The organism is Arthrobacter sp. CAU 1506 (genome assembly GCF_005047635.1).
Lineage (GTDB): Bacteria > Actinomycetota > Actinomycetes > Actinomycetales > Micrococcaceae > Crystallibacter.
Map to the genome: position 1 here is coordinate 1 of NZ_SUKC01000003.1, position 230,686 is coordinate 230,686.

Genomic DNA, 230,686 nt, shown 5'->3' on the forward strand with positions numbered 1-230,686 from the left:
GGAAGCTAAGGCCCACAGCGCCGATGGTACTGCACTCGGGAGGGTGTGGGAGAGTAGGTCACCGCCGGACATTCTTTACACAGGGAAGGCCCCGCCAACGACGGCGGGGCCTTCCCCCGTTAACACCCAGGATTCGTTAGTGGAGTCACAGGGCGCCTTCTGCTTACAGCAAGAAGGTGATCCGTTGACTGCACTAGAATGGATCGATGGCACGGGCGCGCCACAATGATCTGCGCCCGAAACAAGACAACGTATATAGAGATTTTTGATGGCTGCGGTTGGTTCGATGACCCGGCCCGCACTGAGAGGAGTTCCGGCATGGCTGATTTCCGGGGTCGTGAAGGACGAGACGACAGGGGTGCAGGCCGAGGCAACTACGACCGTTCAGGCGCTGACCGCTCCAACGAAAGAGGAGAGCGGAAGCGCCCCGACAACGAGCACCGTAGTAAAAACCGCTCGGGTACTGACGGTGGCTACCGTCAGCAGGGTGATCGTCCGCGCCAGGATCGTGGTGAGCGGCGTGATTTTGGGGATCGTCGTTCACAGGGTGATCGTCCCCGTCAGGATCGTGGTGAGCGGCGCGACTTCAGTGATCGTCCTCGTCAGGATCGTGGTGAGCGCCGTGATTTTGGCGATCGTCCTCGTCAGGATCGTGGTGAGCGCCGGGACTTTGGCGATCGTCCTCGTCAGGATCGTGGTGAGCGCCGGGACTATAGTGACCGTCCTCGTCAGGATCGTGGTGAGCGCCGGGACTATAGTGACCGTCCTCGTCAGGACCGTGGTGAGCGCCGGGACTATAGTGACCGTCCTCGTCAGGACCGTGGTGAGCGCCGGGACTATAGTGACCGTCCTCGTCAGGACCGTGGTGAGCGCCGCGACTTCAGCGATCGCCCGCGGCAGGACCGTGGTGATCGCCGTGATTTTGGCGATCGTCGTCCGCAGGGTGATCGTCCCCGTCAGGATCGTGGTGAGCGCCGTGATTTTGGCGATCGTCCTCGTCAGGATCGTGGTGAGCGCCGTGATTTTGGCGATCGTCCTCGTCAGGATCGTGGTGAGCGCCGTGATTTTGGCGATCGTCCTCGTCAGGATCGTGGTGAGCGCCGGGACTTTGGCGACCGTCCTCGTCAGGATCGTGGCGAGCGGCCCGCCGCCCGTTCGGCTGGCCCACGCGAGCACAATGCCCGGGACCTCCGCAGCGCCAACCGTGTGGACCGCCCGCGTTCGCCCGAGATTGACGAGGACGTTTCAGGGTCAGAGCTGGACCGGGTTACCCGCGCACAGCTGAGGACCTTGGAGTCGAAGAACGCAGAGTGGGTGGCCAAGCATTTGGTGATGGCGGGCCGGCTTCTTGACGAGGATCCGGAACTGGCCTTCCAGCACGCCTTGGCTGCGAGCCGCCGGGGCGGACGAATGGCGCCGGTGCGCGAAGCCGTGGGTCTGACTGCATACGCGGCCGGCCACTATGGCGAGGCACTGAGGGAATTTCGCACGTTCCGAAGGATCAGCGGTTCCAACGAGCATCTGCCTATCATGGCCGACTGCGAACGTGGACTGGGGCGCCCGGACAGAGCGCTGGAACTGACCCGTTCAGAAGACGCTGAATCACTTGATACGGCCGGCAAGGTGGAACTGGCTATTGTGGCCTCCGGCGCACGATCCGATCTGCAGCAGTATGACGCGGCCGTCGCAGCTCTGGAGATTCCGCAGCTGGACCGCAATCGGGCTTTCTCCTACAGCCCTCGGCTCTTCCGCGCCTACGCAGACGCTTTGGACGCAGCCAGCCGCGGTGATGAAGCGCAGCAGTGGCGGCGGCAGGCAGTCGTGGCAGAGAATGCCCTCGGCGTTGGTGATTTTGCCGAGCCCGAGATCGTCGACCTGGTCGGTGAGGAAGTGGAGCCGGTAGGCAGGCCGCTACAGCGCACCGCAGAGGAACGCGTTGGTGCCAGCGAGGTTCAGCTTGCGGACGAGAGCGAGCTTGCGGACGAGAGCGAGCTTGCGGACGAGAGCGAGCTTGCGGACGCCAGCGAGGCTCTCGATGCCAGCGAGGGCTCGGCCCCTGACGCCGAGCCAGCTGATGCCGGCGTAACCGGATCCTCCCAGGACGCGGAGACTGCGCCGACGGACGTGTCCCCGGCAGCTGAACCACACGAGGTGGCCGACTCCACGGCTAAAACCGAGGCTGACGACGCGGACACTCCGGCAACCCCGCACACGCCGGACAGCAGGGACGATGTCCAGTAGTCCGCTGATCTCCGGCTACGACGCCGTGCTGTCCGACCTGGACGGAGTCGTCTACGCCGGGCAGCAGGCCATCCCCGGAGCTGCAGAGGCGTTGGAGCGTCTTGCGGACACCGGAACGGCACTGGGCTACATCACGAACAACGCATCCCGCTCGTCCGAGCAGGTAGCCGCGCATTTGCGCGAGCTCGGCGCGCCGGCCACGGCCGATCAGGTTTTCGGATCGGCACGTGCCGGCGCGTTGCTGCTGGCCCGGCACGTGCCTGCGGGCTCCAAAGTGCTGATCACAGGCAGCCAGACGTTGGCCGACGAAACAGCGGCGCAGGGATTCATCCCGGTTCGCTCTGCCCTCGAAGCGCCAGCGGCCGTGATCCAAGGGTTCGACCCGGCGCTGGGATGGAACGAACTGGCCGAGGCCTCCTTCGCGATCGCCGCGGGCGCCTTCTGGATCGCCACCAATACGGATATGACCATTCCCCGGGAGCGCGGCATCGCGCCCGGAAACGGCGCATTGGTTGCCGCCGTGCAGGCAGCCACCGGTGCGGAGCCGCTGGTCGCGGGGAAGCCGGAAGCCGGCATCTTTACGACGGCGGCGGCAGCGCTGGGCGCCAACCGTCCACTGGTGGTGGGGGACCGGCTGGATACGGACATCCTGGGCGGAAACAACGCCGGCATGGACACGGCTGCTGTACTCACGGGCGTGGATGGGCCGGAGGCGGCCCTCGGCGCCCGCACAGCAGAACGGCCACGCTACCTGCTCGGCAGCCTGGCTGAACTGTATCTGCCATACCCCGCGGTTGTCCGCGACGGCGCCGGGTTCCGTTGCGGCGACGCGACGGCCGCCGTCGAGAATGGTGGACTCCGCGTCTCCGGCAGCCGGGACGATGTGGACACGTGGCGGGCCGCCTGCGCGGCATGGTGGGACGCCCATCCGGACCAAGCCGCGGCGACCGCGCCTGAGCTGGTCGGCTGAACGCCGCCACTACACTGATCATGGCGGTTGGGTACACCGGCCGATGCAAGGGAGGAAAGCTTGGACCTGCCAGAACCTCGGGACAGCGGCGACCAAACGCCGCCGCAATGGCCCGCCACAGCTGAGCCGACCGCCGACGAGTCCGTGAACGACATTGTCGCCGAACTGACCCAGATTCCGGAACTCCCTGTCAGCGGGCACGAACAGCTGTACCAGCGGATCCACGACGGTTTGTTGGCCGATTTGGAGACCGAGGCTGACTGACCAGATGCCACGACTCGACCAGGAGCTAGTATCGCGGGGGCTGGCACGCTCCCGCACACATGCAGCCAAACTCATCGCGTCAGGCCGGGTCAGCCGCGCCGGAACTGTCATCACCAAGGCATCGGCTGCGGTCGGCCCGGAGGAGCCCCTGGACGTAGCTCCCGACGCGGGCCCCGAGTACGTCAGCAGGGCCGGACACAAGCTGGCCGGCGCGCTGGCAGCTTTCCCCGCCGTGGACCCGGCAGGTTTGCGCTGCCTCGACGCCGGCGCCTCCACCGGCGGGTTCACCGACGTGCTGCTGCGCAACGGGGCACAGGAGGTTGTGGCCGTTGACGTGGGACACGGCCAACTCGTTGAGCAGATCCGTGCGGACAGCAGGGTCAGGGTGTTCGAAGGCATGAACGTCCGATATCTCGACGTCGGCGAGATCGGCGGGCCGGTGGATCTGACCGTCGCGGACTTGTCGTTTATCTCGCTGACCCTGGTTGTCGAAGCCTTGGCCAACGCCACGCGACCCAACGGAAACCTCCTGCTGATGGTCAAGCCGCAGTTTGAGGTGGGCAGGGAAAACCTGGCGCGCACCGGCGTCGTCGGTTCAGAAGCCGAACGATTCCGAGCGGTGAAGAACGTGGTTTCCTCGGCCCTCGAGACGGGTCTGCAGGTGCGCGGGTTGGCGGTCAGTCCACTTCCCGGGCAGGACGGAAACGTCGAATATTTCCTGTGGATAAGCGTTCCGCCGGGCAAACGGGAGCGCAGAACAGGTAGTGTGCTGGAGGGGGAAGTGAACGCAGCGATGGCCAATTTCCCGCAGGGGTCCAGCCCATCGCCGGACCAGATGGACGAACCGAGAGGGCAGGAACCGGGAGTGGAGCGATGAGCCGGCGGATTCTGGTGCTCGCGCACACCGGACGGGTAGACGCCATGGCGGCTGCCCAGGAGACATGTGCCCAACTCCATGCCTCCGGGCTGGTTCCGGTCATGCGCCGGGAAGACATCGCGCCCATCCGGGAAACCTATGGGGACCTGGCCGTGCCCTGCGAGACGCTGGACGAAGACGTCAGCCTCGACGCGGTGGACCTCGGCATGGTGCTGGGCGGCGACGGAACCATCCTCCGCTCGGCCGAGCTGGTCCGGGACTCGGACGTTCCGCTACTCGGGGTCAACCTGGGACACGTCGGCTTCCTGGCCGAGAGTGAACGGGCGGACCTGGCGCAGACCGTCCACTGGGTGGTCAACCGCCAATACACGGTGGAAGAGCGCATGACCATCGACGTGCAGGTGTGGCTGGGCAAGCGCAAGATCGGGCACACCTGGGCGCTGAACGAAGCCGCGGTGGAAAAGGGCGATCGGCAGCGGATGCTGGAAGTCGTCGTCGAAGTCGATGCCCTGCCGATCAGCTCGTTCGGCTGCGACGGCGTGGTGATGGCGACGCCTACCGGTTCGACGGCCTATGCCTTTTCGGCGGGCGGGCCGGTGGTCTGGCCGGAAGTGGAAGCCCTGTTGATGACACCGATCAGTGCGCACGCCCTGTTCGCCAAGCCGCTGGTGGTAGCGCCGACTTCCATCATGGCGGTGGAAGTCCTGAGCCGCAGCGACGCCAACGGAGTGCTCTGGTGCGACGGGCGCCGCAGCCTGGAGCTGCCGCCGGGGTCCCGGATCGAGGTGACCCGTTCGGACAAACCGGTGCGGCTGGCCCGCACCCACCTGACCCCGTTCTCAGAACGGCTGGTCCGCAAGTTCGAGCTTCCCACGTCGGGATGGCGCGGACCCGTCAGCCCCTCGGAGGAACAGCCGCCGACGTCGTCCCTGCCGACGGTCCGCACGGTGGAGCCGCATTACACCCAGCCGGGCGGGAGGAGCTGACATGATCGAAGAAATCAGGATCCGCAACCTCGGCGTCATCACCGAGGCCACGCTGCCGCTGGGACCCGGCCTGTCCGTGGTGACGGGCGAAACCGGCGCCGGTAAAACCATGGTGGTCACCGCGCTTGGCCTGCTGCTGGGCGCCCGCGCCGACGCCGGAGCGGTACGCAGCGGGGCCGCGAACGCCGTGACCGAGGCAGTGGTCCGGCTGGCCGCGGTCAGCCCCGCGCTCGCCCGGGCCGGTGAAGCCGGGGCTGACATGGACGAGTTCGACGGCGGAGCCGAACTGATGCTCGCCCGCACGGTCAACGCCGACGGCCGCAGCCGCGCGCACGTGGGCGGACGCGGAGCCCCGGTGGGAACGCTGGCCGAGATCGGCGGCCACCTGGTGGCGGTCCACGGACAAACCGACCAGTTGCGGCTGAAGAGCCAGCAGGCACAACGTGAGGCACTGGACAAGTTTGCCGGGCCTGCCTTGTCGGAGGCCTTGACCGGGTACGCCGGGTCATTCGTCCGGTGGAAGGAAGCCAAGGCCGAGCTGGAGACCCTGCGGACTGAAGCGCGCGAACGGTTGCGGGAGGCCGAAGCCCTGCAGTTGGCCCTCGAGGAAATCGACGGCCTGGACCCGCAGCCCGGCGAAGACGACGCGCTGAAGGCCGTGGCCGTGAAGCTGGCTAACGTCGAGGAACTGCGGGCGGCTGCCACGCTGGCACACCAGGCCCTGGTGGCCGAAGAATTTACCGACTCGCCGGACGCAACGGCGCTGGTCGACGCCGCGAAGCGGTCGCTGGAGCAGGTCCAGGACGAAGATGCCGAGCTGGGACGGGCGGCCGCCCGATTGGCCGAAGTGGGGATCATCCTCGCCGATGTGGCCGCGGAACTCGCCAGCTATGGAGCCTCGCTGGACAGTGAAGGACCGGGCCGGCTGGAGGAGGTCGAAGCGCGTCGCGCCGATTTGGCGCGGCTCGTCCGCAAGTATGCGCCCAGCATCGACGAGGTCCTTGAGTGGGCAGTCCAGGCCCGCAGCCGGCTGGACGAGCTGACCGACGATTCCAGCCGGATCGAGCGGCTGGAAGCGGAAGTGGCCGGACTCGACGCGGCGTTGGCCACCCAGTCCGCCGAGGTCACGGCGCTGCGCCGGAAAGCTGCCGCCGAACTGGGCCACCGGGTGGGCACCGAGCTGTCGGCGCTGGCCATGGCCGAGGCCGAACTGGTGATCGAGATCGAGCCTGCGCCGGCTTTGGCGGTGCACGGCGCCGACGTCATCACCTTCCTCTTGAAACCGCACCGGGGCGCTCCGCCGCGGCCGCTGGGCAAGGGCGCGTCCGGCGGCGAGCTCTCCCGCGTGATGCTGGCCATTGAAGTAGTGCTCGCCGAGGTGGACCCGGTGCCGACCTTCGTCTTCGACGAAGTGGACGCCGGCGTGGGCGGAAAAGCTGCCGTTGAAATCGGCCGCCGGCTGGCCATGTTGGGGCGCTTCGTGCAGGTGATTGTGGTGACCCACTTGCCCCAGGTGGCAGCCTTCGCCGACCAGCACATCCGGGTGATCAAAACGGCCGGCAGCGGCGAGGGCGGAATGACCGCCAGCGACGTACGCCTGCTCGACGACGAGGAGCGGGTGACCGAATTGGCCCGCATGCTCGCCGGCCAGGAAGAATCCGAATCCGCCCGTGCTCATGCCCAGGAACTGATAGACGGGGCCAGGGCGCTGTAGCATCCGCTGCAGGCAGAACCAGCCCCGCCGCCGGTGGGGGGAGAAGTTGGCCGCTTGGCGTGTGTTCGCACACTCGAGGGCGGTCGGAGCGGCCTTGAGATCCGAGGGCGTCCAGAAAGGTGATAGGCTCGAATTCCGTGGTGCAGCGAACAAATTCCCGGTTTTCCAAGTCGTCCAAGACGACCAAACACATCTTCGTCACCGGCGGCGTGGCGTCCTCGCTCGGGAAGGGACTGACGGCTTCCAGCCTCGGCCACCTGCTCCGTGCACGCGGCCTCTCCGTGACCATGCAGAAGCTCGATCCCTATCTGAACGTGGATCCGGGCACAATGAATCCCTTCCAGCACGGTGAAGTTTTCGTCACGGATGACGGCGCCGAAACCGATCTGGACATCGGACACTACGAGCGGTTCCTAGACGAGAACCTGGACGGGTCGGCCAACGTCACTACGGGCCAGGTGTACTCCACGGTGATCGCCAAGGAACGCCGAGGCGAATACCTCGGTGACACCGTCCAGGTGATTCCTCACATCACGGATGAGATCAAGCGCCGGATGCGCCTGCCTTCCGAGCCGGCCGCGGGCAAAAAGTCCCCGGACGTGATCATCACCGAGATCGGCGGCACGGTGGGCGACATCGAGTCGCAGCCGTTCCTGGAAGCGGCACGCCAGGTCCGCCAGGACGTCGGGCGCACCAACGTCTTCTTCCTGCACGTGTCGCTGGTGCCCTACATCGGTCCGTCGCAGGAACTGAAGACCAAGCCCACCCAGCACTCGGTGGCCGCCCTGCGTTCGATCGGTATCCAGCCCGACGCCATCGTGATCCGCTCCGACCGTGAGGTCCCCGCCGCGATGCGGGAAAAGATCGGCCGGATGTGCGACGTGGACAGCGATGCCGTGATCGGCTGCCCGGATGCGCCGAGCATCTACGACATCCCCAAGACGCTGCACTCGCAGAATCTGGACGCGTACATCGTTCAGCACCTTGACCTGAAGTTCAAGGACGTCAACTGGTCGAAGTGGGACCAGCTGCTGGCGGCGGTCCACAACCCGCAGCACACCGTCGAGGTGGCACTGGTGGGCAAGTACATCGACCTACCCGATGCCTACCTTTCGGTGACCGAAGCACTGCGCGCGGGCGGATTCGCCAACCAGACCCGGGTCAAGATCCGCTGGGTCCCCTCCGACGACTGCGCCACCGACGAAGGCGCTGCCGCCGCACTCGATGGCGTGCACGCCATCTGCGTGCCCGGTGGCTTCGGCATCCGCGGCCTGGAAGGCAAACTCGGCGCGCTCAAGTTTGCCCGCGAGCACAAGCTCCCCACCCTGGGCCTGTGCCTGGGCCTGCAGTCGATGGTGATGGAGTACGCCCGCAACATCGTGGGACTCGAAGGTGCCTCGTCTACCGAGTTTGATCCGGACACCAAGCACCCGGTGATCGCCACGATGGCCGAGCAGCTGGACATTGTCGAAGGCAAGGGAGACCTGGGCGGCACCATGCGCTTGGGGCTGTACGAGGCCGCCCTGCAGTCGGGCTCCGTGGTGGCAGAGACCTACGGGAGCACCAAGGTCAGCGAACGCCACCGCCACCGCTACGAAGTCAACAACGAATACCGCGACCAGCTCGCTGCTGCCGGCCTGGTGTTCTCCGGTACCTCCCCGGACGGCAAGCTGGTGGAGTTCGTTGAGCTGCCCCGCGATGTGCATCCGTACTACGTGTCCACCCAGGCACACCCGGAACTGAGTTCGCGCCCCACGCGGCCGCATCCGCTGTTCGCCGGCCTGATCGCCGCCGCCTTGAACCATGGCAACGCCAAGGCACCGGCAAAGTCCGGAGTCTGACGTGCCGGTGCAGCCGGATGCCTTCGCCGATGTCCCGGATCCGCGCCGGCTGGTGGACCGCCGGACGGTGTACCGCGGCAGGATCTGGGACGTGGTCAGCGATACCTTCACGCTGGGCCAGGACGACGGCGCCACGCTGGTGCGCGACTACATTGCACATCCCGGTGCGGTGGCCATCCTCGCGATGGACCCGGAAGGGCGCGTACTGCTGCTGAAGCAGTACCGCCAGCCCGCCGAGATGTCGCTGTGGGAGATCCCCGCGGGCCTGCTGGACCTGGACGGAGAGGACTTCGTGGACGCCGCGGCGCGGGAGTTGGCCGAGGAAGCGGACCTGGTGGCCGGCCGCTGGAACGTGCTGGTGGATTTCTTCAATTCGCCCGGTTCCTCCAGCGAGGCGATCCGCATTTATCTGGCGAGGGACCTCTCCGAGGTTCCCGAAGACCAGCGGCATGAGCGCACCGAAGAGGAAGCCGAGATCGAGCACCTCTGGGTGTCACTGGACGATGCAGTGGACGCCGTCATGGCCGGCCGGCTGCATAATCCCTCGGCGGTGGCCGGGCTGCTCGCGGCAGCCCGGGCCGCCGGCACCGGCTTCGACAACCTGCGACCGGCGGATGCGCCCTGGCCTGAGCATCCCAGCCAGCGTCCCGGCGCCGCCGGCTCCGGCCGGGATTGAGCACCCATGGTGCCGGTGCAGGCCCCGCCAGCCAAGGGCGACGAATTCACTGCGACAGCGCTGGGCCCCGCCGCGGGAGACTACCTGCAGCACATGGCGGTGGAACGCGGACTGGCCGCCAACACCGTGGCGGCCTACCGCAGGGACCTGGGCCGCTACCTGAGGTTCCTGCAGGGACGGTCGATCAGTGAGCCGGCCGCGGTGAGCCGCCACGATGTCACGGCGTTCGCCCAGGCCCTGTCCGACGGGTCCGACGGCGCTGCCGCGCTGAGCGTCAGGTCGGCGGCCCGGACCATTGTGGCCGTGCGCGGCCTGCACAAGTTCTGGACCCTGGAAGGCATCACGGAGACCGATCCGGCCACCGACGTCCATCCGCCGATGCCCGGCAAACGCCTGCCCAAGGCCATCTCCGTGGCCGACGTGACCCGGATCCTCGAGTCCGCCGGCTCGGACAGTGCCACCGGCCTGCGTGACCGGGCGCTGCTGGAGTTTTTGTACGCGACCGGCGCCCGGATCAGCGAAGCGGTGGGCCTGGACGTTGATGATGTCAGCGTCGAACCGCAAGGCGACGGCCCCGCCGTCGTCCGCCTTTTTGGCAAGGGATCGAAGGAGCGGCTGGTGCCGCTGGGCTCCTATGCTGCGCAGGCCGCCGACGCCTACCTGGTCCGTGGACGGCCGGCCCTGGCCGCCAAGGGTCTCGGCACTCCGGCCCTGTTTCTGAACGCCCGCGGTGGCCGGCTGAGCCGCCAAAGCGCTTGGACCATCCTGAAGGCGGCGGCGGAGAAAGCCGGCATCACACAGCCCGTTTCCCCGCACACCCTGCGCCACTCTTTCGCTACCCACCTGCTGGAGGGCGGCGCGGATGTCCGCGTGGTGCAGGAGATGCTGGGCCACGCATCCGTCACCACCACGCAGATCTACACGCTGGTCACCGCCGATACGCTGCGCGAAGTCTACGCCGCCGCGCACCCGCGCGCCCTGGGCTAAGCCGGCGTCGTTGAGCGGCCGGACACCTGGACCGGACTAGACTCGCTCCCATGACCGTTGCCGTTGCCCTGTGCTTCCTGCTGAGGGAAGAATCCGGGCAGAGCTCCGTGCTGCTCGGCCGGAAAAAGACCGGCTTCGGCCTCGGGAAGGTCGTGGGCGTCGGCGGAAAACTGGAAGCGGGGGAGTCCGAGCGCAATGCTGCCTGCCGGGAGATGCAGGAGGAGACCGGTGTGCACGTCAGCGTCGAGGACCTGGAACCGGCCGGACGGATCTTCTTCGACTTTCCGGCCCGGCCGGCGTGGAGCATGGACACCGCGCTCTTCATCGCTCGGAGCTGGACCGGCGTGCCGGTGGAGTCGGTGGAAATTGCCCCGGCCTGGCACCGCGTGGACCAACTGCCGCTGGGGCTGATGTGGCAGGACGCCGGGCATTGGCTACCGCTGGCCCTGTCGGGGGAGCAGCCGCGGCTACGGGTGGTGATGCGGCCCGATAACGAGACGGTGGCCGACGTCGAGGATCTCGACACCGGCCACCGCGTGGGCTGGCAGTTTTAGCGGCCCAGTTCCCGCTGGCCGGGCCCGTTGTATTCGCTGAGCGGGCGGATCAGCGAGTTGGCTTCCAACTGCTCCATGATGTGCGCGGTCCAGCCGGTGATCCGGCTGGCCACGAACAGCGGGGTGAACATTTCCGTGTCGAAGCCCATCAGGTGGTAAGTGGGTCCGGCGGGGTAGTCCAGGTTCGGCTTGATGTTCTTCGCCTCGCCCATCGCAACCTCCAGCCCGTCGTAGAGTCCAAGGATCTCGGGGCGGCCGTAGTGGTCGATCATCTTGTCCAGGGCGGCTTTCATGGTCGGCACCCGGGAATCGCCGTGCTTATAGACCCGGTGGCCGAAGCCCATCACCTTCTTCTTTTCCGCCAGGGCCTGCTCCATCCAGGTCCGGGCACGCGCGGCTGCCTCCTCGCGGGACTCGTCGGTGCGGATGCCGATCTGCTCGAACGTGTGCATCACCGCTTCATTGGCGCCGCCGTGCAGTGGTCCTTTCAGCGCCCCGATGGCCCCGGTCACGGCCGAATGCAGGTCGGACAAGGTGGAGGTGATGACCCGGGCGGTGAAGGTGGAGGCGTTGAACGAGTGCTCGGCGTACAGGATCATCGAGACGTTGAACGCGTCCACCACCTCCGGGGCAGCTTCCTCGCCGAAGGTCATCCAGAGGAAGTTCGCGGCGTAGCCCAGGTCTTCGCGCGGTTCCACCAGGTCCTGGCCGCGGCGCCGGCGCTGGTCATAGGCCACCACCGCCGGGAACGCGGCAAAGAGCTCCAGCGCCTTGGCCATGTTCGCCTCCGGCGAGGAGTCCTCGGCCAGCCGGTGGCGGGCTCCGATCACGCTGGCTGCCGTGCGGCAGACGTCCATGGGGTGGGCTTGGACCGGCAGCGCATCGATGACCGACTTCACCACCGGGTCCAGGGCGCGGCCGCCGCGTTCGGCCGCGGTGAAGTCCCGCAACTGGTTTGCGTCGGGAAGCTCAGAATTCCACAGCAGATACGCCACTTCTTCGAAGCTGCAGTGCGCGGCCAGATCCTGGACCGGGTAGCCGCGGTACAGCAGCGAGTTGGTTTCCGCGTTGACCTTGGAGATCTTCGTCGTGTCGACGACGACGCCGGCCAGCCCTTTGTGGATCTGCGGTGCTTCAATGGTTGCATCCGTGCTCATGGCGACTCCTATGTCTTGTGGTCAGTGCTGACCGGGCACTTGGAAATTGAATACAGAGGTGTCGAATTGGTTATACGCCTCATAATCCACCAATTCGTACAAACGCGCACGGGTCAACATCTGCCCGACCTGTGATTGCTGGGTTCCGTCGGCCTTGATTGCGTCCAGGGTCCGCCCGGCAGCGCCCATCGCGCTGCGCAGCAGGGTCACCGGGTAGATCACCATGTTCACGCCCACCGAGGACAGTGCCTCGGCGGTGAACAGATCGCTCTTGCCGAATTCGGTCATGTTGGCCAGCACCGGGACGTCGACGGCTTCGCGGATGGCCGCGAATTCCTCCAACGTCCGCATGGCCTCCGGGAAGATGGCGTCAGCGCCGGCGTCGACCAGCGCGCGGGCGCGGTCTTGGGCTGCGGCCAGGCCGTCCACGGCCCGGATGTCGGTCCGTGCCATGATCAGGAAGTTCGGGTCGCGGCGGGCATCGGCGGCGGCCCGGATCCGTTTGCTGGCGGTCTGAAGGTCCACCACGTTCTTGCCGTCCAGATGGCCGCAGCGTTTGGGGTTGAACTGGTCTTCGATGTGGCAGCCTGCCAGGCCGGCATTTTCCAGTTCCTGCACCGTGCGGGCCACGTTCATCGGCTCGCCGAAGCCGGTGTCGGCGTCCACCAGGGCGGGCAGGTCGGTCATCCGCGCGATCTGTCCGGCGCGGGTGGCGACTTCGGTCAGCGTGGTCAGTCCGATATCCGGCAGGCCCAGGTCGTTGGCCAGCACCGCGCCGGAGATGTAGACGCCGTCGAACCCCTTCTCCTGGATCAGCCGTGCCGAGAGCGGGTTGAACGCGCCCGGGAACTGCTGCAGTTTGCCGGAGGCCAGGGACTCTCGCAGCGTCCGGCGCTTCTGCTCGGGTGTGGTGGCGGAGTAGAGCATTTAGAACAGCCCCTTCGGACCGGCGGAGAGGTCGATGACCCCGTCGGCGGCCTGGATGTTCAGTTGGTCCAACTCGCCGGCGGCCAGTTCCGGCAACCGCTCGACGGCGGCCAGGAACCGGTCGATTTCTGCCTCGTCGACGATCCCGGCGGCCAGCGTGCGCAGCTTGTTCACATAGTGTTCCCGGGTGAACGGTCGGGCGCCCAGCGGGTGGGCATCGGCTACGGCGATTTCGTCGGTGATGACGGTGCCGTCGGTGAGCGTGATCTCCACCGAGCCGCCGAACGCCTTTTCGGCGATGTCCAGCGAGTGGTAGCGGCGGGTCCACTCCGGGTCTTCCTCGGTGCTGACCTTGTGCCACAGCGCTACGGTGTCCGGCCGGGCGGCCCGTTCCGGGGCGTAGGAATCGACGTGGTGCCAGGCACCGTCCTGCAGTGCCACGGTAAAGATGTACGGGATCGAGTGGTCCAGCGTTTCGCGCGAAGCCGTCGGGCTGTACTTCTGCGGATCGTTGGCACCGGAGCCGATCACGAAGTGCGTGTGGTGGCTGGTCTTGATCAGCACGGACTTCACGTTGTCCGCGTCGGTGGCTTCCGGATGCTCGCGGTGCAGCTTGCGGGCCAGATCGATCCAGGCCTGGGCCTGGTATTCGGCCGAGTGTTCCTTGGTGTACGTGTCCAGGATGGCGCGCTTGGGCTCGCCCGGTGCCGGCAACGGGACGTCGTAGGAGGCGTCCGGCCCGTCCAGCAACCAGGCAATGACGCCGTCCTCGCCTTCGTAGATCGGCACCGGTGAGGTCTGGCCGCGCATCGCCCGGTCCACAGCCTCCACCGCCATCTTGCCCGCGAAGGCCGGCGCGTGCGCCTTCCAGGTGGAGATTTCGCCCTTGCGCGACTGGCGGGTCGCCGTCGTCGTGTGCAGCGCCTGGCCCACGGCCTGGAAGATGGTTTCCACGTCCAGGCCCAGCAGCGTTCCGATGCCCGCGGCGGCCGACGGCCCCAGATGCGCCACGTGGTCGATCTTGTGCTTGTGCAGGCAGATGGCCTTGACCAGGTCCACCTGGATTTCGTAACCGGTGGCGATGCCGCGGAGCAGGTCGCGGCCGTTCGACCCGACATGCTGGGCCACCGCCAGGATCGGCGGGATGTTGTCGCCCGGGTGCGAGTAGTCAGCGGCCAGGAACGTGTCGTGGTAGTCCAGTTCCCGCACGGCTACGCCGTTGGCCCAGGCCGCCCACTCCGGCGAGGTCTTCTGCGCGATGCCGAAGATGCCGGAGCCGTTTCCGCCGCCGGAGACCGGATGGCTCAGCGCCTGCGCACGCGCGGCGACGATCGGGCCCCGGTTCAGCGACGCGATCGCCACCGAAGCGTTGTCGATGATCCGGTTAATCACCATCTCGGCCACCTCGGCCGAAACCTCCACCGGATCGGTGGCCACCTGGGCGATCTTGTAGGCGAGCTGGTCCTCGCGCGGCAGGTTCTCTTCACTGCGGTAGACGCGTACGCGGTTCTCGACGGTCATTAAACTGTCCTTTCGGCTGGCAGATCGGGTCGATGGTGTGGATCGGTGGACTTGAAATGTTCCAGGCTCTGGTGCAGGTGGATCCGGGTGGCCGCCGCAGCCACCTGGCCGTCGCCGTCGGCAATGGCGCCGGCGATGTTGGCGTGCTCGGCGGCCGAGGCCAGCAACCTGGCCGGATTGTCCCGGGCGAGCCGCCGGACCCTCACCAGGTGGACGCGGAGGTTGGCCATCGCCTGGCGCAGATAGGTGTTTCCTGCCGCGTCGTCCACGGCGGCATCCAGCCGGCCGACCAGTTCGTAGTAAGCCCGCGCATCAGGCGCAGAACCGCGCAGCGCGTCCGCGGCGGCAAGGAACTCGTGCTGCAGCTGTCGGAAGACGGCCGGCTCGCCGCGTACGGCGGCCAAGGCCGCCGACTGGCATTCCAACGCTGTGCGCAGTTCGAACAGCTCGGTGACGTTTGCCAGCGAGATGGCGGCGACGACGACCCCGCGCCCCGCATGAGGGGCGGTCAGTCCTTCTGCGTTCAGCCGGCCCAGTGCCTCGCGCAGGGGAGTGCGGGAGATGCCCAGCCGTGCCGCCTGCTCAACCTCGCCCAGCACGGTGCCGGGAGGCAGCCGCCATTCGACAATGTCCTCCCGCAGCGCCCAGTAAGCCCGCTCGCTGGCCCGGAGGGGCTGCCCGCTGTGCGCCGACGGCGCGTGCTGTTCAACGATTCCCACCACCCCACTGTATACATGGGAGTGCCAATCGCGCTAGAGACGGCATCGAAATCCGCAATTTGGGCCAGTTTTGTATACACAGAGTCGGCACAGGGTTGGGTGCTGGTGGTCCAGTGTGCGCCGCCCCTAGACTGGGTCGATGTGGTGTGGATCACCATGCCATCCCTTCACGCAGAATGCAGGTGAGAGCAATGGCCGGACGAGTCGTGCACTTCGAAATTCCAGCGGAGGACCAGGACCGCGCGAAAGAGTTCTACACCTCCGCGTTCGGCTGGGACATCACCACGATGCCGGAGATCGACTACACCTCGCTGGGAACCGCCCCCACCGACGGCCAGGGCATGCCCACCGAACCCGGGGCCATCAACGGCGGCATGTTCCGCCGCGAAGGCGAGCTGACCGGCCCGATTATTACCATCGACGTGGACGATATCGACGCCGCACTGGAAAAAATCGGCAGTCTCGGTGGATCGACGGTCACGGCCAAGGGAGCGGTTCCGCAGATGGGGTACTTCGCCCACTTCCGGGACACTGAAGGGAACGTGATGGGCCTGTGGCACACCGATTCCTCTGCCGGGTAGCGGCCTGAAGCTTCGCGCAACTCTCAGGGATTGTGATCCCCGGCCGCCAGCGCTGCGTGCTGTGCTGCGCAGGTCCGGCCGGCCTGCCGCGACGCCTCAAACCTTCGACCTCTACTAGAAGCTAAAGGCTCGCCGGTCGTCAGCGTCCTGTCGATTGATCGCAGGAACGTCGCTGTAACCTTGTCTGGAAGAAGTACAGCAGCGAAACGATGGAAGCTGGGTTTGATACGTGAGCAGCGAACAAGGTTCGACAACCACTCTGCGGCAAGCGGACGAGGATGTCCTGGGCCCCACCGGCCGGCCGCTGACCGAGTTCCCCGAACCGCCCGCCCTGGCCTCGCACGGTCCAGCGCGGATCGTGGCCATGGTCAACCAGAAAGGCGGCGTGGGTAAAACCACGTCCACCATCAACCTTGGCGCTGCCCTGGCCGAGGTCGGCCGCAAGGTGCTGCTGGTAGATTTCGATCCGCAGGGTGCGCTGTCCGCCGGGCTCGGCACGAATCCGCATGAGCTGGACCTGACCGTCTACAACGTGCTGATGGACCGCAAGACCGACATCCGCGAGGCGATCCAGCCCACCGAGGTGGAGAACATCGACCTGCTGCCGGCGAACATCGACCTCTCCGCCGCGGAAGTGCAGTTGGTCAATGAAGTCGCCCGCGAGCAGGTCCTCGCGCACGCGCTGCGCAAAGTCGAAGACGACTACGACATCATCCTGATCGACTGCCAGCCCTCTTTGGGTTTGCTGACCGTCAACGCGCTGACCGCGGCCCACGGCGTGATCATTCCGCTGATCTGCGAGTTCTTTGCCCTGCGGGCGGTGGCGCTGCTGGTGGAAACCATCGAGAAGGTCCAGGACCGGTTGAATCCGCGGCTTCAGATCGACGGCGTGCTGGCCACCATGTACGACCCCCGCACGCTGCACAGCCGCGAAGTGATCGGCCGCCTGCTGGAGGCGTTCGGCGACAAGGTCTTCGAAACTGTCATCAAGCGGACGATCAAGTTCGCAGACGCCACCGTCGCCGCCGAGCCGATCACCAGCTATGCCGGCAACCATGCCGGTGCAACCGCATACCGCCAGCTGGCCAAGGAGCTCATTTCGCGCGGCGGCGCCCCCTGATGACGCTGACGCCGGCAGGCGAGATGCCTGCTGGCCGCCCTCCGGCAGGTCAGGAAACGGCGCCGGCAGGTCAGGAAACGGCGCCGGCAGGTCAGGAAACGGCGCCGGCCGGCCCGGACGGCGGCCCGAAGGCGGCCGGATTCGCTGTGACCTTGGACAACTTCAGCGGTCCTTTCGATCTGCTGCTGGGACTGATTTCCAAGCACGAAATGGACATCACCGAAGTGGCGCTCTCCCGCGTCACCGACGAATTCATCTCCTACATTCGCGGCCTGCAGGCCGACGGCAACGATAAAGCTCTGGATGAAGCCAGCGAGTTCCTGGTCATCGCGGCGACCCTGCTGGACCTCAAGGCCGCCCGGCTGCTGCCGACCGGCGAGGTCGAGGACGATGAAGACATCGCCCTGCTCGAGGCCCGCGATCTGCTCTTTGCCCGGCTGCTGCAGTACAAGGCCTTCAAGGAAGTCGCGGCGCTCTTGGGACAGCGGTTGGCCCGCGAGGCCGACCGCTTTCCGCGCCAGGTGTCGCTGGAACCTCACTTTGCTGCTCTGCTGCCGGAGCTGGTCTGGCGCACGCCGCCGGCGGAGTTCGCCGCGTTGGCGGCCAAGGCGCTGGAGCCCAAGGAACCCGCGCCCACCCAGGTGGGGCTCTCCCACCTGCATGCGCCGCCGGTCAGTGTGAAGGAGCAAGCTGCCCTGCTGGGCGCCCGGCTGCAGGCCGGGGCGCCGCTGTCCTTCCGCTCGCTCACCGCAGATGCGGACAGCACGCTGGTGGTGGTCGCGCGCTTCCTGGCGCTGCTGGAGATGTTCCGCGACGCAGTCATCGCCTTCGATCAGGCTGCGCCGCTGGGTGAGCTGACGGTGCGTTGGACCGGTCCGGATTCCGAATGGACCGGCGAGAATCTCAGCGAAGAGTATGAAGACATCCCGGTGGCGGAGACCGCGACCGACGGAACGGAGGAGACCCATGACTGACCCGGTGGTGGACACAGCGGCAGGGCCGGAGATCGACGTGGACCAGTTGCCTGGCGGCGCTCGTGCTGCCTTGGAAGCGGTGCTGATGGTCATCGATGAACCCGCCTCGGAGATCGAATTGGCCACCGCCGTGTCCCTGCCGGTGGACACGGTTCACGCCCTGCTGCTGGAGCTGCAACAGGATTACGACGGCGGCGCCTCCTCGGCCGGACTGCCCGCCAGAGCGCCGCGCGGCTTCGAGCTCCGCAACATCGCCGGAGGCTGGCGCATCTTCTCGCGCAGCGATTTCGCCCCGCTGGTGTCCGGTTTCGTGCTGGAAGGCCAGACTGCCCGGCTAACCCAGGCAGCCTTGGAGACGCTGGCGGTCATCGCCTACCGCCAGCCGGTCTCCCGTGCCCGGGTTTCCGCCATCCGCGGAGTGAACGTTGACTCGGTGGTTCGGACGCTGACTCAACGCGGGCTGATCGAGGATTCCGGCACCGATCCGGAGACCGGAGCCATCCTGTACCGGACCACCTCCTATTTTCTGGAAAGATTGGGGATAGGAAGCATCGGCGAACTGCCGGAGATCGCTCCGCATCTGCCGGGGCTGGAAAACCTGTCCGAGTACGACGACGCTTCGCTCTAGACTGCCGGCAGCCGGCAGCGCCAGATCAATGACGCAGTTCCCACGGGTAAGGATCCACCATGACACAACCGCCTCGTTCCGGTTCCGGACGGAATAATCCCCGCGGCGGAAAGCGTCCCGGCGACGCCCGCCGTCCGGACGACTCCTCGCGCCGGTCGGAAGGCGGCTCGGCCCAGGGACGCGGCCGGCCGGGCCAGGGGAGCGGTGCCGGCGGCGCAGGCCGGACCGATGCCGGCAAGCCGGGCGGCGGCCGCTCCGGTGCGGGGCGGGACCAGAGCCGCACCGAATTCGGCAAGAGCGCCGGTCAGTCTGGCGCCCGCAGGGGAGCGGCCGAAGCAGGAGCAGGCAAGCCGGGAAGCCGCAAGCCGTCGACGGCAGGTGCTGGCGCAGGCAAGCCGGGCGCAGGCAAGCCCGGCACCGGCAAACCGTACGGCAGCAAGGCCGCCGGCAAGGCCGGTGCGGGCAAGGCCCGCGGTGCGAAGCCGCAGCGCCCCGCCGGGCCCAAGGCCTTCGGCCGTGAGCGCTTCGGCCAGAATCTTGGTCCCGTGAGCCGGGCCGACCGCCCGGCGCGCACCGGCACCGGCGCCGTCTCCGACCTGCACGATCCCGAGGGAGTGCGCCTGCAGAAGGTCCTCGCCGGGGCCGGCGTCGCCTCGCGCCGTGTGTGCGAAGAACTGATCCAGGCCGGCCGGGTTGAAGTGGACGGCGTCGTCGTTCGCGAGCTCGGCGTGCGGGTGGACCCCGCCCGCGCCATCATCCACGTGGACGGTATCCGCGTGCAGATGGACGAGACCCTGACGTACCTGGTCTTCAACAAGCCCAAGGGGGTTGTCTCCACGATGGAGGATCCCGAGGGGCGCCCGTGCATCAGCGACTACCTCAAGCCGCAGCAGGGACAGCGGCTGTTCCACGTGGGCCGGCTGGACCAGGCCACGGAAGGCCTGCTGCTGCTGACCAACGACGGCGAACTCGCCAACCGCCTCACGCATCCGTCCTACGAGGTCCCCAAGACCTATTTGGTGCAGGTCCGCGGACCGATGGCCCACGGTGTCGGTGCACAGATGAAAGCCGGCATCGAGCTGGAAGACGGCGTTTCCTCGGTTGATTCGTTCAAACTGGTGGACTCCACGCCGGGCCATGTCCTGGTGGAAGTTGTGCTGCACTCAGGCAAGAACCGCGTGGTGCGGCGCCTGTTCGACGCCGTCGGCCACCCGGTGGAACGGCTGGTCCGGATCCAGGTCGGACCGATCCGGCTGGGCGATCAGCGCCAAGGCAGTATCCGCGCCTTGGGCCGCCAGGAGGCCGGGCATCTGCTGGCCTTGGTGGGGATGTAGCCGGTGAATCCAGCACACGTCCAGGCCACCCATCTGTCCGGACCGGTCCTGGTGATCGGTACCGGGCTGCTGGGAGCCAGCATCGGCCTCGGCCTGCGTGCCCGCGGCATTGACGTCCTGCTGTCGGATCCCTCGCCATCGGCCCAGGCCGTGGCCCAGGACATCGGCGCTGGACGCGTCCTGCCGGCGGGCGAACACGTGGAGCCACAGCTGGTGGTCGTTGCGGCACCGCCGGACGTTACCGCCGCTGTGGTGTCCCGTGCCCTGCGCGGTTACCCGGACGCCGTCGTCGTGGACATTGCCAGCGTCAAGACGGCCGTCTTCGAGGCCCTGGCTAAAGATCCGGACCTGACCGAGGCCCACCTTGGCCGCTACGTCGGCACCCACCCGATGGCCGGCCGCGAGAAATCGGGTCCGGTCGCCGCCCGCGGCGAGATCTTCACCTCGATGCCATGGGTTTTGTGCCCGTCGGAACTGTCCTTGCCGGGCGCCGTGAAGACGGCCCAGGCGCTCGCCATCGATCTGGGTGCGGTGGTTTCGCGGATGTCCGCGGACGAACATGACACGTCCGTGGCGCTGATCTCGCACCTGCCGCAGGTGATGTCCTCGCTGCTGGCCAGCCGGCTGCAGGACACGCCGGCCCATGCCTTGTCCCTCTCCGGCCAGGGCTTGCGCGACGTCACCCGGATCGCCGCCAGCGACCCGGCCTTGTGGGTTCAGATCCTTGGCGCCAACGCGGCCCGGCTGGTGGACATCCTGTACGGCGTCCGCGAAGACCTGGAACGGCTGATCAAAACTCTGGAACAGCCGGAGGCCGACGGTGCCCGGCTGGACATGGCGCAGTTGATCAGCGAAGGGAACGCCGGCCAGGCACGGATCCCCGGCAAGCATGGTGCTCCGCCGCAGGCGTTCGCGTGGATGACCGTGCTGGTGGACGACACCCCCGGCCAAATCGCCCGCTTGCTGACTGAAATCGGCGAGGTGGGCATCAACCTGGAAGACCTCCGACTGGAGCACTCGGCCGGCCAGCCGGTGGGGCTCGCGGAAATCGCGGTGCTGCCCAGCAAGCGCCACGAACTGATCGATTACTTAACCTCACATGGATGGAAGGTTGTGCAATGAGCGCGGCGGAAGTGGACATGGCCCGTTACCGGCAGGGTAAGGCCCTGGTGGTCGCCATCGACGGGCCTTCGGGCTCCGGCAAGTCGTCCGTCAGCAAGGAAACCGCTCGGCGGCTGCACGCGTCCTATCTGGACACCGGAGCGATGTACCGCGCCGTGACCTGGTACTGCGTCAACACCGGCGTGGACTTGGCCGATGCTGCCGCGGTCGAGCGGGCATGCAAGGAAGTGGACCTGCAGATCAGCACCAACCCCGACGACGAATTCGTGCGCATCGGCTCGACCGACATCACCGACGAGATCCGCGAGCCGTCCATCTCCGCATCGGTCAGCGCTGTGGCCACCACGCTGGGCGCGCGCGCCGAACTGGTCCGCCGCCAGCAGCAGATCATTGCCGATTCAGGCCGCAGGATCGTTGCCGAGGGCCGCGACATCACCACGGTAGTCGCGCCCGACGCCGAGGTGCGGCTGCTGCTGACCGCCAGCGAGGAGGCACGGCTGCGCCGACGCGGCCTCCAGCTGGGCGGAACACAGAGCGAGGCCGACCTGCACGAGCAGGTGCTGGCCCGCGACGCCAAAGACTCGACGGTGGTGAATTTTTCCGAGGCCGCCGACGGTGTTTTCACCGTCGATTCGTCCGATCTGGACTTCGAACAGACCGTGGAAGCGGTGCTCGCCGTCGTGCGGCATGCCGCGCACTGAGCCCGCCCGCGCCGGAGGATTCACCGGCCCCGTCCGCTGGGGTCCGCGGTGGGGCCGGCCGGTCGGCAAGGTGCTGGACCATCTGGTCTACCGGACCCGGATCCATGGCCGCGAGCATGTTCCGGCCGCCGGTCCGGTCATCTTCGCTGCCAACCATCTGAGTTACCTGGACGGACCGGTGATGGTGGGGGCGGCGCCGCGCCGCATGCATGTGCTGGTCAAGCAGGAGATGTTCACCGGCTTCCTCGGCAAGGTCCTGCAGTACTCGGGCCAGATTCCGGTGGACCGCAGCGGTGACCGGGCAGCACTGACCGACGCCAAGGCCCTGCTGGAGGAGGGACGCTGCATCGGCATTCTGCCCGAAGGAACCCGGGGCGCCGGGGACGCCGCCGGGGTCAGCTCCGGGGTGGCCTGGCTGGCGTTGAACAGCGGTGCTCCGGTAGTGCCGGTGGCGGTGCTCGGCACCCGGATCAGCGGTGAGCACCGCGACGCCATCCCACGGCCCGGCCGCGTCTTCCACGTGGCGTTCGGTGCGCCGCAGGTCTACCGGCGGCTGCCCGCAGCGTCCGGCCGTGTTTCAATGGACACTGCAGCCGAAGCGATCCGCCGGCAGTTGTCCGGCCATGTCCGGCGCAGCGAGGCGTTCACCGGGCAGCGGCTTCCGGCCACACCCACCCGCGACAACACTTTGAGCAAACGGCTTGCAGCCTACCCAGAAGGAACAGACGATGAGTGAGACCCAGCCCGGACCCTCCCCGGCGGAACGGCCGGCCGACGAGGAATACCGTCCGGCGGGCGAAGACCAGATCGCCGAGCACATGCTTGCGCTCGACGACGACGACGCGGAACTGCGGGCGGCATCGCTGCGCGCCGGTCTGGCGGAGTACGAACTTGATGACGAAGACGCCGCGCTGCTGGCCGCCGGCGACGAGCCCATCTCCGAGGAAGAACCGCTGCATGTGGCACCGGTGCTGGCCATCGTGGGCCGGCCCAACGTGGGCAAATCTACCTTGGTGAACAGAATCTTGGGCCGGCGCGAGGCCGTCGTCGAAGACACTCCGGGGGTCACCCGCGACCGCGTCTCCTACTCAGCGCACTGGAACGGACGCCCCTTCACGCTGGTGGACACCGGCGGCTGGGAGCACGATGCCCGCGGCATCCATGCCCGTGTAGCCGACCAGGCCGAGATCGCAGTGGACATGGCCGACGCCGTTCTGCTGGTCGTCGACGCGAATGTGGGCGCCACGGCCACCGACGAGGCAGTGGTGAAGATGCTGCGCCGGAAGAAGAAGCCGGTCATCCTGGTCGCCAACAAGGTGGACGACATCGCCCAGGAAGCGGAGGCGGCAACACTCTGGGGCCTGGGGTTCGGCGAGCCCTACCCCGTGTCGGCGCTGCACGGGCGGGGCGCGGCGGACATGCTCGACGCCGTCATGGACGTGCTGCCCGAATTCTCCGCCTACGGGGGACTGGAGCGTACCGGCGGTCCCCGCAGGATCGCGCTGATCGGCCGCCCGAACGTGGGCAAGTCGTCGCTGCTCAACAAACTGGCGGGCAGCGAGCGGGTGGTGGTCGATTCATTGGCCGGAACCACCCGCGATCCAGTCGACGAGATGATCGAACTCGGCGGCCGCACCTGGCGGTTCGTTGACACAGCCGGCATCCGCCGCCGCGTGCACATGCAGCAGGGCGCCGATTTCTACGCCTCGCTGCGGACGCAGGCCGCGCTCGAAAAGGCGGAGGTCGCCGTCGTACTGCTGGCCGTGGATGAGGTGCTCAGCGAGCAGGACGTCCGCATCCTGCAGTTGGCCATCGACTCGGGCCGCGCGCTGGTGCTGGCCTTCAACAAGTGGGACCTGCTGGACGACGACCGCCGTCGCTACCTCGAACGCGAGATCGAGCAGGACCTGGCCCATGTGGACTGGGCCCCTCGGGTCAATATTTCGGCGAAGACCGGCTGGCACAAGGACCGGCTGGTGCCCGCGCTGGACCGCGCGCTGGAGTCCTGGGACAAGCGCATCCCCACCGGGCGCCTCAACGCATTCCTGGGCGAACTGGTGGCCGCCCATCCGCATCCGGTGCGTGGCGGCAAGCAGCCTCGGATCCTGTTCGGCACGCAGGCGTCCTCCCGGCCACCCAAGTTCGTCCTGTTCACCACCGGCTTCCTGGATCCGGGCTACCGCCGGTTCATCACCCGCCGGCTGCGTGAAACCTTCGGTTTCGAAGGCACCCCGATCGAAGTCAGCATGCGGGTCCGCGAGAAGCGGGCACGCAAGCGCTGACAGGGCTGTGGCCGCCGTCCCACGCGTCGGCGGCCACGGGTCCGGGCCATTCCCTGTGGTCATCGGACGCGCAAAAATGCTGTACAGTATTTGAGGTGGTTCCGCCGGATGCACGTAGGCGGAACTTCGGGTTGTGGCGCAGCTTGGTAGCGCACTTGACTGGGGGTCAAGGGGTCGCAGGTTCAAATCCTGTCAACCCGACAAACGAAAGCCCTGATGGACGATGTTCCATCAGGGCTTTGTCGTGTCCGGGGAAGGGTTGTCCAGGCCCTTGCCCGCCCGGAGCGTGGCAGGTCGGCACACCGGGTGCAGGCCACCCATCCTCTGATCCGGACAGCCGAGGTTATGCGGTGAGGATAGCGTGTGGCCGCCGGTTCTTGGGCCCAGATGTCGCCGGTATCTTTCTCATTAGCTTGTGCGGGGCCTTGTGTGCCTATACTTTCAGCGATGGTGGGGAATTCGCTTCCTTGCCTGCAGCAACTGGACGTCCTTGGTGCGAGAAAGGCAACCGATGAGCAACATTCCCGCCGACCTGAAGTACACCGCTGAGCATGAGTGGGTGGCTGCCGCCGATGCCGAGGGCACTGTGCGCCTGGGCATCACCGACTTTGCCCAAGACGCCCTCGGCGACGTGGTCTATGTGCAGATGCCGGAAGCCGGCTCCTCCATCACCGCCAACGACGTCGTTGGCGAAGTGGAATCGACCAAGAGCGTGAGCGACATTTACGCTCCGGTCAGCGGCGAAGTCGTGGCCGTCAACGACGCGCTGGAGTCCGATCCGGCACTGATCAACTCCGACCCGTACGGGGAGGGCTGGCTGCTGGAGGTCAAGCTTTCGGATCCGGGAGCACTCGAGACCCTGCTCAGTGCCCCGGAGTATGAACAGCAGGTAGGCTAGAGCTACCGGTACCAATCCACGGCCAGCCGGTCTTTGACCGGTTGGCCGCTACATTTTTACGGAGGATCTATTGATGGTGGGCGACGCTCGCAACGCCACGAACAGCGGGAACGGCGACGGCCGGCACCCGGAGGCGAATGCGGAAACCACATCCATCTTTTTGCCGCCGCAGACCCTGGTCCACGCAGCCAAACCGATGCTCAGCCCCGAGGAGGAAGCATCGGTGGCAGCGTTGCCGGCAGGGTCGGCGCTGCTGATTGCCCACGGTGGCCCTAATGCCGGAGCGCGGTTCCTGCTGGACCAGGACGTCACCACGGCTGGCCGGCACCCGGATGCGGACATCTTCCTGGACGATGTGACGGTCTCCCGCAAGCACGTTGAATTCCGCCGGTCGGGCGACGGCTTCATGGTCGTGGACTCGGGCAGCCTCAACGGCACCTACGTGAATAACGACCGGGTGGATAGCTTGCAGTTGCGGACCGGCAATGAAGTCCAGATCGGCAAGTTCCGCCTGACCTTCTATGCAGGCACGGCGGCAAAGGGGCAGGGCTAACCGGTGCCCGCGTCCCAGCCAGCGCGGCGCACGCTCGGGTCGTCCCGGGAGGGCTACCGCAGCAGCGTCCTCAATATCGGTGAGGTGCTGCAGCAGCTGACGGACGACTTCCCGCAGATCAGCGCCTCCAAGATCCGGTTCCTGGAGGAAAAGGGCCTGATCAGCCCGCAGCGCACGCCGGCCGGCTACCGGAAATACACCGGCCAAGACGTGGAGCGGCTCCGTTTTGTGCTGGCATTGCAGCGTGACCAGTATCTGCCGCTGAAGGTGATCAAGGACTACCTGGATGCGATCGACCGCGGCGAGCGGCCGGATGCGCTGCCGGGCGGAATGACGCTCTCGCCCCGGATGGTGTCCGACCCGCTGGCCGCTGAATTGAATGGCCGCGGCCGGGCGCTGACCAGGGGGGAACTGCTGCAGGTCAGCGGAGCCTCGACGGAGTTGATGGACGATCTGCTCGCCTACGGCCTGATCCACGAGCAGGAAGAGCGGTTCGATGAACACGCGCTCAAGGTGGTTCGCGCGTGCATGCAGTTGGGCAGCCACGGAATCGAACCGCGGCACCTCCGATCGTTCCGGGCCGCGGCGGACCGCGAAGTGGGGCTGGTGGAGCGTGCCGTGGCGCCGTTGGCGTCCCGCCGCGATGTCGCCTCCCGTGCGCGTGCCGCGGAAACCGCCAAGGAAATCAGCGATCTGTGCCTGAATCTGCACACTGCCCTGGTCCACGGGCATTTGGCGCAGATGGAGCGCTGAAACGGAGGAGCCATGCTCGAACTAGAAGTAGTCGGAGTCCGCATCGAGCTTCCCTCGAACCAGCCGCTGGTGCTGCTGAAGGAAACCGACGGGGAACGTCATATTCCCATCTGGATCGGCGCGCCGGAAGCCAGCGCCATCGCGTTCGCCCAGCAAGGCATCAAACCGCCGCGCCCCATGACGCACGACCTGCTGAACGATGTGGTGGAGGCTTTGGGCCGACGCATCACCGAAGTCCGCCTGGTCACCGTCCAGGACACGGTCTTCTTCGCCGAGTTGGTTTTCGACGGCGGCGCTACAGTCAGCTCCCGTGCCTCGGACGCCATCGCTGTGGCCTTGCGCGTACCGTGCCCCATTTACTGTGCGGACGAGGTGATGGAGGAGGCAGGGGTCAAGATCGCCGAGGCCTCCGACGACGAGGAATCCGGCGGCGAGGCACAGGACAACGCGGAAAGCCAACTGCGCCAGTTCCGCGAATTCCTGGCCGACGTGGAGCCCGAAGACTTCGAAAAATAGGCTGAGAATCAGCCTTGCCGGGGCCCGGTTCCCCGGTTCAAACCGGGCGGTCCACGGGAACCGGATCCGACACGCCGCAGCAAAAGTGCCAGCATCTTTGACCGGCGGCCCCGGCCGTTCTAACGTCGAAGCATACAGTTCCCATTGCACCGCAGGCCAACTCAAGGCAGACTTAGACCAGACCTCTGGGCTGACGGCGATGCTCACTTCCCCGCAGGGAACTTCGACAAGGAGGGTTCACGTGAGTCCTAAAGGTGATGCAGGCGAGATGCCGCACGCTCGAACGACCGGTGCTGCCATACCCGCTAGCGCCCAGGGCCTGCTGTTCACCGAAGACTTGCCCGTGCTGGATGAGGACGCCGGTTACCGCGGACCCACAGCGTGCAAGGCTGCCGGCATCACTTACCGGCAGTTGGACTACTGGGCCCGTACCGGCCTGGTGGAACCCGCCGTCCGTGGCGCCTCCGGCTCCGGCTCCCAGCGCCTCTACAGCTTCCGCGACATCCTGGTCCTGAAGGTGGTTAAGCGCCTGCTCGACACCGGGGTTTCGCTGCAGCAGATCCGGACTGCTGTTGAGCACCTGCGGGAACGCGGGGTAGAAGACCTGGCGCAGATCACCCTGATGAGCGACGGGGCCAGCGTGTACGAGTGCACCTCCGCCGACGAAGTCATCGACCTCGTGCAGGGCGGACAGGGCGTCTTCGGCATTGCAGTGGGCCGGGTATGGCGGGAAGTCGAGGGCAGCCTCGCAGAACTCCCCAGCGAACACGCTGCCGAACAGCCTGAGTTCCATGACGACGAACTGAGCCGTAGGCGCGCAGCGCGCAAAATTAGCTGACCTACTAAGGCGTAACTACAGCGGGAGGGGCTCCGGGTTCGGAGCCCCTCCCGCTGTTTTGGTCGGTTTTCGGCGGTTCCCTGCGCGGGCCGCCTAGTGTCGTTTCAGCTGGGTCGTTTCAGCCGGGTGGTTTCAGCTGGGCTGGCGGCGCAAGGCACGGCTGCGCATCCGGCCCGAATCAGTAATGTTCTTGAGCAGGTCGTCGAAGAGCGAGGCGGCGTGCCTGGCTGATTCACCGGGCCACTGGTGGACCGAATGCGCGGCACCTTGGATCTGCTGCCAGTTAGCCTGTTCCACGATGGTGGGGGAGAGCAGCAGGTCGCCGAACATGGTCTTCATTTCCGCCAACCGGTAGCTGTGCTCGTTGGAGCTGGGCCGCACGCGGTTGGCGACCACGCCAGCGGTTTTGAGGTCCGGCGCGAATTCCTCTCGGAACAGGTCGATCGCCCGCATGGTGCGTTCGGTACCGGCCACCGAGAAGAGGCTGGGCTCGGCCACCAAGAGCACCCGGTTGCTGGCGGTCCACGCCATCCGCGTCAGGCCGTTGAGGGACGGCGGGCAGTCAATCAGCACCAGTGAGTAGCCATTCACGCGCGAGAGCACGGTGGACAGCCGACGCAGATCGCGGCGGCTCAAATCCGGGCGGTCATAGATGCCGGAGTAGGCCGAGCCGACCGCGACGTCGAGGACCGTCCGGCCCGAGGATGAGGCCGGGCTGGATTCTGCAGCCGCCACCCATCCGCTCGGCGCTGCGTTCGCGGAAAGATCGGCTTTGCGCGCATTCTTGAGCAGCCGGCCGATGTCGGTTTGGTTGGACGGCTTGACGCCAAGCCCCGTAGTGGCATCAGCGTGCGGATCCAAGTCGATGACCAGGGTGGGAATTCCCGCTGCCAGCGCCGCAGAGGCCAGGCCCAGCGTGACTGAGGTCTTGCCGACCCCGCCCTTGAGGCTGCTGATGCTCACTACTTGCACGTAAAAACCAAAACCTAACGTATCGAGTCGTGGGGCTTCCGCGCCGGATAAGTATTCACGGCACCCTATCCATCATAGGTGGAGCGCCACAGCAGACTGTGCCATCGGCGCGGCCCGGCGGTGTTTCTCTTCGGCTGCCGCCGCGGTGCCGTAACATGCGGGCCTCGAACGACGGCCCGGGGGTGATCTGTGCAACACTGGCTTGCCAGTTCTACGGGCCGTCCGTGAGACTTGGCTCACTGCGTCCGCCGGCTCCGGCGCCGGACGGTCGTGCCTCAATCCCCAGTCCGGACCCGGCAATGATGCAGGAGTGAAATGTTCTCTAAGATCCTGGTAGCCAACCGTGGCGAAATCGCCATCAGGGCTTTCCGCGCGGCCTATGAACTGGGTGCGAAGACAGTGGCGGTGTTCCCGCATGAGGACCGCAATTCGATCCACCGGCAGAAAGCCGACGAAGCGTATCTGATCGGCGAGCCCGGGCACCCCGTGCGGGCGTACCTCGACATCAACGAGATCATCCGGGTAGCCAAGGAATCCGGGGCGGACGCCATTTACCCCGGCTACGGGTTCTTGTCCGAGAATCCCGAACTGGCCCGTGCAGCTGCCGGATCGGGAATAACCTTCGTCGGGCCCAAGGCCGACGTGCTCGAGCTCGCCGGACACAAGGTCCACGCCCTGCAGGCAGCGCGCAAGGCCGGGATCCCGGTGCTGAAGTCCACCGACCCCAGCTCAGATACGGAGAAATTGCTGGCCGAGGCCGAGGAGATTGGCTTCCCGATCTTCGTCAAGGCCGTGGCCGGTGGCGGCGGGCGCGGCATGCGCCGGGTCGATGACCGGAAGGACCTACCGGAAGCACTCGCGGCCGCCATGCGCGAAGCCGACACCGCCTTCGGCGACCCCACCGTTTTCCTGGAGCAGGCTGTGCTGCGGCCGCGCCACATCGAAGTGCAGATCCTCGCCGACGGGCAGGGCAACGTCATGCACCTCTTCGAACGCGATTGTTCGCTGCAGCGCCGGCACCAGAAGGTCATCGAGATCGCGCCCGCACCCAACCTGGACGAGAACATCCGACAGGCGTTGTACCGGGATGCAGTGAAATTCGCCGAGGCACTCGGTTACACCAACGCCGGCACGGTCGAGTTCCTCGTGGACACCGTGGGCGAACGGGCCGGACAACACGTCTTCATTGAGATGAACCCCCGGATCCAGGTGGAGCATACGGTCACCGAGGAGATCACCGACGTCGACTTGGTGCAGTCCCAGCTGCGCATTGCCGCCGGTGAAAGCTTGGCGGATCTGGGATTGTCCCAGGAGACCGTGTCCATCAACGGCGCCGCCATGCAGTCCCGGATCACCACTGAGGATCCGGCCAACGGCTTCCGGCCCGACGTCGGCAAGATCACTGCCTACCGCTCCGCGGGTGGGGCAGGCGTCCGGTTGGACGGCGGAACCATCTACACCGGCGCCGAGATCAGCCCGCACTTCGACTCGATGTTGGTCAAGCTCACCTGCCGCGGCCGGGATTTTGCGACGGCGGCGGCACGCGCCAAGCGTGCGTTGGCCGAGTTCCGGATCCGCGGCGTCTCCACGAACATCCCGTTCCTGCAGGCTGTGCTGGAAGACCAGGATTTCCTGGCCGGGAACGTGGCCACATCCTTCATTGACGAACGGCCGGAGTTGCTCAAGGCCCGGGTCTCCGCTGACCGCGGCACCAAGCTGTTGACCTGGCTGGCGGATGTCACCGTCAACAAGCCGAACGGTGAGCTTCCGGTGGCCACCGCGCCGGTGGAGAAGCTGCCCGAACCGGCGCGGCAGGCGCTCGAGGCAACCGGCTCGCTGACCGCGGTCCCGGCGGCGGGGTCGCGGCAGCGGCTGCAACGGCTGGGCCCGGAGAAGTTTGCTGCCGAACTGCGGGCCCAAACAGCAGTGGCGGTCACGGATACGACCTTCCGCGATGCGCACCAGTCTCTGCTGGCCACCCGCGTGCGTACCAAAGACCTGCTCAACGCCGCACCAGCCGTGTCGGCCCTGACCCCCCAGCTGCTGTCGGTGGAGGCCTGGGGCGGGGCGACCTACGACGTGGCGCTGCGGTTCCTGGGTGAGGACCCGTGGGAACGGCTGGCGGCGCTGCGCCAGGCGATGCCAAACATCTGCCTGCAGATGTTGCTCCGCGGCCGGAACACGGTGGGCTACACGCCGTACCCGGAGGAGGTCACCACGGCGTTCGTCCGGGAAGCGGCCTCCACCGGAATCGACATTTTCCGGATTTTCGATGCGCTCAACGATGTCTCGCAGATGGAACCGGCCATCCGGGCCGTGCGGGAGACCGGAACGGCCGTGGCTGAAGTTGCGCTTTGCTACACCGGCGACCTGCTGGACCCCGCTGAGGACCTCTACACCCTGGATTACTACCTGGACCTGGCCGACCGGATTGTGGCGGCCGGGGCCCACATCCTGGCGATCAAGGACATGGCCGGCCTCCTGCGGCCGGCGGCTGCCGCCAAGCTGGTCTCGGCGCTGCGCGAACGGTTCGATCTCCCGGTGCACCTGCACACCCACGACACTGCCGGCGGACAGCTGGCCACGCTGTTGGCTGCCGTCGAGGCCGGAGTGGACGCGGTCGACGCAGCCAGCGCGTCGATGGCCGGCACCACCAGCCAGCCCTCGATGTCGGCGTTGGTCGCAGCCTTGGCGCACACCGAACGCGACACCGGCCTGGACTTGGCTGCGGTGGGATCGCTGGAACCGTACTGGGAAGCGGTACGCCGCGTCTATGCTCCGTTTGAGTCAGGGCTGCCGGGGCCGACCGGCCGGGTGTATGCCCACGAGATTCCGGGCGGCCAGCTATCCAACCTGCGGCAGCAAGCCATTGCGCTGGGGCTCGGGGAACGGTTCGAGGCGATCGAGGACATGTACTCGGCTGCCGACAAGATCCTGGGCCGCCTGGTGAAGGTCACTCCGTCGTCCAAGGTGGTGGGGGACCTGGCCCTGCAGCTGGTGGGCTCCAACGTTGACCCGGAGGACTTTGCGGCCGACCCGCGGAAGTATGACATCCCGGACTCGGTGATCGGCTTCCTCTCCGGCGAACTGGGTGACCCGCCCGGCGGCTGGCCCGAGCCATTCCGTACGAAAGCCTTGGAAGGCCGCAACCCCAAGCCCCGCAACGAGGAGCTGTCCGCGGAGGATTCGGCAGCATTGGCCGCGGATCCGGCCACCCGGCGGGCCACCCTCAACCGGCTGCTCTTTGCCGGCCCGGCCAAGGAATTCGAGAAGACCCGGGAGACGTACGGGGACGTTTCCGTGCTGGACACCCTGGACTACCTCTACGGATTGCAGCCAGGGTCCGAGCATGTGATCGCGCTCGAAAAGGGCGTCCGGTTGATTGCCATGCTCGGCGCCATCTCCGAGCCGGATGAGAAGGGCATGCGCACCGTGCATTGCACGCTCAACGGCCAGCAGCGCAACGTCATGGTGCGCGACCGCAGTGTCGAATCAGAGGTCAAGGTTGCGGAGAAGGCCGATCCCGGACAGCCCGGGCATGTAGCGGCACCGTTTGCCGGCGCGGTCACGGTCGTCGTCAAGCCCGGGGACGTGATCAAGACCGGCGACACCGTGGCCACCATCGAGGCGATGAAGATGGAAGCCGGCATCACGGCGCCGGCCGCGGGCACGGTAGCGCGGCTGGCGGTCTCCGCCGTCGAGCAGGTCCAGGGCGGCGATCTGCTGCTGGTCATCGACCCGGCGTAGCCGGACAGCCGCTCCGCCGAACGGCCAGACAGAAGACGGAAGGGCTGCCGCTGTACAGCGGCAGCCCTTCCGTCATTCCAGCGTGGTTATTGCCGGACGCTGGTGTAGATCTGCTCCACATACTCGTCGAAATCGGCCAGGACCTGTGCCCGTTTGATCTTCAGCGACGGCGTCAGGTGACCGGACGCCTCGGTGAAGTCGGACGGAATGACGCGGAAGGCCTTGATTCCCTCCGCCTGGGAGACCGACTGATTGGCCTGATCGATCAGCGACTGGATGGTGGCCTTCACCGCTTCGTGGTTGGCCGCCTGTTCCATGGTGGTGGTGGCCGGCAGCCCGTGGCGTTCCAGCCAGCCGGGAAGGGCTTCCTCGTCCAGCGTGACGAGGGCGGAAATGAACGGGCGGTTGTCGCCGATCACCACACATTGGGACACCAGGGCATCGGCGCGGATCTGGTCTTCAAGCAATGCCGGGACAACGTTCTTGCCGCTGGCCGTGACGATGATTTCCTTCTTCCGGCCGGTGATGCTCAGGAAACCGTCCGCGTCCAGTTCGCCGATGTCGCCGGTGCGGAACCAGCCGTCGTTGAAGGCCTCGGCAGTGAGGTCCGGGCGGTTGTAGTAGCCGCGGAGCACGCAGACGCCCTTGGCGAGGATCTCGCCGTCGTCGGCAATCTTGACAGCATTGCCGGGCAGCGGGGCCCCGACGGTGCCGATCTTGACCAGCTGGGGTGTGTTGACGGAGACCGGCGCCGTGGTTTCGGTGAGCCCGTAACCTTCCAGCACCAGCAGGCCAATGCCATGGAAGAAATGCCCCAGCCGTTCGCCCAGCGGGCCGCCGCCGGAGACTGCGTGCTCGACCCGGCCGCCCATGGCTTCGCGGATCTTGTGGTACACCAGCTTGTCGAAGAGCTTGTGCTTGAGCTTGAGCGTCAGCGGTACCTTGCCGGCGGCGTCGGCCCGTGACCAGGCGACCGCAGCGTCCGCGGCGGCGTGGAAGATTTTGCCCTTGCCGCCATCCTCTGCCTTCAGCATGGAGCTGTTGTAGACCTTCTCGAAGACACGCGGCACGGCCAGGATGAAGGTGGGCCGGTAACTCTGCAGGTCGGGCAGCAGGTTCTTGATGTCCGGGGTGTGCGCCACTGTGGCGCCGGCGGCAACGCAGAGCACGGAGATAAACCGCGCGAAGACGTGGGCCAGCGGCAGGAACATGATGGTCTGGGCGCCTTCGTGGGCAACATCGGGCAGGGCCGCGGCGGCGTTCTTGGACAGCTCCACGAAGTTCCCGTGGGTCAGTTCGCAGCCCTTGGGCCGGCCGGTGGTGCCGGAAGTGTAGATAATCGTGGCCAGATCGTCGAGGCCGGCTGCGCTGCGGCGTTCCTCCACGTCGGCATCCGGTACATCGTTGCCTGCGGTGCGGAGCCCGTCCAGGGATTCTTCGTCCAGCTGCCACACATGCTTCAGGTTTTCCAGCCCCTCGTCGAGGGCGGCCCGGCGCACCTTGGCCTCATGGGCGGCGCTTTCGGCGAACACTGCCACCGCGCCGGAGTCGCCCAGGATCCACGCGATCTGGCTGGGGGAGGAGGTCTCATAGATCGGCACCGACACGGCGCCCGCGAACCAAATGGCGAAGTCCACCAGCGACCATTCATAGCGAGTGCGGGCCATGATGCCCACGCGCTGGCCCGGCTGGACGCCGCTGGAGATGAGCCCCTTGGCCAGCTGAGTCACGTCCGCGAGGAAGTCGGTGGCACGGATGTCCTGCCATGTCCCGGACGCGTCCTTGCGGGAAAACAAGGCCGGGTTTGATGCCTTCTGCGCTTGCTCAACCACCAGATCGGCGATGTTGGCATCCCGCGGAACGTCAACCAGGACGGGCACGCTGTATTCGCGCACGTTAGCTCCTCACTACTTCAGCTGTGGCCAGCTCTGCTCATCCTCCCTGCCGGAGGTTGTCTTTAGCCTATAACCTAAATCACAGTGCTTACCGGCAGGTAACCTACGAAACGGTAACGGTCCTTCCTCTTCCCGCTGCCCGGTCCACGGGCTCGGCTTGCCTACGATGGTGCTGTGGAGAGCAACGGACTGGCGGTGGGGATCGATATCGGCGGCACCAAGGTGGCGGCCGGCGTCGTCGATGGTTCCGGAAACGTGATCGCGGAGCTGGTCCGGCCAACCCCGGGCCACGATCCGCGGGACGTGGAAAGACTTATCGCGGCGCTGGTGCAAGACGTGGCGGCGGAGCACCAGGTAGTGGCCGTAGGCGTTGGAGCGGCGGGCTGGATGGACCTCTCCGGCGGCACCGTGTTGTTCAGCCCGCACCTGGCCTGGCGGAACGAACCGCTGCGGAACAACCTGGAAACCCTGCTGCGCCGGCCCGTCACGGTCGTCAACGACGCCGACGCCGCCGCCTGGGGCGAGTTCCGGTTTGGCGCGGGCCGGTCCGAGCCGCGACTGGTGTGCATCACCTTGGGCACCGGCATCGGCGGAGCCATGGTGATGGACGGCCGGCTGGAGCGGGGGCGTTGGGGTGTAGCGGGCGAGTTCGGGCATCAGGTCATCATGCCCGGGGGACACCGCTGCGCGTGCGGGAACCGCGGCTGCTGGGAGCAATATGCTTCCGGTAACGCCTTGGGCCGCGAGGCGAGGGAACTGGCGGCAGCAAATTCACCCGTGGCCCAGCGGTGGCTGCAGGCGGCGGGCGGCGTGGTGGACGATATCACCGGTGCCGTGGTGACGGAGCAGGCCAAGCGGGCCGATCCTGCCAGTGTGCGGTTGCTGGAAGAGACCGGCGAATGGCTGGGGCTGGGGTTGGCCAATCTGGCCGCAGCGCTGGATCCAGGCGTGTTTGTGATCGGCGGGGGACTGTGCGAAGCCGGCGAGTTGCTGCTGCAGCCGGCCCGCCATGCGCTGCAACGGAACCTGACCGGGCGGGGCTTCCGCCCGCTGGCGGACGTCCGGCTGGCTGCGCTGGGGCCGAAGGCCGGAATGATCGGTGCCGCCGACCTCGCCCGGGCTGCTGCCGGCTGATTCCGGCGTCGGCAGGTTCAGACGCGGGCCCCGTCGTCGTACCCGTCGCGTTCCTGCGGCAGCCGGAAGAGCAGGTAGACCGCGGATGCCACGAAGAGGACCACCATTCCCAACACCGCTGCGAAGGGCGCGTCGCGCCACAGCATGGCGGTCAGCAGCAGGCCCAGCGGCGATCCCACGGCGCCGATCCACGCCAGCACCAGCAGCGGCTCACCGGCCCCCAGTGGTTCCGGCTCCGGCGGTACGTAGCCCTCGTCGTCGTCCGGTTCCTCAACAAAGTAGTCCCGTGGGCCGGAGGGAGTGCCCGGCGAGGGGACCTCCGGCAGGCGGTTCTCGAAGATAGCCCGGAGGCGTTGGGCATCCGTACCGCTGTCCGCTGCCGGCTGGTCCGGAAGGGGGCGGTCTGCGGTTCCGGAGTCGGTCTCTTCCAGCCTGGCTACCAGATCCTTCCAGACGGCGTCGTCCCGGTCCTGATCACGCTCCGGCACGGGTGGCTCCTGTGGGGGTTGGTGACGTGGCCGCGATGGCCTGGATGAACTCCGCCGATCGGCGGTAGATCAGCTGGGCATCATGGTCCATGGTGGCCACGTGGTAGCTGTCCGCGAGCGGCACCACCTCCAGCCGGGCAGTGCCGATGCGGCGGCGCAGCACGCGCATGGACGACTCGGGCACAATATGGTCCACCGCGGAGCGGAACACCAGCGTCGGAGCGGTGACACGCGGCAGGTCTGCCACCACTGCCTTGAAGAGTTGTCCGAGCTGGTGGGCGGCCGCCACCGGGGTGCGGTCGTACGCGCCCTCATCAATGCCCGGCAGGTTGATGTCATTGCCGATGGCCGGCACCGACTTCAGGACGTACTTCATCAGCCCGGTGAACGGCGCCCGCGGATCCGCGATGGTCAGTCCCGGGTTCACCAGCACCACGCCGGTGACCGGACGGTGCGCAGCCAGCCGCAGCGCGAGGGCGCCGCCCATGGACAAACCGGCAACGAAGACCTGGCTGCGCTCGCGGGCGAGTTCGGCGAAAGCCTGCTCGGCCGCCCCGTACCAGCTTTGCCAGCGCGACGCACCCAGATCCTGCCACGTGGTGCCGTGGCCGGGCAGCAAGGGCAGCCGCACCGCGAAGCCGGCATCGGCCAAGCTCTCCGCCCAGCCCCGCATGCTGCGGGGGGAACCGGTGAAGCCATGCAGCAGCACCACGCCCACCCGGGAATTGGGGCCGTGCCCGGAGCTGGAGAACGCCCCGTCGAGAGCAGAAGTCATGGCACTATCGTGTCATTATGGGAGCCGTTCGGCCATTGATTGCCGTGCTCTTCCTTTCCGGCGTTGCACGCGGCGCAGCCACACAGACGCCAAGCTGGAGTAGAGTCTCAAACGGAATTGATATGCGGCCTGCGGCGGCGGAATGGAAAGGCACACGTGTTCTACTGGTTTATGAAGACCATTGTCGTGGGGCCGGTGGTTCGCCTGCTCTTCCGGCCGTGGGTCAAGGGCCTGGACAACATTCCGGATACCGGGCCCGCCGTGTTGGCCAGTAACCATCTTTCCTTTTCCGATTCGATTTTCCTGCCACTGGCGGTATCCCGGCCGGTGGTGTTCCTGGCGAAGAGCGAATACTTCACTGGTAAGGGCCTCAAGGGCAAGCTCACCGCGGCGTTCTTCAAGATGACCAACCAGCTGCCGATGGACCGCTCCGGCGGGGCAGCCTCGGCTACGTCCCTGCTGGCCGGACGGGACGCGCTGCAGGAGGGCGGACTGCTGGGCATCTACCCGGAAGGCACCCGGTCGCCGGACGGCAAGCTGTACCGTGGCAAGACCGGCGTGGCCAAGCTGGTGCTGAGCACCGGAGTGCCGGTGATTCCGGTAGCCATGATCGGCACGGACAAGGTCCAGCCGATCGGCCGCCGAATCCCCAACATCCGCCGGGTGGGCATCATCATGGGCAAGCCGCTGGATTTCTCTCGCTATCAAGGTCTGGAAGACGACCGGTTCATCCAGCGCTCGGTTACCGACGAGATCATGTACGAGATCATGCGGCTCTCCGGACAGGAATACGTCGACTCGTACGCCAGCACGGTCAAAGCGCGGCAATCGGCACGCAAACCCGCACGGGGGGAGAGCCAGCGGCAGACCGCCGTCGGACTGCCCAAGGAGCAGCCTGAACCGCCGCAGACCAAGGCTCCCGGTGCGATCACGGTGATCGGTGCAGCGGCTCCTGCCGAGGTACCCACTCCTCCCGCGCCCGATCAGGGGAAGCCCGGAGCAGCCGGGCCAACTTCCGGCGACACTGCAGCGGCACCTTCCGCCGCCGCGTCAGACGCCCCCGCCTCCGCCGCTTCCGGCACCGCGCCCTCAGATGCGGCACCCGGGAACGCAGCAGGGGGTGTGGCCGGGGGTGTAGCCGGGCGGAAGGATGCAGCCGGTGGGGCCGCCGACCCTCGACCCGATGCAGCCGGGCTTGGCGAGAGCGGCGGCACAGCCTTGGAGTCCGGGCAGGACAGCCCGCGCTAACTCCGGCCGCAATGTGACGGCAGCCCGGCGGCGCATGACTTCTCCACATGAATCCGGGCAGAGCCGCGGTCTACGATTGAGTCGTGACCGATACAACCTTCACTGCTTCCGTTCCCGACCAGCTGCCCACGGCAGCGAACTACCCCGGTCTGGATGACTGGCGCGAGCTGCCGGTGGTGCAGCAGCCCAGCTGGCACGACGACACGGTCCATGCCTCCGCCGTCGCCGAGCTGAACACCCTTCCGCCGCTGGTCTTCGCCGGCGAGGTCGACGTCCTGCGCGAGCGTCTGGCCCAAGCCGCCGACGGCAAGGCGTTCCTGCTCCAGGGCGGGGACTGCGCCGAGACCTTCGGCGGAGCCACGGCTGACAAGATCAGTGCGCGGGTCAAAACCATTCTGCAGATGGCGGTGGTGCTCACCTACGGCGCCTCGTTGCCCGTGATCAAAATGGGCAGGATGGCAGGCCAGTTCGCCAAGCCGCGTTCGTCCAACGACGAGACCCGCGAGGGCGTGACGCTGCCGGCCTACCGCGGCGACATGGTCAACGGGTTCGACTTCACGCCCGAGTCCCGCGCGCACGACGCCAGCCGGATGGTGCAGGCGTATCACACGTCCGCCTCCACGCTGAACCTGATCCGCGCTTTCACCCAGGGCGGGTTCGCCGACCTGCGGCTGGTGCACCACTGGAACAAGGGCTTCACGGCCAACCCGGCACATTCCCGGTACGAATCGCTCGCCCGCGAAATTGACCGCGCGGTGAAATTCATGGATGCCTGCGGAGCCGATTTCGATGCGCTCAAGCGGGTGGAATTCTTCGCCAGCCATGAAGCGCTGGTGCTGGACTATGAGCGGGCGCTGACGCGCATCGACTCGCGCACCGGCCTGCCCTACAACACCTCCGGGCACTTCCTCTGGATCGGCGAACGCACCCGGCAGCTGGATGGCGCCCACGTGGAATTCCTGTCCAAGGTCCGCAACCCGATCGGGGTCAAGCTGGGACCGAACAGCTCGGCGGACGACGCCCTGCGGCTGATCGACAAGTTGGATCCGGAACGCGAGCCCGGACGGCTGACCTTCATCACCCGGATGGGCGCCGGCAACATCCGCCAGAAGCTGCCGGAACTGGTCAAGCGGGTCACGGACAGCGGCGCCAAGGTGCTGTGGGTGACCGATCCGATGCACGGCAACACCGTCACCTCGCCGAACGGCTACAAGACCCGGAACTTCGACGACGTGATCGACGAAGTGCGCGGCTTCTTCGATGTTCACCACGAACTCGGAACATTCCCCGGCGGCCTGCACGTGGAAATGACCGGCGACGACGTGGCCGAGTGCCTCGGCGGTGCAGACCCGATCGACCAGAACGCCTTCCTGGACCGCTACGAGTCCGTGTGCGATCCGCGGCTGAACCACATGCAGTCGCTGGAGATGGCGTTCCTGGTGGCCGGAGCGCTGGCCCGCCAGCAGTAGCCGGCACAGCTTTGGCTCACACAGCATAGAAGAAGGCCCGGAACCCCCGAAAAGGGTTTCGGGCCTTTTTGCCGCTCACGGAGTGCCTGACCCGTCCGGCTGGCCGCCCGGACGGACCGGGAGCAGGCGGGCAGTTGGCCGCCAGCTCCCGGCTGGCCGCCCGGACGGACCGGCCGCGGGAATCACACCACGGTCAGCGTGATCACGGAGCCTTCGGGGACGGACTCGTTGACCGGGTCCTGTGCCCGCACGGTGCCGAAGAAGCCGCCGAGGATTTCGTTGACCTCAACCTTGAAGCCCAGTTCCTTCAGTTGGCGTTCGGCGTCGTCTACCTGTCGGCCCACCATGTCCGGCACTTCGATCATCCGAGGTCCCTTGGAGAGGGTCAGGGTGACCGTGTCACCGCGGATCACCTGGCCTGCGGCAGGAGCCTGCGAGGCGACCGATCCCTCCGGGACGTCGCGGTCAAAGACCGCCTCCGGTGCGATCTCCACCTTCAGGCCGGCGCCTTCCAGCGCTGCGGCGGCATCGCCCTGGGGCTGGCCTACCACCTGGGGCACGTCAAACGGCTTCGGCCCCTTCGAAACCGTCAGGTCGACGGCGGTGCCCCGCCTGAGCTGTTTGCCTTCGGCAGGTTTGTGGCTGAGCACCGTGCCGGCGGCCGCGTCCTCGTCGAAGGCCTTCTTGACCTTGCCCGCGGACAGGTTGGCTTCTTCCAGTGCGTTGGTGGCCTTCTCCAAGCTCATACCGGCCAGTGGCGGGACCGCGAACAGTTCCGGTCCCTTGGATACCACCAGGTCCAGATGCTCGAAGCGGCGGACCTCGATGGGCGCATCCGGCTCCGTGCCCACGGCGATGCCCTTGGCCACCTTTTCGTCGAAGACTTCCTGGAGCCGGTACTCCAGCCCCTGCTCCTGGAGCATGCTCTGGGCTTCCGCCACCGGTTTTCCGGCGACATCGGGTACTGAAACGAGCGCGCCGGGGCCCATCCCGAAGAACCAGCCCGCGGCGGCAACAAGCGCGGCCACGATCGCCAGCACAAGAATCCAGATGGCGCCGCGGCGACGCGGATTGCCGCGGCGCAGGTTCTGTTCGGGACGGCGGGCATTGCGGGCGAGTTCCCGCTGGCGCTTCTTGGCCTCGCGGGTGGACAGCGGCCGTTGCTCGTCCACAGGTGCTGCAGCGGCCTCTCCGGCGCTGAAAATCCGGGTGTGTTGGGCAGGCCGGGAGATCACCGTGGTGCGGTGCAGATCGGAGGCAATGACCTCGGTGGCCGAGGACCTCGCCGGTGCGGCAGGTGCGGCCTGGAAGTCCAACTGGGCATCGGTGAGCGACTTGTGCACGTGCCGCAGTTCGCCCAGCAGGGCCGCGGCGTCCACCGGCCGCTGTTCCGGGTCCGACCCCGTGCACCAGAGCACCAGCTCGTCCAGATCCGCGGCGAGCCCGGGAACCAGCGTCGACGGTGCAGGAACGGTGGAATTGACGTGCTGGAAAGCCACCTGGATGGGCACGTCCCCCGTGAAGGGCTGGCGTCCGGTCAGCATCTCGAACAGCATGATCCCCACCGAGTAGACATCGCTGCGTTCGTCGGCAGCGGTGCCGGTGACCAACTCGGGCGGCAGGTACGCCACCGTTCCGATCAGCGTGCCGGTGCTGGTGCTGGTGGTGACCGCGCGGGCCAAGCCGAAATCGCCCAGCTTGATCCGTCCGTCGTCGGACATCAGGACGTTCTCCGGCTTGATGTCACGGTGGACCAGGCCGGCCGCGTGCGCCGCGGAGAGTCCCTCGATCACCGGATCCAGCACGGCCAGCGCGTGCCGGGGGGTCAGCGGTGCCGATTCGTTCAGCAGATCGCGCAGCGTGTGCCCGCGGACGTACTCCATCGCCAGGTAGGCGACGTTGCCGTCGAGGCCCTGGTCGTAAACCCCCACCACGTGCGGGTGCGAGAGCCGGGCCGCGGATTTTGCCTCGCGCTCGAACCGCTCAAGGAAGTTGTGGTCCTCTGCGAGGTATGGATAGAGCACCTTAAGCGCTACATTGCGGTCGAGCCGGGTGTCGGACGCCAGATAGACGGTGGACATCCCGCCGCGCGCCAGGCGCGAGGCAACCCGGTAGCGCCCGTCGATCAGGGCGCCGACCAGTGAATCAGTTGCCGGTTGCTGCACTCTACGATCCTAGTCCGATCAGCGAAAGGACCCGAATCAACTCATGGGTTCGGGTCCTTTCGCGGCGGGGCCGGTGTCCGGCTAGAACTTCTTCATGTGTGATTTCACCGCAGCCACATAGGCCTTGGTGTCCTTGTACATGCCGTAAGTCATCACGCCGTACTGGCCCTGGTAGTAGGACGCGATGGCGATGTCCAGGGACGGGCTGGTGCTGACCAGGGAGCGGATGATCGCCACACCGGCGGTGGCATTGTCATAGGGATCCAGCAGGTTGAGCTTGCGGCCCACCAGATCCGAGGCCCATTCGCCCGAGGACGGGATGACCTGCATGGCGCCGATGGCGTTCGCCGGCGACACAGCGGTCTGCTGGAAACCCGATTCCTGGTAGGCATGGGCCAGCGCGAGCTTGGGATCGACGCCCATCTTGCGGGCGGTTTCAGCGATGATGTCCTTCATCTGCGCCTGGCTGGGCTGCGGCGTGGAGAGCAACAACCGCTTGTTCTCGTTCGCCTTGGACACCACGGCCTCGGGGTAGGTGTAGTGCAGGAAGGTGCTCGGCACCAGCGGTGCGGTGGACGCCGTGCCGACATTCGACGTCGTGGTTTGCGACGCCGCCGAATTGCCCGGGACGCTGATCTTCTGGCCCGGGTAGATGATCGACGTGGACTTCAGACCGCTGGCTTGCAGCAGGCTGGAGAGCGTCACGTTGAGCTTGCCGGCGATGCCGGAAAGCGTATCCCCGGACTTGACGGTGTAGCTGCCGGAACCCGTGGCGGCGTTGCTCTTGGCCGGCGTCTTGTTCGACGTCGATGCGCTGGACACGGACGCGCCGGTCACCTTGATCTTCTGGCCGGGATGGATCACTGACGTGACCTTGAGGTTGTTCGCGGAGAGGACCGCGGACAGGCTCATGCCGTGGCGGGCGGCGATGCCGGAGAGAGTATCGCCCGGCTTGACCGTGTAGGTACCGCTGGCGGAGCTGGCGCCGGTCTTGGTGGAAGCTTTCGCCGTGCTCTTGGCCGGGCTGCTGACAGCGGACGACGCTCCGCCCTTGACCTTGATCTTCTGGCCCGGGTAAATGACCGAACTGCTCTTGAGGCTGTTGGCCGAGAGGATGGCGCTCAGGCTCATGCCGTGCTTGGCGGCGATGCCGGAGAGCGTGTCGCCGGACTTGACCGTGTAGCTGCCGGAGCTGGAGGCCTTGCCGACTCTGGTGGAAGCTTTAGCCGAGGTCTTGACCGAGGCGCTGGCAACGGAGGGGGACCCGCCGTTGACCTTGATCTTCTGTCCGGGGTAGATGACCGAGCTGATCTTGAGGCTGTTGGCCGAGAGGACGGCGCTCAGGCTCATGCCGTGTTTGGCGGCGATGCCGGAGAGCGTATCGCCGGACTTGACCGTGTAGTTGCCGGCGCCGGATGAGGCCTTTGCCGTGGTGCTGCCGGAGGACTTGGCCGCGGCCGAACCTCCGAGCTTGATCTTCTGGCCGGGGTGGATGATGGTGCTGGCGCTCAGGCCGTTGAGCGAGAGCACCTTCTTGGTGGACAGGCCGTAGCGGGCGGCGATGCCGCTGATCGTCTCTCCGGTGCGCACCTTATGGGTGGACGGGGTGGTCTGGGTCCGCAGCGCCGCCGGCAACTGGGCAGCGACCTGGGAAGCGGGAATGAACGCGGCGGCCGGGACCGTGACGCCCGGAATCGCTGCCTTAGGCTGCAGTGCGGCGCGGGGCGGGAGTTCTGCCGCCTGCGCGGGCATCGCCAGGGCGGCGGAGGACAGCACGACGGCGGGAATCGCCGCGGTGGCTGCCGCGGACAGTAGCACCCGGCGGGGCTGGCTGCGGTCGTTGCGCGTGATCGGGCGCTGATCGGTCATTGATGTCCCTCATCCTTGTTTTGCGGCCTGGCGAGCGTCCCCCAACGGGCCGCACTGTGGTACTGGTGTGTCGTTTGTTATCAATGTTAAAACTGTGACTCAAGTGAATCTACACTATTGACGCATAACACAACAGCCGCGGCTGGTGAATGAATATTGACGGCGGCGTGTCGGACTTTTGAAATGGCTCCGCGTAGGCCGCCGTGGCACGCTTATACGGTGAGTGAACTTGAAGAACTGATTGCCGATTGGCTGCCGCTGCCCGACGTCGCAGAGCGACTGGATGTCTCTGTGAAGGACGTGCGCAGCCTGCTGGAGGAACGGGCCCTGCTGGCAGCGAAGGTGGGGGAGCGGCAGATCCGCTCGGTACCGGCCGAGTTCCTGGTCGAGTCGGGCGTGCTCGACAGCCTCAAGGGCACGCTGGCGGTCCTGTCCGATGCAGGATTCAGTGATGAGGAAGCCCTGCGCTGGCTTTTTACCGCTGACGATTCATTGCCCGGCCGGCCCATCGATGCCCTCCGTGAAGGGCGAAAGACCGAGATCCGCCGCCGAGCCCAGGCGCTGGGCTGGTAGCGAGCCCCAGGATGCAGCATTCGGCTGGTAGCCAGCCCCAGGCCGCAGCGTCTCGGCCTGAACTGGTCCTGGGGCCGGGCCCCGCTCGGCGGGGTGGCCCGACGGACCCTAGGCGCTGCGGCGGACCGCTGAGTCGGCCAGCCGGCCCAACGCGTGGCGGACATCGTCGGCCACGGGAAGGGCCGACAGTGCTTGATCGACCGCGGCCGTTCGTTCGGAAATCATCTGCTCTGCTGCCGCCAGGGCGCCGCTGCTGGTGATCAGCCCGCGGAGCTCTTCCACCATCTGGGCGGACAGGTCCGGCGACCCCAGGTTGGCTTCGAGCAGGTCGCGTTCGGCCGGGGTGCAATGGTTCAGGGTGTGTGCGATCAGGACCGTGCGCTTTCCTTCCCGCAGGTCGTCGCCGGCGGGCTTGCCGGTGGTGGCGGGGTCGCCGAAGACACCCAGGACATCGTCCCGGATCTGGAAGGCTTCTCCCAGCGGCAGCGAAAAGTCTTCATACGCCTTGATCAGTTCCGCTGGTGCGCCGGCCAAGGCGCCGCCCACGCTGAGCGGGTGGACGGTGGAGTACTTGGCCGACTTGTAGCGCAGGATCTGCAGGGCGCGGTCCACGGCGGCCTCAACCGGACGGCCCGGGCCGGCTGCTTCTTCCAGCAGGTCCAAGTACTGCCCGGCCATGACCTCGGCACGCATCCGGTTGAAGATGGCACGGGCGGGTGTCCCGGCTGCCGACTCTGCCCCGATGCCGGAAAAGACCTCCTCACTGAGGGACAGGCAGAGGTCGCCGGCCAGCAGGGCGGAGGATTGTCCGTAGCGTTCGGCGTCGAGCGACCAGCCGTTGCGGCGATGCTGCTGCTCAAAGCGGCGATGCACGCTGGGGTTTCCGCGCCGTGTGTCCGAGCGGTCAATGATGTCATCGTGGATCAGGGCCGCTGCCTGGAAGAGCTCCAGTGCCACGCCGGCCTGCACCGCCGGTCCCGCCAGCACCTGCCCGCCGGCACCGCGCCACCCCCAGTACGCCAGCAGCGCCCGCAGGCGCTTGCCGCCCGCGGTCAGGTCGGCGATGGCTTCCACCAGCGGCGCCGCGTCCGGCGCGGCCTCGAGCAGCAGTTCCTTCTGTTCGCCCAAGAACTGCTGCAGCATGGTTGCCACGGCCAGCCGGAAGTCCTCCTGCTCGGCACGGGTCGAAGTGATCAGTGACGGCTCCATGCTGCTACCTCCGGTCGGCCCGTGATGGGCAGGATTCCTCTTCGGCCGTACAGCATAGGGAGGGACTCCTCGAGATGGTTCTGATGTCTGCAGACCAGTCTAGACAATTGCGTGCGGCGCTGGGCGGGAGTCGCCGCACGGGACCACGGCCGCGAGCCTACGATAGTCCTGTGACTTCCCCGGACCAGCAGAACTGCACCATCCTTCACGTGGATATGGATGCCTTTTTCGTAGGCGTGGAACTGCTGGAGCGTCCCGAGCTTGCCGGGCAGCCGGTGATCGTGGGATCCGCTTCTGGCCGGGCAGTGGTGCTGTCGGCTTCCTACGAGGCCCGCAAATACGGCGTCCGCTCGGCGATGCCGATGGCCCGGGCTCGCATGCTGTGTCCGCAGGCGCACATCATCGAGCCCAGCCAGACGAAGTACCAGCAGGCCTCCGCGCGGATCATGGCGATTTTCCGGGAGATCACCCCGCTGGTAGAGCCGCTCAGCGTCGATGAGGCCTTCCTCGATGTGGCCGGTGCGCGGCGCCGGCTGGGCGAGCCGTTGCAGATCGGGGCGTTGATCCGTCGCAGGATCTCCGCCGAGTTGGGGCTGACCGCGACGGTAGGCATCGCAGCCTCCAAGTTTGTGGCGAAGATCGCTTCCACCCACGCCAAGCCGGACGGGCTGCTGCTGGTTCCCGAGGCCGACACGCTGGCCTTTCTGCATCCGCTGCCGGTGGGCGCCTTGTGGGGGGTCGGCGCCAAGACCGGCGAGGTCCTCGCCCGGCTCGGCATCCGCACGGTGGCCGATGTGGCACACACTCCGCAGGCGGCGCTGCACCGCGTGCTGGGTGCTACCGGCGACCACGTCCATCGTCTGGCCTGGGGCATCGACGACCGCGCGGTGACGCCCGAACGCGTGGAGAAGAGCATCGGCGCGGAGGAGACCTTCGAGAAAGACGTCGACGACGACCAGGTGCTGCACCGCGAACTCTTGCGGCTGGCCTACCGCACGGCGGCCCGGCTGCGGGCCGGTGGGCTCCGCGCCGGCACCATTGCGCTGAAGCTGCGCTATTCCGATTTCACCACGTTGAGCCGGTCGCGGAAGCTGCCGGCGCCGTCCAACAGTGCGAAGCAGCTCCAGGCGGCAGCCGCAGCACTCTTGGCGGACCTTGGCGAGCGTCCGCAACCGGTCCGGCTGATCGGGCTCCGGGCGGAGCAGCTGGAAGACGCCGGCCTCGGCGGCCAACAGCTCAGTTTTGACGGCCATGAGGACACCTGGCACAACGCTGAACAGGCCTTGGACGAAGTCAACCGAAAGTTTGGGGCGGCCGGAATCCTGCCCGCTTCGCTGCTTCGGCCCGGGGCCCGCCGACCGATGCAACCGGGCGCCGGCACGGCCCGGCAGGGCCCGGCAGAGCCCGACAAGTGAAATCCGCGCGGACGGGGTCACAGTTGCGTCACCCTAGCTTTCGATTGGCGGGTTTGCGCTCTATTCTTAGTACAAGGGGTCAATACGGTTCCGGTAGGTGTCAGGAACTCTTGTCCCGCGGGGATCGTTGAACGACTGAGTCAGCCCTCGGGGGACTGGAATAAAGGAGGCTCAGATGCCACTCTCAGAGCATGAGCAGCGGCTGCTGGAACAACTCGAGCAGCAGCTGCATGCTGAAGACCCGAAGTTTGCCAGCCACATGGAATCGGCCAGCGGCCGATCACTGTCGACGCGCCACATCGTTGTGGGTTCCCTCGTCGCGATTGCCGGAATTCTGGTCTTGCTTACGGGTATCCTCAGCCAGATCATTGCCGTCGGTGTTCTGGGATTCGTCATTATGGGCGCCGGTGTTTACTGGGCGACGACGCGGCGGACCGGGGCGGCGTCGCCGCGGTCGAGCGGAAACAAGCAGCAGTCATCGTCGAAGGGCGGCTTCATGGCCAACCTGGAAGAGCGGTGGGACGAACGCCATCACGGCGAAGACCGATAACCGACAGACCCCGAGAAGAGCGGCCGCGGAGTCGCTCCACTTTGCTCCACTCGGTTGTCTGAGCCGCCGTGCACGAAGGCAAGACCCGTTGAATAACGGGTCTTTTCGTGTTTAAGCGGCCTAATGCGTCGTCAGAGCACCCCCTTTTTACTCCACTGCGCCCCAGCGGGCCCGCCTTCGCGTGCTGAGCGAAGAACTTGCACTGCCCGGGGCGGTCCGTCCTCCACCACCCCTCCACTTCCCTCCACCCGCGAACTTCCTCGCCGTTCCGCGGAGCGCGCCGGACATTTCCAGCTACAAAACCGGGTTGGAACAGTTGACTGTGGCGTGATGTGGAGTAAAGTGGAGGACATAAGAGGGTAGTGGTGACGCAGGGGGTCGACGGTCTCCTCCAATCGGCAAGGTGGTGGCGATGTTCCTCGGGACACATTCGCCGCGGCTGGACGAGAAGGGGCGCCTGATACTCCCGGCAAAGTTCCGCGACGAACTTGCCGACGGTCTCGTCCTGACGAGGGGCCAGGAGCGTTGCATCTACGTCTTCAGCCAGAAGGAATTCGAACGGGTCCACGAGGAGATGCGGAAAGCTCCGATATCTTCCCGCCAGGCCCGGGACTACATTCGCGTCTTTCTGTCCGGAGCCTCTGACGAAGTACCTGACAAGCAGGGCCGAGTCACCATCCCGGCGGCACTGCGAAGCTACGCAGGACTGGGCAGGGAACTGGCAGTGATCGGTGCGGGTACCCGCGCGGAGATCTGGGACGCCCAGGCTTGGGAGAACTACCTCTTGGAGCAGGAAACCGCCTTCTCCGAAACAGACGAAGAAGTTTTGCCGGGAGTCTTCTGATCCGGTACCACAACACAACACGCGGCACGGATGTTCTTGGATGAGATCTCCAGCCGCCCGGCAGGTTCATCCTGGCTCACTTCCCCGGAGCCAGGCGGGGCAGGCCAGGCGCGGATGGGGATCTGGTCCAAGGACCTTCGGCCTTAAAGACTCCAGGGTCAACCGGCCCATTGGACGAGGCAGACACCAGCAGGAAAGAGAGCACTGAGGATGAACAGCGAGCGGCCGGCAGGGGAGCGCCATATCCCGGTGCTCCGCGACCGCTGCATCAACCTCCTCGCCCCTGCCATCGAACGCGCCATCGAGGAACGCGGCCGGGCAGTGGTGGTCGACGCCACGCTGGGCATGGGCGGGCATTCGGAGGCCATGCTGCAGCGCTTTCCGCAACTGCACGTGGTCGGCATCGACCGGGACGAACAAGCATTGGCACTGGCCGGAGAGCGGCTTCGGCCCTTCGCTGAGCGCACCGATCTGGTCCACGCCGTGTACGACGAGATCGCCGACGCGGTTGAGGACCTCGGCATCGGAGAGATCGACGGCGCCCTGTTTGACCTGGGTGTCTCCTCGCTGCAGCTGGATGAGCGGGACCGCGGCTTTGCCTACTCTTACGATGCACCCCTGGACATGCGGATGGACACCAGCAGGGGCATGACTGCCGCGGACGTCGTCAATACCTACAGCGAGGCCGACCTGGTGCGCATCATCCGGCGCTGGGGCGAGGAAAAGTTCGCCGGCCGCATCGCGTCCAGCATTGTGGCCGCCCGGGACGCCGCGCCGCTGACCACCACGGGTGAACTCGTGGAAGCCATCCGCAAGGTAGTGCCGGCCGCTGCCGCCAAGACCGGCGGGCACCCGGCCAAACGCACTTTCCAGGCGCTGCGCATCGAAGTCAATGAAGAGCTGGACGTGCTTGAGCGGGCGCTGCCTGCCGCCATCGATGTGCTGGCGCTGGGCGGGCGGATTGTCGTGATGTCCTACCACTCGCTGGAGGACAAGATCACCAAATCGGTGTTTGGCCAGCTGGCGAAGTCGTCCGCGCCGCGTGGCTTCCCCGTCGAGCTGGAAGAGCACAAACCGCAGCTGAAGACCTTGACCAAGGGCACGGAAGTACCCACGGCGGCAGAAATCGAAGAAAACCCGCGTGCGGCCTCCGCCAAACTGCGGGCGGTAGAACGGATCCGGAACAGGAGCGCAAAATGAGTGCCCACGCAGCCCGTCCCGACCAGCAGCAGTACATGCACGGCAGCGCGGCTCCGGCCGGCCGTCCCAACGCCTCGCCCCGACAGGCGCCCCGCCGTACCCCCCTGTCCGTCGTTCCCAACAGTCCCGCCCGCAAGCGCGTGCCGTTCGCCCTGTTCTGCTTCACCGTCCTGGTGCTGGCCCTGGGCAGCGTGCTGGTGCTGAACATTTCGGTGTCCAGCGGGCAGTACAAACTGGTGGAACTGCGCAACGAGCAGGTGTCCCTGGCCCAAGCGAACGAAAAACTGACACAGCAACTGGAAAACAACCAGGCTCCGCAGAATTTGGCCGCGAAGGCGGCAGACTTGGGAATGGTGACGTCGCCGTCGGTCGGCTCCATCGATCTGGGAAGCCAGAAAGTTGCCGGAAAACCGAAAGCGGCGGAACAGGGTGCAGCACCGGAGCTTCTGGTGGCGCAGCCGGAAAACCCCGGCCACCAGCCCGCAGCGCAGCCTGGGGCTGGGAAAAAGAGCAGCGACGCCGTTGCGGCCAAGCCTGCTGCCCAGTCCGCGGCCGCGGCCGAAGCAGCAGCCGCAGAGAAAGCAGCCCAGAAGGAAAAGGCACAGCAGGATAAACCGCAGAAGGCAGACGGGAAGCAGCTCAACGGCGGCAGCATCCCGGCGCCGAAGCAACAGACAGGGCAGTAACTGTCCGGCAACGCAAACGAGGTACCTGTGGCAGCACCAACGGCCAACCGCCAGCTCCCTGACCGTACGGCGCGGGCCACCCGGCGGCTCCGGGCCGGACTCGCCATCGTATTGGTCCTGCTGGTGATCCTTGGGGCGCGCTTGTTCCAACTGCAGGGACTGGACACCGCTGGCATGGCCCAGGCCGCCGTGGACAAGCGTCTACGTACCGTCGACCTGCCGGCACTGCGCGGCGAAATCGTGGACACCAACAACAAGGTGCTGGCCCGCAGCGTTCAACGGTTCGACATCGTGGTGGACCAGCGCCTGGTGGAGGACTACACCCGGTTTGATCCGATCAGCCAGGAATCCGAAGACATCAAAATCGCCGACGCCATCGCGGAACTGGCCGGGATCCTGGGCCAGGACGCGAAGACCGTCACCAAAGCAGTCACCGGCGAGAAGCCCTTTAACTACGTGGCCAAATCGGTCACCCCGGAAGTCCAGCAGAAGATCGAGGGCCTGGCTTTTCCCGGGCTGTCCGCCCGTGAGACCACCATCCGCAACTACCCGGCCGGCGCCGTGGCGGGTTCCGTGGTCGGGTTCATGCGCTCGGACGGCGTGCCGCTCGAAGGCATCGAGGCGTCCCAAAACGACGTTCTCTCCGGGACGCCTGGCTCCAAGACCTACGAGATCGGGGCCGACGGTATCCGCATTCCGGTGGGAACCAATGAAGAGGTCCCGGCCGTCGATGGCCAAAGTGTCCGTCTGACCATCAACACCGACATCCAGTGGTACGCGCAGGAAGTCATCGCCGAGACCGTCAAGGACTACGGCGCCGAATACGGCACCGTCGTCGTCCTCAATGCCAAGACCGGCGACCTGATCGCGCTGGCCGATTCCACCACGGTGGACCCCAACGACCCCGGTGCCACGCCCGACGGCGACCGGCAATCGATGGCGGTGACCCGCGCCTTCGAGCCAGGCTCAACCACCAAGATGATCACCATGGCAGCGGCGATCGAAGAAGGGATCACCACGCCGGCGTCGCGCTACACGATTCCGCCCAAGTACACCGTCAACGGCCAGACCTTCCAGGACGCCACACCGCACGGAACACTGACGCGCACCACGGCCGGAATTTTTGCCCAGTCGCTGAATACCGGGACCACCATGATCAGCGAGCAGCTAACCCGGCAGCAGCGCTATGACTACCTGCGGAAGTTCGGGATCGGCCAAAGCTTCGACATCGGCATCAACGGCGCCACCGGTGGCCTGCTGGCGCCTCCCGACACGTGGGACGGCCGGCAGGAATTCACCGTGATGTTCGGTCAGGGCCTCGCGCAGACCGCGCTGCACACGGCTGTTGCGTTCGGCACCATCGCCAACAACGGCGTGCTGATGCAGCCGCGGCTCATCGACGCCTACATCGACCCGGACGGCACCGAGCACGAGGTGCCGGCCAAGAAGGGCAGCCGGGCCGTCTCCAAGAAGACCGCCAACCAAGTGCAGGACATGTTGGAGACCAACCCGAAGTACCACAGCGGCAAGGCCGGTAACATTGAGGACTATCGGATCGGGGTCAAGACCGGAACGGCGGAGGCACCGTCCGCCAGCGGGGGGTTCAGCGGCTACACCATCTCGATGGCCGGCATCGCCCCGATGGAGGATCCGGAGTTCGTCGTCGTTGCGACCATCCAGCGGCCGCAGGGCGGCGTGCTGACGCTGACCGCCGGACCAACGTTCAAGAAGGTCATGACGCAGGTCCTCAACGCCTACAACGTGCCGCCGTCCACCAGCAAACGGGTAGACCTGCCGCTGGATTGAGCCAACCTGGAGAATATGTGAGTTCCACCGCCGACCAGCCCCACCGGTCCGCCTCGCCCCTGCGGCCCCAAACGGTCAGGCCGGTCCGCCTGGCGGAGCTGCGCAGCACGCTGCAGCACCGCGGCCTTCCGGTACCGGAAGGAGACCCGGCGACGGAGGATCTGGCCTTCACCGGCATCACCATCGATTCGCGTTCCGTGGAGCCGGGCGACCTGTACATCGGCCTGCCCGGCGCCCGCCGGCACGGCGCCGGCTTCGCGGCCCAGGCTGCCGCTGCCGGTGCAGCGGCCATTTTGACGGACGACGACGGCGCCCGGCTGGCCGTCGGCGAAGCGCCGGGACTGCCCGTGCTGCGGTCCGCGGAGTTGCGTGCCCTCGTGGCCCCCCTGGCCGCGGCCATTTACCGCAGCCAGCCCGATGGCGGCACAGCACCCACGCTCTTCGGCGTGACCGGGACGAACGGAAAGACCACCACCACCTACTTCATCAATTCGCTGCTGGCGGCGCTCGGACAGGTCAGCGGACTGATCGGCACGATCGAGATCAAGGCAGGCTCCGAGGCGATTCCCAGCGCCTTGACCACGCCGGAGTCGCCGGAGGTCCACGGGCTGTTGGCCCTGATGCGCGAACGGGCGCTGGATGCTGCCGCGATGGAGGTCTCCTCGCACGCCATTTCCTACCGGCGGGTGGACGCTGTCCGGTTCGACGTGGCCGGCTTCACCAACCTCACGCAGGACCATCTGGACCTGCACGGCAGCATGGAGGAGTACTTCGATACCAAGGCCCGCCTGTTCGAGCCGGAACGTACCCGCAGGGCGGTGGTCTGCGTTGACGACGGCTGGGGCCGCCGGCTCGCAGAACGGGCGCAGTCCGGGGGAGTGGCGACGACAACGCTGGCCACCGCCGGCGGCAGCGCCGACTGGACCGTCGAGGGCGTGGTCCGCAAAGGCCTGGGGCACCGGTTCGAGCTGCACGGCCCCGCCGGCGAAGTGCTGCGCCTGCACACCGGGCTGCCCGGCACCTTCAACGTCTCCAACGCCGCGCTGGCCGCGGTGATGGTGCTGGCTTCCGGGACCGACCCGGCACGGCTGCAGGAGGCGCTGGACAGCGCGGACCCGCTCACCGTTGAGGTCCCCGGACGAATGCAGCTGATCAGTGAGAATCCGGCTGCCATTGTCGATTTCGCCCACAATCCGGACGCACTGGAGCGGACCCTGGCCTCGGTCCGGCGCCCCGAACCAGGGGCCCGGGTGATCGTGGTGTTCGGCGCCACCGGAGAGCGCGACCAGACCAAGCGCCCGCTGATGGGGGCCATCGCGGCCCGGCTGGCCGACGTCGTCGTGATCAGCGACGACGACCCTCATGGCGAGGACGCGGCCCAGATCCGCGCCGACGTGCTGGCCGGTGCCCGGGCGGCGGTGGAGAAGGAACACCTGACCGCCGAAATCGTCGAGGTGTTCCCCCGCGCGGAGGCCATCGAGCGAGCCGTCGCGATGGCTGCGGCGTCGGACACGGTGCTGGTTGCCGGCCGCGGACATGAGGTCTGGCAGGAGGTCAACGGGGAGAACCTGGCCCTTGACGACCGGGTGGAACTGCGCGAGGCGCTGCACCGGCATGGATTCGGACTGCTCTCCCAGAAGGCGGTAGAGTCCTAGATCGTCATGATTGAACTAACTGCAGCCGACATTGCGGCGATTACCGGCGGACGGGTCATTGGGGAGCCGGTCGACGGCATAGGGGAGACCGCCGACATCACCGTGAGTTCCGCCACCACAGACTCCCGCGAGATCGAGCCCGGCGGACTGTTCGTGGCCAAGCCGGGCGAGACCGCGGACGGCCACTTCTACGTCGGCGCCGCGTTCGACGCCGGCGCCGTGCTCGCTCTCACCGAACGCGAAGTAACCCATGCCTCGGGCCGGGTCCTGCCGCAAATCATCGTGCCCGATGCCGTTCTGGCCATGGGCGCCATCGCTTCAGCCATCGTGGCCCGGCTGCGTGCCGCCTCGGGGCTCGAGGTCGTGGGCATCACCGGCAGCGCCGGCAAAACCACCACCAAGGACCTGCTGGCCGGCATCCTGGGTCTGGTGGCGCCGACCGTGGCGCCGATCGGCTCCTACAACGGAGAGGTTGGCGTACCGCTGACGGTCTTCGCCGCGGATTTCGAAACCCGCTACCTGGTGGTCGAAATGGGGGCCACAGGCATTGGCCACATCGAGTACCTGGCCGACATGGTGAAGCCAAGCGTCGGCGTCGTGCTGGGCGTCGGCAGCGCCCACGCCGGGGAATTCGGCGGCGTGGAAAACATCGCCATCGCCAAAGGCGAACTGGCCGAGGCGCTGCCCGTCAGCGGAACCGCCGTACTCAACGCCGACGATCACCGGGTCAAGGCGATGGCCACCCGCACCGGCGCCCACGTGCTCTACTTCAGCTCCGACGACGGTTTCAGCCTGCCCGCCGGTAGCACCGACCAGCTGCTGCGTGCCCGCGGAGCCCGTACCAACGAGGCCGGCCACCCCGAATTCACGCTGTGCTTCCCGGACGGCACCGAGCACCCGGTTGCGTCCGGTCTGATTGGGATCCACCATGTGGCCAACCTGCTGGCTGCCGCCGGCGCAGCCTGGGCACTGGGCGTCCCCGCGGAAACCATCGCCGCCGGCCTGAGCGGGCGCGGCCCGGCCAGCCGCTGGCGGATGGAGCGGACCGAGCGGCCGGACGGCGTGACGGTGATCAACGATGCCTACAACGCCAACCCGGAATCCATGCGGGCCGCGCTGCGCACGCTGGCCGAACTGGGCCGCGGCCGCCGCACCTGGGCCGTGCTCGGCGAGATGCTGGAACTGGGCGATGACACCGTTCACGAGCACGACGCGATCGGCCGGATCGTGGTCCGGCTGAACATCTCGCGCCTGATTGTGGTCGGCGCTGGCGCCCGGGCCATGCACACCGGAGCAGTCATGGAAGGCTCGTGGGGCGACGAATCGATGTGGGTCGCCACCCCCGACGAGGCGCACCGGGTGCTCGAAGAGCAGCTGGCGCCGGGCGACCTGGTGCTGTTCAAGTCCTCCAACGGAGCCGGACTGCGGCATCTGGGCGACCGGGTAGCATTAGGAACCCCGTCGCCGGACGATCCCGCGGCGGCTGCAGTGCGCAGTTCCGTCACCCAAGAGGAAGGCCAGGCGCAGTGATAGCCCTGCTGATCGGTTCTGCCCTGGCACTGGTCCTGTCACTGCTCGGGACCCCCCTGTTCATCAAGTTGCTGGTGAAGCGCGGCTACGGCCAGTTCATCCGCGACGACGGTCCGACGGCGCACCACACCAAGCGCGGCACGCCCACCATGGGCGGCGTGGTCATTGTGGCGACCGTGGTGCTGTCCTATTTCGCCACCCACCTGGGCATGTGGCTGATCAACGGGGGAGCGCACGCCGGTCCCACCGCGTCCGGCGGCGTGCTGCTGTTGCTGATGGCCGGCATGGGCCTGGTCGGTTTCCTGGACGACTTCATCAAGATCTCCAAGCAACGCAGCCTCGGGCTCCGGGCCTGGGCGAAGATCGTGCTGCAGGGTATTGTCGGCATCCTTTTTGCGGTGCTGGCGCTGAGCTTTCCGGACAGCCTGGGCCGGACCCCTGCGTCGCTGAACATCTCCTTCACCCGGGACATCCCCTGGCTGGACCTGGCCTTCGGCGGCACGGTGCTGGGCACCATCCTGTTCATCATCTGGTCCAACATCATCGTCACCGCGGCCACCAACGGGGTAAACCTGACCGATGGGCTGGACGGCCTGGCTGCGGGAGCATCGGTGATGGTCTGCGGAGCCTACATGCTGATGGGCATCTGGCAGTTCAACCAGAGCTGCGGTTCCGTCAAGGTGCCGGGCGAGGCCTGTTACGAAGTCCGAGACCCGCTGGACCTGGCCCTGCTGGCCGGTGCGCTGGTCGGCGCACTGATCGGCTTCCTGTGGTGGAACACCTCGCCCGCCAAGATCTTCATGGGCGACACCGGTTCGCTGGCGATCGGCGGCGCGATTGCCGGGTTCGCCATCCTGTCCCGCAGCGAGCTGCTGCTGGTGGTCATGGCCGGACTGTTCGTCATCATCTCGCTGTCGGTGATCATCCAGGTGGTCTTCTTCAAGCTCAGCGGCGGAAAACGCGTATTCAAGATGGCCCCGCTGCAGCACCACTTCGAGCTCAAGGGCTGGGCCGAAGTCACCGTCGTGGTGCGCTTCTGGATCATTGCCGGGCTCTGCGTGGCGGCCGCCCTGGGCATCTTCTACGCAGAATGGGTCCTGGGCTCGTGAACCGACTTGATGGGTTGACCTCCTGGGACGCGGACTGGGCCGGACTGCGCGTCGTGGTCGCCGGCATCGGACTGTCGGGCTTTTCCGCCGCTGACACCCTGATCGAACTGGGTGCGTCAGTGGTCGTCGTCGATGGCCGCGATACGGAGGAAAACCGCGCCAAGGCCGACACGCTGAAGATTGTCGGCGCCCGCGAAGTCCTGCTCGGTGGCGAGCACGGCAGCACCCTGCCCGACGTCGGCGGGGAACCTGCCGAATTGCTGGTCACGTCGCCGGGCTGGAGCCCCCAGACACCGCTGCTGGCCGCGGCTGCGGCCGCGGGAATCCCGATTTGGGGCGACGTTGAACTCGCCTGGCGGGTGCGCGAACGCGCCGGGCGGCGTACTGCCGAGTGGCTGGCCATCACCGGCACCAATGGCAAGACCACCACGGTGGGTATGGCCGAATCCATGCTGCAGGCGGCCGGGCTGCGTGCCATCGCGGCCGGCAACGTGGGCACGCCGATCCTGGACGCCGTGCGCGATCCGATCGGGTACGACGTGATCGCGGTCGAACTCTCCAGCTTCCAGCTGCACTGGACCCACACCATGTCCCCGCTGGCCTCAGTGGTGCTCAACGTGGCCGAAGACCACGTGGACTGGCACGGCTCCTATGCGGCGTACCTGGCCGACAAGGCCAAAATCTACGAGCAAACCAGGATCGCGTGCGTCTACAACGCCGAGCAGCGCGAGACCGAGGAGATGGTCGAAGCCGCCGACGTCGTCGAAGGCTGCCGGGCGATCGGTTTCACCACCGGCATGCCCGCCGTGAGCATGGTCGGTGTGGTGGAGAACCTGCTGGTGGACCGGGCCTACATCCAAGAGCGCCGCGACTCGGCGGCCGAGCTGGCCAGCCTGGCCGATCTGGGTGAACTGGCGCCGCGGCACCAGGTGGCGAATGCGCTGGCCGCCGCCGCCCTCGTCCGGGCCTACGGCGTGGAGCCGGCCGCGGTCCGCGAAGGCCTGCGGCGGTTCGATCCCGGGTCCCACCGGATCCAGAAGGTCCTGGAGCAGGCCGGGGTGCTGTGGGTCAACGACTCCAAGGCCACCAACCCGCACGCCGCCTCGGCCTCGCTGGCGTCCTTTTCCTCGGTGGTGTGGATCGCCGGCGGATTGTCCAAGGGCGTCAACTACGACGAGTTGATCGCTGACCACGCACGCAGGCTGAAAGCGGTGGTGCTGATCGGCACGGACAACTCGTCCCTGCTGGCGGCGTTGCAGCGACACGCCCCGGATGTCCCGGTCATCGGGGTCCCGCCGGAGGAAACTGAAGACAGGATCCCGACGCCGGGCATCTCCGTCGGCGAGATCGTGATGGCGGCAGCCGTGGAAGCTGCCGCCGGCATAGCCGCCGACGGGGACACCGTCCTGATGGCCCCGGCTGCCGCCTCCATGGACCAGTTCACGTCCTACGCGCACCGCGGCAATGCGTTCATCGAAGCCGTCCGCCGGTTCGGGGAAGGGCGCGCACCGTCGACCAAGGAGCAGTAATGGCCAGCAGCGGCACCCGCAGCGGACGTCGGACGTCCGCCCCCGCCGTCGCCGGCGCTTCGGGCACCGCAAGGACACCTGACGCCCCTGCCGCCAAGCTCCGACGGCTCCGCGAACGCGGCACCGACGTGTTGGACCGGATCCAGGGCACGGGAACGCAATCCAGCGGTGCCAGCTATTACTTGATCCTTGGCTCCGCCCTGGCGCTGACCGCCATCGGCCTGCTGATGGTGCTCTCCTCGTCGGCGGTGGAATCCATCGCCGACGACAATTCGCCGTTCAGCCTGTTCATGCGGCAGGCGCTCTTCGCCGGCCTCGGCGTCACGGCGATGCTGGTCCTCTCCCGCTGGAAGCCCGCCACGTACCGGAAACTGGCGTGGCCGGCCCTTGCGCTGTCGGTGGTCCTGCTGCTCTTGGTCTTCACGCCGCTGGGTGAGTCGGTCGGCGGCAACCGCAACTGGCTCACCTTGCCCGGCGGAATGTCCTTGCAGCCGTCGGAAGTCGCCAAGCTGGGGATGTCGCTGTGGATGGCAACGGTGTTGGCGGCCAAGGAGCGGCTGCTCGGCAACTGGAAGCACCTGGTGGTCCCGGTGGTGGTTCCCGGCGCGGTCCTGGTGGTCGGCCCGGTGCTGGCCGGCAACGACTTGGGCACGGCAATGATCCTGATGCTGATCATTGCCGGCGGACTGTTCTTTGCCGGCGCTCCGTTGAAGCTGTTTGGCATCGCCGGCCTGGGCGCTGCCGCGCTGGTGCTGCTGCTGGTGGTGGTCAGCCCCAACCGGATGGGCCGCATCCTGATGTGGACCGACCAGGGCTGCGAAACCACCACCGGGCTGAACATGCAGTCCTGCAACGGGCTCTTCGCGCTGGCATCCGGAGGCTGGTGGGGCGTGGGCCTGGGCCAGAGCCGGCAGAAGTACAACTGGATACCGGAAGCCCACAACGACTACATCTTCGCCATCATCGGCGAAGAACTGGGGCTGCTCGGCACCATGGTCATCCTGGCCCTGTTCGGGGTGCTGGCCATCGCGCTGGTGCGCACGGTGATGCGGCAAGAGTCGCTTTTCGTCCGGATCTTCGCCGGGTCCATCATGGTCTGGATCATCGGCCAGGCCTTCGTGAACATCGCCGTCGTCACCGGACTGCTGCCGGTAATCGGCGTGCCGCTGCCGTTCATCTCCTACGGCGGGTCGGCCCTGACCGTGACCCTGGCCGCCGTCGGTGTACTCTTGTCCTTTGCCCGGACCGGTGCAGCCGGCCGGAAGAAGCCGGGAGGACTGGTCGCCCGGCTGCGGCAGACATCGTCCGCCGGCCCCCGCTGAATCCATCCACCAGACGCCGAGCAGAAGGTATTCCGCCACACCATGAACATTTCCAAGCCCTCTGTGGTCCTGGCCGGAGGCGGCACGGCGGGGCACGTCAGCCCGCTGCTGGCCATCGCCGGGGCCGTGGTCGAGGCCGCCCCCGCTGCCCGCATCCTCGCCGTCGGCACCGCGGCCGGCATGGAGACCCGCCTGGTGCCCGCGGCCGGCTACGAACTGGCCACCATCGGACGGGTGCCGCTGCCGCGCCGGCCCTCGCTGGACCTGGTGAAGCTGCCATTCAAATTCGCCGCGGCAGTCCGCCAGGCCGCCCGTATCATCAACGGAGCGCAGGCCGACGTGGTGGTGGGCGTGGGCGGCTATGTCAGCACACCGATGTACATCGCGGCCAGGATGGGCCGGGTGCCGATCGTTATCCATGAAGCCAACGCCCGGCCCGGCCTGGCCAACCGCGTGGGGGCCCGGCTGGCCGAGCGGGTGGCGGTAGCGTTCAAGGACACCAAGCTGCCCGGAGCCCGCTGGGTCGGCATGCCGATGCGGCGGGAAATCGCCAGCCTGGACCGGCAGTCGTCGCGCAGCGCCGCCCGCCGGAGGCTGGGACTGGCCCCTGAGAAGCCGGCGCTGATCGTCACCGGAGGCTCGTCCGGCGCGCTCAGCATCAACCGGACCATCGCCGCCGTGCTGCCGGAGCTCTCCGCGGCCGGCATCCAGGTGCTGCACATCACCGGCCGGAACAAGGCGCTGCTGGATGCCCAGGGTCAGTTGCTCGCCTCGCCCGGCTACCACCAGGTGGAGTATGTGGACGGCATGCAGGATGTCTACGCGGCGGCCGACCTGCTGCTGGCCCGCGCCGGCGCGGCCACGGTCTGCGAAGTCGCCGCCGTCGGCCTGCCGTCGGTGCTGGTGCCGCTGCCGCATGGGAACGGCGAACAGGCGCTGAACGCAGCCTCTCTGGTGGAGGCCGGCGGCGCCGTGCTGGTCCGGGACGCAGACTTCACCGCGCGCTGGGTCACCGACCACCTGCTGCCGCTGCTGCAGGATCCGGCGCGGCTTGAGCAGATGTCGGAGGCAGCGCACGCCCTCGGGATCAGGGATGCGGACGCACGAATGGCACAATTGGTGCTCGAGGCAATGGGGGAGGAGCACCGATGAAGGCCACTGATTTCCACACCACCACGCGGCTGCCGTTCGGCGAGCTCGGCGCCGTGCACTTTGTTGGACTCGGCGGCGCCGGCATGTCGGCCATCGCCCGGATCCTGCTGGCCCGCGGGGTGCCCGTGTCCGGCTCGGATGCGCGCGACTCCGCCGTCCTGCGGCAGCTGGAGGCGCTCGGCGCCACGGTCTTCGTGGGCCATGAAGCGGGCCATGTCGGCGGTGCGGACACGGTCGTGGTCTCCACCGCCATTCGGCCGGAGAACCCCGAACTGCAGGCTGCCGTTGCCGCCGGCCTGAACATTGTGCACCGTTCGGTGGCGCTCTCCGCCGCCATGGAGGGCAAGCGGCTGATCGCGGTCGGCGGCACACACGGCAAGACCACCACCACGGCCATGGCCACGGTGATGCTGCAGGCTGCCGGGCGCGAGCCGTCGTTCGCGATCGGCGGCGATGTCGCCGCGCTCGGCGTCAACGCCGCGCACGGGGAAGGCGACCTGTTTGTCGCCGAAGCGGACGAATCCGACGCCTCGTTCCTCAACTACCGGCCGCAGGTCATCGTCGTCACCAATGTGGAGGCGGACCACTTGGACCACTACGGGTCCGCCGAAGCCGTCTACGCCTCCTTCGATCAGTTCGCGGCGCTGCTTCCCAGCGACGGCACGCTGGTGGTCTGCCTCGACGACGACGGCGCACGCGCCTTGGCGGAGCGGGTGGCAGCGTCCGGCGCGGCCTGCCGGGTGCTCGGCTACGGCTATGCGGCGGACGCCGAGCTGCGGATCATCGACAGCGAGTTCGCCGGCTCCGGCAGCGCCAGCCGGCTCGAATACCCGGGCGGCACCTGCACCCTGCGGCTCCAGGTACCTGGTGAGCACAACATCCGGAACGCGGCGGCCGCCGTCGCCGTCGCCATCACGCAGCGCATCGATCCCGCCACCGCAGCCGAGGGGCTGGCCGGTTTCACCGGGGCAGCCAGGCGCTTCGAAGCCAAGGGAGCGGCGGCCGGGGTCCGCGTGTTCGACGACTACGCCCACCATCCCACCGAGGTCCACGCAGCCCTGACCGCCGCGCGCAAGGTTGCGGCCGGACATGCCGTGCATGTGATCTTCCAGCCGCACCTGTTCTCGCGCACTCGGGAGTTCGCCGCGGAGTTTGCCCAGGCGCTGCAGCTGGCCGATTCGGCCGCGGTGCTGGATATTTATCCGGCCCGTGAAGATCCGATCCCTGGTGTCACCAGCGAACTGATCACCAAGCGGTTGCCTTCCGGCAGTTACGCGCCGGACCCGGCCCGCGCCGTGGCGGAGATCGTCGCACGCTCACAGCCCGGCGACATCGTGCTGACCGTCGGGGCCGGTGACGTGACCCAGTACGGCCCCGTCCTGGTCGAGGCCTTGGAGCAAGCTTCCCCGGCCGTGCAATGAGTCCGCGCAAGCCACGTACTCCCGCGCGCCCCGCCGCCCCGGCCGGGCGGCCGGAGGACACGCTGCCGGCGGCGGACGCCACGCGGCAGTCCGGACCCGAGCGCACGACGCCGGACGGCCCGGGGGCGGGGGTCCGGATCACCTCCGGAAGGGTGACGGCCTTGCCGCCGGCATCCGGTCGCGAGGCGACATCCGGGACCGGGGGAGCCACCGGAAACGGGGCAGCAACCGGGACCGGGGGAGCCACCGGAACCGGGGGAGCAACCGGAACCGGGGCGGCAAACGCGCCGGGCCGGCCGGCCAAGCGCGCCGCAGGCACCCGTTCCCCGGGGCGCGGCACCGGTGCGGCAGCGTCTGGGTCTGGGACTGGGACTGGGACTGGGTCTGGGTCTGGGGCAGCCCGGAGTAAATCAGCACCTGCGTCGTCACAGCAGCGCATGGCGGGCGCGTTGGAGCGGTGGCGCGGCCACAAGGCGGGCTCGTCCCAGCTCCCAGGCCCCGGCGGATCCGACAGCACGGTGGTCAGCTTCCCCGAACCTGCCCGGCGGAAGACCCGGCGCCGGCTGCTGATCGCGGCAGGCACCGTCGTCGTGCTCCTTGCCGTCATGATGTCGGTCATTTTTCTATCGCCGGCGCTGGCGGTGAAGACCATCACCGTCGAGGGGACCAAACTGACCGACTCTGCCGCGCTGAGCGAGGCACTGGAGCCGTTGAAGGGGATCCCCCTGGCGCGCGTCGGTGAACGGGAAGTGGCCGGCCACGTGGACCACCTTCCGGCGGTCGAGTCCGTGGAGGTCGTCGCCAAACCGCCCTCCGAACTGCATGTCCGGATTATCGAGCACACCCCGGTTGCCGTTCTCAAGGACGGCAAGAAATTCGTGCTGATCGACGAATCGGGCAAGGCGCTGGCCTCGGTCCGCAAACGCAGCGAGGCGAAACTTCCCTTGATCGACGGGGACAAGGCGGCCGAGGATCCCGACGTCTTCGCGTCCATCACCGGCGTGCTCGGCGCGCTGTCGCCGGAGGTGCTGAAGCAGCTCGACCATGCCTCGGCCCGGTCAGTGGACTCGGTGGAACTCCAATTGAGCAACGGCCAAAAGGTGCTGTGGGGCAACGCCGGGCAGCAGGAACTCAAAGCCACCGTGCTGCAGGCGCTGTTGCAGGCGAAGGGCGTCAAGGGCAAAGCCAGCGTCATCGATGTGAGCACCCCCACGCGGCCGGTGACCCGCTGAGACCCGTGAAGGACGGCCGGAAATATGCAGCAGCCGCCGATCGCGCGACACGCGGAGTCCGGTCATTGTGCCAGCCCAACCTTCCGTCTAGCGTCTCGGATAGGAACTACTTGACATAACTCTAACCTTCAAGTTGAAGGTTAAGGTTCAGGTGAAACTACCGGACCGGGTACCCGCCCGCTTCGGCAGAACTGATCAGTGCACAGACTCGAGCAAGGGACACAGGACGTGGCAGCACCGCAGAATTACTTGGCCGTCATCAAAGTCGTCGGCATCGGCGGCGGTGGCGTGAATGCCGTCAACCGGATGATCGAGGTGGGGCTCCGCGGCGTGGAGTTCATCGCCATCAATACGGATGCCCAGGCACTGTTGATGAGCGACGCCGACGTCAAGCTCGACGTCGGACGGGAACTCACCCGCGGGCTGGGTGCCGGAGCGGACCCGGAGGTGGGCCGCAAGGCCGCCGAAGACCACGCCGAAGAGATCGAGGAAGTCCTGCGCGGGGCGGACATGGTCTTCGTGACGGCAGGCGAAGGCGGCGGCACCGGTACCGGCGGCGCACCCGTGGTGGCCCGGATCGCCCGTTCGCTCGGCGCGCTGACCATCGGTGTCGTCACCCGGCCATTCACGTTCGAGGGCCGCCGCCGGTCGAACCAGGCCGAAACCGGCATCGAGACGCTGCGCGACGAAGTCGACACCCTGATCGTGATCCCGAACGACCGACTGCTCTCCATCAGCGACCGCAACGTCTCCATGCTGGATGCCTTCCGGTCCGCCGACCAGGTCCTGCTGTCCGGCGTCCAGGGCATTACCGACCTGATTACCACGCCCGGCCTGATCAACCTTGACTTCGCCGACGTCAAGTCCGTGATGCAGGGTGCCGGCTCGGCGCTGATGGGTATTGGCTCCGCCCGCGGAGAGGACCGCGCAGTCAAGGCCGCCGAACTGGCCATTGCGTCTCCGCTGCTGGAAGCATCCATCGACGGTGCACACGGTGTGCTGCTCTCCATCCAGGGCGGATCGGATCTTGGCCTGTTCGAAATCAACGAGGCCGCGCGACTGGTGCAGGAGGTCGCCCACCCGGAGGCGAACATCATCTTCGGCGCCGTCATCGACGATGCGCTCGGCGACGAAGCGCGGGTGACCGTCATCGCCGCCGGCTTCGACCAGGTGGACGTCACCTCCGCTGCCCCGACCCAGAAGCCGGCCGTGGCGCCGGCCGGTGCTCCCGCGGTCCCTGCGGCACAGCCCTCCGTGCCGGTTTCCGAACCGACCGAGCATAGCTTCGGCGGCATGGTGGCGCAGCCCGCACACATTCCCGCCGATGCAGGCTTCGACATGGACCTTCCGGCCATCGTTGAGCCGGACCTCAGCTCGGGCCGTGTCGACGACCTGGATGTTCCGGATTTCTTGAAGTAACCAGCCCAAGAAGGATTCGGCAGTGTTCTGGTGGAAGCAGCAGGTCCACACCGGTGTGTGGGCCGCTTTTACCGACAGCTCGGCCGGCAATTTGGGCCTCCATGTGGGGGATGACGCCGCCGCCGTGCGCCGTCGGCGCGGATTGCTGGAGGATGCCCTGCAGGTTCCGGCCGGCTCGCTGCGCTTCATGAACCAAGTGCACTCCGCCGATGCCGCGGTCGTCGCAGCCGACGGTCCCGCTTCGTCGCAGCCGGCCGTGACGGCCGATGCGCTGGTAAGTCCCGACGGCGGGGCGCCGCTGGCCGTGATGGTGGCGGACTGCCTGCCGGTGGTGCTGGTGGGGACGCTGCCCGGCGGAGGCGCGGCCACTGCGGTGGCCCATGCCGGCCGCCGCGGCCTGCTGGATGGCGTGCTGGCCAACGCCGTGACGGGGCTTCGTGATGCGGGCGCCGCCGAACTGCAGGCATGGATCGGCCCGTCCATCTGCGGGGCCTGCTATGAGGTTCCCGAAGACATGCAGGCCGATGCCACCGCCCGGATTCCCGAGCTGGCGTCGCGGACCGCCTGGGGCACGCCGGCACTGGACCTCGCCGCCGGCGCCACGGCAGAACTGGCCGGACTCGGTGTGGAGGCGCACCGGGTGCCTGGCTGCACCAGGGAAGAAAGCCGGTTGTACTCCTACCGGCGGGATCACAGCACCGGCCGGTTCGCCGGTCTGGTCTGGAAGGACGCATGAACAGCAACACCCGGAAGGCCGAACTCGCGGCGAACCTGGAACGAGTCCGGGCCCGGATCGCCCGGGCCGCCGCGGGCCGCCCGGCGGAACCGGACCTGATTGTGGTGACGAAGTTCTTCCCGGCCTCCGACGTCGCGCTGCTGCATGACCTGGGTGTGCGCGACGTCGGGGAGAATCGGGACCAGGAAGCTGCCGCGAAGGCGGCGGAGCTGGCCGGCCGCGGGCTGCGCTGGCATTTCATCGGACAACTGCAAACCAACAAGGCGAAGTCGGTGGTCCGCTACGCCGATCTGATCCATTCGGTGGACCGGCCGCAGCTGGTCCGCGCATTGGGCAAGGCCATGGCCACCGAGCAGGAACGGCGGCAGGCTGCCGGGCTGGAGCGGCGTGCGGCCCTCGGCTGCCTGATCCAAGTGGACCTTGACGAAACAGACCTGCCGCAGGCCGCCGGAACGGCGGCGCGCGGCGGTGCCCGGCCCGAAGAAATCCGCGCGCTGGCCACTGCCCTTCAGGAGACCGAGGGGCTGACTCCGGCGGGGCTGATGGCGGTTGCGCCGTTGGGGGCAGACCCGGCCCGCGCCTTCGACCGGCTGGCGGAGTTCTCGCAACTGCTCCGGCAAGAGCATCCCGGGGCCGACATGATCTCGGCGGGGATGAGCCAGGACCTGGAAGCAGCGGTGGCCGCGGGCGCGACACACCTCCGTGTCGGATCAGATGTCCTCGGACCACGACCGGCGGTGCGGTAGCGTTTTGGCTAGGCAGGCTCTGTGCCGGACCCCATTTTCATGACCGGGGACCGCGCAAGGCAGACAGCAGCGCTGAAGACAGGATGGGAGCTACCATGGCAGGCACACTGCGCAAGACAATGATTTATCTTGGGCTCGCCGATGGTGACGAGCACTACGAACCCGAGCAGCCGGACACGGCCGCTCGAGACGAGGAGCAGCCCGTGGACCAGCCCCGACAGGAGCGCCGTGCCGAGCCTGCAGCGGCACCGGTCAAGCCGGCTGCCGAGGAATACCGGGCACCGGTGACCCCGATCAAGCGCGCTCCGTCCGCCCGCGAGGATGCCACCGTGCTGCACCAGATCACCACCGTGCACCCCCGCTCCTACAACGATGCCAAAGTGATCGGCGAGAGTTTCCGGGACGGCATCCCGGTGATCATGAATGTCACCGATATGGGCGAAGCGGAAGCCAAGCGCCTGGTCGATTTCTCTGCCGGCCTGGTCTTCGGCCTGCACGGTAGCATTGAGCGGGTAACCAACAAGGTTTTCCTCCTCTCGCCGTCAAGCGTGGAAGTGCTGGGTGAGGACCGCAAGTCCAGCGACCAGCAGGCCAGCTTCTTCAACCAGAGCTAGCCTGCCGCACTTTCCGGGAGGCGTGCCGCCCGTCAAAATCCTTCTAGCGCTAGGAATCGTGGAACAGGCGTGTCCATCATTTTCGTCCTGCTGTACCTGATCTTGATGTTGTTCCAACTGGCCTTGATCGTGCGCATCGTTTTCGAAGTCGTGCAGGCCTTCGCCCGGCGCTGGCGGCCTCGCGGCATCGCGCTGGTCGCGGCTTCCGTGATCTACACAGTGACCGACCCGCCGCTGAAGGGCCTTCGGCGGATCATTCCGCCGCTGCGGATCGGCGGATTCGCGCTCGATCTCGCCTTCCTGGTGCTGTTCCTTGCCGTGACCATCGCGATGGCGGTTGTGGCGGGGCTGGCCTGACCGAAGGTGCGTTAGTGTTCGTCTCCGAAACGATATATTCTGATTCAGATATAGCTGGCGGATGTCCGTTGCACGGGGACTATTCGCTACCGTTGTTATGAATCCAGCACGTTGCATTCATGACCCACACGAACCAGTATGAGGTGACCAGATGGCTTTGACGCCAGAAGACGTTGTCAACAAGCGGTTCCAGCCGACTAAGTTCCGCGAAGGCTATGACCAGGATGAGGTTGACGACTTTCTCGATGAGATCGTCGTTGAACTCCGCCGGCTGAACCAGGAGAACGACGAACTTCGCAAGAAGCTGGCTGAAGCCACGTCGGGCCAGGCTCCGGAGGCCTCCGTGCCGGCCCCGGTCTCCGCCGCACCGAAGACCGAACAGGTCCGGGAACAGGTCAAGGAAGAGCCCAAGGTCGAGGTCAAGCCGAAGGAAGAGCCGAAGCCGGCTCCGGCCGCCGCCGCAGCTCCCGAAACCGACCGCTCCGCTACCGCCGAGTCGGCTGCAGGCGTGTTGGCCATGGCCCAGAAGCTCCACGACGAGTACGTCACCGCCGGCGTGGAGCAGCGGGACAAGATCATTGCCGAGGCGCAGCTCGAAGCCAGCAGCCTGGTCAATGACGCCGAAGAAAAGAGCCGCAAGACCCTGGGCAACCTCGAGCAGCAGAAGGCTGTGCTGGAGCGCAAGCTCGAGCAGCTGCGCGGCTTCGAGCGCGACTACCGCGCCCGTCTGAAGGCCTACATCGAAGGCCAGCTGCGCGATCTGGAAGCCCGCGGCTCCTTCGCTGCCCCCGAGGTCAAGGACAGCGCCGACGCGTAAGCGCGGAAGGTAACTGACGGCCCTGTTCGACAGGGCTCCCCATGGCCGGCGCCGGGATCATCCTGCCGCCGGCCATTGCCTTTGGACACCGCAGCGGTGCCCCGGACGGCACTGAAGACGAGAGAGACATGTCAGAAACTCCACCGGCAGCTGATCCATCCAACGAAGGGGCGGCGGCCGACGCCGGACAACGCAAGGGCAGCGGCCGGTTCATCCTGCTGCTGGCCGGGTGCGCGGCCTTCGCCTATGCCTTTGACCAACTGACCAAGTGGTGGGTCGTGTCCACCATGACCGAGGGGCAGATCACTCCGGTGCTGCCGCCGCTGTTGCACTGGCACTTCATCCGCAACTCGGGTGCGGCGTTCTCCATCGGCCAGGACCACACCTGGGTGTTTACCCTGGTGATGTCGGCGGTAGCCATCGCGATCCTGGTTTACGCCCGCAAGGTCCGCTCCCTGTGGTGGTCGGTGGCGCTCGGCTTCCTGCTCGGCGGCGCGCTGGGCAACCTGACCGACCGGCTGTTCCGAGAACCGGCTTTCGGCGTCGGGCACGTGGTGGATTTCATCGCCTTCCCGAACTTTGCCATCTTCAACATCGCGGACTCCGCCGTCGTCGGCGCGGTCATCCTGTGGTGCGTGCTGACCTTCATGGGCATCGGCATGGACGGCACCCGGCAGACCGCCAAGACCGCGGACCGCACATCGGGCGGGGACGGGAAGCCGCTCGATGGGGGCAAGCCGGCAGGGGAGAGCGGTGACTGACGACGTCAGGGTCGTCGAGCTGGACGCCGGGACGGCCGGCGAACGGGCGGACACGGTGGTGGCCGCGCAGCTGGGCATCTCGCGCACGGCCGCAGCGGCACTTTTCGGCGACAAACACGTGCAACTGGATGGCCGTGCCATAGCCAAATCGGCGAAGTTGCCGGGACAGGGAAGCCTGCGCATCACCGTCCCGGAGCAGCGGGATCCGCTCGCCGTCGTGGTGGAAGAGGTTGAGGATTTGAAGATTCTCGGAGACGAGGACGATTTCGTCGTCATCGACAAACCGGTGGGCGTGGCAGCGCATCCGTCGCCGGGCTGGGTGGGCCCCACCGTGGTCGGCGCCCTGGCTGCGCGCGGCTACCGGATTTCGACGTCGGGTGCGGCCGAACGGGCTGGGATTGTCCACCGGCTGGACGTGGGAACGTCCGGCGTGATGGTGGTGGCCAAGACAGAACACGGCTACACGCTGCTGAAGCGAGCCTTCAAGGACCGCACGGTGGACAAGGTCTATCACGCCCTCGTGCAGGGACTGCCCGATCCGCTGGAAGGCACGATCGACGCGCCGATCGGCCGGCACCCCGGCTACGACTGGCGCTTCGCCGTCGTCGAGGACGGACGCCATTCGCTGACCCATTATGAGGTCATCGAGGCTTTCGGCAAGGCCTCGTTGGTCGAAGTCCATTTGGAAACCGGCCGGACGCACCAGATCCGCGTCCACTTTTCGGCGCTCCGGCATCCCTGTGCGGGCGACCTGACCTACGGCGCCGATCCGAAACTTGCCGCAGCGCTGGGCCTGACCCGGCAATGGCTGCACGCCAAAAAGCTTGGCTTCCATCACCCCGGCACCGGGGAATGGGTCGAATACGAAAGCGAGTACCCGCAGGACCTGGCTTACGCGCTGCAGGCACTGGCCGAACACCGCGTGTAGCCCGGACTGGCTGGCTCCGACACCTAGAATGAAACGGTGGCAGCAGTGACTTCTTCCAAGACCGGCAACGATTCCTTCGTTCATCTTCACAACCACACCGAGTACTCGATGCTCGACGGGGCCGCGCGGCTGACGGACTTGTTCAGCCACACCGAGGAACTGGGCATGAACGCGGTGGCGACGACGGACCACGGGTTCGTCTTCGGTGCCTTCGATTTCTGGAGCAAGGCCCGCAACGCCGGGGTCAAGCCGATTGTCGGCGTCGAAGCCTACCTGACCCCGGGCACCGCCCGGGCGGACAAGACGCGCGTGCGCTGGGGCGACGGCGGACGCAACGACGTCTCCGGCGCCGGCGCCTACACCCACATGACCATGTGGGCCGAGACCACCGAGGGCATGCACAACCTCTTCCGCGCCTCGTCGCTGGCGTCGCTGGAAGGCTATCTGTACAAGCCCCGAATGGACCGGGACCTGCTGCAGACCTACGGCAAGGGCCTGATCGCCACCACCGGCTGCCCATCCGGCGAAGTCCAGACGAAGCTGCGGCTGGGCCTCTACAACGAAGCCAAGCAGGCGGCCTCCGACTTCCGGGACATCTTCGGCAAGGAAAACTTTTTCTGCGAGCTGATGGACCACGGCCTGGACATCGAACGCAACGTGCAGACCGACCTGCGGAAACTGGCACGCGAACTTGGGCTGCCGTTCGTGGCCACCAACGACCTTCACTACACCCACGCCGAGGATGCGAAATCGCACGCGGCACTGCTGTGTGTGCAATCGGGCTCGTCGCTGGCCGACCCCAAGCGCTTCAAGTTCGACGCCGACGAGTTCTACCTGAAGTCCCCGGCGGAGATGCGGGCCATTTTCCGCGACGTGCCGGAAGCGTGCGACAACACCCTGCTGATCGCCGAGCGCTGCAACGTGGAGTTCAACACCAAGGCCTCCTACATGCCGGTGTTCCCGGTGCCGGAGGGCGAGAACGAGGAATCCTGGTTCGTCAAGGAGGTCGAGAAGGGACTGCACTACCGGTTCCCGACCGGCATCCCCGACGACGTGCGTAAGCAGGCCGAATATGAGATTGGCATCATCCTGCAGATGGGCTTTCCCGGCTACTTCCTGGTGGTGGCCGACTTCATCAATTGGTCTAAGGACAACGGCATCCGGGTTGGCCCGGGCCGCGGTTCCGGCGCCGGCTCGATGGTGGCCTACGCGATGCGCATCACCGACCTGAACCCGCTCAAGCACGGACTGATTTTCGAACGCTTCCTCAACCCCGACCGCGTCTCGATGCCTGACTTCGACGTTGACTTCGATGACCGGCGCCGCCCCGAGGTGATCAAGTACGTCACCGAGAAGTACGGTGACGACCGGGTGGCCATGATCGTCACGTACGGCACCATCAAGGCCAAGCAGGCGTTGAAGGACTCCTCCCGCGTGATGGGCTACCCGTTCTCCACCGGCGAGCGGCTGACCAAGGCCATGCCGCCGGATGTCATGGGCAAGGGCCTGACGCTGAAGGAAGTGCACGATCCCAGCGCCAAGCGCTACGGCGAGGCCGAGGAGATGCGCGAACTGCTCAAGTCGGACGCAGATTCCGCCAAGGTCTTCGAAACCGCCCTGGGCTTGGAAGGGCTGAAGCGCCAGTGGGGTGTGCACGCAGCCGGCGTGATCATGTCCTCGGATCCGCTGATCGACATCATTCCGATCATGCGCCGGGAACAGGACGGCCAGGTCATTACGCAGTTCGACTATCCCACCTGTGAAGGCCTCGGCCTGATCAAGATGGACTTCCTCGGCCTGCGCAACCTGACGATCATCACCGACGCCATCGAGAACATCAAGATGAACCAGGACGTGGACCTGGATCTTGAAACGCTGGACCTCGACGACCGCGGGTCCTACGAACTGCTCGCCCGCGGCGACACCCTGGGCGTCTTCCAGCTCGACGGCGGCCCGATGCGGTCGCTGCTGAAGATGATGCGGCCGGACAACTTCGAAGACATCTCCGCCGTGATCGCCCTGTACCGGCCGGGTCCGATGGGCGCCAACTCGCACACCAACTACGCCCTGCGCAAGACCGGCCTCCAGGAGATCACCCCGATCCACCCGGAGCTGGAAGAACCGCTGCGGGAAATCCTGGACACCACCTACGGCCTGATCGTGTATCAGGAGCAGGTGATGGCGATCGCCCAGAAGGTGGCCGGCTTCTCGCTGGGCCAAGCGGACATTCTGCGGCGTGCGATGGGCAAGAAGAAGAAGTCCGAGCTGGACAAGCAGTATGAGGGCTTCCACCAGGGCATGGTGGACCGCGGCTACTCCGAGGCGGCCATCAAGGCGCTGTGGGACATCCTGCTGCCGTTCTCCGACTATGCCTTCAACAAGGCACACTCGGCCGCCTACGGCCTGGTCTCCTACTGGACGGCCTACCTGAAGGCGCACTACCCGGCCGAATACATGGCCGCGCTGCTCACCTCGGTGGGCGACGACAAGGACAAACTGGCGCTGTACCTGAACGAATGCCGCCACATGGGCATCACCGTGCTGCCGCCGGATGTCAACGAATCCGCGCTGAACTTCACCCCTGTGGGCAAGGACATCCGCTTCGGCATGGGCGCCATCCGCAACGTCGGCGCCAACGTGGTGCACGCCATGGTGGCCGCCCGCGACGAGAAGGGCAACTTCGCCAGCTTCAGCGATTTCCTGCAGAAGGTTCCGGCCGTCGTCTGCAACAAGCGCACCATCGAGTCGCTGGTCAAGGCCGGCGCGTTTGACTCGCTGGGCCATCCGCGCCGCGCGCTGGCAATGATCCACGAAGAGGCGGTGGATTCGGTCATCGTGCTCAAGCGCAACGAGGCCGCCAACCAGTTCGACCTTTTCAGCGCGTTCGACGACGGCGGCGAAACCGCCGGCGGCCTCGCGGTGGATGTGCCGGACCTGCCCGAGTGGGACAAGAAGGACAAGCTAGCGTTCGAGCGCGACATGCTGGGCCTCTATGTGTCCGACCACCCGTTGCAGGGCCTGGACGGGATCCTGAGCCAGCACGCCGACATGTCGATCACTTCGCTGATCGGCGAAGACGGGCCGCCGGACGGACAGATCATCACCATTGCCGGCATGATCACCTCGCTGCAGCGCAGGATCGCCAAGAACAGCGGCAACGCCTACGCGCGGGCCGAAGTCGAGGACCTCGGCGGCTCGATGGAGGTCATGTTTTTCGGCCAGGCCTATGCGCCGATCGCCACCGTGCTGGCCGAGGACCTGATTGTGGTGGTCCGCGGGCGGCTGCAGCGCCGCGACGACGGGGCAGTCACGCTGAATGCGCAAGAACTGACCGTGCCAGACCTGAGCGACGGGCATTCCGGGCCGGTGGTGATTTCGATGGCGAGCTTCAAGGCGACCGAGTCGGTGGTGACCGCGCTGGGGGACGTGCTGCGCACCCATCCCGGCACCACCGAAGTGCAGGTGCGGCTGAACAGCTCCCGCAAGGTCGAGGTGATGAGGCTGGGTGTGGACCTGCGGGTCAATCCGAACCCCTCGCTGTTCGGCGACCTCAAGGTGCTGCTGGGGCCTGCCTGCCTCGACGCCTGACCCAGCAGGCGGCGGGCGGTCAGTAGAATGGGTGGGTGACTTCTGCAGCCAAAGCCTTTGACGATTTCCCCACGCTGGACCTGCGCGGCCGCAGCCTCGGCACCGCCGAGCTGAAAGCCGCCATGCCCCGGGCGGAGACCACGTTCGACGCCGCCACCGGCGCCGTCGAGGAGATCATCGGCAAGGTGCGCGCGGACGGTTATGCCGCCTTGGCCGATCTCGCGCGCCGGTTCGACGGTGTGGAGCAGCTTCATCCCCGGGTGCCGGCGGCGGCCATGGACGAGGCACTGGAGCAGCTGGACCCGCAGGTGCGTGCCGCGCTGGAGGAGTCCATCGTGCGTGCCCGCCGGTTCGCCGCGGCACAAGTGCCGGGGGACACCGACGTCGAGATCAGTGACGGGGCAGTGGTCACGCACAAGTGGATCCCGGTGAACCGCGTGGGGCTCTACGTCCCCGGCGGACTGGCCGTGTACCCATCCTCCGTGGTCATGAACGTCGTGCCGGCACAGGCCGCAGGCGTGGCGTCCATCGCGCTGGCGTCGCCGCCGCAGAAGGACTTCGGGTCGCTGCCGCACCCCACCATCCTGGCCGCCGCCAAGCTGCTGGGCATTGACGAGGTCTATGCCATCGGCGGCGCGCAGGCGGTTGCCGCGTTCGCCTACGGCGTGCCGGCCAACGAGCACGGCCCGGCACTGGAACCCGTGGACGTCGTCACCGGACCCGGCAACGTTTTCGTGGCCACGGCCAAACGGCTGGTCAAGAGCGTGGTGGGCATTGACGCCGAAGCCGGCACCACCGAAATAGCCATCCTGGCCGACGACACCGCCAATCCGTCCTTCGTGGCCGCCGACCTGATCAGCCAGGCCGAGCACGACCCGCATGCCGCCTCCGTCCTGATCACCGCGTCGGAGGAACTGGCGCAGGCCGTCCGCGGGGAACTCGGCGTCCAGATCGCCAGGACCAAGCACTCCGAGCGCGTTCGCCAGGCGCTGGCCGGACCGCAGTCGGGCACCATCCTGGTGGATGGGCTGGACCAGGGCATCGCGGTGTGCGACGCCTACGCCGCCGAACACCTGGAAATCCACACCACCGACGCCGCGGCGGTGGCCGCCCGGATCCGCAATGCGGGCGCGATCTTCGTGGGCGATTACAGCCCGGTGAGCCTGGGCGACTACTGCGCCGGCTCCAACCATGTGCTGCCCACCAGCGGCACCGCCACCTTCGCCAGCGGGCTCAACGTGACCACTTTCCTGCGCGCGGTCCAGGTGATCAACTATGGCAGCGCAGCGTTGCGGGAGGTCAGCGGACACATCGGCGCATTGTCCCGGGCGGAGGACCTCCCCGCACATGGCGATGCAGTAGCGATCCGGTTCGCCTGAGCGGGCCGAACCCCAACATGTAGTAATCACAGTCTTGTAATTCACCTAGATCTAGTTCTAGGATGAATTTGTTGGTGTCCCCCCCACGGAAGGAGTGTTGCGTGTATTGTCCGTTTTGCCGCAACTCCGATTCCCGGGTGGTGGACAGCCGGCTGACCGACGACGGTTCGGCGATCCGCCGGCGCCGGCAGTGCCCGGCCTGCGGGCGCCGCTTCACCACGGTGGAGACCACCAGCCTCAGCGTGATCAAGCGCTCGGGCGTCAGTGAGCCATTCAGCCGCACCAAAGTGGTCAACGGCGTGCGCAAGGCGTGCCAGGGGCGGCCGGTCACGGAAGACGACCTGGCCATGCTGGCACAGGAAGTCGAAGAATCGGTCCGTGCCAGCGGGGCCGCGGAAATCGACGCTCATGAGGTGGGCCTGGCGATCCTCGGACCGCTGAAGAAGCTGGACCTGATCGCCTTCCTGCGGTTCGCCAGCGTTTACCAGGGCTATGAGTCGCTGGAGGATTTCGAATCCGCCATCGACCAGTTGCGCCGCGATGCGCGGAAAAACGGCCAGCAGGGGCCGGAAGGCCGGCAACGGCCGTTGACAGCGCAATAGCGCACTCAGACTCCGGTGGCGGCTGCGGAGGGGAAGCCGAGGCCGCCACCGGCACCAACTTTTCTACTTGGCGAATCCAAAGTGTATGGCCGACTGCAGCGCCGCCCCGACGATGCCCGCATTGTTCCGCAGCTGCGCGGGGATGATCGGTGTGGCCAGCTGAAGCAGGGGCAGGAAGTCCTCGCTGCGTTTGGAAATGCCGCCGCCAACAATGAACAGTTCCGGCGAGAACAAAAACTCCACGTGGGAAAAGTAACGCTGCAGGCGTTTCGCGTACTCCTCCCAGTCCAGGTCTTCGCGTTCACGGGCAGCGGCAGAGGCCTTCGTCTCGGCGTCGTGCCCGTCCAGCTCCAGATGCCCCAGTTCGGCGTTGGGAACCAGCTTGCCGTTGAAGATGAACGCCGAGCCGATGCCGGTGCCCAGGGTGATCACCAGCAGGGTGCCCTTCACCCCGGCCCCGGCACCATAGCGCGCCTCGGCCAGCCCGGCCGCGTCGGCGTCGTTCATGACCTGGACCGGACGGGACATCTTGTCGGTCAGCAGCGAATCGACGTCGGTGCCGATCCAGCTGGGATCGACATTGGCTGCCGACCGGGCGACCCCATGGCGGATGATGGCCGGGAACGTGACGCCCACCGGGCGCTCCGGTCCCGGGCCGTCCGGGCGCGCGCAGAGTTCGGTGACGATGCGCGCAACGACCTCGGCGACTGCTTCCGGAGTGGACGGACGGGGAGTGTCGTAACGGATGCGTTCGCCGACCAAGTCTCCCTTTTTGAGGTCGACGATGCCGCCCTTGATGCCGGTTCCGCCGATATCGATCCCGATCGCCGAGCGTGCTGCCCGTTTGGCTGCCTTGCTGTTTTTGGCGTCCTGGGTCGCCATGCCACCTCCGTGTGCGCTTGTAGCCGGCGTGCGGAGCCGGACAATCGGTAGCCTACCCGGTGCGGAGGCGGTGCCGGTCTAGGGCAGGGTCAGGATTTCCGCGCCGGAGTCGGTGACCACCAGGGTGTGCTCGAACTGCGCGGTCCGTTTGCGGTCCTTGGTCACCACGGTCCAGTTGTCGTCCCACATCTCCCAGTCGACGGTGCCCAGGGTCAGCATCGGTTCGATGGTGAAGACCATGCCCGGCTCGATCAGCCGGCTGTAGGCGGGCGCGGCGTCGTAATGCGGGATGATCAGCCCGGTGTGGAACGCTTCGCCGACCCCATGGCCGGTGAAATCGCGGACCACTCCATAGCCGAAACGCTTCGCGAAGGACTCGATGGTCCGGCCAATGACGTTGATTTCGCGGCCAGGCGCCACCGCCTTAATACCGCGGCGCAGTGACTCCTGTGTGCGCTCCACCAGCAGGCGCGATTCCTCATCGACGTCGCCCACCAGGAAGGTGTGGTTGGTGTCCCCGTGGACGCCGTCCAGGTACGCGGTGATGTCGATGTTGATGATGTCGCCGTCCTGCACCACGGTGGTGTCCGGGATGCCATGGCAGATCACTTCATTGATCGACGAACAGATCGACTTCGGGAAACCGCGGTAGCCCAGGCAGGAGGGGTACGCGTGGTGGTCCAGCAGGAACTCGTGGCCAATCCGGTCCAGTTGATCGGTAGTGACCCCCGGTTCGATGTGCTTGCCGACCTCCACAATGGCCTGTGCAGCGATCCGTCCGGCGGTGCGGATTTTATCGATGGTCTCCGGTGTCTTTACCTCGGAACCGGTGAATTTGGCAGGCGCCGGTTTCCACGCGTACTCGGGGCGCTCGATGGAAGCGGGGACCGGCAAGGTGGGGCTGACGGTGCCTTGAACGAGGGTTCCGACGGGTGCTGTTGCTGCGTTGTGGGGCATAGTATCGATCATATAGGTGCTGCAGCGGTGCCCGAGCGAGACGTCGGCGCTCCATGGCCCGGCGGCGGCGCCATGGACTTTAAGGAGGCTGGCATGGCGGAATTCTGGTACAACGTCGTCACCCACGAAGTGGAAGTGGGCGCGCAGTCCGACTGGACGCAACTGATCGGCCCCTACGAGACGCGCGCCGAGGCCGAACAGGCGCTGCAAAAGGTGCAGCAGCGCAACGAGGCGTGGGACGCCCAGGACGACGACGACTGACCGCGTCCGCCCTCTCGCGGCAGCAAGATATATGCGGCTGGGCGGCTTTCCGCCGTCCTGGAGTGTTGCTCAGGCCTGGACAGATGCTTTGGCCTAGAAGGAATGCTCCGGGCCGGGGAACGCGCCGTCCTGGACGTCCGAGCGGAAGGCGGCAGCGGCGTCGGAAATGATGCTCCGCACGTCCGCGTACTGCTTGACGAACCGGGCCATCTTGCCGCCGCGCAGGCCCACCATGTCCTGCCAGACGAGAACCTGGCCGGTGGTGGACGGGCCAGCACCGATCCCGACCGTGGGAATATGCAGGGCGTGGTCCACCTTGGCTGCAGCCTCGGCCGGGACCATTTCCATCAGCACCGCAAAAGCACCGGCCGCTTCCAGCGCCAGCGCATCGTCAATCAGCCGCCCGGCGTCGTCGCCGCGGCCCTGCACCCGGTAGCCGCCCAGCGCATGCTCGCTCTGCGGAGTGAAGCCAATATGGGCCATCACCGGGACGCCCGCCTGGACCAGGGCCCGGACGGTGTCCGCATAGTAGGCGCCGCCCTCCATCTTCACCGCGTGCACTCCGGTTTCCTTCAGGAAGCGCACACCGGTTTCCACTGCCTGCGCCGGCGAGACCTCGTAGCTGCCGAAGGGCAGGTCGGCGACAACGAAGGCGCTGCGGGCCGAACGGGCGACTGCCCGGCAGAGCGGCAGCATCTCGTCCACCGTGATCGGCAGCGAGGTCTCGTTGCCCAGCACGTTGTTGGACGCCGAGTCGCCAATCAACAGCACCTCGATCCCGGCCGCGTCGAAAATCTCCGCGGTGTACTGGTCATAGGCCGTCAGCATCGCGAAGCGGCGGCCCTCGTCCTTGGCCTGTTGCAGGTGGTGGATGCGGGTGCGTCGAGCCGGGCGCGAGGCCGCAGCCGCCGCGGACGTGCCGTAAGGAGCCGGCTGCTCAGCGCCGGAAGGCTGTGAAGTGGGCATGTGATAGAGCCTAATCCTCAGACGTCTGCTTGCTCCACTTGGGCGCGGAAGCGTTACCGGGGCGGAAACTTCGGGGTTGCTGCCAGTAGGCTAAGGAGAAGTACACGGCAGGCTCTGGCAAGCGGCTTGAGATGCCACTTCAGAACCGCGTGCGGACACAGTGAAAGGCAGCCCATGGACCGTCAGCAGGAATTTGTCCTCCGTACCATCGAAGAGCGCGACGTGCGGTTTGTTCGGCTCTGGTTCACGGACATCGTCGGGTCGCTGAAATCCGTGGCGCTGGCTCCTGCTGAGGTGGAAGGTGCGTTCGAAGAGGGGCTCGGCTTCGACGGTTCCTCGATCGAGGGCCTGGCCCGTGTCTTCGAGTCGGACATGCTGGTCCAGCCGGATCCCACCACGTTCCAGATCCTGCCCTGGCGGGGCGAGGCGGAGCAGACCTCGCGGATGTTCTGCGACGTACTCACGCCCGACGGCGAGCCCTCCAGCGCCGATCCGCGCAACGTGCTGAAGCGGACGCTGAGCAAGGCGGCGGAGATGGGCTTCACCTGCTATACCCACCCGGAGATCGAGTTCTACCTGCTCAAGTCCGACGAACTGGGTCCGGACGGGATTCCGGTGCCCGTGGACCAAGCCGGCTATTTCGACCACGTGCCCGGCGGGGTGGCACAGGACTTCCGCCGCACCGCCGTGACCATGCTGGAAAACGTGGGCATCTCGGTGGAGTTCAGCCACCACGAGGCCGGCCCCGGGCAGAACGAAATCGACCTCCGCTACGCCGATGCCCTGCAGACCGCGGACAACATCATGACCTTCCGCACAGTGGTCAAGGAAGTGGCGTTGATGGAGGGCATCTATGCCACCTTCATGCCCAAGCCGTTCTCCGACCACCCGGGCTCCGGCATGCACACCCACTTTTCCCTGTTTGAGGGCGACTCGAACGCGTTCTTCGAAGCCGGCGCCGAATACCAGCTGTCCAAAACGGCCCGCCAATTCATGGCCGGGATCCTGCACCACGCGCCGGAGTTCACCGCCGTCACCAACCAGTTCGTCAATTCGTACAAGCGGCTGTGGGGCGGGGGAGAGGCCCCCAGCTACATCTCCTGGGGCCACAACAACCGTTCCGCCCTGCTGCGGGTTCCGCTCTACAAGCCGAACAAGGGCCAGTCCGCCCGCGTCGAATACCGCGGCATCGACTCGGCGGCCAACCCGTACTTGTCCTACGCGGTGCTGCTTGGCGCCGGCCTGAAGGGCATCGAGGAAGGCTACGAACTGCCGCCGGCAGCCGAGGACGATGTCTGGAGCCTGAGCACCGCGGAGCGGCGCGCCATGGGACTGGACCCGCTGCCGTCCAGCCTGCACGACGCCATCCGGGCGATGGAGGAGTCGGAGCTGGTCGCCGGCATCCTGGGCGAGCAGGTCTACGAAATCTTCCTGCGCAACAAGCGGGCCGAATGGCACGACTACCGGCTGCAGGTCACCCCGCACGAGCTGAAGCGCAACATCGGAATCCTCTAGGTCGACGAAAGTGCTCACCAACCGGCGCCTGATCGCCCGAGGCTTCCACGACCTGGAGCGCAGCACCCGCTTCCTGCAGGCCAAGGAACTGTCCGAGGTCACCCCGGAGCGGCTGGACGCAGGCTTCGCCGTCAGCGCCGACCCCGATCAGGCACTGGTCTCGCTGGTCCGGCTGCTGGAGAAGAACCCCGCCCTGGCCGAGATCATCAATACCGGTGGCGACAGCAGCGAAGCCCTGTTCCGGCTGCTCGGGGCCTCGGAAGCACTGGGCGACTTCCTGCTGCGCCGGCCCGAGCACTTGGACGTGCTGGAAACGGACATCGGGCCGGAGCCCGGCAGCGTCCCGGCCTCCCGGCTGCGCAGTTCGATGCTGTACGCCGTCGGGGCGGATCCGCTCGCCGAACAACCGGTCGCCTCCCTGTCCGGCAAGGATGCCTACACCGAGCTGCGGAGCACCTACCGCCGGCACCTGGCAGAACTCGCCATCCGCGACCTCTGCGCCGCCTCGCCGGTCGACTTTATGCCGGCGGTCGGCCGGGAGCTTGCTGACCTTGCCGCCGCGGCGCTGGAAGCCGGCCTGGCGGTGGCGCGCGCCGAGACGGCGGAACGCTTCAGCCCAGACGATGTTGCGGCCGTGAAGTTGGCCATCATCGGGATGGGCAAGTGCGGCGCCGGCGAGCTGAACTATATTTCCGACGTCGATGTGGTGTACGTCGTCGAGGCCGAGGGGCTGGACGACGGCGATGCGGCCGCCATCGGCGCGGCCCTGGCCACCGGCACGGCGCGGGCGATCTCATCCCCGGGGCCGGAGCCCGGGCTCTGGGAAGTGGACGCCAATCTGCGGCCGGAGGGCAAAGACGGGCCGCTGGTGCGGACGCTGGATTCCCATCTGACGTACTACCGGCGCTGGGCCCAGAGTTGGGAGTTCCAAGCGCTGCTGAAGGCCCGGGCGGTGGCCGGCGACGCCGATCTGGGCCGACGGTACGAGGATGCGGTCGCCCCACTGGTGTGGTCCTCGTCCGAGCGCGAAGGTTTTGTCGAATCGGTGCAATCCATGCGCCGCCGGGTCACCGAAAACATCCCGGCCCATGAGCGCGGCCGGCAGATCAAGCTGGGGCGCGGCGGCCTCCGCGACGTCGAGTTCACGGTCCAATTGCTCCAGCTGGTCCATGCGCGCGTTGACGAGTCGATCCGCCAGCGCGACACCACCTCGGCCATCGGAGCCCTGAGCGTGGCCGGCTACATCTCCCGTGGGGACGCCCGTGAATTCGACGAGGCGTATCGGTTCCTGCGTGTCCTGGAGCACCGGATCCAGCTGGTGCAGTTGCGCCGGACGCATCTGATGCCCGACGGCGAGCAGGCCCAGCGGGTGCTGGCCAAGGCCGCACAGGGTGCGCTGCTGGAGCGGCGCCCGGCACCGGCAGAGCTGCTGGAGAAATGGCAGCAGACCAAGCGCCGGGTGCGGGCGCTGCATGAGCAAATCTTCTACCGGCCGCTGCTGGCCGCCGCGTCCAACCTGAGCCTGGACGAAGTGCGGCTCAGTCCGGAAGCAGCCCAGGGCCGGCTGGCCGCCCTGGGCTATCTGGATCCGCGCGGCGCCATGCGCCACATCGAGGCGCTCACCGGAGGGGTCAGCAGGAAGGCTTCGCTGCAGCGCCAACTGCTGCCGGTGCTGCTGGAATGGATCGCTTCCGGGGTGGATCCCGACGCCGGGCTGCTGGGCTTCCGGCGCTTGAGCGAACGGCTGGGGGACTCGCACTGGTACCTGGGCATGTTGCGCGACTCAAGCTCCGCGGCCGAACGGCTGTGCCACGTCCTCTCCAGCAGCAGATTCATCACCGACCTGCTGGAGGTTTCACCGGAGTCAACGGCGTGGCTGGGCACGGACAAGGACCTGGTGCCGCTGAGCTTCGACGCCCAGTGGCAGGAGATCCAGTCCAAGATGTCCCGCCATCCGGTGCCGGAAGAGGCGATCCGGCTGATCCGGCTGATCCGCCGCCGGGAAACGCTGCGCATCGCGCTGGCCGACTCCTCCGGGCTGCTGGAGCAGCACCAGGTGGGCGCGGCCCTGGCCGACGCCGACCGTGCGGCGGTGCTCGGCGGACTGCATGTGGCGGAGACCTCGGTGCTGGAGTCGGAGGAACGGTTGACCGCGCTGCTGGTGGTGGCCATGGGCCGCCAGGGCGGGCGGGAAATCAGCTACGGGTCGGATGCCGATGTGATGTACGTGCACCGGCCCCTGCCCGGCGCGGATCCTGACCAGGCCCAGCAGCAGGCTGAGCGCATTGTGGCCCGGATTTCCGCCCTGCTGAAGCAGCCGTGCACCCCGCCGGTGCTGGCCGAACGGGTGCTGGAGGTGGATGCGGCGCTGCGTCCGGAAGGAAAGAACGGTCCGCTGGTACGGTCGCTGGAGTCGTACCGCGAGTACTACCAGCGCTGGTCGCTGGTCTGGGAGGCGCAGGCCTTGCTGCGCGCCCGCCCAATGGCCGGAGACGACGCCCTCGCCGAGGACTTCATCGCCCTGGTGGACCCGATCCGTTACCCGACGGACCTCAGCAGCGAGCAGGTCCGCGAAATCCGCCGGATCAAGGCGCGGGTGGAATCCGAGCGGCTGCCGCGCGGCGCCGATCCGGCCCGCCACCTGAAGCTGGGCCGCGGCGGACTCAGCGACGTGGAATGGCTGGTCCAACTGCTGCAACTGCAGCACGCCCACGAGCGTCCGGAGCTTCGCACCAGCAACACCTTGGAGGCGCTTTCCGCCATCGCCGCCGCCGGGCTGCTTCCGGAAGACGACGCCGCCGCCCTGGGCCGCAGCTGGAGCCTGGCCACCCGGATCCGTTCAGCCAATGTTGTTTGGGCCGGGAAGAATTCCGACCTCCTTCCCGCGTCGCGGCGGGACCTGGAAGCGGTGGCCCGCTGGTGCGGGTACGAGCCGGGGAATGCGGCGGCGATCGAAGAAGACTATCTGCGCCTGACCCGCCGCGCCCGGGCCATCTTCGAGCGCTACTTCTACGGGTACGGCACCTGATCTGCCGACCCGTGCCGGGAGGCACCGCCGTCGGCCCCTCCCATGTTTGATGGCTGCCGACAGGGGACCGGGGCTAGGCTGAGGCCGGAAGCCAAGCGTAAGGAGACGCCCGATGACCGACATCGATGTGGTTGGACGTGAACATCTGACCGTGGCGGTTGGGTCGCCACACGGACGCAGCGCCGTTCTGGTGGCGCAGGACGGCCCGCTGCGCCAAACCGTGATCGCCCTGAAGGCCGGAGCCGAGCTGGGGGAGCACAACGCCCCGCTCGCCGGTACGCTGCTGGTCCTTGAAGGGTCGGTGACCGTGGTTTCGGCATCCGGCCGGATGGCGGTCAACCAGGACCAGTTGGCGGTGATTCCGCAGGAACGGCATTCCGTCGAAGCATCGGAGGACTCGGTGTTCCTGCTCACCGCCGTCACCGAAACGCGTCTTTAGCCTTTTCAGGCGCGCAACCCGGCCCGCGCCATCCCAGCCTGGACCGTCCGCACGATGGCGCCGGTCCTAGCTGGCTCCTTCCTTGAGCTCGCCGCGCGCTGGCGCCGGCTGCGCGCTAGTTCCGTCCCGCGCTGGCCACACCGTCCCGCGCTGGCCACACCGTTCCAGTGGCCGCCGGAGGCACACGGAAGACCTGGCCAGGGGCAGGACGTGGTGGCGCGGGAGTGGCAAAATGTGGCTTATGGGTGGAAACGGAGGATCCACGCTCAGCGGCCGTACCCCGCGGCCGGTGAAGAGCGCGCTGATCGTAGCCCTCGTGCTGTTCCTGGTGCTGCTGGTGATACTGCGCATCGGTGTCGCGTATTCGTTCGTGCTCACGGTCACCGCGCTGGTGTTCGTCGGTGTGGTGGCCATATTCCGCAAGGCCTTGGGCCGCTAGCGGCGCGGCCTAAACGCACGAAAGCGGCCCACTGAATGCCGGAGGTCAATAGTGGGCCGCCTCGAGGAGTTCGCGATCCCGCGGCCGCCGGAACGGCCGCGTTCACCGCAAGGGTGTCCTAGCAGCCGTAGTAGAGCTCGAACTCGTAGGGGTTCGGGCGGGCTGCCAGCGGTGCGATTTCCATTTCGCGCTTGTAGGCGATCCAGGTGTCGATCAGGTCCTGGGTGAAGACCCCGCCGGCCTGCAGGAACTCGTTGTCCGCTTCCAGCGCCTCAAGTGCTTCTTCCAGCGAACCCGGAGCCTTCTGGATGTCCTTGGCCTCTTCGGCCGGCAGTTCGTACAGGTCCTTGTCGATCGGGTCGGCCGGCTCGATGCGGTTCTTGATCCCGTCAAGGCCCGCCATCAGCTGGGCGGCGAAGGCCAGGTACGGGTTCGAGCTGGGGTCGGGGGCGCGGAACTCGATGCGCTTGGCCTTGGGGTTGGAACCGGTGATCGGGATGCGGATGCCCGCCGAGCGGTTGCCCTGCGAGTAGACCATGTTCACCGGCGCCTCGAATCCCTTGACCAGCCGGCGGTAGGAGTTCACCGTGGGGTTGGTGAAGGCGAGCACGGCGGAAGCATGCTTGAGCAGGCCACCGATGTACCAGCGGGCCGTGTCGGACAGGCCGGCGTAGCCCTTCTCGTCGTAGAACAGCGGCTGGCCGCCGGTCCACAGCGACTGGTGGCAGTGCATGCCGGAGCCATTGTCGCCGAAGACGGGCTTGGGCATGAAGGTGGCGGACTTGCCCCAGGCATCGGCCACGTTCTTGACGATGTACTTGAATTTCAGCAGATCGTCGGCGGCGTGCGTCATGGTGCTGAACTTGTAGTTGATCTCAGCCTGGCCGGCGGAACCCACTTCGTGGTGAGACCGTTCGACCTCGAGGCCGACGGCGTCCAGTTCCACGCAGATCGCGTCGCGCAGGTCGGCCTGCTTGTCGGTGGGGGAAACCGGGAAGTAGCCGCCCTTGACCGGAGTCTTGTAGCCCTGGTTGCCGCCTTCTTCCCTCTTGCCGGAGTTCCAGTGCGCCTCGACCGAGTCCACCTTGTAGAAGGAGTGCTCCGGGCTGGACTGGTAACGGACGTCGTCGAAAATGAAGAATTCGGCTTCCGGCGCGAAGAACGCGGTGTCGGCGATGCCGGTGGAAGCAAGGTAGGCCTCTGCACGCTCGGACACACCGCGCGGGTCGCGGTGGTACGGGTCGCCGGTGCGCGGGTTCACGATGGAGAAGTTCAGGGCCAGCGTCTTCTCCACGCGGAACGGATCGATGAATGCGGTAGTGACATCCGGGATCAGCTGCATGTCGGATTCGGCGATGCCCTGGAAACCGCGGATCGAGGAGCCGTCGAAGAGCTGCCCGTTCACGAAGAAGTCGGCGTCAACGGTTTTCGCCGGCACATTGAAGTGCTGCTGGACGCCGGGCAGGTCGGTGAAACGGATATCGACGAACTTAACGTCTTCGTCGGCGATGTACTTGAGGACCTCGTCCGCATTCTTGAACATCGGGTCATGCTCCTTACGCATTCTGGGGGAACCTGCCTCCGCTCTACGGGGCCGGCAACAGTTACAACAGTAGGAGCAGGGAATTTCCCGTCAGTGTCGCAATTGTTTCAGGCAGGTTACTTAAATCGATGTGCACTGCAAGCTTACCGTCCGCGGTCTTGGCACTTGGCCAGCGGGAGCGGTTAAGGGGCGGGCGGGCCCATGCCCGGCGGGGTGCACGCGGGCCCCATGTCCGGCGGCACCGCGCGGCGGCCCGATGCCCGGCGCCAGCCCGCCGGCCCGGGAAACCTGCGTCATCGCCCGACCGGTAAACTTGAGGGGTGGTAAGTAGACGCGATCTTGGTTCCTGGCTTGAAGGCCCTCCGCAGTCCAACATGCAGCAATGGCCCGGCCAGCGGCTCGGGCTACCCCAAACCGGCAGCGGCTCAATAGCCCGGCCGGGTCGGCGGATAGCGGCGCTGCTGATTGACTGGCTGCTCTGTTACGCGATCGCCAACGCGTTCCTGGGCGGTGGCCAGCTGGCCATCCTGGGCGTCTTCGCCGTCGAGCAGTTGCTGCTCGTCGGAACCCTGGGCTACAGCATCGGGCACCGTCTGCTCGGCATCCAGGTGCGCAAACTCGACGGGTCCGCTCCCGGATTGCTGCCGGCTGTGGTCCGCACCGTGCTGCTGTGCCTGGTGATTCCGGCGGTCATTTTCGACGCCGACCAGCGCGGCCTTCATGACCGGGCCATGGGGACCATCCTGATCCGCCGCTGAGCCGGCAGGGTACGCGCACAACTGAAAACTCCTGAAATGCGTGAGGGGCTGCCGGTTAGTTACCGGCAGCCCCTCACGTGCGTTTTGAGGAAAGGATCAGCGTCCGCGCATGGCCTTGCGGTCCGGGCGGGCCTTGAACGGGTCCACGCCCTTCGGGATGGGAAGCTTGCTGCTGCCCAGCGCCTGCAGCCGCTTGTCCACGGCGCTGACTTCTTGCTTGGTCAGTTCCTTCTTGAGCTTTTGCACGGTCTTGGCCACCTTGCTCAGCTCGACCTGGCCCTCGCCGTGGCCGGTCTCGATCACGTGGATCTTGACGTTCGGCAGGATGCGGCGCATCCGGCGCCGCTCCGACTCAACCAACTGGCGCACGCGGTGCGAGGGACCTTCGGTGACCAGCACAATGCCGGGGCGGCCCACGGCGCGGAACACGGCGTCCTGGGTCCGCGGGTTCACGGCCACCGGCTGGTCCTGCAGGATCCAGCCGCGGCGCAGCACGCTCAGCGCTGCTCCGGATGCACCCGGCTGGCCCTCGATCTGCGAGAACGCCGCACGTTCAGCCCGGCGCGACAGGATGAAGGTGGCAGCCAGCAGGCCCAGCGGGATCGAGATGATCAGCAGCGTGATCCAGTTGTTGATCAGCAGGCCGACGGCCAGGCCCACGGCGACGATGCCGAGGAAGGCCAGCAGCATGAACCAGACAACGTTCGGGTCATTGCGCCGGGTCATTTGGAAGACCTGGCCGATCTGCTTCAGCCGGCCGGGCTGCTTGTTGGCTTTGGACGGCTTCTCAGCCTTGGGCTTGCGTGAGAAGAGACCCCGCTTCGGGGCGTCGGAATCGGTGCGATTGGCCATAATGTTCAATTCTATCGTGACGGACGGGTCGCTCGCGCCCGGCCTCCGGACACGGCGACGGTCCGGCAGCCTGGCGGCCCCGGACCGTCGTTCCGGCCGTTCAGTTAACGGGAAGCAATCAGCGTGGCAGCTTCCTGGCGGGTACTGCCGGATTCGCCAATATGGGCCAGCTCGGGCGGAAGCTCCAAGCCCTTCTTGCGCATGGCGGTGGCCCAGAGGCGGCCCGCCCGGTAGGAGGAGCGCACCAGGGGTCCGCTCATCACGCCCAGGAAGCCGATCTCCTCGGCCTCCTGGCTCAACTCAACAAATTCCTCGGGCTTGACCCAGCGCTCCACCGGGTGGTGCCGTTCGGTCGGGCGGAGGTACTGCGTGATGGTGATCAGGTCGCAGCCGGCGGCATGCAGGTCGCGCAGCGCCTCGGAGATCTCTTCGCGGGTTTCCCCCATGCCCAGGATCAGGTTGGACTTGGTCACCATGCCCTGATCGCGGCCCTGGGTGATGACGTCCAACGAACGCTCGTAGCGGAAGGCCGGCCGGATGCGCTTGAAAATCCGCGGCACGGTTTCCACGTTGTGCGCGAACACCTCCGGCTTGGCGTCGCAGATCGCTGCGATGTGCTCGGGCTTGCCGGAGAAGTCCGGAATCAGGAGTTCGACGCCGGTGCCCGGGTTGAGCTCGTGGATCTTCCGGACGGTCTCGGCATAGAGCCACACGCCCTCGTCGGCCAGATCGTCGCGGGCCACGCCGGTGACGGTGGCGTAGCGCAGGTTCATCTGCTGGACCGACTGGGCCACCTTGGTGGGCTCCAGGATGTCGATCGGCGACGGCTTTCCGGTGTCGATCTGGCAGAAGTCGCAGCGCCGCGTGCACTCCGAACCGCCGATCAGGAAGGTTGCTTCGCGGTCTTCCCAGCACTCGAAGATATTGGGGCAGCCTGCCTCCTCGCAGACGGTGTGCAGCCCTTCCTTTTTGACCAGGTTCTTCATGGCCACGTACTCGGGACCCATGTTGACCTTGGCCTTGATCCAGTCCGGCTTCCGCTCCACGGGCGTGGCAGCATTGCGGGCCTCGACGCGCAGCAGGCGGCGTCCTTCGGGGGCGAGCGTCACAGCAGGGCTCCTTCGGTCTGGCGGTGGCCAGGGTCGGTGTCGGTGGCCGCAGCTCCGGGGGTGCCGGCTTTGACCAAGGAAGATTCGTATGAGCGGAGTTCGGCTTCCACCCGGTCGGCAATGTCGGCAGGCGCAACGTCCAGTCCGGTTTCAGCCTGGATGGTGGTGGTGCCGGCATCGGTGATACCGCAGGCGATGATCTGGCTGTAAGGGGCCAGATCGTTCCGGCAATTGAGGGCGAAGCCGTGCATGGTCACCCGGTGGTTGACCCGGATGCCGATGGCGGCGATCTTGCGGGCAGGGCCGCGTTCGTCGGCGTCGATCCATACGCCGGACCGGCCTTCGATGCGGGTGCCGGCCACGCCATAGTCGGCGAGCACGTTGATCAGGACCTGCTCCAGGATGTTGACGTAGTCGGCCACTTTCGTGGGATCGGGCAGGGCCACGATCGGATAGCCCACCAGCTGGCCGGGGCCGTGCCACGTCAACTTGCCGCCGCGGTCCACGCTGACCACCGGGGTGCCGTCCAGCGGGCGTTCGTGTTCTTCGGTCCGCTTTCCCGCCGTGTACACCGGGCTGTGTTCCAGCAGCAGCACCGTGCTGGGGGCGGTGCCCGCCACCACTTCGCTGTGCAGCCGGCGTTGCAGCGCCCAGCCTTCTTCATAGTCGACGTAGTCAGGGGCAAATCCCACCCGCGAAAACTCTAAAGCCATTCCGCAAGCCTACGCTTCGGCGTCCGGCACTGCTATTTGTGTAGCGGACCGAACTGTGGATAACTCCAGCGCACCGACGGCGAACCGAGTAGAAGTAGTCCATGGACGACGACGAGCGGGCAGGTGGAACGGTCTCCTCCGGACAGGAACCGCCGCGTCCGGCGGCACCGGGCTTCGCCGTGCAGCGCTGGCTCGGCAGTGGCGCATCGGCGTCGGTGTGGCTGGTCAGGGAGCTGGCCACGGGCACCGAGTATGCCCTGAAAGTGTTGTCCGCCCCGCCCGCTCCTGCCAACCACAACGACGACGCCGGTGCGCCGCCTCCCACCCGACGGGCGGCACGGCAGGGCGCGGCGGCGGAGGCGGGCAGGCCGGCCCCGTGGCCGGTTGCCGGAAGGCAGCAGGGGAAGGAGGGAGCGGCTGCCGCGGCGGACCGTGAATCCGTCCTGCTGGCGGGCGGCAGCCATGAGCATCTGCTGCAGGCGCACGGCCAGGTGGCAACGGACCGGGGGCCGGGGCTGCTCTTGGAGTATGCCGCCGGCGGCTCGCTGGCGGCACTTGTCGCCGCGCGGGGACCTGTGGCGGTCGGCGAAGCGGTGACGCTGCTGTCTCCGATTGCCCAGGCGCTGGACTACCTGCACGGGCTCGGCGTGGTCCACGGCGACGTGTCGCCCGGCAACGTGCTGTTCACGGCTGTTGGCAAGCCGCTGCTGGCCGATCTGGGGGTGGCGCGGGCACTCGGCAGCGTCCGGGCGCCGGCGGCGGGGACGCCCGGTTTCAAGGCCCCGTCCAGGAGTGTGGCCGAGGGCGGGCTGGACCCGGAAGAGGACGTTTATGCCCTGGCAGCCATCGGTTGGTTCGCCCTCACCGGGCGGGTGCCCGGCGCCACGGCGCACCGCCCGCCGTTGGGTGCTTTGGTCCCCGACGTGCCGGACGAGCTGGTGGCGCTGTTGGAGGAAGGGCTGGCGGAGCACGTGGACCAGCGCCCGTCCGCGGCGGAGTTCGCCCGGCGGGTGATCCGGACCGCTCGCCCCGAGGCGCTGGACCTGACCGCGTCGGCACATCCTTCGGTGGCGAGCCAGCTGTTGACCCGGCCCGGGACGCCGGAAAGACCCGCGGGGCTCCTGGAGGGATTGCGGGAGGGGTTGCGGCCGCCGCTGCCCGGCAGGTCCCGGGCCCGGAGCCGCAGCCGGCTGCCCAGTCGGCCCCGGGTGAGGCGGAGCGGCGCAGCCGGCCGTGGCCAGGGCCGGCCCGCGGGCGTCGCTGCCCCGCCCGCCACGGGTCGGTGGGGCAGGGCAGCATTCGCGCTGACCGCCGTGGCCGCCGCAGCGGGAGTGGCCCTCGCGGCCGGGAGCATCGTTGCTGCGCCGGAGGCCCGTCAGTCCGTGCAGGTGACCGGCCACGGGAAGTCCGTGGCGCAGTCGGTTGCCGCGGCGCCGCGTGAAGGACGGCCTCCGGCACCGCCGGAGACACGCTCCATGCCGGAGCAGCTCGAGCAGGCGCTGCACGGCGACGATGCGGCCGCGGCCGTGCCCGCTCTGGTCTGGTTGCGCAGCGAAGCCTTGCGAACCCGGGACGCGACGCTGCTCCAACGGGTCAATGTTCCCGGAACCGCCGTGATGGACACCGATCAGGACATTGTCTCGGCGCTGACCGAGGCCGGCTGTTGGCTGGCGGACTTCGAGACCACGGTGGAAGACCTCGCGGGGGAGGACGCTGCGGCCGGAACCTCGGGGCCACCGGCCCGCGTGGCTGCGACGGTCATCACGTCGCCGTTCCGCCAGCTAGCGGCCGATGGCAGCGTGGTGAAGGACCATTTCGAACCCAGCGTGCAGCGGATCCAACTGGAACTCGTGCGGCAGGAGGCTGGTTGGCTCATCCAGGCGGTCTATGAAACGCCGCCGCCCGGATGACCCGAGGGCTGCTGCCGGCCGTGACTAAGATCGAGGCATGACTTTATCCAGCTACTTCCGCTACCCGCACGTGCACGCCGATCTCGTCACGTTCGTCGCCGAGGACGATGTGTGGGTGGGCCCCATTGCCGGGGGCAGGGCGTGGCGGGTTTCGTCGCTGCAACTGCCGGCCAGGAACCCCAGATTCTCGCCCGACGGACAGAACCTGGTGTGGGGCGTGGTGCAGGCCAGCGCTCCCGAAGTGGTCACGTCCTCGGTCGACGGCGGAGGCTTCCGCCAGCTGACCTTCTGGGGACATGCGTCGACGAAGGTCAAAGGTTTCACACCACGGGGCGAAGCCTTGGTGACCAGTTCGTTCCAGCGCGAAGAATCCCGCCACACGTGGGCCTACGCCGTACCGCTGGACGGCTCCGGCGCCCGCGTGCTGCCCTATGGGCCGGTTGATTCCGTCGCGTTCGGGCCGGAGCTCGGCGACGAGCGCCCGGTGGTGCTCGGTAGCGTGCTCTCGCGTGAACCGGCCTGGTGGAAGCGGTACCGCGGCGGCACGGCCGGCAAACTCTGGATTGACCGGGATGGCGGCGGCGAATTCGGGCGCCTCGCCGCTGAGCTGGATGGGAACCTCGCGGATCCGATGTGGATCGGCGACCGGATAGCGTTCCTCAGCGACCACGAAGGCCACGGCAACCTGTACTCGGTCCGGCCGGACGGAGGGGACCTGCGCCGGCATACCGATCATGACGGCTTCTACGTCCGGCACGCGTCCACGGACGGCACCCGCGTGGTCTTCGAGTCCGCCGGCGAGCTGTGGCTGCTCGATTCCCTGGCCGCGGAACCGCGGCGGCTTCAGCTCACGTTGGGCTCGGCCTCGACCGGACGCCGCAGCCGCCCTCTCAACGTGGCGCAGCACCTGGCATCGGCCGTGCCGAATCCGAAGGGAACCGCGTCCGTCATCGAGGCACACGGAACAGTGCATTGGCTGACCCACCGGGACGGTCCTTCGCGCGTCGTGGAGTCGACAGCCGGCGTCCGGGCCCGGCTGGCGCGGCCGCTCGGGGACTCGCGGGTGGTCTACGTCGCCGACCACGGGGGCGAAGAGGCCCTCTACATCCGCCAGGTTTTCGAACAGCTTCCCCAACCCGACGCGCCCGCACCCGCCGAAGCCAGTGCGGCACCTGCCGAACCGGAACCGGCCGGCTTGCCGCGCCCGGTGTCGGCCTCCGCCGTCGTTACCCCGACCCAATCCCAGCCGATTGTCGAAGTGCGTTCCGGCGGACGGCAGGGCGGCAGCGGAGCCGACAGCCAGGAGGCGGAGGCCCGTTCGGCCGCAGCGCTGGCGCCGCAGCAGCTGCGCCGGGTGGAATTGCCTGGACCGGACCGGGTGAGCGCGCTGGCTGCCAGCCCGGACGGCACACTGGCGGCGGTCGCCACCGAATACGGCCAGCTGCTGGTCCTGGACGTCGACAGCGGGGACCTGCGCCGGCTCGCTGGCACTGACCACGGGGCGGTCAACGAACTGACCTTCTCACCCGATTCGCGCTGGATCCTGTGGGCCGAACCGGTGACGGCGGAGGGCACCCGGACCCGTCTCCGGCTGGTTCGCGCTGACGGCAACGGCAGCATCATTGACGTGACCGACGGACGCTTCCGCGACCACGGGCCGGCCTTCACCCCCGATGGCAAGTTCGCGGCCTTCCTCTCCGAACGGAGCTTCGACCCGGTCTATTCGACCCACAGCTTCGATTTGGGTTTCCCCGAATCAACCAAGCCGTTCCTGGTGGCTCTGGCCGCCGCCACTCCCTCGCCGTTCGGACCCTCGGTGCACGGCACGTTGCCGGATGCGCCGCCGGCAGCGGAGAAGGATCAGGACGGCCAGTCGGACGCCGGCGAGACCAAGCCTGCCGCCGCGGAGATCGCCGTGGACGCGGAACGGCTGGGTGAGCGGATCATTCCGGTCCCGGTCCAGCAGGGCCGCTACACCCGCCTTACCGCCGTGGACGGAGCCTTGCTGTGGCTGGCCACTGATCCTGCCGGGGTCACCGGAGAAGGACGTGCTTCAGCCGAGGACGCGGAGCAGTCCCAGCGGCTCGAGCGGTTCGACCTGTCGCGCCGTGAGGTTTCCGTGTTGGTGCCTGCCCTGGATGCCTACGAAATGTCGCAGGACCGCAAGCGGCTGGTGTACGTGCACAAGTCCAAGGTCAGGGCCGTCCCCGTCAGCGGGAAGGTCGACGACGACTCGCCGGAGAGCGTGCAGGTGGACCTGAGCCGGATCCGGCTCACGCTGGAACCGCTGAAGGTCTGGGGCCAGGCATTCGAGGAGGCCTGGCGGCTGCAGCGCGACTTCTACTGGGCCGAGGACATGGCGGGCATGGACTGGCAGGGCGTCTACGACCGCTACCGGCCGCTGGTGGAACGGTTGGGCTCCCACGACGACTTGATCGACCTGCTCTGGGAACTGCATGGGGAACTGGGCACCTCGCACGCCTACGTCATGCCCGCACCGGTCACGGAGCCCGGCGCCGGCAAGCAGGGTCTGCTGGGCGCCGACTTGGTGCGGACCGAGGCCGGCTGGACGGTGCACAAGATCCTGGCCGGGGAATCTTCGGATCCGCTGGCACAGTCTCCGCTGACCGCTCCCGGCGCCGCCGTCCAACCGGGCGACGTCATTGCTGCCGTGGACGGCATCCCGGTGGATCCGCTCGGCGGCCCGGCGCCGTTGCTGGTGGGCGCCGCCGGCAAGACCGTTGAACTGACCATCGTCAACGGATCGGGCAGCCCGGAAGCCGGCCTGCAGCGGCGGATTGCGGTGATCCCGATCCGTGACGAGGAACGGCTCCGGTACCAGAACTGGGTCGCCGGCAACCGCCGCAACGTCCGCGACGCCTCGAACGGGCGCTTCGGGTACCTCCACATCCCCGACATGGTGGCCCGCGGTTGGGCTCAACTGCACCGTGACCTGGACGTGGAGACCGCCAAGGACGCGCTGATCATCGATGTCCGGCGCAACCGGGGCGGTCATACTTCGCAGCTGGTCGCCGAACTGATCGGCCGCAAGGTCAACGCTTGGAGCCTGGCCCGCGGCGAGCAGCCGGGCACCTATCCGGCACATGCACCGCGCGGCCCCGTCGTGGTCCTCACGGATGAGTATGCCGGTTCCGACGGCGACATCATCACGCAGGTGAGCAAGCTGCGCGGCATTGGCCCCGTTGTCGGGACGCGGACGTGGGGCGGCGTGGTCGGCATCGACGCGAAGTTTGCGCTGGCCGACGGCACCGGGGTCACGCAGCCCCGGTATGCGTTCTGGTTCACCCAGGGCGTGGGCTGGGGCGTGGAAAACTTTGGCGTTGAACCGGACATCGAGGTGCCGTTCCCGCCGCACGCCTACGGCGCAGGGGAAGACCCGCAGCTGGAGCACGGCGTGGGGATCCTGAAGGAGATGCTCAGCGAACTGCCGACCGACCAGCCGCCGGCCCGCGGCGGCTATCCGGTGCTGCGTCCCGGGGCGCTGCCGCCGCGGCCGCAGGATCTGCGCTGACCTTCGCCAGCGCGGCCGTCCGCGAACCTGAAGAACCCCGGCACATCCAGGATGCGCCGGGGTTCTTCTGTCTTTTCGAAACTAGCTGGCCAGCGTGGCGTCAAGCGTGATGCTCGGCACCGAGGCCAGGGCACCGGATACCGGACAGTTCTCCTTGGCGCCGGTGGCCAGGCGCTGGAAATCTTCCTCGCTGATCCCGGGCACGGTGGCGTTGACGGTCAGCCGGATCTCGGTGATGCCGGTCCCCGGCACGAAGTCCACCGCCGCAGAGGTCTTGATGCTTTCCGCCGTGGTGCCGTGTTCCTTGAGCATGTTGCTGAACTGCATCGAGTAGCAGGTGGCATGGGCTGCAGCCAGCAGCTCTTCGGGGCTGGTCTTTCCTTCGGCCTGCTCCGCCCGGGCCTTCCAGGTGACATCGTAGGTGCCGATTCCAGACGTTTCGAATGTGGTCTGGCCGCTGCCGCCGAACAGGTCGCCTTTCCATTCGGTGCTGGCAGTACGGGTTGTAGCCATGTGTCCTCCTTGGTCGATCTGGGATACGTTCCATGCCGGTCCGGCCGCGTAGGGCCGGTGCCGTCCATTTCATACTAGGGGAGTTGCCGCGGCCTGTCCGGTGGGCGGGTTAAACCGCGGCGGCCGGCCCCGAATCCGGGACCGGCCGCAGTGTCAGTGGCTTCGCAGGGTCAGTTCCACAAAGTCGCGATGGCAACGTTTAGCAGCGCCAGACCGCCGACTGAATGGGCCAGGCCAGCGGAAATCGGTTCGCCGGCCTTGTACTTGCGGCGACCAATGAAAGCGAGGACGCCGACGACGAGCGCGATGACCAGCTTGATGGACAGCTTCACATAGTTCGCGTCCATGTCCAGGGCCGGAATCAGGCCCATCATGATCACACCGGTGATGATCTGCAGGGCGGCGCCGTCGAACTGCCGCGGGTGGACGGTGGGCTTCTTCATGTTGCCGATCCAAATGCCGACGATCATGGCCGCACCGACGATGTGCAGGAAGACGAGAAGGTTGTAAAGGATGTCCATGGGCCCAGCCTATCGGGCCACAGTGGGGCTGCAGGCCGCGGCATGCCGGGCCGGAATGAATTTTTCTACCTGCTGTAGTAGCCGCGGCAGACGAAACAGCGGCGGGCCGCGTCCAGAACTGAACGCGGCCCGCCGCTGATTGGTGCGCGGTGCGGAACCGCCGGGCTACAGGCCCAGATCCGCCTCGAACTGGCCGGCTTCCAGACGTGCCCGCAGCGTCTGCAGGAAACGGCCGGCATCCGCGCCGTCGACCAAACGGTGGTCGTAGGTCAGCGAGAGGTACATCATCGAGCGGATCGCGATCGAATCGTCGCCGTTCTCATCCTGGACCACCATCGCCCGCTTGACGATGCTGCCGGTCCCGAGGATGCCGACCTGCGGCTGGTTGATGATCGGGGTGTCGAACAGGGCCCCGACGCTGCCGATGTTGGTAATGGAGAACGTGCCGCCGGAGAGCTCATCCGGGCCGATCTTGTTGCTCCGGGTGCGGTCCGCGACGTCGGCAATCTTGCCCGCCAGGCCGGCAAGGTTGAGGTTGCCTGCGTCGTTGATGACCGGTACCAGCAGGCCCTTGTCGGTGTCCACCGCAATCGCCAGGTGCTCGGCGTTGTGGTAGGTGATCTCCTGCTTTTCCTCGTCGTACTCGGCGTTCAGCTTCGGGTGCTGCTTGAGCGCCTCCGCAACGGCCTTGGCGATGAAGGGCAGGTAGGTCAGCTTGACGCCGTTCTGGTCCTGGAAGGACTTCTTGGCGCGTTCACGGAGCTTGACCACCTTGGTCATGTCGATCTCATGGACCTGGGTGAGCTGCGTGGAGGCGTCCAGCGATTCGCGCATCCGGCGGGCGATGACCTGGCGGATCCGCGGAGCCTTCTCCACGGTGCCGCGCTTGGCCGAGGCCGCTGCCTGCGCCGGAGCCGCCGCGGGCGCTGCTGCGGGAGCGGCGGCCGGCTTGGCGGATTCGGCTGCTTCCAGCACGTCCTGCTTGCGGATGCGGCCGCCCACTCCGGTGCCCTTGACGGTGGAGAGATCCACCTTGTGCTGATTGGCCAGCTTGCGGACCAGCGGAGTGACGTAGCCGGCGTCGGAGACTGCGGCAGCCTCGGCGGGCGCAGGCGCTGCCTTCGGGGCTTCTGCAGCAGGCGCCTCAGCCTTGGGGGCTTCGGCCTTCGGAGCTTCGGCGGCGGGCTGCGCGGCCTTTGCGGGCTCCTTCACCGGGGCCTCGCGGTCCTGGGCCGGGGCGGCGGCCACCGGCTCGGCTTCCTTCGGCTCCGCCTTGGCGGGACCGGCACCGGTGCCGATGATGGCCAGCACCGAACCGACCTCGGCGGTCTCGTCCTCGGCGACCTTGATCTCCTGGACCGTGCCGGCCACGGGGGACGGGATTTCGGTGTCGACCTTGTCGGTGGAGACCTCGAGCAGCGGCTCATCAACCTCGACCGTGTCGCCGACCTGCTTCAGCCAGCGGGTGACGGTTCCTTCGGTGACGCTCTCGCCCAGGGCCGGGAGCGTGACTTCGGTGCCTTCGCCGGAGCCGGCGGCCGGAGCTTCCTCGGCAGGGGCTTCCTGCTGGGGCTCTTCCTGCTGCGGGGCTTCCGGCGCGGCCTCCTGCTGCGGCTCTTCGGCCGGGGCTTCCTCGGCCGGAGCCTCTTCGGCCGCCTGGCCGGAACCGGAACCGTCGCCGATGCGCACCAGCGGGGCCCCGACGTCGGCGGTCTCGTCCTCAGCCACCAGGATCTCTTCAATCACACCGGCTACGGGAGAGGGGATTTCGGTGTCAACCTTGTCGGTGGAAACCTCGAGCAGCGGTTCGTCGACTTCGACCCGGTCGCCGACTTGCTTCAGCCAGCGGGTCACAGTGCCTTCGGTGACGCTTTCACCGAGGGCGGGCAAGTTCACGGTTTCAGACATGTCGTCCCCGTTCTCCTTTGAGTCTATTTTCCGGCCTGGCCGGTACATCGAGTCTTACTCTTGAGCCTAGTGCACCCGTCCGGCGAGGACGGGTGCACTAGGTGAAGCTTGTTATCCGTGCAGCGGACGGCCGGCCAGGGCCATGGCGGCTTCGCCGAGCGCCTCGTTCTGGGTCGGGTGCGCGTGGATGAGGGCTGCGACGTCCTCCGGGTACGCTTCCCAGCTGACGATCAGCTGCGCTTCGCCGATCTGCTCGCCGATGCGGCCGCCGATCATGTGCATGCCCACGATCGGGCCGTCCTTCTCGCGGACCATCTTGATGATGCCGCTGGTGCCCAGGATGGAGCTCTTGCCGTTGCCGGCCAGGTTGTACTCAACCGTCTCCACGTTGTCCTTGCCGTACTTCTCTTCGGCCTGCGGCTGGTTCAGGCCGACCGAAGCGATCTCCGGTTCGCAGTAGGTGACCTTCGGGACGTTGATGTCCTCGATCACGGCTGGCTTGTTGCCGGCGATTTCCTCGGCCACGAAGATGCCCTGCTGGAAGCCGCGGTGCGCCAGCTGGACGCCCGGAACGATGTCGCCGACGGCGTAGATGTTGCCGACGCCGGTGTGCAGACGCTCATCGGTAATCACGAAGCCGCGGTCCACCGTGACGCCGGCCTCCTCGAAGCCCAGCCCGGCAGTGCTCGGACCGCGGCCGACGGCAACGAGCAGCAGGTCGGCCTCGAAGGTCTTGCCGTCAGCCAGCGTGACCACGACGCCGTCGTCGTTCTGCTCCACCTTGTCGAAGAACACGCCGGTGTTGAACTTGATGCCGCGCTTCTTGAACGCGCGCTCCAGCTGCTTGATGATGGCCGGGTCCTCGTTGGGGACCAGCGAGGGCAGGCCCTCGACAATGGTGACGTCCACGCCGAAGGACTTCCATACCGAGGCGAACTCGACGCCGATCACGCCGCCGCCCAGGATCACCGCGCTCTTGGGCAGCGTGTCCATCTGCAGGGCGTGGTCCGAGGTGATGACCTTGCCGCCGATTTCAAGGCCGGGAAGCGTCTTCGAGTAGGAGCCGGTGGCCAGGACGATGTTCTTGCCCTTGTACGCGGTGCCGCCGACCTCGACCGTGTCGGTTCCGACGAGCTTGCCTTCACCTTCGATGACGGTGATGCCCTTGGACTTGATCAGGCCGGTGAGGCCCTTGAACTTGCCCGCGATGATGCCGTCCTTGTAAGCGTTCACGGCAGCCATGTCGATCGAATCCAGGCTCAGGTTCACGCCGTACTTCGAAGCGTCCCGGGCGTGGTCGGCCAGCTCGGCCGAATGCAGCAGAGCCTTGGTGGGGATGCAGCCGTTATGCAGGCAGGTGCCGCCGAGCTTGGCCTTCTCGACCAGGCCGACGGTGAAGCCCAGCTGCACGGCGCGCAGGGCCGCGGCATAACCGCCGCTGCCGGCGCCGAGGACCAGGATGTCGAATTCTTGCGCTGTTGCCGAATCGGCCACGTGAACGCTCCCTCGCGTGTTCGTAACGTGTGGTGACACGTCGATGAGTTGATTGGGGTTAAAGATCGGAGTTGGTTTGGGTTTCACCTTAGCGGTCCCGCATACCATCATCTACTTGGTGACAGCACCAAGAGTGCGGATTGTGGGCGGATTCACGCCGGTGGGTGGGCCGGGATACGGTCCTCAGGCGCTGCGGGCAACCACATCCTCCGCGTAGGCCACCAGCGTGCGGACTGCGACGCCGGTGCCTTCCTTCGGGGTGTAGCCGTGCGGCGAACCCTCGTTGAAGGCCGGGCCGGCAATATCCAGGTGCGCCCACGGAATCCGCACGCCGTCCGACTCGCCCACGAATTCGCGCAGGAAGATCGCGGCGGTCAGCATGCCGCCGTACTTGTCGCCCATGTTGGACAGGTCGGCCACCTGGGAATCCAGGCCGGAGCGCAGTTCGTCCGGCAGCGGCATCGGCCAGAACAGTTCGCCCGCCCGGTCAGCGGCAGCCTTAACCGCATCGCGCACGGGTTCTTCGCCCATGACTGCGCCCACCCGGCTTCCCAGCGCAACCATCTGCGCGCCGGTCAAGGTGGCGACGTCGAGCAACACATCGGGGTGTTCCTCGCTGGCGGCCGCCAGGCCGTCGGCCATCACCAGCCGGCCCTCGGCGTCGGTATTGAGTACTTCCACTGTCTTGCCGCCGTACATGGTCAGTACGTCGGAGGGGCGCGAGGCGGTGCCCGAGGGCATGTTCTCGGCCAGGCAAAGCCACGCGGTGGCCTTTACCGGCAAGCCGAGCTCGGCGATGGCCAAAACTGCGTTGAGCACGACGGCGGCACCCGCCATGTCGCACTTCATGGTCATCATTCCGGCGGCCGGCTTGAGCGACAGGCCGCCGGAGTCGAAGGTGATGCCCTTGCCGACGAAGGCGAGTTTCGCCTTGGCCCGGACCGGGGCATATTCAACCTTGACCAACCGCGGCGGCCGCGTGGATCCCTTGCCGACGCCGGTCAAGCCGCCGTAGCCGTCCTTCTCCAGCTTGTCCTCGTCCAGCACGGTGACCTTGACCGGCAGGCCCTTGGCCATCTGTGCCGCGGTGTCGGCGAACGAGGCAGGGTAGAGGTGGCTCGGCGGCTGATTGACCAGGGAGCGCGTCGCATTCACGGCGCGGCCCAGCACGGCGGCCCGTTTGAGCGCCTTGGCCAGCTGCTTGTCGCCGGCAACCGGTGTGAGCACGGTGGCTTCGGCGACCGGACCGCGGCCATCGTTTCCGCGGCTGCGGTGTTCGTTGAAGGCATACGCGCCGAGCGCTGCGCCTTCGGCCACCGCTGCGGCCTCGGCCACCGTGGCCGCTGGCAGGCCCAGGGCCACCGACTGCACCCCGGCCAATTGCCGCACTGCCGAACCGGCAGCGCGGCGCAGGGTCTCGACGGTTACGGCACGGTCCGGCCCCAGCTTCCCGACGCCGGCCAGCACCAGCACATCCGTACCGGACTCCGGCAGCCCCGGCAGCCGGTGAATCTCGTCGGCGGCGCCGGTGACGCCGAGCAGCGGAAGGGTGTCCGCCAGGGCCTTGGCGGACTTGGCGGATAACGGATTCTCCAGCAGAACCGGGCCGTTGCCGCCCTGCCCGACCGCGATGACGAGGGCATCGGACTTGGCTTTTCTGACATCCTTGGCAATGGCGCTGAGCTTAAGCTCGGTCGTGGGGATCACGCAGATCTGTCCTAACTTCTCCTTCAGCCGGCCAGCGCGGATCGGGTGTGGCCGCCGCTCACCGGTTGCATACCGTTGTGTTTACAGTAGTTCCAGCAGGAAAAACCCGTTTCAGGCGTTCGCCGGAACAGGGCCTGCACCTGTCGATCGTAGTCTCTCCCACACGGATGCGCTGTTTCTTCACGCCCTACCGGGGTCCGCAGCCGCGGAATTTTTCCGCCCGCGTCTGCGCTGTCATGACAGAGGGCCATATACGGCAGGGAAGAAGATGCCCGGACGGAGGGAACATTGTTGGATCCACGGTCGCTGATGTCGACGAACGCAGAGCTGTTCGATTCACCGGCGCTGCGCGGGCTTGACCTGATCATGGGGTTCACCGGAGCAGCCGAAGCAGGTCACGTGATGGAGCAGATCGGCGATGAACTGCTCGATGAGCTGGACGCCGAGCTGGTTGCTGCCTTCGACGCCGACCAGTTGGTGGACTACCGCAGCCGGCGGCCCAAAATCACGTTTGCGGGGGATCACTTCACCGACTACGAAGCACCCGCCATCGAGCTCTACCGAGTGGTCGATGGGCTGGGCACGCCGTTCCTGCTGCTGACCGGCCCCGAACCCGACTACCAGTGGGAGCGTTTCTCGGCTGCGGTCGTCTGGCTGGCGAACCGGCTCGAGACGCGCCTGGTGGCATGGGTGCAGTCGCTGCCGATGCCGGTGCCGCACACCCGGCCCATCGGCGTCACTGTCCACGGGTCCCGGCCGGATCTGATCAACGGCATCACCACGTGGAAGCCTCAGGCAGAATTGCAAGCGGGCATCGGGCCGCTGCTGGAAGTGCGGCTGGCCGAGGCCGGCCGGGACGTCGTCGGCTATTCCATCCATGTGCCGCACTACCTGGCCGACGCGCAGTACCCTCCTGCCGCCGTCGCCGCCTTGGAGTACCTTGGCGCCGCTACCTCGCTGGTGCTTCCGACCGACCGGCTGCGCGAGAACGGGCGCGACGTCGAAGGGCAGATTGACCGGCAGGTACAGGACTCCGCCGAGGTGCAGCGCGTCGTCGTCCGTCTCGAAGAGCGCTACGACGAATATGCCGGGCACGAAGAGCGCCGTTCGCTGCTGGTCAAAGACAACGAAGAACTGCCCGACGCCGACGAGCTCGGTGCCGCGGTAGAAGCGTTCCTCGCCACGCAACCCGCCGGCGACAGCGACGGAGGCAAGGGGCCCTCGGCCGAGCCCGGAACCTCCGATTAGCTTTGCACCGCGGGAAGCGGGCAATATTGGAGCAATGGATTCGCGGCGTGCATGGTGGGTATGGGGAAGCGGAATCTTCGCCTATCTGGTCGCGATCACCCAGCGCACCTCGTTCGGCGTAGCCGGCCTGCAGGCCACCGAGCGCTTCGATGCCACCGCCGCTGCCCTGTCGACCTTCACCGTGGTCCAACTGGTGGTGTACGCAGGGTTGCAGATTCCCGTCGGGCTGATGGTGGACAAGTACGGTCCCCGGGTCATGGTTGCCGGCGGAGCCCTGCTGATGCTGGCCGGGCAAACCGCCTTGGCCTTTGCGTCGTCCGTTCCGGAAGGACTGGTCGGCCGCGTCCTGGTAGGTGCCGGCGACGCCATGACGTTCGTGTCCGTGCTGAGGTTGTTGCCCAGTTGGTTCAGTGCGAAGCGCATCCCGCTGCTGACCCAGCTGACCGGACAACTGGGCCAAATCGGCCAATTGATCAGCGTCATCCCCTTCGTGGCGATCCTGAACCTTGCGGGCTGGACACCCGCGTTCCTCTCGGTCGCCGCGCTCTCCGCGATCGCCTTTGTGCTGGCGCTCGCGGTGGTCCGCAACGAGCCGGCCCAACACCAGAAGCCGTTGCCGCCGACGCTGCGCCAGACCGGCTCCTCGCTGGCCGAGGCCTGGCGGGAACCGGGCACCAGGCTGGGGCTGTGGACCCATTTCACGGTCCAGTTCCCGGCCAACGTGTTCATGCTGATGTGGGGCTACCCGTTCCTCGTCTCCGCCCAAGGGCTGGCGCCGGCCGTGGCCTCGGTGCTGATGACCGTAGCGGTACTGACCTCTTTCGTTGCGGGTCCGTTGCTGGGCGGCTGGGTGGGCCGGCATCCTTTACGGCGCTCCACGATGGTCCTGCTGATCATTGGCGTCATGTCGACCGCCTGGCTGGCTGTCTTGCTCTATCCCGGCCCTGCGCCGTTCTGGCTGCTTCTGCTGCTGGTGATGGCGGTTTCCATTGGCGGCCCGGGATCGATGATCGGCTTCGATTTCGCGCGGACGTTCAACCCGCTGAGCCGCGCCGGCACAGCAACCGGCATCGTGAACGTCGGCGGTTTCATCTCTGCGCTGCTGGTGATGTTCGGCATGGGCGTTGTCCTGGACGCCCTGCTGGCCAGCGGTTTCTCGCAGGGTGAACTGTATGCGCTGGACTCGTTCAAGCTGGCCTTCAGCCTCCAGTTCGTCTTCCTGATCGGCGGCACGCTGGCCATTTTGGCTGTACGCAAGCGCGTGCGCACGAGGATGTCCCACGGAGGAGTCATTGTCCCCCCGTTGCGGGATGCGCTGGCACGGGACCGGCGCCGGCGGCGCGAGCGCATCAGGGAACGCCGGGAGAACGGCGGAAGCCGGCGAGGCTGACTTGTTGCCCTCCACAGGGCCCGTCACGGGCGATCCTGTCCACAGGATCGCCCGGCCGGATGGCCGCCGCGGCCACTGCAGCAGCAAGCTCCTGCCATGGAGAAGAAGCGATTCACGGCCCGCCAGTCCGCCGACGTCCTGGGCTTCGTGCCGCACACGCTGGGATTCCTGCCCGCCGAGAGCGTGGTCCTGTTGTCCCTTTCCGGCGGCCGTCTCGGGGCCACGTTGCGCTTGGACCTTCCCAGAACCGGCAACAACCGCCAGTTGGAGCTGTTTGCCGACACCGCGGCTGACTACCTGCGCTCTGACGAGGAGGCCGACTCATCGCTGCTGATCCTCTACACGCAGCACGCGTGGCGCGCAGCAGACCGGCCGCCACACCCTGAACTCGTGGCAGCCCTTGGCCGGTCCCTGGCGGCCGCGGGACTGCCGGTCCGCGGCGGCTGGGCGGTTGGCACCGAGCATTGGCGGGAGCTCTACTGCGCCGATGCCAGTTGCTGCCCTTTGCCTGGACGGCCGGTATCGCAGATCCGGGACAGCGCGTTGAACGCCGAACTTGTCTACAACGGCAGTACCTATGCTGCGTCGGCGGCGGAGGCCGCAGTCGATCCATTCCCTGCCGCTCCCCGTGGAGAACACCCTGCTGCCGGGTCCGCACTTGAGGCCCGGGGGTCAGAAGCGCCGCCCGGTGTGGCAGCGCCGCCGGCATCCGCGACGTCGAGCGCCATCCAACGGGAAGCCGACCAACTGGCCGACGGACTTGCCGGGAGCTGGACACATCCGGTTTTTTACTACGCTACGCTGCGCCGGTGGGAGCATGCCCTGACAGCGAACCAGTCCGGCACCATCACGGCCCAAGCGCAGGCCTTCCTGCTCGCGAGCTTGACCGACAACGCGGTTCGGGACGCCATTGCAATCTTCGCCTGCAACGGACTTGAGGCCGCTTTCCTGTGGGCCGGCGCGGCTGGACTCCTCGAGGGACCCGATCCTGGAGCGGATGTGGATCCGGACGTCGCGTCGTTGCCGGAGGCCGATGATCCTGCGGCAGCCCGGAACTTGTCCAGGATCCTGGTCGGTGACTCGCCCGGGGCCCCGGACTGGGAGCGTGTGGATGCCACGGCGCAGTTGCTCGGGCAGCTTCACTCCGTGGGCACCGGACGCTCCCGGGCCGCTGCCGGTGCTCTGCATGCATGGATCGAATGGGCACGGGGCCGCGGCTCGCATGCGCACCAGCGCGCCGAAGGCTGCCTGCGCGAGCACCCCGGGTACCGGCTCGCCGAGCTCGTCCGGGAACTGGCAGACAGCGGGATGTTGCCGCTTTGGGCACGCCGGCGCGAGACCGCGTGGCCCGGTCCGAGGCATTTGGCTGCTTAGCCGGGCAGAGGGGGAGTCAAATCCGGTTCTTCCGGTTGGCTGAATCGTGAGACAATGGGAACCGAGACCCGGTTGGGTTCGTGTTTCAAACAGCGGTACTTCCCTCGGGAATACCGCAGCCGCGGATCAGGTTATGCGATGCAGACCCTGCGTCCGTGACTTGGTTTGAAATCAAACACGGACTTGACAGGGTCATAGTGGTGTTGCCCGCAGGTAGCGTCACAGACCGCCGTACGAAAGGTTCTCTGTGTCACCGGACAAGAAGACTGTTGCAGCTCCCGATGAGGAGACTGCTGCCTCCGCTCCGAAGAAGTCCGCGACTGCCAAGCGCACCGGCGCCCAGTCAGCGGCAACGGCTGATGCCGCACCCAAGCGGCGCGGCCGGAAGCCGGGTGCTGCCGCCAAGAAGGACGCGGACACTGCCGATCCGGCCACAGAAGAAGTCGACGAGGATGCAGACGTTGAGCCCGAACCCGCGGACGAAGACGTTGAAGCCGTCGAGGAAGCCAGCGGCAAGAAGGGTAAGGACGGCGAAACCGGTTCCGGCTTCGTCTACTCCGATGCTGACGACGATGACGCACCGGCCCAGCAAGTAGTCTCCGCGGGTGCTACCGCGGACCCCGTCAAGGATTACCTGAAGCAGATCGGCAAGGTCGCCCTGCTGAACGCTGAGCAGGAAGTCGACCTTGCCCTCCGGATCGAGGCCGGGCTTTTCGCCGAAGAGAAGCTGGCCAAGGATGACGGCACCATGGAAACGCGGCTGCGCCGTGACCTGGAGCAGATTGTCCACGACGGCAAGCGGGCCAAGAACCACCTGCTCGAAGCCAACCTCCGCCTGGTGGTCTCGCTGGCCAAGCGCTACACCGGCCGCGGCATGCTGTTCCTGGACCTGATCCAGGAAGGCAACTTGGGCCTGATCCGCGCGGTCGAGAAATTCGACTACACCAAGGGCTTCAAGTTCTCCACCTATGCAACCTGGTGGATCCGGCAGGCCATCACCCGCGCCATGGCGGACCAGGCCCGCACCATCCGCATCCCGGTGCACATGGTGGAAGTCATCAACAAGCTGGCCCGCGTGCAGCGCCAGATGCTCCAGGACCTGGGCCGAGAGCCTACGCCCGAAGAGCTGGCCAAGGAACTGGACATGACGCCCGAAAAGGTCGTCGAAGTCCAGAAGTACGGCCGCGAGCCGATCTCGCTGCACACGCCGCTGGGCGAGGACGGCGACTCGGAGTTCGGCGACTTGATCGAAGACTCCGAAGCTGTGGTTCCCGCCGACGCGGTCAGCTTCACCCTGCTGCAGGAGCAGCTCCACTCCGTGCTGGACACGCTGTCGGAGCGCGAAGCCGGCGTGGTGGCGATGCGCTTCGGCCTCACCGACGGCCAGCCGAAGACTTTAGACGAAATCGGCAAGGTCTACGGCGTCACCCGTGAGCGCATCCGCCAGATCGAATCGAAGACCATGTCCAAGCTGCGGCACCCGTCGCGGTCGCAGGTACTGCGGGACTACCTGGACTGATCCCACAACGCAGCAGCAGGGCCGGCACCCCGGAGAGGGGACCGGCCCTGCTGCCGTTAAGCCTGGTTTTATGACCGCGGCGGTGCCGCAGCAGCTCTGGACGGAGCGGGGTGCGGCCAGAGTCCGTCGGTTGCCTGGCGCTGGACACGGACAGCCGACGTCCGCCGGATAAAGCGAAGGGCGCCGTTCCCTTTGCGGGGAACGGCGCCCTTCAACGTGGGGGCCTGCCGGGCCATGCCACAGGGAGCTGCGCGGGCAGCTCTCCGGCATGGGTCTATTCGGCGCTGGCGCCGGCCTTTTCGGTCAGGCGGCCGGTTTCGTCCTGCCACTCCGAGGCTTTCGAGCGAAGCTGCGGCTCGTGCTGCCGGGCATGGTGCCCGCAGAAGAGGAGCTCGCCGCCGGAGGAGGCCAGGACCACCCGTACATAGGCCTGGGCGCCACAACGGTCGCAACGGTCCATTGCGGTCAGTTCACGGGGGGCTACTGCTGTTGTCATGATGACCTCCTTACGAGTGCGTCTACCCATACAACCATCCGGACCTCGCAAAACTTCGCATCTTAAGGTCACTTTCGCTCACCGCGTATCACAGCTGCATTACAGCGGGAGCTGCGTCACATGCGGTTGATCGGTGCGGCGCGGTGCACAAGCGCGCGGGTAAAGGGGACTAGCCTAGTAACGGTCCGTTATTCGCGGCGGGCCGCGGCCAGGAACCGCCGTTCTGTCTTGCCAAGGAGCACCTGTACACGTGGCGCCAACGAAGTCTGAGTACACAGCACGCCATCTTTCCGTTCTGGAAGGACTGGAAGCCGTCCGCAAACGGCCGGGCATGTACATCGGTTCAACCGATTCCCGCGGGCTAATGCATTGCCTGTGGGAAATCATCGACAACTCGGTGGACGAGGCCCTGGCGGGCTACGGGCAGAGCATCAAGATCACCCTGCACCCGGATGGCGCGGTGGAGATCCACGACGACGGCCGGGGCATCCCGGTGGACATCGAGCCCAAGACCGGCTTGAGCGGTGTTGAAGTGGTGTTCACCAAACTGCATGCCGGCGGCAAATTCGGCGGCGGCTCCTATACTGCCTCCGGCGGCCTGCACGGCGTGGGCGCCAGCGTGGTCAACGCGCTGTCTTCCCGGCTGGATGTCCAGGTGGACCGCGGCGGCAAGACCTACCAGATGTCCTTCCGCCGCGGCGAACCGGGCAAATTCATCGACCCGGCCAAGGGCCCGGGCCCGGAGTCCCCGTTCGAGCCGTTCGTCACGGGGTCCAAGCTGGAAGTGGTTGGCACCGCCAAGCGCGGCGTGACCGGCACACGCATCCGCTACTGGGGAGACCGGCAGATCTTCACCCCGGACGCCAGGTTCTCCTATGAAGAATTGCAGAACAGGGCCCGGCAGACCTCCTTCTTGGTTCCCGGGCTGAAGATCACACTGAGCGACGAGCGCCGGCTGCCCGGAACCCCCGGCGAAGAGGGTCCGTTCGAGGAAGTGTTCCACCACGACGGCGGCATCGGCGAGTTCGTCGACTACCTGGCCAACGACAGTGCCGTCACAGATGTCTGGCGCTTCCACGGCTCGGGCAAGTTCAAAGAAACCGTTCCGGTGCTCGACGAGAACGGGCACAGCAAGATCGCCGAGGTCGACCGCGACTGCGAGGTGGACGTGGCGCTGCGCTGGGGCATCGGCTATGACACCACGGTGCGTTCGTTCGTGAACATCATCGCCACGCCGAAGGGCGGAACGCACCAGAGCGGCTTCGAACAGGCGCTGCTGAAGACCTTCCGCAAGGTGATCGAAGCCAACGCACGCAAGCTCAAGGCGGGCAACGACAAGATCGAGAAGGACGACGTCTTCGCCGGCCTGACCGCAGTGCTCACCGTCCGCCTGGCCGAGCCGCAGTTCGAAGGCCAGACCAAGGAAATCCTCGGCACCTCGGCCGTCCGTGCCATCGTCTCGCGCGTGGTGGAGAAGGAGCTGGCAGCGAAGCTGGGTTCTTCGAATAGAGGAGACAAGGCGCAGTCCGCGCTGCTGCTGGAGAAGGTCGTCAGCGAGATGAAATCCCGCATCTCGGCCCGCGTCCACAAGGAGACGCAGCGGCGGAAGAATGCGCTGGAGACCTCCACCATGCCGGCCAAACTGATCGACTGCCGCACCAACGAAGTGGAACGGTCCGAACTGTTCATCGTCGAGGGCGACAGCGCCCTGGGTACCGCACGGCTGGCCCGCTCGTCCGACCATCAGGCGCTGCTGCCGATCCGCGGCAAGATCCTCAATGTGCAGAAGGCCTCGGTGGGCGACATGCTGTCCAACGCCGAATGCGCCGCCATCATCCAGGTGGTGGGGGCCGGGTCGGGCCGCAGTTTCCAGCTGGACGCCGCCCGCTACGGCAAGGTGGTCCTGATGACCGACGCCGACGTCGACGGCGCACACATCCGCACACTGCTGTTGACGCTGTTCTTCCGCTACATGCGCCCGCTGGTGGATGCCGGCCGGGTGTATGCCGCGGTGCCGCCGCTGCACCGGGTGGAGATCATCAACGCCGGCTCGAAGGCCAACGAAGTGGTGTACACCTATTCGGAGAACGAGCTGCACAAGCTGCTCGCCACCTTGGAGCAGGACGGCAGGAAGTACAAGGAACCGATCCAGCGCTACAAGGGGCTGGGCGAGATGGACGCCGACCAGTTGGCGGAAACCACGATGGAACCCAGGCACCGGACGTTGCGCAGGGTGCGGATCGAGGACGCCGAAGCGGCCGAGCGCGCCTTCGACCTCTTGATGGGCTCGGACGTGGCGCCGCGCAAGGAGTTCATCGTTGCCGGAGCCTCGATGCTGGACCGCGAACGGATCGACGCCTAGGACGCCAGGCCGGGCGCCACCAGCAGCACGGTCGGCACGGCCAGCAACAGTGCCGACCCCAGCAGCACCGCCGATTGCGCCGCCCGGCCGAGGGCCGGAACGGGGGAGAGCAGCCGCCGCAGGCGGTGCGCGGTGACGAAGGTTTCGGTCTCGGCCGCGCCGAGCAAGGCCTTCGCCGGATCACCGACGCCGGCGGTCACCGCGGCCCCCGCCTCGGGCCGTTCGCCCGCCGCGACCACGGCGATCGCCCGCACGAGGGTCTCGCGGTCCGAGGTCTTCAGCGCGTGGTCGTCGGCGAGCATTTCGGTCAGCTCGTTGACCGCAGTCCGGGCCAGCTTCGACGTGGGGAGCCACGGCAGGGCCGACCGCCAGGCGGCGAAGGCCCACAAAAGCAGATCGTGGCGCTGGTCCAGATGCGCCTTTTCGTGCGTCATCACGGCCTGCAGCTCATCGGGGGAGAGCAGTTCCAGCAACCCGTTGGAAAGCACCGTCACTGAACCGCCGCCGCCCGGCAGGCAATAGGCGACCGGTGCCGGATGGTTGATCACCAGGGTCCGCGGCGAGTCGGCGGACGGGGAACTGAGCAAGTTCAGCAGATCGCGGTGCCGGCTGCGCTGTTTGCGGATCTTGTAGTAGGTCAGCAGCAAGGTGAAGACCAAATGGACGGTCAGCAGCAGAGCCGCACTCAGGGCGAACACATGGATGAGGTCGAGTCCGGCGTCTGGGCTGCCGTCCAGCAGCAGCGAGGTCAGGCCCCGGAGGCCCTGCAGCAGGTTGTCCCCCAGTGGTTCCAGCCCCCAGGTCAGCATGGCCCCGATCATGGACAACCCGCCGGCCAAGGCAATGGCCTGCCACAGCACCAGCGCGCTCTCCGGGCTCCGCGCCGTCCAGCGTGCCCGTGAGAGCAGGATGGGTGCCGGCCATGCCAAAATAACCGCCAAGGCGGCCAGCAGGTAGGAGGCCAGGAACATTCGGCTTTAGCTGGAGAGGATCTTGCGCAGCGCCTCGGCCTCTTGCTCCGTGACCGTACCGATGAAGCGGGCCAGGACGGCCTCGCGGTCCGGCGCCGAGCCCAGGACTTCGTGCATCAGTTCCACGGTGTGCTCTTCGCGGCTGGTCACCGCCCGGTAGCGGTGCGGACGGATGTCCCGGCCGCGCTGGACCAGCCCCTTCTTTTCCAACCGGGACAGGACTGTCAGAACCGTCGTGACGGCCAGTTCCTTGCCGTCCGCTCCGTCGGCGGTGGCCTGGGCCAGCAGGTCGCGCAGTTCGTTGGCCGTGAGCCCGCTTTCGTCGGGATCGGCGGCGTTCTGGGACCACAGCACGTCCATGACTGCCCGTTCCAGATCTCCGAGAGTAGCCATTTGGTTCCTTTTCGTCTCTTAACGTCGAAGCAACGGCCCGCGGTATCTTCCCGCGACCGTGCTCTTGGTCTCTAATTTACCGTCTTTCGCGCAAATGTTCTACAGTACGTAGAAGATTAAGTTCTACGGCTTGTAGAAAAGGTTTTCCCGGGGTCATCCGGGAGCCACGTCAGTCCGGGAGGCAGCGGGTTGGAAGCACTGGAAATCGCACGGTGGCAGTTCGGCATCACCACCGTCTACCACTTCCTGATGGTGCCCTTGACCATTGGCCTGGGGCTGCTGGTCGCGATCATGCACACGGCTTGGTACCGCACCGGCAAGGACCAGTACCTGCGGATGACCAAGTTCTGGGGCAAGCTGTTCCTGATCAACTTCATCATGGGCGTGGCCACCGGCCTGGTCCAGGAGTTCCAATTTGGCATGGCATGGAGCGAATACAGCCGCTTCGTCGGCGACGTCTTCGGCGCGCCGCTGGCAATGGAAGCACTGCTGGCGTTTTTCGTGGAGTCCATCTTCCTGGGCCTGTGGATTTTCGGCTGGGGCCGGCTGCCCAAGGCCGTCCACCTGCTGAGCATTTGGTGTGCCTCGCTGGCCACCATCTGTTCGGCCTACTTCATTCTGGCCGCAAACTCCTGGATGCAGCACCCGGTCGGCGTCGAAATGATCGACGGACGGCCCGTCATGGTCGACGTCTGGGCCGTGCTGACGAACAACACCCTGCTGGTGGCCTTCCCGCACACCATCTTCGGCGCGATCTCGGTGGCCGGCGGGTTCCTGCTGGGCATCAGCTGGTACCACCTGTGGAAGCGGCGCCGCGACGGCATCGATACCGTCGGTGCGGACGGCAAAGTGATCGTCGGTTCGGAGCCTTCCCGCGGCCGGGACGCGGCGGACCATAAGGTCTGGCTCCGCTCGCTGCGGATCGGCGCCGTCGTCGCGGTGGTCTCCTTTGCCGGCGTGTCCCTCACCGGTGACCTGCAGGCCAAGCTCATGTTTGACCAGCAGCCCATGAAGATGGCGGCTGCCGAGGCTGCCTGCCACGACGGCACCGGCTTCTCCATTCTCTCGGTCGGCGACCTCGGCTCGAACGACTGCGCCGACATGGTGGCCGTGGTGGAGCTGCCCGGGATGCTCTCTTTCCTGGCCAACGGAGACTTCGACACCGACATCCGGGGCATCAACACCCTGCTGCCGGAGTACCAGGAACGCTTTGGCACGCACCTGCCGGACGACCCGATCTACGGCGAGCGTGCCGGCACCGAGATCGACTACGTGCCGGTCATGGAGGTCACCTACTGGGGCTTCCGCATCATGATCACCTTCGGCATGCTGGCCGCTGCGGCCGCCGCCGTCGCCCTGTGGGTGGTGCGCAAGGGCACCGTGCCGGAATCAAAATGGCTGATGCGGCTGGCCGTGTTCGGCATCCTGGCACCGTTCGGCGCGAACTCGGCCGGCTGGATCTTCACCGAAATGGGCCGCCAACCGTTCGTCGTCGCGCCCAACCCGGATCCCGACGGCATCGACAACGTGTTCATGTTCACCGCCGCCGCGGTCTCGCCGGGTGTCTCGCTGGGAGAACTGATCTTCTCGCTGAGCGCCTTCACCCTGGTCTACGGCACGTTGCTGGTGGTGGAAGTGAAGCTGCTGGCCGCCTACTGCCGCGGCGGTGTGCCCGCGGCCATGCCTGAACTGCTGCACGAACCGTCCACGGAAAGTGCAAAGAAGGACGACGACGGCGGCCCGGACGGCGGCGACGGCACCGGCGGCCGCGGCAAGGACAGCGGTGCTGACGACGTGCTCTCCTTCGCCTACTGACGGCTCCCACGGAACGATAAGAGGACTACATGGAAACCCTGCCCACTGTCTGGTTCGTCGTCATCGCCTTCTTCTGGACCGGCTACCTGTTCCTGGAGGGATTCGATCTCGGCGTCGGGATGATGATGCGTGGCTTCGCCCGGAACAACACCGAGCGCCGCGTGCTGCTCAACACCATCGGGCCGGTCTGGGACGGCAACGAAGTCTGGCTCATCACCGCGGGGGCCGCCACCTTTGCGGCCTTCCCGCAGTGGTATGCCGCGCTGTTCTCCGGCCTCTACCTGCCGCTGGTGCTGGTGCTGCTGGCCCTGATTTTCCGCGCCGTCGGCATCGAATACCGCGGCAAGGTGGACTCCGACCGCTGGCGGGCCGGCTGGGACTGGGCGATCGCGTTGGGCTCCCTGGTCGCGGCCTTCGGGGTCGGCGCAATGCTGGGCCTGACCACCACCGGCCTGCCGCTTAACGCCAACGGCGACCGGGTGGGCGGCGCGTTCGCCTGGTTCAACGGCTACGCCGTACTGGGCGGGCTGGCCGTCGTGTGCTTCTGCCTGGTGCATGCAGCAGCGTTCCTGATGCTGAAGTCCGACGGCGAGATCAGGTTGCGTGCCAAGGCCGTGGTGCTGCGCTGGCTGCCGGTGGCGCTGCTGCCGATGGCTGCCTGGGCCGCGGTGCTGGTGCTGCGCAACGGCAAGGCGGTCACGGTGGTGACACTGCTGATCGCCGCTATTGGCGCGGTGGCCGCCTGGCTGCTGGCCAAGGCAGGCAGGGACGGGCTCTCTTTCACCGGGCTTGGCATTTTCCTGGTTGCCGGGACGGTAACGATCTTCACCGCGGTATTCCCCACGGTGCTGCCCTCCACGATCAACGAGGCCTTCAACCTGACGGTGGATTCCGCTTCCTCGTCCGATTACACGTTGGGCGTCATGAGCGTGGTGGCCCTGTTCGGCATCCCGGCCGTCCTGGTCTACCAGGGCTACACCTACTGGGTGTTCCGCAAACGGGTGAGTTCGTCCGCGATCCCCGCTGCGCACGCCGTCGTCGTGCAGTGAAGGCAAACAAGCCAAGCCTGAACCGGGCCGTGAAGACAACGCCGTTATGACCAAGCGGCGAAGACCAAGTAGTGAAGACAGTGCAGTGAAGGAAGTCCCCGTGAAGGAAGCGCAGTGAAGCCCATGCCGCCGGTGGGCGCCGCCGGCAAACGCGCGCTGTACTTGCTGGGGCTCGCCGCTGCCGTCAAGGCCGCCGGATTGGTGCTGCTCGCCTCGGCGGTGGCTGCCGGAGTGGCCGGCCTGGCGGCCGGGACCTTTAGCTGGGACGGGGTGCTGCTGCCCGGGGTCATCGGTGCCCTGCTTCGGGCGGCGGCGGCCTGGGGCCAGGACGTCGCGGCTCAGCGGGCGGCTGCGGGAGTCAAGCAGGACCTGCGTGCCCGTCTGGCCGAGCGGATCCTGGAAGACGGAGGTGCTCCGGCCGGCGGCGCCGGATCCACTGGCGACGGCGCCCTGAGCGTGCTGGCCACCCGGGGCCTGGACAATCTGGACGACTACTACACCAAGTACCTGCCGGCGCTGGTGACCTGTGCCGTGGTGCCTCTGCTGGTGGGGCTGCGGATCTTGGCCGCGGACTGGGTGAGCGCGCTGATTGTGGTGCTCACGCTGCCGCTGGTGCCGGTGTTTATGATCCTGATCGGCAAGCACACGGAAGACCGGACGGAACAAGCCGCCGCGGCCTTGGACCGGCTCTCGGACCATCTGCTGGAACTGGCCCGCGGTCTTCCGGTCCTGGTTGGTCTGGGCCGGGCTGCGGCCCAGACTAAGGCGCTGCGCGACGTTGCCCGTGCCTACCGCGAACGGACTATGGCCACGTTGCGGGTCGCCTTCCTCTCCTCGTTGGCGCTGGAACTGATCGCCACCATTTCGGTGGCCGTGGTGGCTGTGTTCGTCGGCATCCGGCTGGTGTACGGCGGAATGGAACTGGAAGCCGGCTTGCTCGCGCTGATCCTGGCGCCGGACTGTTTCCAGCCGCTGCGCGACCTCGGCTCGGCGCACCATGCCAGCGAAGACGGAATGGAATCGCTCAAGCGCAGCAAGGCCGTGCTGGATGCACCGGCCGGACGGGCGCTGGTGCCCGACGCTCCGGTGTCTGCCGACCCGGTGCCGGCAAGCGGGGGAGCACCGGAAGTGCGGGTGTCCGGACTGTCCGCAACGTACCCCGGACGGGGGCAAGTGCTGGCCGGGCTGGATTTCACCGCCCCGGCGGGCCGCATCACTGCCCTGTCCGGACCGAGCGGCGGCGGCAAGAGCACAGTGCTGGAAGTATTGGCGGGCCTGCGCCGCGACGGTGCGGGCATCCGGCTGACCGGAGAGGTAGCCGGCATCCACCGCGGCCGGATCGCCTGGATCCCGCAACATCCGGTCCCCTCGGAAGCGACGGTGGCCGACGAGGTGGCACTGTATGCGGGCCTGGCCGGAGCGGCCGGGCAGGCAGCAGCGCGGGTAGCACTGTCCACAGTGAACGCTGCCGGACTGGCGGACGCCGACACTGGCGACCTCAGCCCCGGCGAACTGCGGCGAGTGGCCGTGGCCCGGGCATTGGCCCGGATCGAGCACGTCCCGGGGGTGGACGTACTGCTCGCCGATGAACCCACGGCCCATGTGGACGATCAGAGTGCGCGCGCCATTGAGGCAGCGCTCGCCGGGCTTCGCGGCCGCGTGACCACCGTGCTGGTGGCCCACGACCCGGACACCGCGGCGCTCGCCGACCATGTGGTGCCGGTAGCCCCGTCCGGCGGGGGAGCCGCCCCCGCGCTCTCATCCGGCCGCGTCGCATCGACAGCGGGACCGGACCCGGAGCACACCGAGGCTACGGCCGAGCGCCAACACACCAACACGCCCGATGCCGGACTCGCCAGTGCCGGAATCCCCACTGCCGGACCTGGCCTCTGGCGGCAAGCTGCCCTGCTGCGGCCGTGGAGCCCGAGCTTCCTGGCAGCGCTGTGCTTCGGCCTGGGCGCGGCGCTCTTCGCAGTCTCGCTGGCCGGATTGTCCGGCTGGCTGATTGTCTACGCCAGCGAGCAACCGCCGATCCTGCACCTGATGACGTCCATCGTCGGTGTCCGGTTCTTCGGCATCGGTCGTTCGGTGCTGCGGTACCAGGAGCGGCTGAAGCTGCACGACGCGGTCTTCGACAGCACCGACCGGCTGCGGCTCCGGTTGTGGAACGGGCTGCTGCAGCGGCCGGCAGCGTGGCGGCGGCTGGCGCGCGGCGGCGGCGCGCTGGAACGGCTGGTCGGAGATGTGGACGAACTGCGCGATATCGCTCCGCGGGCCGCCTTTGCCCCGCTGGTCGGGCTGCTGGTGGCCGTCGCCTCCTGCGTGGCCACGGCGCTGTTGATGCCGGCCGCCCTCGGCTGGCAGCTGCTGCTTTCGGCGGTCTGTGTGCTGTTGGCGCCGGCCGTGACCCGCTGGGCCGATCGCCACGCGCAGGCTACCAACGTGCAGCTCAAGGGTACGTCGCTGAACGCCGTGACGCGGCTGCTGGCTGCAGCCTCCGATCTGGCCGCCAACACGGCTGCCCGTCCGCTGCTGCAGCGGGCCCGGCGGTTGGACCGGCAGTCCACAGCGGCAGTGCAGCGCAGCGCGTGGGCCCAGGGATTGGGCCACGGACTGACCGCGCTGGCGTGCTCGCTGGCAGCGGTGGTGATGATTGGAGCAGCTGACGGCACCGCACCTGGGGTGGCCGCCGTCGTCGTCCTCATGCAGTTGGCGCTGGTGGAGCCGTTCATGGCAGTCAACACCGCGGTGCAGCAGTGGGGTGCGTGGCGTGCTGCCGGGGCGCGGGTGGCGCCGGATCTGGGCAGCACGGCGCTTCCGGCCGACGAAGCGGTGGCCGCTCGGGCCGCCGTCGACGAGCTGGAGCTGCGGGACGCGTCCTACCGGTATCCCGGCGCGGCCCAGGACGCCTTCGCCGGAGTGGATCTGCGGGTGCAGCGCGGGCAATGGCTCGCCGTGACCGGGCCTTCGGGCAGCGGAAAGTCCACGCTGCTGGGCGTGCTGCTGGGATTCCTGCCGCTGGCCAGCGGACAGTATTTGGTCAACGGTGCGGCCAGCGTGGCACCGCGCTCCGCTATTGCTTGGATGCCGCAGGAAGCGCACCTGTTCAACTCCACGGTCCGGGCCAACCTGCTGCTGGCCCGACCGCCGGAAGAGGCGCCCACCGAGGAGCAGCTGCGCTCGGCGCTGGCCGCCGTGGGGCTTGGCGACTTCCTGGCCGGACTCCCGGATGGCCTGCAGACCCGGATCGGTCCGGGCGGGCACTTCCTGTCCGGTGGCCAGCGGCAGCGGTTGGCCGTGGCGCGGGCGCTGCTGGCCGACGCGGACGTGGTGCTGCTGGACGAACCCACCGCGCATTTGGACCGCGAGGCGGCGGACGCCCTGCTGCTGGATCTGCGGCGGGCGCTCGCGGGTAAGGCAGTGGTCATGGTGACCCATGACGAGCGCCAGGCGGCGTGGTGTGAGCACCGCTTGCAGATGTCTACCGGCAGGTACGCTGCTGCCTTAGGCTGAGGCAATGACGATTCCCGATCTCCCGGTCGATCCCAGCGGCAGCCTGCAGTGGCGGGCCATGACGGGGGCAGACATCGATGGCTGGCACCGGTTGATTCAACGGATGGCCGCGGTGGACAAACCGGTCTGGACCGAGACGACGGCGGACTTGGCCGAGGCTTTCGACGACCCCGCCAACGACCCGGCGGAGTCCACCGCAGTCGGGCTGGATGCCGACGGGACCGTGCGTGCCGTGGGTCGGGTCTACGCCAACGCCGGCTCACCGGTGGCCCACACCTGGGGCGGGGTGGATCCGGACTGGCGCCGCCGCGGTATCGGGAGGGCACTTTATGGATGGCAGGCCGACTGCCAGCGCCGCCGGTTCAAGGCTGCCGGCATGGACGGCGGCGTCCTGCGGACCAGCACGGAGGAACAAGATCCGGCGCACAACGCTTTGATGGCGGCGGTGGGCGCCACGGTGGTGCGTTACTTCACCGAAATGACCCGGCCGCTGGAAGAGATCCCGGACGCACCGCTGCCGCGGGGCTTCGCCTTTGTGGACCTGGACCCGGGGGACAGCGACGCCGTGCGGCTGGCCCACAACGAGGCGTTCGCGGACCACTGGGGCAGCGAGCCGAGGGACGAGCGACGGTGGAAGACCCTGGTGCAGCACCCGGAGACCAAGCCGGAATGGAGTATGTCGGTAGTGGAGGCCGCGTCCGGCGAGACGGTGGCGTACCAGGTGGCCAGCTTTGACCCCGCTTTCGTGCTGCAGTCGGGCTACGACGAAGGGTTCACCAATCTGCTGGGCGTCCGCCGGCCCTGGCGCGGCCGCGGGCTCGCCCAGTCGCTGCTGGCCGAAGCGATGCGCCGGTTCAAGACCGGCGGGATGGCCCATGCCGGGCTGGGCGTGGACACCGAGAATCCCAGCGGCGCGCTGGCGTTGTACACGCGGATGGGCTACCTGCCGACCAAACGCTACCTGGACTACGAACTGCCCTTGACGTGACTTGGCCTGGCCTGGCTTGGCCTGGCTCGGGCGCCACCGTCGTTGGTGGCGGGCAGTCCGTGGGGTAGCTGAGCGCCGCTGTCGTTAGTAGCGGGCGGATCCGCAAGGTAATTTGGCACCGCCGTCGCTACTGGGGGATCCGCAACGTAGCTAGGCGCCGACGTCGTGCAGGTGGTGCGTGACATCGTGCAGGAAATAGCTGCCCAGCGTGGTGACCGTGAAGGCCGAGCCGTTGCTGCGCAGGCCGGTTCGGTCCCACTCGGCCGGAGTCACCGCATTGAAACCGGCGGCCACATCGGCTGCGGCCGCGGCCAGCTCTTCGGCCACGGCGCGCGGATCCAAACTGGCGTACTGTCCCTCGACCGCTGCGGCGTCTTGGTCCCAGTTTGGGAAGCCCGGATTGTCGTGGTCGAGCATCAGCTGCAATCGGGTTTCGAAGACACGGCAGACGTCGCGCACGTGGGCGGCATACTCCAGGACTGACCAGGTGCTGCTGTCCGGACGGATGCTGACGCCGGGTTCCGCGAGGGCGGCCTGCCAGCGCGGCACGGTCGCCAGCACCGCAGGGCCGATCCGGTCCGGCGTGATGCCGGCCGGATCGAAGCCGCATTCAGGGCAGGGCCGTTCGGTGACCCAGGTCCAGTCTTTGGTATCGGGAGTGATCGGCATGCTGCCAGCCTACGAGTCTGCTGCCGCCTGTTGCGAGGGCTGCGACTGCTGCGACAAGGACGGACCGACGGCATCCACCGATTGGGACAGCGGGATGCCCGAACCATCGCGGCGGCCGTGCTCGGTGGGCAACGCCCGCGAAGCACCATTGGCAGAACTCGCCTTCGCCGGACCGTGGCCGGCCCACGCCAGCGAGAGCACGTCTTCGCCCTTCAGGAAGCGGTGCGCGCGGACGCCGCCGGTGGCCCGGCCCTTCGCCGGGTACTCGGCAAACGGGGTGACCTTGACGGATCCGGGGGAGGTGCCCGGCAGGGCTTCCTGAGTCGATGCCACGGTGACGACGACGGCGTCCGCATCGCCGGCAGCGACCGGGCCGAAGAACGTTACCAAGTCGTCGGCGGCCAGCTTGATTCCGGCCACACCGCCGGCGGTGCGCCCCTGGGCCCGCACCGTGGAGGCCGGGAAGTGCAGCAGTTGGGCCTGGCGCGTAATGAAGACCAGTTCGTCCTCGTCGGCCGGTACACCCAGGCCCACAATGTAGTCCTTGGGCTTGAGCGCGATGATCTCCCAGTCCTCCCGGTTCAGCGGGTAGTCCGGGGTGACGCGCTTGACCACGCCCTGCGCGGTGCCGATGGCCAGGACCTTGTCCAGCGGCGCCAACGCCACCAGGGATTCGCCCTTCGCCAGCGTGATGAACTCCTTGACCGGAACACCGCCGGCCAGGTTCGGCGAGCCGGCCGACCCGGCCAGGACCGGCATGTCCATTACCGGAAGCCGCAGCATCCGGCCCAGCGAGGTGACGGCTCCGATCTCGGCCCGTGCCGTGGTCTGCACCACGGACAGCAGGGCATCGTGCCGGATCCGCTGGCCGTCCGCCAACGGCTCCTGGTCCACCGTGCGGGCCAGCTGGCCGGAAGCGGAGAGCAATACCCAGCACGGGTCGTCGGCAATCTGCAGCGGCAGCGCCGCCTTGGCGTTCTTGCCTGTAGCGGCGGGTGCCGGCAGCGCGGTGCCGCGCAGCGGGGCAGCAGCTTCCGATTCGAGCAGTACGGTCCGGCGCGGCGTGGCGTAGAGCGCGGAGACTTCGCCCAGCTCGGTGGAGACCAGCTGGCGCAGCGTGGACTCGTTGGCCAGGATTTCCTCCAGCTCCGCGATCTCGCGGCGCAGTTCGTCCTGCTCCTTCTCCAGCTCGATCCGCGAGTACTTGGTCAGCTGGCGGAGCCGCAGTTCCAGGATGTAGTTGGCCTGGATTTCGGACAGGTCGTAGATGGCCATCAGCCGTTCGCGGGCGGCAGCTGCCTCGTCCGAGGAACGGATGATCTGGATGACCTCGTCGATGTCCACGATGGCAATCAACAGGCCTTCGACTAGGTGCAGCCGGTCCTTCTTCTTGCCCAGCCGGAAGGCCGTGCGCCGGCGGACCACGCCGATCCGGTGGTCCACATAGACCTGCAGCAGCTCCAGCAGGCCCAGGGTGCGCGGCTGCCCGTCCACCAGCGTGACGTTGTTGATGCCGAAGGAATCCTCCATCGGCGAATAGCGGTACAGCTGGGCGAGCACGGCGTTCGGATTGAAGCCGTTCTTCAGCTCAATGACCAGGCGCAGCCCGTGTTGCCGGTCGGTCAGGTCCACAATGTCGCTGATGCCCTGCAGCTTTTTGGACGTGACCGCGTCCTTGATCTTTTCGATCACCTTTTCCGGGCCGACGCCGTAGGGCAGTTCCGTGACCACCAGGCCGGTGCGGCGGGCGGTGAGCTTCTCCACCTCCACCTTGGCGCGGGTCTTGAACGAGCCGCGTCCGGTGGCGTAGGCGTCCCGGATGCCGTCCAGTCCGACGATCTTGCCGCCCGACGGCAGGTCCGGGCCCGGGACAAACCGCATGATGTCCTCAAGCGTCGCCTCCGGATGGGCGATCAGGTGCTGGGCCGCAGCAATTACTTCGCCCATGTTGTGCGGAGCCATGTTGGTGGCCATGCCCACGGCGATGCCGGAAGAACCGTTGACCAGCAGGTTCGGGAAGGCGGCCGGGAGGACTTCCGGCTGCATCAGCTGGTTGTCGTAGTTCGGGACGAAGTCCACCACGTCTTCGTCCAGATGGTCCGTCAGCGCCAGCGCCGGGGCAGCCAGCCGCGCTTCGGTGTACCGCGGGGCCGCCGGGCCGTCGTCGAGCGAGCCGAAGTTGCCGTGCCCGTCGATCAGCGGCATCCGCAGCGAGAACGACTGCGCCATGCGCACCATGGCGTCGTAAATGGCGGCATCGCCGTGCGGGTGAAGCTTGCCCATCACTTCGCCGACCACGCGGGCGGACTTCACATGCCCCCGGTCCGGCCGCAGCCCCATCTGGGTCATCATGTACAGAATCCGGCGCTGTACCGGCTTCAACCCGTCGCGGGCATCGGGCAGAGCGCGCGAGTAGATGACCGAGTAGGCGTATTCGAGGAAGGATTCTTCCATCTCGGAAGTCACGTCAATATCGACGATGTTCTCTGTGAAGTCCTCTTCGGGGGCGGGAGTCTGGCGACGGGGCATGGGTAGTGCTTCGGTCCTTAGTTAAAAGATGCGGATACAGTGAGTTTATGGCGCAAGAGGCGGATTCCCCGGATTATCCGGATTATTGGGAAGCTGATGTCGTGCTGCGCGACGGCGGGACGGCGCACCTGCGCCCGATAGTCCCTGCCGACGCCGAGGCGCTTCAAGCCTTCCATGTGGGCCAGTCGGAAAGCTCCATCTACCTGCGCTTTTTCACCTTCAAGGCCAAGCTCAGTGCACGCGAACTGGCCCGTTTCACCAACGTTGACTATGTAAACCGCGTGGCCTTCGTGATCACCATCGGCGACGAGATCATCGGCATCGGCCGCTACGACCGGCTGGACAATCCCGCCGAGGCCGAAGTGGCCTTCAACATTTCGGACGTCCACCAGGGCCGCGGACTGGGCTCCATCCTGCTGGAGCATCTGGCGGCGGCTGCCCGGGAAAACAGCATCAGCAAATTTTCCGCCGAGGTGCTGCCGGAGAACCGCAAGATGATCACGGTGTTCAACGACGCCGGCTATGAGGTGCGGCGCCATTTCGACGACGGTGTGGTCGCCTTGGAGTTCGATCTCGATCCCACCGAACGGTCCCGTGCGGTCATGGCCTCCCGCGAACACCGTGCCGAGGCCAAGAGCGTTGCCGCCTTGCTGGCGCCGCGTTCCGTGGCGGTGATCGGCGCCAGCCGGGACTGGGGCAGCGTCGGCTACTCGCTGCTGGAAAACATCATCGAGGGCGGATTCACCGGCCCCGTCTATGCCATCAACCCGCAGGCTTTTGAACTCAATGGCATGATCTCCTACGGTGCCATCGCCGAGGTCCCGGAGCCGGTGGAACTGGCTGTGGTAGCCGTGCCGTATGACGAGGTATCCAAGGTGGCGCGCGAATGTGCCGCTGCCGGGGTCAAGGGAATCCTGGTGGCCAGCGACGGCTTCTCGCAGGCCGGTGCCGAAGGGCTGCAGCGGCAGCGCGAGCTGGTCCGCAAAGCCCGAGCCCACGGGATGCGCGTGATCGGCCCGGGTTCGCTGGGACTGCTGAACACCAATCCGGCGGTGTCGCTGAATGCGTCCATGGCCCCTGCCATGCCGCCGCGCGGACCGCTGGGGCTGTTCAGCCAGTCGGCAGCGATCGGCGTGCTGCTCTACACCGCGGCCAGCCGGCGCGGGCTCGGCCTGTCCTCCATGGTGTCCGGCGGCAACCGGGCCGACGTCTCCGGCAATGACGTGATGCAGTACTGGGAAGATGACGCGGCCACCAATGCGGTGGGGCTGTACCTGGAGTCCATCGGCAACCCGCGTAAGTTCTCCCGGATCGCCCGCCGGCTCTCGCTCAGCAAACCCGTGATCGTGGCCAAGTCCGACGTGATGGGACTGCAGCTGCCGCCGGGCCACGCGGTGCGGACCACCCAGGCGCCGATGGGCGCGCTGGACGCGATGTTCCGCCAATCCGGCGTGATCCGCGTGGAGACCAACGAAGAGCTGATGGACGTGGCGCAGATCCTGGTCAGCCAGCCGCTCCCGGCCGGAGCGAATCTGGCCGTTTTCAGCAACTCCTTGGCCCTGGGCAACGTGGTGGCCGATGCAGCCAAGGCCCACCAGCTGGACGTGGTCCGGTTGGAAACCGGGATGGACTTGAACACCGGCCAGTCCAAGGCGCTGCCGGTGCTTCGCCAGCGCGTGCGGCAGGCGCTGTCGGCACCTGAGGTGCACGCCGCCGTCGTCACCCTTCTGCCGGCGACGGGAATCCCGACCTCAGTGCTGGCCGAAGTGCTCCGCGAGTGCGCCGAAGAGGCGGGCAAACCACTGGTGGCCTCCTTTACCGGTGTGCTCGATCTGGCCGAACGGACCGACGGTTTGCTGGCTGCCGGCGATCAACCCGTGGCCGATTCAACACCCGCAGCCGATCCGGAATCCGCGGCGGGCGGACTGCAGCGGGCGCTGCCGTGTTTCGCCAGCCCGGGAAGCGCTGTGAACGCGCTGGCAGCCGTGGTCCGCTATGCCGAATGGAAGGCCCGCGACAAAGGCGAATACACCGAACCGACCGGCTGCGACCCTGCCGCGTCCCAACAGCAGATCGACGCCCTGCTGGCCGGGGTGACCGGTACCGACCTGCTCTCACCCACCCGCGCGCAGGCCGCCGGGCTGCTGGGCTGCTACGGCATCACCGTGCATGAGTCCGCCGCATTCACCAGCGATGACGAGGCGGTGGCGGCGGCCGAGCGGCTTGGCTGGCCCGTGGCCCTGAAGACCACCGATGCCCGGCTGCGGCAGCGGCTTGACCTGGGCGGCGTCCGCTTGAACATCACCGACGCCGCCACGCTCCGGGCCAACATTGCGCACATGCGGGCCAGCCTGGCCCAGTTCGGCGACATCCCGCTGGAGGTCCAGTCCATGGTGCCGGCGGGGCAGGCCTGCACCATCCGGGCCATCGAAGATCCGCTGCTCGGCCCAGTGGTGTCCTTCGGACTGGCTGGCGACGCCGTGAACCTGTTGGGAGACTGGTCGCACCGGATCCCGCCCTTGACCACCGTGGACGTGGCGGATTTGGTCCGCGGGCCGCGCGCCGCCAGCAAGCTCTTCGGGTATCAGGGCCTGCCTGCCGTGGACGTTCCGGCGCTGGAGGACCTGATTGCCCGGGTCGCGCAACTGAAGGATGAGCACCCCGAGGTGGCGCTGCTGGAGCTCAATCCGGTCCAGCTCTCCGACCACGGCCTCGCCGTGCTGAACGCCGAAATCAGGCTCGGCAACCACGCGCACCGCACGGACAGCGCGCGGCGCGCCATGCGTGACTGAGCCCGCGTTGGCCATCTGGCCGCAGGGTAGGGGATTATGGACTATATGAGCCACCTTTCGACGGCCGAACGCCGCAGTCTCGACGACGCCCTCAACCGGGCAGGCTTCTACCCGCTGCTGGTTTCCGATGTGGTCCACGACGCCCTGGACCAGCGCGAGCCGCTGTCCCATTTGGTCCACCTGGAGACACACTTCGACCGCAACGAGGTGCACCGCCACATCACCGTGCTGGTGCTCACCGAGGACATGCTGGTGATCACCCACGTGGACGACCAGCAGCTGGACGACGAGGGCGAGCAGATGGTGGCGCAGATCTCCACCGAATCCGTGCCGGTCAGCCAGATTCGTTCGGTAGTGCTCAGCTACGTCTACGCCCAGCCGCAGAACTACACCTCCGCCGACCAGGCCCGCGAGTTGACCCTGGCCATCGCATGGTCCGGTGGCCAGCGCCTGGACATGGGCCCGGCCGGCTGCGGCGACCCGCAGTGCGATGCCGACCACGGCTATACCGGCAACATTGTCCAGGAGGACATCGTGCTGCGAGTCAGTGCGGAGGCCGACGGACTGCAAGCGGTGCAGAACGCCAAGGATTTCGCCCGGGCGCTGCGCAAGGTCAGCACCAGCCACCCCGAACCCGCCGCGCCGGGCCCGGTGCAGCCGCGGCCGCGGATCGGCAACCGTCTGGTTCGCGGACACCACGGCCGCTGATCCGCGGGACTGACTGAGTGACGCTGACACACGAACCGCTTCCGGCCGCCCCGGGCTACGGCCGCAACTCCCTGGCCGAGGTCATGACCAGTGCCGCCGCAGCCCTGGGCGCCGATGGCTTCAACAATGTCCTGCAACTGCCGCAGGCCAGGCGTGTCTGCGTAGTCATGGTGGACGGGCTGGGCAAGGCGCTGCTGAAGCAGCGCGGCGGACACGCACCGTTCCTGCGCCAGGCCATGGAGAACTCGCGCACCCTGGGCAGCGCTTTTCCCTCCACGACGGCGGCGTCCCTCGCCAGCTTGGGGACCGGACTGGCGCCGGGCCTGCACGGCATGGTCGGCTACGACGTCCTGGACCCGGCCCAGGACAAGGTGGTCAACCAGCTTGGCGGCTGGGACGCCAAGGTTGATCCGCAGGTTTGGCAGCCGCATCCAACCGTGTTCGAACAAGTGGCGGAACACCTGCCGGTCACCACTGTCAGTCTGCCCCGCTTCGCCGACTCCGGGATGACTCGGGCGGCGCTGCGCGGGAGCTCCTTCCGGCCGGGGGCAAGCAGTCATGCCCGCACCCTTGCGGCGGCCGAAGCCCTGGCGGCCAGCGACCGCGCCCTGGTCTACCTGTACTTCAACGAACTGGACAAAGCCGGCCACCGGTTTGGCGCCGCCTCGGCCCAGTGGGGCAGCGAACTGGAAGAACTCGATGCGGACATGCGCCGCCTTACCCGTCAGCTGCCGGCAGATACGCTGCTGCTGCTGACCGCCGACCACGGCATGTTGGATGTGGCCGAAGAATTCCGTTTCGATTACTCGGCCGATCCGGCGCTGGTGGCCGGCGTCCGGCACACCGCGGGCGAGCCCCGGTTGGTCCACCTCTACTTTGAGCCGGATGCCACTGCCGCGCACCGCGAACAGACGGCTGCAGCCTGGCGCGCCGCCTACGGAAACCAGGCCTGGATCTTCACCCGCGAGGACGCCATCAGCCACGGTTTCTTCGGCCACGTGGATCCCAGGGTGCTGCCGCGCATCGGCGACTTGATGGTGGCCGCGCGCGAACCTGTGGCTTTCTATGACATGCGCCGGGTCCCGGAAACCGCGATGTCGGTGGTCGGCCAGCACGGCTCGCTCACCAAGGCCGAGCGGGAAGTTCCCCTGCTGACGCTGGCCGCCCCGGGCAAACGCCGCTAGAAATCCGCTGTTTGGGACGCGCTTTCCCGGAAGCACGGTCCCGGAGATGTGCGCCCACTGCTGCGGCCGATCGCGGCCGGCAGCCGTCAGTCGTGTTTGGTGCCGAAAACGATTTCGTCCCAGCTGGGGACGCTGGACCGCTTGGGCTTGATGGTCCGCTTGGGCGGTTCCGGCGTCGAGTCCACTACATCCGAGCCGTCGGCTTCGGTCGCTGGTGCGGCTTCTGTCGCCTGGGACCCGGTCTGTTCGGCCCGGTTGCTGGCCCAGAGGGTGCTGTCCTGGGCGACGGTCTTGACCGGCGCGGTGGAAGGCCGGGCCTCCTCGGCCGGCTCGGCGGCAGGGGAGGGGGAAGCCTGCGCGTCATCGGTCGTTTCGACGTCGTCCTCGTCGGTATCGTCGCCAAACGGGTCCGGATCATCGCCGGCAGCGTCCTCGCCGGGCGAGTCCCTGAGGAATTCGGGTGCTCCGGAGAGCGTGATTTCGTGCGTAATGGTGCTGATGCCGTGCTCCAACTCCAAGGAGGAGAAGGCCCCGTCGTCATAGGCCGGAGCCAGCGTCAGCGGGAACCCGGCCCGCGGACGAAGAACCGGGGCATCGTCGTCGTGATCTTCGTCTGCTTCGTCAAACGGCTCCCGGGGATGGGCGGCGGGCACCGGACCCTGGGTGAGCATCAGGGCCAGCGCGTCATCGGCGTCCTCATCGACGCCCAGCCGCTGCCCGCGGCGCGCGCGCAGCACTTCCAGCAGCTCTTCCGACTCGGCGGACTGCTCCTCGTCCTGCTCGTCGTTGGGGCCGAGGTCTGTCTCTGTGTCGGCCTCGAAGTCGAAGACGTGGTCGGTCACTGCCTTCAACCGGCGTCCGGGCACAGGGCCCTCCACCGTCTCGAGCTCGCTCAATTGCTGCGCCCAACGGTTGGCATTCTGGATGGTGCGGCGGGAAGCGTGGAAGATCCACCTGGCCGGTGGCTCTTCTCCGATCGAATCGGTGGCCGGTGCGGCCGGGACGGTGAACGAGGCCACGATCTCCCAAGTGCCGTCGCTGCGCCGCCAGGAATCCCACTTCATCGATTCCGGTTCGATGCCGAAGGCATGGATCCGGTGGTCCACCATTCCACCCAGGGTGGCCGGCTCATCGCCGAAGGCCGAACGGTAGCCGTCGTGGCCCGGCAACGGACCGGCTACCTCTACCTTGCGGGCCTGCTCAACGATGTAGTGGCGCTCGGCCAGCACCGGGCTTTCGTAGCGTCGGATGCGGTCGAGGCCGAGGCCGGATTCGGCCGCAACCTCCTCGGCGGTGGCGCCTGCACGGATGCGCGCCTGGATCTCGCGCGGGGACAGGCCAGCTTCCGTTGGCTCGCCGGCGCCGGGAGCCCGGGTGGTTGTAGGTCGGAATACCGCTGTCCGCAGGGCCTCGTCTATTGCCAGACGGTAGTCGTCTCCACCTGCGCTCAACAGCAGATGTTCGCCATCCTCATGGACACCCACCAGCCGTAGATCCTGCATGAAAACCCTCCACCAGACGACACTTTCTGCCTGAAACTCTGCCACCGATACGGTGCTTTTCCTATTGTTTTTGCAGGTGTGGCGTGGAGTTTGTGGCCAAGGTCGCCGTCGTTTGCGGCTGGGCTTGAGCCAGGAACGAGCGCCCGGTGGCGGGGAAGTTTGTCACGCGTACGCTACATAGGCAAGAATCTTCGCGTCACGGGCACAAATCCGGTGGCGAATACGTTGACGTGTGAGCGGCTCGTCAGGCGCGGGACACCAGTCCCGGGGCGGGGGATCCTGCCTTGATGAACCTGGAAACGGAAGGGAGTGAACGAACAGCAATGGCCACTGACTACGATGCCCCTCGGAAGCCGGACGAAGAGACCAGCGAGGAGTCCATTGAGGAGCTGAAGTCGCATCGGCGGACGGACAAGCAGTCTTCCGTCGTCGACGAGGACGAGGCCGAGGCAGCGGAAGGATTTGAACTGCCCGGCGCCGACCTGTCCGGCGAGGAGTTGCTGGTGCGTGTGCTGCCGGCGCAGCAGGATGAATTCACCTGCGCTTCCTGTTTCCTGGTGCGCCACCGGTCGCAGGTGGCCAAGGAAAAGGACGGACTGCTCTATTGCACGGACTGTGAGGGCTAGCTGCGTGCTGTGCAGGCCAGCTGCACAGCGCCAGCCCTTGTAGCGTCTGCCCTCGGCACCGTCCTCGTGGCAGCGGTCCTGATGGCAGGCGCAGCCGGGCTAGTCCTCGCGCTGGGCCGGACGGTCCAAGGCCGCGAGGAGTTGCTGCGGGCGGCGCGTCGAGGCGATCCAGTACGGTGTCAGGTCGGTTTCGTCGGTGATCTCGATGGTGACCACCGGATCAATCCAGCCGCGCATGCACATGTAGGCGGTCCCGTTCAGCTTGGGACCGCGCTGCTCGGTGGCAGCCTCCCCGGTGAATGCCTCCACGCGGCCCACGTAGCGCCGCTCGATTTGGGCGCGGCCCACGTGAAGCATGGTGTCGGTAACCAGGATCCGCGGGGTGGACACGATCAGCAGGACGGCCAGCAGGATGGCGGCAACGATGGCGCCGATGATGCCGGCGGCCATGCTGATCGGGGCCAGCATCACGACGACGGCGGCGGCGGTGCCGGCGGCAATCAGCCAGACCCAGAAGTTGGGCCAGAGCCGCTCATCGTAGTGGGGCACGGAGGAAGGACCGCCGGCGGGACCGGAGCTGCCTGCAGGGGTCGCGGGTTGTGTCATGGACTCAGCTTTTCACCTTTTGGCAGCCATTTCACCTTGCCGCCGCCGCCGTGGCGGAACCAGCCCCGTCGGCGGGCGGGAGGGCTGAAAACGCGCTAGAGTGTTGTGCGGAATATCTCAGCGGGCGTGCCTTTGGAACGCTGGAAAACAGCCCGCACCTTCGCCCCTCTCAAGGACAGACGATCACGAGTGCAGCAGACAATTGAAACACTGACCGTTCAGCTGAAAATGCTCGACGACGGCCTTGAAGCGCCCTCCTACGCCCACCCGGGAGACGCCGGCGCAGACCTGCGGACCCGGATTGATTTCCGGATCGGTCCAGGGGAGCGCATTTTGGTCCCGACGGGCGTGGCGCTGGCGCTGCCGCACGGCTATGTTGCGCTGGTGCATCCGCGGTCCGGCCTGGCCACCAAGCACGGACTGACCATCGTGAATGCCCCCGGCACCGTGGATGCCGGATACCGGGGCGAAATCTCGGTCACCCTGCTCAATACCGATGCCAGCGAGACGCTGTCGTTCAAGCGGGGCGACAGGATCGCGCAACTGGTCATCCAGAAGGTGGAGACAGCCGCATTCGAGCTCGTCACAGAGCTTCCGGACTCCGTCCGGGGCGCCGGGGGATTCGGGTCCACCGGAGGGTTCGGCGCGCAGTAGACGCGGGGCCAGGTGGCGGGAAAGCCCGCCAGCAGGGCGGCGGTTACCTGCAGCAGGCGGCGGCAACGCCGCGCAGATAGAGAGCAACCCGGTGCAGCACCGGAGGAAGAGGAAACTCAGGTTATGGCATTTGGGCGTTCCAAAAAGAAGAACCAGAACGACGGCGGAGAGCCGGCTACCGAGGCGTCCGTCCTGAGTGAGGAAACCACGCAGCAGGCGCCGGAGAGCGGTCCCCGCCGCAACGGACCCTTCGACGACTCCGAACAGGACGCCGGAACCGATTACCTGGATCTGGGCGCCCTGAAAATCCGCCCCCGTGAAGGCCTGCAGCTGCGGCTCGAGATCGAGGAAAAGTCTCAGCGGGTTGTCGCCGTGACGCTGGACTTTGGCGGATCCAACCTGCAGCTCCAGGCATTTGCCGCGCCGAAATCCGAGGGCCTGTGGGACGAAATCCGCACCCAGATCGCCAGCTCCGTGGGATCCCAGGGCGGCACCGTCCAGGAGTTTGAGGGCCCGATGGGTACCGAAGTCGTGGCCAAGCTGCCGGCGCAGAGTTCCGATGGCCAGAAGGGCTACCGGGTAGCCCGGTTCCTCGGCATTGACGGGCCCCGCTGGTTCTTGCGCGGCGTCATCGGTGGTCCCGCCGCGCTCGACCGCGCCAAGGCCGCCGACCTCGAGGAATTGTTCCGCTCCACCATTGTGGTTCGCGGCACACAACCGCTACCGCCCAAGGACCTGCTCCAGCTGAAGATGCCCAAGGGCGCCGCCGAGCAACAGGCCGCCGCGCCGCAGCCCGGACTATCCGTCCCGGAACGTGGCCCGGAAATTACCGAGATTCGCTGATTTGCCCGAGCGTCCGCCCGTCTCCGGGGCCAGTCCGATGGCCCAACTGCCGGCGCGCGGCCATGTTGCCGGCACCGGCCTGGTGGAGGCCATCACCATCGAGCCGCCAGGCCGGCCGCCGCGTTTTGCCGCCGTCGTTACCGATGCAGGCCAGCAGCTACCCGGAAAGTCCCGCGACGGCGGACACCCACGAGTCAGGCTGGTCTGGTTGGGACAGCACCGTGTCCCGGGGATCGTGGCTGGCATCCGGCTGTCGTTCGAGGGCATGCTGTTCCACGTGGACGGGCTGGCCACTATCTACAACCCCCGCTACGAGATCCTCAGTCCGTTGGAGAATTGACTTATGACAGATCAGCAGCCGGACTCCGGTCCGCAGCACAGCGGTCATCCGGATGACGCAGGGCAGAAGGCCGAGCCCAACCCCGCCCCCGCCGAAGAACCAGCCAAGGGGAGGCCGGACGCTGCCGAAGCATTCGCCAGCAACTATGCCGCACGGGCCGGGGTCCAGCGCAGCGCCGATGGGCAGATTGACGTTTTGAAGACCGTGGGCGGTGTCCGCGGGCTGGCCGAGAGCATCCTGCCCGGCGTGATCTTCCTGGTGGTCTTCACCATCGGCCAGGAGCTCGGCCCTGCGCTGATCGGCGCACTGGCGGCCGCGGCCATCTTCACCGTGCTGCGATTGGTGCAGCGGGGCACCGTAACCCAGGCCTTCTCCGGCTTGGTGGGGGTTGCCATCTGCGCGTTTGTCGCCAACAGCACGGGGCGCGCCGAGGATTTTTACGTTTGGGGTTTCTTCACCAATGCGGCCTACATTGTGGCCATGCTGGTGACCATTGCCGTCAAATGGCCGGCGTTGGGACTCATTTTCGGGTTGATTCGCAACGAGGGGACCGCCTGGCGGAAGCAACCGCAGCGGCTCAAGGCCTACACCCTCGCCACCTGGATCCTCACCGCGGTGTTGTTCCTGCGGCTGGCGGTGCAGGTTCCGCTGTACCTCATGGGTGATGAGGGGCTGGTGGCACTGGGCACGACCCGCCTGATCATGGGCGTTCCGCTCTACGCACTGGGCCTGTGGTTGGCCTGGCTGGTCTCCCGCCCGGCAGCCGTCGAGGCCACGCGGGCCGACTGAATCAATCTCCGGCGGCCGGCCGCCCCGTCAGGACCGCCCGCAGGTCGTCCTCCGCGGCGATGGTGGTGATGAAGAACAGCTCGTCGCTGGCTTCCACCACGTCATCCGGGCTGGGTGTGATCGGAGCGTCGTCGCGCAAGATGGCCACCACCGTGACGTCCTGGGGCCAGTCGATGGAACCGATCCTGCGGCCGATCAACGCCGAATCGGTGGGAACAGTAAACTCCACCATCGAGGAAATACCGGTGTGGAGCGTCAGCAGGCGGACCAGATCGCCGATTTCCACGGCTTCTTCCACCAACGCCGTCATCAGGCGCGGCGTGTTTACCGCCACGTCTACGCCCCACGAGTCGTCGAACATCCAGTCGTTTTTTGGGTTGTTCACCCGTCCTACGGTGCGGCCCACGCCGAATTCGCTCTTGGCCAGCAGCGAGACCACCAGGTTCACCTTGTCGTCGCCGGTGGCCGAGACCACTACGTCGGCATCCTCAAGCCGGGCTTCGCGCAGGGTGGTGATCTCGCAGGCGTCACCGATGAGCCAGCGTGCACCCTTGAGCCCGCTGCGGCCGATCACCTCCGGTTTCGGGTCGATCAGCAAGATGTCGTGGTTGTTCGAGAGCAGCTCGCGCGCAATCGACGACCCGACGCTGCCGGCACCTGCAATGACGACTCTCATTCGGACTCCTCCACCGGCGGCTTGGACAGAATCCGGTCGATCTCGAAGGTTGAATCTACGCTCATCATGGCGTGCACGATGTCGCCCTTCTGATAGCGGGTGCCCGGGCCGGGCAGGATTCCTTCACCAAAGCGCGTCAGATAGGCCACCCGGGCGCCGGAGGCGGCTTCGATCTCGGTCAGTTGCCGGCCTACCCAGCCGTCGTCCAGCTGCACTTCGCCCAGGATCAGCCGTCCGGAGGCTTCGCGGAAGTCGCCCTTGATACTCTGCTCCGGCAGGATCCGCCGCAGCACCTGGTCAGCGCTCCAGCGCACGGCGGCCACCGTGGGGATGCCCAGCCGCTGGTAGATTTCCGCGCGGCCGGGATCGTAGATTCTCGCCACCACGTGCGGTACGTGGAAGGTTTCACGCGCCACACGGGTGGCCAGGATATTGGAGTTGTCGCCGCTGGAGACTGCGGCGAAAGCGTAGGCGTTCTCGATATCGGCCTGCCGCAGCGTGTCCCGGTCAAATCCAACCCCGGTAACCTTGCGCCCGGTGAAGCCGGAACGCAGCCGGCGGAAGGCGCGGTCGTCCTGGTCGATGATGGCCACGCTGTGCCCCGAATCAACCAGGGTATGGGCCAGCGTGACGCCCACGCGTCCGCAACCCATGATCACAAAATGCGCCATCAACGTCCTTCCGGCACCGGCCTGAAACAGCGGATACAAATCTACTGCAACCATAACGCCGAACGGACCGCATCCCCGCCACGACAAGCGAAGGGGCACTGAGGCCAGCACCCGCGGTGCGGGGCTTCCCAAAGTTGACGCGGACGGCAAAGCTGCCCCAGGGCCAAGCAGGAAGGCGGCCGGTCGGGGTAGGAGCTAGGACTTGGGCTCGGAGTCGCCACCGGGCGGCTGATGGCCGGCGACGGCGGCGCGGGCGTCGCCCTCTTCGTGTTCGCCCTTCTTCTTGCCGAATGGCAGCACCTTCAGCAGCGGATGCAGGACGGCCATGACCACAAGCCCCCAGACCAGTCCGAGGACGGCGGAGCAGAGAGTGTTCACGAGCCAAGCCAGAAAGCCGCCGACCACTGCGATCCCGCTGAACGGGGACTCGAGAAGGTGGACCACGTCATAGGGGGCGTGCCAGCCGAGGTCGTGTGCCCCCTGGAGCATGATGTGGCCACCGACCCAGAGCATGGCGATCGTCCCGACGAACGTGATCGCGGCCAGCACGGCGGGCATCCCCTTAACCAGCAGTTCGCCAAAACGCTTCGAGCCTGCGGAGTCCTTCGTGGTCAGATGCAGGCCGATGTCGTCCATCTTGACGATGAGAGCGACGGCGCCGTACACGAGCACCGTGATCGCGATCGCCACCACCACCAGGATGAGCGCCCGCACCCACAGCGACTGGTCCGCTACCTCGTTCATCGCGATGACCATGATCTCGCAGGACAGGATGAAGTCGGTGGTGATAGCGCCCTTGGTGACCTTGGCCTCCGCCGCCGGGCCGCGTTCGACGGCGGGGGCCTTTTCGGCGTCGTGGTGGCCCCGGACCTTGTGCCACACCTTCTCGGCGCCCTCGTAGCAGAGGTAGGTGCCGCCCAGCATGAGGATGAACGGGATGACCGCAGGGATGAAGGCGCTGATGAGCAGCAGGGCGGGCAGGATGATCAACAGCTTGTTCCGGAGCGAACCCCAGAAGATCCGCTTGATCATCGGCAGTTCGCGGGACGGGTCTGCCCCGGACACATATTGCGGGGTGACGGCGGCGTCGTCGATCACCACGCCGGCCGCCTTGGTGCCCGCTGTGGCGGCCCCGGCTGCGACATCATCCAGCGACGCGGCCGCTATCCGGGCCAGGGCTGCGACGTCGTCCAGCAGCGCGACGAGACCGCCGCTCACCATTCGCCCCGGCGCTGCTCGACGGCGGACTGCTGGGCATTGAGGCCCCGGTTGAAGCAGGTCATCAGCATGCTTTTGAGTATACGGGGATGACCGCTCAGTGGCGGTGCCGGGGGAGGCCCCGCGGGAAAGAGATCATGCCACTGTTCTGGGTCAGGAGCCAGTGTGCCCCAAGGGGTTTCCTGAGTATGCATGAACTGCAGCTGTTACTGATTTGATCACTTCCACTGCCTGCCCCTGCTCATAGCCTTGCGTGCAGACGGCTAGAAGGTAGGAGCCCGGAGCGTCAGGCCTGCCAACGAACGCGACATCATGATGGATCCCGTCAACCCACCCGGACTTGCTGCCCCAGTCTGTTGCCGACGGCAGTTCCGCCCCGATCACGGGATGCTCCTGTCGACGAAGCTGCGTCAGCATGAACTCGGTGCTCTGTGGCTTAGCCACTGATCCGGTAGTGATCGCCTGCATGATCCGCACCAGATCCCCGGCGGTCGTCTGGTGGGTAAAACCTGCATCCCGGGCAGCATGGTCACTAATGAGCCGCTCCAGCTTCGACGACTTCGCTCCGCAGAGGTCCAGTGCGTCGGCTACGGCATCCATGCCGGTCAGTTCCAGCACCATATTCGTTCCGGAGTTGGACGAGGCATAGACCATCCGCCCCAACGCCTCGTCCAACGTGACGGTGCTGCCCGATGGCGGCATCCCTCGGTCTACCTCGTCCGCCTCGAAGCTGAAGGCGCCGGCGTCGGCGACCCGGCTTCGGAATTGCTCCTTGACGGTCACCGACTGGTCAAGGCTGAGGAGGCCGGCGTCGACCTGCCGCATGGCGGCGATGAGAACGGCGAGTTTGATCGTGCTGGCAGAGTAGACGATGGCGTCCGGCTGGCGTGATGCCAGAACGCGGCCGACGTAATCCACAGCCAGGTGAGAAACAGTTGGAACACCGTCGGTGTAGGGGGAAGACACGGGCATGTTCGAAATGCTCTCATGGGCGGGGCTGGTAGCGGAATAATGGCTCACATGCTCTCCTCCGGCCGCCTGCGTGCCCTCCTCGAAGTGTCCAGGACGGGCAGCATTTCGGCTGCGGCCAAAAAGCTTCAGCTGACCCCCTCCGCCGTCTCGCACCAGATTTCGACATTGGAGCGGGAACTGGAGACCAAGCTGATCGAGCGGGGCACACGAGGCGTCTGGCTCACCGCTGCAGGCGGGCGCCTTGCCGAATACAGTGAGTCCATCGCCGACCTGATGGAACGGGCGGAGCAGGAAACCCGGGAACTGGGTGGCGGGGAGCGTGGCACCCTGAGTTTGGGCTTCTTTGCCTCGGCCGGTCTTCACTTGGTGCCCACCGCCCTGTCCACGTTCATGGCAGAGCGTCCCCGTGTGGACCTGAATCTCATTCCCGGCCAGCCTCATGAACTGCTGCCCCGATTGCTGAGCACCGAACTCGACGTCGCCGTGGTCTTCGACTATTCGGCTGCAGCGCCTTCCGCCGTTACCCACGGCAGGACTTCGAGCGTCGCCTACCATCCGCTGCTCGTCGATCCCCACTTCCTTGCCGTGCCGCCCGGGTACCGGCAGCGGGCCAGTGGACCGGTACGGATCGCGGATCTGGCCAGCGAGCAGTGGATTGCCACAGAGGGTATGGACAACGAGGTAGCGCTAGTCGACAGAGTCTGTGCCGCGGAGGGTTATGCGCCGAACGTTCGTTGCCGGACGGACTACTACGACATCACCCTCGGTATGGTGTCCGCTGGACTCGGCTTTGCGTTGATACCTGCTCTCAGCCTTGGCCCTGTAGCTGAACGACGGCGCGTCCCCCTCCGCCGGCTGTCCACGCCCCACCCGTCTGCCAGGCACATCCGGGCCGCGACTCGTGGGGACAACCCCAATCCGCTCGTTCCGGCGTTCTTGACGCATCTTCACAACACTGCCAGTCGTATCCGTGAAGAAGTCGAACGCCTGATCGCCGCCGTCGATTCAGCGTCCGCCGGCTAGCACCCGGCGTGCTTCAGCGCTGTTCAGCCCGTGAATCCCGCCGCACCGCCATGCCCGGCCGCGCCTTCAACAGACGGCCACCGCGCAGGACCTGCCTGCCAGAGACGAACACATGCTCAATGCCCGTCGGCGGCAGCAACGGGTCCGTAAAGGTCGCGTTATCAGTTACCGCGGTTGGGTCAAACACGGCCACGTCAGCGACTGACCCCGGGGCCAGCAGGCCCCTCCCTGCCAGGCCAAACCTCCGCGCCGGAAGCGCCGTCATTCTGTGGATGGCATCTTCCAGCGACAGCAGACCAAGGTCGCGGACATAACGGCCGAGGATTCGAGCGAAGGTACCAGCCCAGCGGGGATGGGGTTTGCCTTCCTTGGGCACGCCGTCCGATCCGATCATGGTGCCCGGATGCGCCAGCACCCGCTGCATGTCCGCCTCATCCATGGAATGGGAAATGATGGTGACGGCACCGGATTCAGCCAGCAGCAGGTCCGCCACGTAGTCCAGCGGGTCTTGACTCGCTTGTGCGGCCAGTCGGGCGATGTTGTGTCCTTCGCTGTGAGGATGGCGCGGTGCACTCGCGATATCTATGCGGTCCCATCCGCCATTCCCCACGGTGTTTTCCCAGTCCGGTTCACCATGGGAGATCGAGGCACGCATCCGGTCCCGTTGGCCTGGTTCCCTGAGCCGGGCCAACAAGGCTCCGAAGCCGCCGTCTGCAGCCCATGGCGGGAGCATGGCATGAAGTGAGGTGCTTGCAGCCACATAGGGATAAACATCGCAGCTGACGTCAAGGCCGTGGGAGCGCGCCTCATCCATCATGGCCAGTGTGGCAGTGGACCTGCCGATGGCGTACCTACCCGCCGTCTTATGGTGCGATACGTGCAGGGCAGTGCCGGACCGCCGTGCAATCTCCAGCGCCTCCTCCAAGGCCTGCTCCACTTTGCTCATCTCATCACGCAGGTGGGTGACATACGGTGCGCCGTGCCTTTTCGAGACCTTCCCCAAAGCGACTAGCTCGGCCGTGTCTGCATAGGTTCCGGGCGGGTAAATCAATCCGGAGGACCACCCCGCTGCCCCTGCGGCCAAGGCCTCGTCCAGAAGCGAGCACAGCTGCGCCGTTTCCGATTCCGATGCCCGACGCTGGGCGAAACCCATGACGGCTGCTCGCAAGCTGGAATGGCCCAACAGCGAGGCGATGTTGTTGATCCGTCCGACCGCGCCGTGGCGTGCCGCGAAGGCCTCCATCGATGGCAGCGGATCGGCAGCGGGGCCGAGCAATGCAACGCAGAATTCGCGCAGACCGGCGGTGTGGGCAGGCTCCGTCGCGGCAGGGAACAGCGAGTACCCACAGTTCCCGGCTATCTCCGTCGTTACCCCCTGCCGCGCGGCTGCGGCCGCTAAATCCGGGGACGGATCTGCGGCGCTCGCATCCAGCGCCGTGGCGTCAGAGTGCGTGTGCACGTCGATGAATCCGGGGCTGACGACCATCCCGGTGACATCAAGAACGGTTGCTTGCTGCACGTCGACATCCCCGGGATGAACGATCCGGCCATTCGCCATGGCGAGGTCTGCCCGCACGGGAACCGACCCGCTGCCGTCAACCACGTGGCCGCCGCGCAGCAGGTAATCGCCGGACACGCTACCCGACCCTGGCGAGGAAATCGGCGGTGCGTCGGTGCTGGGGGTTGCCGAGTACTTGTTCAGGGCTTCCTGCTTCCACGATCGCGCCGTCGGCCATAAAGATCACGTGGTCGGCCACCTCTCGGGCGAAAGACATTTCGTGGGTCACCACCACCATGGTCATCCCTGTGCTGGCCAGGTCCTTCATGACGGCGAGCACCTCGCCCACGAGTTCCGGGTCAAGGGCGGAGGTGGGCTCGTCGAAAAGCATGAGTTTCGGCTCCATGGCCAGGGCCCGCGCAATCGCCACCCTCTGCTGCTGGCCGCCTGAAAGCTGTGCCGGGTAGAAGTTCATTCGATCGCCAAGGCCGACACTGGAGAGGAGATCCTCAGCGCTTGCTACCGCAGAGGCCCTCGACTGGCCCTTGATCTTCCAGGGCCCTTCGGCGACATTCTCCAGGGCGGTCAGGTGCGGGAACAGGTTGAATCTCTGGAAAACCATGCCAATGTTTTGGCGCTGGCGCCGCAGGTCCTCGTACCGGCGTTCCAGCAAACGTCCGTCGGCCTGCTCCACATATCCGAGCAACTCTCCGTCAATCCATATTCGGCCCGAATCAATGGCTTCCAGCCGGTTGAGGCAGCGCAGCAGCGTCGTTTTCCCAGATCCAGACGGCCCGATGACGCACACAACGTCGCCGGTGGAAATGTCCAGATTTATCCCCTTGAGGATTTCATTGTCCCCGAAACTTTTCCGGATGGACCGGGCACGGACAACGGCGTCAGTCATCGAATCCTGGCTTTCGTCGTGAGATAGGAGCGAGGTTGGACAGCACCTTGCTGCGGACGGAGGTCCTGCCGTCGAAGCCCTTCGAGTACTTCTTCTCGAGGAAGTGCTGCCCAACGGTGGCCACGCTCGTCAGGATCAAATACCAGATCGAAGCGACGATCAGCATTGAGATGACCTCGAAGTTGCCGAGGTAAATCCGCTGCACCACAGTCATGAGATCCGACCCGGCGATGATGGATACCAGCGACGACGTCTTGAGCATGGAAATGAACTGGTTGCCGGTTGGCGGGAGGATGAAACGCATCGCTTGGGGCAGGATGATGCGTCCCATGATGCCGGCGCGTGACATGCCCATCGCCTCGGCCGCTTCCCGCTGGCCGTTGTCTACCGAGAGGATGCCTGCACGGATGATTTGCGACATGTAGGCGCCCTCGTTGATCGCCAGTCCCAAGAGCCCGGCAATGAACGGGGTGATGATGGAGGCCTCGACGCCAAACAATTTGGGTCCGCCGAAGGGGATGCCGAATTCCAGGCGGGGAAAGATGACGCCCAGATTGAACCAGAACAGCAGCTGAACCAGCAGGGGAGTGCCGCGGAAGAACCAGGAAAACCCCCCGGCAACAATGCGCAGTACCGGATTTTGGGACAACTGCATGATGGCAACTACCAAGCCGATGACGGTTCCGGCTGCCATCGAGATGACGCTGAGGGCGATCGTGATCCAGAGACCCTCGAGGATGGGCCCGGAAGCGATGTACGCGGCCACCACATCCCAGTGGATGTTTGGCGTCACCACCAGTATGTAGAGGACCCATACCCCGAAGATTCCAGCCGCTGTACCGCCGATCCAGCGACCCCACGCCGGCGGTCGTCTCGCGTTGAGCGGAAGCTCCGGCGCCTGCTTGTCGCCGACTTGGGAGGTGCCGGCGCTACTGGCCGGCATTGATTTCCGCGCTCTCGACGGCTGCGTCGGTTACTCCATACTTCTCGAGCACGGCCTGGTAGTCCCCGGTGTCGATCAGTTCTTGGAGGGCGACCTGCACTGCGGTCGTCAACTCTTGGTTCGTCTTGTCCACGGCCATGCCCCAGGGCCCGGCCTCGTACTGGTCCTCGAGGACCTCGTACTTGCCGGATTTAGTCGCCAGTTCTATCGCCACGGGGTAGTCGACCATGGTGGCGATGGCCCGGCCGGTGTCCAGTTGGAGCAGCCCGGTTGGTGCGTCTTCGGATTCGGAGATCTTCATGGGGGTGCTGCATTCCTGCTCGGAGTAGTCCTGCAGGATGGCCAGATTAGACGAGCCCTTGGCTCCGACGACGTTCTTGCCGCACAGGTCGGCAATTCCGGAGATTCCTTCGGGATTGCCCTTGTTCACCATGACGGCTCCGCCGGCAACGAAGTAGTCGATGAAGTTGACCGCCTGCCGGCGCTCTTCGGTGTCGCTCATCGAGGAGATGGCAAGGTCCCACTGCTTGGACTGAAGCCCCGGAATCAGGCCGGGGAAGGACGCGTTGGAGATCTGGAACTCAAGGCCCAGTTGGCCGGCGATGAGCTCAGCGAGTTCCGGGTCCACACCGATCAGCTCAGTAGTCCCTTCCTTATACATCTCCATGGGAGGGTATCCCTCGGCTGTGGCGACCTTGAGGACCCCTTTTTCCTTCAGGTCAGCGGGTACCAGGCTCTCGGCACTGGAGCCCTCGGCGGCGGTCGTTGCGGCACCAGTCTCGCCGCTGGCAGCCGGGGCTGTGGAGCGTCCGCACCCTGCGGTGGTCGTCAACAATGCAATCATGGCGATGCTGGCCGCAGCCCGGCCCCACCCGTTCAGGTGCTGGATCATGGTCCCCCTGCTTTCTTCTTAGGTCAGCCGGCACAGCTGGGTATGTGCCGCTCAGGATGTTGGAAAGATGCTGCCATCCGGGCTGCGCGGCCACAATATTTTTCAATAATTAGATGCCGGGCATCGATTTATTTCATATCGCGTGAGGGCTCTTCATCGTGCCGCACACGGGCCAAGCAGAAGCCTAACCCGGAGCCGGTCGGAAGTTTGTCCAGGGGAACATCGGAGCTGACCGGGTGCTGCGGTGAGGGCAACGATGGAATGCCGTGCCGGTCAGTGCAGCCACGCGGACCACCGCGCTTGCGGCCGGTGCGTTCTTCCGAAGTCTGGTCACCATCTGGCCCGGCGGCTGAAGCCCCTCAGAGAGTCACTCCGGTTTCTTCGGCGAGCGCGTGGAGCAGTCGGTCTTGAAAGCCCCGGTCGTTGACTGCTCGGTGGGGTTGCTGCCGCTGCCGGTGGTACCAGTACCCGCCGCTGGTGAGCGCCTGGGCTTGGTTGCTGGTTGCGAGCCATTCCTGGGTTTGGTGCCCGAGGTCGAGGTCGTCGGGAGCACCGGGTCCGCCCATCTTGGTCGGGACCCAGCCGGGATCCACGGCGTTGCTGAGCAGTTCCGGGTGCCGGCGGGCGAGCGCGGCGGACAGCGTGGTGACGAACAGCTTGCTGTCCGCGTACGTTCCGGGCGTTCGGCCCTGCCAGTCGACCCCGGCAAGCGTTGGTCGCCCTGCGTAGTGCGAACCGCTGCTCACGTACACGTGCCGCTGTGGTCCTTCGAGGAGCGCGGTGAGCAGGTAGGGGGCGATGATGTTGACCGGCATCACGGCTCGGCCGCTCCAGACACCCGCGTTGTGAATCACCGCATCGAGCGGGTCCCGGTCGTTGAGTTCCGCGGCAACCTGGCGCACCGCGTCTCGGTTGCTGAAATCGCCCAGCACAAGGTCCGCGCCGCGCTCGACGAGTGGGGCGACGGCGGCGGCGCGGTCCTGATGGCGGGCATGCACGACGACGACGTGGCCTGCGGACAGCAGGGCATCTGCTGCTGCCCGCCCGAGGCCGTCCGTGGAACCGGTGACCAGGATTCTCATGCGCTTGCCCGGGCCTCTTAGTCGTCCGCCGGCTCCTGCAGGGCGGCGAGCACATGCATGTGTTCCCGGTTCGACGGGTAGAGCAGCCCGTAGGTGCTGTAGAGCTTTTCGTAGAGCGGGGCGGTGGCCGGATCAGGCTTCACCGTGGCCGCTGTACGGGCCCAGTTGGTGCCGGCAGGCACCGCGCCGGTTCCGATGGCGGCAAGCAGCGCATCCCCGTAGCTGGCCCCGATGGTCTGTTCCGGAACCAGTTGGTCGCGCCCGGTGATGTTGCTGACGATCTCCGTCCAGAGCCTGGCCTTGGTGCCTCCGCCGACGGCGGCAACGCGCCGGATCGGTTCGCCGGAGTTTTCGAGGTACTCCAGGATTTGCCGGATGCCGAAGCCAATGCCTTCGTACGCCGCACGGAACAGGTGGCCGCGGCCATGGCGCAGCGACAAACCGGTGATCAGGCCGCGGGCGTCGGGGTCGAAGACGGGTGTGCGCTCGCCGGCAAAGTAGGGCAGCAGCAGCAGCCCGTCGGCCCCCGGGGGAGCCGCGGCGGCTTCGGTGACGAGCTGCTCGAAGGGGACGTCGCCAAACAGCCGCTGCAGCCAGGTGGTCAGGCTTCCGGAGGTGGACATCCCGGCGGCCAGCGTCAGGGATCCCGGGTCCACCCCGGCCGTGGTCCAGAGCTTGGGCTCGGCGCGGAACTCCCCGAGGACCTGGACGAAGAACATGGTGGAGCCGTACATCAGCATCAGGTCGCCCGGCTGCCGGACGCCGGCGCTGAATGCCTCGGCCCAGGCATCCACGGTGCCCGCGCAGACCGGCACGCCTTCCGGCAGCCCCGTCGCCTCGGCCGCCTGGCGATGAACGTGGCCGCTGACATCGGCCGGCCACGCCAGCCGGGGCTGCGGCAGGTGGGCGGCGACGGCGTTGTACCGTTCCAGGTGCCACCGGTTGGCGTGCAGGTCGTAGAGCGGGTCGCATTGGCTGGCGGTGTGGTGGTCCACCACCAGTTCGCCGGTCAGCTTGGCCAGGATGAAGGAGTTCAGGCTGTGCCAGTTCCGGGCGCGGGCGAAGACCTCCGGTTCCCGGTTGCGCAGCCAGCGGAGCTTCGGCCCGACGGCCTGGGATGAGAGGACCTTCCCCGCATCGCGAAAGATCGCCTCGGCGCCGAATTCCTCGGTCAGTTCGCGGATTTCGACGACGGCGCGCGCGTCGATCCCGTACAGGATCGCCGGACGCAGCGGGGTCAGGTCTTCGTCCGTCACGACCAGGCAGGGCCCCATCGCGCTGACGCACACGCCGGCGAGCGCACCGGCGTCGTTCCTGGAGAAAAGCTCCTGGCAGAGCCGGACCACCTCTGCCCACGCCCCGCCCTCGGCGTCGAACTCCGCCCAGCCCGGCCGCGGGTAGGAGACGTCGTGCATCACCGTGGCGCTGTCCAGGACCTCGCCGTCGGCGTTGGTCAGCACGGCCTTGCTGCTGCCCGTGCCGATATCGATGCCCAGGAACATATCGCCCCACCGGCCGGCCACTAGGCGCGGCCGTGGGAGGTACGGGACTTGCGCGATACGGCGTCGAGGATCACGGCCAGCAACAGCACCAGGCCGGTGATCATGTAGCGGAACGAGGACTCAAGGTTGAGCAGGGTCAGGCCGCTGGAGATGGACTGGATGACCAGGATGCCCAGCAGGGCGGAGAACGCCGAGCCGCGGCCGCCGAACAGGCTGGTCCCGCCGATCACCGCGGCGGCAATGGCGTTCAGGTTCACGTCGCCGGTGCCGCTGCTCTGTGCCGAGGCGGCCAGTCGGCCGGCGGCCAGCATGCCGCCGATGGCCGCGAAGGTCGAGCACAGGACGAAGATGGACACATAGATGCGGTTGACGCTGATGCCGGCCCGGCGTGCCGCTTCCCGGTTGCCGCCGACGGCGTAGACGGAGCGGCCCCACTGGGTCCGGGTGAAGGCGTAGTGCATCACCAGTACCAGTGCGGCGAAGAAGACGAACATCCAGCCGACGCCGCGGGTTTGGTTCAGGTACCACACCGCGAAGAACAGGATCACCGCCAGCACCACTGTCTGGATCACCACCAGCCGCATCGGCCGGCCGGACAGACCGTTCTTGACCCGCTGGCGGGAGAGCGTGAGTTGGCTGAGGAAGAAGCCGGCCACACCGAGCGCCGCCAGCACATAGGACAGCCAGGCCGGCACGAAGGCCTGCTGGCCGAACCAGACCAGGAAAGAGTCGAACGGCAGGTTGATGGTGCCCTCGACGCCGAGTACGAACAGCTGCACGCCGAGGAAGCCGAGCAGGCCGGCCAGCGTGATCACGAAGGACGGCACCCCGAACTTGGTGTACACCAGCGAATAGACCAGGCCGATGAGAGCGCCGGCGGCCAGAGCGGTCAGGACCGCCAGCCCGATCGGCCAGCCCAGCTTGATAAAGCTCACGCCGACGATCGCTGCCGACAGGCCGCTGACGGAGCCGACGGACAGATCGATCTCGCCAACCAGCAGGACGCAGACGATGCCGAGCGCAATAACGCCGACGGCGGCGCTTTCCAGCAGCAGGTTGACCAGGTTGGCGCTGGAGAGGAAGAACGGGTTGAGGGCCTGGAATATGGTCCAGATCACCAGCAGCCCGACAATGATCGGCAGCACGCCAAGGTCGCCACCGCGGACCCGGTTGACGCCGACCTTGATGGCTCCCTTGAAGCCCTCGGTCCGGATCAGCCGTTCATCCTGCAGGTCGGTGGCCAGCGGGACGACTGGGGTGGTGGGGTTCGTTGTCATGGTACGTTCCCTTCTTCCGGCACTGCCCCGGATCCCGGTTGGTCAGCGTTTCCGTCGGGCTGGCCGGGCGGCATTGATCCGCCGCCCGGACCGCCCATCCCCGCCGGCCCGGCCGGCCCGTCGGCAGCACCCGGTTCGGCCGCTCCCTCGGAGGCACGTGTCGTCCCGTCCGGACCTGCCGTTCCGTCTGGACCTGCCGTACCGGCCGTGCTTGCCGCGGCCGCGGCACCGGACTGGGCAGCGCGCTGGGTCACCACGTTGTCGGTGGCGCCGGTGATGGCGGCGATCAGGTCATCGGTGGAAACGTCCTTCATCCGGAACGTGCCGTTGTTCTTCCCCAGTCGCAGCACCGCAACCCGGTCCGCGACGGCCTGCACGTCCTGCATGTTGTGGCTGATCATGATCACGGCGAGTCCGTTTTCACGCAGCCGCTCCACCAGATTCAGCACTTCGGCGGTCTGCGCCACGCCGAGGGCGGCCGTCGGCTCGTCGAGGATGATGAGCTTCGGGCTGCCCAGCAGCGACCGTGCAATCGCGACGGTCTGCCGCTGCCCACCGGAGAGGGAAGCGACGGCGATGCGGACCGAGGGGATCTTCGCCGAGAGCTGCCGCAAGAGCTTCCACGACTGGACTTCCATCTCGACTTCGTTCAGCCGCCACGGCCCCAACTCCCGGCCGAGGAAGAGGTTGTCCACCACGGTGAGGTTGTCGCAGAGGGCGAGGTCCTGGAACACCGTGGCGATGCCCAGCTGAATGGAATCCACCGGCGTGTGGATGGTCACGTCCTTGCCGTCGAAGTTCACGGTTCCGGCGTCCTGCGGGTGCACGCCCGCGAGGATCTTGACCAAGGTGGACTTTCCGGCGCCGTTGTCGCCGACCAAGGCAACAACCTCTCCGGCATGGACGTCCAAGGCGATGTCCGTTAGGGCGGCGACCGCACCGAAGTGCTTGCTCACGCCCCGCATGGACAGCACTGGTGCGGCTGTCTCCGTCCGCTCCGCTGACACAGTGGACACTGCCTTCCCCTTCCATTACGACGGCGGCACCGCTGGGCCGCGGCACCGCCGGCCGCCGCTGGGCTACTTGATGCCGAGTTCGTCACAGCCTGACTTGTACTCGCCGGTGCAGACTTCCTCAGGCTTGTAGATGCCGCCGTCGAAAATCACTTCCTTGACGTTTTCCTTGGTGACCACCGTCGGCACGAACAGGGCCGATGGAGTGTCGAAGAGCGTCGCATCGGGTTTCGGGGTTTCGCCGTTGAGCAGCTGGACTGAGACCTCGGCCGCCTTCTCCGCCACGATCTTGATGGGCTTGGAGATGGTGTTGTATTGGTCGCCGCTGATGATCCGCTGGATCGCGGCTATTTCGGCGTCGTTGCCGGTGACCGGCGGGATGGGCGACACCCCGGCAGCCTTCAGGGCCGCGATCGAGCCGCCTGCCGTGCCGTCGTTGGCGGCGACGATGCCGGTGATCTTGTCACCGAACTGGGTGATCTGGCCGGCGACCCAGTCCTGGGCCTTCGACGGTTGCCATTCCGGCGTGTCGTAGGAGGCCAGCACCTTGTGGTCGCTGGCATCGACGGCTTCCTGCGCGCCTTCCTTGATCAGCTGCGCCGCCCTGTCGGTGGGGGAGCCGTTGACCATCAGCACGCCGCCGGTCTTGTCGCCCCCGGAGTCGAGTTTCTCAACCAAGTCGGTGGCGATCAGGTTGCCGATCTTCTTGTTGTCGAAGGAAACGTAGAAGTCTGCCGGCGTGTCCGGGACCGGCCGGTCGTAGGTGACGACCTTAATCCCCTGGCTCTTCGCGGTGCTGACCAGCGAGGCGGCCGCGGTGCTGTCCACCGCGTCCAACACCAGCACCTTGACGCCCTGCGTGATCATGGCATTGGCCTGTTGCTGCTGCTTGTCAGCGTTGCCGTCCGCGTTCTGGTACAGCACCTCACAGCCGCTGCACAACTCCATGACCTTGGCCTTGAACAGCGGGCTGTCCTGCTGCTCGTACCGGGTGGAGGCGCGGTCCGGCATCAGGAAGGCGATCTTTCCTTCGGTCTGGCCGCCCCCGCCCGTTTCGCCGCCGCCCCCACCGCCTCCGCCGCCGCCGCAAGCGGTCATGCCGGCTGCCAGAAACAGGGCGGTGGTAAAGCCTAGGATTCCCCGCGTGTACTTCTTCATCGGAACTCCTTGTACTGATGGTGTGCCGCGTTGCGTTCGTTCTGTTTCCGGCAGCCGCGGTCAGAGCCGCTGGGGGTAGATCATCGCCTTGAGCGATTCAGGCTCGGTGGACGTGTTTTCCAGCGCGGCCGCGGTTTGCGGCAGTGAAAAGCTGTGCGTCACCAGTCCTTCCAGGTTGATCCGGCCAGAGGAAACCAGGGCGATGCCCAGTGGCCAGGTGTCTTTGTACCGGTTCACCATCGAGATGGTGATCTCTTTCCAATTGAGCGTGGACAGCGGCAGCGGGACTTCTTCGGTTTTGGCCAAGCCGATGACGGCGGCCCGCCCTGCCTCGTGCAACCGGCCCAGCCCGGCGGCGAGAACGCCGTTGGCGCCGGAACATTCCAGCAGCACGTCAAAGGTCCGTGAGGTCGGTGCGTCGCTTTTCTCCACCGCGAATCCGTGGTCGCGGGCCACGCCAAGCCGGAAGTCGGAGATGTCCGTGAGCGTGACGCTTCCCGCGCCGAGCGCCCGTGCCGCTTCCGCTGCCAGCAGGCCAACCGGCCCGGCGCCCGTGATCAGCACGTCGTCGCCGGCCTGCAGGTTCGCCCGTTGGCAACCCCAGAGCCCCACCGACAGGGGCTCAAGCAGCGCGCCGTCCTCGTAGCTCATCGAATCCGGTATCGGAAAGTAGCAGCGGGCGTCCATCGCAAGATACTGGAGCAGCGCGCCGTCGTAGGGCGGGGTGGCCAGGAACTCCAGGTTGGGGCAGAGGTGATAGCGTCCCGCCCGGCATTCTTCGCAGCTGCGGTCCGGCGTGCCGGGCTCGACGGCCACCCGGTCGCCGACTTGGACGTTGTCCACCCCGTCGCCGACAGCGACCACTTCGCCGGAGACCTCGTGGCCCAGGATGAACGGACCGTCAACCACGAACGGGCCGATCTTCCCGTAGCGGTAATAGGCAACGTCAGAGCCGCAGACTCCCACTGCTTCCACCCGGATCACGGCCTGGCCCGGCAGCGGCTCGGGCATCGGGCGCTCCTGAATCTCGATGCTGTTCAGGCCGGTCATCACGGCGGCTGCGTTGCCCATCAAGACTCCTTTGCAAGCAGTCCGGGCTGCAACGGCCCCGGACGCTGGTGTGAGCCAGTGCACATTGTCACGCACATGCTAACCCCAGCGGAGGTTCCGTGGCTATGAAATCGGAGGGCGGAGTTTCCACAGCCCCGCCGGAGTCCGCCCCGGCAGGATGCCTCCGCTGGCATAGACTCGGAGCCGTGAAGAATTGGCTCATGTTGTTGCCTGTCGCATCGAGCGAAGCGTGTTGACATTTTTCGATGCCCTCAAGCGGGTCTTGGTGGGCAAGCCATTCCGCACCGATCGGTTGAAGCAGGAGGCGCTGCCGCGCCGGTACGCGGTGCCGGTGTTCTCCGCGAACGCGCTCTCCTCGGTGGCCTATGCGCCCGACGAAATCCTGCTCACGCTGGCCTTGGCCGGTGTGGCAGCCATCGCTCTTGCGCCCTGGGTGGGGCTGGCGGTGATGGTGGTGCTGCTGGTGCTGGTGGCCTCCTACCGCCAAAGCATCCACGCCTATCCGGTCGGCGGCGACTACGAGATCGCCACCAAGAACCTGGGCAAGTCCGCGGGCATCACGGTGGGCTCCGCCCTGATGCTGGACTATGTGCTGACCGTGGCCGTGTCCATGTCCTCCGCGGCGCAGTATCTGGTGTCCGCCCTCCCCGCTCTGAACGGCTGGCAGCCGGGGATAGCCGTGGCCGGTATTGCGGTGCTGGCCCTGCTGCATCTGCGCGGGTTGGCCCGCGGGCGGCGTACCGTGGCGATTGCCACCTACGTCTTTGTGGGCACCGTGCTGCTGATGTGCCTGATGGGGTTTGTCCTGGACCTCGCCGGAAATCTGGGCGAGGCACCCAGCGCCGCCTTCGAAGTCGTCCCGGAACCCGGCATGGAGGCCGGCCTGATGGGCGTGGCCGGCGCGCTGCTGGTGCTGCGGGCCTTTTCCACCGGTGCCGCGGCACTAACGGGGGTGGAGACCCCGGCCAGCAACGTGCCCGCCTTCGAGAAGCCGCGGGCCAAGAACGCCGGATTCGCGCTGCTGATGCTGGGCCTGTCCGCGACGGTGATCACCATGGCCGTGATGTACCTGGCCCGGGCAACGCAGGTACAGGTGGTACAGGTTCCGGCCGAGCAACTGCGGCTGAACGGCGAGGCACTGCCGGCCGGCTATTTCCAGTCCCCGGTACTGAGCCAATTGGCGGAGACGGTTTTCGGCGGCGGCGCCCTGCTCTTCTACCTGACGGTAGCGGCCACCGCCGCCATCCTGGTGCTGGCCAGCCATTCGGCGTTCAACGCCTTCCCGCAGCTGGCGTCCATCCTCGCCACCGACGGGTTCCTGCCGCGCCAGTTGCGCACCCGCGGCGACCGGCTCAGCTATAGCAACGGCGTGCTGGCGCTGGCGGCCGCGGCCGTGGTGCTGGTGCTGATCTTCAATGCGGACGTCACCCGGCTGATCCCGCTTTACGTGATCGGCGTCATCGTCTCGTTCACCTGCAGCCAACTGGGCATGATCCGGCACTGGTCGCGAGAAATCCGGGCCACGCCGCACCGGCCGGTGCGCCGCCGGATGGTGCGTTCGCGGCTGATCAACCTGGTGGGCTTTCTCCTGACCGTCACCGTGCTGGTGGTGGTGCTGGTCAGCAAGTTCATCTTCGGGGCCTGGCTGGCCGTGCTGGGCATCGTGGTGCTCTGGCTGATCATGCACAGCATTAACCGCCACTACGTCCAGGTGGCGCAGGAACTCGCGCTCGATCCGGACGAGCCGACCACTGCGCTGCCCTCACGCGTGCACGCCGTGATCCTGGTCTCGCATGTGCGCAAGCCGACGGTCCGGGCGCTCGCCTTCGCCCGGGCATCGCGGCCATCGCGGCTCGACGCAGTGGTGGTGGATTTGGACCCCGAACAGACCGAGCGGACCCTGAGCGACTGGGAGAAACTCAACGTTCCGGTCCCGATCACCGTGCTCGCCTCCCCGTACCGGGAAACCACCACGCCGATCATCGACTACATCAAGAGCATCCGACGGGATTCCCCGCGCGAACTGGTGGTGGTCTACATCCCGGAGTACGTCGTGGGACGCTGGTGGGAACAGCTTGTCCATAACCAGACCGCGCTGAGGATCAAGGCCCGCCTGCACTTTGAGCCGGGGGTCATGGTGGCCAGCGTGCCGTGGCAGCTGGCCTCCTCCGATTCCGCCCGCCGTTACCAGGAGCTTCCATGAGCGAACCCGTGCCGCACGCTGCGACCCAACCCGCGCCGCAGTTGATCGAACTCACCGTGGGTGCCCCCGCGCACGGAGGCCACTTCGTCGCCCGGCACGAGGGCCGGGTGGTCTTCGTCCGCCATGCACTTCCGGGTGAACGCGTGCTGGCCCGGGTGACCGACGGCGGAGCTGACGCAGGGTTCTGGAGGGCGGACACCGTGGAGGTCTCGGAGGCGTCCGCCGACCGGGTGGCGCATCCCTGGGCGCCAGCCGATGCGCTGGCCGCCGCGAAAGCCGGACGGCCCGCGGTGGGCGGAGCCGAATTCGGCCACATCGCGCTCACCGCACAGCGCCGGCTGAAAGGCCAGATCTTCGCGGAGCAGCTGCAGCGGCTGGCCAAGCTGGAACGCGAGGTGATCGTGGAAGCTCCGGAGGGGGAGTACGACGACGGACTCGGCTGGCGCACGCGTGCCGCCTTTGGTGTGGGGCCGGATGGGCGCCTGGCCATGCATGCACACCGCTCTGAGGAGCTGATTCCGGTTCAGGACATGCCGCTGGCGGTGGACGCCGTCAACGACCTGCGGCTCTGGGATCTGGACCTGACCGGACTGGAGCGGGTAGAAGTGGCCGCACCGCAGGACGGCAGCACCCCGCTGGTGCTGTTGGTGCCAGCCGCAGGGACCACGCCCAGGCGGCTGGCGAAGCTGGCGGAACGGATCGAGCCCGGCGTATCGGTGGCGGCCTGGGAACCCGAACCTGGAAGGCTCACCCGGCTGCGCGGACGGACCTGGGTGGCCGAGACCAACGGCCCGCACCAGTACCGGGTGACCGGCGACGGCTTCTGGCAGATCCACCGGCTGGCACCTGCCACCCTGACGTCTGCCGTGATGGACGGCGTCGCGCCGCGCGCGGGGGAGCGGGTGGCCGACCTGTACGCTGGGGCCGGACTGTTTACGGCGCCGTTGGCCGACGCGGTCGGCGTCACCGGCAACGTGCTCTCGGTGGAGGGATCGCCGGCCGCCAGCAAGGACGCGCGGAAAAACCTGCACGGCTTCGGCCAGATCGAGATCGTCCAGGGCAAGGTGGAGCGCGTGCTGCGCTCGCAGGCCAGGGTGCTGGACGCCGTCGTGCTTGATCCGCCGCGTGCCGGCGCCGGCAAGGCGGTGGTCCAGGCGGTGGCTTCCCGCAAACCCCGCGTGGTCGGGTACGTTGCGTGCGATCCGGCGTCCTTCGCCCGCGACCTTGGCTACTTCCGGCAGCTGGGCTGGAATCTGGATTCGCTGCGGGTCTTCGACCTGTACCCGCACACCCACCACATGGAGTCGTTCGCGGTGCTCACGCCCGGCGACTGACCGCAGCCCAAGCGCCGACCGGACGCAGCCCAAGACACATCCCAAGGCGCAGCCCAAGACGCAGCCGAAGGCGCAGCGACGGCGGTGCGGCCGCTGGTCGGTGCGGCGGGCATGTGGATCCTGACTGTGACGCAGGCCTCGAACGGCGCTCCGGTTCCGGTAAACCTGCTACCGGCTAGGATGGGAACAGCGGTTCCGGACGGTGCCTAGTGTCCCTGCCCTGCAGATTTTGCGGGCTTCGGCGTGCAAGCGGACCAGAGGCCGAACCCCGCAGCGGCCCCTTCACACTTAGGGACGCCTAACTAGCGGGTGGTTGCCGCCCGGACAAAGATAAAGTGTGGCGAGAGGAGTCCTGTTATGAGTAATGTGGACAGCTTCGGTTCCAAAGGCGTCTTGAATGTCGCCGGTTCCGAATACGAAATTTTCCGGCTGAGTTCAGTAGAAGGTGCCGAGAGCCTTCCGTTCAGCCTCAAGGTCCTGCTGGAGAACCTGCTCCGCACCGAAGATGGTGCGAACATCACCGCGGACCACGTCCGCGCCCTGGCCGGTTGGAACCCCGACGCGCAGCCGGACACCGAAATCCAGTTCACCCCCGCCCGCGTGATCATGCAGGACTTCACCGGTGTTCCCTGTGTTGTGGACCTGGCCACCATGCGCGAGGCCGTCAAGGACCTTGGCGGCGATCCGAAGCGAGTGAACCCGCTGGCTCCGGCCGAGCTGGTCATCGACCACTCTGTGCAGATCGATGTGTTCGGCAACGCCAGCGCGCTGGAACGCAACATGGAGATCGAGTACCAGCGCAATGGTGAGCGCTACCAGTTCCTGCGCTGGGGCCAGACCGCGTTCGAAGACTTCAAGGTCGTCCCGCCGGGAACCGGCATCGTGCACCAGGTCAACATCGAGTACCTGGCCCGCACCGTGATGACCCGCGAGGTCGACGGCAAACTGCGCGCCTACCCGGACACCCTGGTTGGCACCGACTCGCACACCACCATGGTCAACGGCTTGGGCGTGCTCGGCTGGGGCGTGGGCGGCATCGAGGCCGAGGCCGCCATGCTGGGCCAGCCGGTCTCCATGCTGATTCCGCGCGTTGTCGGCTTCAAGCTCACCGGCTCCATCCCGGCGGGCGCTACCGCCACCGACGTGGTGCTGACCATCACCGAAATGCTGCGCAAGCACGGCGTGGTCGGCAAGTTCGTCGAGTTCTACGGTGAAGGCGTGGCCGCTGTGCCGCTGGCCAACCGTGCCACCATCGGCAACATGAGCCCGGAATTCGGCTCCACCGCCGCGATGTTCCCGATCGACGACGTGACCCTCGAGTACCTGCGCCTGACCGGCCGCTCCGAGGAGAACGTCGCCCTGGTCGAGGCCTACACCAAGGAACAGGGCCTCTGGCACGACCCGTCCCGCGAGCTGAAGTTCTCCGAGTACCTCGAGCTGGACCTGTCCACCGTGGTTCCCTCCATCGCCGGACCGAAGCGCCCGCAGGACCGGATCGAGCTGACCACGGCCAAGAACCAGTTCCGCAAGGATCTGCAGAACTACGTCGGCTCGGGCGACGAGGACGCGCTGGACGAGGCCCTCGAGGAGTCCTTCCCGGCATCGGACGTACCGGCTATGACGTCCACCGTCCGCCACGCTGCTGCCGCTCAAGCCGCCGCGCAGGCCGGCGACCGCCCCACCGGCGGTTCGGCCGCCCAGGGACGCCACGTTGCACTGCCCAGCGACGGCCGCCCCACCAAGCGCGTTCACGTCAGCATGGAAGACGGACGTGAGTTCGAGCTGGACCACGGTGCGGTCTCGATCGCATCGATCACCTCCTGCACGAACACCTCCAACCCCTCGGTGATGCTGGCTGCGGCCGTGCTGGCCCGCAACGCGGTGGAGAAGGGCCTGGCCTCCAAGCCCTGGGTCAAGACCTCCATCGCCCCGGGTTCCAAGGTCGTCACCGACTACTACGAACAGTCCGGCCTGATCCCGTACCTGGAGAAGCTCGGCTTCTTCGTGGTCGGCTACGGCTGCGCCACCTGCATCGGCAACTCCGGCCCGCTGGAGCCGGAGATCTCGCAGGCTATCCAGGACAACGACCTCTCCATCACCTCGGTCCTGTCCGGCAACCGCAACTTCGAAGGCCGGATCAACCCGGACGTCAAGATGAACTACCTGGCGTCGCCGCCGCTGGTGGTCGCTTACGCTCTGGCCGGCACCATGGACTTCGACTTCGAGAAGCAGCCGCTGGGTCAGGACCCGGAGGGCAACGATGTGTTCCTGAAGGACATCTGGCCGAACCCGGTCGAAGTCCAGGAAGTCATCGACTCCTCGATCAACAAGGAGATGTTCGCCAAGGGCTACGAAGGTGTCTTCGAGGGCGACGAGCGCTGGAAGGCACTGGAGACCCCCGAGGGTGACACCTTCGCTTGGGATCCGAAATCCACCTACGTGCGGAAGCCACCGTACTTCGAGGGCATGAGCGCGCAGCCGGAGCCGGTTACGGACATCAGCGGCGCCCGCGTGCTGGCGAAGCTGGGCGACTCGGTCACCACCGACCACATCTCCCCGGCCGGTTCCTTCAAGTCGGACAGCCCGGCAGGTCGCTACCTGTTGGAGAACGGCGTGCAGCGCAAGGACTTCAACTCCTACGGTTCCCGCCGTGGCAACCACGAGGTGATGATCCGCGGAACCTTCGCGAACATCCGACTGCGCAACCAGCTGCTGGACAACGTGGAGGGCGGCTTTACCCGCGACTTCACCCAGACCGGTGGCCCGCAGGCCTACATCTACGATGCGGCGATGAACTACCAGGCAGCCGGCACTCCGCTGGTGGTTCTGGCAGGCAAGGAGTACGGCTCCGGCTCGTCCCGCGACTGGGCGGCCAAGGGCACCGCGCTGCTGGGCGTCAAGGCCGTCATCGCCGAAAGCTTCGAGCGCATCCACCGCTCGAACCTGATTGGCATGGGCGTGCTCCCGCTGCAGTTCCCTGCCGGCGAATCCGCCACGTCGCTGGGCCTCACCGGCACGGAGACCTTCTCCATCGAGGGTGTGACCGCCCTGAACGACGGCACCACGCCGAAGACGCTGAAGGTCACCGCCACCGACGAGAGCGGCGCCGCCAAGAGCTTCGACGCCGTCGTGCGCATCGACACTCCAGGCGAAGCCGACTACTACCGCAACGGTGGCATTCTGCAGTACGTGCTGCGCCAGATTTCGGCCAGCTAAGCACCGCTGAGTGCGTGAGCACAAGGGCGGGCGTTCGGGAATCCGGACGCCCGCCCTTGGCGCATCCCGGCCCGTCTCCTGGGATCTCGTGCGACCCAAGCCCGGCCTGCACGGACAGCCGGGGACGGGTCGGCGGTTGTGTGTGCACCCTCGCATCGGCTGAACGGGAGGTGCAGGATGGATGGCGGTAGGATTAACCGACGCTTTGTGAAGGAAAGGACCTGCTCTGTGGGATTGCTTGAGACCATCCGCGAGCCGCGCGACCTCCGCCGGATCGACATGGTCCAGATGCAGGGCCTGGCCCAGGAGATCCGCCAGTTCCTGATCACCAACGTCGCACAGACCGGCGGCCATCTGGGCCCCAACCTGGGCGTTGTCGAACTGACTCTGGGCATCCACCGGGTGTTTGACTCCCCACACGACAGCATCGTTTTTGACACCGGCCACCAGTCCTACGTGCATAAATTGGTCACCGGACGGCAGGACTTCGCAACGCTCCGGCAGCAGGACGGCCTGGCGGGCTACCCGGACCGCGCCGAATCGGTGCACGACATCGTGGAAAGTTCGCACGCGTCGTCGTCGTTGTCCTGGGCCGACGGAATTTCCCGTGCCCGCCAGCTGACCGGCGAAGGCGACCGCTACGTCGTCGCCGTGGTGGGCGACGGCGCCCTGACCGGCGGCATGGCCTGGGAAGCCGTCAACAACATCGCCGCGGACCGGGATCGGCGCGTGGTGATCGTGGTCAACGACAACGGGCGCTCGTATGCGCCGACCATCGGCGGACTGGCCGACCAACTGGCTGCGCTGCGCCGGACCACCATCGACCGGGTCCGCACCCACCGTGCCTACGAAGGCACCCTCGACTGGTGGAAACGAAAGCTGCAGTCGGGCGGGCCGCTGGGCCAATTCGCCTACAAGAGCCTGCACGCCACCAAGAAGGGCATCAAGGACTGGTGGGCGCCGCAGGGCCTGTTCGAAGACCTCGGCATGAAGTACATCGGCCCGATCGACGGGCACGACCTGGAAGCGGTCGAAGCGGCGCTGTCCCAGGCCAAGAACTACAGCGGGCCGGTGATTGTCCACGCGATGACCGAGAAGGGCCGAGGCTACGCGCCCGCCCGTGCCCATGAAGCGGACCAGTTCCACGCCGTGGGCGTGATCGATCCGGAGACCGGCGAGCCGGTGGAGTCCGGTGGCCGGAAGTCCTGGACCTCCGTCTTCGCGGACGAGATTGCCGATATTGCCGACGAACGCCGGGACATTGTCGGTATCACCGGTGCCATGCTGATTCCGGTGGGTCTGCAGAAGTTCGCGTCCAAGCATCCGGAGCGGGTCTTCGACGTCGGGATCGCGGAGCAGCATGCCCTGACCAGCGCCGCCGGAATGGCCTACGGTGGGCTGCACCCGGTGGTGGCCCTCTATGCCACCTTCCTGAACCGTGCCTTCGACCAGCTGCTGATGGACGTCGCCCTGCACAAGGCCGGCGTCACTGTGGTGCTGGACCGTGCCGGGGTGACCGGGCCGGACGGCCCCAGCCACCATGGCATGTGGGACATGGCGCTGCTCCAGGTTGTGCCGGGCCTGCACCTGGCTGCACCGCGGGATGCCGCCCGGCTGAAGGAAGAGCTGCGCGAGGCGGTAGCCGTCAGCGACGCGCCCACTGTGGTCCGCTTCTCCAAGGGATCCGTGGGGCCGGACGTCGAGGCCATCGAGCGGCTCAAGGACGGGGTGGACGTTCTCGCCCGCCGGCCATCGGGCGGAACCATGCCGATGGAAAACGACGTGCTGATCGTCAGCGTAGGTGCGATGAGCGAGTTGGCGCTGGACGTTTCCGACCGCCTGGGCGCCCAGGGCATCAGCTCCACCGTGGTGGACCCGCGCTGGGTGCTGCCGGTGGCGCCGTCGCTGGTAGGGCTCGCGGCGCGGCACCGGATCGTCGTCGTGATTGAGGACGGCGTCAAGGCTGGCGGCGTGGGATCACGGATCCGCCAGGAGATGCGCGCCGCCGGAGTGGACACCGCGCTGAACGAGGTGGGGCTCCCTGTCGAGTTCCTGGCCCACGGAACGCGGGCCGAAGTGCTGGAACGAGTTGGCCTGACCGCACAGCAGGTGGCCCAAGACACGGTCGCGCAGGTGCTGGGCACCAAGGTGCCGTTCGCCCGCCCGCTGCCGGGCCAGGAATTGCCGACCGGCCAGATACCCAAGATCCAGTGAGCAGGCGCATCCCGGCCCAGGCTCAGCCGGGCGACATGGTGGTGTTCCGCAACTGGAAATACAACCGCAGTGCGCACTGGCTGGTGCCCGGGACTTACCTGGGATCGGACTCGTACGGCGACTGGATTTTCCAGCCAGCCGGCTCCTTGGTGGCCCGGCCAGGCGTCGCTTTCTTCGCCGAATCCGATGCCGTGCAGTTGCTGCCCCGCGAGGGCGACTTTGTGGCGACGTTCTACGACGATACCTATCCCGGGGACTTTCGCATCTACATTGACCTGGCTACCGGCATCCGGGTGGACCCGCTGCTGCCGGCCGGATGGGAAGTCCAGGTCACGGACATGGACCTGGACGTGATCCGCTCGGTCACGGGCCGCGTATACGTTGACGACGAGGACGAGTTCGCCGAGCATCGCGTGTCGATGGACTATCCGGAAGCGCTGGCCGAACAGATACAGGCCAGCTGCCGCGCGCTTTACGAGCAGGTTTTGGCAGAGGCCGCGCCGTTCGATGGAACGGCGCTGACGTGGTTGAACAAAGGACGGACATGAGTTTTCTTCGGGTCTACAAGAAGAACGACGACGGCGCGCTGGTCTTTCGCGAGGCGTGGTTCGACGAAGACTACGGACAGTTCGTGGTCAACCACGGAACGGTCGGCCACCAGAGCACCGCACAGGACAGCAAGAATGTCACGACGGAGGGCGCCGAGTCGCTGATGGACGCCTTTGCTGCCCAATGCACCCAGGACGGTTATGCGGAGCTGACGCCGGGGGAGCAGTCCTGGGTGGTGGCCCAGTACGCGTTGAAGACGGCCGCCGGCAGCGAACGCGACCGCTACCTGGAAGACAAGGCCAAACGCACCATTACCGAGTACTTCGCCTGGCGCGGGCTCGGCACCGTGGAGAAGACCGAGTTTGTCCCGCACAAGCTCAACATCTACGTGATGGCTCCGGACGCGGCCAAAGCCGTGGCGGGCCTGAAGGTCTGCCTCCGCGAAGCCAAACTGGACTACACCAAGCTCAGCATCGGGGTTGCCCCGCACGACAATCTCGCCGCCGTGAAGCAAAAGCATCCTCTGCCGGCCAAGGCAGCCTTCAGCCTAGGCTGGCCCAGATACCCGGCACTGTGATTGACACTGCCGCGCTGACATCGGCACGCGTCACTGGTGCCGGCAGCTCGCAGCGGGGCGCTACGCCGGCGTTGCCGGAACAATGCCGGCGGCGAGGGCAGCTTCGCGGTACACCGCGGCCAGCGTCGCCACGTTGTGGTGGGCGTTGAGGCCGCTCGGATTCGGCACCGCCCAGAGCTCGGCCCCGGTGATCCGCTCCGGCTGGCGGCCCAGCTGCGCCTTCGGTTGCCCAAAGCCCACCCGGTAGGCCGTCACTCCTGCCACCGCCACTACCCGCGGACCCAGCTCTTCGATCATCCCCTCGAGCCGCCGGGCTCCGGTCCGCAGCTCGTCGGCTTCCAATTCGTCCGCCCTGGCCGTGGCCCGCGGGACGATATTGGTGATGCCGACGCCGCGCGCGATCAGGTGGTTCCGGTCCTCCTCCGCCATCCCGTCGCCGGCGCGGATCGGGTATTCGGTGATGCCGGCGGCTGCCAGGGCGGGATAGAACCGGTTGCCGGGCCGGGCGAAATGCGAACCGGTGGCAGCCGACCACAGGCCGGGATTGATGCCGACGAACAGCAGGCGCAGGCCCGGGCCCAGCAGGTCGGGCACAAGTGCGTTCTGGAAGCTGAGCAGTTCGGTCCGGGAGAAAGCCACCCCACCACTGTGCCACGCGGTCGTGGCACAGGGCCGTACAGCGCTGCCGGCCCCTTAACGTGCGGCCGGTCCGTTGCCGCTTGCGCTGCCGGCACCTGGCCGAGCAACCGGCCGGTACCTCCGCGTCAGGTGTAGAGGAGCATGGCGTCGGCGGATGCTCCGAGGTCGGTGAAACCCCGTGATTCGTAGAGCCTGCGGCCGGGTGGGTCTGCCGTGAGGCTGACGTAAGCTCCGCGCGGCGCGCGGGTGCGGATATCGTCCAACAAGCTGTCGAGCACAGCACCGCCAATACCGCAGCGTTGGTGTTCCGGCAGGGTGGTCATATCGGCGATCAGGAAGTACCAGCCGCCATCTCCGATGATGCGGCCCATCCCGACAGCCTGGCCGTCCGGACCCAGCACCTGCCGGAATGACCATGAACCCGCGATCGCCGCTGCCGCCTGCTCCGGAGTCCTGTGCGAAAGTCCGCTGCCTGTCCTGACTCTGATGTAGTCATCGACGGTGGGAGGAGTAGCAACGAGCTGATAGGGAGAGCGAAGTGGCACCCGACCAGTTTAGGCGGTCGGTGCCCGGCTCTTGACAGCCGGCCGCTGGAGGACCGGCTGCCCACCCGGCGAATCGGCGGCATGCACGCGAAAGGCCCGGCACCCTGGGGGCGCCGGGCCTTAGCTGTGGTCCTCGCGACGTTCTCGCGTCGGACCGGACGGATCAGTCGGTTCCGGCGTCGAACGCGGCGCGGTCCAGCGCCTCGTCGGCTGCACGGTCTGCCGGGTCCAGCGCCGCGGTATCTGCAATCTCGGTGGCCCCGCCGGCTTCCAGTGCGCCGACCAGTTCGGCAGTCGGGCCGCCCACCAGTCCCAGCGTGGCGTACTGCTCCAGCCGCGAGCGGGAGTCGGCGATGTCCAGGTTGCGCATGGTCAGCTGGCCAATGCGGTCCAGCGGACCGAAGGCGGCGTCGCCCACGCGCTCCATGGAGAGCTTGTCCGGGTGGTAGCTGAGCGCCGGTCCGGTGGTGTCCAGGATGGTGTAATCCTCGCCGCGGCGCAGACGCAGCGTGACCTCACCGGTGACAGCGGAACCGACCCACTTCTGCAGCGATTCGCGCAGCATCAGCGACTGCGGGTCCAGCCAGCGGCCTTCGTACATCAGGCGGCCCAGGCGGCGGCCCTCGGCATGGTAGTTCGCCACGGTGTCTTCGTTGTGGATGGCGTTGAGCAGTCGCTCGTAGGCGATGTGCAGCAGCGCCATGCCCGGAGCTTCATAGATGCCGCGAGACTTGGCCTCGATGATCCGGTTCTCGATCTGGTCGGACATACCCAGGCCGTGCCGGCCGCCGATGGCGTTGGCCTCGTTGACCAGGGCGACGGCGTCGGCGAACTCGGTGCCGTTGATGGCCACCGGGCGGCCGGCCTCGAAGCGGATGGAAACGTCTTCGGTGGCGATCTCGACGTCCTCGCGCCAGAAGGCCACACCCATGATCGGCTCAACCGCTTCCAGGCTGGTGCCCAGATGCTCCAGGGTCTTGGCCTCGTGGGTGGCGCCCCAGATGTTCGCGTCGGTGCTGTACGCCTTTTCAGCGGAGTCGCGGTACGGGAAGTTGTGCGCGGTCAGCCACTCGGACATTTCCTGGCGGCCGCCCAGTTCGGAGACGAAGCGCGGGTCCAGCCACGGCTTGTAGATGCGCAGCCGCGGATGGGCCAGCAGGCCATAGCGGTAGAAGCGCTCGATGTCGTTGCCCTTGTAGGTGGAGCCGTCGCCCCAGATGTCCACGCCGTCTTCGCGCATGGCACGTACCAGCAGGGTGCCGGTCACGGCACGGCCCAGCGGGGTGGTGTTGAAGTAGGAACGTCCGCCGCTGCGGATGTGGAAGGCGCCGCAGGCCAGCGCGGCCAAGCCTTCCTCCACCAGGGCCGGCTTGCAGTCCACAAGGCGGGAGATCTCGGCGCCGTATTCGGCGGCACGGCCGGGCACCGCGTCAATGTCAGGCTCGTCGTACTGGCCGAGGTCGGCCGTGTAGGTGCAGGGCACGGCTCCGCCGTCGCGCATCCACGCAACCGCAACGGACGTGTCGAGTCCTCCAGAGAAGGCGATGCCGACGCGTTCGCCGACGGGAAGGGAAGTCAGAACTTTGGCCATGGGTTCGATCATATGTGCAGCGGTGCCTAAAGGCAGAAGCGGCAACGCCGACGGCCCCTGCGTGACGTGCCGAAAATCACCGGCGGGACCGCCCCGGTAGGATTTGAGGCGGGCCACAAACCTCAAGCGAGAAGGATGTATCGATGGAATACCGCCGCCTTGGCAAGTCCGGACTGACAGTCTCCGCCGTAGGGCTTGGCTGCAACAACTTGGGCCGCTCGAACACTCCCACGGAGAGCCAGGAGGGCACGGATGCCGTGGTCAGGGCTGCGCTCGACGCCGGCGTGACCCTCTTCGATGTCGCCGACACCTATGGGAAGACCCCGGGGCTGAGCGAGGAGTTCTTGGGCAAGGCGCTTGGCAGCCGCCGCGACGACGTGGTGGTCGCCACGAAGTTCGGCATGGACATGCAGGGTGCCAACGGCGAGGACTTCGGTGCACGCGGCTCGCGGCGCTACATCGTCAAGGCCGCCGAAGCGTCGCTGCGCCGGCTCGGCACCGACTGGATCGACCTGTACCAGTTCCACACGCCTGACCCGCTGACGCCGATCGAGGAGACCCTGTCCGCCTTGGACGATCTGGTCCGGGCCGGCAAGGTGCGTTATATCGGCCATTCCAATCGGGCCGGCTGGCAGATCGCCGAGGCCGAATTCACCGCGCGCATGGGCGGTTACACGCCGTTCATTTCCAGCCAGAACCACTACAACCTGCTGGACCGGCGGGCGGAACTCGAAGTCACGCCCGCCGCCGAAGCCTACGGGCTGGGCGTGTTGCCGTACTTCCCGTTGGCCAACGGGCTGCTGACGGGTAAGTACAGGGACGGGAAGGCGCCGGAGGGCAGCCGGTTGACGCACTCGCGGTCCAACCTGCTGAAGGACGCGGATTGGGAACAGTTGGGCGCGTTTTCCCGCTTCGCCGCCGACCGTGGCCTGCAGGAGATTGAGGTGGCGTTCTCTTGGCTGGCATCCCGGCCCTCCGTGGCATCGGTGATCGCCGGCGCCACCAAGCCTGAGCAGATCCGGCAGAACGCCGAATCGGCAGGCTGGCGGCCGACGGACGATGACCTGGCCGAGCTGGACGGGATCTTCCCTGCTGTGCCCAAGACGGCCCTGTTCTAATATCCAGGCCAGCGGGAGCAGCCGGAGCGCGGGCCTGGATCCAGGCCTTTGATGTCTCCTGGTGTTACGCCCGCCGCGGGATGACGGGCGTAACACAAGCACCGACGCCCCGGGAGGGGCAAGATATAGCCATGGGCGGCCGCAAAGTCGCGGGCGCCGACCTACCGCCGCTTGACCTTCCGTTCCTCGCACCCAGCAGCCATTGTGCGTTGGAGGTGGTCTGCCGTGACGAAAGTGACGTCCATGAGCCAACTGACTGACCTGCTCTCCTCGCTGTCCACCGGGCGGATCGAGCTGATCGACCTGACCAACAAGCTGTCCGCCCAGACGCCCACGCTGCGGCTGCCGGACCCGTTCGCCAACCTGATCGACTTCAGCCTCGAAGAGATCGCGGCCTATGACGATCGCGGCCCGATGTGGAAGCACCAGAACATCCACACCGGCGAGCACATCGGCACGCACATTGATGCGCCCATCCACTGGGCCACCGGCCGTGACGGCGACGACGTCGCCGAGTTGCCGTTGCCGCGGTTGGTGGGCCCCGCCGTCGTGCTGGATTTCTCCGCCGAAGCGGCCGCGGACCCGGATTTCCTGCTGGACGTCCACCATGTCCGGGCCTGGGAAGAGCATCACGGCCCCATCCCGGAGAACGCGTGGGTGCTCTTCCGCACCGGCTGGGATGCGTACGCCCAGGACCAAGAGAAGTTCCTTAACGCGGACGACGCCGGTTCCCACACGCCGGGCTTCACCGTTGAGTGCGCGCGGTGGCTGGCCGAGGAGACGAAAATTTCCGGAGTCGGCGTGGAGACGGTCGGCATCGACGCCGGCAACGCCGGTGCGCTGGACCCGATCTTCCCGATGCACCACTACCTGATGGGCAACAACAAGTACGGCATCACCTCGCTGCAGAATCTGGCGCAGCTGCCCACCACGGGCGCGGTCATCGTGGTGGCGCCGCTGCCGATTGTCGGCGGCACGGGCAGCCCGGCCCGGATCTTCGCCATGGTGGAGCGCTAAAGCCGGCGCTGCCGCACGTCGGCCAGCCCACCTTCCGCCTTCAGCTTCACACACCGTGAAGCTTCATCGTGAAAGAGAGTGCCGCATGCACGCGCCCCGCACCATCGCCGAACTAGTCGGCCAGACTTTGGCCGGGCTCGGCGCCGGACGCGCCTTCGGTGTGGTGGGCAGCGGAAATTTCGCGGTCACGAATGCGCTGAAGGCCGCCGGCGTGCCCTTCACTGCCAGCCGGCATGAAGGCGGAGCGGCCACCATGGCGGATGCGTACGCCAGGATGTCCGGCCGGCTCGGCGTCGTTTCCGTGCATCAGGGCTGCGGGCTGACCAACGCCGCTACCGGGATCGGCGAGGCGGCCAAGTCCCGGACGCCCATGCTGGTGTTGGCCGCCGAGACCGCGGGCTCAGCGGTCCGGTCCAATTTCGCGATGGACCAGCCGGGCTTCGCCCGCAGCGTGGGCGCAGTATCCGAGCGGGTGCATTCCGCGGCCAGTGCAGTTGCTGACACGGTCCGGGCCTACCGCACGGCGATGAATGAACGCCGCACCGTGGTGCTCAACCTGCCGCTGGACGTGCAGGCCCAGCCGGCCCCCGAAGGGACGGAGAACGGCCCCGCCGCCACGGTCTCCGCACCGTTGCCGGTCAGGCCGGCGGACTCCGCCGCTGAAGCGCTCGCTGACCTGATCGCCGCCGCGGATCGTCCGGTCTTCGTGGCCGGCCGCGGGGCGCGCGATGCCGGCGACCAGCTGCGCGCCTTGGCCGCCCAGGCCGGCGCGCTCTTGGCCACGTCGGCGGTGGCCAAGGGCCTGTTCAACGGCGAGCCGTTCTCGTTGGGCATTTCCGGCGGCTTCTCTTCGCCGGTGGCCGCGGAGCTGATCTCGGATGCGGACCTGATTGTCGGATTCGGCTGCACGCTGAACATGTGGACCATGCGCCAGGGCGCCTTGATCGGTCCCGGGGCCAAGGTGGCGCAGGTGGACGTGGAGGACTCCGCACTCGGCGCCAACCGGCCGGTGGATCTCGGCGTGCTGGGCGACAGCGGACAGACGGCCGGGGCGGTGCTGGACATCCTGCGCGGACGGGGCCCCGCCGCCACCAAGTACCGGACCGGACCGGTCCGGGACCGCATCAGCACCGGCGTCCGGTGGCAGGATGTCCCGGTCGAGGACCTGTCGACCGGGGACCGGATCGATCCGCGGCTGTTGACCGGTCGGCTGGACCAACTGCTGCCGGCCGACCGGATAGTGTCCATCGACTCCGGCAACTTCATGGGCTACCCCAGCCAGTACCTGGACGTACCCGACGAGTTCGGATTCTGTTTCACCCAGGCTTTCCAGTCCATCGGCCTGGGCCTGGCCACCTCGATCGGCGCCGCGCTGGCCCGTCCGGACCGGCTGCCCGTCCTCGGCACCGGCGACGGCGGGTTCCTGATGTCGATTGCGGAGCTGGAGACCGCCGTCCGGCTCGGCCTTCCGCTGGTGGTCATCGTCTATAACGACGCCGCCTACAGTGCCGAGGTGCACCACTTCGGCAACAACGACGGCGGTGCTCCCGTCGACCTGTCAACGGTCACCTTCCCCGACACCGACATCGCCGCGATGGCCCGCGGCTTCGGCGCCGACGGCATCACCGTGCGGACCCTCGACGACCTCGCCGGTGTTTCCGGCTGGCTGGCGTCATCGCCCACCCGCCCCTTGGTCATTGACGCCAAGATCGCCTCCGACGGCGGCTCCTGGTGGCTGGCCGAAGCGTTCAAGGGGCACTGAGGGGAGCCGGTGGGTCTGGAGCGTCTGCTCCGGCGGCGTTCCAGCCGCTAGAGCAGACGCTCCAGCTATCCATTGCGCCGGCCGCAACCAGTGGGCCAGACTGGCCGGATAATGCCTTCCGCTTCAGGAGAGATCATGCAGGCGTTAACTCTCACCCTCGGAGAAGAGGGGTCCTTGCGGCCGCGAGATTTCCGAGCCGACCCCGGACCAGGGTCCGGTGCTGGTCGAATGCACCGGCCTGGCGGCTGCAGTGCTGGCGGCCCTCAACTGCACCGCGCTGGCCAGCAGCACCAGGGATAAGACTCAACACGGCCGGGCGGCGGGCTCGTAGAACTTGCAGATAGGGCACCGCCAGACCTCGCACGAAAGGGGCGGTGCGGGCCATCTTAGACCGCCGGTTGGACGCCAAAAAAGGACTGAAACCACGGCTGAGGAACAGGACGGGAGGCGGATGAGTCTGGCACGGTCTCGCGGCAGCCGTACTCAGCGGACAGGCCGGCGCCGCCCGGATCCTGCACTCGCCAGCCCGGCCCAGGAGCACTGGGCTCGCATGCTGACCTGGCTGTACGCCTCCGCCACCGCCGTCGCGGCGGTGCTGTGGTTGGCCCGGCTGGCTGGCCGGGGCACCCAGGTGCCGGTGGTGGTATTCGGTGCCCTGAACGTTCCGCTGACCCCGTCGCTGGTCTCTGTAGTGGTGCTGGCCCTGGTCACCGGCGCGCTGCTGCGCCGGCTGCGAGTGGCCATCTGGCTACTGGCCGTCTTCGCCGTCCTCGGCCTGCTCGCCTCGGTGGCGGTTCTCGCGGAATGGTGGGAGCCATTTCCCATTAGGGGGCCGGAGGCCGAACAGGGCTGGGGCACTGTGCTGGAAGTCACCGGGATCCTCGTCTCGTTGGCCACCTTGTGGCTGGTCTGGTGGGTGCGCCCTGCCTTCCCGGCCCGCACCCGTGCCGGCGCCGTGCGGGCCGCAATCCTGACCCTGGCCGCGGGGATAGTGCTCTCCGCTGGCCTGACGCATTTGCTGCTGCTGGCCAGCACGAAGACCGCCGTCGATGACTGGCCCGTGCTCGGTTCGGCATTGCTGCGCGCCGTCGGGCTCCGCGGCGAGTCGCTATACTACCACCGGCACGTTCCGCCGGGCATCCCTTTGATAGCTTCCTTCCTGCTCGCGGCGACCATCATCCTCACCGTCTTTGTGTTCCTCCGATCCGGCCGGCGCCCGGGGGCGTGGTCGGGGGAGCAGGAGCTGGCTCTGCGCGGCCTGCTGGCCGACCACGGCGGACACGACTCGCTGGGATACTTCGCCACCCGACGCGACAAGGAGGCCCTGTTCGCCCCAGACCGGCGTGCTGCCGTCACCTATCGGGTGATCGGTTCGGTGTGCCTGGCGGCGGATGACCCTGTCGGCGACCCAGTAGCGTGGAATGCAGCCGCGCGCGCGTGGACGCAGCACGCCCGCCGCTATGGCTGGACGCCAGGGGTGGTCGGGGCCTCTGAAGCGGGCGCCCGCGCCTACGCCGCGGCCGGACTCGGCGTCCTGGTTCTGGGTGACGAGGCGGTACTTTACCCGGACCGGTTCTCGCTCTCAAGTCGGTCTATGGCTGCCGTCAACCGGGAAGTGCGGCGTGCTCGCAGGGCAGGGCTAACGGTGCGGGTACGGCGGCACGCTGAGTTGCCGCCCGCCGAATTGGCAGCCCTGGGCGAACTGGCCGACAAATGGCGCGGAGGCGAACCGGACCGCGGCTTTTCGATGGCCCTGAGCCGGTGGGGGGACCCTGCCGACGCCCAATGCGTGGTGGTCACCGCCCACTCAGAGGAGGATGCCGTCGTCGGCCTGCTCTCGTTCGTCCCTTGGGGCCGTCGCGGGGTGTCTTTGGATGTCATGCGCCGGGCCCCGTCATCGCCCAGCGGCACCACCGAATTGATGGTCGCTTCCCTCATGGACCAGGCCCAACGGCTGGGCATACACGAGGTGTCCCTGAACTTCGCCATGTTTCGTCGACTTTTCGCCGATGTTGAGCGGCTTGGCGCCGGTGCAGTAACCCGCCTGAACACATCGGTTCTCGGTTTCTTCGAGCGTTTCTTTCAGTTGGAGCGCCTCTACCGCTCCAACGCCAAGTACCAGCCCGAGTGGGTGCCACGCTACTTCTGCTTCGACGGTCTACTGACCCTGCCGCGGGTGGCTGTAGCCGCCGGGCAGGCTGAAGGTTTCCTGCCATTCCTGCTGCGCCGACACGGCCCGGAGCGCCGCTTGGACGAGGCACAAGTGGAGCGGATCCGGCAATTGGCGGTCGCCCCACCGCAGCCGACGGCGCCACCTCGGCCGTCGTCCGTTCAGGCCCGGCACCGGCTCCGGCACAGAAGCGTGCTACTTGAGGCGGGGCTGGACCCGTCCCCGGTCGGAATGCCGGTGCCGGCCTCGGTGGCAGAATTTGAGTTCGCTGTGACGGGTCCAGGTTCCGATTCCGGGCCGGTGCGGCTTGCCGGCCGGATCCGCGCCCTGCGCCATCACGGGGGAGTGCTCTTCGCCGACCTGGTCGACGGCGGACACACGGTGCAGGCCATCCTGGAGCGCCACGCGCTCGGCACGGACCTCTTTCGCCTGCTTGACCAGACACTGGACACCGGTGACCTGGTGGTCGTCACGGCACTGCCCGGCCATTCGCGGACCGGCACCCCCTCCCTGCTGGTCCAAGACCTCGTGCTGGCCGCGAAGGCCCTGCATCCTGTGCCCTACCCTCGCTTCGGCGATCCTGTCCGCCGAGTGCCGCAGCGCTCGTCAGACCTCCTTGCCCGACCTGCGGCGATGTCGCTGCTCCGTGAGCGCTCGCAGATCGTGTCGGCCCTGCGTGGGGTGCTCGAGCAGGAAGGCTACCGCGAGGTGGAGACACCCATCCTCAACACCATGCACGGCGGAGCCAACGCCCGGCCCTTCCGCACCCACAGCAAGGCCTATGGGCTGGAAATGACCCTGAGGGTTGCCCCCGAGCTGCAACTGAAGCGCCTACTGGTGGCTGGGGCCGGACCCATCTTCGAAATCGGACGCAACTTCCGAAACGAGGGGGCCGACTCGACTCACAACCCGGAGTTCACCTCCCTGGAGGCCTACCGGCCGTTCGCGGACTACAAGGAGATGAAGGAACTGGCCGAACGGCTGATCAAAGCGGCCGCTGTCCGGGTCCATGGGGTGCCGCACGTGGTGCTGCGCGACAGATCCGCGCCGGTCGATGTCTCTGCCCGGTGGCCGATGGTTCCCGTCACGGACGCGGTCTCGGCCGCCGTCGGGCAGCGGGTCTCCGTGCAGACCGACATCGCCGAACTGCTCCGACTGGCGCAGGTCCACGGCGTAGCGGCCGGTCCGGACAGGCGGCCCGGTGCCGTGCTGGAAGCTCTCTACGGCAAGCTGGTAGAACCTGCCACCGTCCTGCCCAGCTTCTATTGCGACTTCCCGGTGGAAACCTCGCCGCTGGCAGCCCCGCATCGCAGCAGCCCAGGGCTGACGGAACGCTGGGACTTGGTCATCAACGGGATGGAACTCGGCACCGGCTACTCCGAATTGACGGATCCGTTGGAGCAGCGGCGCCGTCTGGCGGAACAATCGCTGAAGGCAGCGGCCGGAGACATGGAGGCCATGGACGTCGACGAAGATTTCCTCTACGCCCTCGAAACCGGTATGCCCCCGGCCGGCGGGATGGGTTTGGGCGTAGACCGGTTGGCCATGCTGCTGACCGGGACGGACATCCGCGACGTGCTGAGCTTTCCTTTCGTCCGACCCTCCGCGACCACCTGAGGCAACTAGCGACGCAGGAATTTCTCTTTGAACGCGAGCCTCGTCGGAGCCCTTATCCTTGCCGTTTATCGGGCGTATCGTCTGTAAGACCATGACTGAACGCCAGCCCTACGAGCTTGTCAGGCGGTACGCAGACTTCGAGTTGCGGCGATACCCGGCACATACAGTGGCAGAAATGGAAGTTGCTGCGTCCTTTGATCGCGCGGGGAATGCCGCCTTCCGCCACCTTTTCAACTACATCAGCGGCAAAAACACGGCCCGGGAGTCCCTGGCGATGACCGCTCCTGTTATCCAGAGCGGTGAGGAGCCCCGGAAGCTTCCATCCCAAAAAGTGCAGATGACAGCGCCCGTACTGCAGAGCGGCCCGTTAGGCGGCGACTCCATCGGCAGCGGCGAAACAGGGGTGTCGCAGTACACGGTGGCCTTCGTGCTCCCAGCCGGAATGACTGCAGACACGGCCCCCGTTCCGGTTGACCCGAGGATCAGGATCCGGACCGTGGCTGGCTCCACCGCAGCCGTACTTGGCTTTTCCGGCGGCGGGTCCAGGGCTGCCTTCGCCAAGCGCAACCGTGAACTTCAGGAAGCCATCGCCGGGGCAGGTATGAAGGCCTCGGGTCCGCCTCGGTTTGCCCGGTTCGATCCGCCGTTTAAGCCCTGGTTTCTTCGCCATAATGAGGTGGTCCAGGACGTGAGCCAGAGCCCGAATCCGGGACCCGAAGCGAACGTCAGGCCGTGACGGTGATCCAGTCGCCGTCGATGGCAGCCGCGTAACGGGGGAGCGGCGCCGGTGCCGGACCACCCGTCACCGTGCCGTCCTCGAGCGCGAAGGTGGAGTTGTGGCACGGACAGGCGAACTCGCTGTCCGTGGCGGTCACGGCGCAGCCTTGGTGGGTGCACACCGCGCTGTAGGCAAGCACCGTAGTCTCATCAGGGCGGTAGACGAGGATCTTCTGCCCATTCGCTTCACCGCTGGCGCTGCCGCCGACCGGCACGTCGCTGAGCTTGCCGACGCGTACCGGCGTCCCATCGGTGGCGACGGGCGATGGGGCAGCGCCCTGCGCGCCGGTGAAGTCCTGGAACGGCGAGCACGCGGTGAGCGCGCCCACCGAACCGGCGGCAGTGGTGACAGTCAGGACGGCTCTGCGGGATGGCTGCGGGGAAGTCATGTCGATTATTGTTCCGGATCTTCCTTGCATCTTTCTAACCGAACCGCGGGAGCCGGTGGAACAGGTGGCGGATTCACAGCGTGACGGTGATCCAGTCGCCGTCGATGGCGGCGGTATAGCGCGGCAGCGGTTTCGGTGCCGGTCCGTCCAGCACCGTGCCGTCCTGGGCACTGTAGACAGAGCCGTGACAGGGGCAATGGAACTCGGCACCCGCCGGCGCCACCGTGCAGCCCTGGTGCGTGCAGATGGCGCTGAAGGCTTCCACCGTCTCCTGATCCGGTCGGTAGACCAGCAGTTTCTGCCCGTTGGCCTCACCGCTCGAGCTGTCCCCGACTGCAACGTCCGCAAGCTTCAGGACCTGCACCGGTGTGCCGCTGGCGGCACTGGGCGCCGTGGACCCTTGGCCGCCGCCGCCCGTCGCGGATTCGCCGCTGCCGCTTCCCGAGGGGGCACAGGCTGCCAGGACGCAGGCGGAACAGGCCGCCGCGGAAACCCCTAGGAGCGTGCGTCTGCTTGGACCGGCATCGAGACTCATGGGCTGACCTTCCCCAACGGAGCTGGCGGAAACCTGATGACGGCGGGTGTTCCGGGAGATCAGGCTGTGCTGCTGAACAGGACAGTGTGTGAAGGTGCCTCGGCCCCCGGTGTACCCGCCGTCATTCATAGAGACGCCTGCATCGACCGGAAGGTTCACGTCAGGTACCTTCTGCCGGAAGGTACCGTTCGATCAAGCTCCGGGCGTGTAATTCTCCTGCAGTAGAAATCAAACGTCATGCTCTGAGAGTCAAGCCGAATGGCTCCGGTCACACATACTCTGATGCTCGACCGACCGAAACGATTCAACAACGAGGAGCAAGGCGTGGCCCAAGAGTTTGCGGATGTGGTGCTGGTCAACGGCACGATTGAGACCCTCGATGCGGACGTGCCCCGCACCACGGCGATGGCGGTCTGCGGTGGCCTGATTCAAGCGATCGGGCAACGGGCCGAGGAACTGCGCGGGCCGGAGACCCTCACCGTGGACCTGGCGGGCGCCTTCGTCATGCCGGGCCTGATGGATGTCCACAACCACCACATGATCGCCGGTCAGATGGATCTGTTTGAACTGGACGCGCCGCCTACGCTTGACCTGGACGGCTTTCTGGCAGCAATTGCCTCCTATGCGGAGGGACTTGGACCGGACGAGTGGGTTGTCGGTGGTAGCTGGGGGTCCGGCTTGATGACCGAGATGAACTCGCCGGACGCGCTGGCACGGCTGGATGCGGCAACAAGTGGCCGTCCTGCCTTGCTCAAGGACGATTCAAAGCACAACCGGTGGGCCAATTCCCGGGCCATGGAGCTGGCCGGGATTGGGGCCGCTACACCCGATCCCGATGGCGGGCAGATCCTGCGGGATGGGTCCGGAGCCGCCACCGGAGTACTGATCGAGGCCGGCGGTGTGCTAGTGGAGCAGACACTGGCCACATTGCAGCCGGTAAGCACCGGGCAGTTGGCCCAGGCTGCTGCGCGCGGCATCGAAATCCTGCATTCCTACGGTGTCACCGGGTTCCAAGACGCAGCGGCGTCGCTCCCGCTCATGCGTGCGCTCAAGCAACTGGATGACGACGGCGAACTGCACGCCTGGGTCGTCACCTCCATGCAGGCGAATGATTTCATTTTCGGCACCCAGCCCTTGGGCGAAGGCATTATTGCCCACCGTGAAGAGACGCGGTCGCGCCACCACCGGCCGGACTTCATCAAGATCTTCCTCGACGGCGTTCCGCCGGCCGGCACGGCAGCTTTCATCGAGCCGTATCTGCCGGTGGCCGGCTTCCCGGAATGCCACTGCGGCGGCACCACCATGGATCCGGCGGAGTTGGAGGAATGGCTGATGAGTACAGCCTCGCGCGGAATTTCCGCCAAGATCCACTGCACCGGCGACGCCTCAGTCCGCCTGGTCCTGGACACCGTCGAGAAGGTGCGGGCTGCGGGTTACACCGAGCCGAAGTACCACATTGCGCATGGTCAGTTCGTGCATCCGGACGATATCGGACGCTTTGCCCGGCTGGACGTGACGGCCGATATTTCGCCATCGCTCTGGTTCCCCGGCGTGATCTCCGAGGCCATCGCTGCCGTGCTGCCCCCGGACCGCGCGTCGAAGATGCAGCCGAACAGAAGCCTGCTCGACGCAGGTGCCCGGATCGCCGGCGGTTCGGACTGGCCGGTCAGCGTCTCGCCGAACGCGTGGGAAGGCATTTACGGTCTGGTGACCCGGCAGGACCCCACCGGCCAATTCCCGGGAACGCTGTGGCCAGAGCAAGCCATCACTTTGTATGAGGCCGTCCGGACCTACACCACGGCCGGGGCCGACGCGATGGGCCTTGATGACGTCACCGGCTCGCTCGTCCCCGGGAAGTCCGCTGATTTCATCGTGCTCAGCAACAATCCCTACGACGTCCCCATCGAAGAAGTGCGCAACATCAGCGCCCGGCAGACCTGGTTTGCCGGACGCAAGGTCTACGACGCCGCAGCAGCCGAAAGCGCTGCGACGGAGGTGGAAAAGGCCAACGCCTGACCACTGCGTTTCGCCAAACCTCCGAATCACCCTGGTGGCTTCGGCTGGGCCTGCCGGCCGGAGCCACCGGACCTTTCCTCCAATCCGAAAGGACACTGATGTCCGTTACGCTGACTTCCGCGCGGCCTGCCACCGGCACCGACCGCGGAATCTACACCTACATCGCCGTCTATAGTGCGGTCCTCTACATGGTGCTGCTGATCGCCCCGGTGATCGCCGGCAAGCTGATCGCACAGTACAGCCTGACGCCCACTGAGCTGGGCATGCTGTTCTCGCTCGAATTGGGCGCGTTCAGCCTGGCCACGGTTCCGGCCTACCTCTGGCTGAATCGACTGAACCTCAGGACGGTCACCTACGTGTGCACCGCTGTCGCGATTGCCGGAAACCTGGTTTCCGGCTTCCTGGACAGTTTCGCGCTTCTGGTACTGGTACGCGTGGTGACGTCCCTGGCGGCCGGATCCATTACGGTGATCATCCTGACGCTGAGTGGGAAAACGGCCAACCCCAGCCGCGGTTTCGGCGTCTTCGTGGTGTTCCAACTGCTGATGGGCGCAGTCATCCTGTTCGCGTTCCCGGCGCTGTACGCCGATGCCGACGTTTCCGCCATCTACTGGACCATGGCCGCGCTCACGGCCTGCTGCCTGCCGGTGGTGCGGATGATCGACGGCGACCTGCTGCGCCGTCCCAGAGAGGCATCAAATGTCCTGGCCACAGCGGATGTCCCTGCAGCAGAGCAGAGCCCCGCGCCGGCGGCTTCCAGGGTTAAGTTCGTGATCGGCCTGGCCGCCGTGCTGCTGTTCTACATCGGCCTCAGCGGGGTGTGGTCCTTCATGGCACAGATTTCCGGCGGCGCCGGCATCGACCTGGCAACGTCCAGCCTGGTGCTGGCCATTGCCACCATTCCGGGCATCGCGGCACCGCTGGTGGCAACCTTCCTGGGCGACAGCCCGAAGCGCAAATGGTTCCTGCTGATCGGCTACCTGGCGCTGGGCGGCAGCGTGGCGCTGCTGTTCGGTGCACCCGGGCTCATTCGTTTCGCGCTCGCCGCCCTGGTCTTCAAGTTCGCCTGGACCTTCATCCTTCCGTACCTGCTCGCATCCCTGTCCGACATCGGCGGCAGCCACGTGATGAACTCCACCAACCTGATGATCGGTACCGGCTTCGCCATCGGGCCGGTGGTCAGCGGCATGCTGATCGAGTCCGCCGGCGGCGGGTTCGGCGGGATGCTGCTGCTGGCAGTCGTCGCGGTGCTGGTCTCGATGGGATGCGCCATGGCCATCCAGCGCCCGGCCCGCGCCTGACCCAACACGCCGCGACAACTCGCTGCCGGCAGCGTGCCGGCGGCGAGTTGTGGCGTCTCCCGGCTGCCCGCCGTCGTCGTCCTCTGCGAAAGGACGACGACGGCGGCGCAGCGGCAGACAGTCCCGCCAGTTGCCCTACTGACGTCTCCTACCGGTCAGCGTGGAACTTGCGGCCGTTGACCCGTTCGGAGGCTCCGACGCGGTCCAGATAGGGGGTGATGCCGCCCAGATGCAGCGGCCAGCCGGCGCCCATGATCATGCACAGGTCAATGTCCTCGGGTGCGGTGACCACGCCTTCGTCGAGCATGAGGCCGATTTCCTCGGCGAGGGCGTCCTGGGTGCGGCGGAGCAGTTGCTCGGCGGTGCTGGGGGAGTCGCCGAATTCCAGCAGCGCCAGCGTGGCTTCGGGGATGGCCTGCCGGCCGTCCTCGTCAGTGGTCCACAGGGACTTGATGCCGTGGTCGATGAGCCGCTGCTGGTTGGCGGAGACGCGGAAGCGTTCGCCGAACGCGGCGTGCAGGGACTCGGTGACGTGCTGGGCCACCGGGATGCCGACCATGGCCAGCAGGGTGAACGGCGTCATCGGCAGGCCCATCGGCTTGAGGGCGGTGTCGGCCACTTGGGCGGGGGTGCCTTCGTCGAAGGCGTTCGCCACTTCGCCCATCAGCCTCAGCAGGACGCGGTTGACCACGAAGGCTGCGGCATCCTGGACCAGCACGGTGGTCTTCTTCAGCGCCTTGCCGAGCACGAAGGCGGTGGAGAGGACCGCGTCGCTGGTCTTCGGTGCCCGCACGATTTCCAGCAGCGGCATGACGGCCACCGGGTTGAAGAAGTGGAAGCCGACCACGCGTTCGGGGTGCAGCAGGTCCGCTGCCATCTCGGTGACGGAGAGCGAGGAGGTGTTGGTGGCCAGGATGCAGTCCTCGGAGACCACGGCCTCCACTTCGGCGAAGACCTGCTTCTTCACTGACAGTTCCTCGAACACGGCCTCGATCACGAAGTCGGCGTCCGCGAAGGCTTCCTTGGAGGCCGAACCGGTGACCAGGGCCTTGGTGCGGTTGGCGGCATCGGCCGAGATGCGGTGTTTGGCCAGCAGCTTGTCCACTTCGGCGTGGACGTAGCCCACGCCTTTGTCCACCCGGGCCTGGTCGATGTCCGTCATGACCACCGGCACCTTCAGCTGGCGGGCGAACAGCAGGGCCAGCTGGCTGGCCATCAGGCCGGCGCCGACCACGCCCACCTTGGTGACCGGCCGGGCCAGCTGCGGGTCCGGCGCGCCGGCCGGACGCTTGGAGCGCTTCTGCACCAGCTCCAGGAACGCGTACACGGTGTCCCGGAACTGCGGGGTCTGCATCAGTTCGGCGAGCGCCTCCACTTCCAGGTCGGCGGACTGCTGCTGGCTTTTGCCGCGGCCGGCTTCCATCACGTCCAGCACTTTGGCCGGTGCGGGCGCGGCGTTGGCGGTCTTGGCGTCGATGAAGGCGCGGCCGGCGGCGATGGCCTGGTCCCAGTCGGCTTCGGTTGCGGTGGAGTGCTCCGCGCGGCGAACGGCCAGCTGACGGCGGGCGTCGTCGTCGGCCAGGATTTGTGCGGCCCAGGCCAGCGACTGTTCGAGGAAGTCCGCCGGTTCGAACAGCGCGTCGGCGATGCCCAGCTGGTGGGCGGCCCGGCCGTTGAGCATCTTGTTGTTGCTCAGCGGGTTCTCGATCATTACCTTGACCGCGTTGGCCGGGCCGATCAGCCGCGGCAGCCGGTACACGCCGCCCCAGCCGGGGATCAGGCCCAGGAAGGCTTCCGGCAGCGAGATGCCGTTGGCGCCGGCGGAGACCGTGCGGTAATCGGCGGCCAGCGCGATCTCCAGCCCGCCGCCCATCGCCGCGCCGTTAATGAACGCGAACGTCGGCACGCCCATGGCCGCGAGCGTGGCATAGGCGTCATGGCCCAGCCGCGCCATGGCCCGTCCGTCTTCCGGATCGGTCAGCTTTCCTACCGAGCTCAAATCCGCGCCGGCCACCAAGTAGTAGGGCTTGCCGGTGACGGCGACCGCGGAAATCTCGCCCGCCGCCGCCCGGGCCTTGAGCCGTTCGAGTGCCGTGCCCAGTTCCACCAAGGTGTTAGGTCCGAGCGTGGTGGGCTTGCGGTGGTCCAGGTCGTTGTCCAAGGTCAGCAGGGCCACGGTCCCGGCCCCCGGCAGCTCCACATCCCGGACGTAGGAGTGGGTAACGGTCTCGTCCGGGAACTTGGCGGCCAAGGCGGTGAAGTCTGCGGCGGTCATGCGTGGTCGTCCTCTCCTGCGGATACGGCAGCGCTTGCGGCAGCAGTGTGCTGGCTGCGGCCCGAATAGTCCTGATGGTGCGGGTTTTCCCAGATCACAGTCCCGCCCATGCCCAGCCCGATGCACATGGTGGTCAGCCCGTAGCGGACCGACGGATCGTCTTCGAACTGGCGGGCCAGTTGGGTCATCAGCCGCACCCCGGAGGCGGCCAATGGATGCCCGACGGGGATGGCCCCACCATAGCGGTTAACCCGCGGATCGTCGTCGGCAATGTTGTAGTGGTCCAAGAAGGAGAGGACCTGGACCGCGAAGGCCTCGTTGATCTCGAACAAACCGATGTCCGCGATGTCCAGGCCGGCCATTTTCAGCGCCTTCTCCGTGGCAGGGACCGGCCCAATGCCCATCACTTCGGGCTCCACCCCAGCGAAGGCGTAGGAGACCAGGCGCATCTTCACGGGCAGGCCCAGCTCTGCAGCGGCGTCGGCGGAGGCGAGCAGCGAAGCAGTGGCTCCGTCGTTCAGTCCCGCGGCATTGCCGGCGGTGACGCGGCCGTGCGGACGGAAGGGAGTGCGGAGACCAGCCAGGTCCTCACGCGTGGTGCCCGGACGCGGCGGTTCGTCGGCGCTGTGCAGCGACCACCCCTCGCCTGGCTTGCGGCCGGCGACCGGCACCAGATCCGGCTGGATCTTGCCGTCCTGGTAGGCAGCTGCGAGCTTCGCCTGGCTGGCGGCGGCGTAGGCGTCCGCGCGTTCCTTGGTGATGTCGGGAAAACGGTCGTGCAGGTTCTCCGCGGTGTTGCCCATATTCAGCGCGGCGGGGTCCACCAACCGCTCGCTGGCAAACCGCGGATTCGGGTCCACGCCCTGGCCCATCGGATGGTTGCCCATGTGTTCGACGCCGCCGGCCACCACCACGTCGTACGCGCCGAACGCGATGCCGCCTGCCGTCGTCGTCACCGCAGTCATGGCACCGGCGCACATCCTGTCGATCGCGAAGCCGGGCACCGAGCGGGGCAGCCCGGCCAGCAACGCCGCGGTGCGCCCAAGGGTCAGGCCTTGGTCGCCGGTCTGGGTGGTGGCGGCGATGGCCACGTCGTCGATGCGTTCGGGCGGCAGCGACGGGTTGCGGCGCAGCAGTTCGCGGACGCATTTGACCACCAGGTCGTCCGCCCGGGTGCCGGCATGAATGCCCTTCTCACCCGCTTTGCCGAACGGGGTGCGCACGCCGTCGACGAAGACGACATCACGCAGGGCACGGGGCGCGGATGCTGGGCTCACCTGGAACCTCCATGAGATGCGGGACACAGTACCAGCCACATGTTACCCGTGGGTAACATGCCCAGCAAGCGGCACCTGGCCGCAGCGCTGTGAGGTGCCGCGTATAGGCTGGCCCTAGTGGCAACCCGGCGAGGAGCAATGGACCTACAGCAGCCGCACCGGCAGGTACGGGCGCATCCCGGCGCGGTCTCCGGTGCGCTCCTGGTGCTGGCGGCCTCCGTGCTCTGGGGAACCACCGGTACGGCCGCCACCTTTGCGCCCGACGCCGGGCCGCTGGCCATCGGCGCCGTGGCGATGGGCGTGGGCGGGCTGCTCCAAGCGCTGACTGCGCTGCGCCCCATGGGCCGCGCCCGTCTGCAGCTCCAAGGGAAATGGAAACTGGTGCTGCTGGGGGCGATGGCTGTGGCGGTGTACCCGCTGGCCTTCTACAGTTCGATGCATCTGGCCGGCGTGGCCGTGGGCACGGTGGTGAGCATCGGCTCGGCACCGCTGGCTTCTGCCCTGATTGAGCGTGCCTTCGACCGGCATCGGTTGAGTATGCGTTGGGGCGGTGCCGCGCTGCTGGGACTTTCCGGCACCGCGCTGCTCTGCTTCGCCGCTGCGCGAAGCGGCGGCCATTCCGCCGCCGGTGCCGGAGACCCGGGAGGGGGCGGCACGCTGGCCGGGATCGGCCTGGGCCTGGTGGCCGGACTGACGTATGCCCTCTATTCCTGGGCTGCCCACCGCATCATCGGCGGCGGCGTGCCGGCCCGTGCCGCCATGGGGGCGATGTTCGGGGTCGGCGGGCTGCTGCTGATGCCGGTGCTGCTGGCCACCGGGGCTCCGCTGCTGGCGTCCTGGAGCAACGCCGCCGTGGGGGGCTACATGGCCTTGGTGCCGATGTTCGCAGGCTACGTGCTGTTCGGCCTTGGCCTCGCACGGGTGCGCGCAAGCACCGCCACCACGCTGTCCCTCGCCGAGCCGGTGGTGGCCGCCGTGCTGGCGGTGCTGGTGGTGGGCGAACGCCTGCCCCTGCAGGGCTGGAGCGGTATCCTTCTGGTCATCGCCAGCTTGGCAGTCCTGACCATGCCCGGACGCCGACGGCGGGTGACAGCGGGTGGTCGAGTGCCGGTGGCTGCGCCGGGCGGCGGCGAGCCTGGGGGGTGCAGCTAAGCGGTCGCGTAGAGCCGGGTGACGGCATCCACCAGGTCCTCCAGCCCGTTGGGCCGGTCATCCCGCCGCCAGGCGAGCCTGACGGCGATGCGGGGACCGTCTTTGATGGGCCGGTAGGACACGCCGGGGCGGACATGGTGGTGGGCGGTGGCCTCGGCGGTAGTGCCCACGCCGCGCCCGGCGGCAATCGCGTCGAGCCAGTTGTCGACGTCGGTGGATTCCAGAAACCGGGGCGGATGGTCGGCGCCGGTCCAGAGCTCGCCGCTGGTCGTCCCGACCCGCGGATCGATGATCACGGTGCGGTCGGCTATCTCGGCCATGCTCAGCTGGCGTCGTCGCGACCAGTGCGGGTCGTCGGAAGCAAAGGCAACCAGCCGGCGTTCCAGTCCCACCACGAGGGAGTCGAAGCGCTTCTCATCGGCCGGCCGCCGGACGATCGCCACATCGCACAGTCCTTCGGCCAGGCCTGCGGTCGGTGAGTTGTGCCGGACCAGGTCCAAGTCGATGGAATCGTGCTGCTTGGCCCAATCCCGTTGCAGGCGCGTGGTGTGCCGCCCGAGGGCCGCCCAGGCATATCCCAGCCGGAGGATTCTGTGGCGGGAGGTGAGGAACTCGCTGAACCGGTCGGCCTCGGACAGTACCCGGCGTGCCTGCGGCAGGAGTTGTTGTCCGGTGCTTGTCAGCTCGCAACCGCGTGGCACGCGCCGCAGCAGCCTGTCCCCGGCGGTCTTCTCCAGGGCCGCGATGGTGCGCGAGACAGCCGCCTGCGAGACATGCAACTGCGCCGCTGCCTCGGTAAACGATCCCGCTTCGGCGGCGGTCAGGAAAAATCGCAGTTCCCGCAGGCTCCATTCCATAACCCAAGCGTATGGCTGCGACAAAACATGCACTAGGTTGATGCATTGGCGGGAGCTTACCGTGGCCGCATGGAGACACCCGGTAGCACCGCCCGCGGCATCATGGTTGCCGACGGCGGTCAGCAGCTCTCTGCCGCGACTGCGACCGCGCGCCAGCGCCACGCCGGCATCGGGATGATGCTGGCCAGTTCGGCGTCGAACCAGACCGGGGCAGCCCTGGGCGCCTTGGCATTCCCGGTGATCGGCCCGGTCGGCGTGGTGGCGGTCCGCCAGATCGTGACCGCTTTGGTCCTGGCACCGATCGTGCGCCCAAAGTTCCGGAGTCTGGGCAAGGGGGAGTGGTGGCCGCTGCTCGGACTGGTGCTCGTCTTCAGCGTGATGAACCTCTGCCTGTATGCAGCCGTCGAGCGCATCGGGATCGGTCTGGCGGTTACCTTGGAATTCCTCGGCCCGCTCGCCGTGGCGATCGCCAGCTCGCGGCGCGTGCTCGACATCGCCTGTGCCGTCGTGGCCGGCGCCGGAGTGGTGGTGCTGACCGATCCCGGTTCCGGCACCAGCGACATCATCGGCATCGGGCTGGCCCTGCTCGCCGCGGCGGCGTGGGGCTGCTATATCCTGCTCAACCGCACTCTCGGCCAACGCCTGCCCGGCCTCCAGGGAACCGCTGCGGCCAGTGTCCTGACCGCTGCTGCCTGGACACCGATCACGGCGGCTTGGTTCGCTGTGCACCCGCCCACCGCCGCAGCCCTGGCGCTTGCTGCTGTCTGCGGGTTGATGGCCTCGATCGTGCCGTACGCGACGGACATGCTGGCGCTGCGTCGGGTACCGGCCCAGCTGTTCGGCACCTTCACCAGCATCAACCCGGTCTGGGCGGCACTTGCCGGCTGGATAGTGCTCCACCAGGCCCTTCAGCCCAACGAATGGATCGGCATGGGGCTGATTGTCCTCAGCAACGCTGCGGCTTCCGCCCGGGGATTCGCCGTGTCGAGGGACCGGGAGAGGCCGGGCGGGACGGGACCCGCGGGGCCGGGCCGAGCCTGACCCGGAACGTGCTGCCGGCCGTCCAGGTCAGGCGGGGGAGCGCCGTTCACGTCGGCGTCGTCGGATGGACCCGACAGCGGCAGCGGCGGACGTTGCGGCCGCCGCGGTACTGGCGGCGGCACCGGCGGACGCTGCAGCACCGGCGGACGCTGCAGCGCCGGCGACGCCGGCACCGGCCCGCCTGCGCACGGAGGCCCGGGCGCCGTCGTCGTTGCCGGATCCGTCCGGCTTGTCCTGGCTCTCCTTGGCGACCAGGGGCTCCGGATGGGCGTAGGCATCGGCCAGCAGGCCGGCGGTGAGCTGACGCTGCCAGCGCCGTGCGCCGAGCTCTTCCAACGCGGCGTCCACGGTCTGTTCCGTGATCGGCTCGGGCGGGCGCCACGCGGTGCGGCGCAGGTAATCCGGGGTGAGCAGGTTCTCCACCGGCATGTCCAGCTGCTCGGCCAGGCTGGCAAGGCGGGGCCGGACGGTTTGCAGCCGGGCCGCGGCGGCCGGGTCCTTGTCCGCCCACGAGCGCGGCGGCGGGGGAGCATTGGTGGGCAGGTGCAGCGGAGGCAGATCCGTCTCGCTCCGGGCCGCGGCAATGCACCGCAGCCAGCGCGGAGCTTCGCGCTGGGCGGCCCGGCCATGGAAACCATGGGTCTCCAACAGCTGCGGGACGGTAGCGGGCATGGCCTTGGCGGCGGCGACAACAGCGGAGTCCGGAATCAGTCTGCCGGGCGCGACGTCGCGCTTGGCAGCCAGGGCTTCGCGTTCGTTCCAGAGCTCGCGCACGGCGGCCAGCTGCCGGCGGTCGCGGATCTGGTGCAAGCCGGAAGTCCGGCGCCACGGGTCGACGCGCGGCGCCGACGGCGGTGCGGTGCGGACGGCCTCGAACTCTTCCAGCGCGTACTCGAGCTTTCCGGCCTCCGTCAGCTTGGCGATCAGCGCCTCGCGGAGTTCGATCAGGACCTCAACGTCGAGGGCTGCATAGCGCAGCCATGGCTCCGGCAGGGGCCGCGTGGACCAGTCGGCGGCGGAATGCTCCTTGGCCAGCGTGAAGCCGAGCAACGATTCGATGACCGCTGCCAGACCCACCCGGGGCATCCCGGCGAGCCGGGCGGCAAGTTCGGTGTCGAAGAGTTTGTCCGGCCACATGCCGAGTTCGGACAGGCAGGGCAGGTCCTGGGTAGCGGCGTGCAGGATCCACTCGGCGCCGCGCAGCGAGTCATTGAGCAGTTTCAGGTCGCCGAACGGCTCGGGGTCGATCAACCAGGTGCCGGCGCCTTCGCGCCGCAGCTGGACCAAGAAAGCGCGCTGGCCATAGCGGAAGCCGGAGGCCCGCTCGGCGTCGATGGCCACCGGCCCGGTCCCCGCTGCCAGGGCGTCGGCAGCACGTTGCAGCCCTGATTCAGTGGCGATGACCAAGGGGACGCCTTCGCGCGGCGCGTCGAGGTGGATCAGCTCGGGAGCCTGCTCCTGGGGTTCTGCGGCGTCGTTGGAAGTGCTCTGGTCAGGGCCGGTGTGCCCGGACGCGTCCGAAGTCAAGGAGCTCATGATCCGTTCAGTTTAGGCCAGCAGTATGCGCAGGGCCGAATATATGATGCCGAAAGCACTCGTGTTGCCGGCCGGACGCTGGTTTCGCCGGTCCGCCGGTGGTTGGTACGGGCCGCTAGTTGCGGCGGCGGTTCGGCAGGGCTGCCACCCCGTCCGGGAGCGGCGGCAGGCCGGCGTAGGTGCAGACCATGTCGCTCCAGGCCTCCAAATGGGAGCGGATGTCGGCGGAGGCTGGCGTCCAGGAAGCCCGCAGCTCGATGTCGATGGAGTCCTGCCGGCCGCTGAGCGTGCCGTAGCTCTCGGACAGGATGCGAGTGGCCGTCCCACCGGCGTTGCGATACGGCGCGTTGTGGTTCTCCAAGGCTTCCACCAGCCAGTCCCAGGCGACCGAGCCGAGCATGGTGTCGTTGCCCATGTCCGCATCCAGTTCGGCGCGGATGTAGGTGACAATCCGGAAGGTACCGTCCCAAACCGGGGAGCCTTCCGGGTCGTACAGCAGGATGAAGCGCCCGGTCGCCAGTTCCTGGGCTTCGGTGCCCTGCAGCGGAGTGACCGCGGGGCCGTGCAGCGGCCGGGGGCCGGGCAGGGCAGTCACCTCGGCGCCGAGGGCGACAGCGAACGGGGCCAGCCGCGAGGGAGCCGGGATTTCCTCCAGTTTCAGTTCGTTCCGGCATTGCGCTTGGCGCAAAGCCGACAGCGCCCGCATGAACTCAGGCGGCACTGCTGAGAGATCAATCGCACTCACAGTGCCAGATTAGGCCTGTCGCCGCCGGACGTCAGGCAGGCGCGCCGGAAAAGCCGGGGGAACCGGGCACTGCCGGAAAGTTGGCTAGGAAAGCTCGCTCCGAATGGCCGCGGCGAAGGCGTCGATGTCCTCTTCGGTGGTGTCGAAAGAGCACATCCAGCGGACCTCGCCGCGGGATTCGTCCCAGTCGTAGAAGCGGAACTTCTGCCGCAACCGGTCGGCCACGCCCGGCGGCAGCGCGGCAAACACCGCGTTGGACTGGGTGGGCTGGGTCAAGGACAGGCCGGTAGTGCCCTCGACCGCGGCGCGCAGCCGGGCGGCCATGGCATTGGCATGGGACGCCGACCGCAGCCACAGGTCGCCGTCGAACAGCGCGATGAACTGGGCCGAGATGAACCGCATCTTCGAGGCCAGCTGCATATTCATCTTGCGCAGGTAGGGCAGGCCGTGGGCCGCGTCAGGATTCAGGACCACCACGCATTCGCCGTAGAGCATGCCGTTCTTGGTGCCGCCGAGCGAGAGGATGTCCACACCGGCGTCGGTGGTGAAGCTGCGCAGGTCGGTGCCCAGTGCGGCGGCGGCGTTGGAGAGCCGTGCCCCGTCCATGTGCAGTTTCATGCCGCGCTCGTGCACGTGGTCGGCAATCGCGCGGATTTCCTCGATGCTGTAGAGCGTGCCGAGTTCGGTGCTCTGCGTGATGGACACGGCCAGCGGCTGTGCACGGTGTTCGTCGCCCCAGCCCCAGGCCTCCCGGTCGATCAGCTCCGTGGTGAGCTTGCCGTCGTCGGTCGGCACGGACAGCAGCTTGATTCCGCCGACGCGTTCGGGTGCGCCGTTTTCGTCCACGTTGATGTGGGCGGTAGCAGCGCAAATGACGGCGCCCCACCGCGGCAGCAGCGACTGCAGCGACAACACGTTGGCGCCGGTGCCGTTGAAGACCGGGAACGCCTGGGCGGCTTCGCCGAAATGCCCGGCGATCACCTGCTGCAGCCGTGCGGTGTACGCGTCCTCGCCGTAGGCGACTTGGTGCCCGGTGTTTGCGTGGGCCAGCGCCGTCAGGATCTCCGGGTGGACGCCGGAGTAATTGTCGGAGGCAAAGCCGCGCAGGTCGGTGTCGTGCAGGGAGCCGGAAAGCAGGGGGGAATCAGTCACGTGTTTCAGTATTCCTTAATTGGTGGTTGCGGTCACAGCGGGCGCAGATCAGGCCAGCCGGATGTGCGCACCGTTGAGCAGGGCCGCGTCCAGGGCGAACAGTGCGGCCGCCGCACGGCCCAGGTCCGCCACATAGGTAAAGCCGGGGAACTCCTTGGCCGGATCGGCCCGGCGCATCGCATCATCCACCAGCGCCTTGACCGCCAGAACGACGGCGGCGGAGCGCTGGGGGACGGGATCCTCCTTGCGTCCGGATTGGCTCCGGCGGAAGCCATCGGCCACCGAGAGCATCCAGCTCTCCGCGGCCGCCTTGGCAGCTGCGTAGTTGGCGCCGGACGCGGTAGGGGACTCCGTCGCGGTGGCCGAGACAATGGCGGCCCGGCCCGATCCGGACGCCTCGAGCTGCGGGTAGAAGGCGCGGGTGGTGTTCCGCAACGTGGTGATCAGCTGTGCGTGCAGGAAGTCCCAGTCTTCGTCCGACTGCCCGGTCAGGCCCTTGCCGCCACGCCAGCCGCCGACCAAGTGGACCAGGCCGTCGGCGCCGCCGTGCTGGGCGGCGATCGAACCGGCCAGCTCCTCAACCGCCGCGCGGTCGGCGAGGTCGCACTCGAAGGAGGCAACGGCGTCGTTCTCTCCGTAGGCGGCGGTCAGCCGGTCCCGGTTGCTGCCCACCGCCAACACGGTGGCACCCGCTCCGGTCAGGGCAGCGGTGACGGCCTGGCCGGAAGCGCCGGACGCTCCGGCCACCACCACTTTCAGGCCCGTCAGCCCGCCGGGACCGGGTGCGGCGCCCAGCAGTTGGTCGGAGCTGACCGGCGACGCGCCGGTGCCGGCCTGCGGGCCGCCGGCCAAGTCAGGCCGCCTCTCCGGTAATTCCGGACGTGGACTCGATCACCGGCTTCATCTTCCGCGACAGGGCCTCGTAGAACATGGACAGCGGGAACTCGTCGTCCATCACCTGGTCGGTCACCTCGCGCGGGAGGCCGGTCAGCGGGAGGGCGTCGGGGCCCTTGGCCCACACCGAGGCCGGATGCGGGGTCAGCGTCTTGGTCAGCATCTCGTAGGCGGCCAGCCAGTGCGCCACCTTGGGCCGATCGATGGAACGCCAGTAGAGTTCCTCGATTTCGTGGCCCAGGGCCACCACGGCGTCCGCCACGTTCTCCCAGTCAATGGAGAGCTTGCCGTCCGTCCAGTGCAGCACCCGGTGTTGGTGAAGCCAGGCGAACAGCAACTGGCCGCCCAGGCCGTCGTAGTTACGCACCCGGTTGCCGGTGATGGCGAAGCGGAAGATCCGGTCGAAGATCACCGCGTACTGCACCAGCTGGGCGTGCTTCCGGACCTCGTCGGAGGCTGTGGCGTCCTGGGACAGGCGCACGGACTCGCGGAAGGCGGTCAGGTCGCAGCGCAGCTCCTCCAGCGAGTAGAGGAAGTACGGCATCCGCTGCTTGATCATGAACGGGTCGAACGGCAGATCGCCGCGCATGTGCGTCCGGTCGTGGATCAGATCCCACATCACGAAAGTTTCCTGCGTCAGCCGCTGGTCGTCCAGCAAGGCGGCCGCGTCCTCCGGCAGGTGGAGCGAGGTGATTTCGGCGGCGGCGCGGACCACGGTGCGGAAACGCGCTGCCTCGCGGTCGGCGAAGATGGCGCCCCAGGTGAAGGCCGGGGTTTCGCGCACGGCCACGGTCTCCGGGAAGAGCACCGCGGAGTTGGTGTCGTAGCCGGCCGTAAAGTCCAGGAACCGAATGGGCACGAACAGCTTGTTGGAGTACGCGCCGGCCTCCAGCTCGCCGATGAAATCCGGCCAGATGACTTCGATCAGCACGGCCTCGACCAGTCGGTCGCTGCTGCCGTTTTGCGTGTACATCGGGAAGACCACCAGATGCTGCAGCCCGTTGATCCGGTGCTGCTGCGGCTGGAAGGCCAGCAGCGAGTCGAGGAAGTCCGGGACCCCGAAACCGCCGTCGCGCCAGCGGCGGAAGTCCGTGGCCAGCTTGTCCAGGTACTCGGCGTCGTGTTCGAACAGCGGCGCCAGTTGCTCGACGGCTTCGATGATGGCGTCCGTGTGCCGGGCCGCCGCCGCCTTGTTGCCGTCGTCCGGAACGGAGCCGTCGCGGACTTGGAGCCCGCGCAGTTCGGTGGCGGCCTGCTTGAGCCGCAGCCAGGCGGGGTGCTGTGCCGGGTTGCCCTGCAGTGCGTTGCGGGAGGTGGCGCGAGTGGGGGTGATGGTCATCGTTGCCTCGCCTTTCCGTCGGCCGGGCACGTCCCGGCGAGCTGTTGAAGTATGTAGTGAGCGTAGCAACGCAACAGCCATACTTATTTCAAAACAGGCGACAGGTAAGCAACTGTAATGCTCGGCTCCGGAAGCGGGCCACATGAAGAAGCCCGGCTCGCGCTGGCCGGGCTTGATCACGGCCGGGAAACGAACTAGCGTGTCCCGGCCTCATTGGCTCAGGGGTCAGTCTGTGCTCTTCAGCTTCAGCGATACCGAGTTGATGCAGTAGCGCTGGTCGGTAGGCGTCGCGTAGCCTTCGCCCTCGAACACATGGCCCAGATGTGAATTGCAGTTGGCGCAGCGGACCTCAATCCGCTCCATGCCAAGCGTGCCGTCCCGCAGGTAGCGGACGGTCCCCTCCGCCAGCGGCGCCCAGAAGGACGGCCAGCCGCAGTGGGAATCAAATTTTTCCTTGCTGGTGAACAGCTCCGCTCCGCAGGCGCGGCAACTGTAGGTGCCTTCGGTGTGGCTGTCCCAGTACTCTCCGGTGTACGGACGTTCGGTTCCGGCCTCGCGGAGAACGTGGTATTCCTCCGGGCTTAGCTCGCGACGCCACTCGTCGTCGCTCTTGGTCACCGGGAACTGTCCGGTTTCAGTGTTGCTCATATTCTCTCCAACGCTCACGAGTCGCCAATGTATCCCGAGCCCGAGTACAGGTGCAGCACGGGAATGCCCAGCTTCTCCTGCGCCCGGTTGGCCCAGTCGGTGTGGAAGGTATCGGATATGGCGTGCGGACGTGTGATGACCACCGCGCGGTCCGCCGCATGGGTGTCAACGTACGCCACCAGGGCGGACACGCCGTCGTCCTCCACAATGTCCACCGTGGCCTTGAAGCCGCCTTCTTCCAGCAGCTTCACCGAGAGCCGCTTGGCCTCGGCTGCCTCGTGCCGGGCCTCGTCCGGATCCGGCTGGCCTTGGGCCAGTTCGCGGAACGCGGTGCCGACCTCCAGCATGCTGAGCCGTTCCAGGAAATCCAGCAGCAGGTTCCGCTTGGTGTCCTCCGGAATCAGCACCCGGAAGGTGGTCTGCTCGGCGACGGTCTGCTCACCCGCCAGCCAGCCCAGGTTCTGCAGGTCGGACTCGTTCAGCGGTTCCTCGGTCAGCACCACGATGGTTTCCGTCATGGGCCCAGCCTAATCAGCAGCCCAACCGCCCACAACAAAACCGGCACGCCGACGGCCGCGCCGGTTAGCGGTCCACGGCGGCACCGGCAAGAATGGACCCATGGCTCTGTTCGAACGTTCTTCCCGGTCCGGGACCGTTACCGCCGGCAATGGCAATGGTGCCGGCACCCTGCCCAGGGCGCGCTGGCTGTTGCTCGGGGCAGTGGCCGGAGCCACCGCGGGATCCGTCCTGGCCGGCGCGACGTCCGGACTGGCCTCCTACTTTGCCCGCCAGGTGCTGACTCCGGTGCGCGAGCATGTCCAGGACCTGGAGATCCTGGCCGTCGTCGGAACCTGGCCGGAGCAGGAAATCATCCTGCCGGCCACCGTGGACACGACTGCGCCGGGCGTCTACAGCGTCTATTTCGACGGCGGCCGCGGCGTGGCGCGGGTGGGCGAGGTGACGTCGTACTCGCCGCGGGAAGGCACCGTCCAGCGCACGGTCGAGCAGGTGTACACCGGCGACCTCGCCGCAGCCAGGCGCGGCTGGTGGGGCGGTGCCGCCTACCCGGATCCGGCCGCCGTCGGGCTGGCCAATGAAGAGGTGCAGATCGAGGTGGAGGGCGGCATTGCGCCCGCCTGGCTGGTCCGCGCCGAATCGGAGGCCACCACCTGGGCGATTATGGTGCACGGCCGTGGCGCGTCCCGGGCGGAAGGCGTGCGCGCGGTGCGGGCGGTCCGTGAACTGGGACTGACGTCGCTGCTGATTTCCTACCGGAACGACGGCGAAGCACCCTCCGCACCGGACCGCCGCTATGGGCTGGGCATGACCGAATGGCGCGACGTCGAGGCGGCGATCCGGTATGCGCTGGCGAACGGCGCGCAGGATGTTGTTTTGGTCGGCTGGTCGATGGGCGGGGCGATCAGCCTGCAGGCCGCAGACCAGTCGCTCTACCGGAGCCGGATCCGGGCGCTGGTCCTGGACGCCCCGGTGATTGACTGGACCGATGTGCTGGCGCACCAGGCAAAACTGAATCGGATTCCGGATGCCGTCGGGCAGTTCTCGCAGTGGTTGATTTCGAACAAGGCGGGTCGGCTGCTGACCGGACTGGCCGCCCCGCTGGACCTGAAGATGATGAACTGGGTGGCCCGGGCCGACGAACTGCAGGTGCCGACACTGATCGTGCACAGCGAGAACGACGACTTCGTGCCCTACGGGCCGTCCGCGGCGCTGGCCGAGAAGAACCCGCTGGTCACCTTCGAGCGATTCAGCGGAGCCGGGCATACCCGGGAATGGAACGTGGACCCCGAACGCTGGGAGCGCGTGGTCACGTCCTTCCTGGGCCGCGTGTTGAACCCGGCGGGTCAGCGCTAGCCCGACTTGATCGGGGCAAGCGCAGCCTGCGTCAGGGCGACCAGATCGTCCGGCGCAATTTCAATGTCCAGGCCGCGGCGCCCGCCGGAGACCAGGATGGTGTCGAAGCCCGGGGCGGTGGAATCCAACACCGTGGGGCTGGCCTGCTTTTGTCCGAGCGGCGAGATGCCGCCCAACACATAGCCTGTGCGCCGCTGGGCCACCTGAGGGTCGGCCATGGCAGCTTTCTTACCGCCCAGGGCTGCGGCGAACTTCTTCAGGTCCAGGCTGGAACTGACCGGCACGATGGCGACCGCCAGCGTTCCGTCCAGCGTGGCCATCAGGGTTTTGAACACACGGTCCGGATCCATGCCCAGCGCCTCGGCGGCCTCCAAGCCGAAACTGGGCGCCGAGGGATCGTGAGAATAACTATGCAGCAGATGCGGAACCCCCGCCCGCTGCAGCAGCGTGGTGGCGGGGGTTCCGGCGGAAGGTTTGTGCTTGGCCATGCTCAGGCCGAGGCTGCGCGGAGCTGCCGGGCCTCGGAGATCAGGCGCTTGATCCGGAACAGCATGGCGGACATGCCGCGGATTCGCAGCGGCGTGATCGCACGTGTCAGGCCCAGATGCTCGGCGATGTCGTCCGGAACAGCCAGGATCTGCTGTGCCGGAAGCCCGTTCAGCCCCTCATGCAGCACGGAGGCGAAGCCCCGGGTGGTCGGAGCTTCCGGCGGTGCAGAGAAATAGATCTGCACGTCCTGGTCCGGGTCATCGCCCAGCTCAAGGGTCAGGAAGAGCGGCGACTGGCACTCCACCACTTGCTCCAGCAGTTCCGGATGCCCGGCGAAGCGTTCCGGCAGCTCCGGCAGTTCGCGGGAGAATTCCAGCAGTAGCTGCAGCCTCTCGGCCTCGGTGACCGCCTGGAAATCATCAATAATCTCGGCCAGCGGGGCGGGAATGGTCTGGGGCGACGCGCTCATCTTCAGTCTTCTTGGGCTCTCTCTAGGGCGGGTTTTCGGTTCGCTGGGTTAACGTCCTGCGCCGAAGGGCTATTCCTCAGCGGGCTGAGGCCGGCAGCTGGCCGGGTTGGTCGCCCTTGACGATCGGCACGCGTACCGCGTTGCCCCACTCGGTCCACGAGCCGTCATAGTTCCGCACCGTGTCGAAGCCCAGCAGGTGCTTGAGCACGAACCAGGTGTGGCTGGAGCGTTCGCCAATCCGGCAGTAGGCCACCACGTCGTCGCCCGGCTGCAGGCCGGCTTCGCCCAGGTAGATGGCTTCGAGCTCATCGCGCGTGCGGAAAGTGCCGTCCTCGGCCGCGGCCCGCGCCCACGGGACGGACGCCGCCGTCGGGATGTGGCCGCCGCGCAGCGCACCTTCCTCCGGGTAGGCCGGCATGGTGGTGCGCTGGCCGGAGTATTCCTCGGGGGAGCGCACGTCCACCAGCGGCTTGCCGAAGTGGTCCAGCACATCGCTGAGGAACGCGCGGATCGGCGCGTCATGGCGTTCGATGACGGGGTAGTCCACCGGGGCCGGCTGCGGCACCTCGGTGGTCAGCTCGCGGCCTTCCGCGATCCACTTGTCCCGGCCGCCGTCCAGCAAGCGCACGTCCTCGTGGCCGAACAAGGTGAACACCCACAGGGCATAGGCTGCCCACCAGTTGCTCTTGTCTCCGTAGAGCACCACCGTGGTGTCGCGGCTGATGCCCTTGGAACCGAGCAGCGCCGCGAAGCCTTCCCCGTCCACGTAGTCGCGGGTATCCGGATCATTCAGGTCGGTGTGCCAGTCGATTTTCACCGCTGACGGGATGTGCCCGGTTTCATACAGCAGAATGTCTTCGTCGGACTCCACGACCACCAGGCCGTCTGTGCCCAGGTTGTCGGCCAACCACTGCGTGGAGACCAAGCGGTCGGGGTTGGCATAGGCGGCGAACTTTTCGTTCTGCTCAGCGGCAATGGGCATGGCAGGACCTTTCTGTAGCGTGCAGGGGCCGTCGATCACGGCGCGGGACTCCTGTTTAGCCTAACCACCGCAGCCGGCAAATGCTTCCGGGTGTTCACGCCGAGCCATATTCGTCACCAGCGCCACACGGAATCCGTTCCCGATGTGGTCGGGCCGGGTTGCCGTGGCCGGGCCGGGTTCTCTATGAGGCCGGGTCGAATTGCCGATGCCGGGCCGGGTCCTCTGTGTGGCGTGGCCGGGTTCTCGAGGTGGCCGGACCGACACCAACTGCCGCTGATTGGCGCGGGTAGCGTATCGTTTTGCTGGCGGCATTCCGTCCGCTATGTCTTTGAACCCCATGTCAGGAAAGCAGCGGTAAGCTTCACGTGCCCAAGATTGAACAGCTTTCACGCCGGACCCCCAGAGTGTCCGTGGACGAACTGCTGGCGGGCCTGCACCCGTCGCCGCGCTTCGGTGAGGTGTCCTTTGCCAGTTACCGGCCGGACCCGGCCCAGCCGTCCCAGGCCGCCGCGGTCAAGGCACTGCAGCACTTTGCCGCTGCCGTGGACCGGCCCAAGCCGAAGGGCCTGAAGAAGCTGTTTGGCGGCGGCAAGCCGGAAAGCCGGGCCGGCATCTACCTGGACGGCGGGTTCGGCGTCGGCAAGACGCACCTGCTCGCCTCGCTCTGGCACGCAGTGGACGGGCCGAAGGCCTTCGGTACCTTCGTCGAGTACACCAACCTGGTGGGTGCACTGTCCTTCCGCAAGACGGTGGAAGCCCTGAGCAGCTACCGCCTGGTTTGCATCGACGAGTTCGAACTGGATGATCCAGGCGACACGGTGCTGATGTCGCGGCTGATGCGCGAGCTGGCCGACGCCGGGGTCAAGCTTGCCGCCACGTCCAATACCCTGCCCGGTTCGCTGGGGGAGGGCCGCTTTGCCGCCGTCGACTTCCAGCGCGAGATCCAGGTGCTGTCCGACCAGTTCGACGTCATCCGGGTGGACGGCGAAGACTACCGGCACCGCGGGCTACCCGCCGCTCCGGAACCGCTCAGCAACCATGACCTCAAGCGCCGCTTGCACGACTTCGACGGCAAGGTGGTGGCCGCCGACGAATTCTCCGACCTGGTCAATCATCTGGAAGGCGTGCATCCCAGCCGCTACCGGCAGTTCCTCGACGGCGTGGATGCGGTGGCCTGGCACAACGTCCACACCATTTCCGAACAGGCCCTGGCTTTGCGGTTCGTGGTGCTGGCCGACCGCCTGTACGACAAGGATGTGCCGATCATCGCCAGCGGTGTGCCGTTCGACCAACTGTTCACACCGGAAATGATGTCCGGCGGCTACATGAAGAAGTACTTCCGGGCCGTCTCCCGTTTGACCGCGCTGGCCCGAGAAGGCCAGACCGGCGAAGCGGCGGTGTAGGTCCCGGCCGTTCCCAGGCAAGCACCGCACCTGAACGAAACAGCGCCGCTCTTCAACGAAGAGCGGCGCTTCCTTAATGAAGGAAGAGCGGCGCTGGCTTAATGAAGAAGGGCGCCGGCGCCGCCTCCCGGCGGTCCGGCACCCTCCTTGGCGTGCTAAGGACTAGTTGGACGAGGGCTTCCCGTCGGACGGCGCCTGGCCACCCGTGCCGCCGAACGAATCGACGAAGCCGGATGCCTTGGCCTGCAGGCCGTCTACCTGCTCGGAATACTTACCGCCGGTCTTGGTGTCGATGTATCCACCGACGTTGCCGACGGCACCCTTGATCGTGTCAGAGTTTTCTCCCACGAGACCGGCTGCCTTGTCCTTGAGTGCTCCTGCCCTGCCCTTGAGCTCGTCAAATAACGACACTGGCACCTCCTTTCCGACGGGGGGCCTTTCGCCCCTGCCATTCCATCGTAGGCACTTCGCAGCGGGTGCTCAATAGTTTAAACAACAAAGGCTCCCGCGAAGGGGAGCCATCCGATGGTGGGCGATACTGGGATCGAACCAGTGACCTCTTCCGTGTCAGGGAAGCGCGCTACCGCTGCGCCAATCGCCCCGGTCTGCCCGAGGCGGGCGATGGAGGAACTGAAGAAAAAACTGGAGCGGACGACGGGATTCGAACCCGCGACATCCACCTTGGCAAGGTGGTGCTCTAGCCAGCTGAGCTACGTCCGCGCGAAACGTCCCGGATTACTCCGGTCTGTTTCAGTGGGCGATACTGGGATCGAACCAGTGACCTCTTCCGTGTCAGGGAAGCGCGCTACCGCTGCGCCAATCGCCCGTGATCTCTCACGAGATGTGTGCCTGCTTGCCGTGCCACCGCACGAGGTGGGGACGGGATTCGAACCCGCGTATACGGCTTTGCAGGCCGCTGCCTCGCCTCTCGGCCACCCCACCGCGCCTATGGGCTAATGCCCTAGGACCGGCCAGCGACGCTGGCACTAAACAGTGACTTGCGAGCGGACGACGGGATTCGAACCCGCGACATCCACCTTGGCAAGGTGGTGCTCTAGCCAGCTGAGCTACGTCCGCAGAAGTTATCCATCACTGTAACCGCGAACCGTTAGTGGAACCGCTCGCGGCGTCGTTGTGATTTCCAACGAGTAAAAACTCTATAGGACGTTTCGCGCTTCGTCCAATCGGGATCTCCAGCGACTGAAACGCCGGTGAAACCGGCGTGTCCAAGGGCCCGACGTCGGTACTCCCCAGGGCGGCCGTCGTGCCTCTGCTGCGACCTCCAGTACGACCGCATCAGCCGACATGCAGGCAGCACGTCCCGCCGATTTTTGATTCTCCGGACCTGTGGGCTAGCATTTCTACACGTTGCAGAAAGCGTTCGGCGCATCGGCAACATGTTGGGGCGATTGGCGCAGTGGTAGCGCGCTTCGTTCACACCGAAGAGGTCACTGGTTCGAACCCAGTATCGCCCACCACTTCACAACATCCCCGCCAGGCAGCAGCCCGGCCGGGATTTTTGTTGTGGGATGCCAAGGACACCAAAGGGTGCCGGTGGCAGCAGGTGGCCGGCAACGGTGGACTGCGGACCGGAACCGTCAGTGGAACCTGAGAAGATCTCTATATGACTGCACCACTCCTTGCGCATGCCACCGCCAACGGCCGGATGTACGCGCGCTCCACCTCGGAGCCGCCGTCGGTCCCTTCCATCACCACCGTGATCGCGCAGGAGCCGACCACGCTGGACGGCTGGTTCGCGCACATGGCCGCCACCTCGTTGGCCTCGGATGCCCGGTTGGCCGAAGCCGCCGGAAATCCGGGGCGGCTGCGGACGCTGGCCAAAGAAGCCACGCTGGCGGCCGACCGCTACCGGGACGCGGCGGCGCTGCGCGGCGACCGGGTCCACGGATATTGCGAACAGGTGGCGCTGCGGGCGCTGGGTAAGGACCATGATGTCGCCGGTGCACGGGAGGCCCTCAAGGCAAACGGGGAAGAAGCTTTCGCCGACAGGTTCGATGAATGGTGGCAGCTCTACTCTGTCGAGCCGATTGCACCGGAGATCACGGTCTGGAACCAGGAAGTAGGCTACGCCGGCACCCTGGACCTGGTGGCCCGGATCGGCGGTCGTACCTGCCTGATCGACTTCAAGACCAAGGGGACGGACCGCAACGGCCAGGTCAAGGCGCTCAATGACAAAGTGGTCATGCAGTTGGTTGCGGGCATGAAGGCCCAGGAATCGCTGGTGGACGGCGCCGCGGGAAGCTGGGAGCCGTGGGCGCACGGCGACGACCCGCTGCTGCTGGGCGTGGCGATCGGAGAGACGGAAGTCCGCCCCATGCGGGCCAACCCGGAGGTGCTCCGCTGGCACTGGTACCGGTTCTGCTCGTTGCGGCGTGCCTGGGAGACGCATCTTCAGGTGTCGGAAGCCGGCCGCGCTCTGCTGCCGATCGCACCGCCGTCGCCGGCACTGCAGGCAGCCCAACAGGCCCACTAAACTGGACCGGAACCCAACCACTTTCAGCGCCGTCAACGCGGCAGCAGTGAGGACAAGAACTACATGGCGATCCTGAGCATCCGGATTATCGGCGACCCCGTCCTGCGGACCAAGGCGGAACCGGTGACCGAGTTCGGGCCGGAACTGGCCAAGCTGGTAGCGGACATGGACGAAACCATGGAGGACGTCGACGGCGCCGGGCTGGCCGCCCCGCAAATCGGCGTCAGCCTGCGGGTTTTTACGTTCCGGGTAGGCGGACAAAGGGGCCACGTGGTCAATCCCGTGCTTGGGCTCAGCGAAGACTTCCAAGAAGACGTGGCCGAAGGCTGCCTGTCTATCCCCGGGCTGGGCTATCCGGTCCGCCGGCGCCGCTGGACCCGGGTCACGGGCCAGGATGTGCACGGCAACCCGGTGGAGTACGAAGGCGAAGGCATGCTGGCTCGCTGCTTCCAGCATGAGACCGACCACCTGGACGGCATCCTCTACATCGACCACCTGACCGGCGAGGACCGCAAAAACGCGCTGCGGTCCATCCGCAACGCCGGTTATAACGAAGTAGCCGGCGAAACCCAGGCCAAGCGTGCAGCCCACGTCGGTTCAGGCTTCAGCCGCGCAGCGGCACCGGCACAGACCGGTTCCTTCGGGCAGCCGCTGGCATGACGGACGGCGGCAGCGGCTTGCGAGTTCTATTCGCCGGCACGCCTGCGGTGGCGGTACCGTCCCTCGACCGGCTGGTTCAGGACGGTTTCGAGATCGTGGCAGTGCTCACCCGGGAGGATGCGCCGGTCGGCAGGAAACGGATCCTGACTCCCTCTCCGGTGGCTGCCCGTGCCGGTGAACTGGGCGTCCCGGTGATCCGGGCCAACCGGATCGACCAGAACGCGATGGAGGCCATCCGGGCGGCCGCTCCGGACGTGGCCGCCATTGTGGCCTACGGCGGTTTGGTCCCGGAAACAGCCTTGGGGATCCCGCAACACGGCTGGATCAACCTGCACTTTTCGCTGTTGCCCGCGTGGCGCGGTGCCGCGCCGGTGCAGCATGCCGTCATCAACGGCGACGATGTCACCGGTGCTTCCACCTTCCTGCTGGAAAAGGGCCTGGACACCGGCCCGGTCTACGGCACCCTGACCGAGGCGCTGCGCCCGGAGGACACCAGCGGCGACGTGCTGGAACGGCTGTCCCGCAGCGGCGCCGTGCTGCTGTCCCAAACCCTGGCGGCCGTCGGCGCAGGCAAAGCCGCTGCGGTGGCACAAACCGGCGATGTCAGCCTGGCGCCGAAGCTGTCCTTGGAGGACGGGCATATCGACTGGCAGCAGCCGGCACTCGCCATCCGCCGCCGCATCAACGGTGTGACGCCCGAGCCGGGTGCTTGGACCATGCTGGCGGGGCAGCGATTCAAGCTGGGACCGGTACGGCCGCGGCCGGAGACCCGGGACTTGCCGCCGGGCGCCGTCAGGCTGCCCGGCGGATCGTCCGCGTCCGCACTGGTGGGTACCGGCTCGCATGCAGTCGAGCTGGACAAGGTCCAGCCGGCAGGTAAAAAGATGATGGATGCTGCAGACTGGGCCCGCGGGCTTGGGCAGCGTGAGGATGTGCACTTCGAATGAGCGGCCGGAACGAAGGCGGCCGGAACAGCGGCCGCGGCAACAATGAAGGGCGCGGACGCCAGGGCGGCAGGGGCCAGGGAAGCGGTCGACGCGATGCTGCCGGTCGTGAGCGCAACCGCGGCGGCACCCGGCACTACTCGCAATCGGCACCGTCGCAGCGGTCCAGGACGGCAGATCCTGCCCGGCTGGCGGCCTTCGAGGTGCTGCGCGCGGTGGAACGGGACGACGCGTACGCGAACCTGGTGCTGCCGGCGAGCATTCGCAAACACCGTCTGGACAAGCGGGACGCCGGTTTCGCCACGGAGCTGACCTACGGCGCGTTGCGCGGCCTGGGCACCTACGATGCCATCCTCGCCCGCTGTGTCGACCGGCCCCTGGATCAGTTGGACCCGGCGATCCTTGACGCCTTGCGCCTCGGCGCCCACCAGTTGCTGGCCATGCGGGTGCCGGCCCACGCCGCCTTGGACCAGACGGTCAGCCTGGCCCGCGCGGTGATCGGTGCCGGGCCGGGTTCGCTGATCAATGCCGTGCTGCGCAAGGTGACGGCGCATGACCTCAACGGCTGGACCGCCGAGCTGACCGCGGGGGAGACCGACCCGATCAAGGCAGCAGCCCTGGAACACAGCCACCCGGAGTGGATCGTGCGGGCCCTGCGGCAGTCGTTGGCCGGACATGGCCGTAGCGTGGACGAAGTGGAAGAGCTATTGGCTGCCGACAACGCCGCGCCGGTGGTGAACCTGGTGGCATTGCCCGGGCTGGGTTCGTTGGACGAGGCGGTCGAAGCAGGCGCCGAGCCCGGCGAACTGGTGGAGGGTTCGGCCCTGTATGCCGGCGGCGACGTCGGCCGGCTGGCCAGCGTCCGGGCCGGAACCACCCGCGTGCAGGACGCCGGCTCGCAACTGGTGGCCCGTGCCCTGGCCGCCGCCGCACCGTCCTCTCCCGGAGAGCGGTGGCTTGATCTGTGCGCCGGCCCCGGCGGCAAGGCGGCGCTGCTGGCCGCGCTGGCCGCCGAACAGGGCGCCACGCTGCTGGCCAATGAGGTAGCCGAACACCGGGCAGAGTTGGTCCGCAAGGCGCTGGCGCCGGTCCCGGCGGACGTCTGGGAGGTCCGTACCGGAGACGGCCGCGAGGTCGGCGACCAGTACGCCGGCCAGTTCGACCGCATCATGGTGGACGCGCCCTGCACGGGATTGGGAGCGCTCCGGCGCCGACCGGAATCCCGTTGGCGCCGGAAGCCCTCCGACGTTGCGCAACTGGGTCCGCTGCAGCGCGACCTGCTCGAAGCCGCCCTCGCGGCCGCGAAGCCGGGCGGCCTGATCGCCTACGTGACGTGCTCGCCGCACCCGGCAGAGACGACCGCAGTGGTCGCCGACCTGCTCCGCCGGCACCCCGGCCTGGACCTGCTGGACACGTCCGCGGTCCTCGACGGCGTCAGCCTGCCGGGCCATCTGGACGCAGGACAACCGGGCGGGGACACGCTTGGCCGGGCCGGCGGGACAACCACGCAACTCTGGCCGCACCGCCACGGCACCGATGCCATGTTCATGGCCCTGCTGCGACGGAGCAGCTGACCCGCACCGGGGCAACCGGCCCAAGTTCGCCCACTCCTACAACACCTAGACAGGCAGGCAAGCACCCGATGGCACACTGCTGCATCAACCCCAGCATCCTCTCGGCTGATTTCGTCAACCTCGAAGCCGAACTGCAGCGCATCAGCACCGCGGACGCGGTGCATGTGGACGTGATGGACAACCACTTCGTGCCGAACCTGACGATCGGGCTGCCGGTGGTGCAGCGGATCCAGGAAGTCAGCAGCCTGCCGCTGGACGCGCACCTGATGATTGCCGACCCCGACCGTTGGGCGCCGGCCTATGCCGAGGCCGGCATCGAGTCGGTGACCTTCCATGTGGAAGCGGCGAAGGCCCCGGTGCGGCTGGCCAGGGAACTGAGGTCCGTTGGAGCCAAGGCGGGAATGGCGCTCAAGCCGGCCACCGCCGTCGAACCGTATCTCGATCTGCTCCCCGAGATGGACCTGCTGCTGATCATGACCGTTGAACCCGGGTTCGGCGGCCAGTCGTTCCTGGACGTGACGCTGCCCAAGATCCGCAAGGCGGCGAACGCGGTGGCGGGTTCCGGACTGCCAGTGGCCATCCAAGTGGACGGTGGCGTCACCGAAGAGACGATAGTGCGGGCCGCCGAGGCCGGCGCCACGGTTTTCGTCGCCGGCTCGGCCGTCTACGGCCAGGCGGACCCGGAGCAAGCCATCGCCTCGCTGCGGGCCGCTGCCAAGGTCCTGTGACTGCTGTTACACGATGTGACGGGAATGCGGGACCCCCTGCAGCAGTTGTGAGAGCATAGTTACGCAAACACAACGTGCTCCGGGGTCGGTGTAAGTCCGAACCGGCGGTTATAGTCCGCGACCCGTTGCCGAGAGTTCCACCCGGAACCCGAGGCCACGGTTGAACCGGTGGAATTCCGGTACCGACAGTTAAAGTCTGGATGGGAGAAGCACGTACAGGTGGCAGCAATGGGCCACCGGGTACGGCCACTGGCCAGTTAACCCGGGTGCCCGGACCTACCGCACTGTCGTTCCCCCGGAGCCGCCGCGGCTCGAAAGGAACGGCATGGATTTTCTGCGGTGGCTCTTTGAAGCTCAGATTCCCGTTGCCGGCAGCTCACTGCTGCTGCGCGAAGTTCTGGGAAACGTTTTTGGACTCCTCAGCGCCCTCGGCGGCATGCGCCGGAAAGTGTGGGCCTGGCCGGTAGGCATTATCGGCAACCTCCTCCTGCTGACGGTCTTCCTTGGCTCGTTGTTCGGCTCCGCCAGCACGGCCAACCTGCTGGGACAGGCAGGCCGCCAGATCATGTTCATCGCGGTGGCCGTTTACGGCTGGAACCGCTGGCGCTCCGCCCGCAACGGCAGCGGCCGCGCCATCACCCCGCAGTGGGCCGGCGGCAAGGCGCGGGTTGGCCTGGTGGCTGCCTTGCTCCTGGGCACTGTAGCCCTGACCCCGGTCTTCGCTGCGCTGGGTTCTTATGAGCCGGTATGGGCCGACGCCTGGACCTTCGTCGGGTCGCTGTTAGCCACCTATGGCATGGCCCGCGGCTGGGTTGAATTCTGGCTGATCTGGGTTGCCGTGGACATTGTGGGCGTGCCGCTGCTGTTCAGCGCCGGCTACTACGCCAGCGCCTTTATGTACCTCTTCTACGGAGGCTTCACACTGGTCGGGTTCTTCGTCTGGTGGCGGGCCAACGCACAGGCCAAGCCCGAGGTCGAGACGCTGCACCCCGATCCGCGGATCGGGCAGCCGGCCCGGGCTGACAGCGGCGACGAGACGGTGCCGGCGCGATGAGCCAGCCAGCCCCCGGCTCCGGCCAGGGATTTTCGACGGCGGAGCAGCACGGCATGGAGTTGGCGCTGGCAGCGGCGGGACAGGGTGTGCGCGGCGCGAACCCCATGGTGGGAGCGGTCATCATCGATCCGCGCGGCGACGTGGTCAGCACCGGATACCACCGGGGCGCCGGCACGCCGCACGCCGAAGTGGATGCGCTGGCCAACGTTCCGTCGGGACGTGCGGCGGAGCTTGCGGACTGCACCATGCTGGTGACGCTGGAGCCGTGCAATCACTCTGGCCGGACAGGCCCCTGCTCGGGAGCCATCCTGGCAGCGGGCATCGGTTCGCTCATCTACGCTACGGCCGACCCCACCGACCAGGCGGCCGGCGGAGCGCAGCGGCTGGCGGAGGCCGGAGTAGCTGTGCGCACCGGACTGATGTCGCTGCAGGCCCAGGAACTGAACCACCGCTGGTTCCAGGCCCGGCGGGAACACCGGCCGTTCACCACGCTGCACATCGCCCAGACAATGGACGGGCTGATCGCTGCGGCAGACGGCACCAGCCAATGGATCACCGGGGAGGAAGCCCGGGCGGACAGCCACGGCATCCGCTCCCGCGCGGACGCGATCATCGCCGGCACCGGAACCATCGCCACCGACAACCCCCGGCTGACCGCCCGCGACCGGACCGGAACCGAAACGCCGGACCAGCCGCTGCGCGTTGTGATGGGGCGCCGGAAGGTGCCCGCAGACGCGGCAGTCCGCGGCACCGATGGTCGCTTCCTGCAACTGGCTACCCATGATCCCGCTGAAGTACTGGCCGAACTGGCCGGCCGCGGCGTAAGCCACGCCATGATCGAAGGCGGAGCCACCATCGCCTCGGCCTTCTTGCGCGCCGACCTGGTCGATGAACTGATCCTCTACCTGGCGCCGCTGATGCTCGGTGCCGGCACCCGCGCGGTGGCCGACCTTGGCATCGGGACACTGGCGGAGGCAGGCCGGTGGCGCTGGGACAGCACCGGCGGCCATGCCCGCACCCTGGGCGCGGACCTGCGCCTGCACCTTGAACCCCTGCCGTTCCACGGCACCCAGAAAGGCAAGTGAATGTTTACCGGAATCATCGCCGAACAAGGGCGGGTTGAATCCCTGGACCTGAATCCAGCCACCGACAGCGCCGTGCTGACCTTCACCGCGCCGCAAACCGCATCCGGCCTTGGACTTGGTGGCTCGATCGCGGTCAACGGGGTGTGCCTCACCGCCGTGGCGCTGGATGGCAGCCGGGTCAGTGTTGACGTGATGGGGGAGACGCTCACCCGCACCACCACCGGGTCGCTCCAACCGGGGCAGACCGTCAACCTGGAACGCTGCGTGCCGGCCGGCGGCCGGCTGGACGGGCACGTGGTCCAAGGGCATGTGGACGGCGTGGGCACGCTGACTGAGCGCGAGGATTTGGGCGACTGGGAACGCCTGCGTTTCACCGTTCCCCAGGAGCTGGCCCGCTACGTCGCGGAGAAAGGGTCCATTGCCGTGGACGGTGTCTCCTTGACAGTCACCTCCGTCAGCGATGCAGCAGCAGCAACGCAGTTTTTCGAAGTCGGCCTGATACCCACCACGCTGGCCGACACCGGCCTGGGTGCAAAACAGCCAGGAGACACGGTGAACCTGGAAGTGGACGTGCTGGCCAAATATGCCGAGCGGCTGCTCGCCTTCACCCCCGGGGCGCGGTCATGAGCGCCGCGGTGGAGCACCGGATCGCGCTGGACACCATCGAAGCCGCGGTGGCCGCGATCGCCGCGGGCCGCGCCGTCGTCGTTGTTGATGACGAGGACCGGGAGAACGAAGGCGACATCATCTTCGCAGCGGACGCCGCGACCCCCGAGCTGATGGGCTGGACCATCCGCCATACCTCGGGTGTCATTTGCGTGCCGCTCCCGGCGTCCCGCGCGGACGAACTGGGACTGCCGCCGATGGTTGTAGTCAACCAGGATGCCAAGGGCACGGCCTACACGGTGTCCTGCGACGCCGCCGTCGGCGTGAGCACGGGGATTAGTTCCGCGGACCGGGCGCGCACCGCAGCGGTGCTCGCCGCGGCGGACAGCACCGCCGCGGACTTGACCCGGCCCGGCCACATCTTCCCGTTGCGTGCGGTCGACGGCGGGGTGCTGGCACGGCGCGGGCACACCGAGGCGGCCGTGGACCTGTGCCGGCTGGGCGGGCGTGCGCCGGTCGGTGTCATCGCTGAGTTGGTGCATGACGAGGGGGACATGATGCGGTTGCCGGCGCTGCGCGCGTTCGCGGACGAGCACAACTGCCCGCTGGTCTCCATCGAGGACCTCGCGAACCATCTGGCCGGGGGAGAACCGGCCTCCCTCCCGGAGGTGGCGGACCGTGGCCACTGACGACATCCGCGACGGCATCCGCGAAAAGGCGCCGGCCGCCACGGTCGAGGGCGGGCCGTCGGTGCAGCTGCCCACTGCCTTCGGCAACTTCATGGCCCAAGCCTGGACCGACGCCGCCACCGGCGTGGAGCACTTGAGCATCACCTCACCGGTCCAGCCGGCGGCCGAGCCACTGGTCCGGCTGCATTCCGAATGCCTGACCGGGGATGTGTTCGCCTCCTACCGCTGCGACTGCGGCGAACAACTGGAACAGGCACTGGCACTGATCGGTGAGCAAGGCGGCACCGTCCTCTACCTGCGCGGTCAGGAGGGGCGCGGCATTGGGCTGGCCAACAAGATGCGGGCTTATGCGCTGCAGGAAGCCGGCGCAGACACGGTGGAAGCCAATGAGCAGCTGGGGCTGCCGGTGGACGCGCGCGACTATTCGGCTGCCGCGGCTATCCTGCGCGCCATGGGTTTCGGCGCCATCCGGCTGCTGAGCAACAATCCGGCGAAGAGCGGGATGCTGGCGGCACTGGGCATCGAGGTGGTCGACATGGTGACCGCCGAAGTCCCCTACCGCGAGCAGAACCGCCGCTATCTGGAGACCAAGCGGGACCGCATGGACCACCGGCTGGCCGTCCTCCAGACCACCCCGGTGCAGCAGAGCTGACGCCTGCGCCCCGGCCACACCATCCATAACTGACAAAGACATTCACGAAGGAAGAACATGAGCGGACACGGAGCCCCGGTTATTGACATCAGCGGCCTGCAGGAGGCGACCGGCGGGCTAAAGCTGGCCATCGTCGCCGCCAGCTGGCACACCCAGATCATGGATGGGCTGGTGGACGGCGCGCTGCGGGCGGCCGCCGAGGCAGGGATCGACGACGCTGCCTTGGTCCGCGTGCCCGGTGCCTTCGAGCTGCCGGTGGCAGCCGCCCGCCTGGCCCCGCACTACGACGCAGTGGTGGCGCTCGGCGTGGTGATCCGCGGGGGCACGCCGCACTTTGAGTACGTGTGCCAGGCCGCCACCGACGGACTGACCAATGTCAGTGTGCAGACCGGCAAGCCGGTGGGCTTCGGTGTGCTGACCTGCGATACGGAGCAGCAAGGCCTGGACCGCGCCGGCTTGGCGGACTCTACGGAGGACAAGGGGCACGAAGCGGTGACCGCGGCCCTGGCCACCGCGGCCACGCTCAGGGGCCTCGGCGTTTGAGCCGGGTAGCTGGCAGCGCGGAGGGGTTCGTCACAATGGGGACGGCGGTTTGCCGCCGTCCCGCGCTCCTGACGTAGGCTAAAGGGCGTGAAATCCTTCGAATCCCTGTTTGCGGAACTGAGCGATAAGGCGCAGCAGCGTCCGGAGGGCTCCCGTACGGTAGCCGAGCTGGATTCCGGCATCCACGGGATCGGCAAGAAGGTCGTCGAAGAGGCCGCTGAAGTCTGGATGGCAGCCGAATACGAATCTGACGAAGCCGCCGCTGAGGAGATCTCCCAGCTGCTGTACCACCTGCAGGTCCTGATGATTGCCAAGGGGCTGCAGCTGGAGGACGTCTACAAGCATCTGTAGCGGGACGCCGCCCTCGTCGGCGCCCCGCCCGGACCCAGGCCGAATCCATCCTTGAAGGCCGCGCTGCGGCCGAGCCGATTCCAGAAAGTCTTTCACATGCTCCGTGTAGCTGTTCCCAACAAGGGATCCCTGTCCGAGGCCGCCTCCGCCATGCTGGGGGAAGCCGGTTACCGCCAGCGCCGCGACAGCCGCGAACTGGTCATGACCGACCCGGACAACGATATTGAGTTCTTCTTCCTCCGCCCGCGCGACATAGCCGTCTATGTGGGGTCAGGCACCCTGGACGTCGGCATCACCGGCCGCGACCTGTTCCTGGATGCGCAGGTGGAGGCCGTGGAGCTGATGAACCTCGGCTTCGGGTCATCCACCTTCCGCTTCGCCGGCCCGGTGGGGGAGTTCTCCCGCGCCGAGCAACTGAACGGCAAGCGGCTGGCCACCAGCTATGACGGGCTGCTGCGCAGCTACCTGTCCGAGCGCGGCATCGAAGCCTCCGTCGTCCGGCTGGACGGCGCGGTTGAATCCTCCGTGCGGCTGGGTGTCGCCGATGCCATCGCCGATGTTGTGGAGACCGGCAACACGCTGCGCGCCGCAGGCATGGAGATTTTCGGCGAACCCATCCTGAAGTCCGAGGCCGTGCTGATTGGCCGCTCGGGGGAGAACCCTCCGCCTGGACTGGACGTGCTGATGCGCCGGCTGCGCGGCGTCATCGTGGCCCGCGAATACGTGATGATGGACTACGACATCCGCAAGGATTTGGTCGACGCCGCCGCGACGCTGACGCCCGGCCTGGAATCGCCGACGGTCTCGCCGCTGCGCGACAGCGGCTGGGTAGCCGTGCGCTCGATGGTCCGCCGGACCCAGACCAACCGGATCATGGACGAGCTCTACGATCTCGGTGCCCGGGCCATCCTGGTCAGCACCATCCACGCCTGCCGCATCTGAGCTCCGGAGTAAGCCATGACTGTTGCCATCCGTGTTATCCCCTGCCTCGACGTCGACGCCGGACGTGTGGTCAAGGGAGTAAATTTCGAAGGCCTGCGCGACGCCGGTGACCCGGTGGAACTGGCCCACCGGTACGATCGTGCCGGCGCCGACGAGCTGACCTTCCTGGATGTCACCGCTTCGTCCGGCAACCGCGAAACGACGTTCGACGTCGTGGCCCGCACCGCCGAGGAAGTCTTCATCCCGCTGACCGTGGGCGGCGGCGTGCGGGAAGTAGCCGACGTCGACAAGCTGCTGCGGTTCGGGGCGGACAAGGCCGCGATCAATACCGCCGCGGTTGCCCGGCCCGACGTGATCGACGAAATCACCCGGCATTTTGGCTCCCAGGTGCTGGTGCTTTCGCTCGACGCCCGCCGCACTGCCGACCCCTCGGTGGCCTCCGGCTTCGAAGTCACCACGCACGGCGGCCGCAAAGGCACCGGGATCGACGCGGTGCAGTGGGCGAAGGAAGCTGCGGACCGCGGCGTGGGGGAGTTGCTGCTCAACTCGATCGACGCCGACGGTACGAAGGACGGCTTCGACCTGGAAATGATCCGCGCCGTCCGGGCCGCCGTGAAAGTTCCGCTGATCGCGTCGGGCGGTGCCGGCAAGCCGGAACATTTCCCGCCGGCCGTCGCCGCCGGCGCCGACGCCGTGCTGGCCGCTTCGGTGTTCCACTTTGGTCCCGACGACGCCATCGCCCAGGTTAAGCAGGCCATCCGCGAAGCGGGCTACCCGGTCCGCTGATCCGCTGCCCGGCCGGTCCAGGACACAGCGGGGACCGGCCGGCACGAGCGTCTGGAGCCCAGTTTCATCAGCGGTGCGTCAGAGACCGGGTCTCACAAGCGGTGCCTCAGGGGCCGGGTCTCAGAGGAGGTGCCTCAGAGGCCGATGTCGGCGCTTTCCAGCAGGGCCAGGGCATCGGGTTGGCCCTCAAAGGTGACGAGGGCATGCTTAGTGCGGCCGAAGGCATGCATCAGCAGTTCGCCGGGTTCTCCGACGATCGCTACCGAAACCGGGGCGCGCTTGGCCACGTGCCGCGGCCCATCCGGACGTACCAGCACAATGCCCAGGTCCACGCCGCGGTACAACAGCGCGGCGCGCTTGACCAGATCGTCCCACAGTGCGGTCGAGTAGTCCTCGTCGAGGGCGCGCGGAGCCCAGCGGTCGGTCGCTCGGCGCACATCCTCGGTGTGGACAAAGAACTCCACCAGATTGGCCACGTTGTCCACGGCCGGAACCTTGAACGGCGAGATGGCCGGTGGACCGGCGCGGAAGGCCTCCACCAGTTTGGCGTAGCCGGCCGTGGCACGGGCCTTGTCCGCCGTCTTCCGGGTGGCGTCGTCGGAAACTTTGGCGAGCGGCTTGAACGCCAGCCCCAACGCGGCCCCCACCCGGTGTTCCCGGATGTACAGGTGAGCGGCGAGCTCCGCCGTCTTCCATCCCTCGCACAGGGTAGGCGAATCCGGCCCGGCAGCCAGCAAGGTCTCGGCCAGGACTTCACGGGACGGATTAACGTAATGCATCACTCCTGAACCTAGCACGAAGCCGCCAGTTTCGGGCCGTAGATCACGCCCGTGCGGGGTGGGCCGGCGCGGGCAGGGGCGATGGGGACTTGGCACTAGACTTGTAGGGATGTCGTCCCAGCCTGATTCCCCGAACACTCCGCCGCTTGCCGCCGGTCACGCCGCCCTTGATCCGGCGATCGCCGAGCGGCTCAAACGCGACTCCGCCGGCCTGGTGGCCGCTGTGGTCCAACAGTTCGATTCCGGCGAGGTGCTGATGCTCGGCTGGATGGACGACGAGGCGCTGCACCGCACGCTAACCAGTGGCCGCGTGACCTTCTATTCACGCTCCCGGCAGGAATATTGGCGCAAGGGCGATACTTCGGGGCACGTGCAGTTCGTCAAGTCGGTTTCACTGGATTGCGACGGCGATGCCCTCTTGGTCCAGGTGGACCAAGTGGGCGCAGCCTGCCACACCGGCACCCGCACCTGCTTTGACGGCCGCGACCTTGGCGCTGTCGCCGGCCGGCGGCCGACCCCGGACAACGGACAAGCGCTGGACAGCTGAAACAGCTGCCGGCCCCCCTCCCCAACTTGATCAGCGACTGAAGTGAAAGACGGATAACGCATGCAGGACCTCGGAGTCATCAGCCCCAGCTTGGAAGAATTCCGCACCTTGGCGCGGGACCGACGGGTGATCCCGGTGTCCATCAAGGTTCTGGCCGATGACCAGACCCCGATTTCGATCTACCGCAAACTCGCAGACGCGCGGCCGGGCACCTTCCTGCTGGAATCCGCTGCGGTGGGAGGCGTCTGGTCGCGCTACTCCTTTATCGGCGCCCATTCCCGCGCAACGCTGACCACCAAGGACGGACAGGCCCACTGGCTGGGCGAACCGCCGGTGGGCGTGCCGCGCGACGGCAACCCGGTGGAGGCACTGCGCGCCACCGTTGAGGCGTTGCGCACCGAGCGCTTTGAATCGCTGCCGCCGCTGACGTCCGGGCTGGTCGGCTTCGTCGGCTGGGAGGCCGTGCGGCACTGGGAAAAGCTGACCTCCCCGCCCCAGGACGATCTGAACCTGCCCGAACTCGCCATGAACCTGGTCACCGATCTGGCGGTGCACGACAACGCCGAGGGCACGGTCACGCTGATCGCCAACGCCATCAACTTCGACAACCGGGATGAGCGCGTCGACGAGGCCTGGCTCGACGCTGTGAAGCGGGCCAAGCACATGCTGGCCCAACTGGCCGAACCACTGGCGCAGCAGGTTTCCGTGCTGGAAGATGCCTCGCTGGCCACCGATGACCTGATGAACAGCGTGACCCACCGCTGGGCCCGGGAGAAGTATCTGGCAGCTGTGGACCGCGGCAAGGAAGCAATTGTCGACGGCGAGGTGTTCCAGGTGGTGATCTCGCGCCGGTTCGAGGCAGAGTGTGCGGCCCCGGCGCTCGACGTCTACCGGGTGCTGCGGAACCTTAACCCCAGCCCCTACATGTACCTGTTCAGCCTGGAAGACGCCGACGGCGTGGGCTACTCGATCGTGGGATCTTCGCCGGAAGCGCTCGTCACCGTGACCGGCGATGAAGTCATCACCCATCCGATCGCGGGATCCCGGCCGCGCGGGCACAGCGTGGAACACGACAAGGAGCTGGCCGAGGAACTGCTAGCGGACAAGAAGGAGAGGGCCGAGCACCTGATGCTGGTGGACCTGGCCCGCAACGATATCTCCAAGGTCTGCGAACCCGGCAGTGTTGATGTCACGCAGTTCATGGAAGTGGAAAAGTTCAGCCACATCATGCACCTGGTCTCCACCGTGGTGGGCCGGCTGTCCCCGGACAAGACCGCCTACGACGTGCTGGCCGCGACCTTCCCGGCCGGGACGCTCTCCGGCGCCCCCAAACCGCGCGCGCTGCGCCTGCTGGACGAACTGGAACCACACCGGCGGGGCATCTACGGCGGCGTGGTGGGCTATCTGGACTTTGCCGGGGACATGGACATGGCCATCGCCATCCGGTCCGCGCTGTTGCGCGGCGGGACCGCCTACGTCCAGTCCGGGGGCGGGATCGTGGCCGACTCCCAGCCGGAGGCCGAGGCGCTCGAGACCGTGAATAAGGCGGCAGCTCCGCTGCGGGCGGTGACGTTGGCGGCCCGGCTGCACCAAGCCAACCCGGCGCACGTGCCGGTCAAGGGACAATCATGAGCGAGGATAAGGCAACGCCGGCCAAGGGCGAGCAGGCACCGCGCAAGACCGGCGCGGCGCGGTGGCAGCGCAAAGGCATAGTGGTCCTCGCCGCGGTGGCGGTCGCCCTGGCCGCCTTTGGCACGACGACGCAGACGTGGCTCACCGCGCACCTCCCGGGAACCAGGGTCCAGACCCCGGACGTCAGCGTGGCCGGCAGCGACGCCGCCACCGCCGTGACTGCCCTCGCCCTGGTGGCGCTGGCTGCAGCCCTGGCCGCTTCCATTGCCGGCCGGATTGCGCGCATCGTCATCGCCGTGCTGCTGGCAGCCGCCGGGATCGGCATCACCGCCGCCAGCGTTGCCGTGATCGCCAACCCCGTGGCCGCCGCCTCCGCCGCCATCGGCGAGGCAACCGGACAGATCGGGGGAGAGGCCGCCGTCGTCGTCACTGCCTTTCCATACCTCGCGGCCGCGGCCGGGATCCTGCTGTCGGCGACGGCCATCTGGCTGGTACTGGCCGGCCGGTCGTGGGCCGCGTCGAAGAAGTACGTACCGGCCGCCGAGCGGCAGGCCGACGGCATGCCCTCCGACCGGGCCGGCAACGTCGACGAAATCGACAGCTGGGACCAGCTCAGCCGCGGCGAGGATCCGACCGACTGAACCGCCTGTACCGGCTCAGGACGCGAGGCCGGGCCGCCGGCCAGCGTGTCACACTGGCCTGCCGTAGAGCCAAACAATGGCAGAATGAATAGCAGAACCGTTGAGAGGGAGAAACATCATGGCCAACCACGCCACCGCCACCGAAACCGCAATGAAGACGGATCCGGCAGGCAGCATCCACGACGAAGTCATCGGCCACGGCAACAGCCCCGCCGCCTGGACCTGCGTGTTCATCATGATCGCGGGCTCCATCGTGTCCGGCATCGGTTTCGTGATGGCCTCTAACGTGGTGTTCTGGGCCGGCGTGGTGGTCATCCTTATCGGCCTGATCGTTGGCTGGATCATGAAGAAGGCCGGCTACGGCGTGGACGGCAGCAAGATCCAAGGGAGCGGACACTAAGCGTGACCGTTCTCGACGACATCATCGCTGGGGTCCGGGAAGACCTCGAATCCCGGCGCGCCCAGGTACCGCTTGAGGAGATCAAGCGACTGGCCGCTGATGCACCCGCGGCCCGTGATGCCTACGCTGCCCTGGGCGGCAACGATTCCCCCCGCGCCGCGCTGAAGGTGATCGCCGAGGTCAAGCGCAAGAGCCCCTCCAAGGGAGAGCTCGCCGCCATCGCCGATCCGGCCGAACTCGGTGCTGCCTACGAACGCGGCGGCGCAGCCGTCATCAGCGTGCTGACGGAGCAGCGCAGGTTCAACGGCTCGCTGGCCGATTTCGACGCCGTGCGCGCCGCGGTGGACCTGCCGCTGCTGCGCAAGGACTTCACCGTTGAGGAATACCAGATCTTCGAGGCCCGCGCCCACGGCGCGGACTTGGTCCTGTTGATCGTGGCTGCATTGGACGATAGCGAGCTGAAGGCCCTGTTGGCCCTCACGCACGACCTGGGCATGAACGCCCTGGTCGAAACGCACACCGCCGAGGAAATCGACCGGGCCGTGGCCATCGGCGCGCGCATCATCGGGGTGAATGTCCGCAACCTCAAGACCCTTGACGTGGACCGTTCGTTGTTCGCGGAGCTCGCGGGCAGGATCCCGGCCGGCGCCGTAGTGGTGGCCGAATCCGGTGTTCGCACGGTAGCCGATGTCCGCGACTACGCCAGCCAGGGCGCCAACGCCGTCCTGGTCGGCGAAGCGCTGGTCACGATGGGTGATCCGGAGGCGACCGTTGCCGAATTCGGCGCGGCCGGCTCCGAAGCCGTTGCCTCCCGCCGCTGAGGCAACGGCCCGTACCAGGTAAGAATCTTCCAGGGGCAGGCAGCGGACCTCCTTGGCTCCGCCGCCTGCCCCCAGCACTAGACAGGACCGCCATGACGCAGAGCCCCGACACCCCGGCAGAGTCCGGAAAACCGCAGGAAGCAGCCGACGCTTTCCTGGCCGGAAGCAGCCTTCGCCATGCCCCCGGTCCGTACTTCGGCGCCTTCGGCGGGCGCTGGATGCCTGAATCGCTGATTGCGGCCTTGGACGAACTGGAAGACACCTTCGAAAAGGCCAAAGCCGACCCCGAGTTCATTGCCCAGGTCGCCGAACTGAACAAGAACTACTCCGGCCGGCCCTCGCTGCTGACCGAAGCCAAGCGCTTCTCCCAGCATGCCGGCGGCGCCCGGATCTTCCTCAAGCGCGAGGACCTGAACCACACCGGCTCCCACAAGATCAACAACGTGCTGGGCCAGGCCCTGCTGGCCCAGCGGATGGGCAAGACCCGGATCATCGCGGAGACCGGAGCCGGCCAGCACGGCGTAGCCAGCGCCACCGCTGCCGCCCTGCTCGGCATGGAATGCGTGGTCTACATGGGGGCCGAAGACACCCGCCGGCAGGCCCTGAACGTGGCCCGGATGGAACTGCTCGGAGCCACCGTGGTGCCGGTCACCGCCGGATCGCAGACACTCAAGGACGCGATCAACGAAGCCCTCCGCGACTGGGTGGCGAACGTTCACAACACGCACTACCTGCTGGGCACTGCAGCCGGGGCCCACCCCTTCCCTGCGCTCGTCCGCTACTTCCATGAGGTCATTGGCGAAGAAGCCCGCGCGCAGATCCTGGACCAGACCGGCCGCCTGCCGGATGCCGTCTGTGCCTGCATCGGCGGCGGCTCGAACGCTATCGGCATCTTCCACGGCTTCCTGGATGACCGCAACGTGGCGCTGTACGGCTTCGAAGCCGGCGGCGACGGCGTGGACACCGGCCGGCATGCCGCAACCATCACGCTGGGTCGGCCCGGTGTGCTGCACGGTGCACGCTCCTACCTGATGCAGGACGAGGACGGCCAGACCATCGAGTCGCATTCGATCTCGGCGGGACTGGACTACCCCGGCGTGGGACCCGAGCACTCCTACCTGGCGGACATCGGTCGGGCCACGTACGAACCGGTCACCGACACCGAAGCCATGGACGCCTTCCGGCTACTCTGCCGCACCGAGGGGATCATCCCCGCGATCGAATCGTCCCACGCACTGGCCGGTGCCTTGCGGGTGGGGAAGCGCCTGACCGAGGGCAAAGACAATCCGCAGGACGTCATCATTGTGGTGAACCTCTCCGGCCGGGGCGACAAGGACGTCGCCACCGCCGCCGAGTGGTTCGGCCTGCTCCCGCAGGAATCACCCGAGGCTGGAATCGGCTCCGAAGGAGAGCAGCTGTGAACAATACCGCTACCGCCAGCAAGTCGGCGGCCGCCATCGACCGCGCCCTGGCCGAGGGCCGCACCGCGCTGGTCGGCTACCTGCCCGCGGGCTACCCGGACGTCCAGACCACCATTGATGCCGCCGTCGCGCTGGCGGAGAACGGCACCGACGTCATTGAGATCGGCATTCCCTACTCCGACCCCGTGATGGACGGTTCGGTCATCCAGGCCGCCACGGTGCAGGCGTTGAAGGACGGTTTCCGGGTCAGCCAGGTGTTCGACATCGTCGCCGGGATCACCGCCCGTTGCGATGCGGCCGTGCTGGTGATGACGTACTGGAATCCGGTGATGCGGATGGGAGTGGACGAATTCTCCCGCCGGCTGGCAGAAGCCGGCGGCGCCGGACTCATCACACCGGACCTGATTCCGGACGAGGCCGCCGAATGGTTCGAGGCATCGGACAAATACGGATTGGACCGGGTATTCCTGGTCGCTCCCTCGTCCTCGCCGGCACGGATGGCCATGACGGTCAAGGCCAGCCGAGGGTTTGTCTACGCGGTCTCGATCATGGGCGTCACCGGCGCGCGCGAGAATGTTTCCAGTGCCGCCGAGCGAGTGGTCCAGGCCGCCCACGAGGCCGGCGCTGAACGGGTATGCGTCGGCCTGGGCGTCTCCAACGCGGAGCACGTTCGGGAGATCGGCGCCTATGCCGAAGGCGCCATCGTGGGCACGGCACTGGTTGCCGAACTCGGCCACTCCGGTGTGGAAGCACTGGGCAAACTGGCGGCGCGGCTGAGCGAAGGCACAGCCCGGGCCTGACAGAATGACCGGTGGGTCAGCGGTTCGCCCGCGGCCGCGCCTTAACCTGCAAACTTCGGCCTAGAGGACGAATCTGGTGTACAGCACGACTATGGCAATGGCCGTCCCGGCTTCCATCCCCAGCCCCGGCTGGTCCGGGTTCAGCATCGGCCCGCTCACGATCCACGCCTACGCGCTGTGCATCCTGCTGGGCATCGTGGCGGCGCTCTGGCTCACCAGCCGGCGCTGGAAGGCCCGCGGCGGACCCGACGAGTTCATTTGGGATGCGGCCATCTGGGCCATCCCGTTCGGCATCATCGGCGGACGCCTGTACCACGTCTTCTCCTCGCCCGATGCCTACTTCGGGCCGAACGGCGACCTGGCCCTTATCCCGCAGATCTGGCGTGGCGGGCTGGGCATTTGGGGTGCGGTGGCCTTCGGCCTGCTCGGCGCCTGGATCGCGTGCCGCCGGGCCGGCATCAAACTGCCAGCCTTCATGGACGCGGCCGCCCCCGGTTTGTTGCTGGCCCAAGCCATCGGACGGTGGGGCAACTGGTTCAACCAGGAGCTGTTCGGCGCGCCCACCACGCTGCCCTGGGGCCTGCAGATTGACGCGGACAGCCCCAACTTCCCGGCCGACGCTGCCCCGGGAACGTTGTTCCACCCCACCTTCCTCTACGAGTCGCTGTGGAACCTGGCCGGCGTGGCCCTGTTGCTGCTGCTGGACAAGCGTTTCAAGTTCCGCCGCGGCATGCTGTTCTGGCTGTACGTCGCGTTCTACACGCTCGGCCGGGTCTGGATCGAGATGCTGCGCATCGACGATGCCGAGATGATCACCATCCTCGGCATCACCCAGCGCCTGAACGTGTGGACATCAGTGCTGCTGCTGGTTGTTGCGGTGGCGATCTTCATCGTGCTCGCCCGGCAACCGCGCACCGCGGAGACCGACTCGGTGTACCTGCCGGGCCGGGCGCCCGTGCAGGAGCCGGCGGAGGAAGCCAAGGGAGCGGAGGACGCGGAACCGGCAGCCGAAACGGCCGAGCCGGGCCAAGAGGGTCCCGCTGCCGACGACGGCGCCGCCTCCCGAGGCGAGGCAGGGTCGTCTCCGGCCGCGGCATCCCCGCGCGACGCGGGATCTTCCCCGGCAGCGGGGGAGAAGGGCAGTGAAGCGTCCACGGCAGGGCCCGGCTTGGACACCGAGGAGCCCTCCGCCAGCGAGGCCCCCGGCGACCCGTTGAGGGCCGAAGGGGCAGAAAAGAACCGCACCCAGGACTAGCAGCCTTGTAAAGCCGCCGGAACGAACGTACCCACGTTTGTTCCGGCGGCTTTGTTGTGACCACTCGCTGCTCAAAATCCGGTGTTAACAATCTGGAAAACGCGCGTTAAAAATCCTGAAAATTCTGGGTTACACGGCGCCCGCCGTGCTATCGTCTCTCTACCGTAGAACGGACAAGTTCTGCGCATCGGTCGGCCCTCATCGGCAGACCGGAACGAACCGGTACGCACCATCCCGGACTACCGACTGGGGGCAGAATATGCAGCGTGCCGACCACACTGACGTGGATAATCCGCCGGCCAGGCGCACCACTAGTGCGGTTCCGGCGGTCGTGGCTGATCGACCGCAACTCTAATCCCTGCGGCACCATCCGAACCCTGTGCATCGAATGCGCTGCCCCGGGGGAGCATGCCACGGTATTCCCAGTGCATCACGGGCCGGCTTGTCCGCAAGCTGAACCGGACGGGGCCAGTGCCGTCCCCTTCTCACGTACATCTAGGAGAAGGAAGTTCAGATGACTCCTCCATTCAAGGGGTCGAGTACCCCGCGCAGCATCGGCGGCGGACACGGGCACCCGCACACTACAGTGCAGTCGCCGTTCAGTCGTTTCGCCGCCTACCCGGAACAGACCGGGCTGTACGATCCTGCCAACGAAAAGGATGCCTGCGGCCTCGCCGTGATCGCCACCCTCAGGGGCGAACCTGGGCACGACATCGTTGATGCAGCGCTGACGGCGCTGCGCAATCTGGAACACCGCGGCGCGGTCGGCGCCGATGAAGGAACCGGTGACGGCGCCGGGCTGCTCACCCAAATCCCCGATGAATTCTTCCGGGCAGTGGTGGACTTCGAACTGCCCGCGCCCGGCCACTACGCGGCCGGAACCGCCTTCCTGCCCAGCGACGGAGCCGAAGCCACGGTCGCACGGGACGGCGTGGAATCCCTGGCTGCCTCCGAAGGCCTCACCGTACTCGGCTGGCGCGAAGTACCGGTGGCCGCCGAATTGGTCGGCGCCATGGCCCGGTCCTGCATGCCCCACTTTGTCCAGGTGTTCCTTGCCCTCGACGCCGGCCACTCCGGCGGAAACGATTTGGACGCCCGCGTTTTCCGCGTCCGCAAGCGGGCACAAAACAAATACGGCGTGTACTTCCCGTCGCTGTCCTCGCAGACCATCGTCTACAAGGGGATGCTGACCACCGCGCAGCTGGAACCTTTCTACCCGGACCTCTCCGACCCCCGGTTCAAGACCAAGCTCGGCATTGTCCACTCCCGCTTCTCCACCAACACTTTCCCCTCCTGGCCGCTGGCACAGCCGTTCCGGACCATCGCGCACAACGGCGAGATCAACACGGTCAAAGGCAACCGCAACTGGATGCGGGCCCGGCAGTCGCAGCTGAAGAGCCCGCTGCTGGGCGAGACACCGGAAGAGCTTTTCCCGATCTGCACCCCCGGTGCCTCCGACTCCGCGTCTTTCGATGAAGTCGCGGAACTGCTGATGCTCTCCGGCCGGCCGATCACGCACGCCATCATGATGATGATCCCCGAGGCATGGGAAAACCACGCCTCGATGGATCCCGAGCGGCGCGCGTTCTACCAGTACCACTCCATGCTGATGGAGCCATGGGACGGCCCCGCTGCCGTGTCCTTCACTGACGGCAAGCTCGTCGGAGCGGTGCTGGACCGCAACGGCCTCCGCCCGGCCCGCTACTGGGTCACCGAGGACGGGCTGGTTGTCCTGGCCTCCGAGGTTGGCGTGGTCAACATCGAGCCCGCCAAGGTGGTCAAGAAGGGCCGGGTCTCGCCGGGCAAGATGTTCCTGGTGGACACCGAGGCAGGACGCCTAATCGAAGACGAGGAAGTCAAGGCCGAGGTCGCGCAGGCCAACCCGTGGGGTGAATGGCTCAAGCAGAACATGATCCGGCTGGAGGACCTGCCGGAGCGCGAGCACGTGGTGCACACCACGGCCTCGGTCAACCGGCGCCAGCAGACGTTCGGCTACACACAAGAAGAGCTGCGGATCCTGTTGGGCCCGATGGCCCGCACCGGCGCCGAGCCGCTCGGCGCCATGGGCACCGACACGCCGATCGCAGTGCTGTCCAAGCGGCCCCGGCTGCTGTTCGACTACTTCGTGCAGTCATTCGCCCAGGTGACCAACCCGCCGCTGGACGCCATCCGCGAGGAACTGGTGACGTCGCTGCGTTCGTCGATCGGCCCGGACGGCAACCTCCTGGCGACCGGGCAGGTCCGCACCAGCCAGGTGGCCTTGAAGTTCCCGGTGGTCAATAACGATGAACTGGCCAAGATCGCCGCGATGGAAGACGAAGAGGGCAACCGCGTCACCCTGAAGGTGCGTGGCCTCTACCGGCCCGACGGCGGCGCTTCGGAACTGGCGGCAAGGCTGCAGGAGATCTGTGAAAAGGTTTCCGGCGCGGTTAACCGCGGTGTGAAATTCATTGTGCTCTCCGACCGGGACTCAAATGCCCAGTGGGCACCGATCCCGACCCTGCTGCTGACCAGTGCGGTGCACCACCATCTGCTCAAGAGCGCCAACCGGACCAAGATCTCGCTGCTGGTGGAAGCCGGCGACGTGCGCGAAGTCCACCACGTTGCCGCGCTGATCGGGTTCGGCGCCTCGGCGGTAAACCCGTACCTGGCTATGGAAAGCTGCGAGGAACTGGTCCGCAACGGCCACCTGCAGGGCGTCACCGAAGCACAGGCCGTGCAGAACCTGATCAAGGGCCTGGGCAAGGGCGTGCTGAAGATCATGTCCAAGATGGGCATCTCCACCGTCTCCTCCTACTGCGGCGCCCAGACGTTCGAAGCGATCGGGCTGTCCCAGGCGCTGGTGGACCAGTACTTCGCCGGAACGCAGTCCCAGCTCGGCGGCGTCGGCCTGGACGTCATCGCCGCAGAAGCCGCGGCCCGGCATGCCCAGGCCTACCCCTCTGACGGCATCGAGGACCCGCACCGGACCCTGGAGACCGGCGGCGAGTACCAGTGGCGCCGCGAAGGACCGCCGCACCTGTTCAACCCGGAGACGGTGTTCCGGCTCCAGCATTCCACCCGGGAACGCCGCTACGACGTCTTCAAGGCCTACACCCGCGGCGTGGACGACCAGTCCAAGGAACTGATGACGCTGCGCGGACTGCTGAACTTCAAATCCGGCAGCCGCCCGCCAGTTCCGCTGGAGGAGGTCGAGCCGGTTTCCAGCATCGTCAAACGCTTCTCCACCGGGGCGATGAGCTACGGCTCCATCTCGCAGGAAGCACACGAGACGCTGGCCATCGCGATGAACCGGCTCGGCGCCAAGTCGAACACCGGCGAGGGCGGCGAAGACGTGGAACGGCTGCTGGACCCGGAGCGCCGGTCGGCGATCAAGCAGGTGGCCTCCGGCCGGTTCGGCGTCACCAGCCTGTACCTCACGAACGCCACGGACATCCAGATCAAGATGGCCCAGGGCGCCAAGCCCGGCGAGGGCGGCCAGCTGATGAGCCAGAAGGTCTACCCCTGGGTGGCCCGGACCCGGCACTCGACGCCCGGGGTGGGCCTCATCTCCCCACCGCCGCACCACGACATTTACTCGATCGAGGACTTGGCGCAGCTGATCTACGACCTGAAGCGGTCGAACCCTTCGGCACGCGTGCACGTGAAGCTGGTCTCGGAAGTCGGGATCGGCACCGTGGCTGCCGGCGTGACCAAGGCGAAGGCCGACGTCGTGCTTGTTTCAGGGCACGACGGCGGAACCGGTGCCAGCCCGCTGAACTCGCTCAAGCATGCCGGCGCCCCATGGGAGCTGGGCCTGGCCGAGACGCAGCAGACCCTGATGCTCAACGGGCTCCGGGACCGCGTGGTGGTCCAGGTGGACGGCCAGCTGAAGACCGGCCGGGACGTCATGATCGCGGCCCTGCTGGGCGGCGAAGAGTTCGGTTTCGCCACCGCACCGCTGGTGGTGTCCGGCTGCATCATGATGCGTGTCTGCCACCTGGATACCTGCCCGGTGGGTGTTGCCACGCAGAATCCCGAGCTGCGCCGGCGTTTCACCGGCAAGCCCGAGTTCGTGGTGAACTTCTTCGAGTTCATCGCGGAGGAAGTGCGCGAACTGCTGGCCGAACTGGGTTTCCGCAGCCTGGAAGAAGCCATCGGCCACGCAGAGCTGCTGGATACCCGCGAAGCGGTCGACCACTGGAAGGCCGACGGGCTGGACCTGGCGCCGATCCTGCGCGGCTACGGAGCCGATGCCGATGTGCCGCTGCGCAACCTGACGTCGCAGAACCATGAGCTGGACAAGCACTTCGACAACCAGCTGATTGCGATGAGCGCCGACGCGCTGACCAAGCGCGAGCCGGTCCGGATCAGCCTGGATGTGATCAACACGGACCGGTCCGTGGGCACCATGCTGGGCCACGAGGTGACCAAGCGCTTCGGCGTCCATGCCCTGGCCGACGACACCATTGACGTGACGCTGGCCGGCCAGGCCGGTCAGTCGCTGGGCGCCTTCTTGCCGGCCGGTGTTACCTTGCGGTTGCTCGGTGACTCGAACGACTACGTGGGCAAGGGGCTTTCCGGCGGCCGGATCATTGTGCGACCGGACCGGGACAACCAGTTCGCGTCGGAGCGCAACGTGATTGCCGGCAACGTCATCGGTTACGGTGCCACCAGCGGGGAAATGTTCCTGCGCGGCCAGGTGGGCGAACGGTTCCTCGTGCGGAACTCGGGCGCCACCGCCGTCGTCGAGGGAATCGGCGACCACGGTTGCGAGTACATGACCGGCGGCTTGGCCCTGATACTGGGCCCGACCGGCCGCAACTTCGGTGCGGGCATGTCCGGCGGCGTGGCCTACGTGCTGGATTTGGATCCCGCACGGTTGAACACCCAGGGCGTGGACAGCGGAGAACTGCAACTGCTGCGGCCGGACGCCGTGGACGAACAGTCCATCGCTGCGCTGCTCAAGAAGCATGCAGAGGAGACCGGGTCCGAGCTGGCTGCCCAGCTGTTGGAGAACCTCCAAGACACCCTGACCCGCATCACCAAGGTGCTGCCGCGCGATTACGCGGCGGTGCTGCAAGCCCGGGCGAACGCCGAGGCCGAGGGGCTTGACCCCGACGGCGACGTTGTCTGGACCCGAATTCTGGAGGTAACCGGTGGCTGATCCACGCGGATTTTTGAATGAACGTGAGCGGAAGACGCAGCCGCGCCGCCCGGTCCCCGTGCGCATCATGGACTGGAAGGAAGTTTATGAGGCGCAGGAGAAGGGCGTGCTCCGCAGCCAGGCAGGCCGCTGCATGGACTGTGGCATTCCGTTCTGCCACCAGGGCTGCCCGCTGGGCAACCTGATCCCGGAATGGAACGACCTGACCTGGCGCGGCATGGGCCAGGAAGCGATCGAACGGCTGCACGCCACCAACAACTTCCCGGAATTCACCGGCCGGCTGTGCCCGGCACCCTGCGAGGCGTCCTGCGTGCTGGGCATCAACCAGCCGGCAGTGACGATCAAGCAGGTGGAAGTCTCCGTGATTGAGGAAGCCTTCGAGCAGGGCTGGGTGACACCGCACGCTCCGGAGCGCTTGACCGGCCACACGATCGCCGTGATCGGATCCGGACCCGCAGGGCTGGCTGCCGCGCAGCAATTGACCCGGGCCGGGCACACCGTGGCCGTCTACGAGCGGGACGACAATGTCGGCGGCTTGCTGCGTTACGGCATTCCGGACTTCAAGATGGAGAAACAGTTTCTGGACCGCCGGCTGGACCAGATGCGCGCCGAAGGCACGCGCTTCCGTACCGGAATCGAAGCGGGCAAGGACATCAGCTGGGATCAGCTGCGCCGCCGTTACGACGCCGTGGTGATCGCCACCGGCGCCACCGTGCCGCGCGACCTGCCGCTGCCCGGGCGTGAGCTGTCCGGCGTGCATTTCGCCATGGATTACCTGGTGCAGGCCAACCGGGTGGTCGCCGGCGAGTCTGTTCCGGATCAAATCGACGCCCGCGGCAAGCACGTGGTGATCCTCGGCGGCGGAGACACCGGCGCGGACTGCCTGGGCACAGCGCACCGGCAGCAGGCCGCCTCGGTGACAACGCTGGCCATCGGCAAGCAGCCGCCGGCCGAGCGTGCCGCGCATCAGCCGTGGCCGACGTTCCCCACGCTCTTTGAAGTCGAGAGCGCGCACGAAGAGGGCGGCGAACGGACCTACCTTGCTTCCACCGTTGAATACGTGGGCGAGAACGGCGCAGTCACGGCCCTGAAGGTGGCCGAAACGGAGTACGTGGACGGCGGGCGTGTGCCCAAACCCGGCACGGAGCACGAAATCCCGGCAGACCTGGTGCTCCTGGCGCTGGGCTTCACCGGGCCGGAGCCGGCCGGGCTGGGCGAGCAGGTCGACACGGCCTTCGACCAGCGCGGAAATGTCGGCCGGGACGGCAGCTACATGACCAGTGCCGAGGGCATCTTTGTAGCCGGCGACGCAGGCCGCGGACAGTCGCTGATCGTCTGGGCCATTGCCGAAGGACGAGCCTGCGCCGCAGCCGTGGACGAGTGGTTGACCGGCACCACCCGGCTGCCCGCCCCGGTGGCTCCGGAAGACCGTCCCATTGCGGTGCTGCCTTAGTGCGGGGCTGTCTGCGCGCCCGCCGTATCTTGATTAGGGTAGGGATATGAGACGCGCAAAAATCGTTGCAACCTTCGGCCCTGCCATCGCCAGCTATGAGAGCACCCTGGCCGTCCTGAAGGCCGGGGTGGACGTGGCCCGGATGAACATGAGCCACGGCGACTACGGCGTGCATCAGCAGACCTACGACAACGTCCGCAAGGCATCCGCCGAGCTGGGCAGGCCGGTGGGGATCTTCGCGGACCTGCAGGGCCCCAAAATCCGGCTCGGCAGGTTCGTTGACGGCCCCCACCACCTGGCGGTGGGGGACCGGTTCACCATCACCATCGAGGACGTGGAAGGCACCGCTGAGATCTGCTCGACGACGCACAAGGGCCTGCCCGGCGACGTCAACGTGGGGGACTCCCTGCTGATTGACGACGGCAAGGTGGCGCTCAAGGCGCTGGAAGTGGACGACGTCAAAGTGGTCACCGAGGTGACGGTGGCGGGAGCGGTGTCCAACAACAAGGGCATCAACCTGCCCGGCGTGGCCGTCAACGTCCCCGCCCTGAGCGAGAAGGACGAGGAGGATCTGCGCTGGTCGCTCAAGACCGGCGTCGACATGGTGGCGCTGTCTTTTGTGCGCAACGCTGCCGACGTCCAGCGGGTCCACGAGATCATGGACGAAGAGGGCCGGCGGGTTCCGGTGATCGCCAAGATCGAGAAGCCGCAGGCGGTGGATGCGATCGAGGAGATCATCGACGCGTTCGATGCCATCATGGTGGCCCGCGGTGACTTGGGCGTGGAACTGCCGCTGGAAGACGTGCCGCTGGTGCAGAAGCGCGCGATTGAACTCGCCCGCCGCTGGGCCAAGCCGGTGATTGTAGCCACCCAGGTGCTCGAATCGATGATCGACAACCCCCGGCCCACCCGGGCGGAAGCGTCGGACTGCGCCAACGCCGTACTCGACGGGGCCGACGCCGTCATGCTTTCCGGCGAGACCAGCGTGGGCAAGTACCCGCTGGAAACGGTCCAGACCATGGCGCGGATCATCGAGTCTACCGAGCAGCACGGCCTGGACCGCGTTCCGCCGCTGGGCAGCCAGCCGAAGACCCGCGGCGGCGCCATCACCAGGGCAGCGGTGCAGATCGCCGACCAGCTTGATGCCAAGTACATCTGCACCTTTACCCAGTCCGGCGACTCGGCCAGGCGGCTCAGCCGGCTGCGTCCTGGCCGTCCGGTCTACGCCTTCACGCCGCTGCAGTCCACGCTGAACGTGCTCTCCCTGACGTGGGGGATCCAGCCGCTCGTGGTCGAATTCGTCGAGCACACCGATCAAATGACCGCGCAGGTGGACAGGATCCTTTACGAACGAGGCCTGGTGGACATTGACGACCTGGTGGTTATCGCCGCCGGTTCGCCTCCCGGCAAGGCCGGTTCCACCAATTCGCTCAAGGTCCATCGCGTGGGGGACCTGGCCGACGCCGGTGAAGTGCTCAACGGGCATTCCCACCCGCGGCCCGAAAAGGTCGGCCCCTGGCCGGTCTCCTAGCCGCAAAATCAAGAAACGGGCTCCGGAAGAATTTCCGGAGCCCGTTCTTTTCCCCTCGGCGGTCGACCAAGCCCCCCCGGTGGTCGACCAAGCCCCCCGGTGGTCGACCAAGCGAGCGCCAGCGAGCGCGTGGAGACCCGCCGCGCGCAGACCCCCCGCGTGGAGACCAAGCCTGTGCGCAGACCCGCCCGCGCGCTGACCCGCCCGCGCGCAGACCCGCCTAGTTCACCTGATTGATAATCGTCTCGGCGACTTCACGCATGCTCAGCCGGCGGTCCATCGACGTCTTCTGAATCCACCGGAATGCCTCCGGCTCGGTCAGGCCCATCTTGGTGATCAGCAGGCTCTTGGCACGCTCCACCAGCTTCCGCGTCTCGAACTGCTCCTGCAGATCGGAGACCTCGGATTCCAGCGCCGTGATTTCGTCGTGGCGGGACAGCGCGATTTCAATGGCGGGAATGAGGTCCGCCGGGGTGAAGGGCTTCACCACATAGGCCATCGCGCCGGCGTCACGGGCACGCTCCACGAGTTCCTTCTGGCTGAACGCGGTCAGCAGCACCACCGGGGCAATTCGCGCCTTGACGATCTGCTCTGCGGCCGTAATCCCGTCCATTACGGGCATCTTCACGTCCATCAGGACCAAGTCCGGCTTCAGTTCCTGGGCCAGTTCGACTGCCCGTTCGCCGTTGTCGGCTTCGGCTACGACGTCGTAGCCCTCACCGCGGAGGATCTCGACGATGTCCAAGCGGATCAGCGTCTCATCCTCCGCTACGACGACGCGGCGAGCAGGGGCAGACTCGGTTTGTTCAGGCACTGGTGCTCCTAGACTGTTTCGTTGCCATTCTCCATGGCGTCGGTTCCGTGAAATAGCCTATCGGCATGTAGAGTAGATTCGCGCACCAAGCAGCATGACGGTTTTCACAGTGTGGATGACCAGCCTGTAACCGGTGCCGGCCCGAGTGGCGGAACGGCAGACGCACCGCACTCAAAATGCGGCGGGGAGACCCGTGTGGGTTCGAATCCCACCTCGGGCACTTGGTTTGCCTTCGGTAGAGGCTTGTAAGCCTCTACCGAAGGCACGAATGGTGTTTAGGGGTCCTCTGCGGGCCCCTTTTTTCGTGCCGCCGGCCGTCGTAGCCGCCTATCTCCTTGCCGGGCTGGTCCTCACCTCGTTCCACGTCCGTGGATGTTTCCGTGCTTTCCCTCCGATTTCACCCGCATCGGGTGAAGGCAGCCCCCGCTTGAAGCGCTAGCTTGGCGACCATGCAACTGACCAGCTTCTATCGCGCGTGAATGCTGCCTGACGGCTCCTTGTCGTCTAGTGGACTGCCAGCAGAAGGAGAAGCGATGCTCAACCGTTTCCCGGAGCACACCGAAGACGCATCCTCCCTCCTCGGCGCCAGCGTCGCACTGCGACCTGACCGGGAGGAAGGGCGTTTAGGGGGATCAGCATCATGACAGGCGCGTCAGGATGTCAGGAGTAAGCCAGCCTGCCGCGTCGCCACCCGGTCTGGACCCGATGGCTGTGATCCGTTCCAGGTCGTACATTGCTGCGCTCGTGCTGGCAGCGGTGCTGGGCGTTCCCATCTCCGCCATTGCGTACGGTTTCCTCGCTTTGGTCGCAGCGATCCAGCAGTACGTTTTCGTCGGGCTCCCGAATCAAGTCTTCGGGGGGCCCACCCCAGCCTGGTGGCCGGTTCCGTGGCTGGTGCTGTGTGGGCTGTTGACGGCGCTGACCATCCGGTATCTGCCGGGAACCGGCGGCCACTCACCGGCTTTCGGATTCACGACGGGCGGCCGTCCGCCCAGCGGGCGGGAACTCGTCGGCATCCTGCTCGCGGCATTGACCACCCTCAGCCTGGGTGCGGTGCTTGGGCCCGAAGCCCCGCTGATCGCGCTCGGTGGCGGTCTCGGGGCGCTGGCGGTGCACCTGGCGAAGAAGGACGCTCCACCGATGGCATCGACAATCATGGCATCGGCCGGCAGCTTCGCCGCCATCAGTACCCTGCTTGGGTCTCCGGTGCTCGGTGCCTTCCTGATCATGGAGGCCGCCGGAATCGGGGGAATGACGCTGAGCCTGATGGCCCTGCCCGGGCTGCTGGCCTCTGGCATCGGGGCGCTGGTTTTCGTCGGCCTGGACGGATGGACCGGCCTGGGCAGCTTCTCGCTGGCGCTTCCCGTCGTGCCGCCTGCGGTGCCGCCGACGTTGGCGTCGTTGGGATGGGCGGTCGTTATGGGCGCGGTCGGCGCGCTCCTGGGCTGGACGATCCGATGGCTGGCGCTAGCACTTCGTCCGGTCGTGCATCTGAACAGGGTGTTGGTCACGTCTGTGCTGGGCTTGCTCATCGGTCTGACCGCGATGGCGTACCAGTTGATTTCCGGGCGCAGCTTCACGCAGGTGTTGTTCTCCGGGCAAGACGCCCTCCCGGAACTGGTCGAAAACGCCGCGGGTTACCCACTTGCTGTGCTGGTCTTGCTGATTGTTTGTAAAGCCTTGGCTTACGGGTTCTCACTGAGCGCCTTTCGCGGGGGGCCGGTTTTCCCCGCGATGTTCATCGGTGCCGCGCTCGGGCTCGCCGCAAGTGGGTTGCCTGGGATGGACCCCGCGGCAGCGATCGCCATGGGCATTGGAGCCATGAGTTCAGCCATGCTGCGGCTGCCATTGACGTCCACGCTGCTGGCCACCCTGCTGCTGGGAGTCGACGGCGTAGCCGTCACACCCCAAGTGGTGGTGGCGGTGGCGATGGCCTTCTTGATGACCAACATCCTGCCGGTTCCGGGCCCGAGGATGCCCGCGGCGCCCGGCGATCCCAACAGCACCCAACACGCAGCGGCTTCAAGGGCCGCACCGACAACAGGGATTCCGGGCGCGGGCCGTTTGCCCGCGCGGGGCCGGTGGACCGCGTGGTTGTTCATCATCGGCTCCGGCCTGTTCGCCTTGGGCGCCCTGCCGCTATACGCCCAAGCCGTAGGATTGCGCGCCTGCGCCGTCACCTTCTTCGTGGGTTCGCTGTTCTTCACCTCGGCGGCGTTCCTGCAGTACCGCGAAGCCGTTGACGGGCTTCCGGGGCCGGGAGCTGCGCAACGCCGTTCCTTGTGGGTGTGGGCGCCGCAGAATCTCGGCTGGCTCGCTGCCGCTGTCCAGCTTGCCGGCACGCTGTGGTTCAACTGGAGCACAGGAAACGCTCTGCAGGACAACCTCACGGCGGCGCTGACCGATCAGCGGGTGTGGCGACCCGATGCCCTGGGTTCAGCAGCCTTCCTCATTGCCAGCGCCGTGGCCTTGCGGGACGCCAACCGCGCCGCCACAGCCAACCGGCCCAAGAGCCGAACGTGGACGATCGCCGTTCTGAACCTGGCCGGGTCCGTTGCGTTTGGCGTCTCGGCCGTCGCCGCCTTCGTCATACCGTCAAGCGGCGATCTCTGGAACGCCCAACTGTCCAATCTCGGCACGTTCGTGGGGGCACTGTGCTTCCTCGCCGGCGCGATCCTGATGCTGAATCCGGAGCCCGCCGGCGCCTCGATCCCTGCGGCCGGGAGAACCCCACCGTAATCGCGTTTCAACACCCCTGAAGGAGTAGCGATGTCAGTAAATTTCCAGTCGGATGCCGCCGCGGCGCTGTTCGGCAACAGGTTCGTCACCCAAGAAGTTCCGAGCCGGGAATTCCCGGAGGCCGGCATGCCTGCCCAGGATGCCCTGCGCCTGGTGTCGGAGGACCTGGCGTTGGAAGGTGATCCAGCCCGGAACCTGGCGACCTTCGTCACGACGTGGATGGAGCCGCAGGCCCAGCAGATCATCGCCGCGAACCTGCATCGCAATTTCATTGACCACGCCGAATATCCCCGCACGGCCGAGATCGAGCAGCGCTGCATTCGGATGCTCGCCGATCTCTTCCACGCACCTGGCGAGACGACGGGAGCCCGGACCCAGGGATCATCCGAGGCGATCATGCTCGGCGGCCTTTCCTTGAAGTGGAACTGGCGCAAGCGACGCGAGGCGGCCGGCGCCTCGACGTCGAGCCCAAATCTGGTGTTTGGCGGCGACGTGCACGTGGTGTGGGAGAAATTCTGCCGGTACTTCGACGTCGAGCCGCGGATCGTCCCCCTGCAACCGGGGAAGTACATCATCGGCCCGGACGACGTGCAGGACCACATCGATGAGAACACCATCGGCGTCGCAGCCGTGTTGGGTACGACGTTCACCGGGCACAAGGACGACATCGTCGGCATCAACGACCTGCTGCTCCGGATCAAGAGCGAGCGAGACCTCGATATTCCGCTACACGTGGACGGGGCCAGCGGCGGGTTCGTCTGGCCTTTCCTCTATCCGGACTCGGAATGGGACTTCCGGCTTGAGCAGGTCCGATCGATCAATGTCTCCGGGCACAAGTTCGGCCTGGTCTATCCCGGCATCGGATGGCTGATCTTCCGGGAGAAGGCCGACCTGGCCAAGGACCTCGTCTTCGAGGAGAACTACCTCGGCAAGACGGACTCGACCTTCACGCTGAACTTCTCCACCGGCTCGTCCATGGTCCTCGCCCAGTACTACAACTTCGTGCGGTATGGCCGCGCCGGTTACAGCTACATCATGCAGAACATGCAGACCAACGCCCGGGTGCTCGCCGAGAAGCTGGAAGCCATGGGCCGGTTCGAGATCATTGGCCCCAACCAGGAGCAACTTCCCCTGGTCGCCTTCCGGCTCGCCGCCGACACCGGGTACGACGAGTTCGACATTGCCTGGCAGCTCGCGGCCGAGCGCAGCTGGATGGTGCCGGCCTACACCATGCCGCCGAACGCGCAGGACGTGACGATCATGCGGGCCCTGGTCAAGGAGACACTGAGCCGTGAGCACGTCGACACGCTCGCCCGCGACATCGAAGAGGCCTGCTCCACGCTGGCGAAAAAGGGAGGCGCGCACGAATCCGAACGGAACAAGATCGTCACCGGACCCGGCCACTGACTCAGCGCCCGGGGTAAAGCGCCGGTCCGACAGCGTTTCCTGGGGCGGTCTACGCGCTGCGGGGTTGTACCGTGGTTCAATCGCAGGACGTTTGTTGGTCCAAACAGATCTCACCAGGGGGAGCCATGCCGTACGTTGTCGACTTCAAGGACGTTTCTACCGTCGGCCTGGAATCCTCTCCGGTCGCCGAGGCGCTTGCAGGATTGCGCGCCAACGAAGCGCGCTACTTCCGCAATAAGTACGACCACGTCTTCACGGTCAGCCCGGCAAACGATGCCCCGGAGGTGATCGACCGGGTTAGCCGCATCCTCAAGGAGGAACGCGACATCGTCATCGGCTCCCGCCCCCTCGAGGCCACAGCCTTCGAAGTCGACGGTCTGCGGATGGATTACGTCTTCTACGAGTCCGGGCTCTCGATCAACGTCATGTACAGCATCGAGGACGGCGGAAAGCGCGCCGTCGGATTCAAACTGGCCGACGGCATGGAGGTTCCGGAGGAGCTGGCCTCACGATTCAAGTTCGCCCGGCAGAAATCCAAGCTCGCCGGCGTCATCCGCGGCTCCTTCTTCGTGATCAAGGGCGAATACTGACCGGCGGGCAGGGAGTACGACGGCGGCGCCCGGTGCGGGGAATCCCGCTCCTTGCGCTTCAACGCACTATGTGACGCGCCTCACTCTTTGGTGTGAGGCAGGCCACAAGATGGTTCGAGATTGGGCTTGCACGTTTAGGTGTAGCCTGATATAAGCACCAAGGCTGGTGCTGACCAAGGAGTCGAACCATGAGTATCGAATCAAGCTCCGCGGCGGGAACCGTCCCGACTGGAAATGGTCGCAGGGCTGAAAATCCCCTACCAGCGCAAGGCAACGTTGGAGCACCCCAGGCGCACACCGGCCCCCTCTTTGCCGATCCGGCGGCCTTAGGGCTGGGCGCCTTCGCGATGACCACGTTTGTGCTGAGTGTCATCAACGCCGGCATGATTCCCAAGGCGGACGAACCGGTAGTACTGGGACTTGCCCTGTTCTATGGCGGTATGGCCCAGTTCGCCGCGGGAATCTGGGAATTTGCCAACCGCAACGTCTTCGGCGCGACAGCCTTTTGCTCATACGGAGCCTTCTGGCTGTCCTTCTGGTACCTGAGCCAGTTCAGCGCAGGCAGCCTTCCGCCGGCGGAGGCCGGCAAAGCCGTCGGCCTGTATCTTTTGGCCTGGGCCATCTTTACCGCCTACATGACGATATCCGCCTGGCGGGTCAGCATGGGCGTCTTTGCCGTTTTCGTGTTCCTGACGTTGACCTTCATCGCGCTGTTTCTCGGTGCGTTCTCCGGGGCTGCCGGACTAACCGCGCTGGGCGGCTGGCTGGGCATCCTGACGGCGCTCATCGCCTGGTACTGCTCCTGCGCGGTGGTCGCGAACTCCACCTTCAAACGGGCTGTGCTCCCGGTGGGGCGACGGTGAGAGACCATGGCAGCAGACTCAACAGCATCGGACGAGACCCTCGCAAACCTATTGCACGAACAGCGGCGCTTTCCCCCTGAGGCCGGCTTTTCCGCCCAAGCCAACGCCACGTCGTCGGGCTATGACGAAGCCGACCACGACAGGCTGGCGTTCTGGGCGCGGCAGGCCGGACGCCTCGACTGGTCCCAACCATGGAGCGAAGTCCTGGACTGGACCAACGCGCCTTTCGCCTCATGGTTCGTCGGGGGCAAACTCAACGCCGCCTACAACTGCTTGGACCGGCATGTAGCCGCGGGCCGCGGCGACAAAGTCGCCTACTACTTTGAAGGCGAAGCAGGTGACACGCGCACGATCACCTATGCCCAGCTCACCCGCATGGTCTGCCAGGCAGCGAACACCCTGACCGCTCTAGGCGTGAAGCCGGGAGACCGGGTCGCCATCTACCTGCCGATGATCCCGGAAACCGTGGTGGCGATGCTCGCCTGCGCGAGGATCGGAGCACCGCACACGGTCGTGTTCGGCGGATTCTCCGCGGACGCGCTCCGGACCAGGATCCACGATTGCGATGCACGGATTGTCATCACCTCCGACGGCGCCTACCGCCGCGGCAAGGCCAACGGATTGAAGTCCGCCGTCGACGAAGCCCTCTTGGACTGCCCGGACGTCCGCAACGTCCTGGTGGTCCGGCGCACCGGCCAGGAGATCGACTGGACGCCAGGCCGCGACATCTGGTGGCATGAGTCGGTGGAGCTGGCTGCGGCCGACCACCACGCCGAAGCCTTCGACGCGGAACATCCCCTCTACGTGATGTACACCTCGGGCACCACCGGCAAGCCGAAGGGGATCCTGCACACCACCGGCGGCTACCTCACCGCGTGCGCCTACACCCACTGGGCAGTGTTCGACCTCAAAGCCGAGTCCGACATCTACTGGACCGCCGCGGACATCGGCTGGGTCACCGGACACAGCTACATCGTGTACGGGCCCTTGGCCAACGGCGCTACCTCCGTGTTGTACGAGGGCACGCCGGACACCCCGCACCAAGGCCGCTGGTGGGAAATCATCGACAAATACAAGGTCTCCATTCTGTACTGCGCTCCAACCGCCATCCGGACATTCATGAAGTGGGGTGCCGAGATACCGGCCCAGTACGGCCTGGACAGCCTGCGGTTGATCGGTACGGTGGGCGAACCGATCAACCCGGCTGCCTACATTTGGTACCGGGAGCACATCGGGCACAACCGGACACCAGTAGTGGACACCTGGTGGCAGACCGAGACCGGGGCCATCATGATCAGCCCGCTCCCCGGGGTGACGGCAGGTAAACCCGGCGCCGCCATGAAGGCCTTGCCGGGGGTCGTGGCCGACGTGGTCGATGACGCCGGCACGCCGGTTGAGAACGGCTCCGGCGGCTACTTGGTCCTGAAGGAACCCTGGCCCTCCATGCTGCGCACTATCTGGGGCGACAACGACCGATACGTGGAGACCTACTGGTCCCGCTTCCCGGGGCTCTATTTTGCCGGCGACGGCGCGAAGAAAGACGAGGACGGGGATATCTGGCTGCTCGGCCGCGTGGACGACGTGATGAACGTGTCCGGGCACCGGCTGTCGACGACCGAAATCGAATCGGCGCTGGTCGCCCACCCCAAAGTCGCCGAAGCCGCCGTCGTCGGCGCCACGGACGAGACCACCGGACAGGCCATCGTCGCCTTCGTCATCTTGCGCAGCGAAGCGGGCGACGGCGGACCTGAGGTGGTGCAGGAGCTGCGGGATCACGTGGCCAAGGAAATCGGCAAAATCGCCCGGCCGCGGCAGATCATGGTGGTCGCGGAGCTGCCGAAGACCCGTTCCGGCAAGATCATGCGGCGGCTGCTCAAGGATGTAGCGCAGGACCGCCCGATCGGGGATGTCACCACCTTGGCGGACTCGTCCGTCATGGAGCTGATCAAGGCCGGCATGCCGGGCGGTGCCGGCGGGCCCGTCGGTCCGACCTAGCCGGCAGGAGCCTCGCACCGGCGGTCCGGCCTGGGCGGCAGGAGCCTCGCACCGGGGCCTCCGCGGCCAGCGTGCAGCGGGCCTCCGAGACCACCTGTTTCCACAATGAAGCGGTTCAACCCTTGCCGCTTCACCCCTTCTTGGTGTCGAATCTGTTAACAGCACCAGCGTGTGCAGGGGACGAGGATGCCTACGACGCCAGGAGGCGCTCATGTCGGGGAAATCCGCCAACGGCTTGGCGAAGGGGTCGGGACGGGGCACCGATCCGCGGCGGGCGGAGGCTTCTGCTGCGGCCGGCGGCTCCCGCCCCGAGCAATTCCGCAATGTGGTTTTGGTAGGGCACTCGGGGGCCGGCAAGACGATGCTCGCCGAGGCCATGCTCCTGGCGACGGGCACCACCAACCGCATGGGTTCCATCCTGGAGGGAACCACCGTCAGCGATTCGGATCCCTCGGAGATTCACCAGCAGCGTTCGGTGGTGCTGTCCGTTCTCCCTTTTATGTACGACGACGTCAAAATCAACCTCTTCGACACCCCGGGCTATTCGGACTTCACCGGCGAACTGCGGGCCGGTCTCCGCGCCGCTGACGCGGCCCTGTTCGTGGTGTCCGCCGTCGACGGCATCGATGCGGCAACCATCGCGCTCTGGGAGGAATGCTCCAGCATCGGGATGCCCAGGGCGGTGACCATCAGCCGGCTGGACCACCCGCGGGCCAACTTCGACGCAGCGCTGGCGAACTGCCGCGCTGCGTTTGGCGAGTCGGTGCAACCGCTGTACCTGCCAGTGCGGAGCGGGACCGAGCTGACCGGATTGCACGGACTGCTCTCCGGCACCGTGTCGGTGTACCAGGCCGGAGAACGTCACCCCGTGGTCCGCCCCGCGGATGCGGCGGAATCGGCCGGCGTCGAGGACGCCCGCAGTGCGCTGATTGAAGGCATCATCGCGGAGAGCGAAGACGAGTCCCTGATGGACCGCTATCTCGGCGGCGAGGATATTGGGCTAGACGTTCTCCTGTCCGATCTGGAGACCGCCGTAGCCCGGGGCTCGTTCTACCCGGTGCTGGCCACCTCCGCGGAAACCGGGCTCGGTGTTACTGAACTGCTGGAGATGCTCCGGCGGGCATTCCCGTCCCCGCTGGAGCGTCCGCTGCCGGAGGTGACGGGCCTTTACGGTTCGCCGACCGTCCCCCTGCGCTGTGATCCCGACGGGCCGCTCGCCGGAGAGATCGTCCGGACGAGCACGGATCCATTTCTGGGCCGGGTATCGCTGGTGCGGGTTTTCTCCGGAACTTTGCGCGATGATGCGGCCATCCACGTCTCCGGGCATGGGCTCGCCGACCGAGGCCACGCCGACCACGACAGTGATGAACGGGTCACGCATCTGCACGCCCCGGTCGGCTCGACCCTGCGCTCGGTATCCTTCTGCGTCGCCGGCGACATCTGTGCGCTGACCAAGATCGGCACCGCCGAGACGGGGGACACGGTCTCGGGCAAAGAGCATCCGTTGCTGATCCAACCCTGGGAGATGCCGGAACCGCTGCTGCCGGTGGCAGTGGAGGCTGCCACTCGCAACGATGAAGCGGCCTTGGCCAAGAGCCTGGCCAAGGTGGCCGCGGGTGATCCGACGCTACGGGTGGAACGGAATGCGGAGACGCACCAGCTCATCCTGTGGTGCATGGGCGAATCCCACGCCGAGGTGGTGCTCGATCGGCTGCGCGGGCAGGGCGTCAAGGTCCAGACGGTTGACGTGGTGACGCCGCTGCGGGAAACCTTCGCGGCAGCTGCACCCGGGCACGGACGCTACGTCAAGCAATCAGGCGGGCACGGCCAGTTCGCCATCTGCGACATCGAGGTGGAACCGCTCCGGCAGGGGGCCGGGTTCGAGTTCGTGAACAAGATCGTCGGGGGAGTGATCCCCGGCCCGTACATCGCCGCCGTCGAAAAAGGTGTGCGGTCGCAGATGGAAAAGGGCGTCTCCGCCGGGTTCCCCGTCGTCGACATCCGCGTGACCCTGGTGGGCGGCAAGACGCACAGCGTTGACTCTTCCGATGCGGCCTTCCAATCTGCCGGCGCGCTGGCTTTGCGGGAAGCGGCTGCGGCCGCGCGCATCCAGCTGCTCGAGCCGGTCTCCGCCGTGACCATCACGGTTCCGGACGACTATGTGGGAACAGTGATGAGCGACCTGTCCGCGCGGCGCGGCCGGCTGACCGGATCCGACTCGGCGGACGGGGAGGGCACCGAAATCAGCGCCGAAGTTCCCGAACAGGAACTGCTGCGCTACGCCATCGAGCTTCGGGCGCTGACCGGCGGCACCGGACGTTTCAAGCGCGACTACCTGCGCCACGACCCGGTGCCCTCGGGCAGCGCGGGGGAGAAGGCGCAACGATAGCCAGCGGTACGGCGGTCCCGGCAGGGGTTAAGCGCCGGAGCCGACTACCTGCGCGAGCTTCCCGAGGGAATCGGACCAGCCGGCCCGGTGCAGCCCCAGACGTTCCTCGGTGGCAAACTCGCCGTGGGACAGCGCGATCCACGTCCGGCCCTCCCGCGGGTCGAGTGAAAGCGTAACGGTGGTCTCCCTGTCGTCGGGAGTGGGCTCCTCCCACCGGAAGGTGTAGACCAGGCGGCGCGGTGGGTCGATCACAAGGAACTCACCGGCCAGATGGAATGCCTCGCCGTCGGGCGGCTTCATGGTCAGCCGGTAGCTCCCGCCTGGTTGCAGGTCGAGCAGGGCCTCCGGCATGGTGAAACCTTCGGGTCCCCACCATTTCGCCAGCTCGGCCGGTTCCGTCAGCATGCGGAAGACCTGCTCGCAGGGTGCGTCCAGCATGGCTTCCAACTCCAGCGTGTGTCCGCTCCTTTGCTCGGTCATCGCAGCCTTCCTCCGGAAACGCGGCGCACGGGACCCGCCTTCGCCCAAGCCCCCTGCCTGACCAGCGTAGTCCCGTGACAGGGACCCGGCTAGGTGACCTGCCTGGCGGTGCGCTCGCAGAGGGTGGGGGCGAAAACCACTACGTGATGGACAGGCTCCGCCCGCCGGTGGGACCCTGACCGGTATGG

At 67.0% G+C, this 230,686-nt stretch carries 194 protein-coding genes, 8 tRNA genes, 1 pseudogene and 1 riboswitch; of the genes and pseudogenes, 132 read left to right on the forward strand and 71 right to left on the reverse strand.

From position 1 onward, the window contains the following. Nucleotides 1–268 precede the first annotated feature (268 nt). From E4J89_RS19535 to E4J89_RS05085, 11 genes are all read left to right on the forward strand, one after another. Nucleotides 269–1,285 (forward strand): hypothetical protein, encoded by a 1,017-nt coding sequence (locus tag E4J89_RS19535; RefSeq protein WP_205754407.1) that lies wholly within the window; start codon nucleotides 269–271, stop codon nucleotides 1,283–1,285. 29 nt (nucleotides 1,286–1,314) lie between these two features. After that, nucleotides 1,315–2,241: a hypothetical protein gene (locus tag E4J89_RS19680; protein WP_240691721.1), complete on the forward strand. Its 927-nt coding sequence runs from the start codon at nucleotides 1,315–1,317 to the stop codon at nucleotides 2,239–2,241. After that, the gene (locus tag E4J89_RS05045; RefSeq protein WP_136785026.1) at nucleotides 2,231–3,211 is read left to right on the forward strand and encodes an HAD-IIA family hydrolase; all 981 of its coding nucleotides are present in this window, start codon (nucleotides 2,231–2,233) and stop codon (nucleotides 3,209–3,211) included. The genes E4J89_RS19680 and E4J89_RS05045 overlap by 11 nt, the downstream gene beginning before the upstream one ends. A gap of 60 nt (nucleotides 3,212–3,271) precedes the next feature. Beyond that, entirely contained in the window at nucleotides 3,272–3,475 is a 204-nt protein-coding gene (locus E4J89_RS05050; protein WP_136785027.1) for a hypothetical protein, read from the forward strand. A 4-nt stretch (nucleotides 3,476–3,479) separates the two neighbouring features. After that, the gene (locus E4J89_RS05055) at nucleotides 3,480–4,352 is read left to right on the forward strand and encodes a TlyA family RNA methyltransferase (RefSeq protein ID WP_136785028.1); all 873 of its coding nucleotides are present in this window, start codon (nucleotides 3,480–3,482) and stop codon (nucleotides 4,350–4,352) included. Further along, nucleotides 4,349–5,338 (forward strand): NAD kinase, encoded by a 990-nt coding sequence (locus E4J89_RS05060; RefSeq protein ID WP_136785029.1) that lies wholly within the window; start codon nucleotides 4,349–4,351, stop codon nucleotides 5,336–5,338. Before E4J89_RS05055 ends, E4J89_RS05060 begins: the two co-directional genes overlap by 4 nt. 1 nt (nucleotide 5,339) lies before the next feature. Further along, nucleotides 5,340–7,052, forward strand: coding sequence for a DNA repair protein RecN (gene recN, locus E4J89_RS05065; RefSeq protein ID WP_136785030.1), 1,713 nt, complete (start codon nucleotides 5,340–5,342; stop codon nucleotides 7,050–7,052). A gap of 119 nt (nucleotides 7,053–7,171) precedes the next feature. Beyond that, entirely contained in the window at nucleotides 7,172–8,893 is a 1,722-nt protein-coding gene (locus E4J89_RS05070) for a CTP synthase (RefSeq protein WP_136785031.1), read from the forward strand. A 1-nt stretch (nucleotide 8,894) separates the two neighbouring features. Then, nucleotides 8,895–9,569, forward strand: coding sequence for an NUDIX hydrolase (locus tag E4J89_RS05075; protein ID WP_240691722.1), 675 nt, complete (start codon nucleotides 8,895–8,897; stop codon nucleotides 9,567–9,569). Nucleotides 9,570–9,575: 6 nt separating this feature from the next. Then, nucleotides 9,576–10,556 (forward strand): site-specific tyrosine recombinase XerD, encoded by a 981-nt coding sequence (xerD, locus tag E4J89_RS05080; protein WP_136785033.1) that lies wholly within the window; start codon nucleotides 9,576–9,578, stop codon nucleotides 10,554–10,556. A gap of 50 nt (nucleotides 10,557–10,606) precedes the next feature. Then, complete coding sequence (locus tag E4J89_RS05085; protein WP_136785034.1) at nucleotides 10,607–11,110, forward strand: NUDIX domain-containing protein; 504 nt, start codon at nucleotides 10,607–10,609, stop codon at nucleotides 11,108–11,110. Here E4J89_RS05085 and E4J89_RS05090 read toward each other — a convergent pair. From E4J89_RS05090 to E4J89_RS05105, 4 genes are read right to left on the reverse strand one after another with little or no spacing between them, the layout of a single operon-like run. Continuing rightward, entirely contained in the window at nucleotides 11,107–12,267 is a 1,161-nt protein-coding gene (locus tag E4J89_RS05090; RefSeq protein WP_136785035.1) for a bifunctional 2-methylcitrate synthase/citrate synthase, read from the reverse strand. The two genes, E4J89_RS05085 and E4J89_RS05090, sit on opposite strands and share 4 nt — an antisense overlap. Nucleotides 12,268–12,288: 21 nt before the next feature. Continuing rightward, nucleotides 12,289–13,194 (reverse strand): methylisocitrate lyase, encoded by a 906-nt coding sequence (gene prpB / locus E4J89_RS05095; protein ID WP_136785036.1) that lies wholly within the window; start codon nucleotides 13,192–13,194, stop codon nucleotides 12,289–12,291. Continuing rightward, nucleotides 13,195–14,715: an MmgE/PrpD family protein gene (locus tag E4J89_RS05100; RefSeq protein ID WP_136785037.1), complete on the reverse strand. Its 1,521-nt coding sequence runs from the start codon at nucleotides 14,713–14,715 to the stop codon at nucleotides 13,195–13,197. It lies immediately after the preceding gene. Continuing rightward, nucleotides 14,715–15,434: a GntR family transcriptional regulator gene (locus E4J89_RS05105; RefSeq protein WP_240691723.1), complete on the reverse strand. Its 720-nt coding sequence runs from the start codon at nucleotides 15,432–15,434 to the stop codon at nucleotides 14,715–14,717. Before E4J89_RS05105 ends, E4J89_RS05100 begins: the two co-directional genes overlap by 1 nt. A gap of 191 nt (nucleotides 15,435–15,625) precedes the next feature. Between E4J89_RS05105 and E4J89_RS05110 the strand changes: the two genes are divergently transcribed. The 15 genes from E4J89_RS05110 (at nucleotide 15,626) to E4J89_RS05180 (ending at nucleotide 27,734) form a co-directional block, all read left to right on the forward strand. After that, complete coding sequence (locus E4J89_RS05110) at nucleotides 15,626–16,015, forward strand: VOC family protein (RefSeq protein WP_136785038.1); 390 nt, start codon at nucleotides 15,626–15,628, stop codon at nucleotides 16,013–16,015. Nucleotides 16,016–16,244: 229 nt separating this feature from the next. Next, nucleotides 16,245–17,135 (forward strand): AAA family ATPase, encoded by an 891-nt coding sequence (locus E4J89_RS05115; protein WP_136785039.1) that lies wholly within the window; start codon nucleotides 16,245–16,247, stop codon nucleotides 17,133–17,135. After that, nucleotides 17,135–18,109, forward strand: a complete 975-nt coding sequence (locus E4J89_RS05120; RefSeq protein WP_240691724.1) for a ScpA family protein — start codon at nucleotides 17,135–17,137, stop codon at nucleotides 18,107–18,109. Before E4J89_RS05115 ends, E4J89_RS05120 begins: the two co-directional genes overlap by 1 nt. Then, the gene (locus tag E4J89_RS05125; protein ID WP_136785040.1) at nucleotides 18,102–18,737 is read left to right on the forward strand and encodes an SMC-Scp complex subunit ScpB; all 636 of its coding nucleotides are present in this window, start codon (nucleotides 18,102–18,104) and stop codon (nucleotides 18,735–18,737) included. Before E4J89_RS05120 ends, E4J89_RS05125 begins: the two co-directional genes overlap by 8 nt. A 59-nt stretch (nucleotides 18,738–18,796) precedes the next feature. Beyond that, nucleotides 18,797–20,071: a pseudouridine synthase gene (locus tag E4J89_RS05130; RefSeq protein WP_136785041.1), complete on the forward strand. Its 1,275-nt coding sequence runs from the start codon at nucleotides 18,797–18,799 to the stop codon at nucleotides 20,069–20,071. A gap of 3 nt (nucleotides 20,072–20,074) precedes the next feature. Beyond that, nucleotides 20,075–21,193 (forward strand): prephenate dehydrogenase, encoded by a 1,119-nt coding sequence (locus tag E4J89_RS05135; RefSeq protein WP_136785042.1) that lies wholly within the window; start codon nucleotides 20,075–20,077, stop codon nucleotides 21,191–21,193. Further along, nucleotides 21,190–21,894, forward strand: a complete 705-nt coding sequence (gene cmk / locus E4J89_RS05140) for a (d)CMP kinase (protein WP_136785043.1) — start codon at nucleotides 21,190–21,192, stop codon at nucleotides 21,892–21,894. Before E4J89_RS05135 ends, cmk begins: the two co-directional genes overlap by 4 nt. After that, nucleotides 21,881–22,630: a lysophospholipid acyltransferase family protein gene (locus E4J89_RS05145; RefSeq protein ID WP_136785044.1), complete on the forward strand. Its 750-nt coding sequence runs from the start codon at nucleotides 21,881–21,883 to the stop codon at nucleotides 22,628–22,630. The genes cmk and E4J89_RS05145 overlap by 14 nt, the downstream gene beginning before the upstream one ends. Beyond that, nucleotides 22,623–24,176 (forward strand): ribosome biogenesis GTPase Der, encoded by a 1,554-nt coding sequence (gene der, locus E4J89_RS05150; RefSeq protein ID WP_136785045.1) that lies wholly within the window; start codon nucleotides 22,623–22,625, stop codon nucleotides 24,174–24,176. Before E4J89_RS05145 ends, der begins: the two co-directional genes overlap by 8 nt. Nucleotides 24,177–24,303: 127 nt before the next feature. Further along, nucleotides 24,304–24,377: transfer RNA gene (locus E4J89_RS05155), tRNA-Pro, on the forward strand. A 310-nt stretch (nucleotides 24,378–24,687) separates the two neighbouring features. Next, a complete protein-coding gene (gcvH, locus tag E4J89_RS05160; protein WP_127514488.1) occupies nucleotides 24,688–25,074 on the forward strand; it encodes a glycine cleavage system protein GcvH in 387 nt (128 codons plus the stop codon). A gap of 73 nt (nucleotides 25,075–25,147) precedes the next feature. Beyond that, nucleotides 25,148–25,627 carry an FHA domain-containing protein gene (locus tag E4J89_RS05165; RefSeq protein ID WP_136785046.1) on the forward strand — a complete coding sequence of 160 codons (480 nt, stop codon included), beginning with the start codon at nucleotides 25,148–25,150 and terminating at the stop codon, nucleotides 25,625–25,627. A 96-nt stretch (nucleotides 25,628–25,723) separates the two neighbouring features. Continuing rightward, nucleotides 25,724–26,380 carry a MerR family transcriptional regulator gene (locus E4J89_RS05170; protein WP_240691744.1) on the forward strand — a complete coding sequence of 219 codons (657 nt, stop codon included), beginning with the start codon at nucleotides 25,724–25,726 and terminating at the stop codon, nucleotides 26,378–26,380. 12 nt (nucleotides 26,381–26,392) lie between these two features. Next, the gene (locus tag E4J89_RS05175) at nucleotides 26,393–26,896 is read left to right on the forward strand and encodes a bifunctional nuclease family protein (protein WP_136785048.1); all 504 of its coding nucleotides are present in this window, start codon (nucleotides 26,393–26,395) and stop codon (nucleotides 26,894–26,896) included. A gap of 241 nt (nucleotides 26,897–27,137) precedes the next feature. Continuing rightward, complete coding sequence (locus E4J89_RS05180) at nucleotides 27,138–27,734, forward strand: MerR family transcriptional regulator (RefSeq protein WP_127514479.1); 597 nt, start codon at nucleotides 27,138–27,140, stop codon at nucleotides 27,732–27,734. 132 nt (nucleotides 27,735–27,866) lie between these two features. On the opposite strand, the gene E4J89_RS05185 is transcribed toward E4J89_RS05180, so the two are convergent. Then, the gene (locus E4J89_RS05185) at nucleotides 27,867–28,706 is read right to left on the reverse strand and encodes a ParA family protein (RefSeq protein ID WP_136785049.1); all 840 of its coding nucleotides are present in this window, start codon (nucleotides 28,704–28,706) and stop codon (nucleotides 27,867–27,869) included. A gap of 315 nt (nucleotides 28,707–29,021) precedes the next feature. On the opposite strand from E4J89_RS05185, the gene E4J89_RS05190 reads away from it, so the two are divergent. Beyond that, the gene (locus E4J89_RS05190; protein ID WP_136785050.1) at nucleotides 29,022–32,453 is read left to right on the forward strand and encodes a pyruvate carboxylase; all 3,432 of its coding nucleotides are present in this window, start codon (nucleotides 29,022–29,024) and stop codon (nucleotides 32,451–32,453) included. 86 nt (nucleotides 32,454–32,539) lie between these two features. On the opposite strand, the gene E4J89_RS05195 is transcribed toward E4J89_RS05190, so the two are convergent. Further along, entirely contained in the window at nucleotides 32,540–34,348 is a 1,809-nt protein-coding gene (locus tag E4J89_RS05195; RefSeq protein ID WP_136785051.1) for an AMP-dependent synthetase/ligase, read from the reverse strand. A gap of 174 nt (nucleotides 34,349–34,522) precedes the next feature. Between E4J89_RS05195 and E4J89_RS05200 the strand changes: the two genes are divergently transcribed. Next, the gene (locus E4J89_RS05200) at nucleotides 34,523–35,482 is read left to right on the forward strand and encodes an ROK family glucokinase (protein ID WP_240691725.1); all 960 of its coding nucleotides are present in this window, start codon (nucleotides 34,523–34,525) and stop codon (nucleotides 35,480–35,482) included. Nucleotides 35,483–35,499: 17 nt separating this feature from the next. Here E4J89_RS05200 and E4J89_RS05205 read toward each other — a convergent pair whose 3' ends face one another. Next, nucleotides 35,500–35,970, reverse strand: coding sequence for a CvpA family protein (locus E4J89_RS05205; RefSeq protein ID WP_136785053.1), 471 nt, complete (start codon nucleotides 35,968–35,970; stop codon nucleotides 35,500–35,502). Further along, nucleotides 35,957–36,745, reverse strand: a complete 789-nt coding sequence (locus E4J89_RS05210; protein WP_136785054.1) for an alpha/beta fold hydrolase — start codon at nucleotides 36,743–36,745, stop codon at nucleotides 35,957–35,959. The genes E4J89_RS05205 and E4J89_RS05210 overlap by 14 nt, the downstream gene beginning before the upstream one ends. 156 nt (nucleotides 36,746–36,901) lie before the next feature. On the opposite strand from E4J89_RS05210, the pseudogene E4J89_RS05215 reads away from it, so the two are divergent. Together E4J89_RS05215 and E4J89_RS05220 are read left to right on the forward strand one after the other, a co-directional pair. After that, nucleotides 36,902–37,570 (forward strand): annotated as a pseudogene (locus E4J89_RS05215) (lysophospholipid acyltransferase family protein); the annotation flags it as partial. A 506-nt stretch (nucleotides 37,571–38,076) separates the two neighbouring features. Continuing rightward, entirely contained in the window at nucleotides 38,077–39,462 is a 1,386-nt protein-coding gene (locus E4J89_RS05220; protein ID WP_136785055.1) for a 3-deoxy-7-phosphoheptulonate synthase class II, read from the forward strand. Between the two features lie 182 nt (nucleotides 39,463–39,644). Here the strand turns inward: E4J89_RS05220 and pknB are convergent, their stop codons facing one another. Then, nucleotides 39,645–41,627, reverse strand: coding sequence for a Stk1 family PASTA domain-containing Ser/Thr kinase (pknB, locus tag E4J89_RS05225; protein WP_136785056.1), 1,983 nt, complete (start codon nucleotides 41,625–41,627; stop codon nucleotides 39,645–39,647). Nucleotides 41,628–41,708: 81 nt separating this feature from the next. Further along, nucleotides 41,709–43,496, reverse strand: coding sequence for a LysM peptidoglycan-binding domain-containing protein (locus tag E4J89_RS05230; RefSeq protein WP_205754409.1), 1,788 nt, complete (start codon nucleotides 43,494–43,496; stop codon nucleotides 41,709–41,711). A 219-nt stretch (nucleotides 43,497–43,715) separates the two neighbouring features. Between E4J89_RS05230 and E4J89_RS05235 the strand changes: the two genes are divergently transcribed. Further along, nucleotides 43,716–44,069: an Rv2175c family DNA-binding protein gene (locus tag E4J89_RS05235; protein ID WP_136785057.1), complete on the forward strand. Its 354-nt coding sequence runs from the start codon at nucleotides 43,716–43,718 to the stop codon at nucleotides 44,067–44,069. A 108-nt stretch (nucleotides 44,070–44,177) separates the two neighbouring features. Here E4J89_RS05235 and E4J89_RS05240 read toward each other — a convergent pair whose 3' ends face one another. Then, nucleotides 44,178–45,278, reverse strand: coding sequence for a polyprenyl synthetase family protein (locus E4J89_RS05240; protein WP_136785058.1), 1,101 nt, complete (start codon nucleotides 45,276–45,278; stop codon nucleotides 44,178–44,180). Between the two features lie 170 nt (nucleotides 45,279–45,448). On the opposite strand from E4J89_RS05240, the gene dinB reads away from it, so the two are divergent. The 25 genes from dinB to nrdR all read left to right on the forward strand — a co-directional run bounded on the left by dinB (nucleotide 45,449) and on the right by nrdR (nucleotide 74,676). Beyond that, nucleotides 45,449–46,693, forward strand: a complete 1,245-nt coding sequence (gene dinB, locus E4J89_RS05245) for a DNA polymerase IV (protein WP_276606334.1) — start codon at nucleotides 45,449–45,451, stop codon at nucleotides 46,691–46,693. A gap of 175 nt (nucleotides 46,694–46,868) precedes the next feature. Beyond that, nucleotides 46,869–47,243, forward strand: a complete 375-nt coding sequence (locus E4J89_RS05250; RefSeq protein ID WP_136785060.1) for a DUF3040 domain-containing protein — start codon at nucleotides 46,869–46,871, stop codon at nucleotides 47,241–47,243. Between the two features lie 412 nt (nucleotides 47,244–47,655). Beyond that, nucleotides 47,656–48,087, forward strand: coding sequence for a division/cell wall cluster transcriptional repressor MraZ (gene mraZ, locus E4J89_RS05255; RefSeq protein WP_136785061.1), 432 nt, complete (start codon nucleotides 47,656–47,658; stop codon nucleotides 48,085–48,087). 210 nt (nucleotides 48,088–48,297) lie between these two features. Beyond that, nucleotides 48,298–49,287, forward strand: a complete 990-nt coding sequence (rsmH, locus tag E4J89_RS05260; RefSeq protein WP_136785062.1) for a 16S rRNA (cytosine(1402)-N(4))-methyltransferase RsmH — start codon at nucleotides 48,298–48,300, stop codon at nucleotides 49,285–49,287. Further along, nucleotides 49,284–49,973, forward strand: a complete 690-nt coding sequence (locus E4J89_RS05265; protein ID WP_240691726.1) for a hypothetical protein — start codon at nucleotides 49,284–49,286, stop codon at nucleotides 49,971–49,973. Before rsmH ends, E4J89_RS05265 begins: the two co-directional genes overlap by 4 nt. Nucleotides 49,974–50,000: 27 nt before the next feature. Then, nucleotides 50,001–51,779 (forward strand): penicillin-binding protein 2, encoded by a 1,779-nt coding sequence (locus E4J89_RS05270; RefSeq protein WP_240691727.1) that lies wholly within the window; start codon nucleotides 50,001–50,003, stop codon nucleotides 51,777–51,779. A gap of 110 nt (nucleotides 51,780–51,889) precedes the next feature. Continuing rightward, nucleotides 51,890–53,434: a UDP-N-acetylmuramoyl-L-alanyl-D-glutamate--2,6-diaminopimelate ligase gene (locus E4J89_RS05275; protein WP_240691746.1), complete on the forward strand. Its 1,545-nt coding sequence runs from the start codon at nucleotides 51,890–51,892 to the stop codon at nucleotides 53,432–53,434. A 6-nt stretch (nucleotides 53,435–53,440) separates the two neighbouring features. Next, nucleotides 53,441–54,964 (forward strand): UDP-N-acetylmuramoyl-tripeptide--D-alanyl-D-alanine ligase, encoded by a 1,524-nt coding sequence (gene murF, locus E4J89_RS05280; protein ID WP_136785064.1) that lies wholly within the window; start codon nucleotides 53,441–53,443, stop codon nucleotides 54,962–54,964. Next, entirely contained in the window at nucleotides 54,961–56,073 is a 1,113-nt protein-coding gene (gene mraY, locus E4J89_RS05285) for a phospho-N-acetylmuramoyl-pentapeptide-transferase (RefSeq protein ID WP_136785065.1), read from the forward strand. Before murF ends, mraY begins: the two co-directional genes overlap by 4 nt. Further along, nucleotides 56,070–57,602 (forward strand): UDP-N-acetylmuramoyl-L-alanine--D-glutamate ligase, encoded by a 1,533-nt coding sequence (gene murD, locus E4J89_RS05290; protein ID WP_240691728.1) that lies wholly within the window; start codon nucleotides 56,070–56,072, stop codon nucleotides 57,600–57,602. The genes mraY and murD overlap by 4 nt, the downstream gene beginning before the upstream one ends. After that, nucleotides 57,602–58,924 carry a putative lipid II flippase FtsW gene (gene ftsW, locus E4J89_RS05295; RefSeq protein WP_136785067.1) on the forward strand — a complete coding sequence of 441 codons (1,323 nt, stop codon included), beginning with the start codon at nucleotides 57,602–57,604 and terminating at the stop codon, nucleotides 58,922–58,924. The genes murD and ftsW overlap by 1 nt, the downstream gene beginning before the upstream one ends. Before the next feature lie 42 nt (nucleotides 58,925–58,966). Then, complete coding sequence (gene murG / locus E4J89_RS05300) at nucleotides 58,967–60,076, forward strand: undecaprenyldiphospho-muramoylpentapeptide beta-N-acetylglucosaminyltransferase (protein ID WP_136785068.1); 1,110 nt, start codon at nucleotides 58,967–58,969, stop codon at nucleotides 60,074–60,076. Beyond that, the gene (gene murC / locus E4J89_RS05305) at nucleotides 60,073–61,497 is read left to right on the forward strand and encodes a UDP-N-acetylmuramate--L-alanine ligase (protein ID WP_136785069.1); all 1,425 of its coding nucleotides are present in this window, start codon (nucleotides 60,073–60,075) and stop codon (nucleotides 61,495–61,497) included. The genes murG and murC overlap by 4 nt, the downstream gene beginning before the upstream one ends. A 437-nt stretch (nucleotides 61,498–61,934) precedes the next feature. Continuing rightward, nucleotides 61,935–62,729 (forward strand): cell division protein FtsQ/DivIB, encoded by a 795-nt coding sequence (locus E4J89_RS05310; RefSeq protein WP_136785070.1) that lies wholly within the window; start codon nucleotides 61,935–61,937, stop codon nucleotides 62,727–62,729. 228 nt (nucleotides 62,730–62,957) lie between these two features. After that, complete coding sequence (gene ftsZ, locus E4J89_RS05315) at nucleotides 62,958–64,148, forward strand: cell division protein FtsZ (RefSeq protein WP_136785071.1); 1,191 nt, start codon at nucleotides 62,958–62,960, stop codon at nucleotides 64,146–64,148. A 22-nt stretch (nucleotides 64,149–64,170) separates the two neighbouring features. Continuing rightward, nucleotides 64,171–64,884, forward strand: a complete 714-nt coding sequence (locus E4J89_RS05320; protein ID WP_136785072.1) for a polyphenol oxidase family protein — start codon at nucleotides 64,171–64,173, stop codon at nucleotides 64,882–64,884. Beyond that, a complete protein-coding gene (locus E4J89_RS05325) occupies nucleotides 64,881–65,630 on the forward strand; it encodes a YggS family pyridoxal phosphate-dependent enzyme (protein ID WP_136785073.1) in 750 nt (249 codons plus the stop codon). Before E4J89_RS05320 ends, E4J89_RS05325 begins: the two co-directional genes overlap by 4 nt. Nucleotides 65,631–65,725: 95 nt before the next feature. Beyond that, nucleotides 65,726–66,244, forward strand: coding sequence for a cell division protein SepF (gene sepF / locus E4J89_RS05330; RefSeq protein WP_136785074.1), 519 nt, complete (start codon nucleotides 65,726–65,728; stop codon nucleotides 66,242–66,244). A gap of 69 nt (nucleotides 66,245–66,313) precedes the next feature. After that, complete coding sequence (locus E4J89_RS05335; RefSeq protein WP_136785075.1) at nucleotides 66,314–66,601, forward strand: YggT family protein; 288 nt, start codon at nucleotides 66,314–66,316, stop codon at nucleotides 66,599–66,601. Between the two features lie 151 nt (nucleotides 66,602–66,752). Next, a complete protein-coding gene (locus E4J89_RS05340; protein ID WP_136785076.1) occupies nucleotides 66,753–67,418 on the forward strand; it encodes a DivIVA domain-containing protein in 666 nt (221 codons plus the stop codon). Nucleotides 67,419–67,546: 128 nt separating this feature from the next. Continuing rightward, entirely contained in the window at nucleotides 67,547–68,179 is a 633-nt protein-coding gene (gene lspA, locus E4J89_RS05345; RefSeq protein WP_136785077.1) for a signal peptidase II, read from the forward strand. Continuing rightward, entirely contained in the window at nucleotides 68,172–69,107 is a 936-nt protein-coding gene (locus E4J89_RS05350) for an RluA family pseudouridine synthase (RefSeq protein WP_240691729.1), read from the forward strand. Before lspA ends, E4J89_RS05350 begins: the two co-directional genes overlap by 8 nt. Nucleotides 69,108–69,152: 45 nt before the next feature. Further along, the gene (gene dnaE, locus E4J89_RS05355; protein ID WP_136785270.1) at nucleotides 69,153–72,695 is read left to right on the forward strand and encodes a DNA polymerase III subunit alpha; all 3,543 of its coding nucleotides are present in this window, start codon (nucleotides 69,153–69,155) and stop codon (nucleotides 72,693–72,695) included. A 35-nt stretch (nucleotides 72,696–72,730) separates the two neighbouring features. Beyond that, nucleotides 72,731–74,074 carry a histidinol dehydrogenase gene (hisD, locus tag E4J89_RS05360; RefSeq protein ID WP_240691730.1) on the forward strand — a complete coding sequence of 448 codons (1,344 nt, stop codon included), beginning with the start codon at nucleotides 72,731–72,733 and terminating at the stop codon, nucleotides 74,072–74,074. 101 nt (nucleotides 74,075–74,175) lie between these two features. Next, the gene (nrdR, locus tag E4J89_RS05365) at nucleotides 74,176–74,676 is read left to right on the forward strand and encodes a transcriptional regulator NrdR (RefSeq protein WP_136785079.1); all 501 of its coding nucleotides are present in this window, start codon (nucleotides 74,176–74,178) and stop codon (nucleotides 74,674–74,676) included. Nucleotides 74,677–74,739: 63 nt separating this feature from the next. Here nrdR and ppgK read toward each other — a convergent pair whose 3' ends face one another. Together ppgK and map are read right to left on the reverse strand one after the other, a co-directional pair. Beyond that, the gene (ppgK, locus tag E4J89_RS05370; protein ID WP_136785080.1) at nucleotides 74,740–75,558 is read right to left on the reverse strand and encodes a polyphosphate--glucose phosphotransferase; all 819 of its coding nucleotides are present in this window, start codon (nucleotides 75,556–75,558) and stop codon (nucleotides 74,740–74,742) included. Between the two features lie 78 nt (nucleotides 75,559–75,636). After that, on the reverse strand, nucleotides 75,637–76,515 hold the full coding sequence (map, locus tag E4J89_RS05375; RefSeq protein ID WP_136785081.1) for a type I methionyl aminopeptidase: 879 nt from the start codon (nucleotides 76,513–76,515) through the stop codon (nucleotides 75,637–75,639). A gap of 93 nt (nucleotides 76,516–76,608) precedes the next feature. Here map and E4J89_RS05380 point away from each other — a divergent pair, with 93 nt between their 5' ends. Continuing rightward, a complete protein-coding gene (locus tag E4J89_RS05380) occupies nucleotides 76,609–76,776 on the forward strand; it encodes an SPOR domain-containing protein (protein WP_136785082.1) in 168 nt (55 codons plus the stop codon). 93 nt (nucleotides 76,777–76,869) lie between these two features. On the opposite strand, the gene panB is transcribed toward E4J89_RS05380, so the two are convergent. Then, a complete protein-coding gene (gene panB / locus E4J89_RS05385; RefSeq protein WP_136785083.1) occupies nucleotides 76,870–77,742 on the reverse strand; it encodes a 3-methyl-2-oxobutanoate hydroxymethyltransferase in 873 nt (290 codons plus the stop codon). A 174-nt stretch (nucleotides 77,743–77,916) separates the two neighbouring features. Between panB and E4J89_RS05390 the strand changes: the two genes are divergently transcribed. The 4 genes from E4J89_RS05390 to E4J89_RS05405 all read left to right on the forward strand — a co-directional run bounded on the left by E4J89_RS05390 (nucleotide 77,917) and on the right by E4J89_RS05405 (nucleotide 83,163). After that, nucleotides 77,917–79,257 carry a glutamine synthetase family protein gene (locus E4J89_RS05390; protein ID WP_136785084.1) on the forward strand — a complete coding sequence of 447 codons (1,341 nt, stop codon included), beginning with the start codon at nucleotides 77,917–77,919 and terminating at the stop codon, nucleotides 79,255–79,257. Nucleotides 79,258–79,267: 10 nt separating this feature from the next. After that, a complete protein-coding gene (locus tag E4J89_RS05395; RefSeq protein ID WP_136785085.1) occupies nucleotides 79,268–82,285 on the forward strand; it encodes a bifunctional [glutamine synthetase] adenylyltransferase/[glutamine synthetase]-adenylyl-L-tyrosine phosphorylase in 3,018 nt (1,005 codons plus the stop codon). A 112-nt stretch (nucleotides 82,286–82,397) separates the two neighbouring features. Then, nucleotides 82,398–82,724, forward strand: coding sequence for a cupin (locus E4J89_RS05400; RefSeq protein ID WP_136785086.1), 327 nt, complete (start codon nucleotides 82,398–82,400; stop codon nucleotides 82,722–82,724). Between the two features lie 241 nt (nucleotides 82,725–82,965). Then, nucleotides 82,966–83,163 carry a hypothetical protein gene (locus E4J89_RS05405; RefSeq protein WP_136785087.1) on the forward strand — a complete coding sequence of 66 codons (198 nt, stop codon included), beginning with the start codon at nucleotides 82,966–82,968 and terminating at the stop codon, nucleotides 83,161–83,163. 118 nt (nucleotides 83,164–83,281) lie between these two features. Here E4J89_RS05405 and glnA read toward each other — a convergent pair whose 3' ends face one another. Then, complete coding sequence (gene glnA / locus E4J89_RS05410) at nucleotides 83,282–84,706, reverse strand: type I glutamate--ammonia ligase (RefSeq protein WP_136785088.1); 1,425 nt, start codon at nucleotides 84,704–84,706, stop codon at nucleotides 83,282–83,284. A gap of 320 nt (nucleotides 84,707–85,026) precedes the next feature. Between glnA and E4J89_RS05415 the strand changes: the two genes are divergently transcribed. Continuing rightward, nucleotides 85,027–85,464: an RDD family protein gene (locus E4J89_RS05415; RefSeq protein ID WP_136785089.1), complete on the forward strand. Its 438-nt coding sequence runs from the start codon at nucleotides 85,027–85,029 to the stop codon at nucleotides 85,462–85,464. A 96-nt stretch (nucleotides 85,465–85,560) separates the two neighbouring features. Here E4J89_RS05415 and E4J89_RS05420 read toward each other — a convergent pair whose 3' ends face one another. The 3 genes from E4J89_RS05420 to lipB form a co-directional block, all read right to left on the reverse strand. After that, entirely contained in the window at nucleotides 85,561–86,316 is a 756-nt protein-coding gene (locus E4J89_RS05420; RefSeq protein WP_136785090.1) for a DUF4191 domain-containing protein, read from the reverse strand. A 104-nt stretch (nucleotides 86,317–86,420) separates the two neighbouring features. Next, nucleotides 86,421–87,425 carry a lipoyl synthase gene (gene lipA / locus E4J89_RS05425; protein ID WP_136785091.1) on the reverse strand — a complete coding sequence of 335 codons (1,005 nt, stop codon included), beginning with the start codon at nucleotides 87,423–87,425 and terminating at the stop codon, nucleotides 86,421–86,423. Next, nucleotides 87,422–88,138, reverse strand: coding sequence for a lipoyl(octanoyl) transferase LipB (lipB, locus tag E4J89_RS05430; protein WP_136785092.1), 717 nt, complete (start codon nucleotides 88,136–88,138; stop codon nucleotides 87,422–87,424). The genes lipA and lipB overlap by 4 nt, the downstream gene beginning before the upstream one ends. Nucleotides 88,139–88,239: 101 nt before the next feature. On the opposite strand from lipB, the gene E4J89_RS05435 reads away from it, so the two are divergent. Continuing rightward, nucleotides 88,240–90,048, forward strand: a complete 1,809-nt coding sequence (locus E4J89_RS05435) for a serine/threonine-protein kinase (RefSeq protein WP_136785093.1) — start codon at nucleotides 88,240–88,242, stop codon at nucleotides 90,046–90,048. Nucleotides 90,049–90,085: 37 nt separating this feature from the next. Further along, the gene (locus E4J89_RS05440) at nucleotides 90,086–93,580 is read left to right on the forward strand and encodes a S41 family peptidase (RefSeq protein WP_136785094.1); all 3,495 of its coding nucleotides are present in this window, start codon (nucleotides 90,086–90,088) and stop codon (nucleotides 93,578–93,580) included. Nucleotides 93,581–93,661: 81 nt separating this feature from the next. On the opposite strand, the gene E4J89_RS05445 is transcribed toward E4J89_RS05440, so the two are convergent. From E4J89_RS05445 to E4J89_RS05465, 5 genes are all read right to left on the reverse strand, one after another. Further along, entirely contained in the window at nucleotides 93,662–94,093 is a 432-nt protein-coding gene (locus E4J89_RS05445) for an OsmC family peroxiredoxin (RefSeq protein ID WP_136785095.1), read from the reverse strand. Nucleotides 94,094–94,263: 170 nt separating this feature from the next. Continuing rightward, a complete protein-coding gene (locus E4J89_RS05450) occupies nucleotides 94,264–94,614 on the reverse strand; it encodes a hypothetical protein (RefSeq protein ID WP_136785096.1) in 351 nt (116 codons plus the stop codon). Nucleotides 94,615–94,779: 165 nt separating this feature from the next. Beyond that, nucleotides 94,780–96,522: a 2-oxoglutarate dehydrogenase, E2 component, dihydrolipoamide succinyltransferase gene (sucB, locus tag E4J89_RS05455; RefSeq protein WP_136785097.1), complete on the reverse strand. Its 1,743-nt coding sequence runs from the start codon at nucleotides 96,520–96,522 to the stop codon at nucleotides 94,780–94,782. 111 nt (nucleotides 96,523–96,633) lie between these two features. Continuing rightward, nucleotides 96,634–98,016, reverse strand: a complete 1,383-nt coding sequence (lpdA, locus tag E4J89_RS05460) for a dihydrolipoyl dehydrogenase (protein WP_136785098.1) — start codon at nucleotides 98,014–98,016, stop codon at nucleotides 96,634–96,636. A gap of 183 nt (nucleotides 98,017–98,199) precedes the next feature. After that, nucleotides 98,200–99,723: a leucyl aminopeptidase gene (locus tag E4J89_RS05465; protein WP_136785099.1), complete on the reverse strand. Its 1,524-nt coding sequence runs from the start codon at nucleotides 99,721–99,723 to the stop codon at nucleotides 98,200–98,202. A gap of 309 nt (nucleotides 99,724–100,032) precedes the next feature. On the opposite strand from E4J89_RS05465, the gene E4J89_RS05470 reads away from it, so the two are divergent. The 4 genes from E4J89_RS05470 (at nucleotide 100,033) to E4J89_RS05485 (ending at nucleotide 105,254) form a co-directional block, all read left to right on the forward strand. After that, nucleotides 100,033–100,971, forward strand: a complete 939-nt coding sequence (locus E4J89_RS05470; RefSeq protein ID WP_136785100.1) for a PAC2 family protein — start codon at nucleotides 100,033–100,035, stop codon at nucleotides 100,969–100,971. 34 nt (nucleotides 100,972–101,005) lie between these two features. Continuing rightward, complete coding sequence (locus E4J89_RS05475; RefSeq protein ID WP_136785101.1) at nucleotides 101,006–102,361, forward strand: MFS transporter; 1,356 nt, start codon at nucleotides 101,006–101,008, stop codon at nucleotides 102,359–102,361. A gap of 96 nt (nucleotides 102,362–102,457) precedes the next feature. After that, nucleotides 102,458–103,735 (forward strand): DUF4192 domain-containing protein, encoded by a 1,278-nt coding sequence (locus E4J89_RS05480; protein WP_136785102.1) that lies wholly within the window; start codon nucleotides 102,458–102,460, stop codon nucleotides 103,733–103,735. Between the two features lie 247 nt (nucleotides 103,736–103,982). Then, nucleotides 103,983–105,254 (forward strand): RNA polymerase sigma factor, encoded by a 1,272-nt coding sequence (locus E4J89_RS05485; protein WP_136785103.1) that lies wholly within the window; start codon nucleotides 103,983–103,985, stop codon nucleotides 105,252–105,254. 274 nt (nucleotides 105,255–105,528) lie between these two features. Here the strand turns inward: E4J89_RS05485 and E4J89_RS05490 are convergent, their stop codons facing one another. Next, on the reverse strand, nucleotides 105,529–105,750 hold the full coding sequence (locus E4J89_RS05490) for a hypothetical protein (protein ID WP_136785104.1): 222 nt from the start codon (nucleotides 105,748–105,750) through the stop codon (nucleotides 105,529–105,531). 250 nt (nucleotides 105,751–106,000) lie between these two features. Between E4J89_RS05490 and E4J89_RS05495 the strand changes: the two genes are divergently transcribed. Continuing rightward, entirely contained in the window at nucleotides 106,001–108,112 is a 2,112-nt protein-coding gene (locus E4J89_RS05495; RefSeq protein ID WP_136785105.1) for a DNA topoisomerase IV subunit B, read from the forward strand. On the opposite strand, the gene E4J89_RS05500 is transcribed toward E4J89_RS05495, so the two are convergent. Together E4J89_RS05500 and E4J89_RS05505 are read right to left on the reverse strand one after the other, a co-directional pair. Beyond that, the gene (locus E4J89_RS05500; RefSeq protein WP_136785106.1) at nucleotides 108,109–109,083 is read right to left on the reverse strand and encodes a M56 family metallopeptidase; all 975 of its coding nucleotides are present in this window, start codon (nucleotides 109,081–109,083) and stop codon (nucleotides 108,109–108,111) included. The genes E4J89_RS05495 and E4J89_RS05500 overlap by 4 nt on opposite strands. A 6-nt stretch (nucleotides 109,084–109,089) precedes the next feature. Continuing rightward, nucleotides 109,090–109,476: a BlaI/MecI/CopY family transcriptional regulator gene (locus tag E4J89_RS05505; protein ID WP_136785107.1), complete on the reverse strand. Its 387-nt coding sequence runs from the start codon at nucleotides 109,474–109,476 to the stop codon at nucleotides 109,090–109,092. A 189-nt stretch (nucleotides 109,477–109,665) separates the two neighbouring features. Here E4J89_RS05505 and E4J89_RS05510 point away from each other — a divergent pair, with 189 nt between their 5' ends. From E4J89_RS05510 to E4J89_RS05525, 4 genes are all read left to right on the forward strand, one after another. Then, complete coding sequence (locus tag E4J89_RS05510; RefSeq protein ID WP_136785108.1) at nucleotides 109,666–111,291, forward strand: cytochrome ubiquinol oxidase subunit I; 1,626 nt, start codon at nucleotides 109,666–109,668, stop codon at nucleotides 111,289–111,291. Between the two features lie 29 nt (nucleotides 111,292–111,320). Then, nucleotides 111,321–112,340: a cytochrome d ubiquinol oxidase subunit II gene (cydB, locus tag E4J89_RS05515; RefSeq protein ID WP_136785109.1), complete on the forward strand. Its 1,020-nt coding sequence runs from the start codon at nucleotides 111,321–111,323 to the stop codon at nucleotides 112,338–112,340. Nucleotides 112,341–112,463: 123 nt separating this feature from the next. After that, nucleotides 112,464–115,853: a thiol reductant ABC exporter subunit CydD gene (gene cydD / locus E4J89_RS05520; protein WP_240691747.1), complete on the forward strand. Its 3,390-nt coding sequence runs from the start codon at nucleotides 112,464–112,466 to the stop codon at nucleotides 115,851–115,853. A 4-nt stretch (nucleotides 115,854–115,857) separates the two neighbouring features. After that, a complete protein-coding gene (locus tag E4J89_RS05525) occupies nucleotides 115,858–116,841 on the forward strand; it encodes a GNAT family N-acetyltransferase (protein ID WP_240691731.1) in 984 nt (327 codons plus the stop codon). Nucleotides 116,842–116,991: 150 nt separating this feature from the next. On the opposite strand, the gene E4J89_RS05530 is transcribed toward E4J89_RS05525, so the two are convergent. Beyond that, on the reverse strand, nucleotides 116,992–117,510 hold the full coding sequence (locus tag E4J89_RS05530) for a DinB family protein (protein ID WP_136785111.1): 519 nt from the start codon (nucleotides 117,508–117,510) through the stop codon (nucleotides 116,992–116,994). Nucleotides 117,511–117,519: 9 nt separating this feature from the next. Next, nucleotides 117,520–120,039 carry a DNA topoisomerase (ATP-hydrolyzing) gene (locus E4J89_RS05535; RefSeq protein ID WP_136785112.1) on the reverse strand — a complete coding sequence of 840 codons (2,520 nt, stop codon included), beginning with the start codon at nucleotides 120,037–120,039 and terminating at the stop codon, nucleotides 117,520–117,522. Between the two features lie 47 nt (nucleotides 120,040–120,086). Here E4J89_RS05535 and E4J89_RS05540 point away from each other — a divergent pair, with 47 nt between their 5' ends. The 3 genes from E4J89_RS05540 (at nucleotide 120,087) to E4J89_RS05550 (ending at nucleotide 124,723) form a co-directional block, all read left to right on the forward strand. Further along, the gene (locus E4J89_RS05540; RefSeq protein ID WP_136785113.1) at nucleotides 120,087–122,831 is read left to right on the forward strand and encodes a GNAT family N-acetyltransferase; all 2,745 of its coding nucleotides are present in this window, start codon (nucleotides 120,087–120,089) and stop codon (nucleotides 122,829–122,831) included. A gap of 45 nt (nucleotides 122,832–122,876) precedes the next feature. Further along, entirely contained in the window at nucleotides 122,877–123,539 is a 663-nt protein-coding gene (locus tag E4J89_RS05545; protein WP_136785114.1) for a DUF5998 family protein, read from the forward strand. A gap of 83 nt (nucleotides 123,540–123,622) precedes the next feature. Continuing rightward, complete coding sequence (locus E4J89_RS05550) at nucleotides 123,623–124,723, forward strand: nucleotide pyrophosphatase/phosphodiesterase family protein (RefSeq protein ID WP_136785273.1); 1,101 nt, start codon at nucleotides 123,623–123,625, stop codon at nucleotides 124,721–124,723. A gap of 86 nt (nucleotides 124,724–124,809) precedes the next feature. Here E4J89_RS05550 and sepH read toward each other — a convergent pair whose 3' ends face one another. Then, entirely contained in the window at nucleotides 124,810–126,225 is a 1,416-nt protein-coding gene (gene sepH / locus E4J89_RS05555) for a septation protein SepH (protein WP_136785115.1), read from the reverse strand. Nucleotides 126,226–126,548: 323 nt separating this feature from the next. Here sepH and E4J89_RS05560 point away from each other — a divergent pair, with 323 nt between their 5' ends. Then, nucleotides 126,549–126,851 carry a DUF4193 domain-containing protein gene (locus E4J89_RS05560; RefSeq protein WP_127515375.1) on the forward strand — a complete coding sequence of 101 codons (303 nt, stop codon included), beginning with the start codon at nucleotides 126,549–126,551 and terminating at the stop codon, nucleotides 126,849–126,851. Between the two features lie 99 nt (nucleotides 126,852–126,950). On the opposite strand, the gene E4J89_RS05565 is transcribed toward E4J89_RS05560, so the two are convergent. Continuing rightward, entirely contained in the window at nucleotides 126,951–127,457 is a 507-nt protein-coding gene (locus tag E4J89_RS05565; RefSeq protein ID WP_136785116.1) for a DUF3093 domain-containing protein, read from the reverse strand. Nucleotides 127,458–127,685: 228 nt separating this feature from the next. Here E4J89_RS05565 and dut point away from each other — a divergent pair, with 228 nt between their 5' ends. The 4 genes from dut (at nucleotide 127,686) to E4J89_RS05585 (ending at nucleotide 130,083) form a co-directional block, all read left to right on the forward strand. Continuing rightward, the gene (gene dut / locus E4J89_RS05570) at nucleotides 127,686–128,111 is read left to right on the forward strand and encodes a dUTP diphosphatase (RefSeq protein ID WP_136785274.1); all 426 of its coding nucleotides are present in this window, start codon (nucleotides 127,686–127,688) and stop codon (nucleotides 128,109–128,111) included. A gap of 123 nt (nucleotides 128,112–128,234) precedes the next feature. Next, nucleotides 128,235–128,954, forward strand: coding sequence for a DUF3710 domain-containing protein (locus tag E4J89_RS05575; RefSeq protein WP_136785117.1), 720 nt, complete (start codon nucleotides 128,235–128,237; stop codon nucleotides 128,952–128,954). Nucleotide 128,955: 1 nt separating this feature from the next. Next, nucleotides 128,956–129,294 (forward strand): hypothetical protein, encoded by a 339-nt coding sequence (locus E4J89_RS05580; RefSeq protein ID WP_240691732.1) that lies wholly within the window; start codon nucleotides 128,956–128,958, stop codon nucleotides 129,292–129,294. 3 nt (nucleotides 129,295–129,297) lie between these two features. Continuing rightward, the gene (locus E4J89_RS05585) at nucleotides 129,298–130,083 is read left to right on the forward strand and encodes a DUF3159 domain-containing protein (RefSeq protein WP_136785118.1); all 786 of its coding nucleotides are present in this window, start codon (nucleotides 129,298–129,300) and stop codon (nucleotides 130,081–130,083) included. A 1-nt stretch (nucleotide 130,084) separates the two neighbouring features. Here E4J89_RS05585 and E4J89_RS05590 read toward each other — a convergent pair whose 3' ends face one another. The 4 genes from E4J89_RS05590 to E4J89_RS05605 all read right to left on the reverse strand — a co-directional run bounded on the left by E4J89_RS05590 (nucleotide 130,085) and on the right by E4J89_RS05605 (nucleotide 133,668). Then, a complete protein-coding gene (locus E4J89_RS05590; RefSeq protein WP_136785119.1) occupies nucleotides 130,085–130,759 on the reverse strand; it encodes a TrkA family potassium uptake protein in 675 nt (224 codons plus the stop codon). Next, nucleotides 130,756–131,430, reverse strand: coding sequence for a TrkA family potassium uptake protein (locus E4J89_RS05595; protein ID WP_136785120.1), 675 nt, complete (start codon nucleotides 131,428–131,430; stop codon nucleotides 130,756–130,758). The genes E4J89_RS05590 and E4J89_RS05595 overlap by 4 nt, the downstream gene beginning before the upstream one ends. A gap of 195 nt (nucleotides 131,431–131,625) precedes the next feature. Then, nucleotides 131,626–132,648: a DUF808 domain-containing protein gene (locus tag E4J89_RS05600; RefSeq protein WP_136785276.1), complete on the reverse strand. Its 1,023-nt coding sequence runs from the start codon at nucleotides 132,646–132,648 to the stop codon at nucleotides 131,626–131,628. A 153-nt stretch (nucleotides 132,649–132,801) separates the two neighbouring features. Then, nucleotides 132,802–133,668, reverse strand: a complete 867-nt coding sequence (locus tag E4J89_RS05605) for a serine hydrolase (protein WP_169303926.1) — start codon at nucleotides 133,666–133,668, stop codon at nucleotides 132,802–132,804. Here E4J89_RS05605 and E4J89_RS05610 point away from each other — a divergent pair, their 5' ends adjacent. Beyond that, nucleotides 133,669–134,643, forward strand: a complete 975-nt coding sequence (locus E4J89_RS05610; RefSeq protein ID WP_169303927.1) for a LysR family transcriptional regulator — start codon at nucleotides 133,669–133,671, stop codon at nucleotides 134,641–134,643. 13 nt (nucleotides 134,644–134,656) lie between these two features. Here the strand turns inward: E4J89_RS05610 and E4J89_RS05615 are convergent, their stop codons facing one another. The 10 genes from E4J89_RS05615 to E4J89_RS05660 form a co-directional block, all read right to left on the reverse strand. Beyond that, a complete protein-coding gene (locus E4J89_RS05615; RefSeq protein ID WP_136785123.1) occupies nucleotides 134,657–136,279 on the reverse strand; it encodes a D-aminoacylase in 1,623 nt (540 codons plus the stop codon). Between the two features lies 1 nt (nucleotide 136,280). After that, the gene (locus E4J89_RS05620; RefSeq protein WP_136785124.1) at nucleotides 136,281–137,048 is read right to left on the reverse strand and encodes an amino acid ABC transporter ATP-binding protein; all 768 of its coding nucleotides are present in this window, start codon (nucleotides 137,046–137,048) and stop codon (nucleotides 136,281–136,283) included. Further along, nucleotides 137,041–137,991 carry an amino acid ABC transporter permease gene (locus E4J89_RS05625; protein WP_136785125.1) on the reverse strand — a complete coding sequence of 317 codons (951 nt, stop codon included), beginning with the start codon at nucleotides 137,989–137,991 and terminating at the stop codon, nucleotides 137,041–137,043. The genes E4J89_RS05620 and E4J89_RS05625 overlap by 8 nt, the downstream gene beginning before the upstream one ends. After that, nucleotides 137,978–138,883 carry an ABC transporter substrate-binding protein gene (locus E4J89_RS05630; protein WP_205754410.1) on the reverse strand — a complete coding sequence of 302 codons (906 nt, stop codon included), beginning with the start codon at nucleotides 138,881–138,883 and terminating at the stop codon, nucleotides 137,978–137,980. Before E4J89_RS05630 ends, E4J89_RS05625 begins: the two co-directional genes overlap by 14 nt. A 359-nt stretch (nucleotides 138,884–139,242) precedes the next feature. Continuing rightward, nucleotides 139,243–139,965 carry an SDR family NAD(P)-dependent oxidoreductase gene (locus E4J89_RS05635; protein ID WP_136785126.1) on the reverse strand — a complete coding sequence of 241 codons (723 nt, stop codon included), beginning with the start codon at nucleotides 139,963–139,965 and terminating at the stop codon, nucleotides 139,243–139,245. 17 nt (nucleotides 139,966–139,982) lie between these two features. Further along, entirely contained in the window at nucleotides 139,983–141,467 is a 1,485-nt protein-coding gene (locus E4J89_RS05640; protein WP_136785278.1) for an FGGY-family carbohydrate kinase, read from the reverse strand. 20 nt (nucleotides 141,468–141,487) lie between these two features. Next, the gene (locus tag E4J89_RS05645; protein ID WP_136785127.1) at nucleotides 141,488–142,744 is read right to left on the reverse strand and encodes a sugar ABC transporter permease; all 1,257 of its coding nucleotides are present in this window, start codon (nucleotides 142,742–142,744) and stop codon (nucleotides 141,488–141,490) included. After that, a complete protein-coding gene (locus tag E4J89_RS05650) occupies nucleotides 142,741–143,709 on the reverse strand; it encodes an ATP-binding cassette domain-containing protein (RefSeq protein ID WP_136785279.1) in 969 nt (322 codons plus the stop codon). Before E4J89_RS05650 ends, E4J89_RS05645 begins: the two co-directional genes overlap by 4 nt. A gap of 114 nt (nucleotides 143,710–143,823) precedes the next feature. Further along, nucleotides 143,824–144,915, reverse strand: a complete 1,092-nt coding sequence (locus tag E4J89_RS05655; protein WP_205754411.1) for a sugar ABC transporter substrate-binding protein — start codon at nucleotides 144,913–144,915, stop codon at nucleotides 143,824–143,826. A 60-nt stretch (nucleotides 144,916–144,975) separates the two neighbouring features. Next, a complete protein-coding gene (locus tag E4J89_RS05660) occupies nucleotides 144,976–145,986 on the reverse strand; it encodes an NAD(P)-dependent alcohol dehydrogenase (RefSeq protein ID WP_136785128.1) in 1,011 nt (336 codons plus the stop codon). Nucleotides 145,987–146,215: 229 nt separating this feature from the next. Between E4J89_RS05660 and E4J89_RS05665 the strand changes: the two genes are divergently transcribed. The 6 genes from E4J89_RS05665 to E4J89_RS05690 all read left to right on the forward strand — a co-directional run bounded on the left by E4J89_RS05665 (nucleotide 146,216) and on the right by E4J89_RS05690 (nucleotide 156,079). Beyond that, complete coding sequence (locus tag E4J89_RS05665) at nucleotides 146,216–148,189, forward strand: APC family permease (RefSeq protein WP_136785129.1); 1,974 nt, start codon at nucleotides 146,216–146,218, stop codon at nucleotides 148,187–148,189. Beyond that, nucleotides 148,186–149,523, forward strand: a complete 1,338-nt coding sequence (locus E4J89_RS05670; RefSeq protein WP_136785130.1) for a TRAM domain-containing protein — start codon at nucleotides 148,186–148,188, stop codon at nucleotides 149,521–149,523. The genes E4J89_RS05665 and E4J89_RS05670 overlap by 4 nt, the downstream gene beginning before the upstream one ends. Before the next feature lie 357 nt (nucleotides 149,524–149,880). Then, entirely contained in the window at nucleotides 149,881–152,739 is a 2,859-nt protein-coding gene (locus E4J89_RS05675; RefSeq protein ID WP_136785131.1) for an aconitate hydratase, read from the forward strand. 228 nt (nucleotides 152,740–152,967) lie between these two features. After that, on the forward strand, nucleotides 152,968–154,953 hold the full coding sequence (gene dxs, locus E4J89_RS05680) for a 1-deoxy-D-xylulose-5-phosphate synthase (protein WP_136785132.1): 1,986 nt from the start codon (nucleotides 152,968–152,970) through the stop codon (nucleotides 154,951–154,953). Beyond that, entirely contained in the window at nucleotides 154,950–155,501 is a 552-nt protein-coding gene (locus E4J89_RS05685; RefSeq protein ID WP_240691733.1) for a DUF402 domain-containing protein, read from the forward strand. The genes dxs and E4J89_RS05685 overlap by 4 nt, the downstream gene beginning before the upstream one ends. Continuing rightward, a complete protein-coding gene (locus E4J89_RS05690; protein WP_136785133.1) occupies nucleotides 155,498–156,079 on the forward strand; it encodes a hypothetical protein in 582 nt (193 codons plus the stop codon). Before E4J89_RS05685 ends, E4J89_RS05690 begins: the two co-directional genes overlap by 4 nt. A gap of 60 nt (nucleotides 156,080–156,139) precedes the next feature. Here E4J89_RS05690 and E4J89_RS05695 read toward each other — a convergent pair whose 3' ends face one another. From E4J89_RS05695 to argG, 3 genes are all read right to left on the reverse strand, one after another. Continuing rightward, a complete protein-coding gene (locus tag E4J89_RS05695) occupies nucleotides 156,140–156,718 on the reverse strand; it encodes a mismatch-specific DNA-glycosylase (RefSeq protein ID WP_136785134.1) in 579 nt (192 codons plus the stop codon). 125 nt (nucleotides 156,719–156,843) lie between these two features. Beyond that, complete coding sequence (locus E4J89_RS05700) at nucleotides 156,844–157,263, reverse strand: GNAT family N-acetyltransferase (protein ID WP_136785135.1); 420 nt, start codon at nucleotides 157,261–157,263, stop codon at nucleotides 156,844–156,846. 163 nt (nucleotides 157,264–157,426) lie between these two features. Next, nucleotides 157,427–158,854, reverse strand: coding sequence for an argininosuccinate synthase (gene argG / locus E4J89_RS05705; RefSeq protein WP_136785136.1), 1,428 nt, complete (start codon nucleotides 158,852–158,854; stop codon nucleotides 157,427–157,429). A 143-nt stretch (nucleotides 158,855–158,997) separates the two neighbouring features. Between argG and E4J89_RS05710 the strand changes: the two genes are divergently transcribed. The 5 genes from E4J89_RS05710 to E4J89_RS05730 all read left to right on the forward strand — a co-directional run bounded on the left by E4J89_RS05710 (nucleotide 158,998) and on the right by E4J89_RS05730 (nucleotide 167,274). Next, nucleotides 158,998–159,972 (forward strand): aldo/keto reductase, encoded by a 975-nt coding sequence (locus E4J89_RS05710; RefSeq protein ID WP_136785137.1) that lies wholly within the window; start codon nucleotides 158,998–159,000, stop codon nucleotides 159,970–159,972. Between the two features lie 243 nt (nucleotides 159,973–160,215). After that, nucleotides 160,216–160,989, forward strand: coding sequence for a cyclase family protein (locus tag E4J89_RS05715; protein WP_136785138.1), 774 nt, complete (start codon nucleotides 160,216–160,218; stop codon nucleotides 160,987–160,989). Between the two features lie 85 nt (nucleotides 160,990–161,074). Continuing rightward, complete coding sequence (locus E4J89_RS05720) at nucleotides 161,075–162,751, forward strand: thiamine pyrophosphate-binding protein (RefSeq protein ID WP_136785139.1); 1,677 nt, start codon at nucleotides 161,075–161,077, stop codon at nucleotides 162,749–162,751. Between the two features lie 451 nt (nucleotides 162,752–163,202). Next, nucleotides 163,203–166,538: a bifunctional lysylphosphatidylglycerol synthetase/lysine--tRNA ligase LysX gene (gene lysX / locus E4J89_RS05725; RefSeq protein WP_136785140.1), complete on the forward strand. Its 3,336-nt coding sequence runs from the start codon at nucleotides 163,203–163,205 to the stop codon at nucleotides 166,536–166,538. Nucleotides 166,539–166,629: 91 nt separating this feature from the next. Then, the gene (locus tag E4J89_RS05730; RefSeq protein ID WP_136785141.1) at nucleotides 166,630–167,274 is read left to right on the forward strand and encodes a heme-binding protein; all 645 of its coding nucleotides are present in this window, start codon (nucleotides 166,630–166,632) and stop codon (nucleotides 167,272–167,274) included. Here the strand turns inward: E4J89_RS05730 and E4J89_RS05735 are convergent. Then, nucleotides 167,264–167,704, reverse strand: a complete 441-nt coding sequence (locus tag E4J89_RS05735; protein ID WP_169303928.1) for a Rieske (2Fe-2S) protein — start codon at nucleotides 167,702–167,704, stop codon at nucleotides 167,264–167,266. The genes E4J89_RS05730 and E4J89_RS05735 overlap by 11 nt on opposite strands. 73 nt (nucleotides 167,705–167,777) lie before the next feature. Further along, nucleotides 167,778–168,239, reverse strand: a complete 462-nt coding sequence (locus E4J89_RS05740; protein ID WP_136785143.1) for a Rieske (2Fe-2S) protein — start codon at nucleotides 168,237–168,239, stop codon at nucleotides 167,778–167,780. Nucleotides 168,240–168,521: 282 nt separating this feature from the next. On the opposite strand from E4J89_RS05740, the gene E4J89_RS05745 reads away from it, so the two are divergent. Next, nucleotides 168,522–170,255: an amidohydrolase gene (locus E4J89_RS05745; protein WP_136785144.1), complete on the forward strand. Its 1,734-nt coding sequence runs from the start codon at nucleotides 168,522–168,524 to the stop codon at nucleotides 170,253–170,255. 98 nt (nucleotides 170,256–170,353) lie between these two features. After that, on the forward strand, nucleotides 170,354–171,556 hold the full coding sequence (locus E4J89_RS05750) for an MFS transporter (RefSeq protein WP_136785145.1): 1,203 nt from the start codon (nucleotides 170,354–170,356) through the stop codon (nucleotides 171,554–171,556). Between the two features lie 148 nt (nucleotides 171,557–171,704). Here the strand turns inward: E4J89_RS05750 and E4J89_RS05755 are convergent, their stop codons facing one another. Continuing rightward, nucleotides 171,705–173,831 carry a 3-hydroxyacyl-CoA dehydrogenase NAD-binding domain-containing protein gene (locus E4J89_RS05755; RefSeq protein ID WP_136785146.1) on the reverse strand — a complete coding sequence of 709 codons (2,127 nt, stop codon included), beginning with the start codon at nucleotides 173,829–173,831 and terminating at the stop codon, nucleotides 171,705–171,707. Next, a complete protein-coding gene (locus E4J89_RS05760) occupies nucleotides 173,828–175,108 on the reverse strand; it encodes an acetyl-CoA C-acyltransferase (RefSeq protein WP_136785147.1) in 1,281 nt (426 codons plus the stop codon). Before E4J89_RS05760 ends, E4J89_RS05755 begins: the two co-directional genes overlap by 4 nt. Before the next feature lie 138 nt (nucleotides 175,109–175,246). Between E4J89_RS05760 and E4J89_RS05765 the strand changes: the two genes are divergently transcribed. Beyond that, a complete protein-coding gene (locus E4J89_RS05765) occupies nucleotides 175,247–176,260 on the forward strand; it encodes a DMT family transporter (RefSeq protein WP_205754412.1) in 1,014 nt (337 codons plus the stop codon). On the opposite strand, the gene E4J89_RS05770 is transcribed toward E4J89_RS05765, so the two are convergent. Further along, nucleotides 176,257–177,117 carry a LysR family transcriptional regulator gene (locus E4J89_RS05770; protein WP_136785148.1) on the reverse strand — a complete coding sequence of 287 codons (861 nt, stop codon included), beginning with the start codon at nucleotides 177,115–177,117 and terminating at the stop codon, nucleotides 176,257–176,259. The genes E4J89_RS05765 and E4J89_RS05770 overlap by 4 nt on opposite strands. A 69-nt stretch (nucleotides 177,118–177,186) precedes the next feature. Between E4J89_RS05770 and E4J89_RS05775 the strand changes: the two genes are divergently transcribed. Further along, nucleotides 177,187–178,158, forward strand: a complete 972-nt coding sequence (locus E4J89_RS05775) for an EamA family transporter (protein ID WP_240691735.1) — start codon at nucleotides 177,187–177,189, stop codon at nucleotides 178,156–178,158. A gap of 27 nt (nucleotides 178,159–178,185) precedes the next feature. Here E4J89_RS05775 and E4J89_RS05780 read toward each other — a convergent pair whose 3' ends face one another. The 7 genes from E4J89_RS05780 to E4J89_RS05810 all read right to left on the reverse strand — a co-directional run bounded on the left by E4J89_RS05780 (nucleotide 178,186) and on the right by E4J89_RS05810 (nucleotide 184,990). After that, nucleotides 178,186–179,694, reverse strand: coding sequence for an HRDC domain-containing protein (locus tag E4J89_RS05780; RefSeq protein ID WP_136785149.1), 1,509 nt, complete (start codon nucleotides 179,692–179,694; stop codon nucleotides 178,186–178,188). A gap of 115 nt (nucleotides 179,695–179,809) precedes the next feature. Continuing rightward, nucleotides 179,810–180,439 (reverse strand): DUF3000 domain-containing protein, encoded by a 630-nt coding sequence (locus E4J89_RS05785; RefSeq protein ID WP_240691736.1) that lies wholly within the window; start codon nucleotides 180,437–180,439, stop codon nucleotides 179,810–179,812. 84 nt (nucleotides 180,440–180,523) lie between these two features. After that, on the reverse strand, nucleotides 180,524–181,600 hold the full coding sequence (locus tag E4J89_RS05790; protein ID WP_205754421.1) for a low specificity L-threonine aldolase: 1,077 nt from the start codon (nucleotides 181,598–181,600) through the stop codon (nucleotides 180,524–180,526). Nucleotides 181,601–181,639: 39 nt separating this feature from the next. After that, nucleotides 181,640–182,443, reverse strand: coding sequence for an SDR family NAD(P)-dependent oxidoreductase (locus E4J89_RS05795; protein ID WP_240691737.1), 804 nt, complete (start codon nucleotides 182,441–182,443; stop codon nucleotides 181,640–181,642). A gap of 1 nt (nucleotide 182,444) precedes the next feature. After that, a complete protein-coding gene (locus E4J89_RS05800; RefSeq protein ID WP_205754413.1) occupies nucleotides 182,445–183,824 on the reverse strand; it encodes a DUF6421 family protein in 1,380 nt (459 codons plus the stop codon). A 225-nt stretch (nucleotides 183,825–184,049) separates the two neighbouring features. Next, nucleotides 184,050–184,472 carry a peptide-methionine (R)-S-oxide reductase MsrB gene (gene msrB / locus E4J89_RS05805; RefSeq protein ID WP_205754414.1) on the reverse strand — a complete coding sequence of 141 codons (423 nt, stop codon included), beginning with the start codon at nucleotides 184,470–184,472 and terminating at the stop codon, nucleotides 184,050–184,052. Nucleotides 184,473–184,486: 14 nt separating this feature from the next. Next, on the reverse strand, nucleotides 184,487–184,990 hold the full coding sequence (locus E4J89_RS05810) for a hypothetical protein (RefSeq protein ID WP_136785153.1): 504 nt from the start codon (nucleotides 184,988–184,990) through the stop codon (nucleotides 184,487–184,489). A gap of 100 nt (nucleotides 184,991–185,090) precedes the next feature. Here E4J89_RS05810 and E4J89_RS05815 point away from each other — a divergent pair, with 100 nt between their 5' ends. Further along, nucleotides 185,091–186,344, forward strand: coding sequence for an alpha/beta fold hydrolase (locus E4J89_RS05815; RefSeq protein WP_136785155.1), 1,254 nt, complete (start codon nucleotides 185,091–185,093; stop codon nucleotides 186,342–186,344). On the opposite strand, the gene ybaK is transcribed toward E4J89_RS05815, so the two are convergent. The 3 genes from ybaK to E4J89_RS05830 all read right to left on the reverse strand — a co-directional run bounded on the left by ybaK (nucleotide 186,341) and on the right by E4J89_RS05830 (nucleotide 188,284). Next, a complete protein-coding gene (ybaK, locus tag E4J89_RS05820) occupies nucleotides 186,341–186,832 on the reverse strand; it encodes a Cys-tRNA(Pro) deacylase (RefSeq protein WP_136785156.1) in 492 nt (163 codons plus the stop codon). The genes E4J89_RS05815 and ybaK overlap by 4 nt on opposite strands. A gap of 2 nt (nucleotides 186,833–186,834) precedes the next feature. Further along, nucleotides 186,835–187,302, reverse strand: coding sequence for a SufE family protein (locus E4J89_RS05825; RefSeq protein WP_136785157.1), 468 nt, complete (start codon nucleotides 187,300–187,302; stop codon nucleotides 186,835–186,837). 76 nt (nucleotides 187,303–187,378) lie between these two features. After that, nucleotides 187,379–188,284, reverse strand: coding sequence for a sulfurtransferase (locus E4J89_RS05830; RefSeq protein WP_136785159.1), 906 nt, complete (start codon nucleotides 188,282–188,284; stop codon nucleotides 187,379–187,381). Nucleotides 188,285–188,649: 365 nt separating this feature from the next. Between E4J89_RS05830 and zapE the strand changes: the two genes are divergently transcribed. After that, the gene (gene zapE, locus E4J89_RS05835) at nucleotides 188,650–189,687 is read left to right on the forward strand and encodes a cell division protein ZapE (RefSeq protein ID WP_136785160.1); all 1,038 of its coding nucleotides are present in this window, start codon (nucleotides 188,650–188,652) and stop codon (nucleotides 189,685–189,687) included. Nucleotides 189,688–189,849: 162 nt separating this feature from the next. Here zapE and E4J89_RS05840 read toward each other — a convergent pair whose 3' ends face one another. The 6 genes from E4J89_RS05840 to E4J89_RS05865 all read right to left on the reverse strand — a co-directional run bounded on the left by E4J89_RS05840 (nucleotide 189,850) and on the right by E4J89_RS05865 (nucleotide 190,764). Then, nucleotides 189,850–190,098: an antitoxin gene (locus tag E4J89_RS05840; RefSeq protein ID WP_136785161.1), complete on the reverse strand. Its 249-nt coding sequence runs from the start codon at nucleotides 190,096–190,098 to the stop codon at nucleotides 189,850–189,852. A gap of 115 nt (nucleotides 190,099–190,213) precedes the next feature. Then, nucleotides 190,214–190,288: transfer RNA gene (locus E4J89_RS05845), tRNA-Val, on the reverse strand. Nucleotides 190,289–190,330: 42 nt separating this feature from the next. Next, nucleotides 190,331–190,407, reverse strand: a tRNA-Gly gene (locus tag E4J89_RS05850). A 34-nt stretch (nucleotides 190,408–190,441) separates the two neighbouring features. After that, a tRNA-Val gene (locus E4J89_RS05855) sits at nucleotides 190,442–190,513 on the reverse strand. A 45-nt stretch (nucleotides 190,514–190,558) separates the two neighbouring features. Beyond that, a tRNA-Cys gene (locus tag E4J89_RS05860) sits at nucleotides 190,559–190,629 on the reverse strand. Nucleotides 190,630–190,690: 61 nt separating this feature from the next. After that, a tRNA-Gly gene (locus tag E4J89_RS05865) sits at nucleotides 190,691–190,764 on the reverse strand. A gap of 326 nt (nucleotides 190,765–191,090) precedes the next feature. Between E4J89_RS05865 and E4J89_RS05870 the strand changes: the two genes are divergently transcribed. The 15 genes from E4J89_RS05870 to hisF all read left to right on the forward strand — a co-directional run bounded on the left by E4J89_RS05870 (nucleotide 191,091) and on the right by hisF (nucleotide 202,795). Further along, nucleotides 191,091–191,165, forward strand: a tRNA-Val gene (locus E4J89_RS05870). A gap of 146 nt (nucleotides 191,166–191,311) precedes the next feature. Next, nucleotides 191,312–192,181 carry a cytochrome gene (locus E4J89_RS05875; protein WP_136785162.1) on the forward strand — a complete coding sequence of 290 codons (870 nt, stop codon included), beginning with the start codon at nucleotides 191,312–191,314 and terminating at the stop codon, nucleotides 192,179–192,181. A gap of 63 nt (nucleotides 192,182–192,244) precedes the next feature. Further along, nucleotides 192,245–192,841 (forward strand): peptide deformylase, encoded by a 597-nt coding sequence (gene def, locus E4J89_RS05880; protein ID WP_136785164.1) that lies wholly within the window; start codon nucleotides 192,245–192,247, stop codon nucleotides 192,839–192,841. Between the two features lie 17 nt (nucleotides 192,842–192,858). Further along, on the forward strand, nucleotides 192,859–193,788 hold the full coding sequence (gene fmt, locus E4J89_RS05885) for a methionyl-tRNA formyltransferase (protein WP_136785166.1): 930 nt from the start codon (nucleotides 192,859–192,861) through the stop codon (nucleotides 193,786–193,788). Further along, entirely contained in the window at nucleotides 193,785–195,359 is a 1,575-nt protein-coding gene (locus E4J89_RS05890; protein ID WP_136785167.1) for a transcription antitermination factor NusB, read from the forward strand. Before fmt ends, E4J89_RS05890 begins: the two co-directional genes overlap by 4 nt. A gap of 68 nt (nucleotides 195,360–195,427) precedes the next feature. Next, nucleotides 195,428–196,087 (forward strand): ribulose-phosphate 3-epimerase, encoded by a 660-nt coding sequence (gene rpe, locus E4J89_RS05895; protein WP_136785168.1) that lies wholly within the window; start codon nucleotides 195,428–195,430, stop codon nucleotides 196,085–196,087. Between the two features lie 70 nt (nucleotides 196,088–196,157). Further along, nucleotides 196,158–196,304, forward strand: a riboswitch (FMN riboswitch). Nucleotides 196,305–196,412: 108 nt separating this feature from the next. Next, a complete protein-coding gene (pnuC, locus tag E4J89_RS05900; RefSeq protein ID WP_136785170.1) occupies nucleotides 196,413–197,141 on the forward strand; it encodes a nicotinamide riboside transporter PnuC in 729 nt (242 codons plus the stop codon). Next, nucleotides 197,138–198,226 (forward strand): bifunctional diaminohydroxyphosphoribosylaminopyrimidine deaminase/5-amino-6-(5-phosphoribosylamino)uracil reductase RibD, encoded by a 1,089-nt coding sequence (gene ribD / locus E4J89_RS05905; RefSeq protein ID WP_136785171.1) that lies wholly within the window; start codon nucleotides 197,138–197,140, stop codon nucleotides 198,224–198,226. The genes pnuC and ribD overlap by 4 nt, the downstream gene beginning before the upstream one ends. After that, nucleotides 198,227–198,853: a riboflavin synthase gene (locus E4J89_RS05910; protein WP_136785173.1), complete on the forward strand. Its 627-nt coding sequence runs from the start codon at nucleotides 198,227–198,229 to the stop codon at nucleotides 198,851–198,853. Next, nucleotides 198,850–199,521 carry a 3,4-dihydroxy-2-butanone-4-phosphate synthase gene (gene ribB / locus E4J89_RS05915; RefSeq protein WP_136785174.1) on the forward strand — a complete coding sequence of 224 codons (672 nt, stop codon included), beginning with the start codon at nucleotides 198,850–198,852 and terminating at the stop codon, nucleotides 199,519–199,521. Before E4J89_RS05910 ends, ribB begins: the two co-directional genes overlap by 4 nt. Next, entirely contained in the window at nucleotides 199,511–200,173 is a 663-nt protein-coding gene (ribA, locus tag E4J89_RS05920) for a GTP cyclohydrolase II (RefSeq protein WP_240691738.1), read from the forward strand. Before ribB ends, ribA begins: the two co-directional genes overlap by 11 nt. Nucleotides 200,174–200,230: 57 nt before the next feature. Further along, entirely contained in the window at nucleotides 200,231–200,716 is a 486-nt protein-coding gene (gene ribH / locus E4J89_RS05925) for a 6,7-dimethyl-8-ribityllumazine synthase (RefSeq protein WP_136785175.1), read from the forward strand. 87 nt (nucleotides 200,717–200,803) lie between these two features. Next, the gene (locus E4J89_RS05930) at nucleotides 200,804–201,067 is read left to right on the forward strand and encodes a phosphoribosyl-ATP diphosphatase (RefSeq protein WP_127514683.1); all 264 of its coding nucleotides are present in this window, start codon (nucleotides 200,804–200,806) and stop codon (nucleotides 201,065–201,067) included. Between the two features lie 96 nt (nucleotides 201,068–201,163). Then, nucleotides 201,164–202,009: an ATP phosphoribosyltransferase gene (gene hisG, locus E4J89_RS05935; RefSeq protein ID WP_136785176.1), complete on the forward strand. Its 846-nt coding sequence runs from the start codon at nucleotides 201,164–201,166 to the stop codon at nucleotides 202,007–202,009. A 15-nt stretch (nucleotides 202,010–202,024) separates the two neighbouring features. Next, on the forward strand, nucleotides 202,025–202,795 hold the full coding sequence (gene hisF / locus E4J89_RS05940; RefSeq protein WP_136785178.1) for an imidazole glycerol phosphate synthase subunit HisF: 771 nt from the start codon (nucleotides 202,025–202,027) through the stop codon (nucleotides 202,793–202,795). Nucleotides 202,796–202,929: 134 nt separating this feature from the next. Here the strand turns inward: hisF and E4J89_RS05945 are convergent, their stop codons facing one another. After that, nucleotides 202,930–203,574, reverse strand: coding sequence for a TIGR03085 family metal-binding protein (locus tag E4J89_RS05945; protein ID WP_136785288.1), 645 nt, complete (start codon nucleotides 203,572–203,574; stop codon nucleotides 202,930–202,932). Nucleotides 203,575–203,683: 109 nt separating this feature from the next. On the opposite strand from E4J89_RS05945, the gene hisI reads away from it, so the two are divergent. The 11 genes from hisI (at nucleotide 203,684) to pyk (ending at nucleotide 219,221) form a co-directional block, all read left to right on the forward strand. After that, a complete protein-coding gene (gene hisI / locus E4J89_RS05950; RefSeq protein WP_136785179.1) occupies nucleotides 203,684–204,121 on the forward strand; it encodes a phosphoribosyl-AMP cyclohydrolase in 438 nt (145 codons plus the stop codon). Between the two features lie 60 nt (nucleotides 204,122–204,181). Beyond that, nucleotides 204,182–205,753, forward strand: a complete 1,572-nt coding sequence (locus E4J89_RS05955) for an anthranilate synthase component I (protein ID WP_136785181.1) — start codon at nucleotides 204,182–204,184, stop codon at nucleotides 205,751–205,753. Further along, entirely contained in the window at nucleotides 205,750–206,394 is a 645-nt protein-coding gene (locus E4J89_RS05960; protein ID WP_136785183.1) for a Trp biosynthesis-associated membrane protein, read from the forward strand. Before E4J89_RS05955 ends, E4J89_RS05960 begins: the two co-directional genes overlap by 4 nt. Nucleotides 206,395–206,512: 118 nt before the next feature. Continuing rightward, entirely contained in the window at nucleotides 206,513–206,794 is a 282-nt protein-coding gene (locus E4J89_RS05965) for an HGxxPAAW family protein (protein WP_205754415.1), read from the forward strand. 2 nt (nucleotides 206,795–206,796) lie between these two features. Further along, nucleotides 206,797–207,615, forward strand: coding sequence for an indole-3-glycerol phosphate synthase TrpC (gene trpC, locus E4J89_RS05970; RefSeq protein ID WP_136785185.1), 819 nt, complete (start codon nucleotides 206,797–206,799; stop codon nucleotides 207,613–207,615). Between the two features lie 92 nt (nucleotides 207,616–207,707). Continuing rightward, nucleotides 207,708–209,036: a tryptophan synthase subunit beta gene (gene trpB, locus E4J89_RS05975; RefSeq protein WP_136785187.1), complete on the forward strand. Its 1,329-nt coding sequence runs from the start codon at nucleotides 207,708–207,710 to the stop codon at nucleotides 209,034–209,036. Further along, nucleotides 209,033–209,836, forward strand: a complete 804-nt coding sequence (gene trpA, locus E4J89_RS05980) for a tryptophan synthase subunit alpha (protein WP_136785189.1) — start codon at nucleotides 209,033–209,035, stop codon at nucleotides 209,834–209,836. The genes trpB and trpA overlap by 4 nt, the downstream gene beginning before the upstream one ends. Before the next feature lie 91 nt (nucleotides 209,837–209,927). Next, nucleotides 209,928–211,091, forward strand: a complete 1,164-nt coding sequence (lgt, locus tag E4J89_RS05985) for a prolipoprotein diacylglyceryl transferase (protein WP_136785290.1) — start codon at nucleotides 209,928–209,930, stop codon at nucleotides 211,089–211,091. Between the two features lie 514 nt (nucleotides 211,092–211,605). Next, on the forward strand, nucleotides 211,606–216,237 hold the full coding sequence (gene gltB / locus E4J89_RS05990) for a glutamate synthase large subunit (protein WP_136785190.1): 4,632 nt from the start codon (nucleotides 211,606–211,608) through the stop codon (nucleotides 216,235–216,237). Beyond that, nucleotides 216,230–217,690 (forward strand): glutamate synthase subunit beta, encoded by a 1,461-nt coding sequence (locus tag E4J89_RS05995; protein ID WP_136785192.1) that lies wholly within the window; start codon nucleotides 216,230–216,232, stop codon nucleotides 217,688–217,690. Before gltB ends, E4J89_RS05995 begins: the two co-directional genes overlap by 8 nt. 46 nt (nucleotides 217,691–217,736) lie before the next feature. Beyond that, nucleotides 217,737–219,221 carry a pyruvate kinase gene (gene pyk / locus E4J89_RS06000; protein WP_136785194.1) on the forward strand — a complete coding sequence of 495 codons (1,485 nt, stop codon included), beginning with the start codon at nucleotides 217,737–217,739 and terminating at the stop codon, nucleotides 219,219–219,221. Nucleotides 219,222–219,441: 220 nt separating this feature from the next. Here the strand turns inward: pyk and E4J89_RS06005 are convergent, their stop codons facing one another. Next, the gene (locus E4J89_RS06005) at nucleotides 219,442–220,035 is read right to left on the reverse strand and encodes a response regulator (protein ID WP_136785195.1); all 594 of its coding nucleotides are present in this window, start codon (nucleotides 220,033–220,035) and stop codon (nucleotides 219,442–219,444) included. A gap of 139 nt (nucleotides 220,036–220,174) precedes the next feature. Here E4J89_RS06005 and E4J89_RS06010 point away from each other — a divergent pair. The 7 genes from E4J89_RS06010 (at nucleotide 220,175) to E4J89_RS06045 (ending at nucleotide 230,018) form a co-directional block, all read left to right on the forward strand. Further along, a tRNA-Leu gene (locus tag E4J89_RS06010) sits at nucleotides 220,175–220,255 on the forward strand. 437 nt (nucleotides 220,256–220,692) lie between these two features. Then, a complete protein-coding gene (locus tag E4J89_RS19685; protein WP_240691739.1) occupies nucleotides 220,693–222,774 on the forward strand; it encodes a chloride channel protein in 2,082 nt (693 codons plus the stop codon). 30 nt (nucleotides 222,775–222,804) lie between these two features. After that, the gene (locus E4J89_RS06025) at nucleotides 222,805–224,181 is read left to right on the forward strand and encodes a glutamate decarboxylase (RefSeq protein ID WP_136785196.1); all 1,377 of its coding nucleotides are present in this window, start codon (nucleotides 222,805–222,807) and stop codon (nucleotides 224,179–224,181) included. Nucleotides 224,182–224,306: 125 nt separating this feature from the next. Further along, nucleotides 224,307–224,771, forward strand: coding sequence for a phage tail protein (locus E4J89_RS06030; RefSeq protein ID WP_136785198.1), 465 nt, complete (start codon nucleotides 224,307–224,309; stop codon nucleotides 224,769–224,771). Between the two features lie 188 nt (nucleotides 224,772–224,959). Beyond that, nucleotides 224,960–225,634: an acetate uptake transporter family protein gene (locus E4J89_RS06035; RefSeq protein ID WP_136785199.1), complete on the forward strand. Its 675-nt coding sequence runs from the start codon at nucleotides 224,960–224,962 to the stop codon at nucleotides 225,632–225,634. Nucleotides 225,635–225,640: 6 nt separating this feature from the next. After that, complete coding sequence (acs, locus tag E4J89_RS06040; protein WP_136785201.1) at nucleotides 225,641–227,629, forward strand: acetate--CoA ligase; 1,989 nt, start codon at nucleotides 225,641–225,643, stop codon at nucleotides 227,627–227,629. Between the two features lie 211 nt (nucleotides 227,630–227,840). Next, nucleotides 227,841–230,018 (forward strand): elongation factor G-like protein EF-G2, encoded by a 2,178-nt coding sequence (locus E4J89_RS06045; protein ID WP_136785202.1) that lies wholly within the window; start codon nucleotides 227,841–227,843, stop codon nucleotides 230,016–230,018. Between the two features lie 27 nt (nucleotides 230,019–230,045). Here E4J89_RS06045 and E4J89_RS06050 read toward each other — a convergent pair whose 3' ends face one another. After that, nucleotides 230,046–230,498, reverse strand: coding sequence for an SRPBCC domain-containing protein (locus tag E4J89_RS06050; RefSeq protein WP_136785204.1), 453 nt, complete (start codon nucleotides 230,496–230,498; stop codon nucleotides 230,046–230,048). Between the last annotated feature and the right edge of the window lie 188 nt (nucleotides 230,499–230,686).

Excerpts from the sequence above, each read along its gene's own strand:
- E4J89_RS05755 (WP_136785146.1), bottom strand. The coding sequence starts at position 173,831 with ATGACCGCCGCAGACTTCACCGCCTTGGCCGCCAAGTTCCCGGACGAG.
- E4J89_RS05470 (WP_136785100.1), top strand. The coding sequence starts at position 100,033 with ATGTCGACGAACGCAGAGCTGTTCGATTCACCGGCGCTGCGCGGGCTT.
- rpe (WP_136785168.1), top strand. The coding sequence starts at position 195,428 with ATGGCACACTGCTGCATCAACCCCAGCATCCTCTCGGCTGATTTCGTC.
- E4J89_RS05815 (WP_136785155.1), top strand. The coding sequence starts at position 185,091 with ATGGCTCTGTTCGAACGTTCTTCCCGGTCCGGGACCGTTACCGCCGGC.
- xerD (WP_136785033.1), top strand. The coding sequence starts at position 9,576 with ATGGTGCCGGTGCAGGCCCCGCCAGCCAAGGGCGACGAATTCACTGCG.
- E4J89_RS05670 (WP_136785130.1), top strand. The coding sequence starts at position 148,186 with ATGAGCGAACCCGTGCCGCACGCTGCGACCCAACCCGCGCCGCAGTTG.
- E4J89_RS05535 (WP_136785112.1), bottom strand. The coding sequence starts at position 120,039 with ATGCCCCGTCGCCAGACTCCCGCCCCCGAAGAGGACTTCACAGAGAAC.
- E4J89_RS05720 (WP_136785139.1), top strand. The coding sequence starts at position 161,075 with ATGCACGCGCCCCGCACCATCGCCGAACTAGTCGGCCAGACTTTGGCC.
- E4J89_RS05770 (WP_136785148.1), bottom strand. The coding sequence starts at position 177,117 with ATGGAATGGAGCCTGCGGGAACTGCGATTTTTCCTGACCGCCGCCGAA.
- E4J89_RS06050 (WP_136785204.1), bottom strand. The coding sequence starts at position 230,498 with ATGACCGAGCAAAGGAGCGGACACACGCTGGAGTTGGAAGCCATGCTG.
- pnuC (WP_136785170.1), top strand. The coding sequence starts at position 196,413 with ATGGATTTTCTGCGGTGGCTCTTTGAAGCTCAGATTCCCGTTGCCGGC.
- E4J89_RS05400 (WP_136785086.1), top strand. The coding sequence starts at position 82,398 with ATGACCGACATCGATGTGGTTGGACGTGAACATCTGACCGTGGCGGTT.
- E4J89_RS05565 (WP_136785116.1), bottom strand. The coding sequence starts at position 127,457 with ATGACACAACCCGCGACCCCTGCAGGCAGCTCCGGTCCCGCCGGCGGT.
- E4J89_RS05610 (WP_169303927.1), top strand. The coding sequence starts at position 133,669 with ATGCTCTCCTCCGGCCGCCTGCGTGCCCTCCTCGAAGTGTCCAGGACG.
- E4J89_RS05240 (WP_136785058.1), bottom strand. The coding sequence starts at position 45,278 with ATGGAGCCGTCACTGATCACTTCGACCCGTGCCGAGCAGGAGGACTTC.
- ppgK (WP_136785080.1), bottom strand. The coding sequence starts at position 75,558 with ATGGCGACCCAGGACGCCAAAAACAGCAAGGCAGCCAAACGGGCAGCA.
- E4J89_RS05130 (WP_136785041.1), top strand. The coding sequence starts at position 18,797 with ATGACACAACCGCCTCGTTCCGGTTCCGGACGGAATAATCCCCGCGGC.
- acs (WP_136785201.1), top strand. The coding sequence starts at position 225,641 with ATGGCAGCAGACTCAACAGCATCGGACGAGACCCTCGCAAACCTATTG.
- E4J89_RS05500 (WP_136785106.1), bottom strand. The coding sequence starts at position 109,083 with ATGTTCCTGGCCTCCTACCTGCTGGCCGCCTTGGCGGTTATTTTGGCA.
- E4J89_RS05085 (WP_136785034.1), top strand. The coding sequence starts at position 10,607 with ATGACCGTTGCCGTTGCCCTGTGCTTCCTGCTGAGGGAAGAATCCGGG.
- der (WP_136785045.1), top strand. The coding sequence starts at position 22,623 with ATGAGTGAGACCCAGCCCGGACCCTCCCCGGCGGAACGGCCGGCCGAC.
- sepH (WP_136785115.1), bottom strand. The coding sequence starts at position 126,225 with ATGCAGGATCTACGGCTGGTGGGTGTCCATGAGGATGGCGAACATCTG.
- E4J89_RS05405 (WP_136785087.1), top strand. The coding sequence starts at position 82,966 with ATGGGTGGAAACGGAGGATCCACGCTCAGCGGCCGTACCCCGCGGCCG.
- E4J89_RS05765 (WP_205754412.1), top strand. The coding sequence starts at position 175,247 with ATGGACCTACAGCAGCCGCACCGGCAGGTACGGGCGCATCCCGGCGCG.
- E4J89_RS05505 (WP_136785107.1), bottom strand. The coding sequence starts at position 109,476 with ATGGCTACTCTCGGAGATCTGGAACGGGCAGTCATGGACGTGCTGTGG.
- E4J89_RS05910 (WP_136785173.1), top strand. The coding sequence starts at position 198,227 with ATGTTTACCGGAATCATCGCCGAACAAGGGCGGGTTGAATCCCTGGAC.
- E4J89_RS05145 (WP_136785044.1), top strand. The coding sequence starts at position 21,881 with ATGCCGCGCACTGAGCCCGCCCGCGCCGGAGGATTCACCGGCCCCGTC.
- cmk (WP_136785043.1), top strand. The coding sequence starts at position 21,190 with ATGAGCGCGGCGGAAGTGGACATGGCCCGTTACCGGCAGGGTAAGGCC.
- pyk (WP_136785194.1), top strand. The coding sequence starts at position 217,737 with ATGAGACGCGCAAAAATCGTTGCAACCTTCGGCCCTGCCATCGCCAGC.
- E4J89_RS05090 (WP_136785035.1), bottom strand. The coding sequence starts at position 12,267 with ATGAGCACGGATGCAACCATTGAAGCACCGCAGATCCACAAAGGGCTG.
- E4J89_RS05250 (WP_136785060.1), top strand. The coding sequence starts at position 46,869 with ATGCCACTCTCAGAGCATGAGCAGCGGCTGCTGGAACAACTCGAGCAG.
- E4J89_RS05650 (WP_136785279.1), bottom strand. The coding sequence starts at position 143,709 with ATGCGGGGCGTGAGCAAGCACTTCGGTGCGGTCGCCGCCCTAACGGAC.
- E4J89_RS05175 (WP_136785048.1), top strand. The coding sequence starts at position 26,393 with ATGCTCGAACTAGAAGTAGTCGGAGTCCGCATCGAGCTTCCCTCGAAC.
- E4J89_RS05540 (WP_136785113.1), top strand. The coding sequence starts at position 120,087 with ATGGCGCAAGAGGCGGATTCCCCGGATTATCCGGATTATTGGGAAGCT.
- dut (WP_136785274.1), top strand. The coding sequence starts at position 127,686 with ATGCTCGACGACGGCCTTGAAGCGCCCTCCTACGCCCACCCGGGAGAC.
- E4J89_RS05390 (WP_136785084.1), top strand. The coding sequence starts at position 77,917 with ATGGACCGTCAGCAGGAATTTGTCCTCCGTACCATCGAAGAGCGCGAC.
- E4J89_RS06025 (WP_136785196.1), top strand. The coding sequence starts at position 222,805 with ATGTCAGTAAATTTCCAGTCGGATGCCGCCGCGGCGCTGTTCGGCAAC.
- E4J89_RS05640 (WP_136785278.1), bottom strand. The coding sequence starts at position 141,467 with ATGTTCCTGGGCATCGATATCGGCACGGGCAGCAGCAAGGCCGTGCTG.
- E4J89_RS05645 (WP_136785127.1), bottom strand. The coding sequence starts at position 142,744 with ATGACAACGAACCCCACCACCCCAGTCGTCCCGCTGGCCACCGACCTG.
- E4J89_RS05955 (WP_136785181.1), top strand. The coding sequence starts at position 204,182 with ATGCAGGACCTCGGAGTCATCAGCCCCAGCTTGGAAGAATTCCGCACC.
- gltB (WP_136785190.1), top strand. The coding sequence starts at position 211,606 with ATGACTCCTCCATTCAAGGGGTCGAGTACCCCGCGCAGCATCGGCGGC.
- E4J89_RS05585 (WP_136785118.1), top strand. The coding sequence starts at position 129,298 with ATGACAGATCAGCAGCCGGACTCCGGTCCGCAGCACAGCGGTCATCCG.
- rsmH (WP_136785062.1), top strand. The coding sequence starts at position 48,298 with ATGAACAGCGAGCGGCCGGCAGGGGAGCGCCATATCCCGGTGCTCCGC.
- map (WP_136785081.1), bottom strand. The coding sequence starts at position 76,515 with ATGCCCCACAACGCAGCAACAGCACCCGTCGGAACCCTCGTTCAAGGC.
- hisG (WP_136785176.1), top strand. The coding sequence starts at position 201,164 with ATGCTCCGTGTAGCTGTTCCCAACAAGGGATCCCTGTCCGAGGCCGCC.
- ybaK (WP_136785156.1), bottom strand. The coding sequence starts at position 186,832 with ATGGCCAAGCACAAACCTTCCGCCGGAACCCCCGCCACCACGCTGCTG.
- E4J89_RS05715 (WP_136785138.1), top strand. The coding sequence starts at position 160,216 with ATGAGCCAACTGACTGACCTGCTCTCCTCGCTGTCCACCGGGCGGATC.
- E4J89_RS05230 (WP_205754409.1), bottom strand. The coding sequence starts at position 43,496 with ATGACCGATCAGCGCCCGATCACGCGCAACGACCGCAGCCAGCCCCGC.
- E4J89_RS05340 (WP_136785076.1), top strand. The coding sequence starts at position 66,753 with ATGGCTTTGACGCCAGAAGACGTTGTCAACAAGCGGTTCCAGCCGACT.
- lipB (WP_136785092.1), bottom strand. The coding sequence starts at position 88,138 with ATGGCTTTAGAGTTTTCGCGGGTGGGATTTGCCCCTGACTACGTCGAC.
- E4J89_RS05165 (WP_136785046.1), top strand. The coding sequence starts at position 25,148 with ATGGTGGGCGACGCTCGCAACGCCACGAACAGCGGGAACGGCGACGGC.
- E4J89_RS05110 (WP_136785038.1), top strand. The coding sequence starts at position 15,626 with ATGGCCGGACGAGTCGTGCACTTCGAAATTCCAGCGGAGGACCAGGAC.
- E4J89_RS06045 (WP_136785202.1), top strand. The coding sequence starts at position 227,841 with ATGTCGGGGAAATCCGCCAACGGCTTGGCGAAGGGGTCGGGACGGGGC.
- E4J89_RS05435 (WP_136785093.1), top strand. The coding sequence starts at position 88,240 with ATGGACGACGACGAGCGGGCAGGTGGAACGGTCTCCTCCGGACAGGAA.
- E4J89_RS05450 (WP_136785096.1), bottom strand. The coding sequence starts at position 94,614 with ATGGACATCCTTTACAACCTTCTCGTCTTCCTGCACATCGTCGGTGCG.
- E4J89_RS05190 (WP_136785050.1), top strand. The coding sequence starts at position 29,022 with ATGTTCTCTAAGATCCTGGTAGCCAACCGTGGCGAAATCGCCATCAGG.
- msrB (WP_205754414.1), bottom strand. The coding sequence starts at position 184,472 with ATGAGCAACACTGAAACCGGACAGTTCCCGGTGACCAAGAGCGACGAC.
- E4J89_RS19535 (WP_205754407.1), top strand. The coding sequence starts at position 269 with ATGGCTGCGGTTGGTTCGATGACCCGGCCCGCACTGAGAGGAGTTCCG.
- E4J89_RS05440 (WP_136785094.1), top strand. The coding sequence starts at position 90,086 with ATGACTTTATCCAGCTACTTCCGCTACCCGCACGTGCACGCCGATCTC.
- E4J89_RS05490 (WP_136785104.1), bottom strand. The coding sequence starts at position 105,750 with ATGACAACAGCAGTAGCCCCCCGTGAACTGACCGCAATGGACCGTTGC.
- E4J89_RS05735 (WP_169303928.1), bottom strand. The coding sequence starts at position 167,704 with ATGACTTCCCCGCAGCCATCCCGCAGAGCCGTCCTGACTGTCACCACT.
- E4J89_RS05780 (WP_136785149.1), bottom strand. The coding sequence starts at position 179,694 with ATGAGCTCCTTGACTTCGGACGCGTCCGGGCACACCGGCCCTGACCAG.
- E4J89_RS05655 (WP_205754411.1), bottom strand. The coding sequence starts at position 144,915 with ATGAAGAAGTACACGCGGGGAATCCTAGGCTTTACCACCGCCCTGTTT.
- E4J89_RS05595 (WP_136785120.1), bottom strand. The coding sequence starts at position 131,430 with ATGGCGCATTTTGTGATCATGGGTTGCGGACGCGTGGGCGTCACGCTG.
- E4J89_RS05945 (WP_136785288.1), bottom strand. The coding sequence starts at position 203,574 with ATGCATTACGTTAATCCGTCCCGTGAAGTCCTGGCCGAGACCTTGCTG.
- lgt (WP_136785290.1), top strand. The coding sequence starts at position 209,928 with ATGGCAATGGCCGTCCCGGCTTCCATCCCCAGCCCCGGCTGGTCCGGG.
- E4J89_RS06030 (WP_136785198.1), top strand. The coding sequence starts at position 224,307 with ATGCCGTACGTTGTCGACTTCAAGGACGTTTCTACCGTCGGCCTGGAA.
- glnA (WP_136785088.1), bottom strand. The coding sequence starts at position 84,706 with ATGTTCAAGAATGCGGACGAGGTCCTCAAGTACATCGCCGACGAAGAC.
- E4J89_RS05875 (WP_136785162.1), top strand. The coding sequence starts at position 191,312 with ATGACTGCACCACTCCTTGCGCATGCCACCGCCAACGGCCGGATGTAC.
- E4J89_RS05890 (WP_136785167.1), top strand. The coding sequence starts at position 193,785 with ATGAGCGGCCGGAACGAAGGCGGCCGGAACAGCGGCCGCGGCAACAAT.
- E4J89_RS05055 (WP_136785028.1), top strand. The coding sequence starts at position 3,480 with ATGCCACGACTCGACCAGGAGCTAGTATCGCGGGGGCTGGCACGCTCC.
- E4J89_RS05590 (WP_136785119.1), bottom strand. The coding sequence starts at position 130,759 with ATGAGAGTCGTCATTGCAGGTGCCGGCAGCGTCGGGTCGTCGATTGCG.
- recN (WP_136785030.1), top strand. The coding sequence starts at position 5,340 with ATGATCGAAGAAATCAGGATCCGCAACCTCGGCGTCATCACCGAGGCC.
- ribD (WP_136785171.1), top strand. The coding sequence starts at position 197,138 with ATGAGCCAGCCAGCCCCCGGCTCCGGCCAGGGATTTTCGACGGCGGAG.
- E4J89_RS05560 (WP_127515375.1), top strand. The coding sequence starts at position 126,549 with ATGGCCACTGACTACGATGCCCCTCGGAAGCCGGACGAAGAGACCAGC.
- cydD (WP_240691747.1), top strand. The coding sequence starts at position 112,464 with ATGCCGCCGGTGGGCGCCGCCGGCAAACGCGCGCTGTACTTGCTGGGG.
- E4J89_RS05660 (WP_136785128.1), bottom strand. The coding sequence starts at position 145,986 with ATGGGCAACGCAGCCGCCGTGATGACCGGCCTGAACAGCATCGAGATT.
- E4J89_RS05800 (WP_205754413.1), bottom strand. The coding sequence starts at position 183,824 with ATGACCATCACCCCCACTCGCGCCACCTCCCGCAACGCACTGCAGGGC.
- E4J89_RS05125 (WP_136785040.1), top strand. The coding sequence starts at position 18,102 with ATGACTGACCCGGTGGTGGACACAGCGGCAGGGCCGGAGATCGACGTG.
- E4J89_RS05635 (WP_136785126.1), bottom strand. The coding sequence starts at position 139,965 with ATGAGAATCCTGGTCACCGGTTCCACGGACGGCCTCGGGCGGGCAGCA.
- E4J89_RS05475 (WP_136785101.1), top strand. The coding sequence starts at position 101,006 with ATGGATTCGCGGCGTGCATGGTGGGTATGGGGAAGCGGAATCTTCGCC.
- E4J89_RS05210 (WP_136785054.1), bottom strand. The coding sequence starts at position 36,745 with ATGACTTCTGCTCTCGACGGGGCGTTCTCCAGCTCCGGGCACGGCCCC.
- hisF (WP_136785178.1), top strand. The coding sequence starts at position 202,025 with ATGACTGTTGCCATCCGTGTTATCCCCTGCCTCGACGTCGACGCCGGA.
- E4J89_RS05690 (WP_136785133.1), top strand. The coding sequence starts at position 155,498 with ATGAGTTTTCTTCGGGTCTACAAGAAGAACGACGACGGCGCGCTGGTC.
- murF (WP_136785064.1), top strand. The coding sequence starts at position 53,441 with ATGATTGAACTAACTGCAGCCGACATTGCGGCGATTACCGGCGGACGG.
- prpB (WP_136785036.1), bottom strand. The coding sequence starts at position 13,194 with ATGCTCTACTCCGCCACCACACCCGAGCAGAAGCGCCGGACGCTGCGA.
- E4J89_RS05745 (WP_136785144.1), top strand. The coding sequence starts at position 168,522 with ATGCTCGACCGACCGAAACGATTCAACAACGAGGAGCAAGGCGTGGCC.
- E4J89_RS05060 (WP_136785029.1), top strand. The coding sequence starts at position 4,349 with ATGAGCCGGCGGATTCTGGTGCTCGCGCACACCGGACGGGTAGACGCC.
- E4J89_RS05750 (WP_136785145.1), top strand. The coding sequence starts at position 170,354 with ATGTCCGTTACGCTGACTTCCGCGCGGCCTGCCACCGGCACCGACCGC.
- def (WP_136785164.1), top strand. The coding sequence starts at position 192,245 with ATGGCGATCCTGAGCATCCGGATTATCGGCGACCCCGTCCTGCGGACC.
- E4J89_RS19685 (WP_240691739.1), top strand. The coding sequence starts at position 220,693 with ATGTCAGGAGTAAGCCAGCCTGCCGCGTCGCCACCCGGTCTGGACCCG.
- E4J89_RS05380 (WP_136785082.1), top strand. The coding sequence starts at position 76,609 with ATGGCGGAATTCTGGTACAACGTCGTCACCCACGAAGTGGAAGTGGGC.
- E4J89_RS05960 (WP_136785183.1), top strand. The coding sequence starts at position 205,750 with ATGAGCGAGGATAAGGCAACGCCGGCCAAGGGCGAGCAGGCACCGCGC.
- gcvH (WP_127514488.1), top strand. The coding sequence starts at position 24,688 with ATGAGCAACATTCCCGCCGACCTGAAGTACACCGCTGAGCATGAGTGG.
- murC (WP_136785069.1), top strand. The coding sequence starts at position 60,073 with ATGAAGGCCACTGATTTCCACACCACCACGCGGCTGCCGTTCGGCGAG.
- E4J89_RS05830 (WP_136785159.1), bottom strand. The coding sequence starts at position 188,284 with ATGCCCATTGCCGCTGAGCAGAACGAAAAGTTCGCCGCCTATGCCAAC.
- ribB (WP_136785174.1), top strand. The coding sequence starts at position 198,850 with ATGAGCGCCGCGGTGGAGCACCGGATCGCGCTGGACACCATCGAAGCC.
- argG (WP_136785136.1), bottom strand. The coding sequence starts at position 158,854 with ATGGCCAAAGTTCTGACTTCCCTTCCCGTCGGCGAACGCGTCGGCATC.
- E4J89_RS05775 (WP_240691735.1), top strand. The coding sequence starts at position 177,187 with ATGGAGACACCCGGTAGCACCGCCCGCGGCATCATGGTTGCCGACGGC.
- E4J89_RS05965 (WP_205754415.1), top strand. The coding sequence starts at position 206,513 with ATGGCCAACCACGCCACCGCCACCGAAACCGCAATGAAGACGGATCCG.
- E4J89_RS05675 (WP_136785131.1), top strand. The coding sequence starts at position 149,881 with ATGAGTAATGTGGACAGCTTCGGTTCCAAAGGCGTCTTGAATGTCGCC.
- E4J89_RS05620 (WP_136785124.1), bottom strand. The coding sequence starts at position 137,048 with ATGACTGACGCCGTTGTCCGTGCCCGGTCCATCCGGAAAAGTTTCGGG.
- E4J89_RS05730 (WP_136785141.1), top strand. The coding sequence starts at position 166,630 with ATGACTGAACGCCAGCCCTACGAGCTTGTCAGGCGGTACGCAGACTTC.
- E4J89_RS05545 (WP_136785114.1), top strand. The coding sequence starts at position 122,877 with ATGAGCCACCTTTCGACGGCCGAACGCCGCAGTCTCGACGACGCCCTC.
- E4J89_RS05825 (WP_136785157.1), bottom strand. The coding sequence starts at position 187,302 with ATGAGCGCGTCGCCCCAGACCATTCCCGCCCCGCTGGCCGAGATTATT.
- E4J89_RS05120 (WP_240691724.1), top strand. The coding sequence starts at position 17,135 with ATGACGCTGACGCCGGCAGGCGAGATGCCTGCTGGCCGCCCTCCGGCA.
- E4J89_RS05810 (WP_136785153.1), bottom strand. The coding sequence starts at position 184,990 with ATGACGGAAACCATCGTGGTGCTGACCGAGGAACCGCTGAACGAGTCC.
- E4J89_RS05550 (WP_136785273.1), top strand. The coding sequence starts at position 123,623 with ATGACCAGTGCCGCCGCAGCCCTGGGCGCCGATGGCTTCAACAATGTC.
- E4J89_RS05445 (WP_136785095.1), bottom strand. The coding sequence starts at position 94,093 with ATGGCTACAACCCGTACTGCCAGCACCGAATGGAAAGGCGACCTGTTC.
- E4J89_RS05310 (WP_136785070.1), top strand. The coding sequence starts at position 61,935 with ATGGCGGGCGCGTTGGAGCGGTGGCGCGGCCACAAGGCGGGCTCGTCC.
- E4J89_RS05630 (WP_205754410.1), bottom strand. The coding sequence starts at position 138,883 with ATGATCCAGCACCTGAACGGGTGGGGCCGGGCTGCGGCCAGCATCGCC.
- ftsW (WP_136785067.1), top strand. The coding sequence starts at position 57,602 with ATGGCCAGCAGCGGCACCCGCAGCGGACGTCGGACGTCCGCCCCCGCC.
- murG (WP_136785068.1), top strand. The coding sequence starts at position 58,967 with ATGAACATTTCCAAGCCCTCTGTGGTCCTGGCCGGAGGCGGCACGGCG.
- trpB (WP_136785187.1), top strand. The coding sequence starts at position 207,708 with ATGACGCAGAGCCCCGACACCCCGGCAGAGTCCGGAAAACCGCAGGAA.
- lysX (WP_136785140.1), top strand. The coding sequence starts at position 163,203 with ATGAGTCTGGCACGGTCTCGCGGCAGCCGTACTCAGCGGACAGGCCGG.
- E4J89_RS05710 (WP_136785137.1), top strand. The coding sequence starts at position 158,998 with ATGGAATACCGCCGCCTTGGCAAGTCCGGACTGACAGTCTCCGCCGTA.
- sucB (WP_136785097.1), bottom strand. The coding sequence starts at position 96,522 with ATGTCTGAAACCGTGAACTTGCCCGCCCTCGGTGAAAGCGTCACCGAA.
- E4J89_RS06035 (WP_136785199.1), top strand. The coding sequence starts at position 224,960 with ATGAGTATCGAATCAAGCTCCGCGGCGGGAACCGTCCCGACTGGAAAT.
- E4J89_RS05265 (WP_240691726.1), top strand. The coding sequence starts at position 49,284 with ATGAGTGCCCACGCAGCCCGTCCCGACCAGCAGCAGTACATGCACGGC.
- E4J89_RS05480 (WP_136785102.1), top strand. The coding sequence starts at position 102,458 with ATGGAGAAGAAGCGATTCACGGCCCGCCAGTCCGCCGACGTCCTGGGC.
- E4J89_RS05740 (WP_136785143.1), bottom strand. The coding sequence starts at position 168,239 with ATGAGTCTCGATGCCGGTCCAAGCAGACGCACGCTCCTAGGGGTTTCC.
- E4J89_RS05530 (WP_136785111.1), bottom strand. The coding sequence starts at position 117,510 with ATGCCGATCACTCCCGATACCAAAGACTGGACCTGGGTCACCGAACGG.
- mraZ (WP_136785061.1), top strand. The coding sequence starts at position 47,656 with ATGTTCCTCGGGACACATTCGCCGCGGCTGGACGAGAAGGGGCGCCTG.
- E4J89_RS05525 (WP_240691731.1), top strand. The coding sequence starts at position 115,858 with ATGACGATTCCCGATCTCCCGGTCGATCCCAGCGGCAGCCTGCAGTGG.
- panB (WP_136785083.1), bottom strand. The coding sequence starts at position 77,742 with ATGCCCACTTCACAGCCTTCCGGCGCTGAGCAGCCGGCTCCTTACGGC.
- E4J89_RS05045 (WP_136785026.1), top strand. The coding sequence starts at position 2,231 with ATGTCCAGTAGTCCGCTGATCTCCGGCTACGACGCCGTGCTGTCCGAC.
- E4J89_RS05100 (WP_136785037.1), bottom strand. The coding sequence starts at position 14,715 with ATGACCGTCGAGAACCGCGTACGCGTCTACCGCAGTGAAGAGAACCTG.
- E4J89_RS05625 (WP_136785125.1), bottom strand. The coding sequence starts at position 137,991 with ATGCCGGCCAGTAGCGCCGGCACCTCCCAAGTCGGCGACAAGCAGGCG.
- cydB (WP_136785109.1), top strand. The coding sequence starts at position 111,321 with ATGGAAACCCTGCCCACTGTCTGGTTCGTCGTCATCGCCTTCTTCTGG.
- ribH (WP_136785175.1), top strand. The coding sequence starts at position 200,231 with ATGAGCGGACACGGAGCCCCGGTTATTGACATCAGCGGCCTGCAGGAG.
- sepF (WP_136785074.1), top strand. The coding sequence starts at position 65,726 with ATGGCAGGCACACTGCGCAAGACAATGATTTATCTTGGGCTCGCCGAT.
- E4J89_RS05420 (WP_136785090.1), bottom strand. The coding sequence starts at position 86,316 with ATGGCCAATCGCACCGATTCCGACGCCCCGAAGCGGGGTCTCTTCTCA.
- E4J89_RS05325 (WP_136785073.1), top strand. The coding sequence starts at position 64,881 with ATGAACAGCAACACCCGGAAGGCCGAACTCGCGGCGAACCTGGAACGA.
- lspA (WP_136785077.1), top strand. The coding sequence starts at position 67,547 with ATGTCAGAAACTCCACCGGCAGCTGATCCATCCAACGAAGGGGCGGCG.
- E4J89_RS05575 (WP_136785117.1), top strand. The coding sequence starts at position 128,235 with ATGGCATTTGGGCGTTCCAAAAAGAAGAACCAGAACGACGGCGGAGAG.
- hisI (WP_136785179.1), top strand. The coding sequence starts at position 203,684 with ATGTCGTCCCAGCCTGATTCCCCGAACACTCCGCCGCTTGCCGCCGGT.